This window comes from Enterobacter sp. MGH 33, from assembly GCF_000534535.1.
Classification (GTDB): Bacteria; Pseudomonadota; Gammaproteobacteria; order Enterobacterales; family Enterobacteriaceae; genus Enterobacter; species Enterobacter hormaechei_C.
In genome coordinates this window covers 1-230,686 of sequence record NZ_KI973212.1, presented here as the reverse complement: position 1 = coordinate 230,686, position 230,686 = coordinate 1, and the positions used below count along the sequence as shown (strand labels likewise).

Annotated in this window: 191 protein-coding genes, 5 tRNA genes, 6 rRNA genes, 6 pseudogenes and 1 riboswitch (1 of these 209 cut by a window edge); of the genes and pseudogenes, 101 read left to right on the top strand and 107 right to left on the bottom strand. The window is 55.6% G+C overall.

From position 1 onward, the window contains the following. The 18 genes from L379_RS22715 to asnC form a co-directional block, all read right to left on the bottom strand. On the bottom strand, positions 1–1,697 hold the 5' portion of the coding sequence (locus L379_RS22715) for a fimbria/pilus outer membrane usher protein (protein WP_032652024.1). The gene continues 781 nt to the left of window position 1, outside the view; 1,697 of the gene's 2,478 nt are visible here — the first part of the coding sequence; its start codon is at positions 1,695–1,697; the stop codon falls past the left edge of the window. A gap of 38 nt (positions 1,698–1,735) precedes the next feature. After that, a complete protein-coding gene (locus L379_RS22720; protein ID WP_032652021.1) occupies positions 1,736–2,419 on the bottom strand; it encodes a fimbrial chaperone in 684 nt (227 codons plus the stop codon). 95 nt (positions 2,420–2,514) lie between these two features. After that, positions 2,515–3,039, bottom strand: coding sequence for a fimbrial protein (locus L379_RS22725; RefSeq protein WP_015570147.1), 525 nt, complete (start codon positions 3,037–3,039; stop codon positions 2,515–2,517). 331 nt (positions 3,040–3,370) lie between these two features. Next, complete coding sequence (gene glmS / locus L379_RS22730; RefSeq protein WP_015570148.1) at positions 3,371–5,200, bottom strand: glutamine--fructose-6-phosphate transaminase (isomerizing); 1,830 nt, start codon at positions 5,198–5,200, stop codon at positions 3,371–3,373. A 225-nt stretch (positions 5,201–5,425) separates the two neighbouring features. Further along, positions 5,426–6,796 carry a bifunctional UDP-N-acetylglucosamine diphosphorylase/glucosamine-1-phosphate N-acetyltransferase GlmU gene (gene glmU / locus L379_RS22735; protein WP_032652020.1) on the bottom strand — a complete coding sequence of 457 codons (1,371 nt, stop codon included), beginning with the start codon at positions 6,794–6,796 and terminating at the stop codon, positions 5,426–5,428. Between the two features lie 138 nt (positions 6,797–6,934). After that, entirely contained in the window at positions 6,935–7,354 is a 420-nt protein-coding gene (locus L379_RS22740) for a F0F1 ATP synthase subunit epsilon (RefSeq protein ID WP_006177560.1), read from the bottom strand. A gap of 20 nt (positions 7,355–7,374) precedes the next feature. Further along, positions 7,375–8,757, bottom strand: a complete 1,383-nt coding sequence (atpD, locus tag L379_RS22745) for a F0F1 ATP synthase subunit beta (protein ID WP_015570150.1) — start codon at positions 8,755–8,757, stop codon at positions 7,375–7,377. Between the two features lie 31 nt (positions 8,758–8,788). Beyond that, positions 8,789–9,652, bottom strand: coding sequence for a F0F1 ATP synthase subunit gamma (gene atpG, locus L379_RS22750; RefSeq protein ID WP_003862364.1), 864 nt, complete (start codon positions 9,650–9,652; stop codon positions 8,789–8,791). A 51-nt stretch (positions 9,653–9,703) separates the two neighbouring features. After that, positions 9,704–11,245 (bottom strand): F0F1 ATP synthase subunit alpha, encoded by a 1,542-nt coding sequence (gene atpA, locus L379_RS22755; protein WP_003862367.1) that lies wholly within the window; start codon positions 11,243–11,245, stop codon positions 9,704–9,706. A 12-nt stretch (positions 11,246–11,257) separates the two neighbouring features. After that, a complete protein-coding gene (gene atpH, locus L379_RS22760) occupies positions 11,258–11,791 on the bottom strand; it encodes a F0F1 ATP synthase subunit delta (protein WP_015570151.1) in 534 nt (177 codons plus the stop codon). Positions 11,792–11,805: 14 nt separating this feature from the next. After that, on the bottom strand, positions 11,806–12,276 hold the full coding sequence (atpF, locus tag L379_RS22765) for a F0F1 ATP synthase subunit B (RefSeq protein ID WP_003862370.1): 471 nt from the start codon (positions 12,274–12,276) through the stop codon (positions 11,806–11,808). Positions 12,277–12,324: 48 nt separating this feature from the next. After that, a complete protein-coding gene (atpE, locus tag L379_RS22770; RefSeq protein ID WP_000429386.1) occupies positions 12,325–12,564 on the bottom strand; it encodes a F0F1 ATP synthase subunit C in 240 nt (79 codons plus the stop codon). A gap of 49 nt (positions 12,565–12,613) precedes the next feature. After that, entirely contained in the window at positions 12,614–13,429 is an 816-nt protein-coding gene (gene atpB, locus L379_RS22775) for a F0F1 ATP synthase subunit A (RefSeq protein WP_003862373.1), read from the bottom strand. Positions 13,430–13,437: 8 nt separating this feature from the next. After that, on the bottom strand, positions 13,438–13,818 hold the full coding sequence (atpI, locus tag L379_RS22780; protein WP_003862375.1) for a F0F1 ATP synthase subunit I: 381 nt from the start codon (positions 13,816–13,818) through the stop codon (positions 13,438–13,440). Positions 13,819–14,433: 615 nt separating this feature from the next. Further along, entirely contained in the window at positions 14,434–15,057 is a 624-nt protein-coding gene (gene rsmG / locus L379_RS22785; RefSeq protein ID WP_017694037.1) for a 16S rRNA (guanine(527)-N(7))-methyltransferase RsmG, read from the bottom strand. A gap of 107 nt (positions 15,058–15,164) precedes the next feature. Continuing rightward, the gene (gene mnmG, locus L379_RS22790; RefSeq protein WP_003862379.1) at positions 15,165–17,054 is read right to left on the bottom strand and encodes a tRNA uridine-5-carboxymethylaminomethyl(34) synthesis enzyme MnmG; all 1,890 of its coding nucleotides are present in this window, start codon (positions 17,052–17,054) and stop codon (positions 15,165–15,167) included. A 374-nt stretch (positions 17,055–17,428) separates the two neighbouring features. Then, complete coding sequence (mioC, locus tag L379_RS22795) at positions 17,429–17,878, bottom strand: FMN-binding protein MioC (RefSeq protein ID WP_032652017.1); 450 nt, start codon at positions 17,876–17,878, stop codon at positions 17,429–17,431. Positions 17,879–17,968: 90 nt separating this feature from the next. After that, positions 17,969–18,427, bottom strand: a complete 459-nt coding sequence (gene asnC, locus L379_RS22800) for a transcriptional regulator AsnC (protein WP_003862383.1) — start codon at positions 18,425–18,427, stop codon at positions 17,969–17,971. Between the two features lie 151 nt (positions 18,428–18,578). On the opposite strand from asnC, the gene asnA reads away from it, so the two are divergent. Next, positions 18,579–19,571, top strand: a complete 993-nt coding sequence (asnA, locus tag L379_RS22805) for an aspartate--ammonia ligase (RefSeq protein ID WP_003862385.1) — start codon at positions 18,579–18,581, stop codon at positions 19,569–19,571. Here the strand turns inward: asnA and viaA are convergent, their stop codons facing one another. Both viaA and ravA read right to left on the bottom strand, forming a co-directional pair. Then, positions 19,572–21,023 (bottom strand): ATPase RavA stimulator ViaA, encoded by a 1,452-nt coding sequence (gene viaA, locus L379_RS22810; protein WP_015570153.1) that lies wholly within the window; start codon positions 21,021–21,023, stop codon positions 19,572–19,574. Continuing rightward, on the bottom strand, positions 21,017–22,513 hold the full coding sequence (ravA, locus tag L379_RS22815; RefSeq protein ID WP_003862389.1) for an ATPase RavA: 1,497 nt from the start codon (positions 22,511–22,513) through the stop codon (positions 21,017–21,019). Before ravA ends, viaA begins: the two co-directional genes overlap by 7 nt. A 222-nt stretch (positions 22,514–22,735) precedes the next feature. On the opposite strand from ravA, the gene kup reads away from it, so the two are divergent. The 7 genes from kup to rbsR all read left to right on the top strand — a co-directional run bounded on the left by kup (position 22,736) and on the right by rbsR (position 30,673). Next, a complete protein-coding gene (kup, locus tag L379_RS22820; protein ID WP_006808744.1) occupies positions 22,736–24,604 on the top strand; it encodes a low affinity potassium transporter Kup in 1,869 nt (622 codons plus the stop codon). 214 nt (positions 24,605–24,818) lie between these two features. After that, positions 24,819–25,238, top strand: a complete 420-nt coding sequence (gene rbsD / locus L379_RS22825) for a D-ribose pyranase (protein ID WP_003862392.1) — start codon at positions 24,819–24,821, stop codon at positions 25,236–25,238. A 7-nt stretch (positions 25,239–25,245) separates the two neighbouring features. Beyond that, positions 25,246–26,751 (top strand): ribose ABC transporter ATP-binding protein RbsA, encoded by a 1,506-nt coding sequence (gene rbsA, locus L379_RS22830; RefSeq protein WP_015570154.1) that lies wholly within the window; start codon positions 25,246–25,248, stop codon positions 26,749–26,751. A 4-nt stretch (positions 26,752–26,755) separates the two neighbouring features. Next, positions 26,756–27,721: a ribose ABC transporter permease gene (rbsC, locus tag L379_RS22835; RefSeq protein ID WP_003862395.1), complete on the top strand. Its 966-nt coding sequence runs from the start codon at positions 26,756–26,758 to the stop codon at positions 27,719–27,721. A gap of 27 nt (positions 27,722–27,748) precedes the next feature. Then, positions 27,749–28,639 (top strand): ribose ABC transporter substrate-binding protein RbsB, encoded by an 891-nt coding sequence (rbsB, locus tag L379_RS22840; RefSeq protein WP_003862397.1) that lies wholly within the window; start codon positions 27,749–27,751, stop codon positions 28,637–28,639. Positions 28,640–28,747: 108 nt separating this feature from the next. Beyond that, positions 28,748–29,677, top strand: coding sequence for a ribokinase (gene rbsK, locus L379_RS22845; RefSeq protein WP_015570155.1), 930 nt, complete (start codon positions 28,748–28,750; stop codon positions 29,675–29,677). 3 nt (positions 29,678–29,680) lie between these two features. Then, complete coding sequence (gene rbsR, locus L379_RS22850; RefSeq protein WP_003862402.1) at positions 29,681–30,673, top strand: ribose operon transcriptional repressor RbsR; 993 nt, start codon at positions 29,681–29,683, stop codon at positions 30,671–30,673. On the opposite strand, the pseudogene mdtD reads toward rbsR, so the two are convergent. Together mdtD and L379_RS22855 are read right to left on the bottom strand one after the other, a co-directional pair. Next, a pseudogene (mdtD, locus tag L379_RS0123755) lies at positions 30,639–32,072 on the bottom strand (multidrug transporter subunit MdtD). The gene rbsR and the pseudogene mdtD overlap by 35 nt on opposite strands. Next, positions 32,069–32,776, bottom strand: coding sequence for a FadR/GntR family transcriptional regulator (locus L379_RS22855; protein WP_003862405.1), 708 nt, complete (start codon positions 32,774–32,776; stop codon positions 32,069–32,071). The pseudogene mdtD and the gene L379_RS22855 overlap by 4 nt, the downstream one beginning before the upstream one ends. Before the next feature lie 456 nt (positions 32,777–33,232). On the opposite strand from L379_RS22855, the gene L379_RS22860 reads away from it, so the two are divergent. From L379_RS22860 to rrf (L379_RS22875), 4 genes are all read left to right on the top strand, one after another. Continuing rightward, positions 33,233–34,774, top strand: a 16S ribosomal RNA gene (locus L379_RS22860). Between the two features lie 84 nt (positions 34,775–34,858). Beyond that, positions 34,859–34,934 (top strand) — tRNA-Glu (locus tag L379_RS22865). Between the two features lie 192 nt (positions 34,935–35,126). Then, positions 35,127–38,031: ribosomal RNA gene (locus tag L379_RS22870) — 23S ribosomal RNA — on the top strand. A 72-nt stretch (positions 38,032–38,103) separates the two neighbouring features. After that, a 5S ribosomal RNA gene (gene rrf, locus L379_RS22875) occupies positions 38,104–38,219 on the top strand. The 16S, 23S and 5S rRNA genes sit together here with 1 tRNA gene alongside, the layout of an rRNA operon. A 99-nt stretch (positions 38,220–38,318) precedes the next feature. On the opposite strand, the gene mobB is transcribed toward rrf (L379_RS22875), so the two are convergent. Next, the gene (gene mobB / locus L379_RS22880; RefSeq protein WP_017694039.1) at positions 38,319–38,822 is read right to left on the bottom strand and encodes a molybdopterin-guanine dinucleotide biosynthesis protein MobB; all 504 of its coding nucleotides are present in this window, start codon (positions 38,820–38,822) and stop codon (positions 38,319–38,321) included. Next, positions 38,819–39,403 (bottom strand): molybdenum cofactor guanylyltransferase MobA, encoded by a 585-nt coding sequence (gene mobA, locus L379_RS22885; protein WP_017694040.1) that lies wholly within the window; start codon positions 39,401–39,403, stop codon positions 38,819–38,821. The genes mobB and mobA overlap by 4 nt, the downstream gene beginning before the upstream one ends. Positions 39,404–39,471: 68 nt before the next feature. On the opposite strand from mobA, the gene L379_RS22890 reads away from it, so the two are divergent. The 3 genes from L379_RS22890 to dsbA all read left to right on the top strand — a co-directional run bounded on the left by L379_RS22890 (position 39,472) and on the right by dsbA (position 41,454). Continuing rightward, positions 39,472–39,741, top strand: coding sequence for a YihD family protein (locus L379_RS22890; RefSeq protein WP_003861904.1), 270 nt, complete (start codon positions 39,472–39,474; stop codon positions 39,739–39,741). Between the two features lie 75 nt (positions 39,742–39,816). Beyond that, positions 39,817–40,803, top strand: a complete 987-nt coding sequence (locus tag L379_RS22895; protein ID WP_023295647.1) for a serine/threonine protein kinase — start codon at positions 39,817–39,819, stop codon at positions 40,801–40,803. Positions 40,804–40,830: 27 nt separating this feature from the next. Continuing rightward, complete coding sequence (gene dsbA, locus L379_RS22900; protein ID WP_003861908.1) at positions 40,831–41,454, top strand: thiol:disulfide interchange protein DsbA; 624 nt, start codon at positions 40,831–40,833, stop codon at positions 41,452–41,454. Positions 41,455–41,476: 22 nt separating this feature from the next. Here dsbA and L379_RS22905 read toward each other — a convergent pair whose 3' ends face one another. Continuing rightward, complete coding sequence (locus tag L379_RS22905) at positions 41,477–42,385, bottom strand: acyltransferase (protein WP_032620765.1); 909 nt, start codon at positions 42,383–42,385, stop codon at positions 41,477–41,479. 439 nt (positions 42,386–42,824) lie between these two features. Between L379_RS22905 and polA the strand changes: the two genes are divergently transcribed. Next, positions 42,825–45,617 carry a DNA polymerase I gene (gene polA / locus L379_RS22910; protein ID WP_032652015.1) on the top strand — a complete coding sequence of 931 codons (2,793 nt, stop codon included), beginning with the start codon at positions 42,825–42,827 and terminating at the stop codon, positions 45,615–45,617. Positions 45,618–45,929: 312 nt separating this feature from the next. Here polA and yihA read toward each other — a convergent pair whose 3' ends face one another. Continuing rightward, on the bottom strand, positions 45,930–46,559 hold the full coding sequence (yihA, locus tag L379_RS22915) for a ribosome biogenesis GTP-binding protein YihA/YsxC (RefSeq protein WP_003861913.1): 630 nt from the start codon (positions 46,557–46,559) through the stop codon (positions 45,930–45,932). A 579-nt stretch (positions 46,560–47,138) separates the two neighbouring features. Between yihA and yihI the strand changes: the two genes are divergently transcribed. Then, positions 47,139–47,654, top strand: a complete 516-nt coding sequence (gene yihI, locus L379_RS22920) for a Der GTPase-activating protein YihI (RefSeq protein ID WP_015569898.1) — start codon at positions 47,139–47,141, stop codon at positions 47,652–47,654. 188 nt (positions 47,655–47,842) lie between these two features. Next, positions 47,843–49,216, top strand: coding sequence for an oxygen-independent coproporphyrinogen III oxidase (gene hemN, locus L379_RS22925; RefSeq protein ID WP_032652012.1), 1,374 nt, complete (start codon positions 47,843–47,845; stop codon positions 49,214–49,216). 101 nt (positions 49,217–49,317) lie between these two features. On the opposite strand, the gene L379_RS25750 is transcribed toward hemN, so the two are convergent. From L379_RS25750 to glnA, 4 genes are all read right to left on the bottom strand, one after another. Continuing rightward, entirely contained in the window at positions 49,318–49,428 is a 111-nt protein-coding gene (locus L379_RS25750) for a YshB family small membrane protein (RefSeq protein WP_017382667.1), read from the bottom strand. A 110-nt stretch (positions 49,429–49,538) separates the two neighbouring features. Next, positions 49,539–50,951, bottom strand: a complete 1,413-nt coding sequence (glnG, locus tag L379_RS22930; protein WP_003861919.1) for a nitrogen regulation protein NR(I) — start codon at positions 50,949–50,951, stop codon at positions 49,539–49,541. Between the two features lie 11 nt (positions 50,952–50,962). Next, positions 50,963–52,012 carry a nitrogen regulation protein NR(II) gene (glnL, locus tag L379_RS22935; RefSeq protein ID WP_032652009.1) on the bottom strand — a complete coding sequence of 350 codons (1,050 nt, stop codon included), beginning with the start codon at positions 52,010–52,012 and terminating at the stop codon, positions 50,963–50,965. 167 nt (positions 52,013–52,179) lie between these two features. Continuing rightward, positions 52,180–53,589: a glutamate--ammonia ligase gene (gene glnA, locus L379_RS22940; protein WP_003861925.1), complete on the bottom strand. Its 1,410-nt coding sequence runs from the start codon at positions 53,587–53,589 to the stop codon at positions 52,180–52,182. A 377-nt stretch (positions 53,590–53,966) separates the two neighbouring features. Between glnA and typA the strand changes: the two genes are divergently transcribed. After that, the gene (gene typA, locus L379_RS22945; RefSeq protein WP_032652008.1) at positions 53,967–55,790 is read left to right on the top strand and encodes a ribosome-dependent GTPase TypA; all 1,824 of its coding nucleotides are present in this window, start codon (positions 53,967–53,969) and stop codon (positions 55,788–55,790) included. Between the two features lie 80 nt (positions 55,791–55,870). On the opposite strand, the gene ompL is transcribed toward typA, so the two are convergent. The 7 genes and pseudogenes from ompL to yihU all read right to left on the bottom strand — a co-directional run bounded on the left by ompL (position 55,871) and on the right by yihU (position 63,917). Next, positions 55,871–56,557, bottom strand: coding sequence for a porin OmpL (ompL, locus tag L379_RS22950; RefSeq protein ID WP_003861929.1), 687 nt, complete (start codon positions 56,555–56,557; stop codon positions 55,871–55,873). 74 nt (positions 56,558–56,631) lie between these two features. Then, positions 56,632–58,056: an MFS transporter gene (locus L379_RS22955; RefSeq protein WP_017382668.1), complete on the bottom strand. Its 1,425-nt coding sequence runs from the start codon at positions 58,054–58,056 to the stop codon at positions 56,632–56,634. A gap of 43 nt (positions 58,057–58,099) precedes the next feature. Then, entirely contained in the window at positions 58,100–59,482 is a 1,383-nt protein-coding gene (locus L379_RS22960; protein WP_006808723.1) for an MFS transporter, read from the bottom strand. 45 nt (positions 59,483–59,527) lie between these two features. Then, a complete protein-coding gene (locus L379_RS22965; RefSeq protein WP_032652006.1) occupies positions 59,528–61,552 on the bottom strand; it encodes an alpha-glucosidase in 2,025 nt (674 codons plus the stop codon). 16 nt (positions 61,553–61,568) lie between these two features. Continuing rightward, positions 61,569–62,306: pseudogene (yihS, locus tag L379_RS22970) on the bottom strand (sulfoquinovose isomerase); the annotation flags it as partial. Then, a pseudogene (locus L379_RS22975) lies at positions 62,302–63,009 on the bottom strand (aldolase); the annotation flags it as partial. The pseudogenes yihS and L379_RS22975, both read right to left, overlap by 5 nt. Positions 63,010–63,026: 17 nt before the next feature. Continuing rightward, positions 63,027–63,917, bottom strand: coding sequence for a sulfolactaldehyde 3-reductase (gene yihU / locus L379_RS22980; RefSeq protein WP_032649900.1), 891 nt, complete (start codon positions 63,915–63,917; stop codon positions 63,027–63,029). A gap of 155 nt (positions 63,918–64,072) precedes the next feature. Here yihU and L379_RS22985 point away from each other — a divergent pair, with 155 nt between their 5' ends. From L379_RS22985 to fabY, 6 genes are all read left to right on the top strand, one after another. Continuing rightward, on the top strand, positions 64,073–64,969 hold the full coding sequence (locus tag L379_RS22985) for a sugar kinase (protein WP_023304652.1): 897 nt from the start codon (positions 64,073–64,075) through the stop codon (positions 64,967–64,969). Positions 64,970–65,003: 34 nt separating this feature from the next. Continuing rightward, complete coding sequence (locus L379_RS22990; RefSeq protein WP_003861944.1) at positions 65,004–65,804, top strand: DeoR/GlpR family DNA-binding transcription regulator; 801 nt, start codon at positions 65,004–65,006, stop codon at positions 65,802–65,804. Between the two features lie 118 nt (positions 65,805–65,922). Then, positions 65,923–66,522 (top strand): glucose-1-phosphatase, encoded by a 600-nt coding sequence (yihX, locus tag L379_RS22995; protein WP_003861947.1) that lies wholly within the window; start codon positions 65,923–65,925, stop codon positions 66,520–66,522. Further along, complete coding sequence (locus tag L379_RS23000; protein WP_003861949.1) at positions 66,516–67,397, top strand: virulence factor BrkB family protein; 882 nt, start codon at positions 66,516–66,518, stop codon at positions 67,395–67,397. Before yihX ends, L379_RS23000 begins: the two co-directional genes overlap by 7 nt. Further along, a complete protein-coding gene (dtd, locus tag L379_RS23005; protein WP_015569909.1) occupies positions 67,394–67,831 on the top strand; it encodes a D-aminoacyl-tRNA deacylase in 438 nt (145 codons plus the stop codon). Before L379_RS23000 ends, dtd begins: the two co-directional genes overlap by 4 nt. A gap of 44 nt (positions 67,832–67,875) precedes the next feature. Continuing rightward, positions 67,876–68,817 carry a fatty acid biosynthesis protein FabY gene (gene fabY, locus L379_RS23010; RefSeq protein WP_015569910.1) on the top strand — a complete coding sequence of 314 codons (942 nt, stop codon included), beginning with the start codon at positions 67,876–67,878 and terminating at the stop codon, positions 68,815–68,817. 8 nt (positions 68,818–68,825) lie between these two features. On the opposite strand, the gene L379_RS23015 is transcribed toward fabY, so the two are convergent. Then, positions 68,826–69,746, bottom strand: coding sequence for an alpha/beta hydrolase (locus L379_RS23015; RefSeq protein ID WP_032652004.1), 921 nt, complete (start codon positions 69,744–69,746; stop codon positions 68,826–68,828). A 198-nt stretch (positions 69,747–69,944) separates the two neighbouring features. Between L379_RS23015 and L379_RS23020 the strand changes: the two genes are divergently transcribed. Further along, entirely contained in the window at positions 69,945–70,187 is a 243-nt protein-coding gene (locus L379_RS23020; RefSeq protein ID WP_015569912.1) for a ribbon-helix-helix domain-containing protein, read from the top strand. Between the two features lie 2 nt (positions 70,188–70,189). Next, entirely contained in the window at positions 70,190–70,561 is a 372-nt protein-coding gene (locus tag L379_RS23025; RefSeq protein ID WP_077266491.1) for a type II toxin-antitoxin system VapC family toxin, read from the top strand. A gap of 39 nt (positions 70,562–70,600) precedes the next feature. Here the strand turns inward: L379_RS23025 and fdhE are convergent, their stop codons facing one another. The 4 genes from fdhE to fdnG are packed head-to-tail and all read right to left on the bottom strand — an operon-like array spanning position 70,601 to position 76,124. Next, positions 70,601–71,530: a formate dehydrogenase accessory protein FdhE gene (gene fdhE / locus L379_RS23030; protein ID WP_003861956.1), complete on the bottom strand. Its 930-nt coding sequence runs from the start codon at positions 71,528–71,530 to the stop codon at positions 70,601–70,603. Next, positions 71,527–72,162 carry a formate dehydrogenase cytochrome b556 subunit gene (gene fdoI, locus L379_RS23035; RefSeq protein ID WP_015569914.1) on the bottom strand — a complete coding sequence of 212 codons (636 nt, stop codon included), beginning with the start codon at positions 72,160–72,162 and terminating at the stop codon, positions 71,527–71,529. The genes fdhE and fdoI overlap by 4 nt, the downstream gene beginning before the upstream one ends. Continuing rightward, entirely contained in the window at positions 72,159–73,061 is a 903-nt protein-coding gene (gene fdxH, locus L379_RS23040) for a formate dehydrogenase subunit beta (protein ID WP_014072386.1), read from the bottom strand. Before fdxH ends, fdoI begins: the two co-directional genes overlap by 4 nt. A 12-nt stretch (positions 73,062–73,073) precedes the next feature. Then, positions 73,074–76,124 carry a formate dehydrogenase-N subunit alpha gene (gene fdnG / locus L379_RS23045; protein WP_086626598.1) on the bottom strand — a complete coding sequence of 1,017 codons (3,051 nt, stop codon included), beginning with the start codon at positions 76,122–76,124 and terminating at the stop codon, positions 73,074–73,076. A 371-nt stretch (positions 76,125–76,495) separates the two neighbouring features. Between fdnG and fdhD the strand changes: the two genes are divergently transcribed. The 6 genes from fdhD to L379_RS23080 all read left to right on the top strand — a co-directional run bounded on the left by fdhD (position 76,496) and on the right by L379_RS23080 (position 82,635). After that, entirely contained in the window at positions 76,496–77,332 is an 837-nt protein-coding gene (fdhD, locus tag L379_RS23055) for a formate dehydrogenase accessory sulfurtransferase FdhD (protein ID WP_032652000.1), read from the top strand. Between the two features lie 114 nt (positions 77,333–77,446). Further along, complete coding sequence (locus tag L379_RS23060) at positions 77,447–77,659, top strand: YdgH/BhsA/McbA family protein (protein WP_032651998.1); 213 nt, start codon at positions 77,447–77,449, stop codon at positions 77,657–77,659. 465 nt (positions 77,660–78,124) lie between these two features. Next, on the top strand, positions 78,125–78,832 hold the full coding sequence (locus tag L379_RS23065; protein WP_032651996.1) for a DUF1120 domain-containing protein: 708 nt from the start codon (positions 78,125–78,127) through the stop codon (positions 78,830–78,832). 76 nt (positions 78,833–78,908) lie between these two features. Next, positions 78,909–79,595 (top strand): fimbria/pilus chaperone family protein, encoded by a 687-nt coding sequence (locus tag L379_RS23070; protein WP_032651994.1) that lies wholly within the window; start codon positions 78,909–78,911, stop codon positions 79,593–79,595. Positions 79,596–79,621: 26 nt separating this feature from the next. After that, positions 79,622–82,045 carry a fimbrial biogenesis usher protein gene (locus tag L379_RS23075; RefSeq protein ID WP_032651991.1) on the top strand — a complete coding sequence of 808 codons (2,424 nt, stop codon included), beginning with the start codon at positions 79,622–79,624 and terminating at the stop codon, positions 82,043–82,045. Beyond that, positions 82,036–82,635 (top strand): DUF1120 domain-containing protein, encoded by a 600-nt coding sequence (locus L379_RS23080; RefSeq protein WP_032649890.1) that lies wholly within the window; start codon positions 82,036–82,038, stop codon positions 82,633–82,635. Before L379_RS23075 ends, L379_RS23080 begins: the two co-directional genes overlap by 10 nt. A 42-nt stretch (positions 82,636–82,677) precedes the next feature. Here L379_RS23080 and L379_RS23085 read toward each other — a convergent pair whose 3' ends face one another. Both L379_RS23085 and L379_RS23090 read right to left on the bottom strand, forming a co-directional pair. Then, positions 82,678–83,001: an AzlD domain-containing protein gene (locus L379_RS23085; RefSeq protein ID WP_015569921.1), complete on the bottom strand. Its 324-nt coding sequence runs from the start codon at positions 82,999–83,001 to the stop codon at positions 82,678–82,680. Further along, positions 83,001–83,660: an AzlC family ABC transporter permease gene (locus L379_RS23090; protein WP_015569922.1), complete on the bottom strand. Its 660-nt coding sequence runs from the start codon at positions 83,658–83,660 to the stop codon at positions 83,001–83,003. The genes L379_RS23085 and L379_RS23090 overlap by 1 nt, the downstream gene beginning before the upstream one ends. A 103-nt stretch (positions 83,661–83,763) precedes the next feature. Between L379_RS23090 and L379_RS23095 the strand changes: the two genes are divergently transcribed. The 4 genes from L379_RS23095 (at position 83,764) to L379_RS23110 (ending at position 88,876) form a co-directional block, all read left to right on the top strand. Then, complete coding sequence (locus L379_RS23095) at positions 83,764–84,312, top strand: helix-turn-helix domain-containing protein (RefSeq protein ID WP_003861973.1); 549 nt, start codon at positions 83,764–83,766, stop codon at positions 84,310–84,312. Positions 84,313–84,329: 17 nt separating this feature from the next. Further along, positions 84,330–85,325: a LacI family DNA-binding transcriptional regulator gene (locus L379_RS23100; protein ID WP_003861974.1), complete on the top strand. Its 996-nt coding sequence runs from the start codon at positions 84,330–84,332 to the stop codon at positions 85,323–85,325. Between the two features lie 105 nt (positions 85,326–85,430). Beyond that, positions 85,431–87,554, top strand: coding sequence for an alpha-galactosidase (locus L379_RS23105; RefSeq protein ID WP_023304647.1), 2,124 nt, complete (start codon positions 85,431–85,433; stop codon positions 87,552–87,554). 44 nt (positions 87,555–87,598) lie between these two features. Further along, positions 87,599–88,876 (top strand): MFS transporter, encoded by a 1,278-nt coding sequence (locus tag L379_RS23110; protein WP_015569924.1) that lies wholly within the window; start codon positions 87,599–87,601, stop codon positions 88,874–88,876. Here the strand turns inward: L379_RS23110 and rhaM are convergent. From rhaM to rhaB, 9 genes and pseudogenes are all read right to left on the bottom strand, one after another. Next, on the bottom strand, positions 88,864–89,178 hold the full coding sequence (rhaM, locus tag L379_RS23115; RefSeq protein WP_032651988.1) for an L-rhamnose mutarotase: 315 nt from the start codon (positions 89,176–89,178) through the stop codon (positions 88,864–88,866). The genes L379_RS23110 and rhaM overlap by 13 nt on opposite strands. Beyond that, entirely contained in the window at positions 89,175–90,323 is a 1,149-nt protein-coding gene (gene fucO / locus L379_RS23120; protein WP_032651985.1) for a lactaldehyde reductase, read from the bottom strand. The genes rhaM and fucO overlap by 4 nt, the downstream gene beginning before the upstream one ends. Before the next feature lie 97 nt (positions 90,324–90,420). After that, on the bottom strand, positions 90,421–91,425 hold the full coding sequence (locus L379_RS23125) for an ABC transporter permease (RefSeq protein WP_032651982.1): 1,005 nt from the start codon (positions 91,423–91,425) through the stop codon (positions 90,421–90,423). Then, positions 91,422–92,426, bottom strand: coding sequence for an ABC transporter permease (locus tag L379_RS23130; RefSeq protein ID WP_032651980.1), 1,005 nt, complete (start codon positions 92,424–92,426; stop codon positions 91,422–91,424). The genes L379_RS23125 and L379_RS23130 overlap by 4 nt, the downstream gene beginning before the upstream one ends. After that, a pseudogene (locus L379_RS0123745) lies at positions 92,427–93,928 on the bottom strand (sugar ABC transporter ATP-binding protein). A gap of 99 nt (positions 93,929–94,027) precedes the next feature. Then, positions 94,028–95,014: a rhamnose ABC transporter substrate-binding protein gene (rhaS, locus tag L379_RS23135; RefSeq protein ID WP_032649875.1), complete on the bottom strand. Its 987-nt coding sequence runs from the start codon at positions 95,012–95,014 to the stop codon at positions 94,028–94,030. A gap of 82 nt (positions 95,015–95,096) precedes the next feature. Continuing rightward, a complete protein-coding gene (gene rhaD / locus L379_RS23140; RefSeq protein WP_017382692.1) occupies positions 95,097–95,927 on the bottom strand; it encodes a rhamnulose-1-phosphate aldolase in 831 nt (276 codons plus the stop codon). A 96-nt stretch (positions 95,928–96,023) separates the two neighbouring features. Further along, positions 96,024–97,283 carry an L-rhamnose isomerase gene (gene rhaA, locus L379_RS23145; protein WP_017382693.1) on the bottom strand — a complete coding sequence of 420 codons (1,260 nt, stop codon included), beginning with the start codon at positions 97,281–97,283 and terminating at the stop codon, positions 96,024–96,026. After that, positions 97,280–98,749 carry a rhamnulokinase gene (gene rhaB / locus L379_RS23150; RefSeq protein WP_017382694.1) on the bottom strand — a complete coding sequence of 490 codons (1,470 nt, stop codon included), beginning with the start codon at positions 98,747–98,749 and terminating at the stop codon, positions 97,280–97,282. Before rhaB ends, rhaA begins: the two co-directional genes overlap by 4 nt. Before the next feature lie 301 nt (positions 98,750–99,050). Between rhaB and rhaS (L379_RS23155) the strand changes: the two genes are divergently transcribed. Both rhaS (L379_RS23155) and rhaR read left to right on the top strand, forming a co-directional pair. Further along, the gene (gene rhaS / locus L379_RS23155; RefSeq protein ID WP_015569934.1) at positions 99,051–99,887 is read left to right on the top strand and encodes an HTH-type transcriptional activator RhaS; all 837 of its coding nucleotides are present in this window, start codon (positions 99,051–99,053) and stop codon (positions 99,885–99,887) included. 73 nt (positions 99,888–99,960) lie between these two features. Then, positions 99,961–100,809 (top strand): HTH-type transcriptional activator RhaR, encoded by an 849-nt coding sequence (rhaR, locus tag L379_RS23160; RefSeq protein ID WP_017382695.1) that lies wholly within the window; start codon positions 99,961–99,963, stop codon positions 100,807–100,809. Here rhaR and rhaT read toward each other — a convergent pair whose 3' ends face one another. After that, positions 100,810–101,844 (bottom strand): L-rhamnose/proton symporter RhaT, encoded by a 1,035-nt coding sequence (gene rhaT, locus L379_RS23165; protein WP_017694058.1) that lies wholly within the window; start codon positions 101,842–101,844, stop codon positions 100,810–100,812. Between the two features lie 288 nt (positions 101,845–102,132). Here rhaT and sodA point away from each other — a divergent pair, with 288 nt between their 5' ends. Continuing rightward, complete coding sequence (gene sodA, locus L379_RS23170; protein ID WP_003861999.1) at positions 102,133–102,753, top strand: superoxide dismutase [Mn]; 621 nt, start codon at positions 102,133–102,135, stop codon at positions 102,751–102,753. A gap of 66 nt (positions 102,754–102,819) precedes the next feature. Next, positions 102,820–103,503 (top strand): 6-hydroxyaminopurine reductase, encoded by a 684-nt coding sequence (gene yiiM, locus L379_RS23175; RefSeq protein WP_032651978.1) that lies wholly within the window; start codon positions 102,820–102,822, stop codon positions 103,501–103,503. 43 nt (positions 103,504–103,546) lie between these two features. Here the strand turns inward: yiiM and cpxA are convergent, their stop codons facing one another. Together cpxA and cpxR are read right to left on the bottom strand one after the other, a co-directional pair. Beyond that, positions 103,547–104,920 carry an envelope stress sensor histidine kinase CpxA gene (gene cpxA / locus L379_RS23180; protein ID WP_032651976.1) on the bottom strand — a complete coding sequence of 458 codons (1,374 nt, stop codon included), beginning with the start codon at positions 104,918–104,920 and terminating at the stop codon, positions 103,547–103,549. Continuing rightward, positions 104,917–105,615 (bottom strand): envelope stress response regulator transcription factor CpxR, encoded by a 699-nt coding sequence (gene cpxR, locus L379_RS23185; RefSeq protein ID WP_003862004.1) that lies wholly within the window; start codon positions 105,613–105,615, stop codon positions 104,917–104,919. Before cpxR ends, cpxA begins: the two co-directional genes overlap by 4 nt. Before the next feature lie 150 nt (positions 105,616–105,765). Between cpxR and cpxP the strand changes: the two genes are divergently transcribed. The 6 genes from cpxP to L379_RS23215 all read left to right on the top strand — a co-directional run bounded on the left by cpxP (position 105,766) and on the right by L379_RS23215 (position 111,893). Beyond that, complete coding sequence (gene cpxP, locus L379_RS23190; RefSeq protein WP_032651975.1) at positions 105,766–106,272, top strand: cell-envelope stress modulator CpxP; 507 nt, start codon at positions 105,766–105,768, stop codon at positions 106,270–106,272. A gap of 153 nt (positions 106,273–106,425) precedes the next feature. Next, positions 106,426–107,310: a CDF family cation-efflux transporter FieF gene (gene fieF, locus L379_RS23195; RefSeq protein WP_017382698.1), complete on the top strand. Its 885-nt coding sequence runs from the start codon at positions 106,426–106,428 to the stop codon at positions 107,308–107,310. A 184-nt stretch (positions 107,311–107,494) separates the two neighbouring features. Next, positions 107,495–108,457 (top strand): 6-phosphofructokinase, encoded by a 963-nt coding sequence (gene pfkA, locus L379_RS23200; protein ID WP_003862009.1) that lies wholly within the window; start codon positions 107,495–107,497, stop codon positions 108,455–108,457. 213 nt (positions 108,458–108,670) lie between these two features. Further along, on the top strand, positions 108,671–109,660 hold the full coding sequence (locus L379_RS23205; protein ID WP_003862012.1) for a sulfate ABC transporter substrate-binding protein: 990 nt from the start codon (positions 108,671–108,673) through the stop codon (positions 109,658–109,660). Positions 109,661–109,771: 111 nt separating this feature from the next. Then, on the top strand, positions 109,772–110,515 hold the full coding sequence (locus L379_RS23210) for a CDP-diacylglycerol diphosphatase (protein ID WP_003862014.1): 744 nt from the start codon (positions 109,772–109,774) through the stop codon (positions 110,513–110,515). Positions 110,516–110,588: 73 nt separating this feature from the next. Next, the gene (locus L379_RS23215) at positions 110,589–111,893 is read left to right on the top strand and encodes an SLC13 family permease (RefSeq protein WP_032651973.1); all 1,305 of its coding nucleotides are present in this window, start codon (positions 110,589–110,591) and stop codon (positions 111,891–111,893) included. An 80-nt stretch (positions 111,894–111,973) separates the two neighbouring features. Here the strand turns inward: L379_RS23215 and tpiA are convergent, their stop codons facing one another. After that, the gene (tpiA, locus tag L379_RS23220; protein WP_003862019.1) at positions 111,974–112,741 is read right to left on the bottom strand and encodes a triose-phosphate isomerase; all 768 of its coding nucleotides are present in this window, start codon (positions 112,739–112,741) and stop codon (positions 111,974–111,976) included. A 111-nt stretch (positions 112,742–112,852) separates the two neighbouring features. Then, positions 112,853–113,449, bottom strand: coding sequence for a DUF1454 family protein (locus L379_RS23225; protein WP_017383094.1), 597 nt, complete (start codon positions 113,447–113,449; stop codon positions 112,853–112,855). A 112-nt stretch (positions 113,450–113,561) separates the two neighbouring features. On the opposite strand from L379_RS23225, the gene L379_RS23230 reads away from it, so the two are divergent. Beyond that, positions 113,562–113,981 (top strand): DUF805 domain-containing protein, encoded by a 420-nt coding sequence (locus tag L379_RS23230; protein ID WP_006808672.1) that lies wholly within the window; start codon positions 113,562–113,564, stop codon positions 113,979–113,981. Here L379_RS23230 and fpr read toward each other — a convergent pair whose 3' ends face one another. The 4 genes from fpr to L379_RS23250 all read right to left on the bottom strand — a co-directional run bounded on the left by fpr (position 113,982) and on the right by L379_RS23250 (position 118,333). Beyond that, positions 113,982–114,728 (bottom strand): ferredoxin--NADP(+) reductase, encoded by a 747-nt coding sequence (gene fpr, locus L379_RS23235; RefSeq protein WP_032651972.1) that lies wholly within the window; start codon positions 114,726–114,728, stop codon positions 113,982–113,984. It lies immediately after the preceding gene. Positions 114,729–114,824: 96 nt separating this feature from the next. Then, positions 114,825–115,835, bottom strand: coding sequence for a class II fructose-bisphosphatase (gene glpX / locus L379_RS23240; protein WP_015569942.1), 1,011 nt, complete (start codon positions 115,833–115,835; stop codon positions 114,825–114,827). A gap of 122 nt (positions 115,836–115,957) precedes the next feature. Next, the gene (gene glpK, locus L379_RS23245) at positions 115,958–117,466 is read right to left on the bottom strand and encodes a glycerol kinase GlpK (RefSeq protein WP_006808669.1); all 1,509 of its coding nucleotides are present in this window, start codon (positions 117,464–117,466) and stop codon (positions 115,958–115,960) included. A gap of 21 nt (positions 117,467–117,487) precedes the next feature. Further along, on the bottom strand, positions 117,488–118,333 hold the full coding sequence (locus tag L379_RS23250) for an MIP/aquaporin family protein (protein ID WP_015569943.1): 846 nt from the start codon (positions 118,331–118,333) through the stop codon (positions 117,488–117,490). 399 nt (positions 118,334–118,732) lie between these two features. Here L379_RS23250 and zapB point away from each other — a divergent pair, with 399 nt between their 5' ends. Then, positions 118,733–118,972 (top strand): septal ring assembly protein ZapB, encoded by a 240-nt coding sequence (zapB, locus tag L379_RS23255; RefSeq protein WP_003862031.1) that lies wholly within the window; start codon positions 118,733–118,735, stop codon positions 118,970–118,972. A gap of 587 nt (positions 118,973–119,559) precedes the next feature. On the opposite strand, the gene rraA is transcribed toward zapB, so the two are convergent. From rraA to priA, 7 genes are all read right to left on the bottom strand, one after another. Further along, positions 119,560–120,045, bottom strand: a complete 486-nt coding sequence (gene rraA / locus L379_RS23260) for a ribonuclease E activity regulator RraA (RefSeq protein WP_003862032.1) — start codon at positions 120,043–120,045, stop codon at positions 119,560–119,562. Between the two features lie 92 nt (positions 120,046–120,137). Next, positions 120,138–121,064, bottom strand: a complete 927-nt coding sequence (gene menA, locus L379_RS23265) for a 1,4-dihydroxy-2-naphthoate polyprenyltransferase (protein ID WP_087924327.1) — start codon at positions 121,062–121,064, stop codon at positions 120,138–120,140. 62 nt (positions 121,065–121,126) lie between these two features. After that, a complete protein-coding gene (gene hslU / locus L379_RS23270) occupies positions 121,127–122,458 on the bottom strand; it encodes an HslU--HslV peptidase ATPase subunit (RefSeq protein WP_015569947.1) in 1,332 nt (443 codons plus the stop codon). A gap of 9 nt (positions 122,459–122,467) precedes the next feature. Then, a complete protein-coding gene (gene hslV / locus L379_RS23275; RefSeq protein ID WP_003862036.1) occupies positions 122,468–122,998 on the bottom strand; it encodes an ATP-dependent protease subunit HslV in 531 nt (176 codons plus the stop codon). Positions 122,999–123,092: 94 nt separating this feature from the next. Further along, complete coding sequence (gene ftsN, locus L379_RS23280) at positions 123,093–124,061, bottom strand: cell division protein FtsN (protein WP_017383099.1); 969 nt, start codon at positions 124,059–124,061, stop codon at positions 123,093–123,095. A 92-nt stretch (positions 124,062–124,153) separates the two neighbouring features. After that, complete coding sequence (gene cytR / locus L379_RS23285) at positions 124,154–125,179, bottom strand: DNA-binding transcriptional regulator CytR (protein ID WP_032651968.1); 1,026 nt, start codon at positions 125,177–125,179, stop codon at positions 124,154–124,156. 119 nt (positions 125,180–125,298) lie between these two features. Continuing rightward, positions 125,299–127,494: a primosomal protein N' gene (gene priA / locus L379_RS23290; protein ID WP_032651966.1), complete on the bottom strand. Its 2,196-nt coding sequence runs from the start codon at positions 127,492–127,494 to the stop codon at positions 125,299–125,301. A 200-nt stretch (positions 127,495–127,694) separates the two neighbouring features. On the opposite strand from priA, the gene rpmE reads away from it, so the two are divergent. Further along, the gene (gene rpmE / locus L379_RS23295; protein ID WP_003862040.1) at positions 127,695–127,907 is read left to right on the top strand and encodes a 50S ribosomal protein L31; all 213 of its coding nucleotides are present in this window, start codon (positions 127,695–127,697) and stop codon (positions 127,905–127,907) included. 48 nt (positions 127,908–127,955) lie between these two features. Here the strand turns inward: rpmE and metJ are convergent, their stop codons facing one another. Then, positions 127,956–128,273, bottom strand: coding sequence for a met regulon transcriptional regulator MetJ (gene metJ, locus L379_RS23300; RefSeq protein ID WP_006179183.1), 318 nt, complete (start codon positions 128,271–128,273; stop codon positions 127,956–127,958). A gap of 275 nt (positions 128,274–128,548) precedes the next feature. On the opposite strand from metJ, the gene metB reads away from it, so the two are divergent. From metB to katG, 4 genes are all read left to right on the top strand, one after another. After that, positions 128,549–129,709 (top strand): cystathionine gamma-synthase, encoded by a 1,161-nt coding sequence (gene metB, locus L379_RS23305; protein ID WP_032104301.1) that lies wholly within the window; start codon positions 128,549–128,551, stop codon positions 129,707–129,709. A 2-nt stretch (positions 129,710–129,711) separates the two neighbouring features. Then, the gene (locus L379_RS23310) at positions 129,712–132,144 is read left to right on the top strand and encodes a bifunctional aspartate kinase/homoserine dehydrogenase II (protein ID WP_017383103.1); all 2,433 of its coding nucleotides are present in this window, start codon (positions 129,712–129,714) and stop codon (positions 132,142–132,144) included. A 213-nt stretch (positions 132,145–132,357) separates the two neighbouring features. Beyond that, positions 132,358–133,248 (top strand): methylenetetrahydrofolate reductase, encoded by an 891-nt coding sequence (gene metF / locus L379_RS23315; protein WP_003862045.1) that lies wholly within the window; start codon positions 132,358–132,360, stop codon positions 133,246–133,248. 144 nt (positions 133,249–133,392) lie between these two features. After that, on the top strand, positions 133,393–135,573 hold the full coding sequence (gene katG / locus L379_RS23320; RefSeq protein ID WP_032651964.1) for a catalase/peroxidase HPI: 2,181 nt from the start codon (positions 133,393–133,395) through the stop codon (positions 135,571–135,573). Positions 135,574–135,665: 92 nt separating this feature from the next. On the opposite strand, the gene L379_RS23325 is transcribed toward katG, so the two are convergent. The 3 genes from L379_RS23325 to argE all read right to left on the bottom strand — a co-directional run bounded on the left by L379_RS23325 (position 135,666) and on the right by argE (position 141,049). Then, positions 135,666–136,769, bottom strand: a complete 1,104-nt coding sequence (locus tag L379_RS23325) for a bifunctional L-1,2-propanediol dehydrogenase/glycerol dehydrogenase (RefSeq protein ID WP_032651961.1) — start codon at positions 136,767–136,769, stop codon at positions 135,666–135,668. Between the two features lie 206 nt (positions 136,770–136,975). Further along, on the bottom strand, positions 136,976–139,627 hold the full coding sequence (gene ppc / locus L379_RS23335) for a phosphoenolpyruvate carboxylase (protein ID WP_032651959.1): 2,652 nt from the start codon (positions 139,625–139,627) through the stop codon (positions 136,976–136,978). 270 nt (positions 139,628–139,897) lie between these two features. Continuing rightward, positions 139,898–141,049 (bottom strand): acetylornithine deacetylase, encoded by a 1,152-nt coding sequence (gene argE / locus L379_RS23340; protein WP_015569956.1) that lies wholly within the window; start codon positions 141,047–141,049, stop codon positions 139,898–139,900. 88 nt (positions 141,050–141,137) lie between these two features. Between argE and argC the strand changes: the two genes are divergently transcribed. The 4 genes from argC (at position 141,138) to oxyR (ending at position 145,627) form a co-directional block, all read left to right on the top strand. After that, positions 141,138–142,142 carry an N-acetyl-gamma-glutamyl-phosphate reductase gene (gene argC, locus L379_RS23345; protein WP_015569957.1) on the top strand — a complete coding sequence of 335 codons (1,005 nt, stop codon included), beginning with the start codon at positions 141,138–141,140 and terminating at the stop codon, positions 142,140–142,142. A gap of 6 nt (positions 142,143–142,148) precedes the next feature. Further along, positions 142,149–142,925: an acetylglutamate kinase gene (gene argB, locus L379_RS23350; protein WP_096159761.1), complete on the top strand. Its 777-nt coding sequence runs from the start codon at positions 142,149–142,151 to the stop codon at positions 142,923–142,925. Between the two features lie 105 nt (positions 142,926–143,030). Then, positions 143,031–144,404: an argininosuccinate lyase gene (gene argH, locus L379_RS23355; protein ID WP_032651957.1), complete on the top strand. Its 1,374-nt coding sequence runs from the start codon at positions 143,031–143,033 to the stop codon at positions 144,402–144,404. Between the two features lie 305 nt (positions 144,405–144,709). Continuing rightward, entirely contained in the window at positions 144,710–145,627 is a 918-nt protein-coding gene (oxyR, locus tag L379_RS23360) for a DNA-binding transcriptional regulator OxyR (RefSeq protein ID WP_003862055.1), read from the top strand. Here oxyR and sthA read toward each other — a convergent pair. Continuing rightward, positions 145,610–147,010, bottom strand: a complete 1,401-nt coding sequence (gene sthA / locus L379_RS23365; protein ID WP_003862057.1) for a Si-specific NAD(P)(+) transhydrogenase — start codon at positions 147,008–147,010, stop codon at positions 145,610–145,612. The two genes, oxyR and sthA, sit on opposite strands and share 18 nt — an antisense overlap. A 196-nt stretch (positions 147,011–147,206) precedes the next feature. Here sthA and fabR point away from each other — a divergent pair, with 196 nt between their 5' ends. Further along, the gene (gene fabR, locus L379_RS23370) at positions 147,207–147,845 is read left to right on the top strand and encodes an HTH-type transcriptional repressor FabR (protein ID WP_003862059.1); all 639 of its coding nucleotides are present in this window, start codon (positions 147,207–147,209) and stop codon (positions 147,843–147,845) included. Between the two features lie 9 nt (positions 147,846–147,854). Next, positions 147,855–148,214, top strand: coding sequence for a YijD family membrane protein (locus L379_RS23375; protein ID WP_017383113.1), 360 nt, complete (start codon positions 147,855–147,857; stop codon positions 148,212–148,214). Positions 148,215–148,294: 80 nt separating this feature from the next. On the opposite strand, the gene trmA is transcribed toward L379_RS23375, so the two are convergent. Then, on the bottom strand, positions 148,295–149,395 hold the full coding sequence (gene trmA / locus L379_RS23380; protein WP_003862063.1) for a tRNA (uridine(54)-C5)-methyltransferase TrmA: 1,101 nt from the start codon (positions 149,393–149,395) through the stop codon (positions 148,295–148,297). A 104-nt stretch (positions 149,396–149,499) separates the two neighbouring features. Further along, positions 149,500–149,676: riboswitch (cobalamin riboswitch) on the top strand. A gap of 65 nt (positions 149,677–149,741) precedes the next feature. On the opposite strand from trmA, the gene btuB reads away from it, so the two are divergent. From btuB to L379_RS23425, 9 genes are all read left to right on the top strand, one after another. Beyond that, a complete protein-coding gene (gene btuB, locus L379_RS23385) occupies positions 149,742–151,592 on the top strand; it encodes a TonB-dependent vitamin B12 receptor BtuB (RefSeq protein WP_017694253.1) in 1,851 nt (616 codons plus the stop codon). Next, positions 151,537–152,388 (top strand): glutamate racemase, encoded by an 852-nt coding sequence (gene murI / locus L379_RS23390; protein ID WP_003862067.1) that lies wholly within the window; start codon positions 151,537–151,539, stop codon positions 152,386–152,388. The genes btuB and murI overlap by 56 nt, the downstream gene beginning before the upstream one ends. A gap of 386 nt (positions 152,389–152,774) precedes the next feature. Then, positions 152,775–154,316: ribosomal RNA gene (locus L379_RS23395) — 16S ribosomal RNA — on the top strand. Positions 154,317–154,386: 70 nt separating this feature from the next. Continuing rightward, positions 154,387–154,463: transfer RNA gene (locus L379_RS23400), tRNA-Ile, on the top strand. A gap of 105 nt (positions 154,464–154,568) precedes the next feature. Then, positions 154,569–154,644: transfer RNA gene (locus L379_RS23405), tRNA-Ala, on the top strand. Positions 154,645–154,814: 170 nt separating this feature from the next. Further along, positions 154,815–157,720 (top strand): 23S ribosomal RNA (locus L379_RS23410). A gap of 72 nt (positions 157,721–157,792) precedes the next feature. Then, positions 157,793–157,908: ribosomal RNA gene (gene rrf, locus L379_RS23415) — 5S ribosomal RNA — on the top strand. A 55-nt stretch (positions 157,909–157,963) separates the two neighbouring features. After that, positions 157,964–158,040: transfer RNA gene (locus L379_RS23420), tRNA-Asp, on the top strand. A gap of 52 nt (positions 158,041–158,092) precedes the next feature. Then, positions 158,093–158,168 (top strand) — tRNA-Trp (locus tag L379_RS23425). Between the two features lie 100 nt (positions 158,169–158,268). Here the strand turns inward: L379_RS23425 and hdfR are convergent. After that, on the bottom strand, positions 158,269–159,090 hold the full coding sequence (gene hdfR / locus L379_RS23430) for an HTH-type transcriptional regulator HdfR (RefSeq protein WP_023304628.1): 822 nt from the start codon (positions 159,088–159,090) through the stop codon (positions 158,269–158,271). Positions 159,091–159,208: 118 nt separating this feature from the next. Here hdfR and L379_RS23435 point away from each other — a divergent pair, with 118 nt between their 5' ends. Further along, a complete protein-coding gene (locus L379_RS23435) occupies positions 159,209–159,547 on the top strand; it encodes a MaoP family protein (protein WP_006808641.1) in 339 nt (112 codons plus the stop codon). A gap of 27 nt (positions 159,548–159,574) precedes the next feature. Here the strand turns inward: L379_RS23435 and L379_RS23440 are convergent, their stop codons facing one another. After that, on the bottom strand, positions 159,575–161,095 hold the full coding sequence (locus L379_RS23440; protein WP_032620478.1) for a YifB family Mg chelatase-like AAA ATPase: 1,521 nt from the start codon (positions 161,093–161,095) through the stop codon (positions 159,575–159,577). A gap of 340 nt (positions 161,096–161,435) precedes the next feature. Here L379_RS23440 and ilvL point away from each other — a divergent pair, with 340 nt between their 5' ends. From ilvL to ilvA, 7 genes are all read left to right on the top strand, one after another. Further along, the gene (gene ilvL / locus L379_RS24660; protein WP_001311244.1) at positions 161,436–161,534 is read left to right on the top strand and encodes an ilv operon leader peptide; all 99 of its coding nucleotides are present in this window, start codon (positions 161,436–161,438) and stop codon (positions 161,532–161,534) included. A gap of 86 nt (positions 161,535–161,620) precedes the next feature. Next, on the top strand, positions 161,621–161,671 hold the full coding sequence (gene ilvX, locus L379_RS26175; RefSeq protein ID WP_166792073.1) for a peptide IlvX: 51 nt from the start codon (positions 161,621–161,623) through the stop codon (positions 161,669–161,671). Between the two features lie 2 nt (positions 161,672–161,673). Further along, positions 161,674–163,320 carry an acetolactate synthase 2 catalytic subunit gene (gene ilvG, locus L379_RS23445; protein WP_023304625.1) on the top strand — a complete coding sequence of 549 codons (1,647 nt, stop codon included), beginning with the start codon at positions 161,674–161,676 and terminating at the stop codon, positions 163,318–163,320. Continuing rightward, entirely contained in the window at positions 163,317–163,580 is a 264-nt protein-coding gene (gene ilvM / locus L379_RS23450) for an acetolactate synthase 2 small subunit (protein ID WP_003860184.1), read from the top strand. Before ilvG ends, ilvM begins: the two co-directional genes overlap by 4 nt. A gap of 18 nt (positions 163,581–163,598) precedes the next feature. Then, on the top strand, positions 163,599–164,528 hold the full coding sequence (gene ilvE / locus L379_RS23455; RefSeq protein WP_003860182.1) for a branched-chain-amino-acid transaminase: 930 nt from the start codon (positions 163,599–163,601) through the stop codon (positions 164,526–164,528). 60 nt (positions 164,529–164,588) lie between these two features. Next, complete coding sequence (ilvD, locus tag L379_RS23460) at positions 164,589–166,439, top strand: dihydroxy-acid dehydratase (RefSeq protein ID WP_032651955.1); 1,851 nt, start codon at positions 164,589–164,591, stop codon at positions 166,437–166,439. Positions 166,440–166,441: 2 nt separating this feature from the next. Beyond that, complete coding sequence (gene ilvA, locus L379_RS23465; RefSeq protein ID WP_086524719.1) at positions 166,442–167,986, top strand: threonine ammonia-lyase, biosynthetic; 1,545 nt, start codon at positions 166,442–166,444, stop codon at positions 167,984–167,986. Between the two features lie 97 nt (positions 167,987–168,083). Here ilvA and ilvY read toward each other — a convergent pair whose 3' ends face one another. Next, positions 168,084–168,974, bottom strand: a complete 891-nt coding sequence (gene ilvY / locus L379_RS23470; protein ID WP_017693777.1) for an HTH-type transcriptional activator IlvY — start codon at positions 168,972–168,974, stop codon at positions 168,084–168,086. Between the two features lie 152 nt (positions 168,975–169,126). Here ilvY and ilvC point away from each other — a divergent pair, with 152 nt between their 5' ends. Further along, a complete protein-coding gene (gene ilvC, locus L379_RS23475) occupies positions 169,127–170,602 on the top strand; it encodes a ketol-acid reductoisomerase (RefSeq protein WP_006808634.1) in 1,476 nt (491 codons plus the stop codon). 38 nt (positions 170,603–170,640) lie between these two features. On the opposite strand, the gene trmL is transcribed toward ilvC, so the two are convergent. The 5 genes from trmL to lldP all read right to left on the bottom strand — a co-directional run bounded on the left by trmL (position 170,641) and on the right by lldP (position 176,290). Then, positions 170,641–171,114, bottom strand: coding sequence for a tRNA (uridine(34)/cytosine(34)/5-carboxymethylaminomethyluridine(34)-2'-O)-methyltransferase TrmL (gene trmL / locus L379_RS23480; protein WP_017693778.1), 474 nt, complete (start codon positions 171,112–171,114; stop codon positions 170,641–170,643). Between the two features lie 45 nt (positions 171,115–171,159). Continuing rightward, complete coding sequence (locus tag L379_RS23485; protein ID WP_032651952.1) at positions 171,160–172,500, bottom strand: MFS transporter; 1,341 nt, start codon at positions 172,498–172,500, stop codon at positions 171,160–171,162. A gap of 180 nt (positions 172,501–172,680) precedes the next feature. Further along, a complete protein-coding gene (gene lldD / locus L379_RS23490) occupies positions 172,681–173,868 on the bottom strand; it encodes an FMN-dependent L-lactate dehydrogenase LldD (protein WP_015572772.1) in 1,188 nt (395 codons plus the stop codon). Continuing rightward, complete coding sequence (gene lldR, locus L379_RS23495) at positions 173,865–174,638, bottom strand: transcriptional regulator LldR (RefSeq protein ID WP_006808630.1); 774 nt, start codon at positions 174,636–174,638, stop codon at positions 173,865–173,867. The genes lldD and lldR overlap by 4 nt, the downstream gene beginning before the upstream one ends. Next, a complete protein-coding gene (lldP, locus tag L379_RS23500) occupies positions 174,635–176,290 on the bottom strand; it encodes an L-lactate permease (protein WP_003860175.1) in 1,656 nt (551 codons plus the stop codon). The genes lldR and lldP overlap by 4 nt, the downstream gene beginning before the upstream one ends. Positions 176,291–177,389: 1,099 nt before the next feature. Here lldP and L379_RS23505 point away from each other — a divergent pair. Genes L379_RS23505 through L379_RS23520 form a run of 4 tightly spaced genes read left to right on the top strand, consistent with a single transcriptional unit; the run spans position 177,390 to position 182,265 of the window. Next, complete coding sequence (locus L379_RS23505) at positions 177,390–177,971, top strand: fimbrial protein (RefSeq protein WP_015572771.1); 582 nt, start codon at positions 177,390–177,392, stop codon at positions 177,969–177,971. 30 nt (positions 177,972–178,001) lie between these two features. Further along, positions 178,002–178,676, top strand: a complete 675-nt coding sequence (locus L379_RS23510) for a fimbrial biogenesis chaperone (protein WP_023295610.1) — start codon at positions 178,002–178,004, stop codon at positions 178,674–178,676. Between the two features lie 4 nt (positions 178,677–178,680). Next, positions 178,681–181,161: a fimbria/pilus outer membrane usher protein gene (locus L379_RS23515; RefSeq protein ID WP_032651950.1), complete on the top strand. Its 2,481-nt coding sequence runs from the start codon at positions 178,681–178,683 to the stop codon at positions 181,159–181,161. 9 nt (positions 181,162–181,170) lie between these two features. Next, positions 181,171–182,265, top strand: a complete 1,095-nt coding sequence (locus L379_RS23520) for a fimbrial protein (protein WP_032651948.1) — start codon at positions 181,171–181,173, stop codon at positions 182,263–182,265. Positions 182,266–182,297: 32 nt separating this feature from the next. On the opposite strand, the gene L379_RS23525 is transcribed toward L379_RS23520, so the two are convergent. The 4 genes from L379_RS23525 to L379_RS23540 all read right to left on the bottom strand — a co-directional run bounded on the left by L379_RS23525 (position 182,298) and on the right by L379_RS23540 (position 186,463). Continuing rightward, the gene (locus L379_RS23525; RefSeq protein WP_015572767.1) at positions 182,298–182,660 is read right to left on the bottom strand and encodes a YibL family ribosome-associated protein; all 363 of its coding nucleotides are present in this window, start codon (positions 182,658–182,660) and stop codon (positions 182,298–182,300) included. 58 nt (positions 182,661–182,718) lie between these two features. Beyond that, the gene (gene mtlR, locus L379_RS23530; protein ID WP_032651946.1) at positions 182,719–183,309 is read right to left on the bottom strand and encodes a mannitol operon repressor MtlR; all 591 of its coding nucleotides are present in this window, start codon (positions 183,307–183,309) and stop codon (positions 182,719–182,721) included. Continuing rightward, positions 183,306–184,454 carry a mannitol-1-phosphate 5-dehydrogenase gene (gene mtlD / locus L379_RS23535; protein ID WP_017382581.1) on the bottom strand — a complete coding sequence of 383 codons (1,149 nt, stop codon included), beginning with the start codon at positions 184,452–184,454 and terminating at the stop codon, positions 183,306–183,308. Before mtlD ends, mtlR begins: the two co-directional genes overlap by 4 nt. A 101-nt stretch (positions 184,455–184,555) precedes the next feature. Further along, a complete protein-coding gene (locus L379_RS23540; RefSeq protein WP_015572764.1) occupies positions 184,556–186,463 on the bottom strand; it encodes a PTS mannitol transporter subunit IICBA in 1,908 nt (635 codons plus the stop codon). 436 nt (positions 186,464–186,899) lie between these two features. On the opposite strand from L379_RS23540, the gene L379_RS23545 reads away from it, so the two are divergent. The 3 genes from L379_RS23545 (at position 186,900) to selB (ending at position 190,832) form a co-directional block, all read left to right on the top strand. After that, a complete protein-coding gene (locus L379_RS23545; RefSeq protein WP_015572763.1) occupies positions 186,900–187,508 on the top strand; it encodes a glutathione S-transferase in 609 nt (202 codons plus the stop codon). Positions 187,509–187,611: 103 nt separating this feature from the next. Then, on the top strand, positions 187,612–188,997 hold the full coding sequence (gene selA, locus L379_RS23550; RefSeq protein ID WP_032651943.1) for an L-seryl-tRNA(Sec) selenium transferase: 1,386 nt from the start codon (positions 187,612–187,614) through the stop codon (positions 188,995–188,997). After that, positions 188,994–190,832: a selenocysteine-specific translation elongation factor gene (selB, locus tag L379_RS23555; protein WP_032651940.1), complete on the top strand. Its 1,839-nt coding sequence runs from the start codon at positions 188,994–188,996 to the stop codon at positions 190,830–190,832. Before selA ends, selB begins: the two co-directional genes overlap by 4 nt. Before the next feature lie 3 nt (positions 190,833–190,835). Here the strand turns inward: selB and L379_RS23560 are convergent, their stop codons facing one another. After that, positions 190,836–191,720, bottom strand: coding sequence for an ROK family protein (locus tag L379_RS23560; RefSeq protein WP_032651938.1), 885 nt, complete (start codon positions 191,718–191,720; stop codon positions 190,836–190,838). A gap of 166 nt (positions 191,721–191,886) precedes the next feature. On the opposite strand from L379_RS23560, the gene aldB reads away from it, so the two are divergent. From aldB to L379_RS23570, 3 genes are all read left to right on the top strand, one after another. Then, complete coding sequence (gene aldB / locus L379_RS23565; RefSeq protein WP_032651936.1) at positions 191,887–193,425, top strand: aldehyde dehydrogenase AldB; 1,539 nt, start codon at positions 191,887–191,889, stop codon at positions 193,423–193,425. 249 nt (positions 193,426–193,674) lie between these two features. Then, a complete protein-coding gene (locus L379_RS24655; protein WP_071788668.1) occupies positions 193,675–193,860 on the top strand; it encodes a type II toxin-antitoxin system HicA family toxin in 186 nt (61 codons plus the stop codon). Positions 193,861–193,874: 14 nt separating this feature from the next. After that, the gene (locus L379_RS23570) at positions 193,875–194,282 is read left to right on the top strand and encodes a type II toxin-antitoxin system HicB family antitoxin (protein ID WP_032651934.1); all 408 of its coding nucleotides are present in this window, start codon (positions 193,875–193,877) and stop codon (positions 194,280–194,282) included. A 3-nt stretch (positions 194,283–194,285) separates the two neighbouring features. Here L379_RS23570 and L379_RS23575 read toward each other — a convergent pair whose 3' ends face one another. Both L379_RS23575 and L379_RS23580 read right to left on the bottom strand, forming a co-directional pair. Then, entirely contained in the window at positions 194,286–195,362 is a 1,077-nt protein-coding gene (locus L379_RS23575; protein WP_032651932.1) for a type I restriction endonuclease, read from the bottom strand. A gap of 201 nt (positions 195,363–195,563) precedes the next feature. Further along, positions 195,564–195,941 (bottom strand): annotated as a pseudogene (locus L379_RS23580) (glycoside hydrolase family 127 protein); the annotation flags it as partial. Between the two features lie 6 nt (positions 195,942–195,947). Here L379_RS23580 and L379_RS0123730 point away from each other — a divergent pair. Further along, positions 195,948–196,235 (top strand): annotated as a pseudogene (locus tag L379_RS0123730) (helix-turn-helix transcriptional regulator); the annotation flags it as partial. On the opposite strand, the gene araD reads toward L379_RS0123730, so the two are convergent. The 8 genes from araD to yiaK form a co-directional block, all read right to left on the bottom strand. Continuing rightward, positions 196,236–196,931, bottom strand: coding sequence for an L-ribulose-5-phosphate 4-epimerase (gene araD, locus L379_RS23585; protein ID WP_017382588.1), 696 nt, complete (start codon positions 196,929–196,931; stop codon positions 196,236–196,238). Then, positions 196,925–197,785 (bottom strand): L-ribulose-5-phosphate 3-epimerase, encoded by an 861-nt coding sequence (locus tag L379_RS23590; RefSeq protein WP_017693794.1) that lies wholly within the window; start codon positions 197,783–197,785, stop codon positions 196,925–196,927. The genes araD and L379_RS23590 overlap by 7 nt, the downstream gene beginning before the upstream one ends. 2 nt (positions 197,786–197,787) lie before the next feature. Further along, positions 197,788–198,441, bottom strand: coding sequence for a 3-keto-L-gulonate-6-phosphate decarboxylase UlaD (ulaD, locus tag L379_RS23595; protein WP_023295601.1), 654 nt, complete (start codon positions 198,439–198,441; stop codon positions 197,788–197,790). Continuing rightward, positions 198,438–199,943, bottom strand: a complete 1,506-nt coding sequence (locus tag L379_RS23600) for an FGGY-family carbohydrate kinase (protein WP_015572756.1) — start codon at positions 199,941–199,943, stop codon at positions 198,438–198,440. The genes ulaD and L379_RS23600 overlap by 4 nt, the downstream gene beginning before the upstream one ends. 76 nt (positions 199,944–200,019) lie before the next feature. Beyond that, a complete protein-coding gene (locus tag L379_RS23605; RefSeq protein WP_032651927.1) occupies positions 200,020–201,339 on the bottom strand; it encodes an MFS transporter in 1,320 nt (439 codons plus the stop codon). A gap of 45 nt (positions 201,340–201,384) precedes the next feature. Next, complete coding sequence (locus tag L379_RS23610) at positions 201,385–202,311, bottom strand: DUF4862 family protein (protein ID WP_015572754.1); 927 nt, start codon at positions 202,309–202,311, stop codon at positions 201,385–201,387. A 26-nt stretch (positions 202,312–202,337) separates the two neighbouring features. After that, positions 202,338–202,805, bottom strand: coding sequence for a YhcH/YjgK/YiaL family protein (locus L379_RS23615; RefSeq protein WP_032651923.1), 468 nt, complete (start codon positions 202,803–202,805; stop codon positions 202,338–202,340). Positions 202,806–202,815: 10 nt separating this feature from the next. Beyond that, positions 202,816–203,814, bottom strand: a complete 999-nt coding sequence (yiaK, locus tag L379_RS23620; protein WP_015572752.1) for a 3-dehydro-L-gulonate 2-dehydrogenase — start codon at positions 203,812–203,814, stop codon at positions 202,816–202,818. 224 nt (positions 203,815–204,038) lie between these two features. On the opposite strand from yiaK, the gene yiaJ reads away from it, so the two are divergent. After that, positions 204,039–204,857, top strand: a complete 819-nt coding sequence (gene yiaJ / locus L379_RS23625) for an IclR family transcriptional regulator YiaJ (RefSeq protein ID WP_032651920.1) — start codon at positions 204,039–204,041, stop codon at positions 204,855–204,857. A gap of 3 nt (positions 204,858–204,860) precedes the next feature. Further along, the gene (locus tag L379_RS23630; RefSeq protein ID WP_023295598.1) at positions 204,861–205,316 is read left to right on the top strand and encodes a 4Fe-4S dicluster domain-containing protein; all 456 of its coding nucleotides are present in this window, start codon (positions 204,861–204,863) and stop codon (positions 205,314–205,316) included. A 7-nt stretch (positions 205,317–205,323) separates the two neighbouring features. Here the strand turns inward: L379_RS23630 and avtA are convergent, their stop codons facing one another. Beyond that, positions 205,324–206,577 (bottom strand): valine--pyruvate transaminase, encoded by a 1,254-nt coding sequence (avtA, locus tag L379_RS23635; protein ID WP_015572749.1) that lies wholly within the window; start codon positions 206,575–206,577, stop codon positions 205,324–205,326. Between the two features lie 178 nt (positions 206,578–206,755). Further along, entirely contained in the window at positions 206,756–208,786 is a 2,031-nt protein-coding gene (locus L379_RS23640) for an alpha-amylase (RefSeq protein WP_032651917.1), read from the bottom strand. A 314-nt stretch (positions 208,787–209,100) separates the two neighbouring features. On the opposite strand from L379_RS23640, the gene L379_RS0123725 reads away from it, so the two are divergent. Continuing rightward, on the top strand, positions 209,101–209,925 hold the full coding sequence (locus L379_RS0123725) for a protein bax (protein ID WP_023295596.1): 825 nt from the start codon (positions 209,101–209,103) through the stop codon (positions 209,923–209,925). 35 nt (positions 209,926–209,960) lie between these two features. Here the strand turns inward: L379_RS0123725 and xylR are convergent, their stop codons facing one another. The 4 genes from xylR to xylF form a co-directional block, all read right to left on the bottom strand. Beyond that, entirely contained in the window at positions 209,961–211,139 is a 1,179-nt protein-coding gene (xylR, locus tag L379_RS23645; protein WP_003860152.1) for a D-xylose utilization transcriptional activator XylR, read from the bottom strand. A 33-nt stretch (positions 211,140–211,172) separates the two neighbouring features. Next, the gene (gene xylH, locus L379_RS23650) at positions 211,173–212,354 is read right to left on the bottom strand and encodes a xylose ABC transporter permease XylH (RefSeq protein ID WP_003860151.1); all 1,182 of its coding nucleotides are present in this window, start codon (positions 212,352–212,354) and stop codon (positions 211,173–211,175) included. Further along, a complete protein-coding gene (locus L379_RS23655) occupies positions 212,332–213,873 on the bottom strand; it encodes a xylose ABC transporter ATP-binding protein (protein WP_032651914.1) in 1,542 nt (513 codons plus the stop codon). Before L379_RS23655 ends, xylH begins: the two co-directional genes overlap by 23 nt. 72 nt (positions 213,874–213,945) lie before the next feature. Next, entirely contained in the window at positions 213,946–214,938 is a 993-nt protein-coding gene (xylF, locus tag L379_RS23660) for a D-xylose ABC transporter substrate-binding protein (protein ID WP_006808602.1), read from the bottom strand. A gap of 371 nt (positions 214,939–215,309) precedes the next feature. Here xylF and xylA point away from each other — a divergent pair, with 371 nt between their 5' ends. Both xylA and xylB read left to right on the top strand, forming a co-directional pair. After that, a complete protein-coding gene (gene xylA / locus L379_RS23665; RefSeq protein WP_026080557.1) occupies positions 215,310–216,632 on the top strand; it encodes a xylose isomerase in 1,323 nt (440 codons plus the stop codon). 59 nt (positions 216,633–216,691) lie between these two features. Next, complete coding sequence (gene xylB, locus L379_RS23670) at positions 216,692–218,146, top strand: xylulokinase (RefSeq protein ID WP_015572743.1); 1,455 nt, start codon at positions 216,692–216,694, stop codon at positions 218,144–218,146. Positions 218,147–218,198: 52 nt separating this feature from the next. Here the strand turns inward: xylB and L379_RS23675 are convergent, their stop codons facing one another. Beyond that, positions 218,199–219,194, bottom strand: coding sequence for an acyltransferase (locus L379_RS23675; RefSeq protein ID WP_032651912.1), 996 nt, complete (start codon positions 219,192–219,194; stop codon positions 218,199–218,201). 184 nt (positions 219,195–219,378) lie between these two features. Between L379_RS23675 and L379_RS23680 the strand changes: the two genes are divergently transcribed. The 3 genes from L379_RS23680 to glyS all read left to right on the top strand — a co-directional run bounded on the left by L379_RS23680 (position 219,379) and on the right by glyS (position 222,835). Next, positions 219,379–219,684, top strand: a complete 306-nt coding sequence (locus L379_RS23680) for a YsaB family lipoprotein (RefSeq protein WP_017693801.1) — start codon at positions 219,379–219,381, stop codon at positions 219,682–219,684. A gap of 160 nt (positions 219,685–219,844) precedes the next feature. Continuing rightward, complete coding sequence (glyQ, locus tag L379_RS23685; protein WP_003860141.1) at positions 219,845–220,756, top strand: glycine--tRNA ligase subunit alpha; 912 nt, start codon at positions 219,845–219,847, stop codon at positions 220,754–220,756. A gap of 9 nt (positions 220,757–220,765) precedes the next feature. Further along, positions 220,766–222,835, top strand: a complete 2,070-nt coding sequence (glyS, locus tag L379_RS23690; RefSeq protein ID WP_006808596.1) for a glycine--tRNA ligase subunit beta — start codon at positions 220,766–220,768, stop codon at positions 222,833–222,835. A gap of 183 nt (positions 222,836–223,018) precedes the next feature. On the opposite strand, the gene fadA is transcribed toward glyS, so the two are convergent. Then, on the bottom strand, positions 223,019–224,182 hold the full coding sequence (gene fadA / locus L379_RS23695; protein ID WP_000416981.1) for an acetyl-CoA C-acyltransferase FadA: 1,164 nt from the start codon (positions 224,180–224,182) through the stop codon (positions 223,019–223,021). A gap of 9 nt (positions 224,183–224,191) precedes the next feature. Further along, on the bottom strand, positions 224,192–226,381 hold the full coding sequence (gene fadB / locus L379_RS23700) for a fatty acid oxidation complex subunit alpha FadB (protein ID WP_032651910.1): 2,190 nt from the start codon (positions 226,379–226,381) through the stop codon (positions 224,192–224,194). A gap of 190 nt (positions 226,382–226,571) precedes the next feature. On the opposite strand from fadB, the gene pepQ reads away from it, so the two are divergent. Genes pepQ through hemG form a run of 4 tightly spaced genes read left to right on the top strand, consistent with a single transcriptional unit; the run spans position 226,572 to position 230,566 of the window. Beyond that, positions 226,572–227,903: a Xaa-Pro dipeptidase gene (gene pepQ, locus L379_RS23705; RefSeq protein WP_017382602.1), complete on the top strand. Its 1,332-nt coding sequence runs from the start codon at positions 226,572–226,574 to the stop codon at positions 227,901–227,903. Further along, positions 227,903–228,517, top strand: a complete 615-nt coding sequence (locus L379_RS23710; RefSeq protein ID WP_015572737.1) for an IMPACT family protein — start codon at positions 227,903–227,905, stop codon at positions 228,515–228,517. The genes pepQ and L379_RS23710 overlap by 1 nt, the downstream gene beginning before the upstream one ends. A gap of 41 nt (positions 228,518–228,558) precedes the next feature. Beyond that, the gene (gene trkH / locus L379_RS23715; RefSeq protein WP_006808591.1) at positions 228,559–230,010 is read left to right on the top strand and encodes a Trk system potassium transporter TrkH; all 1,452 of its coding nucleotides are present in this window, start codon (positions 228,559–228,561) and stop codon (positions 230,008–230,010) included. A gap of 10 nt (positions 230,011–230,020) precedes the next feature. Beyond that, on the top strand, positions 230,021–230,566 hold the full coding sequence (gene hemG / locus L379_RS23720; protein WP_032651908.1) for a menaquinone-dependent protoporphyrinogen IX dehydrogenase: 546 nt from the start codon (positions 230,021–230,023) through the stop codon (positions 230,564–230,566). The last annotated feature ends 120 nt before the right edge of the window (positions 230,567–230,686 follow it).

Genomic DNA, 230,686 nt, shown 5'->3' with positions numbered 1-230,686 from the left:
GTGTTCGGTAACCACTGGGAGAGCGGAAGCGAGAGTGACAGCATGAAAACGTGTTCGTTTTCGCCATCCTTTTCCCAGTCCCCATCGTGATGATTCGCAGTATCGGTATAGTTCCATGACGCATTCCACGTCATCTGTTTCCAGCTGTTGCTGTAACCAATCTGGATCAGCCGTTCAACGTTATCCGTTCGCCAGTACTGTTCACGGCTCAGCGTCAGGTAAATATTTCCATACCCCTGCGCAAAAGGTTGTGTCCACGTTCCCTCCAGACGGCTTCTGCGGTTACCCGTTTGCCAGAACGTCTCGCTATCGCTCCTGCGGGAAGCCCACTCATCCAGGGTATAAAATCCTTCCGTTGAATAGCGATAGCCTACTATTCGCAGGCTGGTATTACTTACATCGAACGTCTTGGAATAGAGAAAACGCCAGGATTGCCCCTGCTCCGTATCATCGACAAAACGAGACGCCGCATGGGTGACATCCATCGATATCGCCCCGATCTCGCCGAGATCCTGACCAATACCAGCCGCTATGGCAGTGTAATTCTCAGCTAACTGTGTGCCGCCATACAGCGTCATTCCCCCTTGCATGCCGCGTAAAAGCTGAGCCTGCAATAAATCAGGTGAATAGCGATCGCTGTTGTTCAGTTCGCCAATGCTGATATCAAAGTCCGTCTGGCCTTCCCGTCGCAATATCGCCAGGGAAGCATAAGGCTGCGTAAAATGCTGCTCACTACCGTCTTCTTCTTTGATCGTAACGTCGAGATCGCCCCCACTGCTGGTGGTGTTGAGATCGGTCAGGGCAAACGGCCCCTGAGGAACAGCAGATTGATAGATAATGTAGCCATTCTGACGAATGGTGACGACGGCATTACTTTTAGCAATGCCCCGGACGACGGGTGCGAAGCCGTTCAGACTATCCGGCAGCATGTCATTATCGGTGTACAGGCGCACGCCGCGCACCTGGCTGCTATCGAATAGATCATTTGCCGTCCAGGTATCCCCCATCATTATCTGGCTTCGCAGGCTGGCAATATCACGTTGTAAATACGTACTCGCAGAATGATAACTGCCGTTGCTGTTTACCGCATTGAGGGTGCTGTAGTTGCGAAGTCGCCAGCTGCCAAGGTTAATACCGCTACGCATGTTCAGATAATACAGATCGTCACTGTCATAGTCTGATTTCAACGTCTGGGTGGTTGAAAAATCATAATTCACCATCAGGGCATTAATACCCTGATCCCAGCGTGAAGGCGGAATGGCGTCACGCGCTGAAGAATCCATATAAATCTGCGGGATAGAGACCCGTAACGCGAGCTTTTCGTCATCCAGAACCCATGTAGCTCCCGCCAGCGGGGGAACGGGCTCGCAGCGGCTGGTGTTAATCGTAGCCAGTGCTTTTATGGCATCCACTTTTATGCCAAACGTAGCCAGCGTATTTTTTAAGTCGCGGAAACAGGGCTGGAGTGCGCTCTCGTTGTTTGTTCGAAAAAAATGGATTTCACGGCGCTCAAAAAAGCGCTCGTTGATATAAATATCAACCTGATAATCCCCTTCAGGGAGATTATCAGGCCGGCTAAACTGACTGATATCAATGTCGACCGGATGTTCAAGTTCTAACAATCGTGAGTTAAAGGTTTCACCAGCAGCGTGCCCGGAATACGTGCCGCTGACCCACAGCGACACCAGGGATAACATAAAATAGATGCGCTTCAACGTTAACCATCTCGCCTGAGTCAAAGGGGGTATTTGATGACGTCGCTTATCGCGCCATAATCATTGATGCTATGCCAGGTGAGTGTCTTACTCGCGACGCCAGCGGGTAAGGGAATGTTGAGCGTCTCAAAGGGCTTAATCATCGCCAAATCCAGCGGTTTGCCGTCTACAGCAACATCAATAACGTTGATATGGATAGCCGTAGGATTATTAACCACCAGGGTATTGCCTTGTTTGCGCCAGAGGACTTTTAGGCTGGCGGTTTCAGGCTTTTCAGTAATGCTGGCAGGGCGCCAGAATAACTTAATGCGCGTTTTAATCGCGATTTCCAGCTTGCTGTTCTGTTTGTCCGGCGTTGGAGGGATATTCTTAACATTCAGCCAAAAGACAGATTCCCGCTCGGTGGGTAAATCGCCTTTTGTTTTAATAATGCGCAATACGCGCTCCTGTTTTGGCTCCAGCCTTGAAACAGGAGGAATAACGGTAAACGGTGGTTTCGTTTTCTCTGTGGCTAAAAAAGGATCAATCCATGCCTGAATCAGATAGGGTAAGGAAGTATCATTATTAATTACAGAAATAGTGGTATCTGTTTTATTGCTGGGGAAAATAACCCGCGTACCACCGATAATAATCCCACCCCAGGAGGGAGAGGCACACACGACTAAAAAGAGAATAATAAAAATGTCGATAAAACGCCTGCGCATATCATATCCTGTGACAGGCCTGCGAGGTTTCGCTGTCCATTAGACGTAAAGAAACCTGCCTTGCCAGGCCTGATTATATTTCGGAAAGCTAGAGGTTAATTACTGTAAGTGATAGTAAATTCAGAATCCGCATTTGCCACACCAGGCGTTACGGTTGCGGAGGTAGCAATATAGCGAGCCATGAACGGCAGTGTCGCCTTGCCATCAGCGTCGATATCTGCACTGACTGACTGGTTGTAGAGCTTCAGCAAGGTGTTGTCAGCACGGTTGTAGATGGCAACGGCAACCCCTGTAGCTCCACCAGCGTTCAGTTTAAGGTAACCGTCTCCATCTTCTGTACCATCAAAGCGAGCGGTGGCTTTTTTATATGTATCAGGGCAATTTTCAAGATCGATCTGGAAAGCCTGTACGGAAGCCGTCGAGCCTGCACCAGAAAAGGCGGATTTATTGACTTTACCAAGGTCAACGGTTTGAGTTTGTGTTGGCGCAGTAACCTCACAGGTGCTGTCAATAATTTCGCCTGTAAAGTGTACAGTACCATTGCCGTTCCCCGCGTGCGCCTGCCAACCTAAAAGCAAAGATGAGCAAACTAATGCGCTTTTAAAAAGTTTTCCATTCATTATGACATTATCCTGAAGTTATGAATAATCATGTTTCATTATTAAAACAAATATTGCCGAACCATCCCGGCCAGGAAATAGTAAACTGAAAAATGAAAATAACAAGGAGAAATAATATTGTATTAATTATTACTGATGGAATAAGAGAATAAACATAAGCGTTTTATTACTTAATATAATTTTATATCACACTGAAAAGTCGACACACTGTAATTAGTTTTTATTTAATAAGAAGTGGAAAAGTTTATTTTTCAGAAAATATTTATGTTTTGATATAAAAATAACCCCGTAATCATAAATTAACGGGGTTATTCCTAAGTGATATATAATATTATTCTACGGTAACAGACTTCGCCAGATTTCGCGGCTGGTCAACGTCGGTGCCTTTGATCAGCGCGACGTGATAAGCCAGCAGTTGCAGCGGAACGGTATAGAAGATCGGCGCAATCACCTCTTCCACATGCGGCATCTCGATGATGTGCATGTTGTCGCTGCTGGCGAAACCGGCATCTTTATCCGCAAAGACGTACAGAACACCACCACGGGCGCGCACTTCTTCGATGTTAGATTTCAGTTTTTCCAGCAGTTCGTTGTTCGGTGCCACCACGATAACCGGCATATCCGCGTCGATCAGCGCCAGCGGGCCATGTTTCAGTTCACCTGCCGCGTAAGCTTCAGCGTGAATGTAAGAGATCTCTTTCAGCTTCAGTGCGCCTTCCAGCGCAATCGGATACTGATCGCCACGCCCCAGGAACAGGGAGTGATGTTTGTCAGAGAAATCTTCCGCCAGCGCCTCAATGCGTTTGTCCTGAGACAGCATCTGCTCGATACGGCTCGGCAGCGCCTGAAGGCCATGCACAATGTCGTGTTCAACGGAGGCATCCAGACCTTTCAGACGCGCCAGTTTCGCCACCAGCATCAGCAGAACGGTTAACTGAGTGGTAAACGCCTTGGTGGAAGCCACGCCAATTTCAGTACCGGCTTTGGTCATCAGCGCCAGATCGGATTCACGTACCAGCGAAGAGCCCGGCACGTTACAGATGGCCAGCGAGCCCAGGTAACCCAACTCTTTAGACAGACGCAGCGCCGCCAGGGTATCAGCCGTTTCGCCAGACTGAGAAAGGGTGATCATCAGGCTGTTACGACGCACCGCAGATTTGCGGTAGCGGAACTCAGACGCGATTTCCACATCACACGGCACGCCCGCCAGGGATTCAAACCAGTAGCGCGAGACCATACCGGAGTTATAAGAGGTACCGCAGGCCACGATCTGAATGTGCTCGACTTTGCCCAGCAGTTCGTTGGCATTGGCGCCCAGCTCGCTCAGATCCACTTCGCCGTGGCTGATGCGCCCGGTCAGGGTGTTTTTAATGGCGTTTGGCTGTTCGTAGATCTCTTTCTGCATGTAGTGACGGTAAGCACCTTTGTCGCCCGCGTCGTATTGCAGGTTTGATTCGATCTCCTGACGCTTAACCTGCTCGCCTTTCGTGTCGAATACGGTCACGCTGCGACGTGTCACCTCGGCAATGTCTCCCTCTTCCAGGAAGATAAAGCGACGGGTAACCGGCAACAGCGCCAGCTGGTCGGAAGCGATAAAGTTTTCACCCATGCCCAGACCAATCACCATCGGACTACCGGAACGCGCGGCCAGCAGCGTGGACGGGTCGCGGGAATCCATGATCACCGTACCGTAAGCACCACGCAGCTGAGGGATAGCGCGCAGCACCGCATCACGCAGTGTACCGCCCTTTGCCAGCTCCCAGTGCACCAGGTGAGCAATCACTTCGGTGTCGGTTTCAGAGACGAAGGTATAGCCGCGCGCTTTCAGTTCTTCACGCAGCGGTTCGTGGTTTTCGATAATGCCGTTATGCACCACCACGATGTGTTCAGACACATGCGGGTGTGCGTTGCCTTCAGATGGCTCACCGTGGGTCGCCCAGCGGGTATGTGCAATACCGGTGCCACCGTGCAGCGGATGTTCTTCCGCAGCCTGGGCCAGCATCTGCACTTTACCGAGACGACGCAGACGGGTCATATGACCTTCTGCATCGACCACAGCCAGACCGGCTGAGTCGTAACCACGGTATTCCAGACGACGTAAACCTTCGAGAAGGATTTCAGCAATATCACGCTGCGCAACTGCGCCAACAATTCCACACATAGTTAGATTTCCTGATTATGGCGTTATGCCATGCGTTGTCGCTGACCTGTATTTGCCCTTTCCGGGCGCCCCGAGCCTTGTAGAGAGTGGGGTTATTTTTATGGGTACTGCTTGTGGGGGGAGATATATATTTATCTCCTCTCCCGGGTTTGCCTGATGTCGGCTACGCCTTATCAGGCCTACTCAATCGTAGGGCGGGTAAGCATAGCGCCACCCGCCTTGTTGTTACTTCTTCTTCACCGGGCGTTTCCAGCCCTGCTTGCTGACCTGCGGCACACGGCTTAACACCAGCTCGTTCTCGGCCACATCGCGCGTAACGGTTGTCCCGGCGGCAATGGTCACGCCTTTGCCCACGGTGACGGGCGCCACCAGCTGGGTATCGGAGCCTACAAACACATCATCACCGATGATGGTTTTAAACTTATTGGCACCGTCATAGTTACAGGTGATGGTTCCAGCACCGATGTTTACGTTGTCGCCAATTTCCGCATCGCCCAGATAGGTCAGATGACCGGCTTTCGAGCCCTTACCCAGACGCGCTTTTTTCATTTCCACAAAGTTACCTACGTGAGCGCCTTCCAGCAGCTCAGCGCCCGGGCGCAGACGCGCAAACGGGCCGATGGTACATGCCGCCTCAAGATGGGCATCTTCCACCACGCTGTACGGGCTGATTTCGCAGTCGTCACCGATCACGCTGTTTTTAATCACGCAGCCAGTGCCGATTTTGACGCGGTTGCCCAGCGTGACGTTACCTTCCAGGATAACGTTAGTATCTATTTCAACGTCGCGCCCGTGGGTCAGCGTGCCACGCAGATCGAAACGCGCCGGATCGCGCAGCATAACGCCCGCGAGCAACAGCTTTTCTGCCTGCTCGGACTGATAAATACGCTCCAGGCGAGAAAGCTGGAGACGGTTGTTTACCCCGTCCGTTTCGCTGATGCGAGCCGGGTGAACGGCGGCAATCTCACGCCCTTCCTGGTAAGCCATCGCAATGATGTCGGTGATGTAGTATTCACCCTGCGCGTTGTTATTGTTGAGTCTGGACAGCCAGCGCTTCATATCCGCACCGTTCGCAATCAGGATGCCGGTGTTGATCTCCTGAATCTGGCGCTGTTCGTCAGTGGCATCTTTATGCTCAACAATCCCGGTTACCTTGCCGTTTTCACGCGTAATGCGGCCATAGCCGGTTGGATCGTCCAGCACGACGGTCAACAAACCGATGCCGCCCTGCGGTTTGGCTTCACGCAGGCGAGTGAGGGTTTCAACGGAGATCAGCGGGACGTCGCCGTAGAGCATCAGGATATCTTCATCATCAGCGAAGAAGGGTGCAGCCTGCTGCATCGCATGGCCTGTACCCAACTGTTCTGCCTGTAGCACCCAGTTGAGATTGTCGTCATGCAGCGTTTTTTTCAGCAGATCGCCGCCATGTCCATAAACCAGATGCACCTGGCTGGCGCCTAATTCATTCGCTGCATCAATAACATGCTGAACCATTGGCTTTCCTGCCAGCGTGTGGAGCACCTTAGGCAGATCGGAATACATGCGGGTACCTTTGCCTGCGGCAAGGATCACCACGCTCATCGCACTGTTTAACATACGCATCCTGACGGTAGTTTGTGTGAGAAGTAAAAACGTTTGATGCTTAAAATTCTACATCTTTTTCATCATGAATTAAGGCCGAAAAAAAAAGCCAGCCTGGGATCCAGACTGGCTTTTGTGCTTTTCAAGCCGGTGTTACATCGCTTTTTTGGTCAACTCGATAACGCGCAGTTTCGCGATCGCTTTGGCCAGCTCCGCAGACGCCTGAGCGTAATCCACGTCACCATGAGAGCTGCTAATGTGCTCTTCAGCCTTACGCTTCGATTCCAGGGCTCGCGCTTCGTCGAGATCCTGGCCACGAATAGCGGTATCGGCCAGAACGGTCACACTGCCTGGCTGCACTTCAAGAATGCCGCCGGACAGATAGATAAACTCTTCATGACCGAACTGTTTAACGATGCGGATCATACCAGGCTTAATGGCGGTGAGCAGCGGTGCGTGACCCGGGAAAATACCCAGTTCACCTTCACTACCCGTTACCTGGATTTTCTCGACCAGACCAGAGAACATTTGTTGCTCTGCGCTGACGACGTCCAGGTGGTAAGTCATTGCCATATCACCCTCCGATTAAGGCGTTAAAGTTTTTTGGCTTTTTCCACGGCTTCTTCGATGGAACCAACCATGTAGAACGCCTGCTCTGGCAGGTGATCGTATTCGCCTTCCATGATGCCTTTAAAGCCACGGATGGTGTCTTTCAGGGAAACGTATTTACCCGGAGCACCGGTGAATACTTCCGCAACGAAGAACGGCTGGGACAGGAAGCGCTGGATCTTACGCGCACGTGCTACCACCAGTTTGTCTTCTTCAGACAGTTCATCCATACCCAGGATGGCGATGATGTCTTTCAGTTCCTGATAACGTTGCAGCAGGGACTGTACGCCACGCGCGGTGTCGTAGTGCTCCTGGCCAACAACCAGTGGATCCAGCTGACGGCTGGTGGAGTCCAGCGGGTCAACGGCCGGGTAGATACCCAGAGACGCGATCTGACGGCTCAGTACCACGGTTGCATCTAAGTGAGCAAAGGTGGTGGCTGGGGATGGGTCAGTCAAGTCATCCGCAGGTACGTATACCGCCTGAACGGAGGTGATAGAACCGGTTTTGGTAGAGGTGATACGTTCCTGAAGAACACCCATCTCTTCCGCAAGCGTAGGCTGATAACCTACCGCTGAAGGCATACGACCCAGCAGTGCAGATACTTCAGTACCGGCCAGGGTGTAACGGTAGATGTTATCAACGAACAGCAGAACGTCACGACCTTCGTCACGGAACTTCTCAGCCATCGTCAGGCCGGTCAGCGCAACGCGCAGACGGTTTCCTGGTGGCTCGTTCATCTGGCCGTAAACCAGGGATACTTTATCCAGAACGTTGGAGTCGGTCATTTCGTGGTAGAAGTCGTTACCCTCACGAGTACGTTCACCCACGCCCGCAAACACGGAGTAACCGGAGTGCTCGATCGCGATGTTACGGATCAGCTCCATCATGTTTACGGTTTTACCTACACCCGCACCACCGAACAGACCGACTTTACCGCCCTTCGCGAACGGACACATCAGGTCGATAACTTTGATGCCGGTTTCCAGCAGTTCCTGAGAGCTGGACAGCTCTTCGTAGGAAGGCGCCGCGCGGTGGATAGCCCAACGCTCTTCTTCACCGATGTCGCCTTTCATGTCGATTGGCTGACCCAATACGTTCATGATACGACCCAGTGTTGCTTTACCTACCGGGACTTCGATCGGGTGCTCAAGGTCTTTTACTTCCAGACCACGACGCAGACCGTCGGAAGAACCCATGGCGATGGTACGCACGATACCGCCGCCGAGCTGCTGCTGAACTTCCAGCACCAGGCTCTCGTTACCATTCTGTACCTCAAGCGCGTCGTACACGCGTGGTACGGCGTCCTGAGGGAACTCGACGTCCACCACGGCGCCGATTACCTGGACAATCTTTCCAGTAGCCATCTTGAATCCTCTACGTAATTCGTAAACCTGGTTAAACCGCGGCGGCCCCCGAGACGATCTCGGTGAGTTCCTGAGTAATGCTGGCCTGACGAGCTTTGTTGTAAACCAACTGCAGCTCTTTAATCAGGCTGCCGCCATTATCGGTCGCGGCTTTCATCGCCACCATTCGTGCGGCCTGCTCGCTGGCCAGGTTTTCTACAACGCCCTGATAAACCTGAGATTCAACGTAACGACGCAGCAGGGTATCCAGCAGCGGTTTCGGATCGGGTTCATACAGGTAATCCCAGGCTTTCTGTTTCAGCTCGTCATCTTCTGATGCCGGTAACGGCAGCATCTGAGTGAGCGTAGGCACCTGAGACATGGTGTTAATAAATTTGTTGCTGACAACGTACAGTCTGTCCAGACGGCCTTCATCGTAGGCCTGCAACATCACTTTAACCGGGCCGATCAGTTCGGACAGGGACGGGTTATCACCCATACCGGTCACCTGAGCGACAATGTTGCCGCCAACGGAGTTAAAGAAAGAGACGCCTTTAGAGCCAATCAGTGCCAGATCGCACTGAACGCCTTTATCGGACCAGCCTTTCATATCCGCCAGCAGTTTTTTGAACAGGTTAATGTTCAAGCCGCCACACAGACCACGGTCAGTCGACACCACCAGGTAGCCCACGCGCTTAACGTCGCGTTCTTCCAGGTAAGGGTGCTTATATTCCAGATTACCGTTCGCAAGGTGACCAATCACTTTGCGCATGGTCTCTGCATAAGGACGGCTGGCCGCCATGCGATCCTGCGATTTACGCATTTTGGAAGCGGCGACCATCTCCATCGCTTTAGTGATCTTTTGCGTGTTCTGGACGCTTGCGATCTTACTACGTATCTCTTTTGCGCCGGCCATGAGCTTCTCCTCAATGCCAGACGGCTTGTCCTGAGACAAGCCGCCGGACGATTACCAGGATTGGGTTGCTTTGAAGGAATCGAGGATAGCTTTCAGCTTGCCTTCGATTTCGTCGTTATAGCCACCGGTCTGGTTGATCTCTTGCATCAGCGGAGCGTGATCACGGTCGACGTAAGCCAGCAGAGCGGCTTCGAAGCTACCGATTTTCGCCAGTTCCACATCTTCGAGGTAACCGCGTTCAGCCGCGAACAGTACCAGGCCCTGCTGAGCAACAGACATTGGCGCGTACTGTTTCTGCTTCAGCAGCTCGGTCACTTTCTGACCGTGGCTCAGCTGTTTACGGGTTGCTTCGTCCAGATCGGATGCGAACTGAGAGAACGCAGCCAGTTCACGATACTGTGCCAGCGCGGTACGGATACCACCGGACAGTTTCTTGATGATCTTGGTCTGAGCAGCACCACCCACACGGGATACGGAGATACCCGGGTTAACCGCCGGACGAATACCGGAGTTAAACAGGTTGGTTTCCAGGAAGATCTGACCATCGGTAATGGAGATTACGTTGGTCGGAACGAACGCAGAAACGTCACCCGCCTGGGTTTCAATGATCGGCAGAGCGGTCAGAGAACCTGTTTTACCCTTCACTTCACCTTTGGTGAAGTTCTCGACGTATTCCGCGTTAACGCGGGAAGCACGCTCCAGCAGACGAGAGTGGAGGTAAAATACGTCGCCCGGGAATGCTTCACGTCCTGGTGGACGACGGAGCAGCAGGGAAACCTGACGATAAGCAACGGCCTGTTTAGACAGGTCATCGTATACGATCAGCGCATCTTCACCGCGGTCACGGAAGTATTCGCCCATTGCGCAACCGGCGTATGGCGCCAGGTATTGCAGTGCAGCAGATTCAGACGCGGTTGCTACCACAACGATGGTGTTAGACAGTGCGCCGTGCTCTTCCAGTTTACGAACCACGTTGGAAATGGTGGACGCTTTCTGGCCGATAGCCACGTATACACATTTGATGCCGGAATCACGCTGGTTGATGATGGCGTCGATTGCCATCGCGGTTTTACCGGTCTGACGGTCACCGATGATCAGTTCACGCTGACCACGACCGATTGGGATCATGGCGTCAACGGACTTATAACCCGTCTGCACTGGCTGATCAACGGACTGACGGTCGATAACGCCTGGTGCGATAACTTCGATTGGGGAGAAGCCATCATGCTCAACCGGACCTTTACCGTCGATTGGCGCACCCAGGGTGTTAACAACGCGACCCAGCAGGCCACGGCCAACCGGTACTTCCAGAATACGGCCAGTACACTTAACCTTCATGCCTTCGGCAAGGTCAGCGTATGGACCCATCACAACGGCACCTACGGAGTCGCGCTCCAGGTTCAGTGCGATAGCGTAACGGTTACCCGGCAGGGAAATCATCTCACCCTGCATACAATCGGCCAGGCCGTGGATGCGGATAACACCGTCACTTACAGAAACAATAGTACCTTCGTTGTGAGCTTCACTCACAACATTGAACTGAGCAATGCGCTGCTTGATCAGTTCGCTGATTTCGGTGGAATTCAGTTGCATGCTCCAGTCCCCTTAAGACTGCAAGACGTCTGCAAGGCGCTCAAGACGGCCGCGTACGCTGCCATCAATGACCATATCACCCGAGCGGATGATTACGCCTGCCATTACAGACTTATCGATTTTGCAATTCAGCTTAACTTTGCGTGACAGACGTTTTTCCATCGCGGCGGTGATTTTCGCAAGCTGTTCGTTACTCAGTTCAGTCGCAGAAGTTACTTCAACTTCAGCGGTAGCTTCACTAAGGGCACGTAAGTGCTCAAACTGCTCGAGAACATCCGGGAGCACACGGAGACGACCATTTTCCGCCATCACCTTAATCAGGTTCTGGCCGTTGGCATCCAGTTGCTCTCCGCACACGGCGATAAACGACGCGGCGAGGGTTTCAGGCGCTAACGCACCAGAAAGCAACTCGGCCATTTGTTCGTTTTTCGTCACCTCAGCGGCAAACGCCAGCATATTCTGCCAGCGATCGACATTTTGGTGTTCGACAGCAAAGTCAAAAGCTGCTTTGGCGTAGGGGCGAGCTACCGTAACAAATTCAGACATCAGCCCCTCCCTCCTTACAGTTCAGCGACAAGTTTGTCCACGATGTCGCTGTTAGCAGCTTCATCCACGGAACGTTCGATGATCTTCTCGGCGCCAGCAACAGCCAGAATCGCAACCTGCTTACGCAGTTCTTCACGAGCACGTTTACGCTCAGCTTCAATTTCAGCCTGAGCCTGTGTCACGATCTTAGTACGTTCCTGTTCTGCTTCAGCTTTGGCTTCGTCCAGGATCTGAGAACGGCGTTTGTTAGCCTGTTCAATGATTACCTGAGCTTCAGCTTTCGCTTTTTTCAGCTGGTCTGTCGCGTTGGCCTGTGCAAGGTCCAAATCTTTCTTAGCGCGTTCTGCCGAAGCCAGACCGTCAGCAATTTCTTTCTGACGTTTTTCGATGGCAGCCATTAAAGGCGGCCATACATACTTCATGCAGAACCAGACAAAGAGAATAAACGCGATGGCCTGGCCGAGGATTGTTGCGTTCATGTTCACAGCACAATACCTCTTAAATTTCTGTGGCTTGGGGTTTTAAAACAACTACTACGCGACAGCAAACATCACGTACAGACCCAGACCTACAGCGATCATTGGGATTGCATCCACCAGACCCATAACGATAAAGAACTGAGTACGCAGCAGAGGAATCAGATCAGGTTGACGCGCTGCGCCTTCCAGGAATTTGCCCCCGAGGATGCCGATACCGATCGCAGCACCGATAGCCGCCAGACCCATCATCACAGCGGCAGCCATGTACAGCAGATCCATATTCAGGTTTTCCATGACAGTCTCCAGTTTGTTTCAATTAAAACGTAGTAGTGTTGGTAAAAAATCAGTGCTCTTCAGACGCCATCGACAGATAGACGATCGTCAGAACCATGAAGATAAAGGCTTGCAGCGTAATGATCAGGATGTGGAAAATGGCCCATGGCACATTAAGAATCCACTGTGACCACCACGGCAGAAGACCCGCGATCAGAATGAAAATCAGCTCACCCGCATACATGTTGCCGAACAGTCGCAGACCCAGTGAAACAGGTTTGGACAGCAGGCTAACGCCTTCCAGGATCAGGTTGACCGGAATAAACGCCCAGTGGTTGAACGGCTGCAAGGTAAGCTCTTTCACAAAGCCGCTTACGCCTTTCATTTTGATGCTGTAGAACAGAATGAGGATAAATACGCCCAGCGCCATCGACAGGGTGATGTTCACGTCGGCAGACGGAACCACGCGCAGTGCAGGCAGGCCGAGTACGTGCTCACCGATCCAAGGTAAGAAATCGATAGGCAGGAGGTCCATCAGGTTCATCAGGAAGACCCAAACGAACACGGTCAGGGCCAGCGGAGCAATCAGCTTGCTCTTACCATGGTACATGTCTTTCACGCTGCCATGGACGAAGCCGATGATCATCTCGATGAACGTCTGGAATTTCCCTGGAACACCGCTGGTCGCCTTTTTAGCAACGCTGCGGAACATGGCCAGGAACAGAAGACCCAAAACCACCGAGAAGAACATGGAGTCGATGTTGATCGTCCAGAAGGTGGCCGGGGGGTTATGTGGATCCACCAGCGAGAATGTACGCAGGTCCAGCTGAAGGTTATTCAGATGGTGACCTATGTAATCCTGCGGCGTCATATTTTCTGAAGCCATGATGCCTTTTACCCTTTGTTATTGATTACAGCTGGAGCCAGAACTTGTACCACCAGCACCAAAACCCACGTTGCTATCAGCGGCATGAATACCACTTTCAAAACCGCCAGCGCCATCACCAGTAGAGCAAAGGTCAGCAACACCTTACACACTTCGCCGAGAGCGAAGGACCAGGCCACGCGGCCTTTGGCGGGTGTATGCGCCTGATGACGCCAGGCAAAAATCATAAACAACACGTTTGGCAGAACCACCGCCAAACCTCCGCACGCGGCGGAGATGCCCCAGAAGGGGTCTTTGAGGCTAAACAGCAGTCCACTTGCTATCACAGCCAGAAACTGAATGAACAGAAGCTTACGAGCAACGTTTCTACTCAAGAGCGACACAGACATCACGTTTTTACTCCTGCTCCCTTCGAGGTATGCCGCGTGTCGTATAAAACGTCCTTTAAGGCTCAGAGTCAAGCATCAAAAAGCGGTCAAATTATACGGTGCGTACCCGTGATTTCAAACATTAAGTAGCGAAAAGGTGAATAAATGTTTAAATATTTTTCCCCAGTCCTATTTTTCAACTTTTGACCTAAGTGCCGACCTTCAGGCAAAACTGCAAACAGCGCGGAAACGTTGGTGATAAAGCGTGCACGAGATCACAAAATACACATTTGCGATAAAGTGGTATTTATCAAAGACGTAAAACGATTTATTTCATCTGTATGAAATTAAAGCAAAAAAATCGCAACTATTTTTAAAACAGAGCCGTATACAACAAAAACCTTTTATTGACATTCTTAATAAATATTTAACATTCCATTCTTGTTGCCTTTACCCACTTTTAGCAGGCTGATATTTTCATGGTTGATTATCCTCAGAGTGAACAACTCACTTCAGGTTAACCATAAGAAAACCCATGGTAACAACAAGGTTAAATTAACAACGGCCAAAACAGACGGGATGTGCTGCTTTTTAACACGATCAGAACAGCACAAATTCCACATTTTTTATTAATTTTTAAAAAGTGTTTGGCTTAATTATCACCAGATGACGCTCACCTTCGAGCTGAGGGATCTGAAGTTTCTCAATGGATTCGACAGCAAAACCGTCCGGAAGCTGCTCGATTTCGTCCCCCGGAAGTTGCCCTTTCAGCGCATAAAAACGCCCCTTCTCCGCCGGCAGGTGTTTGCACCAGCTCACCATGTCATTGAGTGACGCAAATGCGCGGCTGATAACGCCGTCAAACGGTGGCTCAGCCGGGAACTCCTCTACCCTGCTCTGCACGGGCGTGATGTTTTCCAGCTTCAGCTCATGCTGGACCTGGCGTAAAAAGCGTACGCGCTTACCCAGGCTGTCCAGCAGCGTGAATTGACTCTCCGGTCGAACAATAGACAACGGAACGCCCGGCAAGCCCGGGCCGGTGCCCACGTCGATAAAACGTTCCCCGTTCAGATATGGCGCCACGACGATGCTATCGAGAATATGACGAATCAGCATCTCGTTGGGATCGCGTACGGAGGTGAGGTTGTACGCTTTATTCCATTTGTTCAGCATATCGACATAGGCCACCAGCTGATTTTTCTGGTGATCGGTGAGCGAAATACCTGCCTGTTCCAGCAGACGAGAGAGTTTATTGAGCACGGTGGATACCTGTTGAGAAACTTAAGTGGCGGGTGGCGCTTCGCTAACCCGCCCTACGGGTTCAGTAGGCCCGGTAAGCGCAGCGCCACCGGGCAATTTTCAGAGCATTACGCGCTGCGGCGCAGCATACCCTGCTTTTTCAGCCACACCAGCAGAATCGAAATCGCGGCAGGTGTGACGCCGGAGATACGTGAGGCCTGGCCAATCGACACAGGTTTGTGATCGTTCAGCTTAGCGATCACTTCGTTGGAAAGGCCCGTCACCTGACGATAGTCCAGCATTTCCGGCAGCAGCGTGTTTTCGTTGCGCTGCTGTTTTTCGATCTCATCCTGCTGACGCGCGATGTAGCCTTCGTATTTCACCTGGATCTCGACCTGTTCAGCCGCTTCCGCGTCTTCAAGGCCCGGCGCGAACGCGGTCAGTTTGACCAGATTCTCGTAAGTGACTTCAGGACGACGCAGCAGATCTTCCCCGCTGGCTTCGCGCGACAGCGGTGCTGTTAAGTGAGCGTTTACTTCGGCAGCGGTTTCCGCCTGCGGATTCACCCAGGTGGTTTTCAGGCGCTGACGTTCCTGTTCGATACGCTCCAGCTTCTCGTTGAAGCGCGCCCAGCGTTCGTCATCCACCAGACCCAATTCACGGCCCACCTCAGTCAGACGCAGATCGGCATTGTCTTCGCGCAGCATCAGGCGATATTCCGCACGAGAAGTAAACATGCGGTACGGTTCTTTGGTCCCCAGCGTGCAGAGATCGTCGACCAGAACGCCCAGGTAAGCCTGAGAACGCGCCGGTGCCCAGCCCTCTTTCTCGGCAGAGAAGCGAGCGGCGTTCAGACCGGCCAGCAACCCTTGTGCGGCAGCTTCTTCGTACCCGGTGGTACCGTTAATCTGGCCTGCGAAGAACAGACCCTGGATGAATTTGCTTTCCAGCGTCGGCTTCAGGTCGCGCGGATCGAAGAAATCGTACTCAATAGCGTAGCCAGGACGAACGATCTTCGCGTTTTCCATGCCCTGCATTGAACGCACAATCTGCATCTGCACGTCGAACGGCAGGCTGGTGGAGATGCCGTTTGGATAAATTTCGTTAGAGGTCAGCCCTTCAGGTTCGAGGAAGATCTGGTGCTGGTTACGATCGGCAAATCGCATCACCTTGTCTTCGATCGACGGGCAATAACGTGGGCCGATCCCTTCGATCACACCGGCGTACATTGGGCTGCGATCGAGGTTATTGCGGATCACGTCATGGGTTTTTTCATTGGTGTGCGTGATGTAGCACGGCACCTGCTGCGGATGCTGAGCCGCATTGCCCATGAACGAGAACACCGGCATCGGGTTATCGCCGTGCTGCTGTGCGAGCACGCTGAAATCAATGGTGCGCGCATCAATACGCGGCGGCGTACCGGTTTTCAGGCGGCTTACGCGCAGCGGCAGTTCACGCAGACGACGAGATAACGGAATCGACGGCGGATCGCCAGCACGGCCACCGCTGTAGTTGTCCAGACCAATATGGATTTTACCGTCCAGGAATGTCCCGACCGTCAGCACAACCGCTTTTGCGCGGAACTTAAGACCCATCTGGGTCACGGCGCCAACAACACGATCGTTCTCCACGATAAGATCTTCTACCGCCTGCTGGAAGATCATCAGGTTCGGTTGGTTTTCCAGCGCGGTGCGCACAGCCTGACGGTAAAGCACGCGGTCTGCCTGTGCACGGGTGGCGCGAACAGCCGGACCTTTACTCGCGTTTAGTATCCTAAACTGAATGCCCGCATGATCGATCGCTTTCGCCATCAGGCCGCCAAGTGCATCCACTTCTTTTACCAGGTGTCCTTTCCCAATGCCGCCAATCGCCGGATTACAGGACATTTGTCCCAGCGTGTCGATATTGTGTGTCAAAAGCAGGGTCTGCTGACCCATTCGCGCTGCGGCCATTGCGGCCTCAGTGCCTGCGTGACCCCCGCCAATGATGATGACGTCAAAAGGATCCTGATAAAACATGGTGGTCTGCCTCGCGTAAAGCGGTATGAAAATGGATTGAAGCCCGGGCCGTGGATTCTACTCAACTTTAGTCTTTCGAGAAAGCATTGGGATCCTGGGCTATTAAAAAGAAGATCTTTTTATTTAGAGATCTGTTCTATTGTGATCTCTTATTAGGATCGCAGACCTCTGTGGATAAGTCCGATCCCATAAATAAGATCATGCAGTTAGGAAGGATCGTTTGCTGTGAATGATCGGTGATCCTGGACCGTATAAGCTGGGATCAGATCGCCACTTTATACACAGGTCAAAAACTAAACCAACGTTGTTCTTTGGATAACTACGGCTTAATACGAGCTTTTAACCAGAGTTATCCACATCTGATCGCACGATCTTTAATCGTTTTTGAGTAAATTTTTCCATTCCGCGAGCCAGATCTCGGCTGGATCTTCGGGAATGTCATGATCGAGGATGTTGATCTTCAGCGTTTCACCCAGCTGTTTTGCTCCGCAGACGGTCACCGCAGCTTCTACTTTCTCTATGGCGCCACAGAAAGTGTCATATTCACGGCTGCCGATCCCCACAGCGCCAAACCGGACGTTTGACAGATCGGGCTGTTGTTCCAGCAGTTCGTCATATAAAGGTTGCAGGTTATCCGGCAGATCGCCCGCGCCGTGCGTAGAGGTGATCAGCAGCCAGACCCCGTCAGTCGGGAGATCTTCCAGCAGCGGTCCGTGCAGCGTTTGTGTAGAAAAGCCCGCATCTTCCAGCTTCTCAGCCAGATGTTCCGCTACATATTCCGCACCGCCCAGGGTGCTGCCGCTGATAAGAGTAATGTCCGCCATTGATCGCTCGCTCAGATAAAGAGGCGGCCATTGTACGCTGTGAACGAGCTGGGATCTACCTGTGGAAAATGTGGGAATGAAATTGCCCGATCACGGGCGGATAGTACGCATGATCGGGTTTTGCAGGGAGATCAGGGTTTCAGTGGACTGAATTTCATCGATTGTTTGGATCTTGTTGATAAGTACCTGCTGGAGGGCGTCAATGGATCGGCACATCACCTTTATAAAGATGCTGTAGTGCCCGGTGGTGTAGTACGCCTCGGTGACTTCATCCAGCGCGTTCAGTTTCTCCAGCGCGGAGGGGTAATCTTTGGCGCTTTTCAGAATAATGCCAATGAAGCAGCAGACGTCATAGCCGAGCTGCTTCGGGCTGACATCAATGCGTGCGCCGGTGATGATCCCGGCCTGCTTCATTTTCTCTACGCGAACGTGAATGGTCCCCGGGCTGACGCCAAATTGTTTCGCCAGTTCGGCATACGCGGTGCGTGCGTTGGCCATTAGCGCTTCCAGAATGCCGCGGTCCAGATTGTCGATCTGATAATTTTCCATAGGTTTTTCTTATGAAGATTAATGATTCCCTCTATTCTAGCGTCTTATTTTAACGAATAAAAAGTGAAGGCGGCTTTTTGTTGATGGGTTATTGAATTAAGCGCCTGTTCTGTTGCTTAATCAGTATCAACAGGACGCAGGAGTATAAATAATGAAAACCGCTTACATCGCAAAACAACGCCAGATCAGTTTCGTAAAATCCCATTTTTCCCGCCAGCTGGAAGAGAAGCTTGGCCTTATTGAAGTTCAGGCGCCGATTCTGAGCCGCGTGGGTGACGGGACGCAGGATAACTTGTCTGGTTGCGAAAAAGCGGTACAGGTAAAAGTGAAAACACTGCCAGACGCCCAGTTCGAAGTGGTTCATTCCCTGGCGAAGTGGAAGCGTCAAACCCTGGGACAACACGACTTCAGCGCGGGCGAAGGGCTTTACACGCACATGAAAGCCCTTCGCCCCGATGAAGACCGCCTTTCCCCGATTCACTCTGTCTACGTTGACCAGTGGGACTGGGAGCGCGTAATGGGAGATGGCGAGCGTCACGTCGGTACGCTGAAATCCACCGTTGAGGCGATCTACGCCGGGATCAAAGCAACCGAAGCGGCCGTGAGCAAAGAGTTTGGTCTGGCACCGTTCCTGCCGGAAACGATCCACTTTGTTCACAGTCAGGAATTGCTGAGCCGTTTCCCGGATCTGGATGCCAAAGGCCGTGAACGCGCGATCGCCAAAGAGCTGGGCGCGGTATTCCTTATCGGCATTGGCGGGAAATTGTCTGATGGTAAACGTCACGACGTCCGTGCGCCGGATTACGATGACTGGAGCACCGTGGGCGAAAGCGAATATGCCGGTCTGAACGGCGATATTCTGGTCTGGAACCCGGTTCTGGAAGATGCGTTTGAACTCTCTTCGATGGGGATCCGCGTGGATGCTGAAGCACTGAAGCGTCAGCTGGCCGTGACCGGTGATGAAGATCGTCTGCAACTGGAGTGGCACCAGGCACTGCTGCGCGGTGAAATGCCGCAGACCATCGGCGGTGGTATTGGCCAGTCTCGTCTGACCATGCTGCTGCTGCAACTCTCTCACATTGGTCAGGTACAGTGTGGGGTCTGGCCGCAGCAGGTACGTGAGAGCGTCGGTTCTCTTCTTTAATTAACGTCGCCAGCGTCTGAGCAGGCGGCTACGCAACCCGGTATCAAAGCGCCAGATATGATCGAAGATGCGCATGATGCCGGGTTTTCCATGTGCAGACATCGCCACGGCATGGAAACGGTGCTGGTGCACGCGCTGCATCTCCTTCACTTTATTCACGACGTCGTCCGGCAGCCGCTGGGCAATAAAATCGGAAATCACCACCGCATCCGCGTCGTACCAGTCTCCGCCCTGCATGCGCTCAATGATGCTGCGAAAACAGCTGGCCAGATCGGTGCCGCCGCGAAAGCGCTGGCTTAAAAAGCGGATCGCCTGCTCCAGCCCCTGTGGGCTGGTCAGTTCATACCCCACCACTTCGCTGGAAAATAACATGATGTAGCAGCGACGACGATCGGCGAGCGCCACGCGCATCAGGGCCAGGCAGAACGCTTTTGCGCACTGTTCATTAAAGCCCCCCATCGATCCGGACGTATCGACGCAAACAATAAATGGGCCGCGCGGTTGCTCATCAAAATCCTGGTGCACTACCGGACGCTGGCTGATCTTCTCGCGCCAGGCTTCGCCATGCAGTCGATAGGTAATGAGCTGTTTTTCCACCAGCCGACGATAAAACTCATACTCCAGTTCGGTCATTCCCAGCGTGCTGAGTTCCGTGGGCAGCAGGCGCAGGATGTCATCGCTTTGCTGTAGCCCGTCCACCTGCTCCGGTACGGTGGAGGGTTCGCGTACCAGCGTACGGAAGGTCTCCATCGGCGCATCTTTCTTTGGGACCGACCGGGCCTCCCGGGAGCGGCCGAGCTGTTCTGCAAGCTTCATCAGCTCCGGCTGTTGCGCCAGAAAGTCGCCGTACTTCACGATCAGCTGATAATCGCCCCGCTTTAACTGGCCGGCACTCATATCCCAGAGTCGACCGGCGGCGTTTTCATTCTCCACCAGCACCTGTTCTAACTGGCCGCTCAGGGTCATTCGCTCCTGGACTTCACTGAGCAACTGTTCGCGCTCTTCGTCCAGCAACTGCTGATTAAGGGCCGTGGCCTGGACCACAAGGCTCAGACGCCAGCGCTGTAAAAACAGCGTATGCAGGGCGGGAGTAAAGCTGGGGTTGTCAGTGACCAGCGCTCTGGCCTGGCTGGCAAACGGGGAGTGAACGTTATCAAGCAGCGTCAGGGTTTGCTGTAGCTGGGCAATAAACTGCGGTGTTGAAAGCCGCTGGCACTGCTGGTAACCAGCCACTTCCTCTGTCAGTTCCGGCGGGACTTCCGTCTCCTTAAACCGCTGTCGCAGGTTATCGCGCCAGCGGGGCAGATCGTCCGTCATTGCTTTTCGGAGCTTCGGGAATTTTTCAAAGAAGGCCGCCAGCTGCGGTGAAGCGAGCAGGGTAATGACGACCTCTTCGATCAACCCTTCCTCGCTAACCGCCAGCATGACGTTAAGCGTGTCCAGCGTTAGCATTGACGCGCCTGTTTGATCTGCGCGCTGACATCCTGCAAGCTGGCTTCAATGCGACCTAACCAGTCGCTATGGATAAAGAGGCATTTCTGCTGCTCGCTGAAGCGCGTGTGCTGCTGATGCCATTCGTTATCCAGCGCGTCGAGCTGCTGTTTGATCTCCTCCGGAACAGTATCGGAGGCCGTGCCCGGCAGCGCCAGGCGCGATCCCTGAAGGCTGACGTCGCGGATCACAAGGTGCTGGCTGCTGTCGACTTCCATCGACAGCGGCTGTGCAAAGCCGATACCGTTGAGTTTACCGCGGATCTCACCGCCTTTATCCAGCCACTGAACCAGCGCAACGCGTTCGATCGTCACGTGCACAACCTGCATATCATGAAGCTTCAGCGGTTGCTGAAGAAGAAGCGTGAGCGAGGCGTCAGTCAGCCCGGCGGGCAGTTCATAGTGCGGTTTACGGGCAAACATCCCGCCAAGACGGTTCACCTTCAGCGCGGTTTTGTCACTTTGCTGCTGCTGGAGCTGAAGGCGACGTTGGGCAATCGCGCCCAGTTGATTAAGCATGGATTGTTGACCCCACGCGTGTCCGGTCATCAAAACGTCCAGCTGCTGTTGCATCAGATTCATCCCTTCTGCGTCGTGCCACAGGCAGTCTTTCAGCAGGATCAGATCGATTGGGGCGACAGCATCGCGGCCGCTAAACAGCGCGCTTGCCTGGAGCAGGCGAATGGCTTTTTTCCAGCGACGATCGGAGACGTACGGCGCGGAGGGCAGCAAATCAAGCTGCTGGCGCAGCATGAAGATCAGCTCAAAAACGGGATCGGGCAGTTTTATCTTGCCGATCTCCTCCTGCCACTGGTGGTATTCCTCGTCCGTGACCTGCAATGACGCTGCCACCGGGTTTTCGTTTTCATCCTGCTGGCTTACCAGCATAGAACGGAAGTTTGATTTATCCTGGACTTTATCCAGCCACAGGCGGATCAGCATACGGTCATACAGCGCTTCCAGGCTGCTGTCGGCTTCGGGCAATTCGTTAGACGCGGCCACCAGCAGGCGCATGGGGATCTTCTCTTCGCTGGCGCCGTTGCGGAAGCGGCGTTCGTTAATTGCCGTCAACAGGGTATTCAGTATGGCCGGGCCGGCTTTCCAGATCTCATCAAGAAAGACGATTTCCGCTTCCGGAAGATAGCCCGCCGTCAGACGTTCATAGCGTCCCTCATCTTTTAACGCCTGAATGGAGAGTGGGCCGAAAACTTCTTCCGGCGTGGAGAAGCGCGTCATCAAATACTCGAATGCGCGCGCGTTCTGGAAAGCGAATTTGAGGCGGCGTGCGATCAGACTTTTGGCAATGCCCGGCGGGCCCAGCAGAAATACGCTTTCCCCACTCAGCGCCGCCAGTAAACAGAGGCGAATGGCGTGGCTACGCTCGTAAAGGCCTTTCTCCAGCGCACTGCTGAGGCGGGAAATTCTTTCTGCTAATAAATGTGAGTGAGCCATAATAGTTTTGCATCCTTTCGCCGTCGTGGCGGCTAATTGAAGCGAGTATAGACGTTTCGGTCTGGCCTGGTAATAGGCTGAAGTGCGGCGCTATTTTCTTTGCGCTACATTAATGCGGCTGCATTTAGGGGTACGATTTTGCATTGAATCGTGCATACTGTGCGCTTTTTGTGGGCCAAGGGACTAAGCACACATTTGTTATTCAAACGAAAAGACTAGTCTATGAGCACTGATAATAAGCAATCATTACCCGCTGTAACGCTTGCGGCGATCGGGGTTGTCTACGGTGATATCGGCACCAGCCCGCTTTATACGCTTCGTGAATGTCTGTCCGGTCAGTTTGGTTTTGGTGTAGAGCGTGACGCCGTATTTGGTTTCCTCTCGCTCATCTTCTGGCTGCTGATCCTGGTGGTCTCCCTTAAGTATCTCTCTTTCGTAATGCGGGCTGATAACGCGGGCGAGGGCGGTATTCTGACCCTGATGTCCCTTGCCGGGCGCAATACGTCCGCAAGAATGACCTCCGTGCTGGTCATCATCGGCCTGATTGGCGGCAGCTTCTTCTATGGAGAAGTCGTGATTACGCCGGCGATTTCTGTAATGTCGGCCATAGAGGGGCTGGAGATTGTCGCGCCACAGCTTGATACGTGGGTGGTGCCACTCGCTATTATCGTGCTGACGTTGCTGTTTGCCATACAAAAACACGGTACCGGGCTGGTGGGTAAGCTGTTCGCGCCTATTATGCTGGCCTGGTTCCTGATCCTGGCGGCGCTGGGCTTACGCAGTATTATCGCCAACCCGGATGTCCTGCACGCGCTGAACCCAATGTGGGCGGTGCATTTCTTCCTTGAATATAAAGTGGTGTCGTTTGTGGCGCTGGGCGCGGTGGTGCTGTCCATTACCGGTGTTGAAGCGCTGTATGCGGATATGGGCCACTTCGGGAAACTCCCTATTCGCGTCGCCTGGTTTAGCGTGGTCTTGCCTTCACTGGTGCTGAATTACTTCGGTCAGGGCGCTCTGCTGCTTGCACACCCTGAAGCGATTAAAAACCCGTTCTTCCTGCTGGCGCCGGACTGGGCGCTGGTTCCGATGCTGATCCTGGCGACGCTGGCGACGGTCATTGCCTCTCAGGCTGTCATTTCCGGCGTATTCTCCCTGACGCGTCAGGCCGTGCGTTTGGGTTATCTCTCCCCAATGCGCATTATCCATACCTCGGAGATGGAGTCTGGCCAGATCTACATTCCGTTCGTCAACTGGCTGCTCTATTTCGCGGTGGTGATTGTTATCGTCAGCTTTGAGCACTCCAGTAATCTGGCGGCGGCGTACGGTATCGCGGTAACCGGAACGATGGTGTTGACCTCTATTCTCTCCACCACCGTGGCGTACCGTAACTGGCACTGGAATAAGTTCCTCGTGGGGCTGATCCTGGTTGGCTTCCTCTGCATCGACGTGCCGCTGTTCTCTGCGAACCTCGACAAGATTGTCTCCGGCGGCTGGCTGCCGCTGACGCTGGGTCTGGTGATGTTTATTGTGATGACGACGTGGAAGAGCGAACGTTTCCGCCTGCTGCGTCGTATGCACGAGCACGGTAACTCTCTTGAGGCGATGATCGCCTCGCTGGAGAAGTCCCCACCGGTGCGCGTGCCGGGCACGGCGGTGTATATGTCTCGCGCGCTGAACGTGATCCCGTTTGCGCTGATGCATAACCTCAAGCACAACAAAGTGCTGCACGAGCGCGTGATCCTGCTGACGCTGCGTACCGAAGATGCGCCGTACGTTCACAACGTGCGTCGCGTACAGATTGAACAGCTGTCGCCAACCTTCTGGCGCGTGGTGGCAAGCTACGGCTGGCGCGAAACGCCGAACGTGGAAGAGGTGTTCCACCGCTGCGGTCTGGAAGGCCTGAGTTGCCGCATGATGGAGACGTCGTTCTTTATGTCCCACGAGTCGCTGATCATCGGCAAGCGCCCATGGTATCTGCGCCTGCGCGGCAAGCTGTATCTCATTCTGCAACGTAACGCCCTGCGTGCGCCTGACCAGTTTGAGATCCCGCCTAACCGCGTGATTGAGCTGGGGACGCAGGTCGAGATTTAACCCTTCTGAATATGCCGGGTGGCGCTGCGCTTACCCGGCCTACCAGACCCGTAGGCCCGTGCAAGCGTAGCGCCGCCGGGCAATTTTCCTCTATTGCATTTCACTTAGCGAAACGTTTCGACGTTGATCACAAATCCGTTACGTCATGATGGTTTTCTGAACACTTCTGCGGCTACACTGTTTTTAGCGAAACGTTTCGCTAGTGGAGCAAAAAATGAAGAAAGGCACAGTACTCAACTCAGAAATCTCATCGGTGATTTCCCGTCTTGGGCATACCGATACGCTGGTGGTTTGCGATGCAGGCTTACCGGTTCCGCGCAGCACAACCCGTATCGATATGGCGTTAACGCAGGGCGTACCCTCGTTCATGCAGGTACTGGAAGTGGTCACCGCGGAGATGCAGGTTGAGGCGGCCATTCTCGCGGCGGAAATCAAACAACATAATCCGCAACTCCACGAAACGTTGCTCAGCCACATTGAGCAACTGCAACAGCACCAGGGAAACACCATAGAAATTCGTTACACAACGCACGAGCAGTTCAAACAACAAACCGCAGACAGTCAGGCGGTGATTCGCAGCGGGGAGTGCTCCCCGTATGCGAATATCATTCTCTGTGCTGGCGTCACCTTCTGAGGCCATCATGGACGCATTACTGCAACTCAAAGGGATCGATAAGTCGTTCCCGGGCGTAAAAGCCCTCTCCGGTGCGGCGCTGAACGTCTATTCCGGGCGCGTCATGGCGCTGGTGGGCGAAAACGGCGCCGGCAAATCCACCATGATGAAAGTGCTGACCGGTATCTACCAACGCGATGCCGGTTCGCTGCTGTGGCTGGGTAAAGAGACCACCTTTAACGGCCCGAAATCCTCTCAGGAAGCGGGTATCGGCATCATCCACCAGGAGTTGAACCTGATCCCGCAGCTCACCATTGCGGAGAACATCTTCCTCGGCCGTGAGTTCGTGAACCGGTTTGGCAAAATCGACTGGAAAACCATGTATGCCGAAGCGGACAAACTGCTGGCGAAGCTGAATCTGCGCTTTAAGAGCGACCGACTGGTGGGCGACCTTTCCATCGGCGATCAGCAGATGGTGGAAATCGCGAAGGTGCTGAGCTTCGAGTCGAAGGTCATCATTATGGATGAACCGACCGACGCCCTGACCGATACCGAAACCGAATCCCTGTTCCGCGTGATCCGTGAGCTGAAATCCCAGGGCCGCGGCATTGTCTATATCTCACACCGCATGAAAGAGATCTTCGAGATCTGCGACGACGTCACCGTCTTTCGCGACGGGCAGTTTATTGCCGAGCGCGAAGTGGCAACCCTGACCGAAGATACGCTGATTGAAATGATGGTGGGACGTAAGCTCGAAGATCAGTATCCGCATCTGGAGAAAGCGCCGGGAGAGATCCGCCTGAAGGTGGATAATCTCTGCGGGCCGGGCGTGAATGACGTCTCCTTTACTCTGCGCAAGGGCGAGATCCTTGGCGTCGCGGGCCTGATGGGCGCGGGGCGCACCGAACTGATGAAAGTGCTCTATGGCGCACTGCCGCGCACCAGCGGCTACGTTACCCTCGACGGCCATGAGGTGGTCACCCGCTCGCCTCAGGATGGCCTGGCGAACGGCATTGTCTATATTTCTGAAGACCGTAAGCGCGACGGCTTAGTGCTGGGCATGTCGGTGAAAGAGAACATGTCCCTGACTGCGCTAGGCTATTTCAGCCGCAGCGGCGGCAGCCTGAAACACAAAGATGAGCAGCAGGCGGTCAGCGATTTTATCCGTCTCTTTAACGTTAAAACCCCGTCTATGGAGCAGGCGATTGGCCTGTTGTCCGGCGGGAATCAGCAGAAAGTGGCGATTGCCCGCGGGCTGATGACGCGCCCGAAAGTGCTGATCCTGGATGAGCCCACCCGCGGCGTGGACGTGGGCGCGAAGAAAGAGATCTATCAGCTGATTAACCAGTTCAAGGCCGACGGTCTGAGCATCATTCTGGTCTCTTCCGAGATGCCAGAGGTATTAGGCATGAGCGATCGCATTATCGTCATGCATGAAGGGCATCTCGGCGGTGAATTCACTCGCGAGCAGGCCACCCAGGAAGTTCTGATGGCTGCCGCTGTGGGCAAGCTTAATCGCGTGAATCAGGAGTAAGAAGATGACTACCCAGGCTGTTTCTGGTCGCCGCTATTTCACAAAGGCATGGCTGATGGAACAAAAATCGCTGATTGCCCTGCTGGTGCTGATCGCGATTGTCTCGACCATGAGCCCGAACTTTTTTACCGTCAATAACCTGTTCAACATTCTTCAGCAGACCTCCGTCAACGCCATTATGGCGGTGGGGATGACGCTGGTGATTTTGACCTCGGGTATCGATCTGTCCGTCGGTTCCCTGCTGGCCCTCACCGGCGCGATCGCCGCGTCGATTGTTGGTATTGAGGTCAACGCGCTGGTGGCCGTTGCCGCTGCGCTGGCGGCAGGTGCGGCAATTGGCGCCGTAACCGGCGTGATTGTGGCGAAAGGTCGCGTTCAGGCGTTCATCGCCACGCTGGTGATGATGCTGCTGCTGCGCGGTGTGACCATGGTGTACACCAACGGCAGCCCGATTAATACCGGTTTTACCGATAACGCCGATCTGTTTGGCTGGTTCGGTATTGGTCGCCCGCTGGGTGTCCCGACCCCGGTCTGGATCATGGCTATCGTCTTCCTGGCGGCATGGTACATGCTGCACCATACCCGTCTGGGTCGTTATATCTATGCGCTGGGCGGTAACGAAGCGGCAACGCGCCTGTCCGGTATCAGCGTTAATAAAGTCAAAATTATCGTTTACTCCCTGTGCGGCCTGCTGGCGTCTCTGGCGGGCATCATCGAAGTGGCGCGCCTCTCTTCCGCGCAGCCAACGGCGGGTACGGGCTATGAGCTGGATGCCATCGCGGCAGTGGTTCTGGGCGGTACGAGCCTTGCGGGTGGTAAAGGTCGCATTGTTGGGACATTGATCGGCGCACTGATCCTCGGTTTCCTGAATAATGGTTTGAATTTGTTAGGTGTTTCCTCCTATTACCAGATGATCGTTAAGGCAGTGGTGATTTTGCTGGCGGTACTGGTAGACAACAAAAAACAGTAACTGACGACACTACAGGACATCTTAGATATGAACATGAAAAAACTGGCTACCCTGGTTTCTGCTGTCGCGCTGAGCGCAACCGTAAGTGCTAACGCCATGGCGAAGGACACCATCGCGCTGGTTGTCTCTACCCTGAACAACCCGTTCTTCGTCTCCCTGAAGGATGGCGCGCAGAAAGAAGCAGATAAACTGGGCTACAACCTGGTGGTGCTGGATTCTCAGAACAACCCGGCGAAAGAGCTGGCTAACGTTCAGGACTTAACCGTTCGTGGTACCAAAATCCTGCTGATCAACCCAACCGATTCCGACGCGGTCGGTAACGCCGTGAAGATGGCAAACCAGGCGAAGATCCCGGTCATCACCCTTGACCGTCAGGCAACGAAAGGGGATGTGGTCAGCCACATTGCGTCTGATAACGTACTGGGCGGTAAAATCGCCGGTGACTACATCGCGAAGAAAGCAGGTGAAGGCGCGAAAGTGATCGAGTTGCAGGGTATCGCCGGGACTTCCGCAGCCCGTGAACGTGGTGAAGGCTTCCAGCAGGCTGTTGCGGCGCACAAATTCAACGTGCTGGCGAGCCAGCCGGCAGACTTCGACCGTACAAAGGGCCTGAACGTCATGCAGAACCTGCTGACCGCGCATCCTGATGTGCAGGCGGTATTCGCACAGAACGACGAAATGGCGCTCGGTGCGCTGCGTGCGCTCCAGACTGCGGGTAAATCAGATGTGATGGTTGTCGGATTTGATGGCACGCCGGATGGTGAAAAAGCAGTAAATGATGGCAAACTGGCTGCGACCATCGCTCAGCTGCCTGAGCAGATTGGCGCGACTGGCGTGCAAACTGCCGATAAAGTGCTGAAGGGCGAAAAAGTTCAGGCCAAATATCCTGTTGACCTGAAACTGGTCATTAAGCAGTAAAGGCGATTCAGGCAGTCGCTGGCTGCCTGAGGGACACCAAATAAAAGAAAAGTGTGGCATACGCCACCGGGTAAGACCGGTGGCGCTCTCAGATGGACACCTCAATACATGAAAACCGCAGGCAACCTCGTCGTCCTTGGCAGTATCAATGCCGATCACATTCTTAACCTTGAAACGTTCCCCACTCCGGGCGAAACCGTCACTGGCAATCAGTATCAGGTGGCGTTCGGCGGTAAGGGCGCAAACCAGGCGGTTGCCGCCGGACGCAGCGGGGCGAATATCGCGTTTATCGCCTGTACGGGTGATGACGATACCGGCGAGCGCGTACGCAAACAGCTGGCAAGCGACAACATCGACATTGCACCCGTCAGCGTGGTTGCAGGGGAATCTACCGGCGTGGCGCTGATTTTCGTCAATGCGGAAGGTGAGAATGTCATCGGTATTCATGCAGGGGCTAATGCCGCGTTAACGACTGAACGCGTCGAAGCGCAGCGTGGAATCATCGCCGGAGCGGAAGCCCTGCTGATGCAGCTGGAGTCACCGGTTGAAAGCGTGCTGGCCGCCGCGAAAATTGCGCATGAAAATCATACGTCTGTCGTACTTAACCCTGCGCCTGCCCGTGTATTATCAGATGAGCTGCTGGCGCTGGTGGATATCATCACCCCGAACGAAACCGAAGCGGAAAAGCTGACGGGTATCCGTGTCGAAAATGATGACGATGCCGCGCGTGCCGCGCTTGCACTGCATGAAAAAGGCATCGGCACCGTAATAATCACCCTCGGCAGCCGTGGGGTGTGGGCTAGCGTCAATGGCGAAGGCCGTCGCGTACCGGGCTTTAAGGTCAAAGCCATTGATACCATCGCCGCAGGAGACACCTTCAACGGTGCACTGGTAACGGCGCTGCTGGAAGGAAAAGCAATGGATGACGCGATTCGCTTCGCGCATGCCGCCGCTGCGATTGCGGTGACGCGTAAAGGCGCTCAGCCTTCTGTTCCATGGCGTAAAGAGATTGATGAATTCTTAAGTCAGCAGGGGTAACGCTTGGCCACAATGAAAGATGTCGCCCGTATGGCGGGCGTTTCTACCTCGACTGTCTCCCACGTAATCAATAACGATCGCTTCGTCAGCGAGGCGATTCGGGAGAAAGTTGACGCTGCAATTAAAGAACTCAACTATGCGCCGTCTGCGCTGGCCCGCAGCCTGAAGCTCAACCAGACGCGCACCATCGGCATGCTGATCACGGCCAGTACCAACCCTTTTTATTCTGAACTGGTGCGCGGCGTGGAGCGCAGCTGCTTCGAGCGCGGCTACAGCCTGGTGCTGTGCAATACCGAAGGCGATGAGCAGCGCATGAACCGTAACCTGGAAACGCTGATGCAAAAACGCGTCGACGGGCTGCTGCTGCTCTGTACCGAAACGCATCAACCTTCGAAAGAGATCATCCAGCGTTACCCTTCTATTCCCACGGTGATGATGGACTGGGCGCCGTTCGACGGCACCAGCGATCTGATCCAGGATAACTCGCTGCTGGGCGGCGATATGGCGACTCAGCATCTGATCGATAAAGGTCATACCCGCATTGCCTGTATTACCGGCCCGCTGGATAAAACCCCGGCGCGCCTGCGTCTGGAAGGCTATCTTTCGGCCATGGAACGGGCGGGGCTTGCCATTCCTGATGGCTATCGCATCACCGGCGATTTCGAATTTAACGGTGGATTTGAAGCAATGCAGAAACTGCTGGCGCAAGAGCCGCGTCCGCAGGCGGTGTTTATCGGTAACGATGCGATGGCATTCGGAGCATATCAGGCGCTGTATCAGGCGGGATTACGTGTTCCGGACGACATGGCGATCGTCGGTTACGATGATATCGAACTGGCGCGCTACATGACGCCCCCACTGACCACCATCCATCAGCCGAAAGATGAACTGGGCGAGCTGGCCATCGATGTGTTGATCCACCGCATGGCCCAGCCCACGCTGCAACAGCAACGTTTGCAGCTTACTCCTGTTCTGATGGAACGCGGTTCGGTTTAGCCTTCTCTTTGTGACGCTCTTTAATCAGGTTCCGGCCGTCTTTTGGTTTTAACAACATAAAGACCACCGCCGATACCACGGTAAGCGCGCCCATAGTGATAAAGGTATAGTGGAACTGCTCAACGGTATTAGTTCCCTCGAACCCTTCATAAAACCGCAGTACCGCCGCGCTCACGGCAACCCCGAGGCTGATCGACAGCTGTTGAGTGACCGCCAGTACGCTGTTGCCGCTGCTGGCATTCTCGTCGGTGAGGTCCGCAAGGGTGATGGTGTTCATCGACGTAAACTGCGTCGACATGGCCATACCCAGCACAAACAGCGGCAGGATCAGCATCCAGATTGGTAACGCCGCAGATTGCAGGGAGAACTGCGCAATCATCAATCCGATAAAGATCGTCACGCCAACCAGCGTCTTACGATAGCCAAACCAGCGCAGCACCTGCGTGACCGTCGATTTTGCCAGAATCGAGCCCATCGCCGTGGGCGCCATCATGCAGCCAGCAATCAGGGCCGGATAGCCGAAACCGACCTGGAGCATCAGCGGCATCAGGAACGGTACGCAGCCCGTGCCCAGACGCGAGGCAATATTGCCCGCGATCCCGACGGAGAACGTTCGGGTGTTAAACAGAGATAAAGAGATAAGCGGTGTCGGATGGCGACGCGCATGACGTATATATAGAAGGAACAGCAGAATACCGCTGAGGATGACGGCCAGCGCCAGCCACGTCGCTACGATTTTCTCGCCAAACAGCTCCATCCCGCTGGAGAACAGGACCAGGCTCAGGCCAAACAGGAAGAAACCACCCATATCGAAGCTGCGTCTTGGCGTGGTGAAGTTCGGCATATATTTGCGGGCATAAATCAGCCCTGCCACACCAATCGGAATATTAATCAGGAAGATCCAGTGCCAGCTAGCCTAGGTCACCAGTACGCCGCCGAGAACCGGGCCAAGTATCGGGCCGACCAGCCCCGGCATAGTCACAAAGTTGAGCACCGGGAGCAGTTCGCTGCGCGGATAGGCGCGTAATAACGCCAGACGCGCGACGGGCATCATCATCGCGCCGCCTATCCCCTGTAGAACGCGGAAGATAACCAGTTCCGTCAGAGAGGTGGAGAGGGCGCAAGCCAGAGAACCGAGCGTGAACAGCGTCACCGCCAGCATGAACACTTTGCGTGTGCCGAAACGATCGGCCAGCCAGCCGCTGACCGGAATAAGCATCGCCACCGTCAGGGTGTAGCTGATGATGGCGGATTGCATCGCCAGCGGGGAGCGGTTAAGGCTTTGGGCTATGGCGGGAAGGGCGGTATTGAGGATAGTGGCATCCAGTGCCTGCATAAAGAACGCCATGGCTGCAATCCACGGCAGTCCGGCCATACTGCGTGCTTTTTTCTCTGTCATTTATTTACCTGCTGGTGGGTTGGCGCGGCCAGCAACGCCTGGCACGCACTCAGGGCTCGCTGCCCGTCGCTCTCCTGAATGGCATCGACTATCGCCTGATGCAGATCCAGCTTCACCACCTCATCCTGCGTGATAGAGGTAAAGTAAGTGTGGTACACAGAATGGAATAAAGAAGCAAAGGAGGTCAGGAAAGGATTTCCGCTCATATTATAGATATGTTCATGCCAGGCCATATCGACCGCTATCCAGCGCTCGCGGTTAAAGTGCTTTTTCAGATCCACCATCTCTTCCATCAAAGTATTGAGCTGCGCTTTTTGCTCGGCTGTGCCGAGCGTGGCGGCAAGCAGGCAGGCCTGAGGCTCAAGACTGCTGCGCATGACCAGAAAGTGATCGACGACCTGATTAAAGTTATCTTCGGTCATCCACCAGGTGAGTAACTCCTGATCGAGAAAGTTCCAGTTTCCCTGAGGCATAACGCGGGTGCCAATGCGCGGGCGTGGAAGCACCATCCCTTTCGCCGTTAATGTTTTTACCGCTTCGCGAACGGCGGTACGGCTAACGCCAAACTGATCTCCCAGCTCCATCTCGCTTGGCAGGATGCTACCTGGAGCATATTTACCCGCTAAGATCAGCTGCGCCAGTTTCTCTGCCAGCACATAGGACAGGTTTTTTTGAGCTGCCAGCTGTTGTGCGCTTAATGGCATCGCTTTTATTCCTTAAATATTGATGCGGTTAATTATGCCATCTCAGGTGTGATTGTGGTTGCAGATACATCAAATAGAACAATTTGTAGCTTGAACTCATCGCTTTTGGTGAAAAAAAACACGGTCAGAAACTTTTTTTAAATTTCCTCTTGTCACTTCAGAAGAACTCCCTATAATGCGCCTCCACTGACACGGAACAACGGCACGCAAGCCGCCGGGTCAGCAGAGAAAAAGCAAAACAAACGCTTGACTCTGAAGCGGGAAAGCGTAATATGCACACCCCGCGCCGCAGCGAAAACGAAGCGGCACTGCTCTTTAACAATTTATCAGACAATCTGTGTGGGCACTCAAAGTGACATGGATTCTTAATGTCCTCGGACACTAAATGAATACCAAGTCTCAACGAGTGAACACGTAATTCATTACGAAGTTTAATTCATTGAGCATCAAACTTTTAAATTGAAGAGTTTGATCATGGCTCAGATTGAACGCTGGCGGCAGGCCTAACACATGCAAGTCGAACGGTAACAGGAAGCAGCTTGCTGCTTCGCTGACGAGTGGCGGACGGGTGAGTAATGTCTGGGAAACTGCCTGATGGAGGGGGATAACTACTGGAAACGGTAGCTAATACCGCATAACGTCGCAAGACCAAAGAGGGGGACCTTCGGGCCTCTTGCCATCGGATGTGCCCAGATGGGATTAGCTAGTAGGTGGGGTAACGGCTCACCTAGGCGACGATCCCTAGCTGGTCTGAGAGGATGACCAGCCACACTGGAACTGAGACACGGTCCAGACTCCTACGGGAGGCAGCAGTGGGGAATATTGCACAATGGGCGCAAGCCTGATGCAGCCATGCCGCGTGTATGAAGAAGGCCTTCGGGTTGTAAAGTACTTTCAGCGGGGAGGAAGGCGATAAGGTTAATAACCTTGTCGATTGACGTTACCCGCAGAAGAAGCACCGGCTAACTCCGTGCCAGCAGCCGCGGTAATACGGAGGGTGCAAGCGTTAATCGGAATTACTGGGCGTAAAGCGCACGCAGGCGGTCTGTCAAGTCGGATGTGAAATCCCCGGGCTCAACCTGGGAACTGCATTCGAAACTGGCAGGCTAGAGTCTTGTAGAGGGGGGTAGAATTCCAGGTGTAGCGGTGAAATGCGTAGAGATCTGGAGGAATACCGGTGGCGAAGGCGGCCCCCTGGACAAAGACTGACGCTCAGGTGCGAAAGCGTGGGGAGCAAACAGGATTAGATACCCTGGTAGTCCACGCCGTAAACGATGTCGACTTGGAGGTTGTGCCCTTGAGGCGTGGCTTCCGGAGCTAACGCGTTAAGTCGACCGCCTGGGGAGTACGGCCGCAAGGTTAAAACTCAAATGAATTGACGGGGGCCCGCACAAGCGGTGGAGCATGTGGTTTAATTCGATGCAACGCGAAGAACCTTACCTACTCTTGACATCCAGAGAACTTTCCAGAGATGGATTGGTGCCTTCGGGAACTCTGAGACAGGTGCTGCATGGCTGTCGTCAGCTCGTGTTGTGAAATGTTGGGTTAAGTCCCGCAACGAGCGCAACCCTTATCCTTTGTTGCCAGCGGTTAGGCCGGGAACTCAAAGGAGACTGCCAGTGATAAACTGGAGGAAGGTGGGGATGACGTCAAGTCATCATGGCCCTTACGAGTAGGGCTACACACGTGCTACAATGGCGCATACAAAGAGAAGCGACCTCGCGAGAGCAAGCGGACCTCATAAAGTGCGTCGTAGTCCGGATTGGAGTCTGCAACTCGACTCCATGAAGTCGGAATCGCTAGTAATCGTGGATCAGAATGCCACGGTGAATACGTTCCCGGGCCTTGTACACACCGCCCGTCACACCATGGGAGTGGGTTGCAAAAGAAGTAGGTAGCTTAACCTTCGGGAGGGCGCTTACCACTTTGTGATTCATGACTGGGGTGAAGTCGTAACAAGGTAACCGTAGGGGAACCTGCGGTTGGATCACCTCCTTACCTTAAAGAACCTGCCTTTGCAGTGCTCACACAGATTGTCTGATGAAAAGTAAATAGCAAGGCGTCTTGCGATTGAGACTGTACGTCCCCTTCGTCTAGAGGCCCAGGACACCGCCCTTTCACGGCGGTAACAGGGGTTCGAATCCCCTAGGGGACGCCACTTGCTGGTTCGTGAGTGAAAGTCACCTGCCGTCATATCTCAAAACTGACTTGCGAGTCATGTTTGAGATATTTGCTCTTTAAAAATCTGGATCAAGCTGAAAATTGAAACGACACACAGCTCATGTGTGTTCGAGTCTCTCAAATTTTCGCAAGTCGATGGTGAATCGAAAGAAACATCTTCGGGTTGTGAGGTTAAGCGACTAAGCGTACACGGTGGATGCCCTGGCAGTCAGAGGCGATGAAGGACGTGCTAATCTGCGAAAAGCGCCGGCGAGGTGATATGAACCCTTGACCCGGCGATGTCCGAATGGGGAAACCCAGTGCAATCCGTTGCACTATCGTTAACTGAATACATAGGTTAACGAGGCGAACCGGGGGAACTGAAACATCTAAGTACCCCGAGGAAAAGAAATCAACCGAGATTCCCCCAGTAGCGGCGAGCGAACGGGGAGCAGCCCGGAGTCTGAATCAGCTTGTGTGTTAGTGGAACGGTCTGGAAAGTCCGACGGTACAGGGTGATAGTCCCGTACACGAAAATGCACATGCTGTGAACTCGAAGAGTAGGGCGGGACACGTGGTATCCTGTCTGAATATGGGGGGACCATCCTCCAAGGCTAAATACTCCTGACTGACCGATAGTGAACCAGTACCGTGAGGGAAAGGCGAAAAGAACCCCGGCGAGGGGAGTGAAAAAGAACCTGAAACCGTGTACGTACAAGCAGTGGGAGCCTCTTTATGGGGTGACTGCGTACCTTTTGTATAATGGGTCAGCGACTTATATTCTGTAGCAAGGTTAACCGTATAGGGGAGCCGAAGGGAAACCGAGTCTTAACTGGGCGTTAAGTTGCAGGGTATAGACCCGAAACCCGGTGATCTAGCCATGGGCAGGTTGAAGGTTGGGTAACACTAACTGGAGGACCGAACCGACTAATGTTGAAAAATTAGCGGATGACCTGTGGCTGGGGGTGAAAGGCCAATCAAACCGGGAGATAGCTGGTTCTCCCCGAAAGCTATTTAGGTAGCGCCTCGTGAACTCATCTTCGGGGGTAGAGCACTGTTTCGGCTAGGGGGCCATCCCGGCTTACCAACCCGATGCAAACTACGAATACCGAAGAATGTTATCACGGGAGACACACGGCGGGTGCTAACGTCCGTCGTGAAGAGGGAAACAACCCAGACCGCCAGCTAAGGTCCCAAAGTCATGGTTAAGTGGGAAACGATGTGGGAAGGCACAGACAGCCAGGATGTTGGCTTAGAAGCAGCCATCATTTAAAGAAAGCGTAATAGCTCACTGGTCGAGTCGGCCTGCGCGGAAGATGTAACGGGGCTAAACCATGCACCGAAGCTGCGGCAGCGACACTATGTGTTGTTGGGTAGGGGAGCGTTCTGTAAGCCGTTGAAGGTGTGCTGTGAGGCATGCTGGAGGTATCAGAAGTGCGAATGCTGACATAAGTAACGATAAAGCGGGTGAAAAGCCCGCTCGCCGGAAGACCAAGGGTTCCTGTCCAACGTTAATCGGGGCAGGGTGAGTCGACCCCTAAGGCGAGGCCGAAAGGCGTAGTCGATGGGAAACAGGTTAATATTCCTGTACTTGGTGTTACTGCGAAGGGGGGACGGAGAAGGCTATGTCAGCCGGGCGACGGTTGTCCCGGTTTAAGCATGTAGGCGGAGGTTCCAGGTAAATCCGGTACCTTGTTAACGCTGAGGTGTGATGACGAGGCACTACGGTGCTGAAGTGATAAATGCCCTGCTTCCAGGAAAAGCCTCTAAGCATCAGGTAACACGAAATCGTACCCCAAACCGACACAGGTGGTCAGGTAGAGAATACCAAGGCGCTTGAGAGAACTCGGGTGAAGGAACTAGGCAAAATGGTGCCGTAACTTCGGGAGAAGGCACGCTGATGTGTAGGTGAAGCCCCTGCGGGCGGAGCTGAAATCAGTCGAAGATACCAGCTGGCTGCAACTGTTTATTAAAAACACAGCACTGTGCAAACACGAAAGTGGACGTATACGGTGTGACGCCTGCCCGGTGCCGGAAGGTTAATTGATGGGGTTAGCGGCAACGCGAAGCTCTTGATCGAAGCCCCGGTAAACGGCGGCCGTAACTATAACGGTCCTAAGGTAGCGAAATTCCTTGTCGGGTAAGTTCCGACCTGCACGAATGGCGTAATGATGGCCAGGCTGTCTCCACCCGAGACTCAGTGAAATTGAACTCGCTGTGAAGATGCAGTGTACCCGCGGCAAGACGGAAAGACCCCGTGAACCTTTACTATAGCTTGACACTGAACACTGGTCCTTGATGTGTAGGATAGGTGGGAGGCTTTGAAGCGTGGACGCCAGTCTGCGTGGAGCCAACCTTGAAATACCACCCTTTAATGGCTGGTGTTCTAACGTAGACCCGTAATCCGGGTTGCGGACAGTGTCTGGTGGGTAGTTTGACTGGGGCGGTCTCCTCCCAAAGAGTAACGGAGGAGCACGAAGGTTGGCTAATCCTGGTCGGACATCAGGAGGTTAGTGCAATGGCATAAGCCAGCTTGACTGCGAGCGTGACGGCGCGAGCAGGTGCGAAAGCAGGTCATAGTGATCCGGTGGTTCTGAATGGAAGGGCCATCGCTCAACGGATAAAAGGTACTCCGGGGATAACAGGCTGATACCGCCCAAGAGTTCATATCGACGGCGGTGTTTGGCACCTCGATGTCGGCTCATCACATCCTGGGGCTGAAGTAGGTCCCAAGGGTATGGCTGTTCGCCATTTAAAGTGGTACGCGAGCTGGGTTTAGAACGTCGTGAGACAGTTCGGTCCCTATCTGCCGTGGGCGCTGGAGAATTGAGGGGGGCTGCTCCTAGTACGAGAGGACCGGAGTGGACGCATCACTGGTGTTCGGGTTGTCATGCCAATGGCACTGCCCGGTAGCTAAATGCGGAAGAGATAAGTGCTGAAAGCATCTAAGCACGAAACTTGCCCCGAGATGAGTTCTCCCTGAGACTTTAAGTCTCCTGAAGGAACGTTGAAGACGACGACGTTGATAGGTCGGGTGTGTAAGCGCAGCGATGCGTTGAGCTAACCGATACTAATGAACCGTGAGGCTTAACCTTACAACGCCGAAGGTGTTTTGGCGAAGAGACAGACAATCAAATTTCAGCTTTGATACAGATTAACAGAATTTGCCTGGCGGCTTTAGCGCGGTGGTCCCACCTGACCCCATGCCGAACTCAGAAGTGAAACGCCGTAGCGCCGATGGTAGTGTGGGGTCTCCCCATGTGAGAGTAGGGAACTGCCAGGCATCAAACAAGTGAAGAGGCCATCCGGAAGGATGGCCTTTTTGCGTTTGTTTGTTGAAAAACGGCAGGCCGGGCAAGGCGAAGCCGCCACCCGGCAGATCTCAGACTGCACACCACGCCAAAATAAACGCTGCAATCCCCTCCACATTATTCAAATCCAGAACCGGTACTTCCAGCGACAACGCAACGTCACTGGCCACGGCAATCACATGCTCATCCAGCATTAGTTCGCTAACATCATGCCCGGCGCCGTTTCTGAACAGCAAGATCTTAGGCACGGCCTCATGCTTAAACCCCTCAACCAGCACCAGATCCAGCGTGGAGTGATCCATCCGGCTGACAAGATAAGCGAGATCCAGCGGTGCTTCATCCGGTGTTTCTGTCATTAACGCCCAGCGCTGGTTACTCGCCACCATCGTTTGTGCAGCGCCAGCCTTACGCAGCTCGTAGCTATCTTTCCCCGGCTTATCGACATCCATGTTATGGTGCGTATGCTTAATCAATCCGGGACGAATGCCTTTGGCGCAAAGTGCAGGTATTAGTTTTTTTAGCAGCGTAGTCTTCCCGGTGCCACTCCAGGCAGAGATCGCTAATACGGGTATCATTTCTTCTCCTGCATTATCTGCAAATCTTCCGTCGTGTTTACATTCACAAACGCCGATTTCATGTCGCTGAAATCAACGGAATGCCCTCCGGACTGACGCATAAATACCATAACGCGTCGCTCTCCTGCGGCCAGGTAATCTTCCAGCGCGGATATTAACGAGCGATTAATCAATGCGATCGTTGGATGGTCGCGTTCACCGTCGTGTACCCAGACGACGGGAGCACCACCGCGCCGCTGCACCAGACGTTCAACCAGGCAGGACGGGATGAAGGGCGTATCACATGAACAAAAGAGAAACCACTCTCCATGCGACTGCTGCATAACGGAAAGCATTCCCGCCAGCGGACCGGGGTAGTCCACCAGGTTATCCTGATAAACCGGATACCCGCTGCGCTGATAAATATCAACATGTCGGTTAGCGCTGATCGCCATCGAGGACACCTGATCTGCAAGCGTATCAGCAACATGCTGCCATAATGGTGTGTTGTTCAGGAGCTGAAGCCCCTTATCCTTTCCGCCCATTCGCGTTGCCCTGCCCCCGGCCAGAACAACTCCGATGATTTCCTGGCATTGATTCACGAATATCGCCTCTTTTATTGTGGGATTGACCCTGCTAACGTGTCTCTCTAAATGAAAGGAGCACTACCATGAAATGTAAACGTCTTAATGAAGTCATTGAGCTTCTCCAGCCGGCCTGGCAAAAAGAGCCAGAGCTGAATCTGATGCAATTTTTACAGAAACTGGCGAAAGAGTCAGGTTTTGATGGTGAACTGGCAGACCTTTCTGACGACATCCTGATCTATCACCTGAAAATGCGTGACTCGGCTAAAGATGCTGTTATTCCTGGCATTCAGAAAGATTATGAAGAGGATTTTAAAACCGCATTACTGCGTGCCCGAGGCGTAATTAAAGAGTAAAAGCTTGTAAGCGGAGCCACCGAAATCGCCACAAGATGATATCCTGAATCATTCGTATAATTTCCGGATGATCGGATGAACGACCAGGCTTTTACTTTCCAGACATTACACCCGGATACCATTATGGATGCGCTGTTCGAACAGGGTATTCGGGTGGATTCCGGGTTAACCCCTTTAAACAGCTACGAAAACCGTGTCTACCAATTTCAGGACGAAGAGCGCCAGCGCTTTGTCGTAAAGTTTTACCGTCCACAGCGCTGGTCCGCAGAACAAATTCAGGAAGAGCATCAGTTTGCCCACGATCTGCTGGATGACGATGTTCCCGTTGCGGCACCCATTAAATTCAATAACCAAACGCTGCTGACCCATCAGGGCTTTTACTACGCGGTATTTCCGAGCCTGGGCGGAAGACAGTTTGAGGCAGATAATATAGATCAGATGGAATGGGTTGCCCGCTATCTGGGGCGCATTCATCAGACGGGACGTAAAAAACCGTTTGTTGCCCGTCCGACGATTGGTGTTCAGGAATATCTTATTGAGCCGCGACAGGTATTCGAAACATCGGCGCTGATCCCGAATGCGCTAAAGGATAATTTCCTCACGGCGACCGATAAGCTTATTGATGCTGTAAAAGCCTGCTGGCGGGATGATATTACTACTCTGCGCCTGCACGGTGACTGCCACGCCGGGAATATTCTCTGGCGCGATGGCCCACTATTTGTCGATCTTGATGACGCACGTATGGGACCCGCGGTGCAGGATCTGTGGATGCTGCTCAACGGTGATAAAGCCGAGCAGCGCATGCAGCTTGAGACCATAATTGAAGCTTATGAAGAATTTAGCCCCTTTAATTCAGACGAAATTGCCTTGATAGAACCTTTACGTGCGATGCGATTTGTTTATTATCTCGCGTGGTTAATCAGGCGTTGGGAAGACCCGGCTTTTCCCCGAAATTTCCCCTGGCTTACCGGGGAGGATTACTGGCGCAACCAGATATCCACATTTACCGCGCAGGTTAAGGTTCTACAGGAACCCCCTTTGCAATTAACGCCGATGTATTAATTGGACACACCCAGGAGAGAGTTAATCATGAAAAAAATTTGGCTGGCGCTGGCTGGTATGATTCTGGCATTTAGCGCAACTGCTGCGCAGTTTACCGACGGCAAGCAGTACATTACGCTGGACAAGCCTGTTGCTGGCGAGCCTCAGGTGTTGGAGTTCTTCTCCTTCTACTGCCCGCACTGCTACGAGTTTGAGCAGGTACTTCATGTTTCTGACAACGTGAAGAAAAAGCTGCCGGAAGGCACCAAAATGACGAAATACCACGTTGAGTTCCTTGGCCCACTGGGTAAAGATCTGACTCAGGCATGGGCGGTCGCGATTGCGCTGGGTGTGGAAGATAAGATCACCGCGCCTATGTTTGAAGCCGTACAGAAAACCCAGACCGTACAAACTACGGCAGATATCCGTAAAGTGTTCGTGGATGCCGGTGTTAAAGGTGAAGACTACGACGCTGCCTGGAACAGTTTCGTGGTGAAATCTCTCGTGGCACAGCAGGAAAAAGCTGCCGCTGACTTCCAGTTGCAGGGCGTGCCGGCGATGTATGTTAACGGCAAATACCAGGTGAATATGCGTGGTATGGACACGACCAGCATGGATATCTTCGTACAACAGTACGCTGATACCGTGAAATACCTGGTTGAGAAAAAGTAACAAACATAAAGAAAAACGCCGGTCACTGACCGGCGTTTTTGTATGAAGATTTAATCTTAGCTATCTGCTCGTCTTTCTCTTTCCAGAGTGTATTAAGCCAAAGCTGGAAACGACGTTTGAAGTTTTTATCGTTGACATAATCCCCGTGCAGTTCAGTGTTGACGGGCATCAGATCAACGCGGACAACGATACGCGTCAGCCTGCCGCTGAGCATATCGTAGAATGGCGTCCTGTCGTTTTCCGGATAGCAGAGCGTTACGTTCAACAATTTATCGAACTGCTCACCCAGCACGTTGAGCGCCATTGCGATGCCCGCAGCCTTTGGCGGCAACAGGTTCTGATAAGGAGAGCGAGTTTGCTGGCGCTTCTCTTCGGTAAAGCGCGATCCTTCGACGAAGTTAACAATGGTGGTGGGATGCGCGCGAAACTTCTCGCAAGAACGGCGCGTGGTTTCCACGTCCTTACCGCGGCGTTCCGGATGACGAATTAAATAGCTGCGTGAATAGCGTTTCATAAACGGCATATCCAGCGCCCAGCAGGCCAGTCCAATGAAAGGCACCCAGGCCAGCTGCTGTTTCAGAAAGTATTTGTTCATCGGAATGTGTTTGCGAAACAGTACGCACAATACAACGATGTCGGCCCAGCTGTGGTGATTGCAGATCAGCAGATACCAGTTCTTTTTGTTCAGCTTCTCCAGCCCCTGAACATCCCACTTCAGCCAGGGGTTCAGATGCAGCAGGATCGCCAGCCCTTCACACCAGCAGTACATCATAAAATTACAAAAAGCAGACACCGCGCGCCATACCGGAGGGACAGGCAGCAGAAGTTTAATTATTCCGGCAACGATGATTGGCACAGAACAGGCGATGGTAACCAGAATAGTTAAAATGACGCTTAACCATAATGTTATCGCTGCGAGTATTCTCGACATAATGAATTTATTCAGATAGTTAGCTGTAATTGAGCAGCCGGCTATCCGGTGCTGGGCGCCGATCTTATCAGAAATTCGCTCAGACCAGGGCGGTTTCACACCAGGAGGCTGCGGCTTTTCCTGCCAGGCAGCGAATTTTTGCATATAGACAGAGTGCTTAAGTCTTATATCCACATAGACTAAATAAACATCAGTGAAGCGCGATCTTAAGTGATCTTATAGCAATGCTTTGATTTTATTATATAAATAAGTTTTCAGTATCACTTTTATAAAGCTGTTATTCACCTGTATTAAAAATATGCACAAACTTATCCACAGTTTTGTTTTGCGAGCGATCTTCCCGATCGCAAAATCTTTTTCTGTATAAAGCGCTAAAACCTGATGTTTTCATCCTTCTGTGGCATCCTTTACCCATAAATTCATAAAAGGCACGGACATTATGGTTCAGATCCCAGAAAACCCACTTATACTCGTCGATGGCTCTTCTTACCTGTATCGGGCGTATCATGCGTTTCCTCCTCTGACCAACAGCGCAGGGGAACCTACCGGCGCAATGTACGGCGTGCTGAATATGCTTCGCAGCCTGATTCTGCAATACCACCCAACCCATGCGGCCGTGGTGTTTGATGCGAAGGGTAAAACCTTCCGCGATGAATTATTTGAGCATTACAAATCTCACCGTCCCCCTATGCCTGACGATCTGCGTGCGCAAATTGAACCGTTGCACGCTATGGTGAAAGCGATGGGGCTGCCACTGCTGGCGGTCTCAGGCGTTGAAGCTGATGACGTAATTGGTACCCTGGCGCGCGAAGCGGAAAAAGCAGGCCGCCCGGTTCTGATCAGTACCGGTGATAAAGACATGGCGCAGCTGGTAACGCCCGGGATCACGCTGATCAACACCATGACAAACACCATTCTTGGCCCGGAAGAAGTGGTCGCCAAATATGGCGTGCCGCCAGAGCTCATTATTGATTTCCTCGCCCTGATGGGCGATTCCTCGGATAACATTCCTGGCGTACCGGGCGTAGGCGAAAAAACAGCTCAGGCGCTGCTGCAAGGGCTGGGCGGGCTGGATACGCTGTATGCAGAACCCGACAAAATTGCCGGTCTTACCTTCCGTGGCGCAAAAACCATGGCCGGAAAGCTCGCCGATAACAAAGAGGTGGCTTATCTCTCCTATCAGTTGGCCACCATCAAAACTGACGTAGAGCTGGAGCTTACCTGCGAGCAGCTGGAAGTGCAGGAACCCGCCGCCGACGAACTGCTTGGCCTGTTCAGAAAATACGAATTTAAACGCTGGACCGCGGATGTTGAAGCCGGGAAATGGCTTCAGGCGAAAGGGGCTAAACCTGCGGCGAAGCCGAAAGAGACCATCGTTGTCGATGCCGAAGAGCAGGCAGAAGAAGAGGCGGCAGCGCTCTCCTTCGACAACTATGAAACCATCCTTGAAGAGTCACGGCTCATCGCCTGGATTGAAAAGCTGAAAAAAGCGCCAGTATTTGCTTTCGATACCGAAACAGACAGCCTTGATAACATTACGGCTAATATGGTGGGCCTGTCATTCGCAACGGAGCCGGGTATTGCAGCCTATGTTCCGGTGGCTCACGACTATCTGGATGCGCCGGAGCAAATCTCCCGCGAGCGCGCCTTTGAACTGCTGAAGCCGATTCTGGAAGACGAGAAAGCGCTGAAGGTCGGGCAAAACCTGAAGTACGACCGCGGTATTCTGCAAAACTACGGCATTGAGCTGCGTGGTATCGCTTTTGACACCATGCTGGAATCTTACATTCTGGACAGCGTGGCGGGCCGCCATGATATGGATTCCTTATCCGATCGTTGGCTGAAACACAAAACCATCACCTTTGAAGAAATTGCCGGTAAGGGCAAAAATCAGCTGACCTTTAACCAGATCGCGCTGGAAGAAGCAGGCCGCTACGCCGCGGAAGACGCTGACGTCACGCTACAGCTGCATCTCAAAATGTGGCCGAAATTGCAGAAGCACGAAGGGCCGCTGAATGTGTTCCAGAACATTGAGATGCCGCTGGTGCCTGTGCTGTCCCGCATTGAGCGCAATGGCGTTAAAATCGACCCAACGGTGCTGCATAACCACTCTGGTGAGCTGGCGCAGCGCCTGACCGAGCTTGAACAGAAGGCTCATGAGCTTGCTGGCGAGGCATTTAACCTGTCTTCACCGAAACAGCTGCAAACCATCCTGTTTGAAAAACAGGGTATCAAGCCGCTGAAGAAAACCCCGGGTGGCGCCCCTTCAACGTCTGAAGAGGTGCTGGAAGAGCTGGCGCTGGACTATCCGCTGCCAAAAGTTATTCTGCAATACCGTGGTCTGGCTAAGCTGAAATCGACCTATACCGACAAACTGCCGTTGATGATCAACCCGAAAACGGGCCGCGTGCACACCTCCTATCACCAGGCTGTGGCGGCGACCGGGCGACTTTCGTCAACCGATCCTAACCTTCAGAACATTCCGGTGCGTAATGAAGAGGGCCGCCGTATTCGCCAGGCTTTCATTGCGCCAGAGGATTATCTGATTGTCTCCGCGGACTACTCGCAAATCGAACTGCGTATTATGGCGCACCTGTCACGCGACAAAGGCCTGCTGACGGCCTTTGCCGAAGGGAAGGACATCCACCGGGCAACCGCTGCCGAAGTGTTTGGGCTGCCGCTGGAGAGCGTGACAAACGAGCAGCGTCGTAGTGCAAAAGCGATCAACTTCGGTCTGATTTACGGCATGAGTGCCTTTGGTCTTTCACGCCAGCTCAATATCCCGCGTAAAGAGTCGCAGAAGTATATGGATCTCTACTTCGAGCGGTATCCGGGCGTGCTGGAATATATGGAACGTACCCGCGCACAGGCGAAAGAGAAAGGCTACGTTGAAACGCTGGATGGCCGTCGTCTCTACCTTCCGGACATCAAATCCAGCAACGCCGCGCGCCGGGCTGGTGCTGAACGTGCTGCGATCAACGCCCCTATGCAGGGCACTGCGGCGGACATCATTAAACGCGCAATGATTGCCGTCGATGCCTGGCTCGAAAAAGAGAAACCGCGCGTGAAAATGATCATGCAGGTACACGATGAACTGGTCTTTGAAGTTCATAAAGACGATCTGGAGACGGTCTCTCAGAAGATCCATGAACTGATGGAAAACAGCATGAAGCTGGACGTACCATTGCTGGTGGAAGTGGGTAGCGGCGAAAACTGGGATCAGGCTCACTAAGGGTTATCGGAATAACGCGCGTTTTATGTAAGTAAGCAACATAAGTACGCGCGTTTTGTGACGATCATTAGAATTCCCTATGTAAAGAATGAAAAAAAACTACAAAAAGTGCTTTGTCCAGCGATAAAAAAAGAGTAGAGTTAACGACGTAGGGTACAGAGGTAAGATGTTCTATCTTTCAGACCTTTTACTTCACGTAATCGGATTTGGCTGAATATTTTAGCCGCCCCAGTCAGTAATGACTGGGGCGTTTTTTATTGCGGCAAAGAAAGTTTCAGGCGAAAAAAAGCGCGGTCATCGCCGCGCCTGTTGTTACTCTGCTTCCGCTTCAGTCGCCGGTTCCAGATCGTTAAACCAGCTGTCGAGCTTCTGTCGCAGTTTATCCACGCCCTGCTTTTTCAGCGAGGAGAACGGTTCAACCTGTACATCACCGTTGAATGCCAGCACCGCTTCACGAACCTTGTTCACCTGCGCCTTGCGCGCGCCGCTTGCCAGCTTATCCGCTTTTGTCAGCAGCACCAGCACCGCAATATCGCTTGCCACCGCCCAGTCAATCATCTGCTGGTCGAGATCTTTTAGCGGATGACGAATATCCATCAGCACCACCAGACCTTTCAGACACATGCGTTTTTCCAGGTATTCGCCCAGCGCACGCTGCCATTTGATCTTCATCTCTTCCGGTACCTGCGCGTAACCGTAGCCCGGTAAATCGACCAGGCGTTTGCCTTCAGCCACTTCAAACAGGTTAATCAGCTGAGTACGGCCAGGTGTTTTCGAGGTACGCGCCAGGTTTTTCTGATTGGTGAGCGTATTCAGGGCACTGGATTTTCCCGCATTGGAGCGGCCAGCAAATGCCACTTCAATCCCTGTGTCTGAGGGCAGGTGGCGAATATCGGGCGCACTGGTGACAAAATGCGTCTGTTGGTAGTTCCAGGTAGTCACGTGGTCGTCTCCAAAAATCGTAATCTGCGGGGATTATACCTGAATGCGGGCAAAAGGCTTTTCCCTTCGTCATTGACATGTAAGTGAAAGCCCTACGGAATGTAAGAGATCTGCCCTAAAGCGTATGAGAAATTTAAGAGAAATCGCAGGCGCTAAAAAACTCAAAATATTAAAATTCAAAGAGTTATTAATGAGTAATTATCTGAAAATCCGGTTTTGTACCTTTTCATAGCTTGTTAGTTTAAGGGAACAAGGTAAAGTGTGTGCCAGGGCGAGGATGCCAACAGGATAACGACTTAAGGATAAGGGTCAGGAGCGCCAGGAGGCGAAGACTCAGGATTGTCAGGACGACCGGCGCCTGGAGGCGTTTTTAACAGGAAACGGAACCGTATCACGGACGGTAGTAGCCAAGGGATAAACAGGGTTTGTTGCAGGCAAACAGGGAATGTCTGACCCGTTAAGGGTTGTGAGTCAGGAAAAAAGGCGACAGATTGCTCTGTCGCCTTTTTTCTTTGCTTGCTTTCTGCTAGATTTCGCCGCAATTCTATACTGAAGAAAACGACTTAAAGATAAAACATCATGAAAAAACCGACCTCCGCTGCGGGCGTGAAACGCCCTGCAAAAGCACGCCGCAAAACGCGCGAAGAACTGAATCAGGAAGCGCGCGATCGCAAACGCGATAAAAAACATCGTGGCCATGCTGCGGGTAGCCGTGCTAACGGTGGCGGTGCCGCAGGCGCTTCTGCAAAAGGCAAACAGCAGAAAGATCCTCGTATCGGCAGTAAAACTCCCATTCCACTGGGCGTGACAGACACGCCGGTCACTAAGCAGCACAAACCAAAGAGCGAGAAACCTATGCTTTCACCGCAGGCTGAGCTGGATATGCTGGAGAACGATGAGCGCCTGGATGCGCTGCTGGAACGTCTTGAAGAGGGTGAAACCCTGACCGCTGAAGAGCAGTCCTGGGTGGACGCCAAACTGGACCGCATTGATGAACTGATGCAGAAGCTGGGTCTGTCCTACGATGATGAAGAAGACGAAGAGGAAGACGAAAAGCAGGAAGATATGATGCGTCTGCTGAAAGGTGGAAACTAACATTTGCACCCGGCAGGTACACTCGTCCTGCTTATAACCCTTCCGGTTATATGTTATCTGGTGTGGTTATTCGTTAAACTACGGCGGTTGTCGCGGCGACAGAAGTGGCTGCGCACCCGAATGATGGCCCGCAACGGGACCAGAACGGGCCGCCGTATACGAACGCGACACCAACGGAAGGAGTGAGCATGTCTGTACCATCTATCGACTGGGATTTGGCCCTGATCCAGAAATATAACTATTCCGGGCCGCGTTATACCTCATACCCCACCGCGCTGGAGTTTTCTGACGCTTTCGGCGAGGCGCATTTTCAGCAAGCTGTGGCGCGCTATCCCGAGCGCCCGCTGTCGCTCTACGTCCATATTCCGTTCTGCCATAAGCTCTGCTACTTCTGCGGCTGCAATAAAATCGTTACCCGCCAGCAGCACAAAGCCGATCAATACCTCGATGCGCTCGAACAGGAAATTCTGCACCGCGCACCGCTGTTTAAAGGGCGTCACGTCAGCCAGCTTCACTGGGGCGGTGGTACGCCAACTTATCTGAATAAAGCGCAGATCAGCCGCCTGATGGCGCTGCTGCGCGGCAATTTTAGTTTTAACGACGACGCCGAAATTTCGATCGAGGTCGATCCGCGTGAAATCGAGCTGGATGTGCTGGATCATTTACGCGCCGAAGGTTTCAACCGCCTGAGTATGGGCGTACAGGACTTCAACAAAGAAGTACAGCGCCTGGTAAACCGCGAGCAGGACGAAGCGTTTATCTTTGCCTTACTCAACCATGCGCGTGAAATCGGCTTTACCTCAACGAATATAGACCTGATTTACGGCCTGCCGAAGCAGACGCCGGAGAGCTTCGCCTACACGCTTAAACGCGTGGCTGAGCTTAACCCGGACCGTCTGAGCGTCTTTAACTATGCGCACCTGCCGACGCTGTTCGCCGCTCAGCGCAAAATCAAAGATGCGGATCTGCCTTCCGCCCAGCAGAAGCTGGACATTTTGCAGGAGACCATAGCCTCGCTGACCGAAACCGGCTATCAGTTTATCGGCATGGATCACTTTGCCCGCCCTGACGATGAACTGGCGATTGCCCAGCGCGAAGGTGTTCTCCACCGTAACTTCCAGGGCTACACTACCCAGGGCGATACCGATCTGCTCGGAATGGGCGTCTCCGCCATCAGCATGATTGGCGACTGCTACGCCCAGAATCAGAAAGAGCTGAAGCTGTACTATCAGCAGATAGACGAAACCGGCAACGCGCTGTGGCGCGGCATTGCGCTAACGCGCGACGACTGCATCCGTCGTGATGTGATTAAGGCGCTTATCTGCAACTTCCGTCTCGAATTTCGCGAGGTGGAGTCGCAATGGGATCTGCAATTCAGCGATTACTTTGCCGAAGACCTGAAGCTTCTGGCGCCGCTGGCGAAAGACGGGCTGGTGGATGTGTCGGAGAGTGCGGTTGTCGTCACGCCGAAAGGACGTCTGTTGATTCGTAATATCTGCATGTGCTTCGATGCCTATCTGCGTCAGAAGGCGCGTTTACAGCAGTTCTCGCGGGTGATTTGAGCTGTAATGCCGGGTGGCGGCTTTGCCTTACCCGGCCTACTTAAGTGCGAGATGTAGGCCGGGTAAGGCAAAGCGCCACCCGGCTTTTCATCGACAGCTCGTTAGCTAAACAGCCCAACCAGTGCCGCACACAATACCGCCGCAACGGCAGTTTGTGGCGTGTGGCTTTCTGCTGCTCCGCTCGAAAGCAAAGTCACTAATGATTCCAGCATGATGCTCCCCCCTGTTTCCGGGCACGATCATACAAAACTCATCGGAACAGTAAAGCGCAAAATAACGGCACTTTGCGCTCAATTAGTAACCTTTACACAGCGGAGTAAGATCACTCCATTCCCAGCTCTTTCAGCTTGCGCGTCAGGGTGTTTCGACCCCATCCCAACAGGCGAGCCGCTTCCTGTTTGTGGCCCTGGGTATGACGAAGCGCGGTAGTCAACAGCGTGCGCTCCATCTCAGGCTGCGCTTCGGAGAGCAGATTTTGATGACCGGAACGCAGCGCGCGATCTGCCCACTGCGCCAGCAGCGTCGCCCAGCTGTCCGGCAGCGCATGTCCGGCGGTGCTTTCGGGCACGGTGGCTTCAAACAGCTCGGCGGGGAGATCCTGAATCAACACTTCCTGTCCGGCGGCCATCACGGTCAGCCAGCGACAGGTGTTTTCCAGCTGACGCACGTTGCCCGGCCACGCCAGACGGGTGAGGGCGGCATCCGTTTCCGGATGAAGCTGCTTGGCTTCCACGCCCAGCTCGCGGGCCGCCACTTGCAGGAAATGGCGCGCCAGACGCGGGATATCTTCCCGACGCTCGCGCAGCGGCGGGAGGTGGACGCGGATCACGTTCAGACGATGGAATAAATCCTCACGGAATTTCCCCTCCTGCACGCGCAGCTCCAGGTTCTGGTGCGTCGCGGCAATAATACGCACGTCCACCTTCACCGGCGCATAGCCGCCCACGCGGTAAAACTGGCCATCTGCCAGCACGCGCAGCAGTCGGGTCTGAACATCCAGCGGCATATCGCCGATTTCATCCAGGAATAGCGTTCCGCCGTCAGCCTGTTCAAAGCGTCCCTGACGAATGGTATTTGCCCCGGTAAACGCCCCTTTTTCGTGGCCGAACAGCTCAGATTCAATCAAATCTTTGGGGATCGCCGCCATGTTCAGGGCGATGAAAGGCGCTTTCGCCCGCGGGCTGTGGCGATGCAGGGCGTGCGCAACCAGCTCTTTACCGGTCCCTGATTCACCGTTAATCAAGACGCTGATAGACGAGCGCGACAGACGCCCGATGATGCGAAACACGTCCTGCATGGCCGGCGCTTCACCGATGATGTCCGTCGTAGGCCCGAAATCCGGCGCGTGGCGGGGCTGCTGTTGCTCCTGATAGTGGCTGATGGCGCGTTCGACCAGGGCAACGGCTTCGTCGATATCAAACGGTTTTGGCAGGTAATCAAACGCCCCCTGCTGGTAGGCGCTAACGGCGGCATCCAGGTCGGAGTGGGCGGTCATTATGATGACCGGAAGCATGGGGTGGCGCTGTTTGATCTGCTTTAAGAGCGCCAGTCCGTCCATGCCCGGCATGCGAATATCCGAGAGCAGAACGTCCGGCGTTTTGGTGGTGAGTGCGTCGAGCACTTCGCTGCCGCTCTCAAACGTCGTGCAGCTTAATCCCGCTCCTGTGAGCGCGCGTTCAAGCACCCAACGGATGGAGCTATCGTCATCGACTACCCAGACTATCCCTCGTTGCATAAACGTCACCTTTATTTTTTAATCGGCAGGAAAACCGAAAACTCGGTATGTCCCGGCCAACTGGTAAATTCAATTTTGCCGGAGTGTTGGTCAATCAAATTACGGGCTATGGATAACCCCAGCCCGGTGCCGCCTTCGCGACCGCTGACCATCGGGTAGAACAGGGTGTCCTGAAGATGCGGCGGGATCCCCGGCCCGTTATCTTCCACATCAATACGTGCCGCCAGACGATAACGCACGCCGTGCAGCGTCAGCTGGAACGCGGTGCGGGTACGCAGAATAATTTCGCCCCCCTCCGGGCCCAGCGCCTGCAACGCGTTACGCACAATGTTCAACAGCACCTGTTCAATCTGGTCCGGATCGTGCGCCAGCTCCGGCAGGCTTGGGTCGTAATCACGCACCAGCGCGACGTTATCCGGCAGCTCCATAGAGACGAGTTTCACCACCCGCTCCGCGACCTTGTGAATGCTTTCTGAAATATGCATCCCCGGCTGCTGCGGCCCGAGCAGGCGATCGACCAGATTACGCAGACGGTCCGCCTGCTCGATAATGACGTTGGTATACTCCGCCAGGGCAGGGTCAGGCAGCGCTTTGGTCAAAAGCTGTGCCGCACCACGTAAGCCGCCCAGCGGGTTTTTGATCTCATGAGCCAGCCCGCGCACCAGGTCGCGCGCCGCAATCTGCTGCGCATGCTGAAGCTGCTCCTGGCTGAGACGACGCTGGTTATCCATCGGCGCCATTTCCAGCAGAATCATGCCATCTGGCAGGCGTTGTGCGGTGAGGGACAAAATATGCGAGCGTCCGTCAATCACCAGCGTCACTTCGTTATCGGTGAAGCCCTGACCCGCCTGCAAACTCTCCTGCATCAGGCCAATATTCAGCGAGAAATAGCTCAGCAGTTCAGGCAGCGGCGTGCCAAACAGTTTACGGGCGCTTTGAGCGAGCAGCTGCTGCGCCGCCGGGTTGGCGTAATGCACCGCCAGCTCGTCGTCGACCAGCAAGATACTGTTAATCAAAGAATTGAGGATCTGCCCAGCATCGGGCAGCGTGCCAGTTGCCATTCAGCAGTCTCCTGGAGTCGTTGCACTATTTTAGTGCAGTATAGCGTTTTAGAGGTAAAAAGCGCGTGAGATCAGGTTGTTGGTGGAGAAAAAAGCCCATCCGAAGATGGGCTAAAGTTTCCACGGCAACTACTCCCGACGCGTATGCGCCGGGTAAAACAAATCAATTAAACGCTGTAGTACAGTTCGAACTCAACCGGGTGCGGCGTCATGCGAACGCGGTCGTTTTCTTCGGTACGCAGCGCGATGTAAGCGTCGATTGCTTCATCGGTGAACACGCCGCCAGCGGTCAGGAACTCGCGGTCTGCATCCAGCGCTTGCAGGGCTTCTTCCAGCGAGCCGGCGACCTGTGGGATCTCTTTCGCTTCTTCTGGCGGCAGGTCGTACAGGTTTTTGTCCATGGCTTCGCCCGGGTGGATCTTGTTCTTGATACCGTCCAGACCGGCCATCAGCAGTGCTGCGAAGCACAGGTATGGGTTAGCCGCCGGGTCCGGGAAGCGCACTTCGATACGACGCGCTTTCGGAGACGCCACCACCGGGATACGGATAGAAGCAGAACGGTTACGGGCAGAGTAAGCCAGCATCACCGGTGCTTCGTAGCCTGGGACCAGACGCTTGTAGGAGTTGGTGGTCGGGTTCGCCAGGGCGTTGATCGCTTTAGCGTGCTTGATAACACCGCCGATGTAGTGCAGCGCCTGCTCAGACAGACCCGCATATTTGTCGCCAGAGAACAGGTTGGTGCCGTTCTTGGACAGGGACATGTGGCAGTGCATACCGGAACCGTTGTCGCCGAACATGGGTTTTGGCATGAAGGTCGCGGTTTTACCGAAACGGTGCGCAACGTTGTGCACAACGTATTTGTAGATCTGAATCTCATCCGCTTTCTTGGTCATGGTGTTGAAGCGGGTTGCGATTTCGTTCTGGCCAGCCGTTGCCACTTCGTGGTGGTGCGCTTCAACAACCAGGCCCATCTCTTCCATGATCAGACACATGGTAGAACGGATGTCCTGTGAAGAATCGACCGGAGGAACCGGGAAGTAACCGCCTTTCACGCCCGGACGGTGACCTTTGTTACCACCTTCGTATTTGGTGGAAGAGTTCCATGCGCCTTCGATGTCATCGATAGCGACGTGGGAACCAGAAATGGAAGCACCAAAACGGATGTCATCGAACAGGAAGAACTCTGGCTCTGGCCCGAACAGAACGGTGTCTGCGATACCGGTAGAACGCAGGTACTCTTCAGCGCGTTTTGCGATAGAGCGTGGGTCACGGTCATAGCCTTGCAGCGTGCCAGGTTCCAGGATATCGCAGCGGATGATCAGCGTAGGTTCTTCGTAGAACGGGTCAATGAGCGCAGTGGTTGCATCTGGCATCAGAACCATGTCGGATTCGTTAATGCCTTTCCAGCCGCCAATGGAGGAGCCGTCAAACATTTTGCCTTCTTCAAAGAATTCGGCGTTCACCTGATGAGCAGGGATCGTGACGTGCTGTTCTTTACCTTTGGTATCGGTGAAGCGCAGATCAACAAACTTCACTTCATGTTCGTTCAGCATCGTCAAAACGTGTTCAGCGGACATACTTAACTCTCCAGATTGGTCATTGTCGTCGTGGTAACGAGGTCTTCAAATCGGCTGGGCTGCCATATTTTTACTGTATTTCTGTAAAGCGAAATCTGTGCCAACTTTTAAAACACCCCAAAAAGGCGTTATCATGCGCACCATAGTGCAGAAGGGCTGCACCACATTGGATTTGTTGCACCATTATAGTGCTTCTGTGTGAACATCGAGCACCATATTGGTGCAATTTACGTTAAAGTGCCCTTTTACCGCTCCGTGAAAGCGATCACAAAGCATCTCTGCAATACTTGTTTGCGGGGGATGTTTGTGATCCTGTTTTGTAGTGCGATTAATCCGTGTACAATAACGCGCTATTTCTAAATGCCTGAGGCAAAGTTGTGATCGAAAAATTGCGTAATATCGCCATCATCGCGCACGTCGACCATGGTAAAACTACCCTGGTTGATAAGCTGCTACAGCAGTCCGGTACGTTTGATGCTCGTGCCGAAACTCAAGAGCGTGTGATGGACTCCAACGATTTGGAGAAAGAGCGTGGGATTACCATCCTCGCCAAAAACACCGCTATCAAATGGAATGACTACCGTATCAACATCGTTGATACCCCAGGGCACGCCGACTTCGGTGGTGAAGTTGAGCGCGTGATGGCCATGGTGGATTCCGTGCTGCTGGTGGTTGACGCATTTGATGGCCCTATGCCGCAAACGCGCTTCGTGACCAAAAAAGCATTTGCCCACGGCCTGAAACCTATCGTTGTGATCAACAAGGTTGACCGTCCTGGCGCGCGTCCTGACTGGGTTGTTGACCAGGTCTTCGACCTGTTCGTTAACCTCGACGCGACCGACGAACAGCTGGACTTCCCTATCGTTTATGCGTCTGCGCTGAACGGTATCGCCGGTCTGGATCACGAAGACATGGCGGAAGACATGACTCCGCTGTACCAGACGATTGTTGACCGCGTTCCTGCGCCAAACGTTGACCTGGAAGGCACCCTGCAAATGCAGATCTCTCAGCTCGACTACAACAACTATGTTGGCGTAATCGGCATTGGTCGTATCAAGCGCGGTAAAGTGAAGCCTAACCAGCAGGTCACTATCATCGATAGCGAAGGCAAAACCCGTAACGGTAAAGTCGGTAAAGTTCTGACTCACCTGGGTCTTGAGCGTATCGAGAGCGACATCGCTGAAGCGGGCGACATCATCGCCATCACCGGTCTGGGTGAACTGAACATCTCCGACACCATCTGCGATCCGCAGAACGTCGAAGCGCTGCCAGCCCTGTCCGTTGATGAACCAACCGTATCCATGTTCTTCAACGTCAACACCTCTCCGTTCTGTGGTAAAGAAGGTAAGTTTGTTACCTCTCGTCAGATCCTTGACCGCCTGAACAAAGAGCTGGTGCACAACGTTGCGCTGCGCGTTGAAGAAACCGAAGACGCTGATGCATTCCGCGTTTCGGGTCGTGGTGAGCTGCACCTGTCTGTTCTGATTGAGAACATGCGTCGTGAAGGTTTCGAGATGGCGGTTTCCCGTCCGAAAGTTATCTTCCGCGAAATCGATGGCCGTAAACAAGAGCCATTCGAAAACGTAACGCTGGACGTTGAAGAACAGCACCAGGGTTCTGTGATGCAGGCACTGGGTGAGCGTAAAGGCGACCTGAAAAACATGAATCCAGATGGCAAAGGCCGCGTACGTCTCGACTACGTGATCCCAAGCCGTGGCCTGATCGGCTTCCGTTCTGAGTTCATGACCATGACTTCCGGTACTGGTCTGCTGTACTCCACCTTCAGCCACTACGACGACGTTCGTCCGGGCGAAGTGGGCCAGCGTAACAACGGCGTGCTGATCTCCAACGGTCAGGGTAAAGCGGTTGCGTTTGCGCTGTTCGGTTTGCAGGATCGCGGTAAGCTGTTCCTTGGCCACGGTGCTGAAGTTTACGAAGGCCAGATCATCGGTATTCACAGCCGTTCTAACGACCTGACGGTAAACTGCCTGACCGGTAAGAAACTGACCAACATGCGTGCGTCCGGTACTGACGAAGCAACGGTTCTGGTTCCACCGATCAAGATGACGCTGGAGCAGGCTCTGGAATTCATCGATGATGACGAACTGGTCGAAGTGACGCCTCAGTCAATTCGTATCCGTAAACGTCACCTGACCGAGAACGATCGTAAACGTGCTATGCGCGGTGCGAAAGAAGACTAATTCGGTTATGCCGTAGTCCGGGTAAGCGCAAGCGCCACCCGGCAACGAAAAAGCCGCTGAGCGATCAGCGGCTTTTTTTATTAGAACGAATACCGCAACCCTAAACGGATCCGGTACTGCTCGCGGTTGTAATCATTCCATCGGTCCAGCCACTGTAGCTCAAGATACGGCAGCCAGTTTCTGTCGATCTTATAGCTGAATTTATTGGTAATTTCCCAGTGATGATCTTTGCCATTTTTGCTGTGGTAATCATTCACCCGCTGGAAAAAGTGCGGCTCAAAGGTGTAGAAAAACGCATCCGTCACTTTGAAATTCCAGTAGTTGGCGAATTCATGCGTGTCGTTCTTATCCATCTGCCCGTTATAGTCCGGCGTATCATAATTGTTATGGTTATAGCGATAGCGGAACGTCAGATTAAACCAGTCCGTAAATTTATAGTTAGTATCTAAATAAACCGCGCCACCTGATCCTGCGCTGCTGTCATTAATCAAGCCGCCGGGCTGGAAGGTCAGTTTGTCGGTCGGTTTGAAGAGTGGATACCACCCCTCGATTTCGTTATAGCTGTGTTTCAGTTCGTCCCATTTCCCCACGTTATAAGCGTTGGTGAACATCAGTCCCGCGCCCATATCGAAGTTATAGCCTGCACGCAGGATCACTTCGTGCAGCTCAGAGGCGGTGTTGTAGGCTTCGCGCGTTTCGACATAGGCCCCGGCAAAAACCGGGCAGGACACAGACGACACGATCAGTACAGTAATGATTCTTTTCATAATTTGTCCATGTATCAGGTACAGAAAGGCCTCCCTCCTGATAAACAGGAAGGACATAGTGGCCGGATTTATTGTTATAAAGTGACTGCTGACGCTTTATTGTTGGTGGTTATCTCAGGGGTATTTGCTGTCTGTTTTTTCCGTTTTCCAATCTCCTCGATAATAAAGGCGAAGCGCGCTTCGTTGAGTTTATAAAACAGCCCCATGGTCACGGCGGCAACGATCGCCAGGCCGCACGGCCAGAGGAAAATAAGCTGGCGCAACCCAAGCAGCGTGCCTGCGCTCTGTACGGCATGGGGAACATAGCCAATCTGGGTCAGCATGATACCGGGCAGAAAACCGGCCAGCGCCGCGGAGATTTTGCGCGAGAAGGTATAGCCGGTATACACCGACCCTTCGGCGCGGATCCCGGTTTTCCACTCGCCGTAATCAACCGTATCCGGCACCAGCGCCCAGTTCAGGCTGTTCACAAACGCGGTGCCGAAAAAGGCCATGCAGGAAAAGAGCACGAACAGCAGGGAACTGGTTCCCCAGACGAAGTTCAGCACGTCGCCCACCGCCCACAGCGTCAGCCCGCCCAGATAGACCGGCTTCTTGCCAAAGCGCTTCACCGCGCCAGGCACCAGAAACACGCCAATCAGAATGCAACCCATGCTGAAAAAGCCCATCCACGACAGGAGATGCAGATCGTTCAGCACGTACTGGGTGTAATAGACCTGAATCGCCAGCTTGATGTTAAACGCGGCGAGGGTACACAGGTTGGCGATGCACAGCACCAGCAGCGGCGGATTGCGGAAAATCGCGCAGAACGATTTCAGAATGCCGGGCTTATGGTGATCGGGCGTAAGCTCGACGTAGCGCTCTTTCACCCCGCTGTAGCACCACCACATGCAGAACAGTCCCCCGGTGACGAACACCAGCGCGGCCACCAGATAGCCGAGTGAGGGCTGGCTGACGAACAGCGCCTGAATCGGCATAAAGCCGACAGTACAGAGCAACAGTCCTACCGTTGCGCCGCCCTGACGCCACGCCGCAAGCTGCGCGCGCTCGTTCGGGTTTTTGGTGATGGCCGGAACCATTGCACCGTAGGCGCAGTTCATCAGGCTGTAGCAGAGGCCAAACATCATGAAGAGCACGGTGGCGAGGGCCGTTTTCACCGTCAGGCTAAAGTCGTTGGCCATAAACTGCGCCGTGGCCACCAGCGCCACCGGAACGGAGGCGTAGAGAATGAATGGCCGGAATTTGCCCCGCGCGCCGATATTACGCCGGGAGTCCAGCAGCACCCCGGTCAGCATGTCGGTAAACGCGGTAAAGAACTTGGCGACCAGAAAAATGATGCCGCCGTAGAACGCGGGCATGCCCAGCTCGTCCGTGTAAAACTTCAGCAGATACAGCGTGCCAATACACAGCATCAGGTTCGAGCCAAAATCACCCATCCCGTAGGCGCACTTCTCTCGCAGGCTCAATTTCAGGGTTAACGGATCAGTATTATGTGTCATGGTCGATCCTCAAAGCGCCCCGCAGGGCGCTCAATCACGTCATTTATGCCGTACGTTTGCGCAGCTCAATTTCTTCCACGATGCGCACATACATCTTCTCGTTAAGGTTGTAGAAGCAGCCCATCGCCACGATGGTGATGACCGCCAGCAGGCTCGGATAGATAAATATCAGCTGCCGCAGCCCTTCAACCGTGCCGGCGGATTGCACCACGTTGGGCACATAGCCGATCTGCGTGAGCATGATCCCCGGGAAGAAGCCCGCCAGCGCCTGGGATACCTTACGGAAGAAGGTAAAGCCGGTGTAGACCGTCCCCTCGGAGCGCACGCCGGTGCGCCACTCGCCGTACTCCACGGTATCGGAGACCAGCGCCCAGTTCAGGCTGTTCACGAACGCGGAGCCGAAGAACGCCAGGCAGGAGAACGCCACAAAGCTCACCGAGCCGCCGCCGAAGAAGTAGTTAAGCAGATCGCCTGCCACCCAAATCGTCAGCCCGCTGATGTAGACCTTTTTCTTACCGAAGCGCCGCACCGCGCCGGGCATCATAAAGACGCCGATAAAAATACAGCCCATGCTGAAGAAGCCCATGTACGACAGCAGGATCGGGTCGTTCAGTACGTACTGCGTGTAGTAGACCTGAATGGCGAGCTTAACGTTAAAGGCGCCCAGCGTGCACAGGTTAGCGATGCACAGGATAAACAGCGGACGGTTCCCGGCGATGGCGCGAAACGACTGCAACAGCCCCGGTTTCTGCGCCGGGTTAGCAGGCTGCGTCTCGACGTAACGCTCGGTTACGCCTTTATAGCACCACCACATAAAGAACAACCCGAACAGCGAGAAGAGGGTGGCGGCAAAGATGTAGCCAAGCTGGTCGTTGCCCTCAATCAGGTTCATCACCGGGACAAAGCCCACCGTACAGAGCAGCAGACCCAGCGTGGCGCCGCCCTGGCGCCAGGCGGCCAGCGAAGCACGCTCGTCCGGGTTTTTGGTAATGGCGGGCACCATCGCGCCGTAGGAGCAGTTCATCATGCTGAAGAACAGGCCGTACAGCATGAACAGCACCGTCGCCATCACCGTTTTACCGGTAATTTCAAACGGTGTGCCGACGAAGTTAGCTATCGCCAGCAACGTTACCGGGAAGGCTGCATACAGCACGAACGGGCGGAATTTCCCTTTCGGGCCGATCTTGCGCCGGGAATCGAGCATGATCCCGGTGCCCATGTCGGTGAAGGCGGTAAAAAACTTCGCAATCAGGAAGATAATCCCGCCGTAGGTGCCAGGCAGCCCCAGGACGTCGGTGTAGAACTTCAGCAGATACAGCGTGCCGATATCAAGCAGGATGTTAGAGCCGAGATCGCCCATCCCGTAGGCGAGTTTTTCTTTAAACGGCAGGCGCAGGGTTGCCGGATCAGAAGTATGTTGACTCATTATTGTTCTCCGTCTGCCCGCAGGTTTCCCCGCGGGCGAGCCTTATCATATATGACGTAAGGTGCTAAACAGATCTGCCCATTCGCTGTGCTGGCGATAGAAGACCGGCGGTTTGCCGAGCGGGGCATCAACGGTGATGTCACCGCCCTGGCAGGTTTCCCCGGTCCACGCATTGACCCAGGTGTCCTGCGGCAGATAGAGCGACCAGTCGCGGCGTCCCTCTTCATGAACCGGCGCCACCAGCAGATCGCGGCCAAACAGGTACTGGTATTTCAGCGTGTAGGCGCGCGCGTCGTCCTCGTAGTGCAGGAACAGCGGGCGCATCACCGGTAGGCCGCTCTTCGCGTTCTGCGCTACCGCAGCTTTGATGTACGGCTTCAGAGTGGTGAAGACGGTGGTCATGCGCGCGAAGTGGGCGATGGTGTCCGCGTCGCCGTCGAACTGCCAGTTGTCGCCAGGGCGGTTGCCCTCGTGGGTACGCATCATCGGCGTAAAGGCGCTGAAGTCGCACCAGCGCAGCAGCAGCTCTTTGCTGCGCTTCATCTCGAAGAGGGTCGTATAGCCGCCAATGTCGCTGTGGTGCAGCCCGTGCCCGGTCATCGCCAGCGACAGCGCCGCCGGTACGACGGACGCCAGACCATCGTCCAGGCTCCAGTCGACGTTCTGATCCCCCGCCCACATCATCACAGAGTGCTTCTGGCTGCCGGTGTAGCCCGCGCGCATGAAGAACAGGATCTCCCCGAGCTTGCCGGTCTCCTCCAGCGCTTCGTAGTTACATTTCGCCCACAGGGCAGGCCAGGCGTTATGCATGATCTCCGCGCTCACGCCGTTGTGCAGGAAGGTATCGGTCGGCAGATATTCCCCGAAATCGGCCATCCAGCCGCCGCAGCCCAGTTCGATCAGGTTCTTTTTGATCACCTCTTTGTACCAGCTGTAGGCTTCCGGGTTAGTCAGGTCGATAACGCCCGCGTAGAACTCGCCGAACTCAACGTGGTAATCCTTGCCGTCGGCATCTTTGGTCAGATAGCCGCGCTTCGACGCCTCTTCGCAGAGATCTTTATCGCTGGCGACGTAAGGGTTGATATAGGAGAGGAACTGCACGCCTTCCTCTTTCCACTGCGCAATCCGCTCATCAAGCTGCGGATAGAGCGCGCTGTTCCACTTCCAGTTCCACATTACGCGTTTGCCAAAGGAGGTCATCCGGATGCCGGACCAGTCCTGCGCCCAGATGCCGTTTACCTTCACGCCGCCCTCGCGCATGGCGTCGAGCTTCTGCTGACACACCTCGGTGCCGCCCTGAATACCCAGCGTCACGCCGTCGTAAACCCAGTCCGGCAGTTCAGGCTGACGCCCCAGCAGGCCGGTCAGTTTTTCCAGCAGATCGACGTAGGTTTCTGCGCATTCGAAGCGCAGCGTGGCGTTATCTTCCCAGAATGCCAGCTCGTGGAAGTCCGGCGCGCTGAAGTCGAAGTTCATATAACAGCTGTTATCCACGTGGCAGTAGTACTTCTGGGTGCTCACGAAGGTAGGCTGTGGGAAGAAGGTCCAGTAGTAGTCGCCGCCCGCGTTCTCTTTGCAGTCGGCCTGCCAGGTGACGTAGGTCTGCTTATTGCGGCCCACGCCCTGCTCGCTGGTCCACAGCGGGAACGGCTTGCCGCGCAGATCGAAATACGAGAACTGCTCGCCGCAGCCGTAGATATGATCGTCAGGCTGAGCCGCCAGCCGCAGCCAGATGCGGTTATGGCTGGCGGCGTCATTTTTCAGCTTCAGCTCCAGACGGCCCTCACCATCCACGCCCACCAGCAGCGTCGCGCTCACCGCGTCGCCGCGGGTAAAGCGGATTGCCCAGCCCGCGCTTTGCTGCGTGACGGTCGCGTTCGTCAGGGCAATCTTTTCGTTAAGCTTGTCTTTGATGCTGAAATTGCCGCGAAACATCTCGATATCCGCTTCGCCTGCACCGATCCACAGGCAGGGGGCATCCGCAGAGTGGGATAAAATCAGACGGTCCTGCCAGCGCAGGGTGAAACCACTTTCGTTATTTTTCAGGTCAATATTGTGTAGGGTACGCATAAAAACTCCGTCTTTATTATTTGGCCAGGCTATCCAGTAATCCGGCGGCTACGGCAGGGGCTAAGCCCGGCGCCAGCGGCAGGCGGGGGATCACCAGGCAGTGCAGCAGGTGGTAAATATCCTGCTTGCCGTCCCAGACTTTGGTGGTCACTTCGTTATTGGTGTCCAGCTCCTGCCACCATGAACCGTTTTCGTAATCCATCAGGTACTTGATGCAGTAATCCCACCATTTCTGATACCAGGCTTCGTACTGCGCCTCGCCGGTGACGGTGTAGAGCGCGTAAGCCGTGCCCATCGCCTCGACGATTGGCCAGCGCACGCGTTCGCGCACGATAGGCTTGCCGTCCCAGCCCACGGAGTAGACAAAGCCGTCCGCCCCGTCGGGTGCCCAGGCGTCGCGAATAGTGGCGTGAAACAGGCCTTTCGCATCTTCCAGCAGCCACTCCGGCGGGGTTTCAAAGCGGGCTTCCAGCGCGGCACGCAGGTGCAGCATCAGGCGGCCCCACTCGATCCAGTGCCCCGGCGTGCCGCCGTAGGCGCGGAAGCGGTGGGCAGGGTTATCGATGTTGTAATCGCGGATCGGGTTCCAGCTGGTGTCGAAATGCTCGTTAACGCGGTACTCCCCTTTGCGCGCCACGTCGTGAATAATCACCGAGGCGATGCGCAGGGCGCGGTCGAGCCATTTCCGGTCGTGGGTCACGTCATAGACGATGAGGAAGGCTTCCACGGCGTGCATATTGGCGTTACCGCCGCGGGAATAACTTATCGTCCACGCCGGAGGAGAGGATCACCCACGGCATGGCGATGTTCTCGTTCAGCTTCTGCGAGGCCGTCAGTAGCTCGTGCTGTGTGCCCTTACCAAACAGCGGCATTTCCACTTTGTAGAGGTCGGCGCCGCTGTCGCCCAGCTCTTTGGCCGCATCGATAATCGCCTGCTCGCGGTCAAACGCGGCGCCGAGGCGCGGGGGACGCACCACCGGCTCGATAATGCTCAACAGTCCGTTGTCGTGGCACAGCGTATTGAACGCTTTCACCATTTCCAGGCGCTGCTGCGGATCTTCATCGCTGCGCCACAGCACCAGCAGCTTCAGCGCCTTACCGCCATCGCGTTTGACCGCCTGCGCGTCAACGTTCTTGTCGATCACCACGCTGTCGACCGGAATGCCGTTCCCCGGGATAAACTCGTCGGCGGCGACAATCATTGCGCAGCTTTTGGCCACGGCCTGCTGCTCGACAATCTGGCTGTAGCAGAACTGCTGGTCGACGAGGATCGCAGAGGCGTACGGCGACAGAATTTTCGCCGCATTGACTTTAAAATCCGTCAGGTGCTGGTCGGTTACCGGCACCGGCGCGCCTGCGGCAGCAAACATCAGGCGCATCGCTTCGCGCTGATCCACGGCCAGCATCGCAAAACCGCCGGAAGGTCGGGTGATATCTTTCAGGGTGTACATCGTCATTCCTCAGTCCTTTCGTATCAGTGTGTTTTTTTCAGCCCGGCAGATGCGCGAACCTGTTCAAGAATGGCCGTCCAGTCTTCGCGCCCGCGCCCGGCGGCGCGTGCCTGGTTGTATACTTCGCGGGACGCCGCGCCCAGCGGCATCGGAACGTGGAGCTGGTTGGCCACGTCGAGGGCGATCCCCAGATCCTTATGCGCAAGGTCGATCATGAAGGCGGGTGAAAGATCCCCTTTCAGCACCTTGTTCGGCCAGGATGTCGTGAAGTGGCCTTTGCCCGCCGGCGTGCCGCTCATCACCTTGAGCGCCACGTCAAAGGAGAGGCCAAGCGCTTCGCACAGTACGGCGGCCTCGGCGGAAAGGGCGTTCAGGGCGATGCTCATGTAGTTATTGATGAGCTTCACGCGGATGCCCATGCCCGGCCCGCCAGCGTTAATCAGTTCATTGCCCATCGCCATTAAAACGGGGGTGGCGCGCTCAACCTGCTGCGCCGTACCGCCCGCCAGCAGGAGCAGCGTACCGGCGATGGCATGATCAGAGGTGCGTCCGACGGGCACGTCCATCAGGCTGAAGCCTTGCTCAGCCATGTCGCGGATCAGTGCGTCGGTTTGCAGCGGGTGAATGGTGGACATATCAATGACCAGCGCGTCGCGGGATAACCCTTCGCATACGCCGTGCTCGCCGAACAGCACGCTGCGCACCAGGTCGCCGTTTGGCAGCATGGTAATGACGAATTCGGCCTCCGTTACGGCCTGCGCTGGCGTCCCCGCCGCCCGGGCGCCGCTCTCTACCAGCGCCTGAACCGCCTGCGGGTTCACGTCAAAGACGTTAAGCTGATGACCTTGCTTCAACAGATTCTTCGCCATTGGCGCGCCCATCTGCCCTAAACCGATAAATGCGATTGCTGACATGCCTCTCTCCTGTCACATCGTGTCAATTTTTGCGCGTTTGTGGTGTCTGTTTTTGATCGTATTTGTAATTTATAGTCAAAAAATTGACACGGGTCACTTTTTAAACATTTGGTGAAATTAAAATGAAGGCATCAGAAATCGCAGAAGGAATCACCATGACTCGCATCGTTTGTGTCGGCATTACCGTGCTGGATCGCATCTGGTATCTCGATGATTTACCGAAAGAAGGTGGGAAATATGTCGCAAAAGACTATACGGAAGTGGGCGGCGGCCCGGCGGCAACGGCGGCAGTGGCAGCCGCAAAACTGGGCGCGGAAGTGGATTTTATTGGTCGGGTGGGGGACGACGATACCGGCAGACGACTGCTTGCGGAGCTGGAATCCCTGGGGGTGAACACCCGCTATACGCGCATAGTTAAGGGAGCCCGATCGTCGCAATCGGCGGTGCTGGTGGACGCAGGTGGGGAAAGAGTGATTGCCAACTACCCCAGCCCCGATCTCCCTGCGGCGGCAGACTGGCTGCATGAAATCGACTTCTCTCAGTGGGACATTGTCTTAGCCGACGTGCGCTGGCATGACGGGGCAAAACAGGCATTTACCCTGGCCCGCCAGCAGGGCGTACCGACGCTGCTGGATGCGGATGTCACCCCGCAGGACATCGCGGATCTGATTGCCTTAAGCGACCACGCGGCCTTCTCCGCGCCAGGACTGCGGCGGTTAACGCAGCTGGATGAAACCGAAAACGCATTGAAAAAAGCACAAACGCTCACAAATGGACATGTGTATGTCACACAGGGGCGAGACGGCTGTTTCTGGCTGGAAAACGACACGCTATGTCATCAGCCTGGTTTTGAAGTGAACGTCATTGATACCACCGGGGCGGGCGACGTGTTCCACGGTGCGCTGGCGGTCAGCCTGGGGCAGAAATTACCCGCCGCAGACGCCGTGCGTTTTGCCAGCGCCGTCGCAGCACTGAAATGTACAAAGCCCGGCGGGCGCGCGGGTATACCCGACTGTGATCAAACCCGCTCTTTTTTGTCACTTTTTGTATAAAATGCGGGGCGTGATGGTTTTCAGAGGACAGCCCATGAGCCTTACCGAACTGACCGGCAACCCGCGTCACGATCAGCTGCTGACGCTGATTGCCGATCGCGGCTATATGAACATTGATGAACTGGCGCAGCTGCTGGATGTCTCCACGCAAACCGTGCGCCGGGATATCCGTAAGCTCAGCGAGCAGGGGCTGATCACCCGTCATCACGGCGGCGCGGGCAGGGCATCCAGCGTGGTCAACACGGCGTTCGAACAGCGTGAAGTCTCGCTTACCGAAGAGAAACGGGCGATTGCCGAAGCGATTGCGGACTATATTCCCGACGGTTCGACCATTTTTATCACCATCGGGACGACCGTGGAGCACGTTGCCCGGGCACTGCTTAACCATAATCATCTGCGCATCATCACTAACAGCCTGCGGGTGGCGCACATTCTTTATAAGAATCCGCGCTTTGAGGTGATGGTGCCCGGCGGTACGCTGCGCCCGCATAACGGCGGCATTATCGGTCCTGCGGCAACGGCGTTCGTGTCAGGATTTCGCGCAGATTACCTGGTCACCAGCGTCGGGGCGATAGAGCACGACGGCGCGATGATGGAATTTGACGTTAACGAAGCCAGCGTGGTGAAAACCATGATCGCTCACTCCCGTCACATTTTACTGGCGGCCGATCATACGAAATACCACGCCTCCGCGGCGGTTGAAATCGGCAACGTGGCGCAGGCGACGGCGCTGTTCACCGATGAGCTGCCCGGCCCGGCGCTGCAAAATCACCTCAAATCCAGCAAGGTTGAGGTTGTCGAAGTCAATTCCGGAGAAGAGCAGCAGGCTGGCTGAAAATCCTATGGCCCGATATTGCGATTCGGGCCTTTCCTTTCTCTAAGCTGAATCTGGCGCATAGCTAAAGTTTCTCTTTCCCGCTACAGTTACTTTTCCACGGCGAAAGGAGATAAACATGCTTTATATCTTTGACTTAGGAAATGTAATCGTCGATATCGATTTTAACCGGGTGCTGGGCGCATGGAGCGATTTTAGCCGTGTTCCGCTGGCGACGTTAAAGCAGAATTTCGCGATGGGTGAGACTTTCCATCTGCACGAGCGCGGTGAGATCAGCGATGAAGCGTTCGCAGAGCGTTTCTGTCAGGAAATGGGTCTCTCGTTAAGCTACGAGCAGTTTTCCCACGGTTGGCAGGCCATATTTGTCGCGATCCGCCCCGAAGTGATCGACATCATGCACAAGCTGCGCGAGCAGGGGCATCGTGTCGTCGTCCTGTCGAATACCAACCGCCTGCATACCACCTTCTGGCCGGATGAATACCCGGAAATCCACGCGGCGGCAGATAAGGTGTATCTCTCCCAGGAGATGGGGATGCGTAAACCTGAGGCGCGCATCTATCAGGCGGTATTGCAGGAAGAAGGATTCACGGCGGCGGATGCGGTCTTTTTTGACGACAACGCCGATAATATAGAAGGGGCTAATCAGTTAGGTATCACCTCCATTCTGGTGACCGGAAAAGAGACGATACCGAACTACTTTGCGAAGCAGTTATGCTAAAAACCGTTCATCAAAAAGCCAATCACCACACGCGCCCGCTGAGGGCGTGGCTGAAACTCCTCTGGCATCGCATTGACGAGGACAACATGACCACGCTGGCGGGCAATCTCGCTTACGTGTCCTTGCTCTCGCTGGTGCCGCTGGTGGCGGTGATTTTTGCGCTTTTTTCGGCGTTTCCGATGTTTGCCGATGTGAGCATGCAGCTTCGCCATTTTGTTTTCGCGAACTTTATTCCTGCCACCGGCGATGTGATCCAGAACTACATTGAACAGTTTGTCGCTAACTCCAGCAAGATGACGGCGGTGGGGGCATGTGGGCTTATTGTTACCGCGCTGCTGCTGATGTACTCCATCGACAGTGCGCTCAACACCATCTGGCGGAGCAAAAAAGTCCGCCCGAAGGTTTACTCCTTTGCCGTCTACTGGATGATTTTAACCCTTGGCCCATTGCTGGCGGGGGCAAGCCTGGCGATCAGTTCCTACCTTCTTTCGCTGCGCTGGGCGACCGACTTAAACAGCGTGATCGATAACGTGCTGCGTATCTTCCCGCTGATTTTATCGTGGCTTTCGTTCTGGCTGCTCTACAGCGTGGTACCAACCACGCGCGTACCCAACCGGGATGCCGTGGTGGGTGCGCTGGTCGCGGCGTTGCTCTTTGAGCTGGGCAAGAAAGGATTCGCGCTTTATATCACCATGTTCCCCTCTTATCAGCTGATTTACGGCGTGCTGGCGGTGATCCCCATTTTGTTTGTCTGGGTCTACTGGACGTGGTGTATCGTCTTGCTTGGCGCCGAAATAACTGTCACTCTCGGGGTCTACCGCGAACTCAAAAAAGCAGCAGAAGCTGAAAAACAACAAGAAGCAGACCAACCATGATTGCATTGATTCAGCGTGTAACCCGTGCCAGCGTCACCGTGGCGGATGAGGTGACGGGTGAAATTGGCCCAGGACTTTTGGTGCTTCTGGGTGTCGAAAAGGATGACGACGAACAAAAAGCCAACCGCTTGTGTGAGCGCGTACTGGGCTACCGCATTTTCAGCGATGCGGAAGGCAAGATGAACCTGAACGTTCAGCAGGCGGGCGGCAGCGTGCTGGTGGTCTCCCAGTTTACGCTGGCCGCGGATACCGAACGCGGCATGCGCCCGAGTTTTTCGAAGGGCGCGGCACCGGATCGCGCAGAAGCCCTTTACGAGTACTTTGTTGAGCGCTGTCGCCAACAGGACATGAATACACAAACCGGACGATTCGCTGCGGATATGCAGGTTTCGCTGGTGAACGATGGCCCCGTCACATTCTGGCTCCAGGTATGAGCCAACTGGCGGCATGGCCGCGGGTAACAAGAGAGAGTACAGCTATGTATCACCTTCGAGTACCGCAAACGGAAGAAGAATTAGACGCTTATTACCATTTCCGCTGGGAAATGCTGCGCAAGCCCCTGCATCAACCTAAAGGCTCTGAACGCGACGCCTGGGACGCGATGGCGCACCACCAGATGGTGGTTGATGAAGAGGGCAACCTCGTTGCCGTGGGACGTCTGTATATCAATGCCGACAACGAAGCTTCAATCCGCTTTATGGCCGTTCATCCCTCCGTGCAGGACAAAGGCCTTGGAACGCTGATGGCTATGACGCTGGAATCCGTTGCCCGTCAGGAAGGGGTCAAGCGTGTCACCTGTAGCGCCCGCGAAGATGCCGTTGAGTTCTTTGCCAAGCTTGGTTTCGTGAATCAGGGGGAAATCACCGCCCCGCAAACTACGCCGATTCGTCACTTTTTGATGATCAAACCCATCGCCACGCTGGACGATATTCTCCATCGCGCCGACTGGTGCGGGCAGCTCCAGCAGGCGTGGTATCAGCACATTCCGCTCAGTGAAAAAATGGGTGTGCGTATTCAGCAATATACCGGGCAAAAATTTATTACCACCATGCCGGAAACCGGCAACCAGAACCCGCACCATACCCTGTTTGCCGGCAGCCTGTTTTCACTCGCCACGCTCACCGGCTGGGGACTGATCTGGCTGATGCTGCGCGAACGTCATCTCGGCGGCACCATTATTCTGGCCGATGCCCATATCCGCTACAGCGCCCCGATCAGCGGCAAGCCGAGCGCGGTTGCTGACTTGGGCGCACTGGGCGGCGATCTCGACCGTCTGGCGCGTGGACGTAAAGCACGCGTACAGATGCAGGTGGAGCTGTTCGGCGATGAAACGCCAGGCGCGGTGTTTGAAGGCACCTATATCGTTCTGCCAGCGAAGCCGTATGGCGCGTATGAAGAGGGCGGGAACGAGGAGGAGTAGTCTCCTTTTCACTCTCGCCCGGCATGGTTAATGCGCCAGGCAATATCTCGCATAACGTCTCGCGCTGACTGGCTAATTCCACCCAACTGGAAGAAGCCGTGTATTACACCCCGCCATCGTTGAGCGGTACACTTCACGCCTTGCTCCGTGAGGCGCTGATAAAGCGCCTCGCCTTCGTCGCGTAACGGATCATACTCCGCGGTAACAATATGGACCTTCGGCAGACCGCTAAAGTCGTTGCGCCACAGTGGGCTGACTTCAGGATGTTGACGGTCGGCTCCAGCCAGATACATTTCATAGCCGCTCAAAAGGGTATCGCGAGTAATCACGTAATCCATGCCATTGAGGGCATAGCTTTCAAAACTGGCCGTAGCGTCGAGCATGGGGTAGATAAGAATGAGCTGCGCGGGATCCCAGAGACCTTTGGCCTTAAGCCGCAATGACGTTACCAGCGCAAGATGACCTCCCGCACTGTCTCCACAAAGTGTAATCCGGTTTTTATCCACACCTAATTGTTCTGCATTTTGCCAGACAAGATCTGCCGCTCTCTCTGCATCGTCATGCGCAGCGGGGAAAGTATGCTCGGGTGCGAGTCTGTACTGAACCGCAATGACCCGGCAGTTACCGTAAAACGCCAGTTGGCGAAGCTGATTATCATGGGTTTCAAACCCACCGCTGACAAAACAACCGCCATGATAGTAGAGGGCACAAGATAACGTTTCAGGGGCATTGAAAGGCGAAAATACCCGAAAGGTCATATCCTCAAGAACAAGCGTTTCAACCTGGACACGCGTTTCTGTTTCCCCGGCTAGCGCTGTGCTGGCGACATATCCGCTTCTCCGGTCATCAATACTCTGCTTTCGCGAGGAAGGTCGTCCTGCGGCAATAAACTCCTGTACCAGCTTATCAATACCCTTTTCCAGTGCCATGATTACGTCCTTTTACTGTGTTTTTATACAGTTTATAGCCTGGTTTACAGCAGATGAAAACAGAGAAATGTTGAGAGGTGCATATTGTGGAAAGCGGCTCGCAAAATCGATCATTCCCTAAAAAACGTCCTTTAACCCTAAATTGATAAAGAGTATTTTGCCTGAAAATTAACCAAAGATGATATACTAAGGTGATATATGAGCGTTTTGGCGGAACTTGATATGGGCAGAATACTTATCGATTTGTCTGATGACGTGATTCAACGTTTGGATAATCTCAAGCAATTGCGAAATCAGCCACGTGCTGAACTGCTTCGGGAAGCGATAGAGCTGTATCTCGACCAGCAGAGTTCTTCTGTTATCCGAAATGCGCTTGGTCTGTGGGGAGACAGAAAAGAGGACGGGCTTGAGTATGAACGCAAGCTGCGTGAGGAGTGGTAATCATGGAGCACATGGCAGTGTTTGATACCAATATTCTCATTGATCTCTTCAACAACCGTGTTGAAGCTGCGGATGCGATTGAGCATACCGCGTCGCATCGTGCCATCAGCTTAATTACCTGGATGGAAGTAATGGTGGGCGCTCGCAGGCATGGTCATGAAGCGAAAACGGCAGCCGTTATGGGCGCTTTTGAAATTATTGATGTGTCTCGGGATATTGCGGAAAGAAGCGTTTTACTACGTGAGAAGCATGGAATGAAACTGCCTGATGCTATCATTCTGGCCACAGCGCAGAGCAGAAAATGTCCGTTGATTTCTCGCAACACGAAAGATTTTGCGGGTATTGACGAGGTCCTTACGCCTTACCAGGTGTAGGCCGGGCAAGCTCGCGCCGCCCGGCACTCTCACAGGAGATTACTCCCCTTCACCCGGGAACAGGAACGGGTTGATCGAGCTGCGGGCAAAGCCCTCCTGCTCCATCTTCGCGTCCAGAATCAGCGAGGCGAGATCGTCGGCCACGGCTTCGACTTTCGGGTCTTTTTCCTGATACAGAATCTTCAGGTAGGTCCCGCAGTCGCCGCAGCTCTCCGCTTTCACCGCCGCGTCTTCATTTTCCAGCGACCAGTAGTTCAGATCGCGGGTCTGTTCGCAGTTGCTGCACTTGATGCGCACCACGTGCCACTCGGTTTCACACAGGTTGCAGTGCAGGTAGCGCAGCCCCTGAGTGGTGCCGATTTGCACCATGCTGGAGACCGGCATTGAACCACACACCGGGCAGAACTGGCGCGCTTCGCCGTATTCGGCGCGGGCTTTACCTGGAATCAGGCTCGCCATTTGCGCCCAGTAGAGCGACAGCGCAGCCCAGATGAACGGCGCTTTATCGCTGCTCACCAGTGAGAAGTCGGAAGCAAACAGCGCGCTCGCCATCTCTTCCAGCTCCTGATCGGAGGCTTTTTCCAGGTTCTCAATGACTGCCAGCGCCGTGCCGCTCATCTCGGGCTTCAGCTCGGCGATCAGGGAATGCAGCAGCTTATGCCAGTGCTTGTCGCGCGGCAGGACGTGAATATCCAGCGGCGGTTTGCCCTGCTCGTTGGCTTCTTTGATGCGTGCGGTCAGGTCCATTTGCAGCGGATGGTCGTACAGCACCACTTCCTGCGCATGGGCGACCAGCGCGGCAAAACGCAGAAAATCGCCCAGCGGGTTGTTCTCTGCTAGCTCGCGCAGACGCTCTGCGCGGCGGTTGTAGAGGTTCTTGAGTCTGGGGAATAACAACGGCGGAATATACTCCGCCGTACGTTTCTCGCTCGACCCCAGCTCATCTTGCGGGATTATGCGAATACTCATTCAGATGACTTTTCCTGTTTCTGGCGGACTTCTCGGTACCAGCGCGGGTGATGTTTCTTCGCCCACGTTTTGGTGACCCAGCCTTCCACCATCGCGGTAATGGTGCCTTTCACCCAGAGGGCGGCGTAAATATGCACCATGATAACCACAATTAACGCCACTGCGGCAAATGAATGCAGCATCAGCGCGAATCGGATCACCGGGATTGAGAAAGCAGGCGCAAAGTACGGACGCCAGATGATCACGCCGCTCACCAGCAACAGGACCAGGAAGATAATCGCCGCCCAGAATACGCATTTCTGGCCGAAGTTATAACGCCCGGTATCACCCACTTCCTCGTTGACGACGATCTTACGAATATTCTTCGCCCAAAAGATATCATCCCGATTGATTAGGTTATGGTGCCAGTAGCGGAAAAACATGATGATGAACGAGGCAAACATCACCACACCCACGAACGGGTGAAGGATGCGCGCCAGCTGCGGCGTGCCCAGTATCTGCATCAGCCAGTTGAAGGACGGGAAGAAGAACCCCAGCCCGCTTATCGCCGCCAGCATGAAGCAGAAGGCGGTGACCCAGTGGTTGATGCGTTCCGGCGCGGTGTAGCGCACGATGGTGTCACGTTTTCTCATTTGCGCACCTCGTCTTTCTCTTCATGCAGGTTGTCGTCTTCCTCTTCCGCACGGTTCGGACCAACGCCGACGTAGTGGAAGATGCTCGCTGCGAAGGTGGCCGCAAAACCGACCGCGGCCAGCGGTTTCCAGATACCTTTCCAGAACTTCACGGTCGCGCTGATTTCCGGGTTCTCCGGCAGGCCGTGATACAGGTTCGGCTTGTCGGCGTGGTGCAGCACGTACATCACGTGCGTACCGCCAACCCCGGCCGGATCGTACAGGCCCGCGTTATCGTAACCACGAGTTTTCAGCTCGCCCACGCGCTCTGCCGCCAGCGTTTTCATATCCTCTTTGGAGCCAAAGTGGATAGCGCCAGTTGGACAGGTCTTCACGCACGCTGGCTCCTGGCCGACATTTACGCGGTCAACGCACAGCGTACATTTGTAGACGCGGTTGTCTTCCGGGTTCAGGCGCGGCACGTCAAACGGACAACCCGCGATGCAATAGCCGCAGCCAATACACTGCTCGGACTGGAAGTCGACGATGCCGTTGGCATACTGAATGATAGCCCCTTCTGACGGACACGCCTTCAGGCAGCCCGGATCCGCACAGTGCATACAGCCATCTTTGCGGATAAGCCATTCCAGTTTGTCGTTCTGCTCCACTTCCGAGAAACGCATTACCGTCCAGGACTTGGCGGTCAGGTCCGCCGGGTTGTCGTACACCCCGACGTTGTGACCCACTTCGTCACGGATGTCGTTCCACTCTGAACAGGCCACCTGACAGGCTTTACAGCCGATACAGGTGGTCACGTCGATAAGCTTCGCCACTTCCTGCTGGTGGTCCCGCGCCTGAGGCGCGGGCGTGAAACCGTTAGTCGCGGAACGACGGATAATGTCTTGAGATTGATAAGCCATAAGTCGTCTCCGTTACACCTTTTCCACGTTCACGAGGAAGGCCTTAAACTCCGGCGTCTGCGTGTTCGCATCACCGACGAACGGCGTCAGGGTGTTCGCAATGAACCCTTTCTTCGCCACGCCCTCATAACCCCAGTGAATTGGGATGCCGATGGTATCCACCTGCTGACCGTGAACGTTCAGCGTGCGAATACGCTTGGTCACCACCGCCTTGGCTTTGATGTAGCCGCGGTTAGAGGAGACCTTCACGGTATCGCCATGGGCAATGCCGAGTTTGTTCGCCAGCTTCTCGCCGATCTCCACAAACTGCTCCGGCTGCGCGATGGCATTCAGCAGCGCGTGCTTGGTCCAGTAGTGGAAGTGCTCGGTCAGACGGTAAGTGGTGCCGACATAAGGGAACTTGTCCTTTTTACCCAGCGCTTCAAAATCGCCTTTGAAGATGCGGGCTGCCGGGTTAGAGACCACGTTCGGGTGCAGCGGGTTAGTACCCAGCGGCGTCTCAAACGGCTCGTAGTGTTCCGGGAACGGACCTTCCGCCATCTTATCGATAGCAAACAGGCGCCCCATCCCTTCAGGCTGCATGATAAACGGCCCGACATCGCTGCCCGGTGCGGCAGTGCTGTAGTCCGGAATATCCACGCCGCCCCATTTCGCGCCGTCCCACTTCAGTAGCTGACGCTTCGGATCCCACGGGTTGCCTTGCGGGTCAGCTGAGGCGCGGTTATAGAGGATGCGGCGGTTAAGCGGCCATGCCCATGCCCAGCCCAGCGTATTGCCGAGGCCCGACGGGTCGGCGTTATCGCGGTTGGCCATCTGGTTGCCTTTTGGCGTCCAGCTACCGGCAAAGATCCAGCAGCCGCTGGAGGTCGTACCGTCATCGCGCAGGTGCGCAAAGGTGCTGAGCTGATCGCCTTTCTTCGCCAGCACCGCACCGGTCGCCGGGTCGATAACGTCCGCCAGCGCCTTACCGTTGCTCTCCATCGCCACTTCTTCCGGAGACGGATTCTCTGGCGTCGAGTAGTTCCAGGTCATGTTCAGCACCGGCTCAGGCGTTGCGCCGCCTTCAGCCGCGTACATTTTACGCAGACGTAAGAAGATACCGGCCAGGATCTCGCCGTCGTTCAAGGCGATGCCCGGGGCATCCGCGCCTTTCCAGTGCCACTGCAACCAGCGGCCGGAGTTGACGATAGACCCGTTCTCTTCCGCGAAGCAGGTAGACGGCAGACGGAACACTTCGGTCTGAATCTTCGACGGATCGACATCGTTCGACTCACCGTGGTTCTGCCAGAACGTCGACGTTTCGGTATTGAGCGGGTCAATCGTCACCAGGAACTTCAGCTTCGACAGAGACTCGACAACCTTGTTCTTGTTCGGGAACGACGCCACCGGGTTAAAGCCCTGGCAGATATAGCCGTTGACCTGGCCCTGGTGCATCATTTCGAAGTACTGAAGTACGTCGTAACCTTTGTCCCACTTCGGCAGCCAGTCAAAGCCCCAGCTGTTTTCCGCCGTCGCCTTGTCGCCGTAGAAGGCTTTCATCAGCGAGACGAAGAACTTCGGATAGTTGCCCCAGTAGTTCACCTGGCCTTCGAGCAGCGGTTTTGGCGTGCTGGCCGTCAGGTAGGTTTGCAGATCGGTCTGTTTCTCGCTCGGCAGGTTCATGTAACCCGTCAGGCTCTGAGACAGCAGGCCGAGGTCGGTCAGACCCTGAATGTTAGAGTGACCGCGCAGGGCGTTCACGCCGCCGCCTGCCATCCCCATGTTGCCGAGGAGCAGCTGAACCATCGCCATGGTGCGGATGTTCTGCGCGCCGATGGAGTGCTGCGTCCAGCCGAGCGCATACAGGAACGACGCGGTTTTATCTTTCGCGCTGGTTTCCGCTATCAGCTCGCACACCTTCAGGAAGTCCGCCTTCGGCGTCCCACAGATGTTTTCGACAACCTCCGGCGTATAGCGGGACACGTGCTCTTTCAGCAGGTTCCACACGCAGCGCGGGTGTTGCAGGGTGGTGTCGCGCTTCGCAAAGCCGTTTTCGTCCAGCTCGTAGTTCCAGCTGGTTTTGTCGTATTTGCGTTTTTCGGCGTCATAACCGCTGAACAGGCCATCTTCGAAGTGGTAATCCTCACGCACGATCAGGCTGGCGTTGGTATAGGCTTCGGTGTACTCGCGGTTATATTTTTCGTTGGTCATCAGGTACAGCAATACGCCTGACAGGAAAGTGATGTCAGTACCTGAACGAATAGGGGTGTAGAAATCCGCCACTGACGCTGTACGCGTAAAGCGGGGATCGATCACAATCAGCTTCGCGCCGTTGTGGATTTTGGCTTCCATCGCCCAGCGGAACCCGACAGGGTGCGCTTCAGCGGCGTTACCGCCCATCACCACAATGAGGTTGGCGTTTTTGATGTCGACCCAGTGGTTGGTCATCGCACCGCGACCAAATGTTGGAGCAAGACTTGCTACCGTTGGTCCGTGTCAGACACGCGCCTGGTTGTCGACCGCGAGCATACCGAGTGCGCGCGTAAATTTCTGGGTTAAATAGCCGGTTTCGTTACTGGACGCAGAAGCACACAGCATGCCGGTGGAGAGCCAGCGGTTAACGGTGGTGCCTTCGGTATTCTTCGCGATAAAGTTGGCATCGCGGTCTTCTTTCATCAACTTAGCGATGCGATCGAACGCTTCCTCCCAGCTGATTTGCTGCCATTTGTCAGAGCCGGGAGCGCGATACTCAGGAAACTTCAGGCGGCTTTCGGAGTGGATAAAATCTACCAGACCGGCCCCTTTCGGACACAGCGCACCACGGTTGACCGGGTGATCCGGATCGCCTTCGATGTGGAAAATGGATGCTTTGGCGTTTTTCGCACCGTCGCCGAGGCTATACATTAACAGCCCACAGCCGACGGAGCAGTACGTACAGGTGTTACGGGTTTCGCGGGTGCGCAGCAGTTTATACTGCCGTGTTTCCGCCAGCGCTACACCGGGCGCAAAGCCCAGTGCCGCCGCCGTGGTGCCTGCCATACCGCCAGCGCAGATCTTAAAGAACTGCCTTCTGCTGACCTGCATGGGTCACTCCTTGGTTCATTACGACATTGCTATGTAGTTTTACTTTGCGGTTGAGAATTAACCGCAAAGGAGAAAAATTTGCATTAATCCCTCATTTCTCCGAGGGATAAGCCCAGAATACCACAATGTCGGTACGCCTGTTCTAACGGGGTTAAAACAAAGTGAACGTATTATCACGGCATTGATTATAAAATGTGATATCAATCACATTTTATCCTGTGCATGTTAAAGAGGTGTAGCAGCTGATCGGTTGCACCCCTCCGTATTGAGTAGGAGAATGGTTGCTGAAAAGTTGATCCATACTATGCGTAAGGCCTGCCGTTTGTGTTGCAATAGCAGGCTCACTTCCGTGGTTGTTCAGGAATACCGTTGTGTCTAAACAAAACCGTGCTGCCCACGTGTCGCCACTGCCTGCGGGCATTGTGGAACTGTCGGTACACAGACCGCCTCACATTTCACATGCCACGCCGGATTTTCTGGCGGAAGAGGTCCCCGTTGCCCTGGTTTACAACGGGATTTCGCATGTGGTGATGATGGCTTCGCCGAAAGATCTGGAACTGTTCGCCATAGGTTTTTCCCTCTCGGAAGGCATCATTGCGCATCCGCAGGAGATCTACGGTATGGATGTGGTTCAGGCCTGTAATGGCCTTGAAGTACAAATCGAACTCTCCAGTCGTCGCTTTATGGGGCTGAAAGAGCGCCGCCGGGCGCTGGCCGGACGCACCGGCTGCGGCGTGTGTGGCGTTGAACAGCTTAACGATATCGGTAAGCCCGTCGCGCCGCTGCCGTTTACCCAGACCTTCAACCTCGGTAACCTCGACAAAGCCCTGGAGCACCTCAATGATGTCCAGCCCATAGGTCAGCTGAGCGGCTGTACACATGCTGCGGCGTGGTTGCTCCCGTCGGGCGAGATCGTCGGAGGTCATGAAGATGTGGGCCGCCATGTGGCGCTGGATAAGCTGCTGGGCCGTCGCGCGCGTGAAGATGCCGTCTGGCAGCAAGGGGCCGCGCTCGTTTCCAGCCGCGCCAGCTATGAAATGGTGCAGAAAGCGGCCATGTGCGGCGTGGAGATCCTGTTTGCGGTGTCGGCTGCGACAACGCTGGCGGTCGAAGTGGCAGAGCGCTGCAACCTGACGCTGGTGGGGTTCTGCAAGCCGGGCAGGGCGACAATTTACACCCATCCGCAGCGATTGATTATTAATCAGTAATTTTGAATGAGTATAGCAAAACCTTCCGCTTTTAGTTGTTCATGATGAGGGCTAGTATTTGTCTCATCAAGGCACGGTGCCTTATCTAAACAACTTAACGAAAAGGTTTATCTCATGAAAAGCATCAAAACTTTTGTCGCTTTAATCGCTCTGGCTACTTCTTTCGGTTCTTTCGCTGCGCAGACTGTGACTGCATCCGCCTCTACGCTGGATGGTGCAGAAGCTAAAATCGCCGCACAGGCTCAGGAAGCGGGCGCGTCATCCTACAAAATTACCCAGGCATTCACCGGTAACCGCGTACACATGACCGCTGAACTGAACAAATAAGTCATATAGCCGCTGTCCCTTGCTTTTCGGAGCAGGGACAGGTTTCATTCTTCTTCCTTCTGCTTAATTTTCTTTTGACTCCTCCCAAAACAGTCATATCCTCCTGGATAAACCTTATTAACTAAATAAAATAAGTAATAATCCGCTTTTTAATGTGACTTTTGTTTAAAAAACAACAATCCCATAAGTATATTAAATAAATGGTCTGGCCAGTTGATTCCTTGTATTTATTCAATGAATGTTTTTGGCGGTTGCATTCGGTTATTTTAAGTTTCATATATAAAATATTTATTATTGATCTTGAGATTTAAGGAATTCCTCAGGCTCTAATCCTAAAACGTTTTGGGGTTATTGATCTGAGCTATCTGTAATGCTACTTTCTAAAACAATGTTTAGTAGTACCCCCCTTAGGCCAAATATTAATTATTTGGCATATTTTGTATTTCACTTTTATAAGGAAATTAAATGAACGCGATGTTTAAAAAAGGAATGCTGGCGTCCGCGCTGGCTGTCGTGGCGTCCTCTGCTCTGGCAGCTTCCAGTGTTGATATTCAGGTGACGGGTAAAATCGTCCCCTCTTCCTGTACGCCTACATTTATTAGCGGTGGTGGTATTGCCGATTATGGCACGATAAGTGCGTCTTCACTGAATTCCACTTCGGCTACACCATTGGCGGATGTTAAAATTATTCCTGTTTCCATTACCTGTGAAGAGGCCACCCGCATTGCAGTAACGTTTAATGATGCCCATGCAGACTCAGGACCAACTCAAGTTTTGCCGACCAGTTTTATTGATACGGAATTTGGGAGAGAGGCGTACCAAACCGCCGGGCTGGGTATGTACAATGGTAAGAAAATTGGTGCCTACTCATTAGGGATTCAGCTTACGAAAGGCGCTGTCACGAACGACGCAGGCGATGAACTGTATCCTACTGCATCGCGCGATAACGGAACAACGTGGGCAACAACAGGCGGACAGCGCTATTTAAAAGTAAACACAGACAAAAGCGAATTATATTCCTTCAGTGACACATTGGGCGGCACGCCTGTCGCACAAACCAAGGTTAACTTTAATGTGGGTGTCGCCGCGATGATTAACCCAACCGATGATTTAAATATCACGGATGAAGCCACCCTGGACGGCTTAACCAACGTTGAGCTGGTTTATCTGTAATCGCACCCGCGCATCATGAAATATCTGACACCCCACTCCGGCGGGGTGTCATTACCAATATTAATGGACTAATATTATGCTGCTTTTAAAGAGAACGCTGATCTGTGCCTGCCTGCTGGCCTCATTCAACGGTATGGCTGCCGGGATGGTGCCGGATACCTCGCTGCTTATTGTCAATGAAGACAAGCAGGGGGCCAGCATGGATGTTAAAAACACGGATGCTGAAGCACAGCTGCTGTACACCAAAATTATTGATCTCCCGGACGACCCCAAGCCGGGCCTGTTTGCCACGCAGCCGGTTGTGCGCGTAGATGCGGGTAAAACCCAGCGCGTGCGTTTTGTGCTGAAAAACAATAATGAGCCGCTGAAGGTGGAACATTTTAAGCGTGTCATTTTTACCGCTATCCCACAGCGTGAAAAAAATAAAGTTAAAGTGGTGTTTAGCCAGAACCTTCCCGTCATTATTCACCCGGCTGGCCTGGCGGTAAATATTGAACCCTGGAAGGCACTCACCTGGCAGATAAAAAATGGCAATGTCACGGTTGAGAATAATACGCCTTATGTCGTCCGACTGGAGCAAAAGGTGAAATTAATGGCCTCGGGTACGATCGCGACATTAGCTAAGACTTACATTCTTCCTGGCGAAAAAATGATGGCCAGCGCCCCAGCCAAAATATCAGTATCCGAAAAACAAATCGAAATCTATCCGGCAACGCGTTATGGCTATAAGGCAGGGAATTATATCGCCGACCTTCAGCAATAAAATCACTTAACAAACATGGAGTAGTTATGTTAAACGGTTCCTGTAAAAAGGGAATGCTCGTGTTTTGCCTTAGCGTGCTGGCATTTAATATTCGGGCTGAGATTTCCTCTAATGCGAATGAATCTCTGGAACTGGCGCGAGCCATATTTGACAGCGATGCTTTAAAAAATAACGGGCTTGATCCGGCCATTGCGGATTACTATTCCCTCACTCCCCGTTTTACCCCTGGCTACCATAATGTGACGGTTAATATTAACGGTAAGCCGCGCAATATTATGCCGGTGAAATTTGATGAGGAAGGAACGCCCTGTATTGATAAAGCGTTTCTGGAAAACGCGGGCCTGATTAAACAGACGAAAAGAGGCACCTGCCCGAAGATTTATCACTACTGGTCCGGATCAACGATTCAGACTTCGCCGGATATTGATGAAATATCGGTTGTTGTACCGCCTGAAGCGATCGACCCTGATTATGGCCGACAGTTCGCCGAGGTGCGTGGCGGACGTGCAGCCATGCTGAATTACTCCATGTTTGGCACCCATAATCACTATGATGATGAGAACGCTGACCGTTTCCAGTCGACCTTTGAAATGGGCTTTAATGCCGGAGACTGGATTGTGCGCAGCACGCAGTTCATTAGCGACGGCAGCGATCAGGATTTTGAGGTTGACTCCCTCTACACCTATGCCCAGCGTACCTTTACCGATTATGGCGTGATGGTGCAGGGTGGCCAGATTAATATCGCCAACAGCCGCTTCAGTATTCCGGGAATTTACGGGGTCCAGATGATGCCGGATACCGCACTCACTCCTCAGGTGGGGACGGGCGTCGAAGTCAGCGGTATTGCCCGTAATCCGCAGGCGCGCGTCGATATCCGCCAGGGCGGACAGCTTATTTACTCAACGCTGGTTCCTGCCGGTCCGTTCAACCTGGATGACGTGCCGCTGGCGAACCTCAACACCGACCTGAACGTAACGGTCACCGAGACTGACGGCAGCGAAAACCGATTCACTGTCTCGGCAAGTACGTTCCGCAGCAATCATATAGGCCGTGCCCCGGGCTTTACGCTGGCTATGGGCCGCGTTGAAGACATGGACTCACGCTTTGAAAATCCGTGGGTGGTGTCCGCCAACAACGGCTGGTCTGTCAATAAGCGTGTCAATTTCCTGGCCGGTATGGTGATGGCGGATAACCACTATTATGGCTTCTCCGGCAACCTCGATACCATACCGATGCAGAACCTGTATGCCTCGTTGGGTTTTCTGGCGTCAATAGACAACCAGACGCAAACTGACGGCAACAAAACGACGCTGGATCTGGGTTACTCCCTGCCGTGGGGCATTGGGCTTTCGCTGGGCGGTAGCTATGGCACACCGGACTATCGCGAGATGGCGGAACTTTACGGCGACGATGACGATATGTCGCAAACCAAATACGACACCAGCGTCGGTATCAACTGGTCGAGTACCACGCTGGGCCGCTTTTCCCTCAGCTATTATCGCAACGAGAGCTGGAACAGCGACTATGACAGTCGCCGGTTTATATCGTCGTGGTCACAGACTTTTAAATACTTCAACGTGAGCGTGAACTGGGAGTCGGATGTCAGCCGGCACGACAGCAGCGACAACGATCAGTTTTACGTAAACGTGTCGATCCCGCTGGGACGCTCAGGCGTGACAACCAGCTCCTGGTATCGCGAGAGCGAAGGTAAGCGTTCTTACGGCACGCGGGCGATGGGCTCGCTCAACGCTGAGAACCAGTACACGGTGGGGGTCACTCAGGACCAGGAAGAGAACACCACCAGCTGGGACAGCTCGCTGAACAGTAATCTGCATTACACCAACCTGGCGCTGGCGGCAGGAGGAGATAACGACAGCAATACCAACTACTCAGCAGCATTAAGCGGCGGGATTGTCGCCCACAGCGACGGGGTGACCTTCTCGCCTTACCGCGTGACCGATACGTACGCCATTGCCAGACTGGATAAACCGGTGGCTGGCATCGAGATAGGTACCCCGCGCGGCGCGGTATGGACCGATAAATGGGGCCAGGCGATTATTCCTGCGCTGTCGCCGTTCCGTGAAAGCACGATTGAGATCAACACGGAAAGCCTGCCAGGCAATCTGGACGTAAGAAATGGCAGAACAGCGATCAAAGCGTCTCACGGCGCTGTGGCGAAGTGGGAGTTTGCGACGTTAAGCCAGCGCCGCGTGCTGCTCAGTATACGCCGTGCGGACGGTACGCCGCTGCCGGAAGGTGTCTCGATTGTGGACGCGGCAGGGGAGTATGTGACGAGTGCGCCAGAAGACGGCGTGATCTTCCTGAACGATATCTCTGCCAGCCAGCAGCTGTATGCGAAGCTGGATGAAGGGCGTTGCAGGCTGACGTACACCCTGCCGGAGGCAGAACCGAATAAATTCTATGAAGAGGTGACAGGGAAATGTCTCTGAATAACGTTCGTCAATACGCGCTGATGCTTATGCTGCTCTGCGGCGCAGCGGGACTTTCGGGAATGGCGCAGGCCGATGACGGCGCCTGTGAAATGATGTCGGCGGTGAAGAAAGTCGATTACGGGCGCTACCGTAAAGAGGATATGCGGCAAACGTCCGCTGAACATATTGGCAAAGTGTACAACGGTTATGCTTCTGTGATGCGTGAAGTTCAGGTTTCGGTGCTGTGTCCGGATGTGCGCAAAATGCGCATCTCCGTAGACGGGATTGCCCGACAGAACCTGGCGTATCGTTTTACGGACAGCGGCGCGATGAAAATCGAATTCAAAGATGGGCGGGTGGACGGGAACCCCGTGCAGCTGGCCGCGGTCGATATTGGCGCGGTAGCCGTTCAGGGAGGCGCTTCTCAGGTGACGCTGAAGCCGGAAAAAGCGCTGGCGGCGGTAAACGGTACAGAAGTGGCGGGCGAGCAGTTTGTCGCCACCATGATGATCACGACCTATCTCTCTGACAAGGCGTTTAGCGTTACTAACACCACGGATTTTGAAGAAACGCTGACGCTTAACGTCGATACGCTTCCTGCGCATTAACCCCTCAGATGCCCGGCAGCGCTGTTCTGTCGGGCATTTTTCTTAGTGGATCCCCGCCAGACGCAGCAGCGCCGTCACCACCGCCGCCGCGACGATCACCACAATTAACGGCATTTTGCGCCAGGCCAGAAACACCGCGAACCCCACCCCCAGTACGCGCGCCATCCCGGCAAAATGGTCCCCTTCATAAAACGTTGTTGCCAGCGCGACGGAGAACAACAAAACGGTTGCCGCGTCTGAAAGCAGCGCCTGCGACCGTTCAGAAAGCGCCAGCCGGCTACCGAGTTTCGCCCCGCCGAGACGCATCAGATAGGTTCCGGCAGAAAGAATGGCGATGCCGAGAATAAAAACCGTCATGTTTTCCATTATTTTTTCCTCGCGGCAAGGCCGAGCAAAGAGAGCAGCACCGGCAGGCCAACCGGCGCAAACGGTACGGCGGCCAGCGACAACACTGCGCCGCTACAGGCGCGGATCAGCGTGGTACGGTTTTTAAATGCCGGCACCACTAACGCCAGCAGGATCGCCGGGAACACCGCGTCCAGCCCGATGGTTTCCGGATCTGGCAGCAGCTTGCCGACCATCGCGCCCAGCACCGCCCCCAGCGGCCAGATGATTGCCACGCCCAGGCCGCACAGCCAGTAGGCCGCTTTACGCTGCTCGGCGGTTTTTTGCGACAGGCCGAACACCACACTTTCATCATTCATGATATGACAGCCCAGAAAGCTCAGGCCGCGCTTGCCCACCAGTTCACGCACTGTAACGCCGAACGGCACATGGCGCGCGTTAACCAGTAAACCGGCCGCTGCCGCTGCCAGCGGATTGCCGCCGCTCGCCACGATACCGATAAACATAAACTCGGATGCGCCTGCCAGCACCGTGAGGGAGAGGACAAACGGCACCCACAGCGGGAAACCGTAGGCCATCGCCAGTGAGCCATAAGACATGCCGACCACGCCCACCGCGAGGCAGACCAGGACGATCGCTTTTATCGTGTCGCCTTTCAGGCAAGAGAGGTGATTCTTCATACCATTTTAGCCATATCGAACGTATTTCCATTATAATGAACGCATCAGAAACGTTTTACAAGACGAACGATTCGTTCGTTATAGAGAGAAAGAGGCCGTTATTATGACGCAGCCAATCAGCGTGATCGCCAAAAGCCTGGTGCGAGAACGCTTGCGAACCGGGCTCTCACTGGCGGAAATTGCCCGCCGTGCCGGGATCGCCAAATCCACGCTTTCTCAACTGGAGTCTGGCAACGGCAATCCTAGCCTGGAAACGCTGTGGTCGCTTTGCGTGGCGCTGGATATTCCGTTTGCCCGGTTACTGGAGCCGCAGCAACCCGTCACGCAGGTGATCCGCCGCGGCGAGGGCACAAAAGTCGTCGCCGGGCAGGCGAACTACGAGGCGATTTTGCTCGCGGCGTGTCCGCCTGGCGCGCGTCGTGATATCTATCTGCTGCTGACTCAGCCGGGGGCAGACCGTATTTCCCAGCCCCATCCGCCTGGTTCGGTTGAGCATATTATCGTGACCCAGGGGCGGGCGATGGTCGGTCTGATCGACGCGGCGGAAGAGCTCGGCCCGGGAGATTACATTTGCTACCCCGCTGACCAGCCGCATATCTTTAAGGCGCTGGAGCCAGATACGCACGCGCTGCTGGTGGCGGAACAAAACTAACAAAGATACGGAAAATCATGTCGCTTAAAGCCATTGCCAAAGAACTGGGGCTGTCTGTTACCACCGTCAGCCGCGCCCTCAACGGGTATGACGACGTTTCTGCTGAGACGCGCGCCCGCGTGGAAGCGGAGGCCCAGCGCCGTGGCTATCGACCAAATACCTTTGCCCGTCGCCTGAAGATGGGCAAAATCGACGCCGTAGGGCTGGTGTTTCCGGTGCATCCTGTTCCGCTCAATAACAGCGTTTTTATGGACATGGTCGGCGAAATTAGCCACGAACTGGCGCGACATGAGATTGACCTGCTGCTCATCGCTGACGACGATCTGGCGGACAAACACAGCTATATGCGCATGGTGCAGAGCCGACGCGTGGATGCGCTGATTGTGGCGCATACGCTGGATCACGATCCGCGTCTTGAGCAGCTACAGGCCGCCGGGTTCCCGTTCCTGGCGCTCGGCCGCAGCCAGCTCCCGCAGCCGTACGCGTGGTTCGATTTCGACAACTATGCCGGCACATATCAGGCCACCCGCTGGCTGATCGAGAAAGGCCATCAGCGCATTGCGCTGCTGGGCGAAAGCAACAACCAGGCATTCATCACCCAGCGCCGCCAGGGCTACCTGGACGCGCTGCGGGAAGCCGGACTTTCCAGCGAATGGCTGCGCGCCATGCCCCCTTCGCGTCGCGTGGGGTATGCCACCACGCAAGAACTTCTCTCCCTGCCGCAGCCGCCCACGGCCATCATTACTGACTGCAACACCCACGGCGACGGCGCAGCGATGGCCCTGGCGCAGATGGGGCGCTTAACCGGTGAAAATGCCGTTTCGCTGGTGGTCTATGACGGCTTACCGCAGGACAGCATTGTCGATATCGACGTCGCGGCGGTGATCCAGTCTACCCGTCAGGGTGTCGGGAAACAGATTGCCGATATGGTGCGCCAGCTGATTAATGGCGACGACATTGACACCCTTCAGGTGCTCTGGCAGCCAGAATTCTCCCCAGGCCAGACGGCCTGATTACACCAAAAATTCCAAACCCGATCACAGATCCGAAACGTTTTGGTTTGTATCCGAAACGTTTCGGGTCAACACTCAGGACATCCCGATGACAGGAGATGTCTGATGCAAGATTCCATTTTTCGACTTGAAAGCAATACGGTTGACTTGGTGGTAAAAACCCACCCGTTCGCCGAAATTCTCTACTGGGGGGCACACCTTCAGCACTTTTCGCCGCAGGATGTGCTGAGTATTGCGCGCCCGGTTGCTAATGGCAGGCTGGACGTCGACTCCCCCGTCACGCTGATGGCAGAGCTGGGGCATGGGCTGTTTGGCTCGCCGGGCATCGAGGGGCACCGCCAGGGGCTGGACGGATCGCCGGTATTTAAAACCACGCAGGTGCAGCAGGCGTTAAACGCCCTGACAATCACTGCTGAAGACGAGCATGCAGGCCTGCGTCTGACCAGTGAAATAACGCTGGATGCCAGCGGCGTACTGGTGGTGCGTCATGGGTTAACCAACCTGAAAACGCAGGCGTGGCAGGTGGATCGCTTTGCCGTGACGCTGCCGGTGGCCGAACGCGCGCAGGAGGTGATGGCCTTCCACGGACGCTGGATCAGGGAGTTTCAGCCGCACCGCGTGATGCTTGAACATGACAGCTTTGTGATTGAAAACCGTCGGGGTAAAACCTCCCATGAACATTTCCCGGCGCTGATTTCAGGTACGCCGTCATTCAGTGAAATGCACGGCAACGTCTGGGGTATACATCTGGGCTGGAGTGGTAACCACCGCCTGCGCGCAGAGGCGAAAACCGATGGCCGCCGCTATATGCAGGCCGAAGCGCTCTACCTGCCGGGTGAAATGGCGATTGAAGAGGGGGAAACGCTCTGGACGCCGCGCCTGTATGCCAGCCACTCCCCGCACGGGCTGAATGGCATGAGCCAGCAGTTCCACCGCTACCTGCGCGATAACATTATCCGCTTCCCGGAAGATAAACCGCGCCCGGTGCACCTCAACACCTGGGAGGGGATCTACTTCAACCACGATCCGGACTACATCATGCGCATGGCCGACGAGGCCGCAGCGCTGGGCGTGGAGCGCTTTATCATTGACGACGGCTGGTTCAAAGGCCGCAACGACGACCACGCCGCGCTGGGCGACTGGTATCTGGACGAGAAAAAATACCCGAACGGCCTAAAGCCGGTAATCGATCACGTTAAACAGCTCAGCATGGAGTTTGGTATCTGGGTTGAGCCGGAGATGATTAACCCCGATTCCGATCTGTATCGCGCGCACCCTGACTGGGTGCTGGCGCTGCCGGGCTACGCCCAGGCGACCGGGCGACATCAGCTGGTGCTCAATCTCAATATTCCGCAGGCCTTTGAATATCTGGTCGAACGCATGAGCTGGCTGCTGGGCGAACACGCGGTCGACTACGTGAAATGGGATATGAACCGCGAGCTGGTGCAGCCGGGACACAAGGGTAAAGCCGCCGCCGACGCGCAGACCCGCCAGTTTTATCGCCTGCTGGACGTGCTGGGCGAGCGCTTCCCGCACATTGAGTTTGAATCCTGCTCCTCCGGCGGCGGGCGAATCGATTACGAAGTGCTGACCCGCTGCCACCGCTTCTGGGCGTCCGACAACAACGACGCGCTGGAGCGCAACACTATCCAGCGCGGCATGAGCTACTTCTTCCCGCCGGAGGTGATGGGCGCGCATATCGGTCACCATAAATGTCACGCCACCTTCCGCCAGCACAGCATTCAGTTCCGCGGGCTAACGGCGCTGTTTGGTCACATGGGGCTGGAGCTGGATCCGCTCACCGTCGATGCGCAGGAGCGTGAAGGCTATCGCCATTACGCCGCGCTGCACAAGCGGTGGCGAGAGGTCATTCATCACGGCACCCAGTGGCGCGTGGATATGCCGGACGCCACCACCCTGGCGCAGGGTATAGTGAGCGAAGATAAGACGCAGGGGCTGTTTTTGGTCAGCCAGCTCGCGATGCCGGATTACACCCTGATGATGCCGCTGCGCATGCCGGGGTTAGACGCCAGCGCGCTGTACCGCATCACGCTGCTCGATCACCCGAACATCCAGATTACGGGCGAGGGCGGGCACACCATGCGTAAGCTGCCGGCGTGGATGAACGCGCCGCAAACGGTAAGCGGTGAGTGGCTGATGCAGGCGGGTATTGCGCTGCCGATTCTGGATCCGGAAACCGCCATTCTGATTGGTGTGGAACGCGTGTAAGGGTGACGGGCCGGGCAACCGGCCCTCCGTTGAGGATAAAAATAATGAACACAACAACCTGTACCCACAAAGACAACCCTAATTTCTGGATCTTCGGGCTGTTCTTCTTTCTCTACTTCTTCATCATGGCCACCTGCTTTCCGTTCCTGCCGATCTGGCTGTCGGACATCATCGGCCTGAACAAAACCCATACCGGGATTGTTTTCTCCTGCATCTCGCTGTCGGCCATTGCCTTCCAGCCGGTGCTGGGGGTCATTTCGGACAAGCTGGGGCTGAAAAAACACCTGCTTTGGATCATCTCGGTGCTGCTGTTCCTGTTCGCGCCGTTCTTCCTGTACGTCTTCGCCCCGCTGCTGAAAACCAATATCTGGCTGGGGGCGCTGAGCGGTGGGTTGTATATCGGCTTTGTCTTCTCAGCGGGGTCGGGGGCGATTGAGGCCTATATTGAGCGCGTAAGCCGCAACAGCTTTTTTGAGTACGGCAAGGCGCGTATGTTCGGCTGTCTCGGCTGGGGGCTGTGCGCCTCAACGGGCGGCATCCTGTTCGGCATCGATCCGTCGTACGTCTTCTGGATGGGGTCGGCCGCGGCGCTGTTGCTGATGCTGCTGCTGGTGGTCGCGAAACCGAAGCCTAACCAGACGGCGCAGGTGATGAACGCCCTGGGCGCGAATCAGCCGCAGATCACCGCTAAAACCGTTTTTACCCTGTTCCGCCAGCGCAGAATGTGGATGTTCATCCTGTACGTGATTGGCGTGGCCTGCGTGTATGACGTCTTCGACCAGCAGTTTGCCACCTTCTTCAAAACCTTCTTCGCCACGCCGCAGGAGGGGACCCGTGCCTTTGGTTTCGCCACCACGGCGGGGGAAATCTGTAACGCGATCATTATGTTCTGCTCGCCGTGGATCATTAACCGCATCGGCGCGAAAAACACGCTGCTGATTGCCGGGGTGATCATGGCGACGCGCATTATCGGCTCGTCGTTTGCCACCACTGCCGTGGAGGTGATTGCCCTGAAGATGCTGCACGCGCTGGAAGTCCCGTTCCTGCTGGTGGGGGCATTCAAGTACATCACCGGGGTGTTTGATACGCGCCTGTCGGCCACCATCTACCTGATTGGCTTCCAGTTTGCCAAACAGTCGGCGGCGATCTTCCTCTCCGCCTTTGCCGGAAATATGTATGACCGGGTCGGCTTCCAGGAGACGTATCTGATACTGGGCTGCTTCGTGCTGGCGATCACGGTGGTGTCGGCGTTTACGCTGAGTGGCAGGCGGGAGATTGCTGCCGCCTCGGGGGCAGCAGCGTTAACACATCAGTCCAGGTAAAACACCTCTTTCAGCGCCGAACTCACCGGGCTGTTATCCGGGTTCGACGGCATAACGTCACCCATATATTTCCACCAGCGCCGGCAGACATCGGTGTTTGCCACCGCGTTCCAGCGCTCTTCCGATTCAATCTCCACCGTCGCAAACAGTAGGTTGCGAGCTTTGTCGAGATAGATGGCGTAGTGGTGCGCGCCGTGGGCTTTCAGTACCGCCTCCAGCTCAGGCCAGATCGGGTTGTGGCGACGTGCGTACTCCTCGTGCGCGTCCGGGGTTACCTGCATCACAAACGCTTTGCGGATCATAAAGCCTCCAGGTACAGCTCGCGGACCTCTTCGCGGCTGGCGGTGCGCGGGTTGCACGGCGCGCACGGGTCGGCGAGGGCTTTATCCAGCCAGCCTTCAATATCGGCTTTGGTGACGCCGAGCTGGCTAAATCCGGACGGAATGCCGACCCGGGCGCTCAGGTCACGAATCGCCTGAATGGCTGACATGCTGGCCGCTTCATCGCTCATGCCGCGCGTGTCAACGCCCATCGCCTGCGCCACGCGGGCGAAACGTGCGACCGCGTTCGGGCGGTTAAAGTTTTCGATGATCGGCAGCAGAATGGCGTTGCACACGCCGTGTGGCAGGTTGTGCGTCGCGCCCGGCTGGTGCGCCAGGGCGTGCACCAGCCCCAGACCGGCGCTGTTAAACGCCATGCCCGCCAGATACTGACCAAAGGCCATCTGCTCGCGCGCTTCCAGGTTATGACCATCGTCAACCGCTTTCGGCAGCCAGAGGTTGATCAGGCGAATCGCCTCCAGCGCGTTAGCATCGGTCAGCGGGTGCGCGCCGACGGACACGTAGGCTTCAATCGCATGGGTCAAGGCATCCATGCCGGTTGCGGCGGTCACGGAGGCCGGAATATCAAGCATCACGCTGGCATCGTCCACGGCGATATCCGGGATGATGTTCGGGTCGATAATCACCTCTTTCACCTGCCGCGCGGAGTCAATGATCACCGCGTTGCTGGTCATCTCTGCTGCCGTGCCTGCGGTGGTGTTGATCGCCACCAGCGGCACGCCCGCGTTTTTCACCTTGCCGACGCCGGAGTAATCGGTTGACGGACCTGGGTTGGCGGTGAGGATTTTGATTGCCTTGGCGGTATCAATCGGGCTGCCGCCGCCAAAGGCAATCAGGTAATCACACTCCGCATCCTGATATGCCGCATAGCCTTTTTGCACCAGCGCTTCCGTCGGATTCGGGAATACCTCATCGAACAGGTGATACGACATCTGATGGGCGTCGAGCGCGGAAAACAAACTGTCGAGCAGGCCAAGTTTCACCAGCTGGCCGTCGGTGACAATCAGCGCTTTTCCCCACTGTTTGTTTGCCACCAGATTGACCATATCGCCGATCGCGCCCGCGCCGTGCAGGCTGATTTTGGGGAGTGCCAACATAAAGCTCATGATAATTCTCCTTAATTACTGTGATTTTTATGCCCGGCGGCGCTGCGCTTGCGCGGGCCTACGGTTAAGTAGGCCGGGTAAACGCAGTGCCACCCGGCTATGAGATCCGTCTTCGCTGCATCACCCGGCGGGTAATAATCGGCAGCGAAATCACCACGATCAGCATCGCGCCGATAATCACCGACATCACGATGCCGGGCACGTTGAGCAGGCTCAGGCCGAAGGTCACCAGCCCCATCAGGAAGGCGGCGATAATCACGCCCACCATGCTGCCGGACCCACCGAGAATATTGACGCCGCCGAGCACCGCCATCGTCACCACCGCCAGCTCCCAGCCCATCGCGATGGTCGGGCGGGTACTGCCCAGACGCGAGGTGAGTAGCACCGACGCCAGGCCGGACATCAGTCCTACCAGCGCAAACAGGATCAGGTTGTGGCGCTTCACGTTGATGCCGGAGTACCACGCGCCGGTCGGGTTGTTGCCGATGGCGTAGGTGCGGCGGCCAAAATTGGTGCGGTGCAGCACAAAGGCAAACAGAGCGGCCAGCACGATAAACAGCGCGAACTCAAACGACAGCGCACCCCAGACGTAGCCCTGGCCGAACCAGGCGAAGCTCTCCGGGTAGCTGTTCAGCGCCTGGTCCCCGAGCAGGATGTAGGTGATCCCGCGGTACAGGCTCATGGTGCCGATGGTGATGACGATGGACGACAGGTTAAAGCGCGTCACCAGAATACCGTTGAACAGCCCGCACAGTAGCCCGACGCCTAATCCCACGCACACCAGCAGCGGCGTATCGACGCCCGCTGCCGCGCAAAAGCCCATCACCGTGGAGCTGAGCGCGATGGTGGAGGCCACAGACAGGTCAATTTCCCGGGCGATAATCAGCATCGCCATCGGCAACACAATGATCGCTTTTTCCGTGAAGTTGAACGTCGCGTCGGAGAGGTTCCAGATATTGAGGAAGTAGGGCGAGGCGAGCGCGTTCACCACAAACACCGCCAGCGTCACTGCCAGCAGGAAGCCCTCCCAGCACAGCAGGCGCTGGAAGATGCCCGGCGCAGAAGTGGGTTTGAACTGTTCAGATGTCATCATTTTGCTCATGGTTTCACCGCCAGTTTCTGACGTGCCAGCGCCGCGTCGCGCAGGATCAGCCTGCCTTTGCGCTTGTTGCCGCGCTCGTTTAGCAGCACAGCGATGACAATGACCGAGCCGGAAATCGCCATCTGCCAGAACGGGGAGACGCCGATCACCGGCAGGGCGTTGTTGATGACGCCAAGGAACAGCGCCCCGAACAGACAGCCGAGCACGCGGCCGGTGCCGCCCATGGTGCTGATCCCGCCAATCACACAGGCTGCCACCACCTGCAATTCAAAACCGTTAGCGACGTCAACATACGCAACGGCAAAGCGTGATATCCACAGGTAGCCGCAGAACCCGGCCAGCAGACCGGAAAGGCAGAAGCTGATGAACTGCATTTTCCCGGCGTTGATCCCGGTGTAGTACGCTGCCGTGGCGTTCCCGCCGGCGGTGTAGAGCGCCCGTCCGGTGCGACTGTAGCGCAGGAAGTAGCCCACCAGCAGCAGTACGGCGATGGCGCACCAGCTCAGCACCGGCAGGCCCAGCACTGACGCACGCGGCAGGCCGAGGAAGTTTGCACCCATCTGGTTGGAGTTCACCCAGCCGCCGCCGGAGAGCAAAAAGATCATTCCGCGGTAGATGCTCATGGTACCGAGCGTGACCACAATCGCCGGAATGCCCAGTTTCCACACCAGCAGGCCGTTTATTGCGCCCATCAGCAGCCCAAGCGCGCTGGCGAGGATCAGCAGCGCCCAGACGGGCACGTCCGGGTAATGGAAATTAATCAGGGCGACAATCATCCCGGTCAGGGCCAGATTAGCCGCCATCGACAGGTCGATGCCTTTAGTGAGCAGCACCATCATCTGCCCGAGCGCGAGGACGATCAGAATGGCGGTGTCGTTAAACATCTCCACCAGGTTGCCCGGTGCGATAAACGATGGCACGCGGCTGCCAATGGCGACGACCATCAGGACAATCACCGCGCCAAGCAGCGCCTCGCGGTGTTTTAAGAGTGAGCTAAGCATTTATGCCGCCTCCTGTTTTGCACCGCTGGCGGCGCTGACGATGGTTTCCGCCGTCGCGTCTCCCGCCTGGTATTCGGCCACCATCAGCCCCTCGTGCATGACGATAATGCGATCCGCCATGCCCATCACTTCCGGCAGTTCGGACGAGACCATAATCACCGCCAGCCCCTGACTGACCAGCTCGGACATAAACTGATGCACGGCTGCCTTTGAGCCGATATCGATGCCTTTTGTTGGCTCATCGAGGATGATCACGTCAGGGTGCGTCGCCAGCCATTTGCCGATCACCACCTTTTGCTGGTTGCCGCCAGAGAGGGTCTCCACCGCCTGCTTCCAGCTGAAGGCTTTCACTTGCAGGCGTCTGGCGTATTCGTCTGCCAGCTTCCATTCGCGGTCGTCGTGCAGTACGCCGTTCGGATTGAGCCTGCTGAGCTGAGGCAGGCTGATGTTCTGGGCAATCGGCAGGGCGATAATCGCCCCCTGTTTCTGCCTTTCTTCCGGCACGCAGACGATACCGGCTTTGATCGCATCCGCAGGCTGGCGGAAGCGCCGGGGCTGTCCGTTGAGGATAATTTCCCCGGACGATGGCCGCGTGACGCCGGAAAGCGCCTGCATCAGCTCGGTACGCCCGGCACCCACCAGCCCGTAAAGCCGAGGATCTCCCCTTTACGCAGGGAGAACGAGATATGCGCAAACTCGGTCGGATGGCAGAGGTTTTTCACCTCCAGCACCGTCTCGCCTTTTTCGCAGTCGATTTTCGGGAAGGTTTGGGTAATGGCGCGCCCGACCATCATCGACACCATCCGCTCCTCGGTGATCTCATTTATTGCCCCTGCACCGACGAACACGCCGTCGCGCAAAATGGTGTAGTGATCGGCCAGCTCAAAAATCTCGTCGAACTTGTGGGAGATAAACAGGATGGCTTTTCCCTCCTGCTTTAAGCGCTCCACAATCTGGTAAAACTCGAGGATTTCATGCTGTGACAGCGCCGCCGTGGGTTCATCGAGGATCACCACCTGCGCCTCAAACGACAGCGCGCGGGCAATCGCCACCATGTGACGCTGGGCGATGCTCAGGGTTTTCAGCGTTGCGCGCGGGTCGATTTGCACCTCAAGGCGGGCGAGAATAGCCTGCGCCCGGCGGTGCATTTCCGGCCAGTCGAGCTTTTTCAGGAAGCCTTTGTGAAGGTACTGACCGACAAAGATATTTTCGGTGACCGAGAGTTCATCAAACAGCACGGTTTCCTGGTGAATGGCGGTGATGCCCATTTTATGCGCCGACTCCGGCGTCGGAAGGTGAACGGGGATCGCCTTGTAGAGAATTTCGCCCTCGTCGGGCTGGTATATGCCGGTCATCACTTTGACCAGCGTCGACTTGCCCGCGCCGTTTTCGCCGATAAGCGCCGTCACTTTGCCGGGCCACAGCGCAAGCTGCACGTTCTCAAGAGCACGCACGCCGGGGAACACCTTGGTGATGCCAGAAAGCTGTAGCAATGGGGTCATGATAGTTCTCCTGGACAGGGGAATTTGTAGGGCGGGTAAGCGGCAGCGCCACCCGCCTTTTGCCGGATGGCGCTACGCTTATCCGCCCTACAAATCGCATCAAAAGATTTTTGAGAACTTATCAATATTGCTGGCATCGTAAACGAACGGCTCGGCCATCGCGCCGTTGCCGTCGGCATCCAGCTTCACTTTGCCCAGCTTGCCCATGCTGGCCTCGCCTTTCGTGGCGGTGCCTTTCACCAGGTCATCCGCCAGGTAGGTTGCGGCATAGCCCAGGTCAATCGGGTTCCAGATGGCAAAGCTCTTGCTTGCGCCGGACTTCACCGCGCCCGCCATCTCAGACGGCAGGCCTAAACCGGTGACGTACACTTTGCCAATCTTGCCCTGGTCCTTCACCGCCTGCGCGGCAGCCACAATGCCCACGGAAGAAGGCGAAACAATCACTTTCAGCTCCGGGTAGGTTTTCAGCAGGCCGACCGCTTCGCGGTAGCTCTTGTCAGAGAGATCGTCCCCGTAGGCCACGGTCACCAGATTGACGGACGGGTACTTCGGCAGCACCTTTTTCATCTCCGCAATCCAGGTATTCTGGTTGGTGGAGGTTGGCGTGGCGCTCAGCACCGCCACATCGCCTTTCTCCACGTTCAGCGCTTTCAGGGCATCGGCGGCGAGCTTGACGTTGGTTTCGCCAATCAGGGCGTTATTGGACGGGTTGAGGTGGATCTGACGCCCGGCTTTCGCCACGCCGGAATCCCACGACACAACCTTGATGCCGCGCTGCATCGCTTTTTTCAGCACCGGCACGACGGCGTCCGGATCGTTCGCGGAAATCGCGATCGCATCCACGCCCTGGGCGATCAGCCCGTTCAGCACCTCGATCTGCGCTTCCGCCGTGGTGGTGGTCGGGCCGGTATAAATCACTTTTACATCGCCTAACTCTTTGGCCGCCTCCTGCGCGCCGACGTTCGCTGCCTCGAAGAATCCATTCCCTAAGGACTTCGCCACCAGGGCGATTTTCACTTCTGCTAAAGCGGAACCGGACAACGCCAGAGCGGCAACGGTGAGGATCAAGCTTGCTTTTATTTTCATTGCTTTTACTCCACTGACTTGAGTTAGTTGTAGGGATTGCAGGTGGTTTTCGCCCCGTCTCGGTGAGCGGGGCGCGATGTTGTTATTGGTACAAATCTAACGCCGACTGCATGGGGGTGACGCCAAAGCGTTTACCCAGGGCGATCAGTTCTTCCCGGGTGATGGTCTGCTTCATGCCGCCCATGGAATAGACCTTTACCAGCACTTCCGCGGATTTCTCGGCGGTGTCGATCAGGCCGAAGGTTTCATCCAGCGTCGGGCCGCTGCCGAAGACGCCGTGGAACGGCCACAGCACCAGTGAATGTTTCTGCATGTCCGTCGCGGTTGCCTGGCCGATTTCGTCGGTGCCCGGCACCATCCACGGCAGAATGCCGACGCCGTCCGGGAACACCACCAGACACTCGGTGCTGCCTTCCCACAATTTGCGGGTGAAGAAATCAGAATTGTTTTCCAGCACGTAGGTCAGGGCGATCAGGTTGGTGGCGTGGCAGTGCATGATCACGCGGTCCTTGCCATTGGTCGCCTTGATGCGCTCGCAGTGGGAGAGGAAGTGCGCCGGCAGTTCTGAGGTGGGCACCGCCTCATCCGTCAGCCCCCACAGAATGTGGTAGCCCGCGCCGTCGCTATCCACTTTCACTACGCCGAGGTTGGCCTGCGGGTCGAGCTGAACGTTGCGGAAGAACTTCCCGGAACCGGTGACGATAAACGGCGCGTTGGCGAGCAGCGGCATCGGCTGGCTCAGGGCGATATAGCGCGGCTTCTGGTGGAAATCGGCGGCAAATGGCTCGATATCCGCGTCGTCCAGGCGTAGCGTCAGGTTGCCGCCGTTGCGCTCGTCCCAGCCCTTCAGCCAGGCGTCGGAGGTGGCTTTGATCATGCCCTGGACGAACCAGGAGGTGGTGATGGTCTGCATACTGTGTTTCCTTTGAAAATGCCGGGTGGCGCTGCGCTTACCCGGCCTACTTTTACCTGTAGGCCCGGCAAGCAACGCGCCGCCGGGCAATGTTTTTTACTGACGAGCGGCAAGAACGTCTTTCTCATATGCCCGCACGTTGTCCAGCCACTGGCTGCCCGCAGGCGCATCGTGACGCTGGCAGTACATCTCCCACACCGCCTGCCACGGCAGGGATTTCTGCTCTTCCAGCAGCGCCAGGCGCGCGGTGTAGTCGCCGTTTTCTTCCAGCTGTTTCAGGGCGGCGACAGGCTCCAGCAGCGCGCGCAGCAGGGCTTTCTTCATGTTGCGGGTGCCGATAACCCACGCCGCGATGCGGTTGATGGAGGCGTCGAAGAAGTCGAGGCCAATGTGTACGCGGTCAAAGAGGTCGTGGCGGATGATTTCGCTGGCAATCGCCTGGGTTTCGTCATCCAGCAGCACCACGTGGTCGCTGTCCCAGCGCACCGGACGGCTGACGTGCAGCAGCAGGCGCGGCACGAAGAGCATGGCGGCGGAGATCTTGTCGGAGATCACCTCGGTTGGGTGGAAGTGGCCGGCATCCAGGCACAGCGCGGTCTGGCGGCTGGTGGCATAACCCATGTAGAACTCGTTTGAGCCCACGGTGTAGCTCTCTGCGCCAATGCCGAACAGCTTGCTCTCGACGGCGTCGATGTGGTGCGCCGGGTCCAGCTTCTCGCTGATGGCTTCATCCAGCGCGGCCAGCAGGCGCTGGCGCGGGGCCAGTCGGTCTACGGTGATATCCTTCATGCCGTCCGGGATCCAGATGTTCATCACCGACGGTGTGCCAAGCTGCTCGCCGAAATACGCAGAAACGCGGCGGCTGGCTTTGACATGGTCGATCCAGAACTGGCGGATTTCGTCGTTGGCGTGCGCAAGGGTAAAGCCGTCCGCGCTCAGCGGGTGCGAGAAGCAGGAGGGGTTAAAGTCCAGGCCCAGCTTGTTGGCTTTCGCCCACGCCACCCAGTTCGTAAAGTGCTCCGGTTTGATTTCATTACGCGCCACCGGCTCGTCGGATTCGAGATAAATGGCGTGCAGATTCAGGCGCTTTGGCCCGGGGATCAGGCTCAGCGCCAGCTCCAGATCCGCACGCAGTTCGGTGGCGTTGCGCGCTTTGCCCGGATAGTTACCCGTGGCCTGAATACCCCCCGTCAGGGAACCGCCCGGGTTCTCGAAGCCAGCAACGTCATCACCCTGCCAGCAGTGCATGGAGACGGGCAGACGGTCGAGCTGGCGCAGCGCCTCTTCGACATCCACGCCGACGGCGGCGAAACGCTGTTTAGCCAGGTCCCAGGCTTGTTCAAGTTGAGTGGTCATGCGCAAAGCTCCTTAGTCAGTCGTTTTTGCTGAAACTGCGCCCGGTAGCGGGCAATTTCATGGCAGGGATGGGGGGTGAAGGTGGTCAGGCTGTTATTCGCCGTCACCACCGAACGGAAATCGTCGACGTTTGAAAGTTCGTCCAGGGTCATCAGCTGAATGCCGATATTGCCGAGCGTGGAGGCTTCAATCGGACCTGCCACCACGGTAATGCCGCAGGCATCCGCGCAGAGCTGGTTCAGCAGCTGGTTCTGGCAGCCGCCGCCCACGATATGCAGCTGCGTGAACGGTTTGCCGCGAAGGTCAGCCAGCTCGCTCAGGATGTCGGCATAGAGCAGGGCGAGACTGTCAAAAATGCAGCGCGCCAGCTCGGCGGGGCGGGAAGGTACCGGCTGCCCCGCTTCAAAACAGGCGGCCTGGATTTCAGCGCTCATGTGCGCCGGATTGATAAAGCGGTCGTCGTTCGGGTTAATCAGGAAGGTGCAGGCCTTCAGCGTTTCGGTTTCCGCGATAAGCGCGGGCAGGTCGGTGATGTTCTGCTCTTTCAGCACCCGCTGGAGAAGCCACAGGCCCATGATGTTCTTCAGCACCCGGTAGCGCCCTTCGGCGCCACCTTCGTTAGTGATGTTCGCCGCCAGTGCGGCATCGCTGGTGTAGGGTGTTTTGCTCTCGAAGCCCATCAACGACCAGGTGCCGGAAGAGAGGTACGCCGCATCTTTGCCGGCGAGCGGCGAGGCAATGACCGCGCTCGCGGTGTCGTGACTGGCGACGGCGACAACGGGGATCTCATTCCCCTGCGGGCAAAGCCAGTGGCCGATCACATTGCCCGGATGGGTTGGCGCGCCGAACCAGGACGGCGAGGCGCCCGTCCAGGCCAGCAGATGTTCATCCCAGTTATCGGTGTTGATGTTAACCAGCTGCGTGGTGGTGGCGTTGGTATATTCCCAGTTCATGTTGCCGGTCAGACGGTAGCTTAAGTAGTCCGGGATCAGCAGCGCATGCGCCACCTTTTCGACCAGCTCTGGCTGTTGCTCAACCAGCGCGCGCAGCTGATACAGCGTGTTAAACGGCAGAAACTGAATGCCGCTGCGACCATAGATGTTCTCCTTGCCAAGCTGGGCGATGGCGTGCGCCATTAGCCCATCGGTGCGGCTGTCGCGGTAGGAGACGGGCAGGCCGACGCGTTCGCCGTGACTGTCCAGCAGTACGTAATCCACACCCCAGGTATCAATGCCGATACTGTCGATGCGAATACCGTCTTCGCAGACGTTGTGAAGTCCGGTGCGGATCTCTGCTTCCAGGGCGTCGATATCCCAGGTAACAAAACCGTCCTGTTGTTGCAGACAATTGGCGAAACGGTGCATTTCGCGAAGCGTAAGGGTGTGCAGGTCGCAGTCCCAGGTGGCGAGCATTACACGGCCGCTGGATGCGCCTAAATCGACAGCCACACAATGGCGAAAAGTCATGGTCGGGTCCTTTCTTAAGTCATTAGCGAGGAGTGTAAGAAAGGGAAGAAATAGCCACCTTCTCGCCACTGACAGCCCAAATCTCGCGCTGGCAAGAAAGCAAAGATGAACGTGAGGGAGTTCACAGTTTCCAGTAATGGCGGGGTTTGCAGGCAGTGTGACGCTGACCGCATTTCCTGATCTTTCCGCCTGTTTCTTGAAAAACCGACAGCTTTTGCGCGGTTTGCTGTCAAAAATTTAAGGTGAGCGTGGAAGGCCTTAATTACTATTTTGAGAACTTTTCTCATTGGTGGGGGCCGTTATGACCGTACTGCACAGCGTCGATTTTTTTCCTTCGGGGGCTTCGCCGGTCGCGATTGAGCCACGGCTGCCTCAGGCTGCGTTCCCGGAGCATCATCATGATTTTCATGAAATTGTGATTGTTGAGCACGGAACGGGCATCCACGTGTTTAACGGTCAGCCGTATACCATCAGCGGCGGTACGGTGTGCTTCGTGCGCGATCACGACAGGCACCTGTATGAACATACCGACAACCTTTGCCTGACCAATGTGCTCTATCGTTCTCCGGATGCGTTCCAGTTTCTCTCCGGGCTGAATCAGCTGTTGCCGCAGGAGAAGGACGGTCACTACCCCTCGCACTGGCGGGTGAATCAGTCCACGTTGCAGCAGGTGCGTCAGCTGGTGAGCCAGATGGAGCAGAGCGAGGATGGACAGGAGACGCACGCCATTGCTACCCGCGAGCTGCTGTTTATGCAGCTGCTGGTGTTGCTGCGGCGCAGCAGCCTGGTGGAAGGGCTGGAAAATAACGACGCGCGCCTGAACCAGCTGATGGCCTGGCTGGAAGATCATTTTGCCGAAGATGTCTGCTGGGAAACGCTGGCGGATGACTTTTCGCTCTCGCTGCGCACGCTGCATCGTCAGCTCAAGCAGCATACCGGGCTGACGCCGCAGCGCTACCTCAACCGTCTGCGCCTGATCAAAGCGCGGCACCTTTTACGTCATACCGACGAAAGCGTCACCGATATCGCCTATCGCTGCGGATTCGGCGACAGTAACCACTTTTCGACGCTTTTTCGCCGGGAGTTTAACTGGTCGCCGCGCGATATTCGTCAGGGGAAAGACGCGTTGCTTCAGTAACGCGAGGGCAGTCACCGTTTTTTTGCTGCAAAAAGGCTAATAATGTCCGGTTATTCGCCGTAGAGGTTGTGGTGTGGCTGCTCAGCTCATTCTTCGCAAAGATGATTTTTTTGCCTCCGCGAGTCAGGCCGTCGCGGTGGCCGACCGCTACCCGCAAAACGTCTTTGCCGAGCACACCCACGAGTTTTGCGAGCTGGTGCTGGTATGGCGAGGCAACGGCCTGCACGTCCTCAACGACCGCCCCTACCGCATCACGCGCGGAGACCTGTTCTACATCCGCGCTGAAGACAAACACTCCTACGCCTCGGTTAACGATCTGGTGTTGCAGAACGTCATCTACTGCCCCGACAGACTTAAACTGAATGTCGACTGGGCGGGCAATATCCCCGGTTTTCATGATGCCAGAGGCGAACCGCACTGGCGCTTAAGCAGCAACGGCATGGCTCAGGTGCGCCAGACGATTTCCCAGCTGGAGCAGGAGAGCCAGAAGAGCGATCCGGTGGCAAACCAGATGTCGGAGCTGCTTTTTGCCCAGCTGGTGATGACCCTGAAGCGGCATCGTTACGCTACGGATAATCCCTCTGCTACCACGCAGGAAGCGCTGCTGGATAAGCTCATCACCCGGCTTGCGGGCAGTCTGAACAAGAGTTTCGTGCTGGAAAAATTCTGCGAGCAGGAGCAGTGCAGCGAGCGCGCGCTGCGCCAGCAGTTCCGCACCCAGACGGGGATGACGGTCAACCACTATCTGCGCCAGCTGCGCATCTGCCACGCCCAGTACCTGTTACAGCATACGGAGCTGATGGTGAGTGAAGTGGCGATGCGCTGCGGCTTTGAGGACAGTAACTACTTTTCGGTGGTGTTTAACCGTGAGGTGGGGATGACGCCGGTTCAGTGGCGTCATCGCAGTCGAAAGGCAGCGTAATCAGTTCGCCATGCCGAGGCCGACGATATTGGCCGCAATGATAATCACCACACAGCCCAGGCTCAGCACGCCAACCGGACGACGCCCGGCATTGTTCCACTCTTTCAGCACCAGCCCAACCAGCCCGCCGCACAGCACGTAGAAGCTCATGTGCAGCATCCAGCTCATGTAGTCATACTGCGCCGGAATACTGGCGTGACCCCAGGCGTAGAAGAAGAATTGCAGATACCACATCAGACCGCCGAGGGCGGAGAGCAGGACGTTGGTGACGATCAGCGGTTTTGCCAGCGAGAAGTCGGCTTTTACCGACAGGTTCTTCACTTTTGCCAGACGAATGAAGCAGAAGCCGAGGTTTACCAGCGCGCCGCCGCCCATGATCACCACGTAGCTTGGCAGGGCAGCGTACAGCGGATCGACGCCCAGCGCCGCAGCGGCGTCGTGCATCGGTTTGGCGGCGTTCATGGCGAACGACATGCCCGCCGAGAATACGCCGCACATCACCGCCAGCAGCAGCCCTTTCTTCAGGTTGAACTCTTCGGCTTTGATGCCCATCTTGCGTTCTTTCAGCTGGCCTGCGCGGGTGACGATGCCCACGCCGATCACCGCCACCAGCACGCCCAGCAGCGTCATTCGCCCGCCCTGAGTGTTGATCAGCACGTCGAAGTGGCCGTTGAGGATTGGCGTCATCAGGGTGCCAACAATCAGCGTAATGCCAATCGCGATGCCAATCCCCATCGACATGCCTAGGTAGCGCATGGTGAGGCCGTAGTTGATATTACCGATGCCCCACATCGCGCCAAACAGGAATACCGGCAGCAGGGTGGAGGCGTTGAAGGAGGAGAAGTAGCCCCAGAAATCGGGCAGCAGCATGGCGCTGATTGTCCATGGCAAAATCAGCCAGGACACGGTGCCGCCAACGGACCACATGGTTTCCCATGACCAGCCTTTCACCTTTTTAAACGGGGCATAGAAACAGGCTGCACTGGCCGCGCCTATCAAATGCCAGAAAATACCCATCGTAATCGCATGATTCATTTTTACATCCTCATCGTTTTTATAGCCGGAGGCTTCCCGCCGACTTGATGAGTGTAAAAATGAGGCGGTTTGGGAACCTTCAGAAGGTTGCCGCACTTTTGTTCAGGATGGCAATCAGCACGTTAAGCACGTGAGCAGACTCACAATTTTGTCATTTATCAAAAACCTAATAACCTTATAAAAACTACGGCATTGATAATCATTTTCAATATCATTTAATTAACTATAATGAACCAACTGCTTACGCGGCATTAACAGCTGTGCCGCCCGACAATAATGGAGAGGATTATGAGTTATACACTGCCATCCCTGCCGTATGCCTACGACGCACTGGAACCGCATTTCGACAAGCAGACGATGGAAATCCATCACACTAAACACCACCAGACCTATGTGAACAACGCGAATGCTGCGCTGGAAAGCCTGCCAGAGTTCGCTAATCTGCCTGTTGAAGAGCTGATCACCAAACTGGACCAGCTGCCGGCAGACAAGAAAACCGTGCTGCGCAACAACGCGGGCGGTCACGCTAACCACAGCCTGTTCTGGAAAGGCCTGAAAACCGGCACCACCCTTCAGGGCGACCTGAAAGCGGCTATCGAGCGTGACTTCGGTTCCGTTGACAACTTCAAAGCGGAATTCGAAAAAGCCGCTGCAACCCGTTTCGGCTCTGGCTGGGCGTGGCTGGTCCTGAAAGGTGACAAACTGGCGGTCGTTTCTACCGCTAACCAGGACTCCCCGCTGATGGGTGAAGCTATCTCTGGCGCATCCGGCTTCCCAATTCTGGGTCTGGACGTGTGGGAACACGCTTACTACCTGAAGTTCCAGAACCGTCGCCCTGACTACATCAAAGCCTTCTGGGATGTAGTGAACTGGGACGAAGCAGCAGCGCGTTTCGCCGCTAAAAAATAAGGTTGCATTGACGCATGTGAGAAGCGAGTCTGATGACTCGCTTTTTTTGTATCTGAAGGAGTGGAGATGCATTACCCGGTGAATGTGTTTACAGGCAAGGTAAGGGAGTACGAAGGCAGCCGCCTGAGCGCCATCGCCAAAGTGCAGGTCGACGGTGAGCTGACGTTGACCGATCTCGGGCTTGCGGGTGACCAGCAGGCTGAAAAGAAAATCCACGGCGGGCCCGATCGCGCGCTGTGCCACTATCCGCGCGAGCACTATCAGCACTGGAAAGCCGAATTTCCTGAACAGGCGGACCTCTTCGTCGCCCCCGCGTTTGGCGAAAATCTCTCAACGGAGGGGCTGACGGAGAAGAACGTCTTTATCGGCGATATTTACCGCTGGGGCGATGCTTTGATTCAGGTCACCCAGCCGCGCTCACCGTGCTTTAAGCTTAATTACCATTTCGGCATTCAGGATATGTCGGCCCAGCTGCAAAACGCGGGTAAAACTGGCTGGCTGTATCGCGTTGTGCAGGCGGGACAGGTTTCGGCGGATGCGCCGCTTGAGCTGGCTTCGCGCTTGAGTGAGGTGTCGGTATACGAGGCCTGCGCAATTGCCTGGCATATGCCGTTTGATGACGAGCAGTATCACCGCCTGCTGTCAGCGGCGGGATTATCCACCAGCTGGACCAGAACGATGCAGAAGCGGCGGTTAAGCGGCAAGATCGAGAGCAGTTCGCGGAGATTGTGGGGGAAAGAGGTTCCGTAGAAAGTAGGCCGGGTAAGGCGAAGCCGCCACCCGGCACATACGGTTACGAACGCTTATACAGCGGCAGCCACAGCGTTAACCTCAGCCCGCCCAGCGGGCTGTCATCGGCTTTCACCCAGCCACGGTGCTGTTGCATGGCGGTTTCAACAATCGCCAGACCTAGCCCCGTACCACCAGATTCACGGTCGCGCGCCTCGTCGGTGCGGTAGAACGGACGGAAAATCTGCTCGCGATCTTCCGGGCTGACGCCAGGACCATCGTCATCGACAATGACGGTAATCCCGTCTTTATCCACCGAAAACGCCACTTCAATCTTCGTGTGCGAATAGCGCAGGGCGTTACGCACGATATTCTCCAGCGCGCTTTCCAGCGTGTTGGGGTTACCGTAGAGCGGCCACGGGCCCGGCGGGAAGTTGACGGTGAACGATTTGCCCATCTGCTCCGCTTCGAACGCCGCGTTGTCCAGCACCTCATGCCAGAGGTGATTGGCTTTCACCGTTTCGCTCACCAGCGCGTTTTTCTGCTGATTGCGAGACATCACCAGCAGATCGTTGATCATGCTGTCCAGGCGATGCGCTTCCGTCTCAATACGCTCCAGCTCTTTACTCTCACCGCTGCGGCGGCGCAGCAGGGCGGTACCCAGCTGTAAGCGCGTGAGCGGCGTCCGCAGCTCGTGGAAGATATCCGACAGCAGGCGTTGCTGCGCGGTCATCATGCGGTCAAGAGCAGAGACCATCTGGTTAAAACTGGTTCCGGCGGCCAGGAACTCCTGCGGCCCGGATTCCAGCTCCGGATGCTGCCTCAGGTTGCCCTGCGCCACTTCGTCCGCCGCATTTTTCAGCTTACGCGCCGGTTTCGCCAGGCTCCACGCCAGCCATAACAGCAGCGGGGAACTGACCAGCATCGTGACAATCAACAGCAAAAGCGGACGGTCAAACAGCAGGTTGATAAAGTCGGACTGGGAACTGCTCGCAGGGCGAATCAGATAGAGCTGGTAATTGTCTTCCCCATCCCGCACCGAGAAAGGACCGACCATCTCTACCCGACCATATTTCTTTTTCTGTGGGTGATCGGCATTATCCGCCTGGCCAATAAAGTTGCGGATAATCTGCATTTCATTGCGATCGGCCCCAATCACGCGGCCTTCACTGGTGACCAGTAAAAGACGTTGTCCGGGGGGCGCCCACTTGTCGATAGCGCGAAACAACCTGCGCCACCACATTAAATCGTTCGGCGGATCGTTTGCCAGCTCCGCTTCCACGTGCTGCTCGATCATCACGCCCTGACGTTGCTCGCTGTCGAGTAGCTCCGTCATCTGGCGTGAGTCGAGTTTTGGCAACATCAAAACGAGCATTAAAACCAGTGCCAGCGTCAGCCAGAAGATGGCGAAGATGCGGGCGGTTAAGCTGCCTATCATGAAGCGGAAACCATCAGATAACCGCGACCACGCAGGGTTTTAAACCAGGGATGACCGTCTTTACGCTCCGGCAGCTTACGGCGCAGGTTCGAGATATGCATATCGATGGCGCGGTCAAACGGGGTGAGGCGTTTGCCGAGCACTTCCTGGCTTAAGTGTTCACGCGACACCACCTGGCCGAGATGCTGCGCCAGCAGATACAGCAGGGTGAACTCGGTGCCGGTTAGCTCCAGCGTTTCACCGTCGAAGCTCGCTTCCTGGCGGCCCGGGTTCAGGCTCAGGGAGTCCACTTCCAGCGTAGGTGAGCTGTTGTCGGTATTCTGCTGCTGCTCGCTCCAGTGAGAGCGGCGCAGGATCGCGCGAATACGGGCCACCAGTTCACGGTCGTTGAACGGCTTAGGTAAATAGTCATCCGCACCCAGCTCAAGGCCGAGTACGCGGTCAAGCTCGCTGCCGCGTGCGGTCAGCATAATGACGGGGGTCTGGTGTGTCTGGCGAAGCTCTTTCAACGTATCAATACCGTTTTTCTTCGGCATCATGACGTCGAGCAAAAGTAAATCGATGCTGTCGTCAAGGAGACTCAGCGCCTGTTCCCCATCATGGGCAACCAGGACGTTGAAACCTTCCATGTCGAGCAACTCCTTTAAAAGAGATGTGAGCTCTCGGTCATCATCAACTAACAGGATTTTATTCATTGTTTAAATACCTCCGAGGCAGAAATTACGACATCAAGGCTATCTAATTCATGACTTTACGTTGTTTTACACCCCCTGACGCATGTTTGCAGCCTGAATCGTAGACTGTCTCTCGTTGAATCGCGACACGAAAGATTTTGGGAGCAAGTGATGCGCAAAGTTACCGCTGCCGTCATGGCCTCAACGCTGGCCTTCAGTGCGTTTAGCCAGGCTGCTGTAGCTATCAACAGCGATAACGGTTCCTCAGCAGAGGGCGCAACGCAGCACAGCAGCCAAAGCCATATGTTTGACGGCATAAGTTTAACCGAACATCAGCGTCAACAGATGCGAGATCTGATGCAGAGGGCAAGACACGACCAGCCCCCTGTTAATGTTAGCGAAATGGAGACAATGCATCGCCTTGTCACCGCAGAAAATTTTGACGAAAGCGCTGTACGCGCTCAGGCCGAAAAAATGGCGCAGGAACAGGTTGCCCGCCAGGTAGAGATGGCGAAGGTTCGCAACCAGATGTTCCACCTGCTAACGCCCGAGCAGCAAGCGGTTTTGAATACCAAACATCAGCAACGTATGAACCAGTTGCGTGAGGTTGCACGGATGCAGCGAAGCTCAGATATGACGCTTTTCAGTAGCAATAGCAGTACCCGTAGTAACCAGTAAACCCTGTTTTCCTTGCCATAGACACCATCCCTGTCTTCCCCCACATGATGTGGGGGTTTTTTTTGCCCATCGTTCAGGTTTGTTAACGCTTTATTCATCCTTTCACTCCACCACCATCCGTTATACTAGCGCCATGGCATGACAGGAGTGTTTATGAATCAATCCTATGGACGGCTGGTAAGCCGGGCCGCAATAGCCGCGACGGTGATGGCGTCGTGTTTGCTGATCATTAAAATTTTCGCGTGGTGGTACACCGGGTCGGTCAGTATTCTGGCGGCACTGGTGGATTCACTGGTGGATATTGCCGCCTCGCTGACCAACCTGCTGGTGGTGCGCTACTCGCTGCAACCGGCGGATGAAGAGCATACGTTTGGCCACGGCAAAGCGGAATCGCTGGCCGCGCTGGCACAAAGCATGTTTATTTCGGGCTCTGCGCTTTTCCTGTTTTTGACCGGTATTCAGCATCTTATTTCGCCTTCTCCGATGAACGATCCGGGCGTTGGCGTGGTCGTAACGGTAGTTGCACTTATAAGCACACTTGTTCTTGTAACGTTCCAGCGCTGGGTTGTACGCAAAACACAAAGCCAGGCTGTACGGGCCGATATGCTTCATTATCAGTCTGATGTTATGATGAATGGGGCTATTCTTATTGCGCTTGGTCTGGCCTGGTATGGCTGGCATCGGGCCGATGCGTTGTTTGCGTTAGGGATAGGGATCTATATTTTATACAGCGCCTTGCGGATGGGGTATGAAGCGGTACAGTCGCTTCTTGACCGTGCGCTTCCGGATGCAGAACGTGATGAAATTTATGCCATCGTGACCAACTGGCCTGGCGTCAGTGGTGCTCACGATCTTCGTACGCGGCAGTCAGGGCCGACCCGCTTTATTCAGATTCATTTGGAAATGGAAGACAACCTGCCACTGGTTCAGGCGCATATGGTCGCTGAACAGGTGGAGCAGGCGATTTTGCAGCGTTTCCCTGGGTCAGACGTCATTATTCATCAGGATCCGTGCTCTGTCGTACCCAGGGCGTTTTGAGCTTTCGTAATTCGTTGTAAAAAAGTGAGCCAGAGCAGCATTTTGTGGATAAATTACCACCATATGGCCTGACCTGAATCAATTCAGCTGGAAGGGATTGATATACTATTTGCAGTATTCGACGGTTGAACAGTTTCTTCCGGCAGCAGATTTCAATTTTGCATTCCTAAGTTCAGAGGTAGTCATGATTAAGAAAATCGGTGTGTTGACAAGCGGCGGTGATGCGCCGGGCATGAACGCGGCAATCCGTGGGGTTGTCCGTGCAGCGCTGACGGAAGGTCTGGAAGTTTTTGGTATCTATGACGGTTACCTGGGTCTGTATGAAGACCGCATGGTTCAGCTCGACCGCTACAGCGTGTCTGACATGATCAACCGTGGCGGTACTTTCCTCGGTTCTGCACGCTTCCCGGAATTCCGTGACGAACACATCCGTGAAGTGGCTATCGAAAACATGAAAAAACGGGGTCTGGATGCGCTGGTGGTTATCGGCGGCGACGGCTCCTACATGGGTGCAAAACGTCTGACTGAAATGGGCTTCCCGTGCATCGGTCTGCCTGGCACCATCGACAATGACATCAAAGGCACCGACTACACCATCGGTTACTTCACCGCGCTGGGTACCGTTGTGGAAGCGATTGACCGCCTGCGTGACACCTCTTCCTCTCACCAGCGTATTTCTATTGTTGAAGTGATGGGCCGTTACTGCGGTGACCTGACTCTGGCGGCGGCAATTGCCGGTGGCTGTGAGTTCGTGGTGGTGCCGGAAGTGGAATTTAGCCGTGAAGATCTGGTCGCTGAAATCAAAGCCGGTATCGCGAAAGGTAAGAAACACGCCATCGTTGCTATCACCGAGCACATCTGTGACGTTGACGAGCTGGCGAAGTACATCGAAACCGAAACCAAACGCGAAACCCGCGCGACCGTTCTGGGTCACATTCAGCGTGGTGGTTCCCCAGGCCCGTACGACCGTATCCTGGCGTCCCGCATGGGCGCGTACGCGATCGAGCTACTGCTTCAGGGACACGGCGGCCGCTGCGTCGGTATCCAGAACGAGAAACTGGTTCACCATGACATCATCGATGCCATTGAAAACATGAAGCGTCCGTTCAAAGGTGACTGGCTGGACTGCGCGAAAAAACTGTACTGATTGATTGACTCTGTTGCCCGGTGGCGCTGCGCTTACCGGGCCTACAAAAGCACGATTCGTAGGCCGGGTAAGGCGTAGCCGCCACCCGGCTTTTTTATGCGTGCACGCTTTTTTATTCCACTACGTTATAGCCAATCTTTTTTTATTCTTTAATCATCGGTTAGCTTTCTGGCACGCTGCATTCATCAAAACACTACACAAGAGAGCTGGGCGATGAATAAATGGGGCGTGGGGTTAACATTATTGCTGGCATCGACCAGCGTTCTGGCAAAGGACATTCAGTTACTGAACGTGTCGTACGATCCGACGCGTGAACTGTACGACCAGTACAACAAAGCTTTCGCGGCGCACTGGAAACAGGAAACCGGCGATAACGTGGTGGTTCGCCAGTCTCACGGTGGTTCTGGCAAGCAGGCGACCTCCGTCATCAACGGTATTGAAGCCGACGTGGTGACCCTGGCGCTGGCCTACGATGTTGACGCTATCGCCGAGCGTGGCCGTATCGACAAAAACTGGATCAAGCGTCTGCCGGACAACTCTGCGCCATACACCTCGACCATTGTCTTCCTGGTGCGTAAAGGCAACCCGAAACAGATTAAGGACTGGAACGACCTGATTAAGCCAGGCGTGTCTGTCATTACCCCGAACCCAAAAAGCTCCGGCGGCGCACGCTGGAACTATCTGGCAGCCTGGGGCTACGCGCTGCACCACAACAACGGCGATCAGGCCAAAGCACAGGACTTCGTCAAAGCACTGTTTAAAAACGTCGAGGTGCTGGACTCCGGCGCGCGCGGCGCAACCAACACCTTCGTCGAACGCGGCATTGGCGACGTGCTGATCGCCTGGGAAAACGAAGCCCTGCTGGCGACCAACGAGCTGGGTAAAGACAAGTTCGAGATCGTCACCCCGAGCGAATCCATCCTCGCTGAGCCGACCGTCTCCGTCGTCGATAAGGTTGTTGATAAGAAGGGCACCAAAGCGGTGGCGGAAGCCTACCTGAAGTACCTCTACTCACCGGAAGGGCAGGAAATTGCGGCGAAAAACTTCTACCGCCCACGCGATGAGGCCGTCGCGAAGAAATACGAAAACGCCTTCCCGAAACTGAAGCTGTTCACTATTGATGATGTGTTTGGCGGCTGGACCAAAGCGCAGAAAGAGCACTTCTCTAACGGCGGCACCTTCGACCAGATCAGCAAGCGCTAAGCGTTTTACAAAGAACGACACGGTAACCCGGTGTGAGAAATCCGCCGGGTTTTTTATTTGGTCATCATTTTGCGTTACTCTTTTGCCTCTATTGAAAACAGGGAACGCGTTGTGAAAAAAATTATCTTACTGATTCTGATCGTTATCGCCCTTGCCGCAGGCGGCGTGTACTGGATGAAAGCGGGTAATCCGAATGCGTTGCGTCATATCGTTCTCGACCAGTGTGTGCCCAACCAGCTGCATAACCGTAACCCGGCACCGTGTGCGCAGGTGAAGCCAGATGCGGGCTACGTGGTGTTCAAGGACCGCAACGGGCCGCTGCAATACCTGCTGATGCCCACGTACCGTATCAACGGCACCGAAAGCCCGCTGCTGACTGAGCCGCAGACACCGAATTTCTTCTGGCTGGCATGGCAGTCTCGCCATTTTATGAGTATGAAACGGGGGGCCGACGTGCCTGACAGCGCCGTTTCGCTGACCATCAACTCCCCGACCGGGCGCACGCAAAACCATTTTCATATCCACATCTCCTGTCTGCGCCCGGACGTGCGCGAGAAGCTGAACGCGTCGCAGGGGCAAATCAGCACCCAGTGGTTACCGCTTCCGGGCGGGCTGGAAGGGCATGAATACCTTGCCCGTCGGGTGACGGAGAACGAACTGGTGCAGCGCAGCCCGTTTATGATGCTGGCGGAAGAGCTGCCGGAAGCCCGCGATCATATGGGACGCTTCGCGCTGGCGATGGCACAGCAGTCGGACGGCTCGTTTGTATTGCTGGCGACAGAGCGTAACCTGCTTACCTTTAACCGCGCGTCGGCTGAGGAATTGCAGGATCATCAATGCGATATCCTGAAGTGACCCCACCATAAATAGCGTTTACTCGCCCTGCCTGTCGCCGTAGACTTGCTGAAAAATTCTACAGGAGACAGGTATGTCGCTCTGGTTAACGCATCCTCTGCTGCTTCCCTCGCTGATCGTCGGCGTCACCATCGTGCTGTGGGCGACGTCGCTGTTGCCGGAATTTATCACCGCGCTGCTGTTTTTCACGGCGGCGATGACCGCCAGAATCGCCCCGCCGGAAGTGATCTTCGGCGGCTTCGCCTCGTCTGCCTTCTGGCTGGTGTTCAGCGGCTTTGTGCTGGGCGTGGCGATTCGGAAAACCGGCCTGGCGGACAGGGCTGCCCGGGCGCTGTCGGCAAAGCTTACCGACTCCTGGGCGCTGATGGTGGCGAGCGTTGTGCTGCTGAGCTATGCCCTGGCATTCGTGATGCCGTCGAACATGGGACGTATTGCGCTGCTGATGCCGATTGTCGCCGCGATGGCGAAGCGGGCCGGCATTCCTGATGGCTCGCGGGCCTGGTTTGGCCTGGCGCTGGCGGTCGGGTTTGGCACCTTCCAGCTCTCGGCCACTATTTTGCCCGCCAACGTGCCCAACCTGGTGATGAGCGGCGCGGCGGAAGGCTCATACGGTATCCACCTCAACTATGTCCCGTATCTGCTGCTGCACACCCCGGTGCTGGGTATTCTCAAAGGCCTGATTCTGATTGGCCTGATCTGCTGGCTGTTCCCCGGCAACCCGAAACCGGCGAAGGATCTCACGCCATCGGAACCGATGGGGCGTGACGAAAAACGACTCGCCTGGCTGCTGGCGGTGGTGTTGACGATGTGGGTGACGGAGAGCTGGCACGGCGTTGGGCCAGCGTGGACGGGGCTGGCGGCCTCGGTCATCGTTATGCTGCCGCGCATCGGTTTTATCACCGGGGAGGAGTTCTCGGCGGGGGTGAATATGCGCACCTGTATTTACGTCGCGGGTATACTCGGGCTGGCCATTACGGTGACGCAGACCGGTATCGGTGCGGCCGTAGGCGAGGCGTTGCTCCATATCATGCCGCTGGATGCAGACCGCCCGTTTACCAGCTTCCTGGCGCTGACGGGGATCACCACGGCGCTCAACTTCATTATGACCGCCAACGGCGTTCCTGCGCTGTACACCACGCTGGCGCAGAGCTTCTCGGACGCGACCGGCTTCCCGCTGCTGTCGGTGATCATGATTCAGGTGCTGGGGTATTCCACGCCGCTGTTGCCGTATCAGGCGTCGCCGATTGTAGTGGCGATGGGCTTAGGGAAAGTGCCTGCGAAGGCGGGGATGCTGCTTTGTCTGGCGCTGGCGATTGCGACGTATCTGGTGCTGCTGCCGCTGGATTATCTGTGGTTTAGCCTACTGGGACGGCTTTAAAAAAGCCCGGTGGCGCTGACGCTTACCGGGCCTACAGAACCGTAGGGCGGGTTAGCGAAGCGCCACCCGCCGCAACAGCATTACGCCTGTTTAGCCGCTTCTGCCGCTTTAACGATCACCGCGAAAGCGTCTGCTTTCAGGGATGCGCCGCCAACCAGTGCGCCATCGATGTCTGGCTGGGTGAACAGCTCAGCTGCGTTTGATGCGTTAACGGAACCGCCGTACTGGATGATGACCTGCTCAGCCACTTTCGCGTCTGCTTTTGCAATGTGGTCACGGATGAACTTGTGCACCGCCTGTGCCTGCGCTGGAGTTGCAGATTTGCCGGTACCGATCGCCCAGACTGGCTCGTAAGCGATAACCGCGCCTTCGAACGCTGCCGCGCCCTGGGTTTTCAGCACAGCGTCGATCTGACGTGCGCACACTTCTTCGGTTTTGCCTGCTTCGTTTTCTGCTTCGGTTTCACCGATGCACAGAACCGGGATCAGACCCTGCTCTTTCAGCACAGCGAATTTCTTCGCGATGAACTCATCGGATTCTTTGTGATAGGTGCGACGCTCGGAGTGGCCGATGATGATGTATTTCGCGCCGATATCTTTCAGCATTTCAGCGGAGGTTTCACCGGTGAACGCGCCAGACAGGTTAACGTCAACGTTCTGCGCGCCCAGAATGATGTGGCTGCCGTCAGCGGCACGTTTAGCCAGATCCAGGTACATATCCGGCGGAGCGATAGCAACCGCGCAGCCGGTCACGCCAGCCAGCTCTTTACGCAGGTTAGCAACCAGTTCGTTTACCATGTGGCGGCTGCCGTTCAGTTTCCAGTTACCCATCACTAAAGGATGTCGCATTTCAATTCTCCACGCTCAATAAGCGAATTAAGGAATATGGCCGCCCTGTCGGGCAGCATGGTCTGTGAATCAGTATAGAGATTTTCCCTCGAAAGGCTTTGCTTTTTGTCATTAATTCGCCCCCTCGAGTGCGTCTGATAGGGCCAGCTTAATCGGTTCAACCGCGAAGGTCAGCCCCTTTTCGCCGTTATCTGCGACGACATAGCGAACGGCACCTTCCGTATCGGCGTAATAGCGTTTGTTTTTCCCGGCGGTAAGCAGTTTTTGCAGCTTTTGCTGGCTTTGCGCTTTCGTGAAGGTGGGGGTAAAGGCGCGCAGAATAGCGCTCATGTACTCCAGCGCTTTCGCTTTCGCCGCTTTCTGCTCTGGCCCCTGAATCGGCAGCCAGGTGATCTGCATACTTTTGATTTTTAACGTTCCGCGCTCAAGGGCGGTAGAGGCATACAGATTCTCGTTAATTTTGCTGGCCGCGCGGGTCAGGGTCGGCGTATCGCGGGCGCTGTCAATCGCACGGAACTCTCCCAGCGGAAGTGAGGGGTTTTCTTTGTTGAAGGCTTCGCGGAACTGGCTGATAGATTGATCGAAAGAGGGGGCGCCCGCCAGAAGATAGGGGGCGGTGACCGGGGAAGCCGTTTCCGCGGCATACAGGGAAAAACTGGCGCTCAGCATCGCTAAACACAAATAAAGAGAGTGTGCCGAACTTTTCATCAACATTGCCCCTGGCCGTCATTGCCCATGATTAAAACGATATCTGGTCGGCTTGTCAAAAGGTCACAACTCCAGGGTAAAATGCGGGCTAAACAATAATAAGGAACCTTACATGACCATACAGCAGTGGCTGTTTTCATTCAAAGGGCGTATTGGACGCCGTGACTTCTGGATCTGGATTGCAACGTGGGTTGTCGCCATGCTGCTTCTGTTTTTTGTTGCCTACAACGCATGGCTGAGCACGCAAACGGCGGCATTTGCGCTGGTCTGTTTACTGTGGCCAACCGCCGCCGTAGTGGTGAAACGTCTGCACGATCGTGGCCGCTCCGGCGCATGGGCTTTCCTGATTATTCTGGCGTGGATGCTGGTGGCGGGGAACTGGTCAATGCTGCCCTCAATCCTCCCATGGGTGGTGGGCAGACTGCTGCCGACGGTTATCTTTGTAATGATGGTTGTCGAACTGGGCGCGTTTATCGGCACCCAGAGCGAGAACAAATATGGAAAAGATACCCTTGAGGTGAAGTACCGCTGATCACCAGTAGTGTTCGGCGGTCATGTGGCCCGGCCGGCGGCGAAGGTGCTTCGTCATCTGCCGGGTATCCTTCAGCAACTGCTGCGTATCGCGTACCATCTGCGGGTTACCGCACAGCATCACATGGCTGGTTTCGGTATTCATCGGTAAACCCACCGCATCTTCCAGCGCGCCGCTTTCAATCAACGCCGGAACGCGACCGGTTAACGAGCCGGCTGCGGTTTCGCGGCTGACCACCGTCTGAATTTTTAACTTCCCGCCATATCGCTGTTCCAGCGCCTGCATCTGCGGCAAATAGCTCAGGTCTGCGGCGTAGCGCGCGGCGTGAACCAGCACGATATTTTTAAAGCGATCCAGATCTTTGCCGTATTGCAGAATGGAAAGATACGGGCCGATGGCCGTGCCGGTCGCCAGCATCCAGAGCGTGTCACAGTCGGGGATTTCATCCAGCACGAAGAACCCCGCCGCGTCGGAGACAATCTGCACTTCATCGCCCGGCTTCAGCGCGGCGAGGCGTGGGCTGAGCTTACCGTCCGGGACGGTGACCAGATAGAACTCAAGGTCCGGGTTATCAGGCGCATTAACGTAAGAGTAGGCGCGCTGTACGCGTTCACCGTCGATATCCAACCCGAGCTTGGCAAACTGCCCGGCAGTAAACGGATGAACGGGAGCGTGCAGCGTGAGGCTAAATAGCGCATCGGTCCAGAACTGTACCTTTGTGACTTTACCTGTTACCCAGTCCGCCATGATCTTCTCCTGTGCTGTTTCTCTCTTCTATCTTCCGTACTTGCGGGAAACATTTCCAGCCCATTCGGGCCGGAAAGCTCTATCGATCAAACGGTTTTACAGAATGTGCGTCTGTACGTCCGGATCTTTACGATCGAGATAATGAATGGACTTAATGCGACGAATGGTGCGGGATTTACCACGGATCAGCAGGGTTTCAGTGGTGGCCATGTTGCCCTTGCGGGTGATGCCGTCCAGCAGATCGCCTTTGGTGATGCCGGTTGCGGAGAAGACCACGTTATCGCTGCGGGCCATCTCGTTCAGCGCGAGCACTTTATTGGCCTCGATGCCCATCGCCGCGCAGCGCGCCAGTTCGTCTGCACCAATGCGAAGGTTCTCGTCGCTGTCGCCTTTGACCTCATGGCGTGGCAGCAAACGCGCCTGCATATCGCCGTCCAGCGCGCGGATCACTGCCGCAGAGACCACACCCTCCGGCGCGCCGCCGATGCCGTAAAGCACGTCGACTTCGCTGTCAGGCATGCAGGTCAGAATAGAGGCGGCAACGTCGCCATCCGGAATAGCAAACACGCGTACGCCGAGCGCTTGCAGGTACGCGATGGTGGCGTCGTGGCGCGGTTTCGCCAGAATGGTCACGGTGAGTTCGCTGAGCGCTTTACCCAGCGCCGCAGCGATATTGCGCAGGTTGGCGTCCAGCGGCAGGCTAAGGTCGATAGCGCCTTTAGCGCCAGGACCGACGATCAGTTTTTCCATGTACATATCGGGGGCGTTGAGGAAGCAGCCCTTATCGCCCACCGCCAGTACCGCCAGCGCGTTGGCCTGGCCCATCGCCGTCATACGGGTGCCTTCGATTGGGTCGACCGCGATATCCACGGCATCGCCTTTGCCCGTCCCGACTTTTTCACCGATGTAGAGCATCGGCGCTTCGTCGATTTCGCCTTCGCCAATGACGATAGTGCCATCGATATTGACCTGATTAAGCACAATGCGCATGGCGTGGACGGCTGCACCGTCTGCGGTATTTTTGTCGCCACGGCCCAGCCACTTGTAGCCTGCGAGGGCGGCAGCTTCGGTGACGCGGGAAAACTCGATAGCAAGTTCACGTTTCATGAGGTACTCGTACAATCAAAAGGAATTGCACGAAGTTTATCACAGAGTGGGGAGGGGCGAAGGGACCGGTGCGGTCGGAGCCCCTCACCCTAACCCTCTCCCAGGGGAGAGGGAATATAGGTTTACTCGTCGTGCTCTTCCCACGCCAGGGCACGTTTCACCGCTTTCTTCCAGCCGCTGTAGCGGTAGTTGCGCTCGGTGGTTTCGATGCCAGGACGGAATTCGCGTTCGATAACCGCTTTTTCCTGAAGCTCGTCGAGGTTTTGCCAGAAGCCAACCGCCAGACCTGCCAGATACGCCGCGCCCAGCGCCGTCACTTCTCGCACCTCAGGACGTTCAACGCGGGTGCCCAGAATGTCGGACTGGAACTGCATCAGGAAGTTGTTGGCTACCGCACCGCCGTCCACGCGCAGGGCGTGCAGACGAATGCCGGAGTCAGCCTGCATCGCTTCCAGCACGTCGCGCGTCTGGTAGGCGATGGATTCCAGCGTCGCGCGAATGATGTGGTTTGAGTTCACGCCGCGCGTCAGGCCGAAAATCGCGCCGCGGGCATACGGATCCCAGTACGGTGCGCCCAGACCGGTGAACGCTGGCACCACGTACACGCCGTTGGTGTCTTTCACTTTGGTCGCGAAGTATTCGGAGTCAAACGCGTCGCTGATCAGCTTCATCTCGTCGCGCAGCCACTGAATGGAGGCACCCGCCATGAATACTGCGCCTTCCAGGGCATAGTTCACTTCGCCGCGCGGGCCGCAGGCGATGGTGGTCAGCAGACCGTTTTCTGATTTCACCGCTTTCTCGCCGGTGTTCATCAGCATAAAACAACCGGTGCCGTAGGTGTTCTTCGCCATCCCTTCCTTGACGCACAGCTGGCCGAACAGGGCCGCCTGCTGGTCACCGGCGATACCGGCGATAGGAATACGGGTGCCACCTTTACCGCCAATGTTGGTCTGGCCGTATACTTCAGAAGACTTACGGACTTCAGGCAGCATCGCGCGCGGAATGTCCAGCGCGTCCAGCATCTTGTCATCCCACTCAAGGGTGTTGATGTTGAACAGCATGGTGCGCGAGGCGTTGGTGTAGTCGGTAACGTGAACGCGTCCCTGAGTCATCTTCCAGATAAGCCAGGTATCGACGGTGCCGAACAGTAGCTCGCCACGTCGTGCGCGCTCGCGTGAACCTTCCACGTGGTCGAGGATCCACTTCACTTTGGTGCCGGAGAAATAGGGGTCAACCACCAGGCCGGTGGCGCTGCGCACGTACTCTTCCATTCCTTCGCGCTTCAGCTGTTCGCAGATCTCTGACGTACGACGGCACTGCCAGACAATGGCGTTGTAGATGGGCTTACCGGTTTCGCGCTCCCAGACCACAGTCGTTTCACGCTGGTTGGTGATACCGATAGCGGCAATCTGGTCAGAACTGATGTCGGCTTTCGCCAGCACTTCCACCAGCGTGGAGCTTTGCGACGCCCAGATCTCCATCGGGTCGTGTTCTACCCAGCCTGGACGCGGGTAAATTTGCTCAAATTCGCGTTGAGACACGCTGACAATGTTCGCGTCATGATCCATTACGACAGCGCGGGAGCTGGTGGTGCCCTGGTCGAGCGCAACGATATATTTTTTTTCGGTCATGGTATGTGTCCCGTAGTCAGATTACAGCGAAGCTTTTTGTTGTGTGGTGGAAGCCGTCTCTTTCTCCTCTTCCACACAGGTGTCGCACGGTAAGTGGCGACCAATTAATTTGCGATAGCCGAATGCGCCCAGCGCCGCCCCTACGATTGGCCCGAACAGCGGAACCAGGAAGTAAGGAATGTCTTTGCCGCCCGTGAAGGCGACATCGCCCCATCCCGCAAAGAAGGCGAAGGTTTTTGGACCCAGGTCACGCGCCGGATTCATCGCAAAGCCGGTCAGCGGACCCATGGATGCGCCAATTACCGCAATCAGAAGGCCAATCAAAAGTGGCGCCAGCGGGCCGCGCGGAATGCCGTTTCCGTCGTCGCCCAGCGCCATGATGACGCCCATCAGAATAGCGGTAATCACCATCTCAACCGCGAACGCCTGCACAAAATTGATATGCGGATTCGGATACGTTGAGAAAATGCCTGCCAGATCCAGACTTTCGACACTGCCACGCACCATATGATGCGTCTGTTCGAAGTCGATGAAAAGATTGTAATAAAGCCCGTAAACTAACGCCGCTGCGCAAAAGGCGCCGGCAAATTGCGAAATGATGAAAGGAACAACTTTGCGTCCGTCAAAACACGCGAATAGCCACAACGCGATGGTCACCGCCGGGTTAAGATGTGCACCGGAAACCCCTGCGGTCAGGTAGATGGCCATCGCCACGCCCAGACCCCAGATAATACTGATTTCCCACTGACCAAAACTGGCACCCGCCACTTTCAGTGCTGCGACACAGCCTACTCCGAAGAATATCAACAACCCGGTACCCAGGAACTCGGCAATACACTGGCCTTTTAAGGTTGATGTCTGACTCATAATCGGAATCCTGCAAAAGAGTAATGTTTATTGTTTGCGTGACCGCCCGTGACAGTCACGATGCCCTGTAGACATAGTGTTAATTTATCGTTAACGAGCACAAACGAGAAATATCGAAATCTAAATGTGTGGTCTGCGTCAATAAAATGAGCGTTTTCGCGCCATAAAGCGCGTTTTTGCATCAGATAATGATTATGGGCTGAATCATTTCTTTAACTTATGGGTTAACAACTTAGGGGTATATGCGGCGAACGCACCAGGACGAGGCCGAAAAGTGTTGCAAACCGCGATCTGCGTGGCATGCCGCTGGACAGGGGCGACGGCGCTCCATACAATCGGAACATATGTTGTGCGCGTTTACGTTAAAGCGTCGCCTTGCAATTCAGGAGAGGTAGGATCATGTCTTTAGAAGTGTTTGAGAAACTGGAATCGAAAGTACAGCAGGCGATTGACACCATCACGCTGCTGCAAATGGAAATTGAAGAGCTGAAAGAAAAGAACAACTCCCTGTCACAGGAAGTTCAGAATGCTCAGCACAGCCGTGAAGAACTGGAGCGCGAAAACAACCAGCTGCGCGAACAGCAGAACGGCTGGCAGGAACGCTTGCAGGCGCTGCTGGGACGTATGGAAGAAGTTTGATTTCCTTAGGGAATGCATTGAACAGGCCGGGTAAGGCGAAGCCGCCACCCGGCTTTTTTATGGTTTTCGCTAACCGATATCAAACCATAAAAAAGGCCGCCCTGGGCGGCCTTAACGCTACTTGTCCTGCGCTGTCGTAGCAAAAGCAACAAACCCAACAGGTTCATCGCTCTTTACCACGAGTACGCTGGCGACAATGAACGCGATACATAAATAGCGTTTCATTATGCGGTCCCTGCTGCTTACCGCTCCACCGTTCACCACCGGTGATAAGTCGGTGGACACAAGCCCGGTTAAAGGTTGCTTTACGGTTATGAATACACCTTTCCCTGGACCGATGCCCATTTGCGAGATGGCGGAAAGGGACACAGCATCATAATGAGCAACAGCTGCGGAGTTAAGGTTTCCACACATAATTAGGAATTTATAAAGGGTCGACAGGGGTTACCTGAGGAATGAACCAGGGTAAGATAAAAATCCTGGTTAAAGGTTGCAATATCACCCAACGGACCGCGAATCCCGAGGGACAAAAAAAAACCGCCACATTGCTGTTGGCGGTTTTTTTATGCATCTCGCTTACCGATTAACTACTCAATATCCAGCGCATCCTCAGAAAGGATAATGCCGGTATTGTCAGCATAAAGGTGGTCACCCGAGAAGAAGGTCACGCCGCCGAAGTTAACGCGCACGTCGCTTTCGCCGATGCCTTCACCCGCTGCGCCAACCGGAATGGCGGCAATGGCCTGAATCCCGATATCCAGGTCTTCGAGATCGTCCACCTGGCGCACGGAGCCGTAGACCACAATCCCTTCCCACTCGTTTTGCACCGCAAGGCGGGCGAGGTCCGCATCGATCAGTGCACGGCGCACTGAACCGCCACCATCCACCAGCAGGACGCGACCACGACCGTTCTCTTCGAGCAGATCGTACAGCAACCCGTTGTCCTCGAAACATTTCACCGTGATGATTTGTCCGCCAAACGACGACCGTCCACCAAAGTTGGAGAACAGGGGTTCAACGACGTTGACATCTTCCTGGTAGATGTCACAAAGCTCGGAGGTATCGTATTTCATAGGTTTAACGCTCTGTTGCTGCGAATGTGTTCAGTATATCGTGCGAAATGCGTTGTTGGCAAAATCATCAATTGTTAATTGATATTTGTCAGCTAACTCAGCGTCTGGCTTAAGACAATCCCGATGACGAACAGCAGGTTAGTCAACAGCGCGCCTTTTACCGTACGTTCCAGCATCGGTGGCATGGCGGCCGGGCTGAGTTCACGCATAACGTAGCGGGCCTGCTTAATCAGCAGCGGTGCGGCGAGCACAAACAGCCAGCCCCAGAGGCTGTGCAGCGAAATCAGATTGAACAGCGCCAGGCAGACCAGCGCGCCGATGAGCAGGCAGGCGTGATAGCGGCGTGCATTCACCGGACCCAGACGCACGGCCAGCGTGTTTTTACCGTTCTCGCGGTCGCTATCGATGTCGCGCAGATTATTGATATTCAGCACCGCCGTCGCCAGCAGACCACAGGCGGTCGCCGGCAGGAACAGGGCAGGGATCACCGTGTGCGCCTGTAAGTACCAGCTTCCCATCACGCTCAGCCAGCCGAAGAACACCAGCACGGAGATGTCGCCCAGACCAATATACCCGTAAGGACGCGTCCCGACGGTATAGGTAATGGCTGCAATAATGGCGAGCAAGCCCAGCACCAGGAAGCCAATGAAATCACTGGTGGTTTTCGAGGCGACCGTCACCAGCGCCAGCCCGGACAGGCAAATCAACACCACGGTGATAATCAGCGCCCGCTTCATCTGTGCCTGGGTAATCACCCCTTTTTGCATCCCGCGCAGCGGCCCGATGCGGTCAGGCTTGTCGCTGCCTTTTACCGCATCGCCGTAATCATTGGCGAGATTAGAGAGGATTTGCAGCAGCCCGGCGGTGACAAGCGCCAGACCTGCTACCAGCGGATCGAAATGACCCTGCCACCAGGCAAGCGTGGTACCGACGATAATGGCGGCAAAAGCCAGAGGAAGCGTTTTAGGGCGCAGACTTTCGAGCCACGCCTGTGTACGGCTGATATCAGTCATAGTTATTTAGCCAATAAAAATGGGGGCCATAGCCCCCATCAACAGTGATGAAAATGCATTGAACGCGATTATAGAATAAAACGGCTCAGATCTTCATCTGCCACTAACGCATCCAGGTGTTTGCCCACATAGTCTGCGTCAATGGTAATGCTTTGACCGTTAAGGTCGCTCGCATCATAAGAGATGTCTTCCATCAGGCGTTCCAGCACGGTGTGCAGACGACGCGCACCGATGTTTTCGGTGGTTTCGTTGACCTGCCACGCGGCCTGGGCGATGCGCTTGATACCGTCATCGGTAAATTCAATGTTCACGCCTTCGGTCGCCATCAGCGCTTTATACTGTACGGTCACAGAAGCGTTTGGCTCAGTCAGGATACGTTCGAAATCTTCGGTGGTCAGCGCCTGCAACTCGACGCGGATTGGCAGACGTCCCTGAAGTTCCGGGATCAGGTCAGACGGGCTGGCAATCTGGAACGCACCGGAGGCGATAAACAGAATGTGGTCAGTTTTAACCATGCCGTGCTTGGTGGAGACGGTGCAACCTTCCACCAGCGGCAGCAGGTCGCGCTGAACGCCTTCGCGGGAGACATCCGGGCCGGACGCGTTGCCGCGCTTACAGATCTTGTCGATTTCGTCGATAAACACGATACCGTGCTGCTCAACCGCGTCGATAGCATCCTGTTTCAGCTCTTCCGGGTTAACCAGCTTCGCGGCTTCTTCTTCAATCAGCAGCTTCATCGCGTCTTTGATTTTCAGCTTACGCGCTTTCTGCTTCTGTCCGCCCAGGTTCTGGAACATGGACTGCAACTGGCTGGTCATCTCTTCCATGCCCGGAGGCGCCATAATTTCCACGCCCATTGGCGCGGCAGCGAGATCGATCTCAATCTCTTTGTCGTCCAGCTCGCCTTCGCGCAGTTTTTTGCGGAATGCCTGACGCGCAGCAGAAGGTTCAGGCTGCTGTTCAGCCTGTCCCCAGTTGTTTTTTGCCGGTGGGATCAGCACGTCGAGAATACGCTCTTCGGCCATCTCTTCGGCGCGATAGCGGTTTTTCTCAATTGCCTGGACACGCACCATCTTAATCGCCGAGTCGGTCAGGTCGCGGATGATGGAGTCCACTTCTTTACCCACATAGCCCACTTCGGTGAACTTGGTGGCTTCAACTTTGATGAACGGCGCGTTAGCCAGTTTGGCCAGACGACGGGCGATTTCGGTTTTACCCACACCGGTCGGGCCGATCATCAGAATATTTTTTGGCGTCACTTCATGGCGAAGCTCTTCGTCGAGCTGCATGCGACGCCAGCGGTTACGCAGTGCGATAGCCACGGAGCGCTTGGCGTCGTCCTGGCCGATAATGTGTTTGTTCAGTTCGCTGACAATTTCGCGTGGGGTCATTTCAGACATGGGCGATCCTTACGCTTTAGACGGTAATTCTTCGATGGTGTGATTGTGGTTGGTATAGATGCAGATATCACCTGCAATATCCAACGCTTTCACCGCGATATCGCGCGCGTTCATGTCGGTATTTTCCAACAGCGCACGGGCTGCGGCCTGGGCGTACGGGCCGCCAGAGCCGATGGCAATCAGGTCGTTTTCAGGCTGAACCACGTCGCCGTTACCGGTGATGATCAGCGAGGCGTTTTCGTCAGCCACGGCCAGCAGCGCTTCGAGCTTGCGCAGCATGCGGTCGGTACGCCAGTCTTTTGCCAGCTCAACGGCGGCTTTCACCAGATGACCCTGATGCATTTCCAGTTTGCGTTCAAACAGTTCAAACAGCGTGAAGGCATCAGCCGTGCCGCCTGCGAAACCGGCGATCACTTTGTCGTTATAAAGACGACGTACTTTCTTCACGTTGCCTTTCATGACGGTATTACCCAGCGTGGCCTGGCCATCACCGGCAATTACCACCTGGCCGTTACGGCGTACACTTACTATTGTTGTCACGAGCAGACCCCCTGGTTACAGATTCGGGAAACAGAAGCCCTGAGCCTGTGCTCAGGGCTGAATTAAATGATAGATGGGGGGGATTTTGGGGGTTTCAACCCCCGGAGGCGAGTCGAATGCAGTTTGTGTGGCCAGCCACTTTCAAACGGGAAATGGTGCCGTCTGCGTTTTCTTTGCCTTTGACCGGTCCAATCACTACGCGATTCCAGCCGTTATTGGTGGTAATGCGTGAGTCAAATCCTTCAAATGCCAGCTGAGCACGCACCGTTTCTGCCTGTTCGGCGCCTTTAAACGAACCGCACTGAACCATCCAGCGGCGTTCATCTTTTTTCTCAGCCGTCTGCTTCGGTGCCTCGGTCTCTTTGGTGACCGGCGCAGCCTGCTGCGTTTTTGGCTGTTGCGCAGTGGTATGCGCAGGCGTCTGCAACAGATCCTGATACGGCTGTGCCGTTTGCTTCTGCGGCTGCGCCTTCGGTTGCTGCTGGACAGGCTGAGTTTGTACGGTACGCGTCTGCTGCTGCGGTTGTGTACGCGGCTGCTGTACCGGCTGCGTCTGCGTCCACTGCTGCTGTTGCGTTTGCTGCTGAGCCTGACGCTGGCGCTGCAACGTTTGCTGACGCTGCGCCGGGGTTTGTTCGTTCCACGGTACTTCGTTCAGCTGCGTAGGCTGCTGGCGCATGTCCGCCTGCATCTGAGCGAGCAATTGACGCTGTTCGTCCGTCAGCTGATCGGCATTCTTTACTTCACCCCCGGCAGAAGGCTCGGTAGGCGCACGTACGCCAGGCTGGCGGCTTTCCAGCTCTTTAATGTAGCGCCAGCGCTCTTCAGGCTTCGGCGGCAGGCCGTTGCCGACGACCTTGTTACCCTGAAGGGCTTCAGACTCTTCTTTTTTATGATGCGTAATGAAGTAGAGGCCGCCAATAAAGGCCACCAGCACAGCCGCAGCAATGGCGACCATAGCTGGGGAGACAGCAGACAGGCTGCGTTGCTTGCTTTTTGAACTACTCTTTTTGCGTCGCGAAGGTGCCGGCTGGCCGCGACGTACATAATCTCGTTGTGCCACTATCGTTTCGCTGTATTTATTCGTTCGTCAGCCCGCCATGTTACTTAAGCGACGGGGCTTTGACCAGATAAGGGTGTCGAAAGGTATTTACTTTAAGTTAATGCCTGGGTAGAGCCGCGCACAATCAGCTCACAATCCAGTAGTCGTGACCCACTGCTAACTGATTGACCGTGCAGCTGATCCAGCAAAAGCAGCATCGCTTCACGGCCGATGTCATACCGCGGCTGTGCAACGGTCGAAAGCGGCGGATCGCAAAACTCCGAAAGTGAAATATTATCAAAACCGATTATCGACAGGTCCTGCGGCACGCGCAGGCCGTGACGTTTGGCGTAGGATAACGCCCCCAGCGCCATCACGTCGCTGTGGCAGAAGACCGCGGTGGGCGGTTCTGGCAAGGACAGCAATTTTTCCAGCGCCTGCCCGCCCGCTTCAAAGGTGAAATCACCGCGCGCAATGTAGTGCGGATCGACGATAGCCCCGGTACGGCGCAGCGCCTGAACGTAGCCCTGCAAGCGGTAATGACACAGCGGCATCTCTTCTGGTCCGGCGATACAGCCGATACGCTTATGCCCCAGTTCCTGAAGATAGTTCACGGCGTTGAATGCGGCGGTGAGGTTATCGATATGAACGGTTGGCAGCTCCAGCTCCGGCGCGAATTCGTTCGCCATGACCATCGGCGGTAAATTGCGCTGTTCTTCAATGCTGGCATCAAACGGCAGGCGTGAGCCAAGCAGCAGCATGCCATCAATCTGCTTGGTGATGATCAGGTCGATGAACGTTTTTTCCTGCTGGTTCTGGTGAGCACAATCGCCAATCAGCACCAGATAGCCCTGGGCGGCGGCCGTGACCTCAATGCCGCGGATGATTTCGCTGAAGAAGGGATCGCAGATATCCGGCACGATCACCAGGATGGTGCGGGATTCGTTGCGTTTAACGTTGCGCCCCATGGCTTGCGGGAAATAACCGACCTCAAGCGCCGCCTTTTCAACCCGGTTTCGGGTCGCCTGGGAGACTTTGTCAGGGTTCATCAATGCGCGGGACACGGTTGCTGTTGAGACTTGTGCTTTCTCGGCAACGTCTTTCATGGTCGCCGAGGCAACCTCTTTCCTGGACTTCAACGTCTTCTCCTCGCCTGAACACCGAACTGCGGACAGCACCATTTTTACAGATAGTTAATGGAATCGGTTACAGAATTTTCATAAAAAGTGTGAGGCGCATTAAATTTTTCGATCCGTCTTCAGCCTTCAATCGGATCGACGTCAAGAACCCACTTCACTTTTCGCGCTTCCGGTAGGGTATTGATCAGCGCCAGCGTGCCGCTGACGATCTGCTGTAAACGGATACGCGAGGGGTGCTGAAGTAAGAGTTGCCAGCGGAAACGGCCCCCGCGTTTCGGGGCGAGCGCGGGTACCGGGCCTAAAATCCACAGCTGATTATCCACCAGCGGGCTGGCTTGCAGGAGGTTTCTCAGCTGTTGCAGGAACAGCGGCGCCTGCTGGTTATTATGATCTTCCGCACGGATGATAACGTGGCTGGTCCATGGGGGAAGCTGCATCGTCTGACGTTCGGCCAGCGCCTGGTCCGCGAAGGCGTCATAGCCTTTGTGCAGCAGAGTTTGCAGCAGCGGATGTTCAGGGTGGTGCGTTTGCAGCACCACCTCGCCCTGCTTACCCGCTCGACCAGCGCGACCGGCAACCTGGGTATAAAGCTGGGCGAAACGCTCGGCGGAGCGAAAATCCGCGGAGAACAGCGCGCCGTCGACGTCCAGCAGGGCGACCAGCGTCACGTCCGGGAAGTGGTGCCCTTTCGCCAGCATCTGAGTACCAATCAGGATGCGCGCGCCGCCGCGATGCACTTCCGCCAGTTGCTGCTCCAGCGCCCCTTTACGGCTGGTGGTATCCCTGTCGATACGGGAGATGGGTACGTCCGGGAAGAAGGGCGCGAGCGCCTGTTCAAGCTGTTCCGTTCCCAGACCGACCGGCACGATGTGCGTTGAGCCGCAGGACGGGCATTGACGGGGGACCGGACGCTGGCTGTCGCAGTGGTGGCAGCGTAAATGGCGCTGAGCCTGGTGGAAGGTGTAGTAGTGATCGCAGCGCGGGCACTCTGCGATCCAGCCGCAATCGTGGCACAGCAACGCAGGCGCGAAGCCGCGGCGGTTCAGGAACAGGATCACCTGGTTGCCCGCCTGCAAATGCTGGCGCATGCGGCTAATCAGCGCAGGCGCTAACCCGGCCTGCACCTGCTGGCCTTTCAGATCCAGCACATGTTGAATGGCCGGGCGGGCATTCCCCGCACGGCGTGTCAGGCGCAGCATGTGGTATTTACGCTGGCGAACGTTGTGCAGCGTTTCAAGCGCGGGGGTAGCGGACCCGAGAATAATGGGGATTTGCTCGCTGTGGGCGCGATACACGGCTAAGTCGCGGGCGTGATAGCGCCAGCCTTCCTGCTGTTTATAGGAGCTGTCATGTTCTTCATCGATCACGATAACGCCGAGATTTTTAAACGGCGTAAACAGCGATGAACGGGTGCCGATCACAATCGCCGCTTCGCCGTTTTTCGCTTTCAGCCAGGCGCTGAGGCGCTCGCTGTCGTTCAGACCGGAGTGCAGAACCTCAACGGGCGCATTAAAGCGTTCACGGAAACGCGCGATGGTTTGCGGCGTCAGGCCGATTTCCGGCACCATCACCAGCGCCTGTTTGCCCTGCGCGAGCACGTTTTCCAGCACGCTCAGATACACTTCGGTTTTACCGGAGCCGGTGACGCCCGCCAGCAGCCAGGCGGAAAAACGATCGGCGGCGCTGTGAATCGCGCCCACGGCGGTGGCCTGCTCGGTATTCAGACGCAGGCGATCGCCCGAGACGGAAAAGCCGTCGCGCCAGTCGTGAAGGGCAGGTGCTTCACTGGCCAGCTCGCTCAACCCTTTCTTCCTTAATGCCTGCAACGCGGTTTCGCTTACCTCAAGCTCGTCGACCTGATGGCGCCAGATTTTTCCCTGGCGCAGCGAGGCCAGCGCCTGCTGCTGTTTCTGCGAGCGCTTCAGGCTGTTAATGTCCACAGCCTGGCCCTGCTCGGTGGCAAACCAGTACCACATTGGCGCGTGGCTGGCGCTCTTGCCCTGGCGCAGCATAATGGGCAGGGCATGGAACAGCACGTCGCCAATCGGATGATGATAATAATCTGCCGCCCACAGCAGCAGTCGCCAGGTGCTGGTGGAGTAAACCGGCTCGCTGTCCAGCACCTCAACAACCGATTTCAGCTCGTTAAGCGGCAGTTCGCTGTGTTCGCTGACGGACACCACGATCCCCACGCGCTGCTGTTTGCCAAACGGCACGGTCACGCGACAGCCCGCTTTGGCGCTCATGCTGTCGGGCAGCAGGTAGTCAAAGGTGCGGGGAAGCGGAACGGGCAGGGCAACGTGAGCGACGGGCATCGAATCTTCCTGACTTGAAAAGTGGCGCGTTAGTATACACATTAGTGAAAGCGGCGTGCGGATCAGTTTGCATACGTTGGTCAAATTCTGTATGATTCGCCGCCTTTGGTGTATTTTACGCCAAAGAACTTACATTCAACATCGCGTGGTGTCTGGCGTTAGGGCTGGAAGAGCGACGCGGCCTTAACTGAGGTTCTCCCATGAAAAAAGATATTCACCCGAAATACGAAATGATTACTGCAAACTGCTCTTGCGGTAACTCTATCCAGATCCGCTCTACCGTGGGGCACGATCTGAACCTGGACGTGTGCGGCAAATGCCACCCGTTCTACACTGGTAAGCAGCGTGATGTTGCAACCGGTGGCCGTGTTGACCGCTTCAACAAGCGTTTCAGCATCCCGGGCGCTAAATAAGTTTCCCGAAAAAAAGGCACCGCAAGGTGCCTTTTTTGTATCCGCTTATCAGTATTCCCACGTATCCGGGTCGATACCCAGTTCACGCATGATCACCTTCGCCTCTTCTGGAATTTCGTCACTGCGCTCTTTGCGCAGATCGTCATCGTTCGGCAACGGTTGGCCGGTAAACGCATGCAGGAACGCTTCGCACAGCAGTTCGCTGTTGGTGGCGTGACGCAGGTTGTTCACCTGACGACGCGTACGTTCATCGGTGAGGATCTTCAACACCTTCAGAGGAATGGACACCGTGATTTTCTTGACTTGCTCACTCTTCTTACCGTGCTCAGCGTATGGGCTGATATATTCGCCGCTCCATTCAGCCATGAGATACCTTTAATCCTCTCAGTCATTAATCTAAAGGTGCAAAACCGGTAACCATCAGTTTTGAACCGTAATCTTGCGTAGTTTACCGTAGAGACGATACCGAGGCACGGATATTGCCGCTGTAGCGTGTCCTAAAGCATATAATTTTAACGGCTATTTGCACATTGCTCAATCTATACGCAAAGAAGTTTAGATGTCCAGATGTATTGACGTCCATACTTTCAATGTTTACTCTGGTGCCTGACTTTTCACCTCATTCGCCAGGAAGCCTCACCATGACGCGTAAACAGGCCACCATCGCAGTGCGTAGCGGATTGAATGATGACGAGCAGTACGGCTGCGTTGTCCCGCCAATTCATCTCTCCAGCACCTATAATTTCACCGGATTTAATGAACCCCGCGCGCATGACTACTCGCGTCGCGGCAATCCTACGCGTGACGTCACCCAGCGCGCGCTGGCGGAACTGGAAGGCGGCGCGGGTGCGGTATTAACCAATACCGGCATGTCTGCCATTCACCTGGTGACTACGGTGTTCCTGAAATCTGGCGATCTGCTGGTGGCGCCGCACGACTGTTATGGCGGCAGCTATCGTCTGTTTGATAGCCTGGCGAAACGTGGCTGCTACCGTGTGCTGTTTGTCGATCAAAACGACGAACAGGCGCTGAAACAGGCGCTTGCCGAGCAGCCGAAGCTGGTGCTGGTGGAAAGTCCAAGCAATCCATTGTTGCGCGTAGTCGATATTGCGAAAATTTGTCAGCTCGCAAGGGATGCGGGAGCGATAAGTGTAGTGGATAATACGTTCCTCAGTCCGGCCCTTCAGAACCCACTGGCACTGGGTGCCGATCTGGTGTTGCATTCATGCACTAAATATCTGAACGGCCATTCTGACGTAGTAGCAGGTGTGGTGATTGCCAAAGATCCTGAGGTAGTCACCGAACTGGCATGGTGGGCCAATAACATTGGCGTCACCGCGGGCGCGTTCGACAGCTATTTGCTGTTGCGCGGCATCCGTACGCTGTCGCCGCGTATGGACGTGGCGCAGCGTAATGCCCAGGCGATCGTGGATTTCCTGAAAACCCAGCCGCTGGTGAAGAAGCTTTATCACCCGTCGCTGCCGGAAAATCAGGGGCACGAGATTGCCGCGCGCCAACAGAAAGGATTTGGCGCGATGTTAAGTTTTGAACTGGACGGTGACGAGCAAACGCTGCGTCGCTTCCTGAGCGGGTTGTCATTGTTTACGCTGGCGGAATCCTTAGGGGGAGTAGAAAGCTTGATCTCCCACGCCGCAACCATGACGCACGCAGGTATGGCACCCGAAGCACGTGCCGCCGCCGGGATTTCCGAGACGCTGCTGCGTATCTCGACCGGTATTGAAGATTCTGAAGATTTAATTGCCGATCTGGAAAATGGCTTCCGGGTCGCAGCCAAGGGGTAATCATGAGTGTGATAGCGCAGGCAGGGACGAAGGGTCGTCAGCTGCACAAGTTTGGTGGTAGTAGTCTTGCTGATGTGAAATGTTACCTGCGTGTCGCAGGGATCATGACCGAGTATTCACAGCCGGGGGACATGATGGTTGTCTCTGCGGCGGGCAGCACCACCAACCAGTTGATTAGCTGGCTGAAACTGAGCCAGACCGATCGCCTCTCTGCGCATCAGGTGCAACAGTCCTTACGTCGTTACCAGAGTGAACTGATTGCCGGTTTGCTGCCTGCGGACGTGGCGGACGGGCTGATTAGCGCTTTTACGCACGACCTTGAGCGTCTGGCCGCTCTGCTGGACAGCGGCATTACCGATGCAGTGTATGCGGAAGTGGTTGGCCACGGTGAAGTGTGGTCTGCGCGCCTGATGGCCGCCGTGCTGCAACATCTTGGTGTGGAAGCCGCCTGGCTCGACGCGCGTGATTTCCTGCGTGCAGAACGTGCCGCACAGCCGCAGGTGGACGAAGGGTTGTCTTACCCGCTGCTGCAACAGCTGCTGGTGCAACATCCTGGTAAACGTATTGTCGTCACCGGTTTTATCAGCCGCAGCAATGCTGGCGAAACCGTTCTGCTGGGCCGTAACGGCTCTGACTACTCGGCAACGCAGATTGGCGCCCTGGCGGGCGTGTCCCGCGTCACCATCTGGAGCGACGTGGCCGGTGTCTACAGCGCGGACCCGCGCAAAGTAAAAGATGCCTGCCTGCTGCCGCTGCTGCGTCTCGACGAAGCGAGCGAACTGGCGCGTCTGGCGGCCCCGGTGCTGCACGCGCGCACGCTACAGCCGGTTTCCGGCAGCGACATCGACCTGCAACTACGCTGTAGCTACACGCCGGATCAGGGTTCCACCCGCATTGAACGCGTGCTGGCATCCGGTACGGGCGCGCGCATTGTCACCAGCCATGATGACATCTGCCTGATTGAGTTCCAGGTGCCTGCGGGCCAGGATTTCAAACTGGCACACAAAGATATCGACACCATCCTGAAACGTGCCCAGGTGCGTCCGCTGGCCGTTGGCGTACATAACGATCGTCAGCTGTTGCAGTTCTGCTATACCGCTGAAGTGGTGGACAGCGCCCTGAAAATTCTGGATGAAGCGGGCCTGCCGGGCGAGCTTCGCCTGCGTCAGGGGCTGGCGCTGGTGGCGATGGTGGGCGCGGGCGTCACCCGTAACCCGCTCCACTGCCACCGCTTCTGGCAGCAACTGAAAGGTCAGCCGGTGGAGTTCACCTGGCAGTCGGAAGAGGGCATCAGTCTGGTTGCCGTGCTGCGTAAAGGGCCAACCGAAAGCCTGATTCAGGGTCTGCACACCTCCCTGTTCCGCGCGGAAAAACGCATCGGCCTGGTACTGTTCGGGAAAGGGAACATCGGTTCCCGCTGGCTGGAGCTGTTCGCCCGCGAGCAGGTGACGCTTTCGGCGCGTACCGGGTTTGAATTTATTCTGGCAGGGGTGGTGGACAGCCGCCGCAGCCTGCTGAACTACGAAGGGCTGGACGCCAGCCGGGCGCTGGCCTTCTTTAACGATGAAGCGGTTGAGCAGGATGAAGAGTCGCTGTTCCTGTGGATGCGCGCGCACCCGTACGACGATCTGGTGGTGCTGGACGTGACTGCCAGCGAACAGCTGGCCGATCAGTATCTGGATTTCGCCAGCCACGGTTTCCACGTCATCAGCGCCAACAAACTGGCGGGCGCGAGCAGCACTGATAAATACCGTCAGATCCATGACGCATTCGAAAAAACGGGCCGTCACTGGCTGTATAACGCCACCGTTGGCGCGGGCCTGCCGGTGAACCATACCGTGCGCGACCTGATTGAAAGCGGCGACAGTATTCTGGCGCTGAGCGGGATCTTCTCCGGCACGCTCTCCTGGCTGTTTTTGCAGTTTGACGGCACCGTTCCGTTCACCGACCTGGTGGATCAGGCGTGGCAGCAGGGCTTAACCGAGCCGGATCCGCGCGTTGACCTTGCCGGTAAAGATGTGATGCGTAAGCTGGTGATCCTGGCGCGTGAAGCCGGCTACGACATTGAGCCGGGTCAGGTACGCGTCGAGTCTCTGGTGCCTGCGGGCTGCGAGGAAGGGTCCGTCGATCACTTCTTCGAGAACGGTGACGAGCTGAACGAGCAGATGGTGCAACGTCTGGAAGCGGCTAACGAGATGGGCCTGGTGCTGCGTTACGTGGCGCGTTTCGAGGCGAACGGTAAAGCGCGCGTGGGCGTGGAGGCGGTGCGTCCTGAACATCCGCTGGCGGCGCTCCTGCCGTGCGACAACGTCTTCGCCATCGAAAGCCGCTGGTATCGCGATAACCCGCTGGTGATCCGTGGCCCGGGCGCGGGACGTGATGTCACCGCCGGAGCCATTCAGTCTGATATTAATCGTCTGGCTAAGCTGCTGTAACCCCTCACCCTAACCCTCTCCCCAATGGGGAGAGGGCGTGCTTCTCACCCCCATCATGAGCGCCCTTCATCTTCCCTGAACAAACCTCACCGTTAATGTTGATTATTTCTGTTGACGTCATCCCGCTTTTCCGTCATTTTTACATCTGGACGTCTAAACGTATAGAAGTTCACAACACAACAAACAACGACACGCGAAAGATAGAGGTAAGGTATGAGCTTTTTTCACGCCAACCAGCGGGAAGCCCTGAATCAGAGCCTGGCCGAAGTAAACGGCCAGATTAACGTCTCTTTTGAATTTTTCCCGCCGCGCACCAGTGAAATGGAGCAAACCCTGTGGAGCTCTATCGATCGCCTGAGCAGCCTGAAGCCGAAGTTCGTCTCCGTAACCTACGGCGCCAACTCCGGTGAGCGTGACCGCACGCACAGCATCATTAAGGGCATTAAAGATCGAACCGGTCTGGAAGCGGCACCGCACCTGACCTGTATCGACGCCACCCGTGATGAACTACGCGCCATTGCCCAGGACTACTGGAATAACGGCATTCGCCACATTGTGGCCCTGCGCGGCGACCTCCCGCCAGGCAGCGGCAAGCCAGAGATGTTTGCCGCCGATCTGGTCGGGCTGCTGAAAGACGTTGCCGACTTTGATATCTCCGTGGCCGCCTACCCTGAAGTTCACCCGGAAGCCAAAAGCGCCCAGGCGGATCTGCTCAACCTGAAGCGTAAAGTGGAGGCCGGTGCTAACCGCGCGATTACTCAGTTCTTCTTTGACGTGGAAAGCTACCTGCGCTTTCGCGACCGCTGCGTCTCGGCGGGTATTGATGTCGAAATCATTCCTGGCATTCTGCCGGTCTCGAACTTCAAACAGGCGAAGAAATTCGCAGATATGACCAACGTGCGCATTCCGCTGTGGATGTCCAAAATGTACGAAGGGCTGGACGACGATCCGGAAACCCGTAAGCTGGTGGGGGCCAATATCGCGATGGACATGGTGAAGATTTTAAGTCGCGAAGGGGTGAAAGATTTCCATTTCTATACCCTGAACCGCGCGGAAATGAGCTACGCCATTTGCCATACGCTCGGTGTTCGCCCGGCGCTGTAAAGTAAAAAACCCTCATAAAATGAGGGTTTTTTAATCGAACGGAGAGTTAAAAGGTATTAGCTATCGAATCTGTGGATTAATTCAACTATCTCTTATCGCTAGTGGTGTATATCGTAACGGTAACACTGTAAAGGGAGCATAGCGATGAGCATGTCAGACGAGACCAATAACGCGGCATCCGCCGGCAAATGTCCGTTCCACCAGGGCGGCGTCGATCATAGCGCGGGTGCAGGTACCGGCAGCAAAGAATGGTGGCCTAAACAACTTCGCATCGATCTACTTAATCAACACTCCAGCCGTTCTAACCCTCTGGGTGAAGACTTCGACTACCGCAAAGAATTCAGCAAGCTCGACTATTCCGCCCTTAAGGGCGATCTCAAAGCACTGTTAACCGACTCACAACCGTGGTGGCCTGCCGACTGGGGCAGCTATGCGGGCCTGTTTATCCGTATGGCCTGGCACGGTGCGGGTACCTATCGCTCCGTTGACGGTCGCGGCGGCGCCGGACGCGGTCAGCAACGCTTTGCACCGCTGAACTCCTGGCCGGATAACGTCAGCCTGGATAAGGCTCGCCGCCTGCTGTGGCCAATTAAGCAAAAATACGGACAAAAAATCTCCTGGGCTGACCTCTTTATCCTCGCGGGTAACGTGGCGCTGGAGAACTCCGGCTTCCGCACCTTTGGTTTCGGTGCCGGGCGTGAAGACGTCTGGGAACCGGATCTGGACGTGAACTGGGGCGATGAAAAAGCCTGGCTGACCCACCGTGACCCGGAAGCGCTGGCGAAGCGCCCGCTTGCGGCCACCGAAATGGGCCTGATTTACGTTAACCCGGAAGGGCCGAACGCCAGCGGTGAACCGCTGTCTGCGGCGGCGGCGATCCGCGCCACCTTTGGCAACATGGGCATGAATGACGAAGAGACCGTCGCGCTGATTGCGGGCGGACATACGCTCGGTAAAACGCACGGCGCAGGTGAAGCCACGCACGTGGGCACTGACCCGGAAGCGTCGCCGATTGAAGCGCAGGGCCTGGGCTGGGCCAGCACGCACGGCACCGGTATTGGCGCTGACGCCATCACCTCCGGGCTGGAAGTTATCTGGTCTCAAACCCCGACCCAGTGGAGCAATTACTTCTTCGAGAACCTGTTCAAATACGAATGGGTGCAGACGCGTAGCCCGGCGGGCGCCATTCAGTTTGAAGCCGTGGATGCGCCTGAAATTATGCCTGACCCGTTCGACCCGTCGAAAAAACGCAAGCCAACCATGCTGGTCACCGACCTGACGCTGCGTTTTGATCCGGAATTCGAGAAAATTTCCCGTCGCTTCCTGAACGATCCGCAGGCCTTCAACGAAGCCTTTGCGCGCGCGTGGTTCAAGCTGACCCACCGCGATATGGGGCCAAAAGCGCGGTACATCGGCCCGGAAGTACCGAAAGAAGATCTGATTTGGCAGGATCCGCTGCCTCAGCCGGTGTTCCATCCGACGCAGGAAGATATTGAAAGCCTGAAAGCGGAAATCGCGGCCTCTGGTCTCTCCGTGAGCGAGCTGGTTTCCGTGGCCTGGGCGTCGGCATCGACCTTCCGCGGCGGCGACAAGCGTGGCGGCGCTAACGGCGCGCGTCTGGCGCTGGCGCCTCAGCGCGACTGGGATGTGAACGCCGCGGCGGTGCGGGCGTTACCGGCTCTGGAAGCAATCCAGCGCACCACTAATAAAGCCTCACTGGCCGATATCATCGTGCTGGCGGGTGTTGTGGGCGTTGAGCAGGCGGCGAAAGCGGCTGGCGTTTACGTTAACGTACCGTTTACCCTAGGCCGCGTGGATGCGCGTCAGGACCAGACGGATATCGAGATGTTCAACCTGCTCGAACCGGTTGCCGACGGTTTCCGTAACTATCGCGCACAGGTGGATGTGTCCACCACGGAGTCGCTGCTGATCGACAAAGCCCAGCAGCTGACCCTGACCGCGCCGGAACTGACGGTGCTGATCGGCGGTTTGCGCGTACTGGGTGCAAACTTCGATGGCAGCAAGAATGGCGTGTTTACCAACCGCGAGGGCGTGCTGAGCAACGACTTCTTCGTTAATCTGCTGGATATGAACACCCAGTGGAAAGCGACCGACGACTCAAACGAGCTGTTTGCCGGTAGCGATCGTGCAAGCGGGGAAGTGAAATACACCGCGACCCGCGCCGATCTGGTCTTCGGTTCAAACGCCGTCCTGCGTGCGCTGGCCGAAGTTTACGCCAGCAGTGATGCACACGAGAAGTTCGTCCGTGATTTTGTTGCCGCGTGGGCGCGAGTGATGGATTTGGACCGGTTTGATGTGAAGTAACCCATGTGCCGGGTGGCGGCTACGCCTTACCCGGCCTACAAATTAAAGTGCCATGTAGGCCGGGTAAGCGCAGCGCCACCCGGCTTTTTTCGTTACTCCCACTCCTGCAAGAATCGCTGTCCATACTGGTCCGCCACCAGCAGCGCCGCATAGACCTGATCCGGCGTTACGCCGCCAGGCATGTTGTGAATGGTTTCCCCTTCGGCACAGGACGCCTCCGCGATCAGCCGCATTTTGGCCGGAATATCCTCTTTGATATTCAGCTGCGCCAGCGTGATCGGCAGCCCAACGCTGTGGCAAAGCGCGGCGACGGTCTCAATTTCTTCAACCGGCGCGTTCTCCAGTACCAGTTGCGTCAGCGTGCCGAATGCGACCTTTTCACCATGGTAGAAATGATGCGCATCCGGCACCGCCGTCATGCCGTTGTGAATGGCATGCGCCGCCGCCAGCCCGCCGCTTTCAAAGCCCACGCCGCTGAGATAGGTGTTGGCTTCGATAATGCGTTCCAGCGCCGGTGTGACCACGTGCTGTTCCGCCGCCAGCATCGCTTTCTCGCCCTCTTCAACCAGCGTGTTGTAGCACAGCTCTGCCAGCGCTAACGCTGCCTGCGTGCACTTGCCGCCCGCCATGGTCGTCGCGCCGCTACGTGAGCAGGCACGCGCTTCAAACCAGGTTGCCAGGGCATCGCCAATCCCGGCGGCCAGCAGGCGTGCAGGTGCGCCCGCCACCACTTTGGTATCGACAATCACCATGTTCGGGTTGTGCGGTAGCATCAGGTAGCGATCGAACTCGCCGCTGTCGGTATAAATCACGGAAAGGGCGCTGCACGGCGCATCGGTGGAGGCAATGGTCGGGGCAATGGCCACCGGCACGTCCATAAAGTGGGCCAGCGCTTTGGCAGTATCCAGCGTTTTTCCGCCGCCGATACCCAGCACCGCCAGACAGTCAGCGCTGTCGGCCAGCTTTTTCAGGCGATCGATTTCATTTTGCGAACATTCGCCACCAAATGCTGCAATTTCGGCATGGAGTCCGGCTTTTTTAAAACTCTGGCGCAGGGTTTCTTCAGCAAAACCCAGCACAAATTTATCGCCCACCACCAGCCAGCGATTTGCCAGCGGCTTCAGGTAGTCGCCGAGGCGAGTGAGAACATCTGCGCCCTGGATGTATTTTCCCGGGGATTGAATGACACGGTCCATAACATTACTCCCTTAGTGTTTGAGGTAAATTCTGTCCTGTTCGAACTGCACTAAGAGCGACTCTACTCCCGGCGTGCCGGTCATTTGTTGCGCTACGTCTAAGGGAAACGTGATTGCCTTACCGGTGGCAAAGATTGAGGGGGAGATCAGGGAAGGGGGAAGATCGAGAAGTGCCCGGCAAGCGTAGCGCTGCCGGGCACTGAGCATTAACCGGTGTTGCGCATACCTGCCGCAACGCCTGCTATCGTTACCATCAGCGCCTGTTCAACGCGCGGATCCGGCTCTTTACCTTCCTCCTCCGCCAGACGCGAACGGTGCAGCAGTTCAGCCTGTAAAACGTTCAGCGGGTCGGTGTAGATGTTACGCAGCTGGATAGACTCGGCGATCCACGGCAGGTCTTCCATCAGGTGGGAGTCATTAGCGATATCCAGCACCACTTTAATATCGCCTTCAAGCAGCTCGCGCAGCTCTTTACCCAGCGCCCACAGCTCTGGTTTCACCAGACGCTGATCGTAGTATTCCGCCAGCCACAGGTCGGCTTTCGAGAAGACCATCTCCAGCATGCCCAGACGGGTAGAGAAGAATGGCCAGTCGCGGCACATGGTTTCCAGTTCGCTCTGCTTTCCGTCTTCCACCACTTTTTGCAGCGCCGCACCGGCACCCAGCCAGGCCGGCAGCATCAGACGGTTTTGCGTCCAGGCGAAGATCCACGGAATGGCGCGCAGCGATTCAACGCCGCCGGTCGGGCGACGCTTGGCCGGGCGCGAACCCAGAGGCAGTTTACCCAGCTCCTGCTCAGGCGTGGCTGAGCGGAAGTAAGGCACAAAGTCTTTGTTTTCACGCACGTAGCCGCGATAGAGGTCGCAGGAGATGTCAGACAGCTCGTCCATAATCCGGCACCAGGACTCTTTTGGCTCCGGCGGCGGCAGCAGGTTGGCTTCCAGGATCGCACTGGTATAGAGCGACAGGCTGCTGATGGTCACTTCCGGCAGGCCGTACTTGAAGCGGATCATCTCGCCCTGCTCGGTCACGCGCAGGCCGCCTTTCAGGCTTCCTGGTGGTTGAGAGAGCAGCGCTGCGTGTGCAGGCGCACCGCCACGACCAATGGAGCCGCCGCGTCCGTGGAACAGGGTCAGTTCAATACCGGCTTTTTCGCAGGTTTTGATTAGCGCATCCTGCGCCTGATACTGCGCCCAGGAGGCTGCCATCACGCCCGCATCTTTCGCGGAGTCGGAATAGCCAATCATCACCATCTGTTTGCCCTGAATAAAGCCGCGATACCAGTCGATGTTCAGCAACTGGGTCATCACGTCGTTAGCGTTGTTCAGGTCGTCGAGGGTCTCAAACAGCGGGGCCACTGGCAGAGCATAGTCAATGCCCGCTTCTTTCAGCAGAAGGTGAACGCCCAGCACGTCGGACGGGGTCTTCGCCATGGAGATCACATAGGCGGCCACCGATCCTTTCGGCGCATCCACGATCGCTTTACAGGTGTTGAGCACTTCGCGGGTGTCGTTGCTTGGCTCCCAGTTGCGCGGCAGCAGCGGGCGCTTGGAGTTCAGCTCGCGGATCAGGAACGCCTGTTTGTCGGCTTCTGACCAGCTTTCATAGTCGCCGATGCCGAGGTAGCGGGTCAGCTCGCCCAGTGCTTCGGTATGACGGGTACTTTCCTGACGAACGTCGATACGCACCAGCGGCACGCCGAAACACTTCACGCGGCGCAGGGTGTCGAGCAGTTCGCCGTTGGCAATGATGCCCATCCCACAGGCCTGGAGAGATTTATAGCAGGCGTACAGCGGCTCCCAGAGCTGTTCGTTCTGGCTCAGCAGACCTTCCGGCTTCGGCAGGCGCTGGCCTTTCAGGCGCGCTTCCAACCAGGCCTGAGTGGCCATCAGCTGACCGCGCAGTTTTTTCATCAGGAAACGGTACGGTTCGCTGGCGCCTTCTTCACCGGCCAGCGCGCGCAGTTCCGGCGTCGCTTCCACCATCGACAACTCGGAGATCAGCACCTGAATATCTTTCAGGAACAGGTCGGTCGCTTTCCAGCGGCTCAGCAGCAGGACGTGACGGGTGATTTCCGCCGTCACGTTCGGGTTGCCGTCGCGGTCGCCGCCCATCCAGGAGGTGAAGCGTACCGGAACAAAATCAACCGGCAGGCGGTAGCCCAGGTTCTCTTCCAGCTGTTCGTTCAGCTCGCGCAGGTAGTTGGGGACCCCTTCCCACAGGCTGTTTTCCACCACCGCAAAGCCCCATTTGGCTTCGTCTACCGGGCTTGGGCGATGCTTACGAATTTCATCGGTGTGCCAGGACTGGGCAATCAGCTGGCGCAGACGGCGCATAAGCTGGTTACGTTCGTAGTCGGCAATGTCTTTGTTATCCAGTTGCTTCAGACAGTTGTTCACTTCCACCATTTTGTGGATCAGCGTACGACGGGTGATTTCAGTTGGGTGTGCGGTCAGCACCAGCTCCAGCGAAAGGGATTCTACCGCTTTTTTGATGGTCGCTTCGTTGAGGTCGGGCTGGTCTTTGAGTTTACGAAGGGTGCGGGCAATGACTTCCGGGTTGCTGGACGCTTCGCCTTTTGGCGAAATGCTGTGGTATTGCTCAGCGGTGTTTGCCAGGTTCAGGAACTGGCTGAAGGCGCGGGCAACGGGCAGCAGCTCATCGTTAGAGAGGTTCTGCAAGGTGGTGAGCAGCTCCTGACGATTGGCCTCGTTACCGGCGCGGGAAGATTTGGACAGCTTGCGGATGGTTTCAACGCGGTCGAGGATGTTCTCCCCCAGTGCGTCTTTGATGGTATCTCCAAGCACTTTGCCGAGCATACTGACATTACTACGCAACGCGGAATATTGTTCGTTCATAAAAACCCAGTCACCCCATCATTTTTGTTTATGCCCATGCGAAAATCTTCTGGACATTATTTTGTCATCTCCCTTTATAAAGCCACGTAAAACCCCTGTCGTCAATTGCTGCGAAAACGGTTCAGCAAACGAATAAATGTGGGCAATTTACGAAATTTAATTCGTATTGCGTCAGATAAGAGATGCTTATGGGAATGTGACGAAGATCATGCGATTTGTTGCCCTCACCCTAACCCTCTCCCACAGGGAGAGGGGACTGTTCGGTGCGTTTTAATGCCAGCAGAAGTGATGCACAACCTGGGTAATGAGTTCGCGAGTGGGCTTGATGAAGCGGGTTTCGAGATATTCGTCCGGCTGGTGGGCCTGGTTGATGGAGCCAGGGCCCAGAACCAGCGTCGGGCACAGCGTCTGAATAAACGGCGCTTCGGTGCAGTAGTTCACCACGTCGGTTTTCTCGCCGAGCAGTTTTTCCACCACCTGAACCAGCTGATGGTCAGGCGGACATTCGTAGCCTGGAATCGGCGGATGCAGTTCGGAGACCGTCAGACGGCCCGGCCAGCGCTCGCTGACCGGTGCCAGCGCTTCGTTCAGTAAGCCATCCAGATCGCTCAGCGTCATGCCCGGCAGAGGACGGATATCCATATGCAGTTCGCAGCAGGCGCAGATACGGTTGGACGCATCACCGCCGTGCAGGCTGCCGAGGTTTAGCGTCGGATACGGCACGGTGAACGCCTCGTAGTGATAGCGCTCTTTCAGATCGTCGCGCAGGGTCATGATGCGGCCAATCGCGTCATGCATCAGCTCGATGGCGTTCACGCCGCGCGCCGGATCGCTGGAGTGGCCGGACTGTCCGAGCACGCGCACCGCGGTAGAAATATGGCCTTTGTGCGCCCGAATCGGTTGCAGAGAGGTCGGTTCGCCGATGATCGCGCAGTCAGGACGAATCGATGTGTTTTCAGAGAAATAACGTGCGCCCGCCATGCTGGTCTCTTCATCGGCGGTCGCCAGAATGTAGAGCGGCTTTTTCAGGGTTGTCACGTCCACGTCACGCAGCGCGTCGAGGATAAAGGCGAAAAAGCCTTTCATGTCGGCGGTGCCCAAACCGTAGAGTTTGTTGTCATGTTCGGTCAGCGTGAACGGATCGCGTGTCCAGCGGCCATCATCAAACGGCACGGTGTCAGTGTGGCCAGCCAGCAGCAGGCCGCCCGCGCCATGTCCGGTACTGGCGAGCAGGTTAAATTTGTGGCGTGTTCCGGGGACGGGCTGAACCTCAACGTTAAACCCAAGATCGCTAAACCAACCCGCCAGCAGATTGATTAAAGACTCATTGCTCTGATCCAGGGCTTCTTCCGTCGCGCTGATGGAGGGTGTGGCAATCAGGGCGCGGTAAATCTCGATAAATGGCGGTAAGTTCATTTTCATTGTTGACACACCTTAGGTCGTGATAGTATCAATATTCATGCAATAAATGTGAATAAAAATACATTATCGTTGAGCATAAAGGAACCCGATGTTGAATACGCTGATTGTAGGCGCTAGCGGTTATGCGGGCGCAGAGCTTGTAAGCTACGTAAATCGCCACCCTCATATGACCATAACCGCTTTGACCGTGTCAGCGCAAAGCAATGATGCCGGAAAGTTAATTTCCGATTTGCATCCACAGCTTAAGGGCGTGGTTGATTTGCCTTTGCAGCCCATGTCTGACATCAGCGAGTTCACCGACGGCGTTGACGTTGTGTTTTTAGCCACGGCGCATGAAGTTAGCCACGACCTGGCACCGCAATTTTTAGCGGCCGGCTGCGTGGTCTTTGATCTCTCCGGCGCGTTTCGCGTTAACGACAGCGCGTTCTACGAAAAATATTACGGTTTCACCCATCAGCACCCGGATCTGCTCGAAAAAGCGGTGTACGGCCTGGCGGAGTGGAGCGCTGACAAACTGAAAGAAGCGGATCTGATTGCCGTGCCGGGCTGCTACCCGACGGCGGCGCAGCTTTCCCTGAAGCCGCTGATCGACGCCGGTCTGCTGGATCTGCATCAGTGGCCGGTGATCAACGCCACCAGTGGCGTGAGCGGCGCCGGGCGCAAAGCGGCGATCTCCAACAGCTTCTGCGAAGTGAGCCTTCAGCCGTATGGCGTGTTTAATCACCGTCATCACCCTGAAATCACCACCCATCTGGGCGCGGACGTGATTTTCACCCCGCACCTCGGCAGCTTCCCGCGTGGGATCCTCGAAACCATTACCTGCCGCCTGAAGCCGGGTGTGACCAAAGAACAGGTGAGCGAGGTCTTCACGCAGGCGTATGCGGATAAACCGCTGGTGCGCCTGTACGACAAAGGCGTGCCGGCGCTGAAAAACGTGGTCGGTCTGCCGTTCTGCGATATCGGTTTTGCCGTACAGGGTGAGCATCTCATCGTAGTGGCCGCAGAAGATAACTTACTCAAAGGCGCTGCCGCACAGGCAATGCAGTGTGCAAATATTCGTTTCGGCTTCCCTGAAACGCAGGCTCTTATTTAAGGTGTGATGATGAATCCATTAATTATCAAACTCGGTGGTGTACTGCTGGACAGCGAAGAAGCGCTGGAGCGCCTGTTTACCGCACTGGTGAACTATCGCGAATCACACCAACGTCCGCTGGTGATTGTGCACGGCGGCGGCTGCGTGGTGGATGAGCTGATGAAAGGGCTCAACCTGCCGGTGAAAAAGAAAAATGGCCTGCGCGTGACGCCTGCGGACCAGATTGACATCATTACCGGCGCGCTGGCGGGAACGGCGAACAAAACGCTGCTGGCGTGGGCGAAGAAACACCATATCGCCTCCGTTGGCCTCTTTCTGGGCGATGGCGATAGCGTAAAAGTGACCCAGCTCGACGAAGAGCTTGGCCATGTTGGACTGGCGCAGCCAGGTTCGCCTGAGCTGATTAACACCCTGCTGGAAGGCGGTTTCCTGCCGGTGGTGAGCTCAATCGGCGTGACCGAAGAGGGCGAACTGATGAACGTCAATGCGGACCAGGCGGCGACGGCGCTGGCGGCCACGCTGGGCGCAGACCTGATCCTGCTCTCCGACGTGAGCGGCATTCTGGACGGCAAAGGCCAGCGCATTGCGGAAATGACCGCCGCAAAAGCCGAGCAGCTGATCGATCAGGGCATTATCACCGACGGCATGATCGTTAAAGTTAACGCCGCGCTGGATGCGGCCCGCACGCTGGGCCGCCCGGTGGATATCGCCTCCTGGCGTCACGCAGAGCAGCTTCCGGCGCTGTTTAACGGCACGCCGATTGGCACGCGTATTCTGGCTTAAGATTCTGTGCCGGATGGCGCTTCGCTTATCCGGCCTACGTGAATTTTGTAGGCCCGGTAAGCGCAGCGCCACCGGGCAAAAATATCATCATTAAGGAAATTCGTTATGGCACTTTGGGGTGGGCGTTTTACACAGGCAGCGGATCAGCGGTTCAAACAGTTCAACGACTCTTTGCGCTTCGACTACCGCCTGGCCGAACAGGATATTGTCGGCTCTGTGGCCTGGTCCAAAGCGCTGGTGACCGTTGGCGTGCTGACCGCAGACGAACAGCAGCAGCTGGAAGAGGCGCTGAACAACCTGCTGGAAGAGGTGCGTCTGGATCCGGAGCAAATCCTCCAGAGCGATGCCGAAGATATTCACAGCTGGGTGGAAGGCAAACTGATCGACAAAGTCGGCCAGTTGGGTAAAAAGCTCCATACCGGGCGTAGCCGTAATGACCAGGTGGCGACCGACCTGAAGCTGTGGTGCAAAGAGACCGTCGGCGAACTGCTGGCGGCGAATCGTCAGTTGCAGAGCGCGCTGGTGGACACTGCGCAGAACAATCAGGATGCGGTGATGCCGGGTTATACCCACCTGCAACGCGCGCAGCCGGTGACTTTCGCGCACTGGTGTCTGGCCTACGTTGAGATGCTGGCGCGTGATGAGAGCCGTTTACAGGATACCTTAAAGCGTCTGGACGTCAGCCCGCTGGGCAGCGGCGCGCTGGCCGGTACGGCGTATGAAATCGACCGTGAGCAGCTGGCAGGCTGGCTGGGCTTTGCCTCCGCCACCCGCAACAGCCTGGACAGCGTCTCTGACCGTGACCACGTGCTGGAGCTGCTCTCAAATGCCTCTATCGGGATGGTGCACCTGTCGCGCTTTGCCGAAGACCTGATCTTCTTTAACTCTGGCGAAGCCGGGTTTGTGGAGCTGTCCGACCGCGTGACGTCCGGCTCCTCCCTGATGCCGCAGAAGAAAAACCCGGATGCGCTGGAGCTGATCCGCGGTAAGTGTGGCCGTGTGCAGGGCGCGCTAACCGGTATGATGATGACCCTGAAAGGGCTGCCGCTGGCGTACAACAAAGACATGCAGGAAGACAAAGAGGGGCTGTTCGACGCGCTCGATACCTGGCTGGGCTGTCTGCATATGGGCGCGCTGGTGCTGGACGGCATTCAGGTGAAACGTCCGCGCTGCCAGGAAGCGGCGCAGCAGGGGTATGCTAACTCTACCGAGCTGGCGGACTACCTGGTGGCGAAAGGTGTACCGTTCCGCGAGGCGCACCATATTGTGGGTGAAGCGGTGGTGGAAGCGATTCGTCAGGGTAAAGCCCTTGAAGAGCTGGCGCTTGCCGACCTGCAAAAATTCAGCGCGGTTATCGGGGATGATGTCTACCCGATTCTGGCCCTGCAATCCTGCCTGGATAAGCGTGCAGCGAAAGGCGGCGTGTCGCCGAAGCAGGTAGCGCAGGCGATTGCGGATGCGAAAAACCGGTTGGTTTGAATAGTGCGGGCTGGTGCCCTCACCCCGGCCCTCTCCCACAGGGAGAGGGAGAAAAACGGAGCCTGGCTTAGTGCTGGGCTTTTTTTTACGCAAAAAAAAGCGGACCACGGGGTCCGCAAAAGTTCACGTTGGCTTTAGTTGTTCGAGTTTTGAGAGAAACTCGCTGACGGTGCGGGGACGTCAAGGGTCAAACACGTGCCGCCTCGTCTATGTGATGTATTATTCAACAGAATGCTTGATAGGGATAATCGTTCGTTGCTATGCTATCTATCGCCATGAACTATCGTGGCGACGGAGGATGAATAATGAATATTCGTGATCTTGAATACCTGGTAGCGTTAGCTGAGCATCGCCATTTTCGTCGCGCGGCAGATTCCTGCCACGTCAGCCAGCCGACGCTGAGCGGCCAGATCCGCAAGCTGGAAGATGAGTTGGGCGTGATGCTGCTGGAGCGCACCAGTCGTAAAGTACTGTTCACGCAGGCAGGTCTGCTGCTGGTGGATCAGGCGCGCACCGTACTGCGCGAGGTCAAAGTGCTCAAGGAAATGGCAAGCCAGCAGGGGGAAGCGATGTCCGGCCCGCTGCATATTGGCCTGATCCCAACCGTTGGCCCGTACCTGTTGCCGCAAATCATTCCGATGCTGCACCAGACGTTCCCGAAACTCGAAATGTACCTGCATGAAGCGCAAACCCATCAGCTGCTGGCGCAGTTAGACAGCGGCAAGCTCGACTGCGCGATCCTGGCGCTGGTCAAAGAGAGTGAAGCGTTTATTGAAGTACCGCTGTTCGATGAGCCGATGATGCTGGCGATCTATGAAGATCACCCGTGGGCGAACCGCGATCGCGTGCCGATGGCCGATCTGGCCGGTGAAAAACTGCTGATGCTGGAAGATGGCCACTGTCTGCGCGATCAGGCGATGGGCTTCTGCTTCGAAGCGGGTGCCGATGAAGATACCCATTTCCGCGCAACCAGCCTGGAAACGCTGCGTAATATGGTGGCGGCAGGAAGCGGTATTACGCTGCTGCCGGCGCTGGCGGTGCCGCACGAGCGTAAACGTGATGGCGTGGTCTATCTGCCCTGTATTAAGCCGGAGCCGCGTCGCACCATTGGTCTGGTTTATCGTCCGGGGTCACCGCTGCGCAGCCGCTATGAGCAGCTGGCAGAGGCCATCCGGGGTGCGATGGATGGCCATTTCGACAGCGCGTTAAAACAGGCGGTTTAAGCCGTTCAGCGCAGCTACCCGATAAGCTTCCGCCATGGTCGGGTAGTTAAAGGTGGTGTTAACGAAGTACTCAATGGTGTTGCCACCACCTTTTTGCTCCATGATCGCCTGGCCGATATGAATGATTTCCGCCGCGCGTTCACCGAAGCAGTGAATACCGAGGATCTCTTTCGTCTCGCGATGGAACAGGATCTTAAGCGTACCTACGCTCATCCCCACGATTTGCGCCCGCGCCAGATGTTTAAACTGGGCACGACCCACCTCGTAAGGCACCTTCATGGCCGTCAGCTGCTGCTCGGTTTTGCCGACAGAACTGATTTCCGGAATGGTGTAGATGCCCGTCGGGATATCTTCAATCAGATGCGCCGTCGCTTCACCTTTCACCAGCGCCTGTGCGGCGATGCGGCCCTGATCGTAAGCGGCGGAGGCCAGGCTTGGGTAACCAATCACGTCGCCCACCGCGTAAACGTGCGGCAGCGCAGTCTGGTACATGCTGTTGACCTTGAGCTGACCGCGGCTGTCGGTTTCAAGCCCGATATTCTCCAGCTGCAATGAATCCGTGTTGCCGGTACGGCCGTTGGCGTACAGCAGGCAGTCCGCCTTCAGCTTCTTACCAGATTTCAGGTGCATGATCACACCGTCGTCGCAGCCTTCGATTTTCTCGTACTCTTCGTTGTGGCGAATCACCACGCCGCTGTTCCAGAAGTGGTAGGAGAGGGAATCTGACATCTCCTGATCGAGGAACGCCAGCAGCCGGTCGCGGGTGTTGATCAGATCAACTTTGACCTCCATTCCCCGGAAAATCGACGCATATTCGCAGCCAATCACGCCCGCGCCGTAGATGATCACATGGCGTGGCTCGTGGTGCAGGCTGAGGATGGAGTCGCTGTCGTAAATGCGCGGGTGCGAGAAATCCACGTCTGCCGGATGGTAAGGACGGGAGCCGCAGGCGATCACAAATTTTTCAGCGGTGAGCGTCTCAACCGAACCGTCGTGGCACTCCAGCGCCAGGGTGTGTTCATCCACAAAATGCGCGTTCCCTTGCAGAATTTCACAGTGGTTGCGCTCATAGAAACCCTGACGCATGCGCGTCTGCTGGTTAATGACCGTGTCTGCGTGATTCAGGATATCGGCAAAGGAGGAGCGAAGAAGTCGGGAGTGGTCGCTGTAAAGAGGGTTCTGGTTAAATTCGATAATGCGGCTAACGGCGTGGCGGAGGGCTTTCGAAGGGATGGTGCCCCAGTGGGTGCAACCGCCGCCGACGTTATGGTAGCGCTCAATAACCGCTACTCTGGCTCCCTGTTTTACCAGACCCATAGCAGCACCTTCGCCGCCGGGGCCGGAACCAATAACTATTGCGTCGTAATCGTAGGAATGTGGCATGGCAAGGCTTACCTGTTCTTATACATAAAAGCAACAGAATCATAACATCATTGCCAGGGTAACCCAATTATCGTTGTGCTTTTTTCGGGCAGTGGAGCACAAACCGCCCGTAAACAATCATTCACAAAGCCAGGTAAACAGATTAATTTTATTCTCTGGTATAGTGCCAACGGGCCTTTGGAAGGATTCAACTATCGTGATGGGCGTAAGAGCACAACAAAAAGAGAAAACCCGGCGTTCGCTGGTGGAAGCCGCATTCAGTCAACTGAGTGCTGAGCGGAGTTTTGCCAGTTTGAGCCTGCGTGAAGTGGCGCGCGAGGCCGGGATTGCGCCAACGTCCTTCTATCGTCATTTCCGTGATGTGGATGAACTGGGCTTGACCATGGTCGACGAGAGCGGTTTGATGCTGCGCCAGCTTATGCGTCAGGCGCGTCAGCGTATCGCCAAAGGCGGCAGCGTGATCCGCACCTCCGTGTCGACATTTATGGAATTTATCGGCAATAACCCTAACGCGTTTCGCCTGCTGTTGCGTGAGCGTTCCGGAACTTCAGCCGCGTTTCGTGCCGCCGTCGCGCGTGAAATTCAGCATTTCATCGCGGAACTTGCCGACTATCTTGAACTCGAAAACCATATGCCGCGTGCGTTTACTGAAGCACAGGCCGAGGCGATGGTGACGATTGTTTTCAGCGCGGGTGCCGAAGCGCTGGATGTCAGCATTGAACAACGTAAGCAACTCGAAGAGCGACTGGTATTGCAGCTGCGGATGATTTCTAAAGGTGCGTACTACTGGTATCGCCGTGAACAAGAGAAGTTGGCACATCAAAACGATGAGTGAAGGTGAGTAATGAAACAGTCAGGTCAGGATAAAGGAACGCTGTTGCTGGCATTGATCGCTGGCTTATCCATCAATGGTACGTTTGCGGCGGTTTTTAGCTCAATTGTACCGTTCTCGATTTTCCCGATTATCGCGCTGGTGCTGACGGTGTACTGCCTGCATCAACGTTATCTGAACCGCACCATGCCGGTTGGGTTACCGGGACTGGCCGCAGCCTGTTTTATTCTGGGTGTACTGTTGTACAGCACCGTGGTGCGCGCAGAGTATCCGGATATTGGCTCTAACTTCCTGCCTGCGGTACTGTCTGTGGCGCTGGTGTTCTGGATTGGCTCGCGCATGCGTAGCCGCAAGAGCCAGTTACCGGAGTAATGAATTATTTGTAGGGCAGGTAAGCGAAGCGCCATCTGCCAAAAAATGCCGGATGGCGCTACGCTTATCCGGCCTACAGATCACCGTGCGGTAAGTAAAACGCCGCACTCCATATGGTGCGTATACGGGAACTGATCGAACAGCGCCAGACGTTCAACCTTGTGCGTCTGGCTTAATGTTTCCAGATTCTTGCACAGCGTCTCCGGGTTACAGGAGATGTACAAAATACGCGGGTACGCCTGCACCATCTTCTCGGTTTCGCTGTCCAGGCCACTGCGCGGCGGATCGACAAAAATTGTCTCACACTGGTAGCTCTTCAAATCAATCCCTTGCAGGCGGTTAAACTCGCGTACGCCGTTCATCGCCTGGGTAAATTCTTCTGCCGCCATACGAATAATTTGTACGTTATCAATATGGTTAGCGGCGATGTTGTACTGCGCGGCGGCCACCGACGGTTTGGCGATTTCCGTCGCCAGCACGCGCTCGAAATTACGCGCCAGCGCCAGCGAGAAGTTGCCGTTACCGCAGTAGAGCTCCAGCAGATCGCCCTTAGACCCTTCTGTCGCCTTCAGCGCCCACTCAAGCATCTGCACGTTCATGGCGGCGTTCGGCTGGGTGAAGCTGTTCTCTACCTGACGGTAAACCATCTCTTTACCTGCTACCGGCAGACGCTCGTCGATGTAATCCTGGTCCAGCATGATTTTGGTTTTGGTCGCGCGGCCAATCAGGTGCACGTTGATGTTCTGCGCGCGCAGCGCATCGCGCAGGGCTTCTGCCTGCTCGCGCCACTCGTCGGTCAGCGCTTTGTGATAGAGCAGAGAAACAATGGCCTGATTGCTTTGGGTGGTCAGGTAGTCAATCTGGAACAGCTTGTTGCGCAGCACCGGATTATTGCGTACACCGTCGATCATTAGCGTCATCAGCTGGTTGATGAGCTCACTCGCCGCCGGAAAACTGTCTACGCGAATGCGGGATTTCGTCTGCTGATCGAAAATGATGTGGTACAGGTCATCGCCATCGTGCCAGATGCGGAACTCAGCGCGCATACGGTAGTGGCTGACCGGAGAACGAAACACCTCGGGAACCGGCGCGTTGAAAGGCGTCATCATACTTTGCAGGCGGACAACTTTTTCTGCCAGCTGTGCGTCGTACTGTTCTGTCGGGAGGTGTTCGGGGGTCATGATGCGTCCTGAGTGATAAAGAATTACGCGGGGATTGTAGGGATTGTGCAGTGGATGTCCAGATTTAATGGCTAATAGCTATCTGGACATCTATACGTGTCTAATTGTAGCATTCTGTTTCCGGTCTCCTGAGAGTGAAAAGGGAATCCAGTGCAAATCTGGAGCTGACGCGCAGCGGTAAAGACTGGCGGGATGAGAGTTGTAGACACTGTGAAAATGGGAAGTCTTCATCCGTATAACGCCACCCAGCCCGAAGACCTGCCGGGATCACGTCGCATTTGGTTTCATCATCGCGTGCTATCGATGAGGCCTGCGGCATCCTTCTTATATTGTGGATGCTTTAACAATGATTAAAAAAGTATCGCTGTTGACGGCGTTTTCCGTCACGGCATTTTCGGGCTGGGCGCAGGAAAGCGCCGACTCGTTGGTGGTGACAGCAAACCGTTTCGAACAACCAGCAAAAACCGTTCTGGCTCCGACCTCCGTCGTGACCCGTGAGGATATTGAACGCTGGCAGGCAACGAGTGTTGTGGAAATCATGTCACGCCTGCCGGGTGTGGACATCGCACAAAGCGGCGGGATGGGGTCAACCTCTTCAACGTTTATTCGCGGTACGGAATCCCGCCATGTTCTGGTACTGATTGATGGTATCCCCCTGAATAATGCCGGGATCAGCAATGTTCCCGATTTAAGCCAAATTCCGACGTCGCTGATTCAGCGTATTGAGTACATTCGCGGCCCACGTTCGGCGCTGTATGGCTCCGACGCGATTGGCGGTGTGATTAACATCATTACCGGGCGCGACAAGCCGGGTGCAGAAATTTCTGCGGGTGTCGGTTCAAAGGGGTATCAAAACTATAACGGTGCCTTCCAGCAGGTGTTCGATAAAACCAAAATCACCATGGCCGGTGATTATACCTATACCCGTGGTTTTGATATTGCCGCAAAAGATGCCCCGCGCCAGCCAGACCGCGATGGTTTTATGAGTAAATCGCTGTTTGGCTCGGTGGAGCAGCAGTTTACCGACAGCGTCAGCGGATTCGTCCGTGGCTTTGGCTACGATAACCGCTCCGCGTATGACGGTTACGATCACTATGGCGCGACCGGCATTGATGGGCGGCCGGACACGCGTCAGGTTTACAGCCAGAACTGGGACACCGGGTTGCGCTATAACCAGGGTATTTTCCAGTCACAGCTGGTGGCAGGGTATGGCCGTAGCAAAGATCAGAACTATGATCCGAAAAAAGGCCGCTACGCTGACTCCGCAACCATGGATGACGTGAAGCAGTACACCACCCAGTGGCTGAATACGGTTGAAGTGGGTCACGGCAATATCGGCGCGGGTCTGGACTGGCAGAAGCAGAAAACCCAGGCGGGTACGGGCTACCTGGAAAAAGGTTACGAACAACGTAATACCGGCGTGTTCCTTTCGGCGATGCAGCAGTTCAACAGCGTGACGCTGGAAGCGGCGGCGCGTAATGACGATAACTCTAATTTTGGCAATCACGCCACCTGGCAGACCAGCGCCGCATGGGAGTTCATCGAGGGGTATCGCATCATCGGTTCTTACGGTACAGCGTATAAAGCACCGACCATGAGCCAGATCCACAGTAAAGATTACGGTAATCCGGATCTGAAGCCAGAAGAGAGTAAGCAGTGGGAAGGTGGCTTTGAAGGTCTGACGGGGCCGGTAAACTGGCGTGTGACGGGCTATCGTAATGATATCGATAACCTCATTAATAGCGACCCGCGGACTTACCGTTATTACAACGTCGATGAAGCCCGTATTAAAGGAATCGAGGCGACGGCCCAGTTCGACACTGGCCCGGTAGGGCATCAGATTTCTTACGACTACGTCGACCCGCGTAATGCGAAAACTAACGAAGTCCTGGCTCGTCGCTCAAAGCAACAGGTTAAGTATCAGCTTGACTGGCAGGTGTGGGATCTCGACTGGAATCTGGCGTACCGTTATCTGGGCACTCGCTATGATGTTGCCGTTGATCCGAATACCTACGCCACAGAACGCGTGAAAATGGGCGGCGTCAGCCTGTGGGACGTCGCGGTTTCATATCCTGTCACCTCTCATCTCACAGTTCGTGGTAAAATAGCCAACCTGTTCGATAAAGATTACGAGACAGTTTATGGCTACCAAACTGCAGGACGGGAATACACCTTGTCTGGCAGCTACACCTTCTGATCCGCGTCCCACCGTGCTGGTGTTTGATTCCGGCGTCGGTGGGCTGTCGGTCTATGATGAGATTCGGCAGCTCCTGCCGGATCTCCATTACATCTACGCCTTCGATAACGTCGCGTTCCCGTATGGGGAAAAGAGTGAAGACTTTATTGTTGAACGTGTGGTTGAAATCGTCACCGCGGTACAAAAGCGTTATCCCCTGGCGCTGGCGGTCATTGCCTGTAATACGGCAAGCACGGTCTCTCTTCCTGCCCTGCGCGAAAAATTCCCGTTCCCGGTTGTGGGCGTTGTTCCGGCAATCAAACCTGCGGCGCGTCTGACGGCGAACGGCATTGTGGGGTTGCTGGCTACGCGCGGTACGGTAAAACGTCCTTATACGCGTGAGCTTATAGAGCGCTTTGCCAATGAATGCCAGATCGCCATGCTCGGCTCCGCGGAGCTGGTGGAAATGGCGGAAGCGAAACTGCACGGCGAGACGGTATCGCTTGAAGAGCTGCGTCGTATTTTGCGTCCATGGCTGCGGATGCAGGAACCACCGGATACGGTTGTTCTTGGCTGCACCCATTTCCCGCTATTACAGGAAGAGCTGTTAAAGGTTCTGCCTGAAGGGACCCGGCTGGTGGATTCCGGTGCTGCAATTGCGCGTCGGACGGCCTGGCTGCTGGAACACGAGGCGCCGGATGCGAAATCAGCGGATGCGAACATCGCTTTCTGTATGGCGATAACAAAAGAAACCGAACAACTTTTGCCCGTTTTACGTCGTTATGGCTTCGAAACGCTCGAAAAACTGGCGCTGTAGCACGGTTTTGAGCAAAAAAGAGACGGTTGAACGTTTTTTTTCAAAGAGGGGTTGTCAACGTCGGAGAACTCCCTATAATGCGCCTCCACTGACACGGAACAACGGCTTACAAGCCGCCGGGACAGCGGGGTTCAGAGATGAACGCCAACAGAGAAAAGTGAAAATAATTGCTTGACTCTGAATGAGGAAAACGTAATATACGGGACTTCGCAACGATGAGCTGAAAGCCGCGTTGCAACTGCTCTTTAACAATTTATCAGACAATCTGTGTGGGCACTCAAAGTGACATGGATTCTTAATGTCCTCGGACACTAAATGAATACCAAGTCTCAACGAGTGAACACGTAATTCATTACGAAGTTTAATTCATTGAGCATCAAACTTTTAAATTGAAGAGTTTGATCATGGCTCAGATTGAACGCTGGCGGCAGGCCTAACACATGCAAGTCGAACGGTAACAGGAAGCAGCTTGCTGCTTCGCTGACGAGTGGCGGACGGGTGAGTAATGTCTGGGAAACTGCCTGATGGAGGGGGATAACTACTGGAAACGGTAGCTAATACCGCATAACGTCGCAAGACCAAAGAGGGGGACCTTCGGGCCTCTTGCCATCGGATGTGCCCAGATGGGATTAGCTAGTAGGTGGGGTAACGGCTCACCTAGGCGACGATCCCTAGCTGGTCTGAGAGGATGACCAGCCACACTGGAACTGAGACACGGTCCAGACTCCTACGGGAGGCAGCAGTGGGGAATATTGCACAATGGGCGCAAGCCTGATGCAGCCATGCCGCGTGTATGAAGAAGGCCTTCGGGTTGTAAAGTACTTTCAGCGGGGAGGAAGGCGACAAGGTTAATAACCTTGTCGATTGACGTTACCCGCAGAAGAAGCACCGGCTAACTCCGTGCCAGCAGCCGCGGTAATACGGAGGGTGCAAGCGTTAATCGGAATTACTGGGCGTAAAGCGCACGCAGGCGGTCTGTCAAGTCGGATGTGAAATCCCCGGGCTCAACCTGGGAACTGCATTCGAAACTGGCAGGCTAGAGTCTTGTAGAGGGGGGTAGAATTCCAGGTGTAGCGGTGAAATGCGTAGAGATCTGGAGGAATACCGGTGGCGAAGGCGGCCCCCTGGACAAAGACTGACGCTCAGGTGCGAAAGCGTGGGGAGCAAACAGGATTAGATACCCTGGTAGTCCACGCCGTAAACGATGTCGACTTGGAGGTTGTGCCCTTGAGGCGTGGCTTCCGGAGCTAACGCGTTAAGTCGACCGCCTGGGGAGTACGGCCGCAAGGTTAAAACTCAAATGAATTGACGGGGGCCCGCACAAGCGGTGGAGCATGTGGTTTAATTCGATGCAACGCGAAGAACCTTACCTACTCTTGACATCCAGAGAACTTTCCAGAGATGGATTGGTGCCTTCGGGAACTCTGAGACAGGTGCTGCATGGCTGTCGTCAGCTCGTGTTGTGAAATGTTGGGTTAAGTCCCGCAACGAGCGCAACCCTTATCCTTTGTTGCCAGCGGTTAGGCCGGGAACTCAAAGGAGACTGCCAGTGATAAACTGGAGGAAGGTGGGGATGACGTCAAGTCATCATGGCCCTTACGAGTAGGGCTACACACGTGCTACAATGGCGCATACAAAGAGAAGCGACCTCGCGAGAGCAAGCGGACCTCATAAAGTGCGTCGTAGTCCGGATTGGAGTCTGCAACTCGACTCCATGAAGTCGGAATCGCTAGTAATCGTGGATCAGAATGCCACGGTGAATACGTTCCCGGGCCTTGTACACACCGCCCGTCACACCATGGGAGTGGGTTGCAAAAGAAGTAGGTAGCTTAACCTTCGGGAGGGCGCTTACCACTTTGTGATTCATGACTGGGGTGAAGTCGTAACAAGGTAACCGTAGGGGAACCTGCGGTTGGATCACCTCCTTACCTTAAAGAACCTGCCTTTGCAGTGCTCACACAGATTGTCTGATGAAAAACAGCAGTAAAAAACCTCTACAGGCTTGTAGCTCAGGTGGTTAGAGCGCACCCCTGATAAGGGTGAGGTCGGTGGTTCAAGTCCACTCAGGCCTACCAAATTTTTGCTGATGCTGCGTTGCGGCGACATTCACATACATAAGTATGCTTCGTGTCACCACGACTTGCCTCAACAAAAATTACCGGTACAGAGGTGACTACGATGGGGCTATAGCTCAGCTGGGAGAGCGCCTGCCTTGCACGCAGGAGGTCTGCGGTTCGATCCCGCATAGCTCCACCATCTTTTACTGCGAACACAAGAAAACTTCAGAGTGAACCTGAAAAGGTGCACTGCGAAGTTTTGCTCTTTAAAAATCTGGATCAAGCTGAAAATTGAAACGACACACAGCTCATGTGTGTTCGAGTCTCTCAAATTTTCGCAATCAGAAGTGAAACATCTTCGGGTTGTGAGGTTAAGCGACTAAGCGTACACGGTGGATGCCCTGGCAGTCAGAGGCGATGAAGGACGTGCTAATCTGCGAAAAGCGCCGGCGAGGTGATATGAACCTTTGACCCGGCGATGTCCGAATGGGGAAACCCAGTGCAATCCGTTGCACTATCGTTAACTGAATACATAGGTTAACGAGGCGAACCGGGGGAACTGAAACATCTAAGTACCCCGAGGAAAAGAAATCAACCGAGATTCCCCCAGTAGCGGCGAGCGAACGGGGAGCAGCCCGGAGTCTGAATCAGCTTGTGTGTTAGTGGAACGGTCTGGAAAGTCCGACGGTACAGGGTGATAGTCCCGTACACGAAAATGCACATGCTGTGAACTCGAAGAGTAGGGCGGGACACGTGGTATCCTGTCTGAATATGGGGGGACCATCCTCCAAGGCTAAATACTCCTGACTGACCGATAGTGAACCAGTACCGTGAGGGAAAGGCGAAAAGAACCCCGGCGAGGGGAGTGAAAAAGAACCTGAAACCGTGTACGTACAAGCAGTGGGAGCCTCTTTTATGGGGTGACTGCGTACCTTTTGTATAATGGGTCAGCGACTTATATTCTGTAGCAAGGTTAACCGTATAGGGGAGCCGAAGGGAAACCGAGTCTTAACTGGGCGTTAAGTTGCAGGGTATAGACCCGAAACCCGGTGATCTAGCCATGGGCAGGTTGAAGGTTGGGTAACACTAACTGGAGGACCGAACCGACTAATGTTGAAAAATTAGCGGATGACCTGTGGCTGGGGGTGAAAGGCCAATCAAACCGGGAGATAGCTGGTTCTCCCCGAAAGCTATTTAGGTAGCGCCTCGTGAACTCATCTTCGGGGGTAGAGCACTGTTTCGGCTAGGGGGCCATCCCGGCTTACCAACCCGATGCAAACTACGAATACCGAAGAATGTTATCACGGGAGACACACGGCGGGTGCTAACGTCCGTCGTGAAGAGGGAAACAACCCAGACCGCCAGCTAAGGTCCCAAAGTCATGGTTAAGTGGGAAACGATGTGGGAAGGCACAGACAGCCAGGATGTTGGCTTAGAAGCAGCCATCATTTAAAGAAAGCGTAATAGCTCACTGGTCGAGTCGGCCTGCGCGGAAGATGTAACGGGGCTAAACCATGCACCGAAGCTGCGGCAGCGACACTATGTGTTGTTGGGTAGGGGAGCGTTCTGTAAGCCGTTGAAGGTGTGCTGTGAGGCATGCTGGAGGTATCAGAAGTGCGAATGCTGACATAAGTAACGATAAAGCGGGTGAAAAGCCCGCTCGCCGGAAGACCAAGGGTTCCTGTCCAACGTTAATCGGGGCAGGGTGAGTCGACCCCTAAGGCGAGGCCGAAAGGCGTAGTCGATGGGAAACAGGTTAATATTCCTGTACTTGGTGTTACTGCGAAGGGGGGACGGAGAAGGCTATGTCAGCCGGGCGACGGTTGTCCCGGTTTAAGCATGTAGGCGGAGGTTCCAGGTAAATCCGGTACCTTATTAACGCTGAGGTGTGATGACGAGGCACTACGGTGCTGAAGTGATAAATGCCCTGCTTCCAGGAAAAGCCTCTAAGCATCAGGTAACACGAAATCGTACCCCAAACCGACACAGGTGGTCAGGTAGAGAATACCAAGGCGCTTGAGAGAACTCGGGTGAAGGAACTAGGCAAAATGGTGCCGTAACTTCGGGAGAAGGCACGCTGATGTGTAGGTGAAGCCCCTGCGGGCGGAGCTGAAATCAGTCGAAGATACCAGCTGGCTGCAACTGTTTATTAAAAACACAGCACTGTGCAAACACGAAAGTGGACGTATACGGTGTGACGCCTGCCCGGTGCCGGAAGGTTAATTGATGGGGTTAGCGGCAACGCGAAGCTCTTGATCGAAGCCCCGGTAAACGGCGGCCGTAACTATAACGGTCCTAAGGTAGCGAAATTCCTTGTCGGGTAAGTTCCGACCTGCACGAATGGCGTAATGATGGCCAGGCTGTCTCCACCCGAGACTCAGTGAAATTGAACTCGCTGTGAAGATGCAGTGTACCCGCGGCAAGACGGAAAGACCCCGTGAACCTTTACTATAGCTTGACACTGAACACTGGTCCTTGATGTGTAGGATAGGTGGGAGGCTTTGAAGCGTGGACGCCAGTCTGCGTGGAGCCAACCTTGAAATACCACCCTTTAATGGCTGGTGTTCTAACGTGGACCCGTAATCCGGGTTGCGGACAGTGTCTGGTGGGTAGTTTGACTGGGGCGGTCTCCTCCCAAAGAGTAACGGAGGAGCACGAAGGTTGGCTAATCCTGGTCGGACATCAGGAGGTTAGTGCAATGGCATAAGCCAGCTTGACTGCGAGCGTGACGGCGCGAGCAGGTGCGAAAGCAGGTCATAGTGATCCGGTGGTTCTGAATGGAAGGGCCATCGCTCAACGGATAAAAGGTACTCCGGGGATAACAGGCTGATACCGCCCAAGAGTTCATATCGACGGCGGTGTTTGGCACCTCGATGTCGGCTCATCACATCCTGGGGCTGAAGTAGGTCCCAAGGGTATGGCTGTTCGCCATTTAAAGTGGTACGCGAGCTGGGTTTAGAACGTCGTGAGACAGTTCGGTCCCTATCTGCCGTGGGCGCTGGAGAATTGAGGGGGGCTGCTCCTAGTACGAGAGGACCGGAGTGGACGCATCACTGGTGTTCGGGTTGTCATGCCAATGGCACTGCCCGGTAGCTAAATGCGGAAGAGATAAGTGCTGAAAGCATCTAAGCACGAAACTTGCCCCGAGATGAGTTCTCCCTGAGACTTTAAGTCTCCTGAAGGAACGTTAAAGACGATGACGTTGATAGGTCGGGTGTGTAAGCGCAGCGATGCGTTGAGCTAACCGATACTAATGAACCGTGAGGCTTAACCTTACAACGCCGAAGGTGTTTTGGCGAAGAGACAGACAATCAAATTTCAGCTTTGATACAGATTAACAGAATTTGCCTGGCGGCTTTAGCGCGGTGGTCCCACCTGACCCCATGCCGAACTCAGAAGTGAAACGCCGTAGCGCCGATGGTAGTGTGGGGTCTCCCCATGTGAGAGTAGGGAACTGCCAGGCATCAAATTAAGTAGTAAGCCGGTGCATTAATCCGGTGGTTACAGAAGTATTCGGTGGAGCGGTAGTTCAGTCGGTTAGAATACCTGCCTGTCACGCAGGGGGTCGCGGGTTCGAGTCCCGTCCGTTCCGCCACTTATTAAGACATTAAGCCTGCCCTTCCGGCAGGCTTAATGGCAAAAACTTTAGGGGCGTAGCTCAGTTGGTAGAGCACCGGTCTCCAAAACCGGGTGTCGCGAGTTCGAGTCTCTCCGCCCCTGCCATATAGAATCCTTTGCTTCGGCAAAGGATTTTTTTTTGCCTGCAAAACAGCTCAACACCTTCCTGAAGAATAAGCAGCCTGCGTTTCCGCAGGCTTTTGCGTTAATCCAGTATGCTGGTTTTTAACAGATCTTTTATCTGCGACTGCTTATCGCTGTTTTGCAGCCAAATGGCATACAGCGGTCTGGAGAGCGTTGTCGAATCGGTGACAACATGGAGTGTAGGATTATTATCCGCCCAGCGAACAGGTAACCAGGTACAGCCTTTCAATGCGGGAAGATGCTGGCATGCGATCTCCGCTGAGCTTGTCGTGAGCTGCGGGATATCATCGCTGGCAATTAACCCCGTCTCGTGTTGCTGAAAATCAGGCCCCCATTCCAGGCGTAAATAATTCAGGTCGGCCTTCATCATTGCAGGCTCCGATGCATAGAGCGCCAAGCTAAATTGTCCAACAATCTGGCTGCTAAATTCGTCCATCTTGGGGGCTTCTGTGGTGATCAGCAGATCAAGCTGCCGCTCGTGGAGTTGCTTAACCAGCGACTGACGTTGCGCAATCCTCGCCTCAAATTGCAGATGGTTGTGTGTGCGATATAGCCGCATAAGCCATTGGCTGAGCATGCATTCCCATAGCGATGCGCTGGCACCGATCGAGAATTCATTATGCCGGGAGGTGTGCGCAACCTCCTTTCGCGCTGCCTGCCAGGTATTCATCAGGGTTTCTGCATAAGGCAACAACTTTTCACCAGCCGGAGTTAAACGAATATTGTTGCGATGGCGGGTAAAAAGGTTCACACCCAGTTGATTTTCCAGCTGTCGAATACGAAAACTGACTGCTGACTGCGTCAGGTAGAGGGCTTCAGCTGCTCGCCCAAAGTGTCGCGTTCTGCTCACTTCGAGGAAAGTTTTTAGCAATTCCGTATCCACATCTTTCTCCACAAAATTATTTGTCGTTATGATTTAAATGTTTTGTTTTACACTCTGTCAAGCGTAACTAATACTCCGCGCCATAAATAGCTCGGCCAAAGAATTAGGAGCGTGTAGGATGGCGGAAAGCTTTACGACGACTAATCGTTTTTTCGACAATAAACATTACCCGCGCGGGTTCTCTCGTCACGGCGATTTCACTATCAAAGAAGCTCAACTTCTTGAGCGCCATGGTTATGCCTTTAACGAGCTGGATCTGGGTAAACGTGAACCGGCAACCGAAGATGAAAAACAGTTTGTCTCTGTTTGCCGTGGTGAGCGTGAGCCGCAGTCTGATGCAGAACGTGTATGGATCAAGTATATGGCTCGCATTAAGCGTCCTAAGCGTTTCCATACGCTGTCTGGTGGTAAGCCGCAGATGGAAGGTGCAGAAGACTACACCGAGTCTGACGATTAAGAAGAGAAGGGGCTACGGCCCCTTTTTTTACGCCAGCATTTTTTGCAGATGCAACAGCAGCCGATCGATCGCACGGTAACTTAATGCCTCCTGCAAATGCCGCCTCTCTATTCCGGGGCAGCCCTCCACGTCGGCGACCGTGCGCGCTACTTTCAACAAACGCTGCCACGCGCGAATGGATAGCCCAAACCGCGTCAGTGTCTCTTCCAGCCAGCCTGCATCTTCAGCGTTGAGAGAACAAAACTGTCGGATCCCGCTGTTATCCAGCCGGGCATTCAGCCTGTTCTGACGAGCATACTGCCGCGCCTGCGCCGCAATAACCCGTTCACGCACAGTTGCTGAGCTTTCGCCCCTAATACCGGTTTGCCTCAGCAGACCGGGCGGGGGCAGGGGGATCTCGAGAGATAAATCAAAACGGTCGAGAAAGGGGCCAGACAGCTTACTCAGATAGCGCAGCGTCTGCTCCGGCGTACAGCGGTTATGATTGCCCTGATAATGACCCGTAGGGCTAGGGTTCATCGCCGCGACTAGCTGAAACTGCGCAGGGTAGCTTATTTTGGCCCGTGTACGAGACAAATGGATTTCGCCGGATTCAATCGGCTCCCGCAATGCATCCAGCACGCGGCGTTCAAACTCTGGCAATTCATCCAGAAACAAAATGCCGTTGTGCGCCAGTGAGATTTCACCCGGTCCGGGGATCGAACCCCCGCCCACCATCGCGGTAAGAGACGCACTGTGGTGTGGAGAGCGGAAAGGACGGCGGCGCCACTGTTTATGCAGCGACGTAGAACTGACCAGGCTAAATATCGCGGCGCTTTCCAGCGCTTCATGATTATTGAGGGGTGGCAACAGGCCGCTCAATCTGCTCGCCAGCATCGTTTTCCCCGTGCCTGGCGGACCTATCAGTAACAGGTTATGCCCACCCGCGGCCGTTATCTCTAACGCCCGCTTACCCTGTTCCTGACCCATAATATCGCTGAGATCTTCGGGCGAAGCTGGCGCCACCTCGTCATTCTCCTGCGGCTCGGCAAGCTCGTGTCGGCCTTCCAGCCAGGCGCAAACCTCTTGCAAATGTCCTGCGACAAGACACCCCTTTTCGGCGATAAGGCTTACTTCAGAGGCATTTTCATTGGCCACAATGATTTGTCTTCCCGCGCGTATGGCTTCAAGCGCACCCGAGATTGCTCCGGGAACGCCTCTTAACGCGCCTGTAAGCGCTAATTCACCCACGAACTCACACGAGCTTAGCCCTGGCGTATTGAGCTGTTCAGAAGCCGCGAGAAGCGCTATAGCAATAGGTAAATCATATCGCCCTCCCTCCTTTGGCAAATCGGCAGGCGCAAGGTTAATGGTGATCTTCTTCGCCGGAAAAGCATAACCGCTATTAATAATTGCGCTGCGCACGCGATCCCTCGCCTCTTTAACGGTCGTTTCTGGTAAGCCGACCAGCGTCAGTCCGGGCAGTCCATTACTTAAATGAACCTCTACAGAAATAAGCGGTGCCTTCACGCCGATGGCCGCGCGTGTATAAACAACTGACAGTGACATAAGCCCTCCTTGGCGGTGACTATGCCAGCATCATTTTTTCCTGTTTAGCACTAATTCACTGAATTACGGCGCTCGTTCCAGCCTTTTAGCGGCAAAATGTAATCCTTACATGTCGGTGGAATCGGCCTCGCAGAAAAGAAATCATGCGCGCCTTGCCGGATGAAGCAGGACAAAAAAATGAAAAATCTTCATTTCTATTTTTTCCCTATATAAAACAACGATTTTGAAAGAAATAGTTCGCATGCTACAGATATAGGTCATAAAAAAATCTTGTGTCAGATGAAATATCTGTGGTAACTCTTTAGGTATTCCTTCGAACAAGATGCAAAAAGAACTGAAAATGACAGCCCTTCTACGAGTGATTAGCCTGGTCGTGATTAGCGTGGTGGTGATTATTATCCCACCGTGCGGGGCTGCACTTGGACGAGGAAAGGCTTAGAAATCAAGCCTTAACGAACTAAGACCCCCGCACCGAAAGGTCCGGGGGTTTTTTTATGACTAAAAAACTTAAATGAGGAGCAGAGAATGACGACTAGCACAAAATTCTGTTTCTCCAGATTTATGACGGGGAACTAACTATGAATGGGGCACAATGGGTAGTACATGCGTTGCGCGCGCAGGGAGTCGAAACCGTATTCGGTTATCCGGGTGGCGCAATTATGCCGATTTACGATGCACTGTATGACGGCGGCGTGGAACACCTGTTGTGCCGACACGAGCAGGGCGCAGCGATGGCCGCCATCGGTTATGCCCGTGCGACCGGTAAAACCGGCGTCTGTATGGCCACCTCCGGTCCGGGCGCAACGAACCTGATCACCGGCCTGGCTGACGCGCTGCTCGATTCCGTACCCGTGGTGGCGATCACCGGCCAGGTGGCCTCTCCGTTCATCGGCACCGATGCCTTCCAGGAAGTGGATGTGCTCGGTTTATCGCTGGCCTGCACCAAACACAGCTTCCTCGTTCAGTCTCTCGAAGAGCTGCCGCGGGTGATGGCCGAAGCGTTCGAGGTTGCCAGCTCTGGCCGTCCTGGCCCGGTTCTGGTTGATATCCCGAAAGATATCCAGGTTGCACTCGGCGATCTGGAGCCGCATTTCTCTACCGTGGAAAGCGATAATGCGTTCCCGCATGCAGAGGTGGAAGAGGCGCGTCAGATGATGGCGCAGGCCAAACAACCGATGCTGTACGTAGGCGGCGGCGTGGGCATGGCGCAGGCTGTTCCGGCGCTTCGCGCGTTCATTGCGACCACGCAAATGCCCGCCACCTGCACGCTGAAAGGTCTCGGTGCGGTAGAGGCGGATTACCCGTACTACCTCGGCATGCTGGGGATGCATGGTACCAAAGCGGCAAACCTGGCGGTGCAGGAATGCGACTTGCTTATCGCCGTCGGCGCCCGTTTTGACGACCGCGTTACCGGCAAGCTGAATACCTTCGCGCCGAACGCCAAAGTGATCCATATGGACATCGACCCGGCGGAGATGAACAAACTGCGTCAGGCGCATGTCGCGTTGCAGGGCGATCTTAACGCGCTGTTACCGGCGCTGGAGCAGCCGCTGGATATCAACCCATGGCGTCAGCACACCGCTGATATGCGTACTGAACACGCGTGGCGTTACGATCACCCAGGCGACGCCATCTATGCGCCGCTGCTGTTGAAACAGCTGTCAGACCGTAAACCCGCAGACAGCGTGGTAACGACGGATGTCGGCCAGCATCAGATGTGGTCAGCCCAGCACATGACCTACACCCGCCCGGAGAACTTTATCACCTCGAGCGGCTTAGGCACGATGGGCTTCGGTCTGCCAGCAGCCGTTGGCGCGCAGGTTGCCCGCCCGAACGATACCGTTATCTGTATCTCCGGTGACGGCTCCTTCATGATGAACGTCCAGGAGCTCGGCACCGTGAAGCGTAAGCAGTTACCGCTGAAGATCGTCTTGCTCGATAACCAGCGTTTAGGCATGGTTCGCCAGTGGCAGCAGCTGTTCTTCCAGGAGCGTTACAGCGAAACGACCCTGACCGATAACCCCGATTTCCTCACCCTGGCCAGCGCCTTCGGCATTCCTGGCCAGCACATCACCCGTAAAGACCAGGTTGAAGCGGCACTCGACACCATGCTGTCAAGCGAAGGGCCATACCTGCTTCATGTCTCAATCGACGAGCTTGAGAACGTCTGGCCGTTGGTACCGCCCGGTGCCAGTAACTCACAAATGCTGGAGAAATTATCATGATGCAACATCAGGTCGCCGTGCAGGCTCGCTTCAACCCGGAAACGTTAGAACGCGTATTGCGCGTGGTTCGCCACCGTGGCTTTCAGATTTGCTCTATGAATATGGAAACGGCCACCGACGCGCAGAACATCAGTATCGAATTAACCGTTGCCAGCCCGCGGCCGGTCGACTTACTGTTTAGTCAGTTATCAAAACTGGTAGACGTTGCCCATGTTGCCATCTGCCAGAGCACAACCACATCACAACAAATCCGCGCTTAAGCGTGACAGGACGAAAAAATGACGACAAAAAAAGCTGATTACATTTGGTTCAATGGTGAGATGGTTCGCTGGGAAGACGCGAAAGTTCACGTGATGTCCCACGCGCTGCACTACGGCACCTCCGTGTTTGAAGGGATCCGTTGCTACGACTCTCACAAAGGGCCAGTGGTGTTCCGCCATCGCGAACACATGCAGCGTCTGCATGACTCAGCCAAAATTTATCGTTTCCCGGTCTCCCAAAGCGTTGATGAGCTGATGGAAGCCTGCCGCGAGGTGATTCGCCAGAACAAACTGACCAGCGCCTATATTCGTCCGCTGGTCTTCGTGGGTGATGTCGGCATGGGCGTCAACCCGCCCGCTGGCTATAACACCGATGTGATCATTGCCGCGTTCCCGTGGGGCGCCTACCTGGGCGCGGAAGCGCTGGATCAGGGGATCGACGCAATGGTTTCTTCCTGGAACCGCGTGGCGCCAAACACTATCCCGACTGCGGCTAAAGCGGGCGGTAACTACCTTTCCTCACTGCTGGTCGGCAGCGAAGCGCGCCGTCACGGCTATCAGGAAGGTATCGCGCTGGATGTGAATGGCTACATCTCCGAAGGCGCGGGTGAAAACCTGTTTGAAGTGAAAGACGGCATTCTGTTCACCCCGCCATTCACTTCGTCCGCGCTGCCGGGCATCACCCGCGACGCCATCATCAAGCTGGCAAAAGATCTGGGTATCGAAGTGCGCGAGCAGGTACTGTCCCGCGAATCACTGTACCTGGCTGACGAAGTGTTCATGTCCGGTACCGCGGCTGAAATTACGCCGGTGCGTAGCGTAGACGGCATTCAGGTGGGCGAAGGCCGCTGTGGCCCGGTCACCAAACGCATTCAGCAAGCCTTCTTCGGCCTGTTCACCGGCGAAACAGAAGACAAATACGGCTGGTTGGATCAGGTTAATCACTAAATATAAATTTGGGACGGCACGCACCGTCCCATTAAATAGTCAGACGGGAGTAAATAAAGCATGCCTAAGTATCGTTCAGCCACCACCACCCACGGCCGTAATATGGCGGGTGCCCGCGCACTGTGGCGCGCCACCGGAATGACCGACGCCGATTTCGGCAAGCCAATTATCGCCGTGGTGAACTCCTTCACCCAGTTTGTACCGGGCCACGTGCACCTGCGCGATCTCGGCAAGCTGGTTGCCGAGCAAATCGAAGCCTCCGGCGGCGTGGCGAAAGAGTTCAACACCATTGCGGTGGATGACGGTATCGCAATGGGCCACGGGGGAATGCTCTATTCACTGCCGTCGCGCGAGCTGATCGCCGACTCGGTGGAGTACATGGTTAATGCCCACTGCGCCGATGCGATGGTCTGTATCTCCAACTGCGACAAAATCACCCCGGGGATGCTGATGGCTTCCCTGCGCCTGAACATCCCGGTGATCTTCGTCTCCGGTGGCCCAATGGAAGCGGGGAAAACCAAGCTCTCCGACAAAATCATCAAGCTCGACCTGGTCGATGCGATGATCCAGGGCGCGGACCCGAAAGTCTCTGACGAGCAGAGCGACCAGGTGGAACGTTCCGCGTGCCCGACCTGCGGCTCCTGTTCCGGGATGTTCACCGCCAACTCCATGAACTGCCTGACCGAAGCGCTGGGCCTGTCTCAGCCGGGCAACGGCTCGCTGCTGGCGACCCACGCCGACCGTAAGCAGCTGTTCCTTAACGCGGGCAAGCGCATCGTTGAGCTGACCAAACGCTACTACGAGCAGGACGACGCCAGCGCGCTGCCGCGTAACATCGCCAGCAAAGGGGCGTTCGAAAACGCCATGACGCTGGATATCGCCATGGGCGGTTCCACCAACACCGTTCTGCACCTGCTGGCCGCCGCGCAGGAAGCTGAAATCGACTTCACCATGAGCGACATCGACAAGCTCTCCCGCAAAGTGCCGCAGCTGTGTAAAGTCGCGCCGAGTACCCAGAAGTACCACATGGAAGATGTCCACCGTGCGGGTGGCGTGATTGGTATTCTCGGCGAGCTGGATCGTGCCGGGCTGCTGAACCGCGACGTGAAAAACGTGCTCGGCCTGACGCTGCCGGAGTCGCTGGAGCAGTACGACGTGATGCTGACCAAAGACGACGCGGTGAAAAACATGTATCGCGCCGGTCCGGCGGGCATCCGTACCACCCAGGCGTTCTCGCAGGATTGCCGCTGGGACACGCTGGATGACGATCGCGCCGAAGGCTGCATTCGCTCGCTGGAACATGCCTACAGCAAAGACGGCGGTTTGGCCGTGCTGTACGGTAACTTCGCGGAAAATGGCTGCATTGTGAAAACCGCAGGCGTGGACGACAGCATCCTGAAATTTACCGGCCCGGCAAAAGTGTATGAAAGCCAGGACGAAGCGGTAGACGCTATCCTCGGCGGCAAAGTGGTGGAAGGCGACGTGGTGGTCATTCGCTACGAAGGGCCGAAAGGCGGTCCGGGCATGCAGGAGATGCTCTACCCGACCACCTTCCTGAAATCGATGGGCCTCGGCAAAGCCTGCGCGCTGATCACCGATGGTCGATTCTCTGGCGGCACGTCAGGCCTCTCCATTGGTCACGTCTCGCCAGAAGCGGCAAGCGGCGGCAATATCGCGATCATCGAAGATGGCGACCTGATCGAAATCGACATTCCGAACCGCGGCATTCAGTTGAAGCTGAGTGACCAGGAGATTGCGGCCCGTCGTGAGGCGCAGGAAGCCCGCGGCGACAAAGCCTGGACGCCGAAAGATCGTCAGCGTGAAGTCTCCTTCGCCCTGCGCGCTTACGCGAGTCTTGCCACCAGTGCAGATAAAGGCGCGGTGCGCGATAAATCTAAACTGGGGGGCTAATGATGGCCGAGTCACAACCCTTATCCGCCGCCCCGGAGGGGGCGGAATACCTGAGAGCGGTACTACGCGCGCCGGTCTATGAAGCGGTGCAGGTCACGCCCCTGCAAAAAATGGACAAAATCTCTTCGCGTCTCGACAACGTCATTCTGGTGAAGCGTGAAGACAGGCAGCCGGTGCACAGCTTCAAGCTGCGCGGCGCCTACGCGATGATGGCCGGGCTGACGGACGAGCAGAAAGCGCGCGGGGTGATTACCGCCTCGGCGGGCAATCACGCGCAGGGCGTGGCGTTCTCCTCGGCGCGTCTGGGGCTGAAGGCGCTGATCGTGATGCCGGTCGCCACCGCAGATATCAAGGTCGACGCGGTGCGCGGGTTCGGCGGAGAAGTGCTGCTTCACGGCGCTAACTTTGACGAAGCCAAAGCCAAAGCGATTGAGCTGGCGCAGCAGCAGGGCTTCACCTGGGTGCCGCCGTTCGATCACCCGATGGTGATTGCCGGGCAGGGTACGCTGGCGCTGGAACTGTTGCAGCAGGACGCCCATCTCGACCGCGTTTTCGTCCCGGTGGGCGGCGGTGGCTTAGCCGCAGGTGTGGCGGTGCTGATCAAACAGCTGATGCCGCAGATCAAAGTGATTGCGGTTGAAGCGGAAGACTCTGCCTGCCTGAAGGCGGCGCTGGACGCCGGACATCCGGTAGATCTGCCGCGCGTCGGGCTGTTCGCCGAGGGCGTGGCGGTGAAGCGCATTGGCGACGAAACGTTCCGCCTGTGCCAGGAGTATCTCGACGATATCGTCACCGTCGACAGCGACGCTATCTGCGCGGCGATGAAAGATCTCTTCGAGGATGTGCGTGCGGTGGCGGAACCATCCGGCGCGCTGGCGCTGGCGGGAATGAAAAAATACATCGCCCAGCACAATATTCGCGGCGAGCGTCTGGCGCACGTGCTTTCCGGTGCCAACGTGAACTTCCACGGTCTGCGCTACGTTTCCGAGCGCTGTGAGCTGGGTGAGCAGCGTGAAGCGCTGCTGGCGGTGACCATTCCGGAAGAGAAGGGCAGCTTCCTGAAGTTCTGTCAGCTGCTGGGCGGTCGTTCGGTAACGGAGTTCAACTACCGCTTTGCCGATGCCAAAGATGCGTGCATTTTTGTCGGCGTGCGTCTGAGCCGTGGCGTGGAGGAGCGCAAAGAGATCCTCAGCCTGCTGCATGACGGCGGTTACAGCGTGGTCGATCTCTCCGACGACGAGATGGCGAAGCTGCACGTGCGTTACATGGTCGGCGGCCGTCCATCCAAGCCGCTGAAGGAACGCCTGTTCAGCTTCGAGTTCCCGGAATCGCCGGGCGCGCTGCTCAAGTTCCTGCACACGTTGGGCACGCACTGGAACATCTCTCTGTTCCACTACCGCAGCCACGGCACCGACTATGGCCGCGTACTGGCGGCGTTCGAGCTGGGCGAGCACGAGCCGGATTTCGAAACGCGCCTGAACGAGCTGGGCTATGAGTGCCATGACGAAACCCACAACCCGGCGTTCCGTTTCTTCCTGGCGGGTTAGGTTGTTCGGGAAAATGCCTGATGGCGCTGCGCTTATCAGGCCTACGTTCTAAGGGTTGAACTGCGTGTAGGCCGGGTAAGCGCAGCGCCACCCGGCTTTAGTGGTTCGGCAATATCGTCCAGAACGCATCAATAAGCGGCTCATGCAGCCGCTTTTTTTGTGCGCACACGCCGAGCTCGAACGGCGTTTTCTCGTCGCTGCGTTCTAAAATCATCACGCGATTGCGCACCGGCTCCGGGCTGTTTTCCAGCACCACTTCCGGTAGCAGCGCTACGCCGCAGCCGAGCGCCACCATCGATACCATCGCCTCATGGCCGCCGACCGTGGCGTAAATCGACGGGTTACTGATCTTCTGGCGGCGGAACCACAGCTCAATGCGGCGGCGCACCGGCCCCTGATCGGCCATGATAAACGGCACCGTGGACCAGTCCGGTTTCTCCACCGAAACCTGGTTGCGCACCGGGCAGGGCAGCGCCGGGGCAATCAGCACTACCGCCAGATTCTCCAGCATCGAGAACGCCACCGCCCCCGGCAGCGTTTCAGGTTTTCCGGCAATCGCCAGATCCGCTTCGCCCGTAACCACTTTTTCCATCGCGTCGGCGGCATCGCCGGTGGTGAGCTTAATTTCAACCGACGGATGTTCCGCGCGGAAGCGGTCAAGAATGGGGGGAAGATGGCTGTAGGCAGCGGTCACGGAGCAGAAAATATGCAGCTCGCCGGAAAGCGACGGCCCCTGCTGGTCGATGGTGTGCCGCAGCTGCTGATACTGTAATAACGTCTGCTGAGCAAAGATGCGCAGCTCTTCACCTGCTTCCGTGAGGGTGACGGTGCGGTTATCGCGCACGAACAGCGGCTGGCCGAGGTCTTCCTCAAGGCGCTGGATCTGGCGCGACAGCGTGGAGGGGCTGACGTGCATCGCCCGGGCGCTACGGCCAAAGTGACGGCTTTCCGCCAGGTGCAGGAACATTTTCAGATCGCGTAAATCCACCGATTCCACTCCCTCTTTTTACATTGCATAAATTGCAATGTGACGTTGTGAATATATCAATTTCCGCAATAAATTTCCTGTTGTAATGTGGGTACATTCTCGCTGAAACGCGAACCGAACAATAAGACACACAACATCACGAGGTATCACCCATGGCTAACTACTTTAATACACTGAACTTGCGCCAGCAGCTGGCGCAGCTGGGCAAATGCCGCTTCATGGCGCGCGATGAATTTGCTGATGGCGCGAGCTACCTTCAGGGTAAAAAAGTGGTCATTGTCGGCTGTGGCGCACAGGGTCTGAACCAGGGCCTGAACATGCGTGACTCCGGGCTGGATATCTCCTACGCCCTGCGCAAAGAAGCGATTGCTGAGAAGCGTGCTTCCTGGCGTAAAGCGACCGAAAACGGCTTCAAAGTGGGCACCTACGAAGAGCTGATCCCGCAGGCGGATCTGGTGGTTAACCTGACGCCGGACAAGCAGCACTCTGACGTTGTGCGTTCCGTACAGCCGCTGATGAAAGACGGCGCCGCGCTGGGTTACTCCCACGGCTTCAACATCGTTGAAGTGGGCGAGCAGATCCGTAAAGACATCACCGTGGTGATGGTGGCACCGAAGTGCCCGGGCACCGAAGTGCGCGAAGAGTACAAACGTGGCTTCGGCGTACCGACGCTGATCGCCGTTCACCCGGAAAACGATCCGAAAGGCGAAGGCATGGCGATTGCCAAAGCCTGGGCTGCGGCCACTGGCGGCCATCGTGCGGGCGTGCTGGAATCTTCCTTCGTTGCGGAAGTGAAATCTGACCTGATGGGCGAGCAGACCATCCTGTGTGGCATGCTCCAGGCCGGCTCTCTGCTGTGCTTCGACAAGCTGGTGGAAGAAGGCACCGATCCGGCATACGCGGAAAAACTGATTCAGTTCGGCTGGGAAACCATCACCGAAGCGCTGAAGCAGGGCGGCATTACGCTGATGATGGACCGTCTGTCCAACCCGGCAAAACTGCGCGCGTTCGCACTCTCTGAACAGCTGAAAACCATCATGGCGCCGCTGTTCCAGAAACATATGGACGACATCATCTCCGGCGAGTTCTCTTCCGGCATGATGGCGGACTGGGCGAATGACGATAAGAAACTGCTGACCTGGCGCGAAGAGACCGGTAAAACCGCGTTCGAAACCGCACCACAGTATGACGGCAAGATCACCGAGCAGGAGTACTTCGATAAAGGCGTCCTGATGATCGCGATGGTGAAAGCGGGCGTTGAGCTGGCGTTCGAAACCATGGTGGATTCGGGCATCATTGAAGAATCTGCGTACTATGAATCGCTGCACGAGCTGCCGCTGATCGCGAACACCATCGCCCGTAAGCGTCTGTATGAGATGAACGTGGTGATCTCCGATACCGCCGAGTACGGTAACTACCTGTTCTCTTACGCCTGCGTACCGCTGCTGAAAGAGTTCATGACCACCCTGCAAGCGGGCGATCTGGGCCAGGCGATTGCGGAAGGAGCGGTTGATAACGCGCAGCTGCGTGACGTCAACGAAGCGATTCGCAGCCACGAAATCGAGAAAGTGGGCCAGAAACTGCGTGGCTACATGACCGATATGAAACGTATCGCGGTAGCAGGCTAAACACGACGAATCGGGTGGCGTAAGCCACCCGAACTGTTTTAGCTACGCAATATCGCGCCGGGATAACCCAGCTGGCGCCACGCCTCATACACCACCACCGACACCGCATTCGACAGGTTCATGCTGCGGCTGTCCGGCATCATCGGAATACGAATTTTCTGCTCAGCGGGCAGGGCATCCAGAATGGTGGCCGGCAGGCCGCGGGTTTCCGGACCAAACATCAGATAATCCCCGTCCTGATAGCGTACGGCGCTGTGCGCTGGCGTACCTTTGGTGGTCAGGGCGAACATGCGCTGTGGTTTTTCGGATCCCAGAAACGCGGCGTAATCGTGATGACGAACGACGGCGGTAAACTCATGGTAGTCCAGCCCCGCGCGGCGCAGACGTTTGTCGTCCCACGTAAAGCCCATCGGCTCAATGATGTGCAGACGAAAACCGGTGTTGGCGCACAGGCGGATAATATTGCCGGTGTTCGGCGGAATTTCTGGTTCGAATAAGACGATGTTAAGCATGCTGTCCCCTTAATTGCGGGGGCAGAATAGCAGAAAAGAGAGGGACTAGGCGACGCCCGGCTCCTGCGCGCGGCTATACAGCATTTTGTAGACGGTTGCCGCCGCAGCCACGAGAGCAGGTACGCTGAGGATCATTAAAATACTGTCCGCCTGCCACTGCATGGAAAGAAGCTGGGCGCTGGTCATGGTGCCCGCCACGCCGCCGAAGCGGCCGATCCCCTGCATCCAGGCGATACCCGTCGCTCGGCACTCGGTAGGGTAAAAGGTGGCGGCCAGGGTCTGCATGCCCGACTGCGCGCCGTTCATCGCGATCCCCATCAGGAAAATTAACCCGCCAAACAGGGCGATATGGTTATGCTCAATGCCGAGTAAAAGAATCAGGCCCATCGTCAGCACGAAACCACACGCGACCACCTTGTGCGCTTCCCAGCGATCCATCATCCAGCCCGCGAGCAAAATGCCAGCGGTGCCGCCGAAGGTGAACAGCGAGGTAAGCCAGGCGGATTCCGCCAGCGCATATCCCATCCCCTGCATCAGTGTTGGCATCCAGCTCAGCAGGACGTAATAAATCACCAGCCCCATAAAATAGGTGACCCACAGCATCAGGGTGCCGGGCAGCCAGGGCATGGAAAACAGCTGCGACACGCTGCCTTTTTTCGACGCGACTTTCTCCTCCGCGAGGAAAAAGCCCGTGACGCTATCCAGCGTGCTGCGGGCGAACCGGCTGGCGATGCGGCGAACCTGGGCGACGTCTTTCCCGCGCTGCACCAGAAACTTCACCGACTCCGGCAACAGCAGCGCCAGCAGCACCGTTAAAATCAGCGGCGCAATCGCGCCGGTCAGCAGCACGCTTCGCCAGCCATGGTGAGGGATAAGCCAGGACGAGATTGCTCCGCCGCCCGCCGCACCCAGAGGGAAGCCGCAGTACATGGTGTTAATTGCCATGGCGCGGCAGCGCTGGGGGGCAAACTCGGAGATCAGCGTGATGGCGTTAGGCATGGCAGCGCCGAGGCCGAGGCCTGTCAGAAATCGCCATAGCGTCAGGGTATTCAGACTTTGCGCCCAGGCCGTGCCCAGGCTCGCCAGGCCGAAGAACAGACACGAAAAGACCAGTACGCGCTTGCGTCCCATCCGGTCCGATACCGGACCTGCAATCAGGGCACCCAGCGACAGCCCCAGCAGCGCCGCACTCAGCACCGGCCCCAGATCCTGTTTATGTATTCCCCACTCCGTCGACAGCGTAGGCGCAATGTAACCCATCGCTGCGGTATCAAACCCATCAATCGCCAGCACCAGAAAGCCCAGCACAATTAGAAGCCAGTGAAACCCTGAAAAAGGACTTTCATCGATCACCTGCTGAATATCCACCTTACCTGAATACGCCATACGCTCCACTCCGATCTGATGTTGTTTTTGTGTTCTTGTATTTGCTTGTCTATACAATTGCGGACGGCAGGTGGATGTCAAATTTTCTTATCCAGAATGTTACGCAGGTGTTATTTTCGACAAAAAAAGCGCCCGAGGGGGAAGTCGGGCGCGGAAGAAGGGGAGGCTAACCGGGGGAGATCAGGCCGCGTTTCCCTGAGAAAGAGGGGCCAGCGCCGCAGGCAGCTTACTGAGCTCCTGCACCAGAGAGTCTTTGCTGATTTCACCGATTGTTTTCGCACCGGTCAGCGTCATCGCCACCTTCATCTCTTTCTCGATCAGGTTCAGCAGATTCGCCACGCCCGCCTGGCCGCTGGTGGCCAGCGCGTACAGGTAAGCACGGCCCAGCAGCACGCTGTCCGCGCCCAGGGCGATCATGCGCACCACGTCCAGCCCGTTACGGATGCCGCTGTCGGCCAGGATCGCAATATCGCCTTTCACCGCATCGGCAATGGCCGGCAGGGCGCGGGCGGAGGAGAGCACCCCGTCAAGCTGGCGGCCACCATGGTTAGAGACCACGATCCCATCGGCGCCAAAACGTACCGCGTCGCGGGCATCTTCCGGGTCGAGGATCCCTTTGATCACCATCGGGCCGTCCCAGAATTCGCGGATCCACTCCAGGTCTTTCCATGAGATAGATGGATCGAAATTGTTCGCCAGCCAGCCGATGTAATCTTCCAGCCCGGTCGGTTTACCCAGGTAGGCCGAAATATTGCCCAGATCGTGCGGACGGCCGTTCACGCCCACATCCCACGCCCACTGCGGGTGCGTCACCGCCTGCCAGTAACGGCGCAGGGCCGCGTTAGGGCCGCTCATGCCGGAGTGGGCGTCGCGGTAGCGCGCGCCGGGGGTCGGCATGTCGACGGTAAAGACCAGCGTTGAGCAGCCCGCCGCTTTGGCGCGCTCCAGTGCGTTGCGCATAAAACCGCGATCGCGCAGGACGTACAGCTGGAACCACATCGGGCGCTTGATGGTCGGGGCGACTTCTTCAATCGGGCAGACGGACACGGTGGAAAGGGTAAACGGAATGCCTTTGGCATCTGCGGCGGCGGCGGCCTGCACTTCACCGCGACGGGCATACATGCCGCATAAACCGACAGGTGCGAGCGCTACCGGCATGGAGAGCGTTTCGTTAAACAGCTTCGTCTCAAGGCTCAGGTCAGACATATTCTTCAGCACGCGCTGGCGCAGGGCCACCTCCGACAGGTCTTCCACGTTGCGGCGCAGGGTGTATTCGGCATACGCCCCGCCGTCAATGTAGTGGAACAGGAACGGGGGCAAAATGCGCTGCGCCGCGGCGCGATAATCACTGGCTGCTGAAATAATCATGCTTTGTTCTCCCTGGAAATATCACTCTCGCCAGGCAGACGGGTAATACGCGCCTGTCGGGCCTGATCTTCATCGAATCGTTTAATGGTGGTATGCACGAAGCCGAGATGCGCCATCATCGCCTTGCGCGCGGCCTCGGCATCACCGGCCAGAATGGCGTTGAGCACCGCCTCGTGCTGTTCGGTCAGCTGAGCAAACACCGGCGGGACCAGATACATGCGCTGGCGGCTCTGCTTCACGGAGGATTGCAGCAGGTCGAAGAACCCGCGCATGGTTTGCAGCAGCACCACGTTGTGCGAGGCCTCGGCAATCGCCAGATGGAACCGCACATCCGCCTGGGAGGCGATGTCCGGGTCGCTGCTTTGCGTGGCTTCAAAACAGGCTTTGAGCTTCTCTTTGTCGGCGTCGGTTGCCCGCATCGCCGCGTGCCACGCTGTACTGGTTTCGATGGCGTGACGCGCTTCGAGGATGTCGAAGCTGTAGTCCGGGTCGTTTTCCATCAGCGTCTTCAGCGGCTGCACGATGTTTTGTTCGGACCAGTCGTCATGCTGCCAGCGCACGAAGGTGCCGCCGCCGCGACGGCTCAGCAGCACCCCTTCACTAACCAGCGTCGCCAGCGCCTCGCGCAGTGAGTTGCGCGACACGCCAAGCTGAGCGGCAAGCTGACGCTCGGCGGGCAATCTCATGCCCGCTTCCAGCTGTTGTTCTTCTATCAGCGCCCGTACGCGAGTGGCAATCTCGTCGGACAGGCGTCTGGGCATCACTATCATGGAATCATCCAGGTTAAGACATAGGCCTGCAATGTGGTGATCACGCCCACCATGCAGGTAAATATCAGGCTGTGTTTCACGGTAAAGCGGAACAGATCCGACTCTTTGCCTACCAGCCCCACCGCGGCACAGGCAATGGCGATGGACTGCGGCGAGATCATCTTCCCGGTCACGCCGCCGGTGGTGTTCGCGGCGACCAGCAGCACGTCCGAGACGCCAATCTGCTGCGCAGCCGTGGCCTGTAGGGCGGCAAACAGGGCGTTAGATGACGTATCTGAACCGGTCAGGAACACCCCCAGCCAGCCGAGGAACGGCGAGAAGAAGGTAAACGCGTGGCCGGTATGCGCCAGCGCTAACGCCAGCGTCGACGACAGGCCGGAGTAGTTCGAAATAAACGCGAACGCCAGCACCATGCCGATGGAGTAAATCGGCAGCATCAGCTCTTTTATCGTCGCCGCAAAGGTCTGCACCGCGGCGGCAGGCTTCATGCGCAGCCACACTACGGAAAGGATAGCGGCAAACAGGATGGCCGTGCCGGTGGCTGAGAACCAGTCGAACTTAAACACTGCCGCATACGGCGTGGCGTCGTGCACCACCGGCGGCATACGGGCGACCATTTTGTCGAGGAACGGCACGGAGATATTAATCACCATGTCGTACAGCGCGCCGCCCGGGGCGAACAGTGCTTTAAACGGCGGAATGCTCCACAGCGTCACGGTGGCGGTCAGGAACAGGAACGGTGACCATGCGCGCACAATCTGTCCGGCGGTATAGCCGGTGCGCGCCAGCGTCTGATCCACGTGCGATGCGCCCATGTCAGCAAAGCGGAAGATACGTACCGGCTGCCAGCGTTTCAGGAACAGCGTCAGGCAGACCAGCGACACCAGGGAAGAGATGATGTCCGGCAGTTCCGGGCCGAGGAAGTTGGAGCTGAGATACTGGGCAATGGCGAACGAACCGCCCGCTACCATCACCGCAGGCCAGGTCTCCTTCACGCCGCGCCAGCCGTCCATAATCGCCATGATCCAGAACAGCACGATAATGGTCAGGAACGGCAGCTGGCGACCCACCATCTGGCCGATCTCGAAGCTGTCCAGCCCGGTCACCTGGCCTGCCACCAGAATCGGAATGCCCATCGCGCCAAACGCCACCGGGGCGGTGTTCACAATCAGGCACAGGCCAGCGGCATACAGCGGGTTAAAGCCCAGCCCGACCAGCAGAGCGGCGGTGATCGCCACCGGCGCGCCAAATCCTGCCGCCCCTTCAAGGAACGCCCCGAAGGAGAAACCGACAATCAGCATCTGTAAACGCTGGTCCGGTGTAATAGAGAGAATCGACGAGCGAATAATATCGAACTGCCCGGTTTTGACCGAGATTTTGTAGACAAAGACGGCGGCGATGATGATCCACGCAATCGGCCACAGGCCGTAGAAGAAACCATACACCACGGAGGCCAGCGCGCGATCGACCGGCATTTTATAGAAGAACAGCGCCACCAGCAGGGCGATGGCAACGGTGTACGTTGCGGCAAGGTAGCCCTTCAGCTTGAGCTTAATTAGCGCAAAGAAGAAGAACAGGATCGGTAGCGATGCGATCAGGCTCGACAGCCAGATATTCCCGGCCGGATCGTAGTTTTGTTGCCAGAGGCTCATGCAGGTCTCCTGAGGACCACACAGGTGTTCGTCGGGTGAGTCTCTGCTCATCTCAGCGTCACACTTAGTGTAAAAGTGGTCCATCCAATATTGTGATGTAGGGTTAATGGCAATAAATGGTTAACCAAGTGTTGCTATTCGGCAATGGTTTTGTGAAGTGGAGCATCAAAACTGTGAACGATGGATAGCTTTGCGCATGATTGGTAGGACCAAAATCGCAAAATCAACTCACCGTGTGCGTTGGGAGCGGTAGTCAGGTGGAGGGCATTACTTTCGCCTTTTGAGCAGATACGGCGCGTAAAAGATGTTGAATAAAATGGGGAGGTGATAATATTACGTGAATTGAATGAGGTTTGTTTGCTTTATTTGTGTTTTTGAAAAGCTGTATATATGTGAGCAGAGTGATTTATTTCCTATAAATAAAATTTTTTTTGGTTAAAAATGCGAAATCTAAGCTGTAGCAAAAAATTTTAATTAAGGTAAATTTCACATATAGATTTTAACAGTGTATTACAAACGATCAATTGCTGATCGATAAAGAAATATCCTGTTTAACCGTGATTTTTCAGGATAAAGGGCAAGAATTTTTTGCTGAAGTGACATTTTTTGGCTAATAATATTCTGAAATAAATTGATCAAACAATGATCAGTTGGCTCTCTTGTAATTTAGTTACGGTATTAAAAGCAAATTAATAATTATCAGGGCAATCGAAAGGGGTTAAATTTGTTAGCTGAGTGTTAATTCCAGAGTGTTTACAGACGCGGCGTACTGCTTTTCAATACGTAGACGTTAAAAGGCATATGATTTACTATTTATTCAGAAGCAACGTTACAGAAGACATTAAATTTATTACTAACCACAACGTATTCAGTGTTATTTTCGGCCAGAAGTCATTTCCTCAGTTGCAGGATATCTGTGTATGGCCTTCTGAAAATATACGGATTATCACCATGGGATGGACCCTGCTTTATTCTATAAGGTCGCGTCACCCATTCTGCTAAAACCCTTTTGGTGGCGTTTTAAAATCCTTATAGCGGTTATTGTACCTGGTACAACAAGTCTATATCTGTTTAATTTACAGAGGGGAAAGTGTTCCAAATGAAAATCAAAAATGTGGCGCTGGCGATTGCCGCGGCGGGGCTGCTGTTATCTTCTCAATCAGTACTGGCAAGCAGTGATTCTGGCGTTAATGCTTCCCTGGATACAGGCGCTGGCTCGCAGAGTACAGGCGGCGTGATCAACTTTACCGGGAAAATCACTCTTATTTCCTGTGATATTACCCCTGCGTCAAAAAGCAAAACGGTAGACCTCGGCGCGTGGGCGAAAAGCTACTTCGACGATCACAGCGAAACGACGCCGCGTGAGTTCAAAATCAACGTAGAGAACTGCCCGGAGACGGTTGAATCGGTTGCGGTACTGTTTGACGGAACCAAAGATACGGTGAATGACACACTTCTACAGGTTACCCCAGGCGAAGGTATGGCGACGGGCGTCGGCGTGAAGCTTTATAACAGCGATCGCAGCACCGCGATTAAACCGGGTACGGTATCTGAAACAACCGCACCGGATGCTGAAGGCAATGCTGAATTAACGTTTTATGCCTCTCTCGACAAAGACGGGTCGGAAATTAACGCGGGCGACGTCAATGCCGTTTCCAACTTCCTGATGGTTTATAACTGATTTCACTCTCAGCCACCTCCAGAGATAATAATGATGAAACGTTTATCGTATATTATGCTCACTGCATTAATGGTTAGTTCTGCGTCAGTTTCCGCTGGCGTTGTAATGGGGGGAACACGGATCGTATACCCACAACACAGCAAGGAGGTGGCATTTTCTGTTTCTAATATGGAAAGTGCGGTTCCCTATCTTATTCAGTCGTGGGTTGAAGGTGATGGGCAGGATAAAAATAACGCTGCGCCATTTATTGTTACACCACCTCTGTTCAGACTTGATCCGGAGCAGACCAACACGCTGCGTATTCAATATACCGGCGCTCCGCTGCCCACAGATCGTGAATCTGTATTCTGGCTCGATATTAAAGCGATTGCGCCAAAGCCAAAAGAGAGCAGCAACGAATTACAAGTTAACGTTAAATCGAAATTTAAAATTTTCTACCGCCCGGACAACCTTAAAGGGGACGCTGCCACTGCCTGGCAGAAAATAACGTTTTCGCGGACGGGAAAAGGGCTTAAGGCCGCCAACCCGACGCCATACTACGTCTCTTTTTATCGACTGTCCGTTGGCGGGCATAAAATTGAGCAGCCGGGCATGATCGGTCCAGGGGAAATCCGCGAATGGCCTGTGTCCGCCTCCGGGGGCGTAAGCTGGTCGGCTATTAATGATTTTGGTGCCATCACCGCCACCCACACCCAGCCTCTTTAAGACCATGTCTTTTCGCCTGTTTCGTTACGCGCCGCTTTCGGTGTTGCTGCTTAGCTTCAGCCGCGCGGGGATGGCCGAGGATTACTTTGATCCCGCCGCGCTGGAGCTTTCCTCTACCGAACAGAAAACGGCGGATCTGCACTATTTCTCTGAAAAGGGCGGGCAGATGCCAGGCACCTGGCTCGTGACGCTGGAGATTAACGGACGCGAGGAGCGGCATCAGGAGATCACCTTCGTCAATGAGAAAGGCAGCCTGCAACCCGTTTTTAGCGTATCGCTGCTGGAAGCGCTTGGGGTGAATGTCAGGGCCATTCCTGCATTCTCACGGTTGCGGGAGGGAGAAACGTTCACGCACCTCGCGGATTTCATTCCGGCAGCGCGAACCTCCTATGATTTCAACCAGCAGCGTCTCTTTCTCAGCCTGCCGCAGGCGGCGATGAAACACCGCAGCCGTGGCTACGTGCCGCAGTCGCAGTGGGACGATGGTATCCCGGCGGCATTTACTGATTACAGTCTGTCGGGCGGCCAGGCACATCATCAGCGTGGCGTCACGACATCCAGCTATCTGAGCCTGCGTAACGGTATCAATCTGGGGGCGTGGCGGTTGCGCAACACCTCCGCCTGGAGCCACAGCGACGCGGGCGGCGACCATTTTCAGTCGCAAAGTAGCTGGCTGACCCGGGATATTCGCCGTCTTAACAGCCAGCTACGGATCGGCGATGCCTGGACCGCAGGCGACGTCTTCGATAGCGTGGCGTTTCGCGGGGTACAGCTCACATCAAGCGAAAGCATGTTGCCCGACAGCCAGCGCGGCTTCGCACCAACCATCCGCGGCGTCGCACACAGCTTCGCTAAAGTCTCCGTTTCGCAAAATGGCTATGTGATCTATGAAACCTGGGTGGCCGCCGGGCCATTTATCATTAACGATCTGTTCCCCGGCGCACAAAGTGGCGATCTACAGGTGACGGTCACGGAAAGTGACGGCTCAACGCGCGTCTTTACCCAACCCTATTCTGCGGTGCCGTTTATGCGACGCCTGGGCAGCCTGAAATACAGCCTCAACGCCGGACGATTTCACTCCGGCTCCGGCGATGCGCGTTCACCTGAGTTTGTTGAAGGCGCTTTCTTCTACGGCCTGCTCTCGAGGATGACGGTGTATGGCGGCTTTCGTACGGCGAGCAACTATCAGGCCGGTGCAATTGGCGTAGGCAGAGGGTTTGGCGCATTTGGCTCGCTGGGCATTGACGATACGCTGGCAAAAAGCCGTTTACCCAATGGCAAAAGCGCGATGGGGCAGGCGTGGCGCATTCAGTATCAGAAAGATTTCAGCGCTACCGGCACCGCCTTCAACCTGGCGAGTTATCGCTATGCCTCGCGCAATTACTATGAATTCAGTGAACTGAATCAGTCTGACAGCCAACAGCTGCAACTCAATAATCGCCGTAGCCGCTCGCAGGTCACCTTCTCACAGACGCTGGGTCAGTTCGGCAGCCTCAGCGTCTCGGCATGGATGCAGGATTACTGGCATACGTCCGGGCAGGATAAAACCATCCACATTGGCTGGTACACCAGCTGGCGAGGCATTACCTGGGGCGCGGGGTATGACTACACCGACTCAGCGCTTGAGCAGCATCCCGATCGTACCGTGTCGTTTAACGTCAATGTTCCGCTTGGTCACTGGTTACCGGACAGCTCGGTCAGTTACTTCATCAACCACAACAATCGTGGGATGACCACGCAGCAGGTGTCACTCAACGGCAGTGCGCTGGCGAATCGCAACCTTAATTACAGCGTTCAGCAGAGTAAGGCCAGCGAGGGACAAGCCGACAGTACCAGCCTGGCGCTGCAATACAACGGTGGCTACGGCAACGTCAGCCTCGGTTATGACCACAGCCGAAGCGGTAGCAACGCGAGCCTCGGACTCGCCGGAGGCGTTATCGCCACGCAGTATGGCGTCACGCTTAGCCAGCCGCTGGGCGATACCGTCGCCCTGCTACGCGTGCCCGGCGCGGCGAACGTTGAGCCGGAGGGCTACAACGGGATCCATACCGACAGCCGCGGCTATGCGGTCATGCCAACGCTCTCGGCGTATCGCAAAAATACCGTCAGCCTTGATACGGCGACGCTGGGTGAGAACGTCGACGTTGAGCAGAGCGGTCTGACGCTCATTCCCACCAGCGGCGCGGTGGTGCTGGCCAATTACAAAACCCACATTGGTTATCGCGTTCTGTTTTCCCTGCGCTACCACGGCGAACCGTTGCCGTTTGGCGCGCAGGCTGAAGTGGTGGAGCAGAACCGCCATTCTGCAAACCGAAGCATGGTCGCTGACGGCGGTCAGGCCTACCTGAGCGGGGTACCAGAGCGCGGCACCCTGCGCGTCAGCTGGTATCAGGACGGGGAGCAGCAGCAATGCCAGACACCTTTCAGACTGGGGAAAGCTCATATGGCCCCCGGTATCGCTACGCTATCCGTTGAGTGCCATTAGAGGAATATCATGCGTCGTTTTATTCACTGGTTTTTCTACCTGAGCCTTCTTTCGCTTTTTGGCATGCTGAGTTTTCATGCCCATGCTCAGACCTCATCTTGCCGCACCACGCGCGATCAGTGGGTCGTTCAGGTGCCCTACGCCATAGGGTATGCGCCCGGCACGGCGGACTGGACGCCGATATCTGCGCCGATACAGTCTACCGGGGCGGATTTCTACAGCTGTGATGGCGGGAATGATGCCTGGCGTAGTATCGGCTTTGTCGACGTGGATAACCCCGTCGGCACCGTGGTTGGTGAAGACGGGGCGTCACGTCACGTCTATAAAACTCAGATCGACGGCATCGGCTATGCGCTGGGGTTCCGGGAACAGCAGTACTGCGGCGCCGATGCGGTACGCTATATTGACGGCACAAGTCAGGTGAATGGCAATGAGTCCCGGCGCATTTGCGACGCATCGCAAAACCCCGCCTTTGCCAGCGCCTCAATGTATAAAATGCAGTTCTGGGTGGTGTTTTACAAAATTCCAACGACCAGCGCCATGCCTGACGATAACGCCAATTCCCAGGAGCAAAATGTCGGATCGCTGATATTGCAGGCGGGAGAAAATCAAGCCAGCGCCACCAACGTGGCGACACCGGTACAGATCCATCTCGCCAGCTTCACCGTCAGGCGTACCAGCTGTTCAGTGGGTTCTCGCAGCATTCTTGTTCCCATGGGGAGCGTGAGCCAGCGTGATTTTCACGGTATCGGCTCCCGCGCCGGAGGCGGACGCTTCAGCATTCCGGTGACCTGCGAAAATAACACGGCGGTGAAGATGGGTTTCTTTGGCGATACCACGCCGGGCAACGATCGGGCGCTGGCATTGACGAAACAGGAGGATAGCGCCAGCGGTGTCGGGATCGAACTGCTTTACGGTGACAATACCGGTTCGGTTCAGGGGCAGGTGGTACCGTGGAACACCCCACAGGTGTCAGCATTTGGGCAAGTGGGGGATAACCAGACGCAAACCTTCTGGTTTGATGCGCATTACCTTCAGACGGAAGAGAACGTGACGGCGGGAAAAGCGGATGCGATGGCGACGTTTAACCTGATTTACAACTGAGTTTCCCCTGCCGCAGCGGCAGGGGAGGGCGATCAGAACGCGGTCTTACAAAAACCCGTCATCTCTTTCAGGCCCATTTCGCGACCAAGCTCAGTCATCGGGTGCACCACCACCAGGCCACGGACGCTTTTCTTAAGCTTGCCCATGTCGGCCTGCTCTTTTTTGGTGATCGCGCGGCGATGCGGCATGTTCATCAGCTTCTGCGCTTCTTTACTCAGCTTCTGGCCTTTCACTTCGCGCAGGCGTTCAATTTCCGCCTCCAGCTTCACGGACTCTTTTTCCAGCTCGGCATATTTCTCGGCGGAATCGACCAGGGAGAGGCCAGCCATCTGATGGCGGATCAGATCCAGACGGTCGCTCAGGCGTTTAATTTCGTTCTTTTCGACTTCTTTCATGACAAATAACTCTGAAAACGGGGAATTTACAGGGAAGGATACACCAATGTGTGCGGGCTTACTTCTGAAACGCTTTTTTTAAGCTGATTTTAGAAATCAGCTCAGTCAAGGAAAGCACCATGGTGGAGCGCACAACCTGTTGATAACGCAGCTTTTGCATCGCGTACAGATCAGGGTCGCTGTTATCAAACTGAGGTGCGGGAGGGAGCGCGGATACGCAGTGCAGTTCGCCGAAGGGCCCCAGTATCTCATCATCGGTAAAGGTGTACTCATTACCGTCATGATTGAGCTCTTCGCGCAGCGCCATTAACAGCTCGGCGTCTTCATACTCCTGGCGGTTCAGCACGCCAAGACCGTAAATCAGCTTCAGCCGTACCGATAAATCGCCCAGCGGTCCGTCTCCGTCCAGTAACGGTTCTACAGCATACTTTACCGCGTAGTCGTCTTTGCGAAACACCTGAAGCACCAGAATGTTCACCGCCTCGGTTAACAGCTCGACGGCGGCAATCAGGAAACTTCGTACGGTTTTGCCAGCATTCAGACGCTCAAGCACACGATTTTCAAAGGCCTGGGTTTGTTCCATTATTGCCTGCATATCTGACAATCTGTTATTCGGGCGCAGGCTAACCTGCGCCGGACTCTGCATCATTTGGTTGCGTTGTATGCGCTGACCGCCTCCGCAACTACGTCACTGTTGGCATCCAGACCGGAGATCTGCGCCAGCGCAGCCTGCGCGCCTTTGTCATCAATCAGCTGAGCCAGCTCAATCGCCTGCGGGTCCTGCTCGCTGCGGTAGTGCATGGCGGCAGCGATGCCCTTCACCAGGTTAGCGTGCGGCAGGCCGTATTCCAGCGTGCCCAGCAGCGGTTTAATCAGGCGGTCGCCCGCGCTTAGTTTACGCAGCGGCTGACGACCCACGCGCTCAACGTCATCTTTCAGATACGGGTTTTCAAAACGACCGAGGATTTTCTGGATGTATGCCGCGTGTTTATCAGCATCAAAACCGTAGCGTTTGATCAGCACCGCGCCGCTCTCTTCCATTGCCCCTTTGACCACCGCACGGATGTTCTCATCGAGGATCGCGTCACGAATCGTCTGATGACCGGCCAATTTTCCGAGGTACGCGGTTATAGCATGCCCGGTGTTCAGCGTGAAGAGTTTACGTTCGACAAATGCCATCAGGTTATCGGTTAATTCCATTCCCGGAATGGTCGGCAGCGCGCCCTTAAACTGGGTTTTATCAACGATCCACTCGCTGAAGGTTTCCACGGTCACTTCCAGCGGGTCGTTGGTGGCGGATGCTGACGGCGGAACGATGCGATCCACGGCGGAATCCACAAAACCCACGTGCGCTTCAACCCAGGCTTTATCTTCGTCGGCGACGGCCGCAAGAACGTGGCCTTTCAGCTGCGTGGTGCCGCGCACCATGTTTTCACAGGCGATGATGTTCAGCGGTGTTTCAACGCCCTGTGCTTTACGCTTCGCCAGGCCTTTCGCAACCGCCGGGGCGATACGCTCAAGCACCACCGGACCCACGGCGGTGGTGACCAGATCAACGCTCGCGATGAGGTCAATCACGTCGTCGCCAATGCTACTTACCGCGTTGACGCCAGAGACCGTTTCAACCTGTTCGTTTTCACCCACCACGTGAACCTGATAGCTATGACGGGCATTCAGGGCATCCAGAACCACCTGATTCACATCGGCGAATGTCAGGGTAATGCCCGCGTCTGCCAGCAGTTTACCGATAAAGCCACGACCGATATTACCTGCGCCAAAATGTAATGCTTTCATAGTGTTAACCTTCATCAATGTTTTTACCCGAGAGGGCTGGGGTGAGGAACGTTTTCCCCTCACCCTAGCCCTCTCCCCGGGGGGAGAGGGAAGAGGCGCTGTTACTTGTTCAGCAGGGCCAGAACTTCTTCAACGCTGGTGGTGTTGGCCAGACGCTCAATAACCGTTTCGTCATCCAGCGCGTTGGTCAGGCTGGTAATCACCTGGATATGCTCGTTGTTGCGAGCGGCGATACCAATCACCAGACGGGCGATGTCGTCCTCTTCTTCACCGAAGCGCACACCATCAGGATACTGACAGAACACCACGCCGGTTTTCAGCACGCGGTCTTTGGCTTCTACCGTACCGTGTGGAACCGCGATGGATTCACCCAGGTAGGTTGGGGTCAGCTTTTCGCGTTCCAGCATCGCCTCAACGTACTCAGGCTGAACGTAGCCGCCTTTCACCAGCTGCTCACCGGCGAAGCGAATGGCCTCTTCTTTATTGGTCGCCGTGCGGCCAAGGAAGATGTTTTCAGCGCCCAGTTTGAACAGATGCGCGTTGCTCTCGTCGAAGCTGTCTTGCAGGCTGGTACGCACTTTCACTTCGTTATCTTCATGGCGCTGCGCCGCCACCAGGCGTTCGGTCAGGCTGGCGTACAGGCCGCTGTCGAGGAAGTTGGTCAGGGAAATGTGCTGTGCCTGCGGTACCTGACGCATAGCGCGTTCGGTCAGATCGCGGTGCGTGATCACCAGGTCAACGTCCGGCGGCAGGCTGTTAATCGCGCTGTTGGTGACGGAGATGTTGGTCAGACCCGCATCCTGCACTTTCTTCCGCAGTACGCCCGCACCCATTGCGCTGGAGCCCATACCGGCATCACAGGCCACGATGATTTTACGCACGTGGCTCAGGTCGTTAGAGACATCTCCCGCCGCCAGCGGCGTTGCGCCTTTGGATTCGGCTTTCATGTCATGCATACGACGGGTTGCCGCTTCGATATCGTCGTCTTCTTTCACCTTGCTGGTTTTCAGCAGGATAGCGGAGGCCACGAAGGAGACCGCCATGGCCGCACAGATCGCCGCGATGTTCGCGAAGTAGGCGCCTTTCGGGGTCATCGCCAGCACCGCCAGGATAGAGCCTGGAGAAGCAGGAGACACCAGACCACCGCCCAGTACGCTCAGGGTGAACACACCGGTCATACCGCCAAGGATAACGGCCAGGATCAGACGTGGGTTCATCAGCACATATGGGAAGTAAATTTCGTGAATACCGCCCAGGAAGTGAATGATCGCCGCGCCGCCAGCAGACTGTTTCGCGCTGCCGCGACCAAAGAACATGTATGCCAGCAGAACGCCCATACCCGGACCCGGGTTCGCTTCAATCAGGAAGAAGATGGACTTGCCGAGATCGTGTGACTGCTGAATACCCAGCGGTGAGAAGATACCGTGGTTGATGGCGTTGTTCAGGAACAGGATTTTCGCTGGTTCAACAAAGATAGACGCCAGCGGCAGCATGTCGTGCGCCACCATGAAGTTAACGCCCGCGGCCAGCAGCTTGGACAGCACTTCAACCGCCGGGCCAATGCCGAGGAACGCCAGAATCGCGAGGATCATCCCGATGATGCCCGCAGAGAAGTTGTTCACCAGCATTTCGAAGCCGGATTTGATCTTGCCATCAACCCAGACGTCAAATTTCTTGATCGCCCAGCCGCCCAGAGGACCGGCAATCATCGCACCGAGGAACATCGGCATATCCGCACCGACGATCACCCCCATGGTTGTGATGGCACCCACGACGCCACCGCGGTCACCGCCCACCAGACGACCACCGGTATAACCGATGAGCAGTGGCAGGAGATAGGTAATCATTGGGCCAACAAGTTTTGCCAGCGTTTCGTTAGGCAACCACCCTGTCGGAATAAATAATGCGGTGATAATACCCCACGCGATAAACGCGCCGATATTTGGCATCACCATGTTGCTGAGGAAACGACCAAAGCTTTGCACTTTGATCTTGAAATCGGATGACATAAAACACCCCTTCTTATGTTTACGCTTAGGCTTGTGGCCCGAGGTTTATCGTTAATGTGCGGCGGCAGAGGTAGCCGGGCCCTGTTCTGATGCTGTGAAATCTGGCACTGAATCGTTCAACTGTCCAGACAGTGAAATTTTGTGTGATCTGAATCACATGAATGTAGGGGGTGAGGACATTAGTGAAGTGATCGCGATCACAAAATGAGTGTGTAAAAAAAATACATCGCTCAGAAATACGCCATAATGGGCGGCGTTTTGTGATTTGCATCACAATGTTAAGTTGGTTGTTTGTTTCCAGATTGTGATTTGATTCACAAAATATTTTTATGCAGATTTCTCCCGTATCCCCTCATGGCAGGAATGCGATACGCACACCTGCCTTTTTCCACGGCTTGATCCATACTGACCTCTTTGTGGGCATTAAGGATAAGCAATGAAACTCATCGGCAGTTATACCAGTCCTTTCGTGCGTAAGATTTCGATTCTCCTGCTGGAGAAAGGGATTGAATTTGAATTCGTAAATGAACAGCCCTACAACGCAGAGAACGGCGTTGCGCAGTACAACCCGCTGGGGAAAGTCCCGGCGCTGGTAACGGACGAGGGCGATTACTGGTTTGATTCCCCGATCATTGCGGAGTACATCGAACTGCTTGGCGTTGCGCCAGCCATGCTGCCGGCGGATCCAAAAGCAGCGCTGGCGATGAAGCAAATTGAAGCCCTGGCGGATGGCATTATGGATGCGGCATTGACGTCCGTACGCGAGCAGGCAAGGCCCGCCGCCCAGCAGTCAGAAAATGAGCTGCTGCGCCAGCGCGAAAAAATCAGCCGCAGCCTGGATATGTGCGAACAGCTGATCCGCGACGGGAAAATTCAGAGCGATAGCCTGAATCTGGCGACGATCGCCATCGCCTGCGCCATTGGCTACCTCAATTTCCGCCGCGTCTCGCCGGGCTGGTGCGTGGATCGTCCGCTGCTGGTCAAACTGGCGGAGACGCTCTTCCAGCGCGAAAGTTTTGCCCGGACTGAACCGCCAAAGGCTTGATGCGGGTTATAACACTTCCTGGCGGGAGGCGGTACAATCCCCCCACATGTTAACTCCCTCTCCCGTCGGGAGGGGGGAAGATATTTACTCGCCAGGCGCATTCATGACTACTCATCATTCCCTCTACAGCCAGATCCCCGCTACCGATCGACTGCTTCGTGACCCGCGCATCACTGCAGTGCTGGAGCAGTTTGGCCATACTGCAACGGTCGACATGCTACGCCAGCTTCAGGACGATGCGCGTCGCCATATTCAGGCTGAGAACGCGCTACCCGGCTGGTGCGTGGCGTGGGCGCAGGAAGTTGAACGCAGGCTGAGCAAGCACGGGCAAAGCGCGTTGCGCCCGGTTATTAACCTGACAGGCACGGTTCTGCACACCAATCTGGGCCGGGCACAGCAGGCCGAAGAGGCAACAGAGGCCGTCACCCGTGCCATGCGCTCGCCGGTGACGCTGGAGTACGATCTGGACGGCGCCGGGCGTGGGCATCGCGATCGCGCACTGGCGGATCTTCTCTGCCAGATCACCGGCGCGGAAGATGCCTGCATTGTGAATAACAACGCGGCGGCGGTGCTGTTAATGCTGGCGGCCACCGCGAGCGGAAAAGAGGTTGTCGTCTCTCGCGGCGAGCTGGTGGAGATCGGCGGGGCGTTTCGTATTCCGGACGTCATGCGCCAGGCGGGCTGCACGCTGCATGAAGTGGGCACAACCAACCGTACCCATGCAAAAGATTATCGCGCGGCGATGAATGAAAACACCGCCCTGCTGATGAAAGTGCATACCAGCAATTACCACATTGAGGGTTTCACCAAAACGGTGGAAGAGGCCGAACTGGCCGCCATTGGGCGCGAGCTAAACGTGCCGGTGATTGCCGATCTCGGCAGCGGTTCGCTGGTGGATATGCGCCAGTACGGTCTGCCGAAAGAGCCCATGGTGCAGGAAATGGTTGCCGCGGGCGTAAGCCTGGTCAGTTTCTCCGGTGATAAATTGCTGGGCGGGCCGCAGGCGGGGATTATCGTCGGCAGGCGCGAGCTGATTGCGCAGCTACAGCAGCACCCGCTTAAGCGCGCCCTGCGTGCCGATAAAATGACGCTGGCCGCGCTGGAAGCCACGCTGCGGCTCTATCTCCACCCGGAGAAACTGGCTGACCGCCTGCCCACGTTGCGTTTGCTGAGCCGTGATGCGGCCTCCATTCGCGCGCAGGCGGAAGCGCTACTGCCGCAGGTTGCTCCTCATTACCCTGAGTTTGACGTTCGTATCGAGCCTTGCCTGTCGCAAATTGGCAGCGGCTCGCTGCCGGTGGACAGGTTACCGAGCGAAGCGCTGACGTTCACCCCGCGCGACGGACGCGGAAGCCAGCTTGAGGCGCTGTCGGCGCGCTGGCGCGCATTACCGACGCCGGTGATTGGCCGGATCGGTGACAGTCGCATGTGGCTGGATTTACGCTGTCTGGAAGATGAAGTGCGGTTTCTGGAGATGATGTTGAAATGATTATTGCCACCGCCGGTCACGTTGACCACGGCAAAACCACGTTATTGCAGGCCATTACGGGCGTGAATGCCGATCGCCTGCCGGAAGAGAAAAAGCGCGGCATGACCATTGACCTGGGTTACGCCTACTGGCCGCAGCCCGACGGTCGCGTGCTGGGCTTTATCGACGTGCCCGGCCACGAGAAGTTTCTTTCCAATATGCTCGCGGGCGTGGGCGGGATCGATCACGCTCTGCTGGTGGTCGCGTGCGATGACGGGGTGATGGCGCAAACGCGCGAGCATCTGGCGATCCTCCAGCTGACGGGAAACCCGCAGTTGACCGTCGCCCTCACCAAAGCGGACCGTGTGGATAAGGCGCGAATCGACGAGGTGCGTGAAGAGGTGCTGACGGCGCTGAGTGAATACGGTTTTAAGGATGCGTCACTGTTTGTCACCGTGGCGACAGAAGGCCGCGGTATCGACGCTCTTCGCGACCATTTGCAGCAGATCCCGTCTCGTGAACATGCCAGCCATCACCGCTTCCGTCTGGCGATCGACAGGGCATTTACCGTGAAAGGGGCTGGGCTGGTGGTGACCGGCACCGCGCTGAGCGGCGAAGTGAACGTGGGCGATACCCTGTGGCTGACGGGCGTGAACAAACCGATGCGCGTGCGCGGGCTTCACGCGCAAAACCAGCCGGTGGAACAGGCCCACGCCGGGCAGCGTATCGCGCTGAATATTGCCGGTGATGCCGAAAAAGACCAGCTTAACCGCGGCGACTGGCTGCTGGCCGACGCGCCGCCGGAGCCTTCTGAACGGATCATCGTTTCTCTCCAGACCCATAATCCGCTGACCCAGTGGCAGCCGCTGCATATCCACCACGCGGCCAGCCATATCACCGGACGCGTGTCGCTGCTGGAAAACGATCTCGCCGAACTGGTGTTCGACTCCCCGCTCTGGCTGGCGGATAACGACCGCCTGGTTCTGCGCGATATTTCGGCGCGGGAAACGCTGGCGGGCGCGCGCGTGGTCATGCTGGATCCGCCCCGTCGCGGCAAGCGTAAGCCCGAGTATTTACAGTGGCTGGCCGCACTGGCCCAGGCCCGCGATGATAAGTCTGCGTTAGATATCCACCTTGAGCGTGGTGCGGTGAATCTGGCGGCGTTCGCCTGGGCGCGCCAGCTCAGCGGCGAAGGATTGCGTCTTCTGACGCAGGAGCCAGGTTTTATTCAGGCCGGGAACAGCCTGCTGAACGCGCCGGTGGCGGCATGCTGGCAGCGCAAAGTGCTGAGCACGCTGGCGACCTACCATGAACAGCATCAGGATGAGCCCGGTCCGGGTCGTGAACGTCTGCGGCGCATGGCGTTGCCCATGGAAGACGACGCGCTGGTGCTGTTGCTGATTGAAAACATGCGTGAAAGCGGCGTGATTGCAAGTCATCACGGCTGGCTGCACCTGCCGGAACACAAGGCCGGTTTTACCGCTGAGCAGGACGCGGTCTGGCAAAAAGTGGCGGCGCTGTTTGGCGATGAACCGTGGTGGGTGCGCGATCTGGCGCGTGAAACCAATACCGATGAGCAGCTGATGCGTCAGGTACTGCGCCATGCGGCGCAGCAGGGGATGATTGTGGCGATCGTGAAAGATCGTTATTACCGCAACGATCGGATCGTGGCGTTTGCGAACCTGATCCGGGAGCTGGATCAGGCGCGCGGATCAACCTGCGCCGCAGACTTCCGCGATCGGCTGAACGTGGGACGCAAACTGGCGATTCAGATCCTGGAGTATTTCAACCGCATCGGGTTTACGCGTCGTCGTGGCAATGACCATGTGCTACGCGACGCGCAGTTATTTCCCTAAGCGTTAAGCGCTACGCGCCTGCTTCTGCTTAGCCAGCCAGACCGCGCCCAGCCTTCCCGCCTGGTTACCCAGCTCGCAGGGAAGGATGGGCACCCGGAGCGCTTCCCACTCCTCGAATCGCTGTAGGTATTTATCCAGCAGGAGATAGATTTTCTCCTGCTCGCTAATGCCGCCGCCAATCAGCACCGCCTGCGGATCAAACATGGAGATCACGCTGTAGATGCCCCGCGAGAGGAAATGCGCCCACTCTTCTATGGCCTCACGCAGATGCACGTCGCTGTCCATGCGTCTAAACAGCTCCTCACCATCAGGCATCTCATCTTCCGACACGGCCAGCGCGCGGCGGCAGGCTTTCATCAGGCCGCTGGCGGACGCCACTTCGTGCATCGGCTCGCCGTTGTTGCCAACGGGCAGCACGCCAAACTCACCCGCCCGGTAGTGCGACCCACGGTAGAGATCGCCCTCCATGACGATACCGCCGCCGACGCCGGTGCCGATGGTGATGCAGACAAAATGCTCATAATCCTTACCGGCGCCCTGCCAGCGTTCGCCCAGCGCCGCGCAGTTGGCGTCATTTTCGGTTGTTACGGGGAGATCGGTCAGCTGTGCGAAAAGCTCGCACAGGTTTTCACCGTCAAGGTAATCCAGCGCCCCGGCCTTGGCCGCTTCGCCGGTATGGTGATTGATGTGGCCCGGAAAACTCACGCCGATGCCGACGATCTCATGCTCCTGGCGGTACTTATCCACCACCGCTTTCCACTTCTGTTTGAAGGTGCTTTCATCGTCAGGCGTATCATATTCATCGGATGTCAGTTCTTCGCCGTTTTCGTTGATCACGCCGTGTTTGATGTGGGTTCCGCCCACGTCAAAGCCGATAAATAGCTGCATTGCATTGTTCCTCATGAGCCCCTGAGCTATTAAGTATGGCTCCGGCGGCAGAAACGAAACGTAAAGTACGGTAATCCGTGATACGGCTCGTAAACCCGTTACCGACTGGCGAGAAAATCACCAGCCGGAACTACCCTTGTTGTACACCTACTGCAAGGAGACGGTCATGACAAACAATCCTCCCTCATCGCGTATCCAGCCAGGCGAGTTTGGTTTTCCTCTTAAGCTGAAGCCCCGCTATGACAACTTTATCGGCGGCGACTGGGTGGCGCCCGTCGACGGTGAGTACTATTCCAACCTGACGCCCGTTACCGGCCAGCCGCTGTGTGAAATTGCCAGTTCGGGCAAGCGGGATATCGATTTAGCGCTGGATGCGGCGCATAAGGCGAAAGATAAGTGGGGACAAACGTCCGTTCAGGACAGAGCGGCCATTTTGTTCAAAATCGCCGATCGGATGGAGCAGAATCTGGAGCTGCTGGCGACCGCGGAAACGTGGGACAACGGCAAGCCGATCCGGGAAACCATGGCGGCGGACGTGCCGCTGGCGATTGACCATTTCCGCTATTTTGCGTCCTGCATTCGTGCCCAGGAGGGGGGAATAAGTGAAGTTGACAAAGATACCGTGGCGTATCACTTCCACGAGCCGCTCGGCGTGGTGGGGCAAATTATTCCGTGGAACTTCCCGCTGCTGATGGCGAGCTGGAAAATGGCGCCCGCGCTGGCGGCGGGTAACTGCGTGGTGCTGAAACCTGCACGCTTAACGCCGCTTTCGGTACTGCTGCTGATGGAGGTGATTGGCGACCTGTTGCCGCCGGGGGTCATTAACGTGGTCAACGGGGCCGGGGGAGAGATCGGCGAATATCTGGCTACTTCAAAGCGTATTGCTAAAGTGGCGTTTACCGGCTCAACGGAAGTGGGTCAGCAGATCATGCAGTACGCGACCCAGAACATCATTCCGGTCACCCTGGAGCTGGGCGGGAAATCGCCGAACATCTTCTTTGCCGACGTGATGGATGAAGAGGACGCCTTCTTCGACAAAGCGCTGGAAGGGTTTGCGCTGTTCGCGTTCAACCAGGGTGAAGTCTGCACCTGTCCGAGCCGCGCGCTGGTGCAGGAATCCATTTATGAGCGCTTTATGGAGCGGGCGATCCGGCGCGTGGAGTCGATTCGCAGCGGTAATCCGCTGGATAACGTCACCCAGATGGGAGCGCAGGTATCGCATGGCCAGCTGGAAACCATCCTCAACTATATTGATATCGGTAAAAAAGAGGGGGCCGATGTGTTGACCGGCGGTCGTCGTAAGGTGCTGGGCGGCGATTTGCAGGAGGGTTACTACCTTGAGCCGACCATCCTGTTCGGTAAGAACAACATGCGCGTTTTCCAGGAGGAAATTTTTGGACCGGTGCTGGCCGTCACCACGTTTAAAACCATGGACGAGGCGCTGGAGCTCGCCAACGACACGCAGTATGGCCTGGGGGCGGGCGTCTGGAGTCGTAACGGTAATCTGGCCTATAAAATGGGCCGCGGCATTCAGGCCGGACGCGTATGGACAAACTGCTATCACGCCTATCCGGCTCATGCGGCGTTTGGCGGCTACAAGCAGTCGGGCATCGGGCGTGAAACCCATAAGATGATGCTGGAGCACTACCAGCAAACGAAATGTCTGTTAGTCAGCTACTCCGATAAACCGCTGGGGCTGTTTTAATCTCCGGGCTCAGGTCGTTCCGGGTAGGGTGACCTGAGCCGGGTTAAAGCCGGGTGGCGGCTTCGCCTTACCCGGCCTACGAGAGTGTCCGCATTTTTATCTGCAACATGACATGCCTCCTTCTTCTTTTCTCGACGCCTCTTCCTGTTTCGACAAAGCCTGGCTGCACTGCCTTTTTTAATGCGCTAATGTCATTCAATCCAGTAGTGGTGGTATGTATCATGTGTATAATCAGGGAAGGGTTGGGATGTGAAAAGTGCGGATATCATTGCTGTTCTGGTTAGCCATGGCTGGAAATGTGTAAGAACGAAGGGAAGCCATCATCAGTTTCGCCATCCAGTGCAAAAAGGGTTGGTAACCGTTCCGCATCCTAAAAAGGACATTAAACCGGGCACTCTCGCACAGATCTGGCGACAGGCGGGCATTAAACACTGATATCAGGAGTAGTTATGTTTTATCCGGCTTACATTCATTCTGATTCCGACGGTAGCGCCAGCGGTTTCTTCCCCGACGTTCCGGGATGTTTTTTTGCGGGGGATTCACTTGATGACGCTTTTCAGGATGCACGTGATGCGCTCACGGCGCACTTCGAAGCGCTGTTTGAAATGGATGAAGCATTGCCTCTCCCGGGTAGTGTCGAAGTGCACCTTGAAAATCAACCTGACGACTTCACAGGCGGGCAATGGTTGCTGGTGGATATTAATATGAAGCAATTCGACGGCAGAGCCGAACGCATCAACATCACGATGCCTCGACGTTTGCTGGTGAAGATTGATTCCTTTGTCAGCGAGCATCCTCAATTCGGCAATCGAAGCGCATTTCTGGCCGAGGCAGCACGTCGCGTGCTGCCGCGGTGAAGATTAGATGTAAAGAGCAGCAGTTGCTTTCAGGATATCTGCAAAGGAAAAAATATCATCAACTGTAGAAATTGGGTGCCGTGTTTCATTTTTTTCGAGATCAAAGAGCCCGATGTATTTTTGAGTTCGATTAAAATGCAACCGGCAAAGAGGCTTGCGGTTATTGTCGTCTACAAGAATGCCGCAATAGCTCTTTGTATCTCTATGGGTAATGCGAGGTGCCTCCAACACTGCTCGCGTGATTGCTTTAACAATATGAAAACCTTCCAACTCTTCTAAAGTGGTGATGATTTCACTCTCATCTTTTTGTTCATCATCTTCACTTTGCTGTGTTTCTGTTGGCGCTTCGACGACAGCCGGAGTAATACCTGTAATGGCAGACTTAAGCCTCTCATTAACTTGATCGTTTATGTACTGACTTGCTGCCTTTTTCGTAAGATTTTGAAAAGACTCTCTGACTTTTTGGGTTAGCATTCCGTCATATACTCGCGAAGCAAAAAACTTAACGAAATCGTCTTCTGGATTGTTAAGTTGTGTATGCAATATTCTCTTGATTTGACTAACGTATTTTAATTCTCCAGCCGCGTTTATAATGGATTCAAGATCAAAAGAAGATTTGGTGAGTTTTTTTAATTCAGGTATAACATTTTCATCAATATCAAGCAGGTCTACTTCTAAAAAAGGTTTCTCATCCATTTTATTAGGAGCGTCGAGGTCGGTATAAAACCTGTATATTTGCCCGTTCGTTAAGATGGATATCCTTGCATTTGTAACGTGGAAGTATCTGAAAAGTTGTGAAGCATGATTTATATGCAAAGACTCACCAATTTTTTTACATTCGATGAGTATTTGCACATCGTTATTTTTCATTATCGCATAGTCAATTTTTTCACCTTTTTTTGTGCCGATATCACAAACAAATTCAGGCGTAACCTCTGACGGATCAAATACGTCATAACCTAAAACATTATGAATAAAAGGCATTACAAATGCCGTTTTGGTTGCTTCTTCTGTATTAATTACTTCAATTTGCTGCCTAATTTTAGTAGATAACGCATTTAGTCTTTCTGTAAATTCCATGGGATATCCTTATTTCTTTGCTGTGTGCCTTGATGAAATATCATTAAAATGCATGCCATTCAATAAGCGCCTGTGGGTGGCACCAGTAAAAAAACGTTTCCGGGGTTTGGATCACAGAGTGATTAAAATCATTCAAAGAAAATAAGCCCGACAACGCCGAGCTTATTAAGTATATTATATATATAACGATGTGTTATTTTTTTAAATTATGCCCTCATCCACCCATATCCGCATTTCCCCTTCTCCCCGGTTTGCCCAGCTAAACCACGGAATAAAGGTCAGCGTCCGGGGCTGACGTTCTACCGGCGAGTGGTCGTACTGCCACAGAGCATCAGTGTCCTTCGCCTGACACCCGATCCCTTCCGCCTGTATCAGCATCTTGTGCGCGAAAATGCCTTTGCCTTCGAAGACCCGAAACGCGCTGTCCTGGGGCAAAGAAAGGTTATGCAGATTTGCGCCGTTATCGGCTTCTTCCAGGCAGTAAATCAGCGGTCCACGCTGCAATGCGACTTTCCTCGCCTGCTGGCTCACCTGCGGGTTGCCGTACACACGGCGGACCGGCATCGGTAACGTCAGCGTGGACTGCCCCTGTCCACTTCGCAGCTGGCAAAAGAGCTGCACTGCAACGCGGATTACCTGGGGCGAGTATTTCGCCGGACGTTTCATTTAACCCTGACGGAGGCAATTCACCGCCAGCGCGTCAGGGCCGCTGAAAAACTGCTGCTGAACGATGCGGCCTCATTAACTGAAGTGGCCGCCCGGTGCGGTTTTAATGACGTGGGTTATTTCCGGCAAATATTCTCCAAACATACCGGGTTAACGCCCGCCGTCTGGAAACGGCGGTACTGTAAAGAGCATATTAATTCCGGCTGATCACTGGCCGTAATAGGCATTTGCGCCATGCTTGCGCAGGTAATGCTTATCCAGCAATTCCTGCTGCATAACCGGAAGCTGAGGTGCAAGCTGGCGCGAGAAAAGCCCCATATAGGCGCACTCTTCCAGCACCACGGCATTGTGTACCGCATCGGCAGCGTCTTTGCCCCAGGCAAACGGGCCGTGAGAATGAACCAGCACCGCCGGGACCTGCATCGGGCTTATGTCGCGCTCCTCGAAGGTTTTGATAATGACTTCCCCCGTCTGGTATTCATATTCACCCGCGATTTCAGCCGGGGTCATCAGCCGCGTGCAGGGGATCGCACCGTAGAAATAGTCCGCGTGCGTCGTGCCCCACGCGGGTAAATCCTGCCCCGCCTGCGACCAGATGGTGGCGTGGCGGGAATGGGTATGCACAATGCCGCCAATTTCCGGGTAACGACGATACAGCGCGAGATGGGTCGGGGTGTCGGAGGAGGGTTTTTTACTCCCCTCGACCACTTTACCCGTGGCGATATTTACCACCACCATATCTTCTGCGGTCATCACGTCGTACTCCACGCCGGATGGTTTGATCACCATCATGCCGCTGTCACGGTCAACCGCGCTGACGTTGCCCCAGGTGAACGTCACCAGCTGGTGGGCGGGCAGGGCGAGATTTGCCGCCAGCACCTCGGCTTTAAGTTGTTCTAACATGTCATGCCTCCTTCCTGCATTCGGGCTTCAATCCAGCGGCGCGCCTGGATGATCTCCAGTACCGGCTCTTTGGCTTTCTCGGTCCACATTTCAATCAGAAATGCGCCGCGATAGTTAAGTTGATTCAGCGTGTTAAACACGCCAACGAAATCGACGCAGCCCTCGCCAAAGGGCACATCGCGGAACTGTCCGGGGCTTTGCTCGGTCACGGGCCGGGTGTCTTTCAGGTGGATAGCGGCGATGCGGTCAATGCCCAGCGTCAGCTCGGCGGTGACGTCGTTGCCCCACGCGCTCAGGTTGCCGACGTCCGGGTAAACGCTGAACCACGGCGAGGCGAGCATGTCGTCCCACTTTTTCCACTTGCTGATGGAGTTCATAAACGCAGTGTCCATGATCTCTACCGCCAGCATTACCTGCGCGGCGGCAGCCTGCTCTACGGCCCACGCCAGCCCTTCGGCAAAGCGCTGTTGCGTGCCCTCGTCGTGCTCCTCGTAGTACACGTCATAACCCGCAAGCTGGATGGTGCGAATACCCAAATCACGGGCCAGCCGGATGGCTTTGGTCATGATCTCGCGGGCGCGTTCGCGCACGATTTCATCGCGGCTGCCAAACGGGAAGCGACGATGGGCAGACAAGCACATCGACGGGATGGCCACGCCGGTCTCCAGCATCGCTTCCACAAGAGAGGCGCGCTGCGTGGTACTCCATTCAAGGCGCGATAAACGCTCGTCGGTCTCATCCACCGACATCTCCACAAAATCGAAGCCGCAGCTTTTTGCCAGAACCAGGCGCTCCGGCCAGGAGAGATCTTTTGGCAGCGCTTTTTCGTAAATGCCTAACGGATGCTGACGCATGGTTACTCTCCCCAGATGTCGCGGATTTGCGAATGGAATGCCTGTGCCACCTGCGGCGGATTATCGGCGCCTGCCAGCGCGCGCCCGGCAATGAAGGCTTTGACGTTGATCTGCTTAAACAGCGACAGGTCAGCGGGGGTGATACCGCCAGTTATAGAAAGCTGCAAACCGATATCGGACAGCGCCTTCATTTTGCTGAGATCCGCCTCACCCCACTGCTGGCCGCTGGCCTGTGCGTCGCGCCCGCGGTGGTAAATCGCCTGCTTCACCCCGATGCGATGCCACGCGCGTGCGTCGTCCAGCGTCCAGTTGCCAAACAGCTCCATCTGGATCTCGCCGCCGCAGCGCAGTGCGACCTCGTGGCCACGTTCAACGGTGGCCAGCGGGGCGGCACAGATGATGGTCATCCAGTTTGCGCCTGCGCCAAACGCCTGCTCAGCCAGCGTTTCTCCGGCATCGGCGACTTTCCAGTCCGCCACGATAATTTTATCCGGACACTGCGCACGCAGGGCGCGAACGGCGTTTAGCCCTTCGGTCAGGCATAGAATGGTGCCGGCTTCGACGATGTCGACGTGATCGGAAAGCGTCGCGACATCGCGCTGCGCGGCCTGAAGCGAGGTGTGGTCGAGCGCCAGCTGCAATAATGGTCGGCTCATAGGTCGTACTCCTTAACACGGGCGTGATAGCCCTGTAATGCTGAAATCAGTAGCTGGTAACGGTGATATTTGCGCTGGTAGGCGGCATGGGCACGCATGTCAGGTTCAATCATCCGGATGTCATGCCTGAGGGCGCGCTGAGCGGCGTAAAAATCGGGATAGAGGCCTGTACCGACGAGCGCGGCCAGCGCCGCACCGGAACAGCCGGTCTCTTCCACCTGCGGGAGTTCAATCGCCAGGCCGCTGACGTCCGCGAGCATCTGCATCCACACGTCCGAATGGGTTGGGCCGCCCGTCACACGCAAGGCCTGCACGTGGGGAAAGCGTTCGAGCATACGGTTGAGGTGGGTCATGTGGCTGAATACCACCCCTTCATAAACCGCCTGGAGGAGGTGCGCGCGGGTATGCAGCGCCTGCAAGCCATAGAAGCCGCTGGTCATCTCCAGCCCGGCGTTGCTGCCGTAGAGGAAAGGCAGGAAGAACACATCGCTTTCAGCTTTTGGCAGGCTGGCCACGGCGTGGTTAATCTCATCGAATGACATATCGCCCCATTGGGCCGTCAGCCATTCCAGGTTGCCGGACGACGTGGGGCTGGCTTCATGAACGATGAACTGCTGCGGATGGACGTAGCGGCCATAGACGTAGGGGAAAGGCTCGTTGTCGCGGATGCCGTGGGCAATCCCACTGGTTACGGCCCAGGTCCCCATTACGGCATTCAGCGTATGTTCGTCATGCAGCCCGGCGCAGATCGCGGTGGAAACCACATCAAACAGTCCACCAACGACGGGAGTACCCGCCGTGAGACCGGTCAGTGCGGCTGCCTGAGCGGTGATTTCCCCGCAAATTTCTGCTGAACCGATAATAGGCGGCAGGGCACCGTCAATGTCGCTGATGCCGAGCCAGCGCGTGAGCTGCGGATCGTACTGCCCGGTATTCATGTTGTAGAGATTGGATTCCGAGATGTTGCTCTCTTCGCAGCCTTTGACCCCGGTCAGACACCAGCGCAGGTAATCGTGCGCCATCATCACGCTGCCAATTTGCTGATACCGCTGCGGCTCGTTCTCTTTAACCCAGCGCAGGAGTGAGGCCGGATGCCCCGTCCACAGCGTCTGGCGAGTATGCGGATAGAGCTTTTCGGGTATACCGTCCTGCTGCCAGCGTTGTACGATCTCCAGCGCACGGCGATCGGAGGAGAGTATGGCGTTACCCAGGGGGCGATCCTGTTTATCGAGCAGAAACAGCCCCTTGCCCTGGGCTGAAATGCCAACGCCTTTGATCTGACCGCCGTCAGCGCCTGAATTTTTGAGCAGCAGGGCGACGGTTTTGTGGCAGTGCTGCCAGAGCTGGTGCATATCCCGCTCGGCGTAGCCGGCGCGTGGGCTGAGCGTGGCCACTGAGCGGCGTTCAATACAGACTTCTTTGCCCTGGCTGTTGTATAAACCGGCTTTCAGATAAGTACCGCCACAATCGATACCCAGCCAGAAAGGCTCTTTTTCACTCATCTTCTTCTCGCTTAATTGCCGGGTGGCGCTTCGCTTACCCGGCCTACGGTTTGGTTTAGTGGGTCAGGTGAGGGCCTCAGGCCGCACGCTTATGCGAGTTCACCGTGGGGTTGGGCTCTGCTCCGGCATCGCATTTCGCCGGTAACAGCAGGGCCAGCAGCGATGCCAGCGCCAGCGAAACTGCCAGGCAGTAAACACCTGCGTCTTTGCTGTACAGGGTGATCAGTACGCCTACCGCATAAGGACCGCAGAACCCGCCGAGGTTGCCCAGGGCATTAATCACGCCGCGAGCGCCGCCCGCCATCTCAGCGCTGAACAGACGCGCCGGGATGGTCCAGAACACCCCCGCTGCGGATTGCAGGAAGAAGCCACAGCCCACCAGCGCGGCATAGGCCAGCCAGGTGTGCTCTTTCAGCGCCACGGAGAGGAACATGCAGAGCGCAAAGCCAATCAATGGCAGGGAGACAAACAGCTTGCGCTTGCCGGTGCGGTCAGAGAGCGTAGAGAACAGGAACATGCCGGCAATGGCGCCGATGTAAGGCAGAATGGCGAGCATTCCCACCTGGCCGATGCTGGTGTGTGTCAGCTCCTTCAGAATGGTGGGCAGCCAGAGGGTGTAACCGTAAATGCCAGTCTGGTAGAAGAAGTTGAGGGCGATCAGCTGCCACATGGTTTTGTCAGACAGCACCGCGCTGAGCGAGGCGTTTTTCACCTCTTTACCCGCAATGGCCTGCTGCTCTGCCGCTAGCGTTTGTACCAGGTAGTTTTTCTCGGCCTCAGAGATCCAGCGTGCTTCCTGCGGTCGGTCGTAGACGGTGAACGCCCACAGCACCAGCACAACAACGGACATCAGACCTTCAATAATGAACAGCCAGCGCCAGTCGAGAGCGGTAATAATCCAGCCCGACAGCGGGGCGGTGATGATCCCGGCGATGGGCACGAACATGATCACAATCGCGTTGGCGCGGCCGCGCTCGGCATCCGGGAACCAGTTACTGATCATCGTGAGCACAACGGGCAGCATCCCACCTTCCGCCACGCCGAGTAAGAAGCGCAGTACCAGCAGCTGATACTGGTTGGTCACAAGCCCAGTCAGAACCGAGATCACCGCCCAGGCAACCAGCGACCAGCCGATAAACTTCTTACCGCTGCCGTGCACGGCAATTTTGCCGCCGGGAACTTGCAGGAACAAATAGCCGATAAAAAAGATCCCCCCCGCCAGGCCCGCCATCGTGGCGGAAATGCCCAGCTCTTCATCCATACCGCCGGGCATCGCAAAAGCTATATTTACGCGGTCCATATAGGAAATAATGCAGGCGATAAGAATAGGGGGAATGATCCTTAGCCAGCGCTGGCGCGGAATGTCCGCGTGTAGAGCATTAGAAGAAATATTCATAGTTAATATCTCATTGAAGGTAACCGGAAAATGTATTCTTTATTTTTATTGTGACGCTTTATTCATAGCGCTAATGCCGTCGCGCAAAATAGCGATGCGATGGCTGACGTCAGCATTAGCATTTATTTCCAGTAATTTAATACCGGAGAATTTCAATGTTGCGGCGCTCGCCGCAGTAAACAGCGTTTTTACATGTTCAGTGGACATGAGACTGTCGGCGCAGAACGAAGAAAACGGCGCGTGCAGATCCTGCCATTCTCCATACTCACCGTGAGGGGTCGTGCCCGAAAACATCAGCGCCCCCAGCTTCCCGGCAGCGAGTGCCGCCTGAACATGTTCCAGCGGAAGGGCGGTGTTGCGACCTTCGATGGCCGAACGTGCCCAGTTGATACAGACGCTGATATCGGTCTCTTTCACTACCTCCAGCACCTGCTCTAAGGGCAAGAACCCTTTACGCGGCGCCGGGCCATTCATCGCATCACAGTGTTCCAGCACCAGATCGCAGCCCCAGTCCCAGCTCGCGATTTCCCTTACCGAGCGGGAGAATGCTTCTGTCGCTTGCTCGACAGAATCATTACCCGCCTGCGGTGCGGCCTGCATTTCCAGAGCGATCACTTTCCCGGGAAAGCGGGTGTTAACGGCATCAATCTTTTGATGCAGATGGCGGTAATATTCAATGCACGCTTTACGCTGTTCTTCGTCCGCGGACGCCAGGCCAAACGCGCCGTTGCTGCCGCGGCGGCGCATGGTTTCCATAACGGCTGTGACAACGATCTGCCAGTCGCCCGGCGTATGACGAAACAGCCATTCATCACCAAACGGATGGAGATTTTCAAGGCAAGGTTGTTCCAGCCCGCGAATATTTGGCGTGTCGGAAAGTTCCCGCCAGAAGGCGTATTCTTCCTGCTCCCCTTTCTGGTGAAATGAGGGTGCACAGGGGTACGCACCAATAATAAAACCGGTGTTGGTCATTTCGCATTCCTGTATTTATCAGAAAATTAATCTAATTCGCTGATGGCCACTTTCACCACAATTTTACGAATTGCGGATCCCTTGTTTTTAATACAGGCAGGACGGTGAACATCCTGCGGGAAAAATATGGCGTAACTGCCAGGTATCATTTCGATAAATGACTCATGTTCGCTGTCGTGATAAAAAATAATATCCCGTTGCTCCAGCAATGATTCGCTGATTTTGTTATTCCCGGTATCAATAGCAATACCGATTTTTTCTTCGCCACAGGCCAGAAACTGGATATCCAGATAGCGGCGATGGACTTCAGGGCGGTTCTCGTGTTGTTCCTTTGTGGTGAGGTCGAGAACCTGGGCAAAAATGTTGCGGCCTTCAATTTCGATCACGCCCGGCGCCAGGGTGGTGAAATCCGTGGTACGCAGAAAATTAAGCGCCTTTTCTATCGCCAGCGGCAGGCGACATGGATTTGGCTGTGCAATATGTCCGAATATCATGACCCACTCCTTACAGAGACTGGATTTTCGCCCACACGCTGTCGTCAACCGTGATGCCGTTGCGGCGATTCTCCTCCAGCAGGCGTGTGAACTCATGACCTGGCAGACGGACGGCGACATTTTCATCAGCGCGTTCTGCGGTGGTGATGAAGTCCATGATGCGCTGTAGTTTGGCATCGCGGGTTGGACCGTCGATCAGGCGATCCACTTCGATGGCGATAAAGATCTGCGATACGCCGTATTCGTCGCTGTTGTCCTGGGTCACTTCCGCGACGGACGCGCCGTCAGAGAGCAGGGTGGCGATCATGTCGAGCACAATCGACAAGCCGGAACCTTTCCAGTAGCCCATGGGCAGAATGCGACGGTTTTTCTCAATCACGCCCGGCTCTCTGGTCAGATTGCCTTCATCGTCAAAGCCGCCGTCGACCGGTAATTCGCGTCCGGCCAGGCGATTCACCTCCAGCATGCCGTAGGAGAACATCGACATCGACATATCGACCATGGTGATTGGATTCGACGGGATAGCGACGATCAGCGGGTTTGTGCCGATGCAGCATTCTTTTGATCCCCACGCGGGCATCACGGCAATAGAGTTGGTCCAGCAGATGCCGATATAGCCTTTCTCCGCCGCCTGCCAGCCGTAGCTGCCGCCGCGCATCCAGTGGTTAGCGTTACGCAGCGCCACCAGGCCGATCCCGTGATCGGACGCCAGCTCGGTAGCACGGTCCATCATCTTCTTCGCCGTCAGGTTGCCGATGGAACGCTGGGCATCCCACTGTTCGATGGCGCCTAATGTCGTTACGCGTTTCGGCTGGGCGTCAGGGATGATGTCGCCTGCGTCAAGCTGCTGAATAAATCGCGGGAAGCGGTTGACGCCGTGTGAATAAACGCCGGACTCCGTGGTGCGGGCGAACATCTCGGCGCAGGCGTCTGCGGTATCCGCTTTTACACCGCGATCGAGCAGAACCCGATTGAACGCCGCTTTCAACTCTTCGAAGGTCACTTTCATCCCTGTTCTCCTGTTTTTTTAGGGGCAAGTGCGAGTGCTTTTTTATCGCTAAATTTCACTATACGAAATCTGATTTCAAATATAACGATCAAATTTTGTCAGATCAACGACATTCACGTTTTTCAAAATCGATTAAAATCAAATGGTTGTGTTTTTTCTGTTGAGATCGTGAACTAAACCACACTTTGCGCTACCATCAGGGCGCGATAAACAGGAGCCATTTGATGAGCATAAAAGAGAGCGAAATGACGCAAGAAAAAGAGAGGCCAGCAGGTAGCCAGAGCTTGTTTCGCGGCCTGATGCTGATTGAAATCCTCAGTAACTATCCGAACGGGTGTCCGCTTGCGCATTTATCAGAACTGGCGGGGCTGAATAAAAGCACCGTGCACCGGTTATTGCAGGGGTTGCAGTCGTGCGGGTACGTGACGCCGGCGCCGGCGGCAGGGAGCTATCGTCTGACCACCAAATTTATCGCCGTCGGGCAAAAGGCGCTTTCATCGCTCAATATTATTCACGTGGCGGCGCCGCACCTCGAGGCGCTGAACATTGCCACCGGCGAAACGGTCAACTTCTCCAGCCGTGAAGATGACCACGCGATCCTGATTTATAAGCTTGAGCCGACAACCGGTATGCTGCGCACGCGCGCATATATCGGCCAGCATATGCCGCTCTATTGTTCTGCGATGGGCAAAATCTATATGGCGTTTGGCCATCAGGATTACGTGGCGAGCTACTGGGAAAGCCACCAGGAACAGATCCAACCTTTGACCCGCAACACCATCACCGAACTGAGCGCGATGTATGATGAGCTGGCGGAAATTCGCGATCACAGTATGGCGATGGATAAAGAAGAGAACGAGCTGGGTGTGTCATGTATCGCCGTGCCGGTCTTTGATATTCACGGGCGCGTGCCCTATGCCATCTCCATTTCGCTGTCGACGTCGCGCATGAAGCAGGTGGGTGAGAAAAACTTGCTAAAACCGCTGCGTGGCACGGCGGAAGCTATCTCGAAAGAACTGGGGTTTAACGTGCGCGAGGCGTAACTGATGAACCGATTTATTCTGACGGATCCAGAAAAATGTATCGGGTGCCGCACCTGTGAGGTGGCGTGCATGATGTCGCATCAAAGCAGCGCCACGCCAGAAGCGCTTACGTCACGGATCCGCGTGGTTAAGGGGGGTACCTTCACCACGGCCGTGGGCTGCCACCAGTGTGAAGATGCGCCCTGCGCGAATGTCTGCCCGACGGGGGCCATTCACCGTGCTGCGGGAGCCTGGCTCGTTGAGCAGGCTCGCTGTATCGGCTGCAAAAGCTGTATGGTGGCGTGCCCGTTCGGGGCAATGCAGGTTCGGGTCGTGGAAGATCGCGTTCAGGCGCTGAAATGTGATTTGTGCGCGCATCGCGAGGGCGGTCCCGCCTGCGTCGAAGCCTGTCCCACCCACGCGCTGCGCTGCATAGACCCCGCCAGATTACGCGCGGAACGGCTGCGTAATCTGGCCTGAGGTTTTATTAACCGGCCTCGCGCCAGGCGTTCTCAATCTCTTCGGCGAGAATTTTCACACCCGCTTCGATTTTTTCCGGGTCCGGGACGTAGTTCATGCGCATGCACTGGTGCGTGTGCGGCCACGGCTTATCCAGCCCCGGGAAGAAGTAATCCCCTGGCACCATCAGTACGCCACGTTTTTTCAGACGCTGATAAAGCAGCTCTGTCGTAATGGGCAGATCCTTAAACCACAGCCACAGGAAAATTGCCCCTTCCGGTTTATGGATCAGGCAGCGTTCTTCCGGTAAGTAGCGGCGAAGGATGGCAATAGTTTCCTGAACGCGCTGAGAGTAAAACGGCTTAATCACCTCATTCGACAGGCGCAGCAGGTCGTTACGCCTGATCATCTCGCACATCATCGCCGGGCCGATGCCGCCAGGAGAAAGGCTAATAATGCCGTTCATGTTGGTAATGGCGGTGATGATTTTCTCGTTAGCAATGATAATGCCGCAGCGGCTGCCCGGCAGGCCCAGCTTGGAGAGGCTCATGCAGAGGATGATATTCGGGTTCCATAGCGGACGCGCTTCGCTGAAGATGATCCCCGGGAACGGTACGCCATAGGCGTTATCGATCACCAGCGGGATGCCGTGCTGATTCGCCAGCGCATCCAGCTTCATCAGCTCGTCGTCGGTGATCACGTTGCCCGTCGGGTTGGTGGGACGTGATACGCAGATCATGCCCGTCTCTTCACCGATATGCAGATGTTCAAAATCGACGTGATATTTGAACTGGCCCTCTGGCAGCAACTCGATATTCGGACGTGCGGAAACAAACAGGTCTTCTTCGAGGCCGGCATCGGCATAGCCGATATACTCCGGTGCCAGCGGGAACAGCACTTTTTTCGTGGTGCCGTCGGCGCGGCGTCCGGCGAACAGATTGAATAAGTAGAAAAACGCGCTCTGACTGCCGTTTGTCAGTGCAATATTCTGTGGTTCGATATCCCAACCCAGCGCTTCCCGCAGCATTGCCGCCAGAAGCGTCAGTAGTTCTGTTTTACCCTGAGGGCCGTCGTAATTACATAGCGCATCGGTTGCTTTACCGTTTTCCAGCATCTCTGCCAGCAGCGTCTGGAAGTAGGTGTTCATCTCCGGAATTTGAGCCGGGTTTCCGCCGCCAAGCATGATAGCGCCTGGGGTGCGCAGCCCGTCGTTGAGATCCTCCATCAGGCGGGTAATGCCTGAATGGCGGGTAAATTTGTCGCCGAATAGTGAAAACGTCATAGCAGGTGATCTGTCGGGCTTAATATGAAAGGCAGTAACCATAACGCCAGCACCGTGTTGGTGCAAATCGGCGAATGTGGTCGGATTTGTTGTTTTATGTGGTAGGTTTGTATTTGTGTGGTGAATTGTTCTGGTGAATGCCCCTCTCCCCTTGAGGAGAGGGGTAGGGTGAGGGGGTCTATTGATTACCCGCCCACACCACCATCACCTTATCGCCCTTGTGCTCGCGCACAAAGCCGTAGCCCTCTTTCATTGACAGCGTTGTTTGCTTGCCTTCACCCACCGCCGGATGACGGGCGCGGAACTGCCCCAGAAGCTGCCAGTGGGCGACAGTTAACGCCTGTTTACCCGTGACGTCCTGCCAGTTCATATCCGAACGGGTTCCCTGTAGCGGATCGGAGCCCGTCGGGCCGAATGGACGCTCTGATTCATCGCCGTAATAGATCTGGACGCTTCCCGGTGCCAGCAGCAGTAACTCAGCGGCGCGCTGGCCCCCTTCACGGAACAGACGCGTATCATGGGAGGAGAGATAGCTCAGCACATTAAAACTTTGCAGCTTTTCTGCCATTTGCTGCCAGGTCAAATCCATATCGGCCAGACAGTCCACCGCTTTCGCCGCCTGCTCCTGATAGTCAAAGTTGATCATCGCATCGAAGCCGTGGCGGTAATAATCGCTCTGCATCACGCCGTGGCCCCAGGATTCACCGGTCATCCAGAATGGCGCATTGTCGAGTTTTTTGTCCGGGTTGGCGGCTTTCCACGCGGCCAGCGCCTGGCTGGCCTGGTTTTTCAGTTGCTGCCAGGCTTCAGGCTCAACGTGCTTAGCGGTATCGACCCGGAAGCCGTCGATGCCGTAGTCACGTACCCACTGGCTGAGCCAGTGGGTCAGGTAATCTCGCGGCGTGAAATTCGTCATCACTTTCGCGTTGGTGTCGGGCTTGTGTTGATAAAAGTTCGGCAAACCTGACGGGATCTTAGATTCCGTTTTCAGATCCGGCAGGAAGGCCAGCGACATGGTCAGATCGTCAAAGCCCGGGTTGTCATAATCACCGATATCGGTACGGATCCATTTTTTACCCCACCATTTTTCCCATGCGGCTTTGTCACTGAAGTTGATGTAATCGTTGAAGCTGTGCCAGCTTTGACCGGCGCCTGGCTTCCAGTCAGTCCAGCGCTCGCCGAGGGTTTTTTTCAGCTCATCGCCCTGCAAATAGAGCGCGCCAAACTGATACTCCTGCATATCTGCAAGCGTCGCATAACCCGCGTGGTTCATGACAATGTCAAACAGGACGCGGATACCGCGCCTGTGCGCGTCGTCGACAAGCTGGTGTAAATCATCTTCGCTGCCCATGTTGGCGTCGAGTTTCGTCCAGTCCTGAGTGTAATAGCCGTGATAGGCGTAGTGGGGGAAATCCCCTTTGGTGCCGCCGCCAACCCAGCCGTGGATTTGCTCCAGCGGTGAGCTTATCCAGAGCGCATTCACGCCCAGTTGCTGAAGGTAATCCAGTTTGCTGGTAAGCCCTTTCAGATCGCCGCCGTGGAAAGTACCAATCTCCTGCATACCGTCTTTATGGCGGCCATAGCTGTTGTCGTTGGTGGGGTCGCCATTTACGAAGCGATCGGTCAGCACGAAATAGACGGTGGCGTTTTGCCAGCTGAATGGCGCGGGTTTGTCCGTCTCGGCGCGCTCAAGCAGCAGCAGGCCATTGCTGTTGGCGGCTGGCTGAAGAATTACTTTGCCGTTTTGAACGGTCGCGGTCTGTTTGCTGTAAAAATCACGCACCACCGTGCCTTCCGGAAAGGTGTTAACGACATCGATCGTGAGCGGTTTGCCGTCCCACTTCGGGCACTGGCGGGTAACGTTTGCGACAGGCTGTGGCGCCGCACTTTGTACCGTCAACATCAGCGTCGGCGTTCCCGAGCGCGTATCAATACGCATCTGATAAACGCCGTCACGGAATAACCGCCACTGCGGTGGGGTCCCTTCGCAGGGTTTGAGCGACAGCATCTCGTTGAGCTTAATGGCACCTGTCGGCTGCCAGCACGCGTTATCAAGACTCAACGTCAGCGGGCGGGTACCCTTCGCAAGCGTTGCCTGGCTGGTAAAGACGCCGGTACCTTCAGCGCTAAACGCGTTAAATCCCGGCGATGACCAGTCGGCATGCGCGAATGCGGGTAACATCAGAATAGCTAATGCAGTGCGTTTCATTCCATTTTCCTGTCGCGGCATTTTTGACCAGTGTGCCACTCGGCTCAGGGGAAAAACTCCTCCTCTGAGGCTTTCTGCCAGGAGGACGCGAAGGGATGAGTGATCCCGCGCAAAATTAGGCAGTTATCTGCGATATCGCGCACATTTTTCCAGTGCTGGTGATTTAATGAGCATGTTCCGGATGACATAGTTTCGGAATTGGACTATTTGTATACGTGCTCTTGAGGACTATTTTTGGTATGATTTGAGATTCCGCTCTCAAATTTTTGAAGAAAATAAGGTGTTGGAATGTTTATATCCGACCAGGAGACCTAATGATATCGACTCCCATTCGACGATATGGGGCCGCGATACTCATGTTACTCACCATGGCATTTTCAGGTGAGGTGCTTGCAAAGACGCACGCGGATACAACGAGTAAGAAAGCCCACGTAATAAAGACGACAAGCAGTAAGGTTAGCAGTAAACAAGAGTATTCTCGCAATAGTGCAAAGAGTAGTTCACTTCCTGATTTGCGAAAATACCCTTCCGGGACACCAAGGAAAAAAGCGTTTCTCCGGACGGTAATGCCTTACATTAAAAGTCAAAATGCCGCGATTACTGCGGATCGTAACTGGCTGATCTCCAAACAGTACGATAGCCGCTGGTCGCCGTCTGAGCGCACTCGCCTGAAAGACATCGCCAAACGCTATAAAGTGAAGTGGAGCGGGAACACGCGTCGTGTGCCGTGGAACACTCTGTTAGAGCGTGTGGACATTATTCCAGGCAGTATGGTCGCGACAATGGCCGCCGCCGAAAGCGGTTGGGGCACCTCGAAGCTGGCGCGCAACAACAACAATCTGTTTGGCATGAAATGCGCAAAAGGTCGTTGTACTAATGCACCCGGCAAGGTGAAGGGCTATTCACAGTTTGAATCGGTGAAAGATTCCGTGAATGCCTATGTGGTGAACCTGAACACCCATCCGGCCTACTCCTCGTTCCGTAAGTCACGCGCTCAGCTGCGTAAGGCGGATCAGGAAGTAACGGCTACGGCGATGATCCACAAGCTGAAAGGTTATTCCACTCAGGGACAGCGTTATAACAATTACCTGTTCTCCATGTACCAGGATAACCAGCGTCTGATTGCCGCACATATGTAATGAAAAACGCCTTCCACTGGAAGGCGTTCTTTTTTCTAGAGCAGGACTTCACTGTACCGTTCCCGGTACTCCTTCGGCGTGGTGTCATACTCTTTTCTGAACACCGAATAGAAATACTGAAGCGACGGATAGCCGCACATCTGTGAAATCTCGTTGATCGACAGCGAGGTGGAGATCAGCAGACTGCGCGCTTTCTCCAGCTTTTCCGCATGGATCACGGCGTGAATCGTCTCACCGACTTCCTCTTTGAACCGCTTCTCCAGATTCGAACGTGAAATGCCGACCGAATCGAGCACCTGATCGACCTTAATCCCTTTGCAGGCATGATTGCGAATGTAGTGCATCGCCTGAATCACGGCCGGATCGTTTAAGGAGCGGTAGTCAGTTGAGCGACGCTCGACCACGCGAACGGGCGGAACCAGCAGACGCTGGAGCGGCAGGGATTCGTTGTCTAACAGTCTGTGCAGCAGCTTTGCGGCCTGATAGCCCATCTGACGGGTACCCTGAGCCACGGATGAGAGCGCCACGCGCGACAGATAGCGCGTAAGCTCTTCGTTATCAATACCAATCACGCACAGCTTTTCAGGCACCGGAATATGCAAATGTTCGCACACCTGTAATACGTGGCGGGCACGGGCGTCCGTCACGGCGATAATCCCTGTCTGGGGCGGCAGAGTTTGCAGCCAGTCAGCCAGGCGATTTTGTGCGTGCTGCCAGTTTTCTGGCGCGGTTTCCAGCCCCTGATAAACGACGCCGCGATACTTCTCCTGGGCAACCAGCTGGCAGAAGGCATATTCACGCTCCATCGCCCAGCGCTTTCCGCTGGTGGCGGGCAATCCGTAAAACGCAAAACGATGTACGCCTTTCTCCTTTAAATGGAGGAAGGCGGTCTCGACCAGAGCATGGTTATCCGTGGCGATGTAGTGAACGGGGGGGTAATGTTCCGGTGTATGGTAAGAGCCGCCAACGCCCACGATAGGCACGTCGACGCCACTCAGCAACTGTTCAATCACGGGGTCGTCAAAGTCAGCGATGACCCCGTCTCCCAGCCAGTCTTTGATGTTCTCCAGACGGGTACGAAAATCTTCTTCGATGAAAATATCCCATTCGGATTGCGACGCCTGCAAATATTCGCCAACCCCTTCAACCACCTGCCGGTCATAGGCTTTGTTGGCATTGAATAACAACGTAATGCGGTGACGCTTTTCAAACATGGCTCATTTCCCAAATTAGTCACGATAGTGTTATCAGGCGCGCCGCTTGGTGGCAGAGTCCATCCAGACTGCCAGCAAAAGAATGGCACCCTTGACGATATACTGCCAAAACGTCGGCACGTCCATCATACTCATCCCGTTATCCAGCGAAGCCATAATAAATGCGCCCATCACCGCCCCCGCCACGCTGCCAATGCCCCCGGCGAGGCTGGTCCCGCCAATCACGCAGGCGGCGATGGCGTCCAGCTCGGCAATGTTACCCGCAGACGGGGAGCCCGCCCCCAGTCGCGAACTGAGGATCAGCCCCGCGATGGCCACCATCAGGCCGTTGATGGCAAAGACGGCGAGTTTGGTGCGCTCTACGTTAATGCCGGATAAACGCGCGGCTTCCAGGTTGCCGCCGATGGCATAAATACGGCGACCGAATGCGGTACGTGTGGCCATAAACATTCCCCCTAACAGCAACAGCGCCAGCAGCAGAACGGGCGTTGGGACGCCGCGATAATCGTTTAACAGCCAGATGGCCCCCAGCACAATCACCGCAGTAAGCGCCTGACGGCCGACAACCGAGGTTGAGGCAGGCGAGGCCAGCCCCAGCGCCTGGCGACGCATGCGTCCTCGCCATTGCCACGCGACAAACGCCATCAGCCCAACCACGCCGATCGTAAAACCGACGCCATCAGAGAGGTAGCTTTGGCCAATCTGGGACATCGAGGCGCTGGTCGGGGAGACGGTGGTGCCGTTGGTGATCCCAATCAGAATGCCGCGGAAGGCCAGCATCCCCGCTAAGGTGACGATAAACGACGGGACTTTACGGTAGGCCACCCACCAGCCATTCCACGCCCCCAGCAGCAGACCTAGCACCAGCGTGACCGCAATCGTCAGCGGCAGCGGCCAGCCGAGCCAGACGTCAAAAATTGCCGCCACGCCGCCGAGCAGACCCATCATCGACCCTACCGACAGGTCAATTTCCGCTGAGATAATCACAAAGACCATCCCCACCGCCAGGATCCCGGTGATGGCGGTCTGACGCAGCAGGTTAGAGACGTTACGTGCGCTTAAATAGGAGCCATCGGTCATCCAGGTAAAGAACAACATGATCACGATAATGGCGGCAATCATTACAAAAACTTGCAGATTCAGCGATTTAAGTCCTGCGAACGCACCGGGCGTCGGAACAGCGACTTTGATATCAGACGGGTTGCTTTTCGACATGGCGTTCGCTCCTTAAGGCAGCTTCCATCACCTGCTCTTGCGTCAGGTTCTGGTTGTTCAGGTTGGCTTTGAGTTTCCCTTCATGCATGACCAGCACGCGGTCGCTCAGCCCCAGCACTTCAGGCAATTCGGACGAGATAACAATGACGGCAATCCCTTGCTGCACAAGCTGGTTGATCAGCTTGTAGATTTCATACTTCGCGCCGATATCGATCCCGCGGGTGGGTTCGTCCAGAATTAAAATGCGCGGATTAAGCAGCAGGCAGCGCGCCAGAATCGCTTTCTGCTGGTTGCCGCCGCTCAGGCGTCCTATCGCCAGCTCCGGCGAGGAGGTTTTCACCTTAAGCCGGGCAAGCGACTGGAGAATACACTGCTGTTCTGCGGCATCATCCAGGCTGCCCAGCGCGCCGGAAAACTGGCTGAGCGCCGCCAGCGTGATATTTTTTCCCACCGCCATTACCGGCACGATGCCGTCTTTTTTGCGGTCTTCTGGCACCATGGCAATGCCCTTAGCAATAGCCTGCTGGCAGTTGTCGATTTTTACCGGCTGACCGTCGATATAAATTTTGCCTTCCCAGCGCCCCGGCCAGACGCCAAAGAGACACTGCACGGCCTCGGTTCTTCCCGCACCCACTAAACCCGCAATGCCGAGAATTTCGCCGCGGTGCAGCGAGAAGGAGAGGTTATCCACGCGCTTGATATGGCGGTTAACGGGATGCCACGCCGTCAGGTTTTCCACGCGCAGGAGCTCTTCGCCGATGGTGTGCGGTTCGTTGGGATACAGCGCGGTGAGTTCGCGACCCACCATCATGGTGATGATGTCATCCTCGCTCATGCCTTCTGCTTCACGCGTGCCGATGTGCTGCCCGTCGCGGATGACGCAGATGGTGTCGGAAATGGCTTTCACCTCATTGAGCTTGTGCGAAATATAGATGCAGGCGATACCGTGGTTTTGCAGATCGCGGATGATATTGAGCAGTACGGCGGTTTCCTGTTCGGTGAGTGAGGCGGTTGGTTCGTCGAGGATCAGCAGGCGCACCTGTTTGTTCAGCGCCTTGGCGATCTCGACCAGCTGCTGCTGGCCTAAACCTAAGTCGCCCACGCGCGTATCCGGTGAGATAGCCAGGCTCACCTGAGCCAGCAGTTTTTCGCAGCGCAGCGTCATGGTGTCGTAATCCAGTACGCCGTGGCGTGAGAGTTCGGCACCGAGAAAGATATTTTCCAGCACGGTAAGGTGCTTCACCAGCGCCAGCTCCTGGTGAATGATAGCGATGCCTTTACGTTCGGTATCGCGAATGTGCGTGGCCTGGAGCACCTCACCGGCAAAAACAATTTCGCCCTCGTAGCTGCCGTGCGGGTAGATCCCGCACAACACTTTCATCAGCGTGGATTTTCCCGAGCCATTTTCGCCGCACAGCGACATCACTTCGCCGGGATTCAGCCGCAGGCTTACGTTATCGACTGCTTTCACCGCTCCGAAGGCTTTGGTGATGCTTTTCATTTCAAGTAAATAAGACATAACTGCTCCGCATAGCCCAACAGATGAACAGGGCAGGTCAATGCGCCCCTGCCGGGCAGGGGCTGCGCTGGATTACAGTTCACTCTTCTTATGGAAACCGTCTTTCACCACGGTGGCGTCAATATTCTCTTTGTTGACTTCGATAGGGGTAAGCAGGCGAGCAGGTACGTCTTTCAGGCCGTTATTTAACGTCGCGTCTGCTTTAGGTTGCTGGCCATTGCCCAGCTCAACGGCAATTTCGGCGGCCGTATTGGCAAGCTCGGTAATGGGCTTATACACCGTCATGGTCTGGGTACCCGCGATGATGCGTTTTACACCCGCAAGGTCGGCGTCCTGGCCGGAAATAGCGACTTTCCCGGCCAGACCCTGCGCGCTCAGCGCCTGAATGGCGCCACCCGCAGTGGCATCGTTAGAGGCCACCACCGCATCGATTTTGTTGTTATTTGCGGTCAACGCGTTTTCCATAATTTTCAGCGCGTTTTCCGGTAACCAACCGTCAGCCCACTGGTCGCCGACGACTTTAATTTTGCCCTCGTCGATATACGGCTTCAGCACTTTCATTTGTCCCTGGCGGAACAGTTTGGCGTTGTTATCCACAGGCGAGCCGCCCATCAGGAAATAATTCCCCTGAGGCACTTTTGCGACCAGGCTTTTAGCCTGTAATTCACCCACCTTTTCATTGTCGAACGAAATATAATAATCAATATCGGCATTATTAATCATGCGGTCATAAGCCAGGACTTTTATCCCTTCCTGTTTCGCTTCTTTCACCACGTTGCTTAATACCTGGCCGTTATACGGGATAATGACCAGCACATCGACGCCACGGTTGATCATATTCTCGATTTGCGACATTTGCGTCTCTTCGTTGCCGTTAGCGGACTGAACGAACACCTCCGCGCCGAGAGATTCCGCTTTTTTAACAAAGATATCGCGATCTTTTTGCCAGCGCTCCAGGCGTAAGTCATCAATCGCCATGCCGATTTTGACCTCTTTGGCGTGTCCGGCAAAGCTTGCAAGCAGGAGAGTAGTGCAGAGCGTTAGGGTCAGGTTCTTTATCTTCATAATTATTAGGCCTTTTTGTAGGGGTATGTGTAGCTGAGATAAAAGAAACGTTCACTGCTGAGACGCAGCAAATTTTTAACGTGGAAAGGCCTGCTGGCAATTACAGATTTTTATCTTCTCATTACGATATTTGGTTTATTTCTGAATTTATGACCGCGATCGGATTTTAAAAAGCGTAACCTATTAATTACATTTGATTCTGGAATGCGCGCCGAAAAATAGTTTGTCTGCGCATTATTTTGCGAGCCAGCGCACAATTGCGCATTATCTCAATAGCAGTGTGAAATAACGTAATTGAGCAACCTCCAATGTCTATTCACTATTACTCCAGAAGCAAGACCACGCCGCATACCCTGATTATGGAGCTCAATATGCAAGCTTATTTCGACCAACTCGATCGCGTTCGTTTCGAAGGCACGAAAACGACCAATCCTTTAGCATTTCGTCACTACAACCCGGATGAGCTGGTGCTGGGTAAGCGCATGGAAGATCACTTGCGCTTTGCCGCCTGCTACTGGCACACCTTCTGCTGGAACGGTGCCGATATGTTCGGCGTGGGCTCTTTTGACCGTCCATGGCAACAGCCGGGCGAGGCCATTGAGCTGGCGAAGCGTAAAGCCGACGTCGCGTTCGAGTTCTTCCATAAGCTGAACGTGCCGTACTACTGTTTCCACGATGTGGACGTGTCGCCGGAAGGGGCATCGCTGAAAGAGTATCTGAACAATTTCGCGCAGATGGTCGACGTACTGGCTGAAAAACAGCAGCAAAGCGGCGTCAAGCTGCTCTGGGGTACGGCTAACTGCTTTACCAATCCTCGCTATGGCGCGGGTGCGGCAACCAACCCGGACCCGGAAGTCTTCAGCTGGGCGGCAACCCAGGTCGTGACCGCGATGAACGCCACGCATCAGCTGGGCGGTGAGAACTATGTACTCTGGGGCGGTCGTGAAGGCTATGAAACGCTGCTGAATACCGACCTGCGTCAGGAGCGTGAGCAGATTGGTCGCTTTATGCAGATGGTTGTGGACCACAAACACAAAATCGGTTTCCGCGGCACGCTGCTGATTGAGCCAAAACCACAGGAGCCAACCAAGCATCAGTATGATTATGATGTCGCCACCGTGTATGGCTTCCTGAAGCAGTTTGGTCTGGAAAAAGAGATCAAAGTGAATATTGAGGCTAACCACGCTACCCTGGCGGGCCACTCGTTCCATCACGAAATTGCCTCTGCGATTGCGCTGGGCATCTTCGGCTCTGTCGATGCTAACCGTGGTGATCCACAGCTGGGCTGGGATACCGACCAGTTCCCGAACAGCGTAGAAGAGAATGCGCTGGTGATGTACGAGATCATCAAAGCGGGCGGTTTCACCACCGGCGGCCTGAACTTCGACGCCAAAGTGCGTCGCCAGAGCACCGACAAATACGATCTGTTCTACGGGCATATTGGCGCGATGGACACCATGGCGCTGGCGCTGAAAGTGGCGGCCCGTATGATTGAAGACGGTGAGCTGGATAAGCGCGTGGCGAAGCGCTACAGCGGCTGGAACAGTGAGCTGGGCCAGCAAATTTTGAAAGGTCAGTTATCGCTTGCGGAGATCGCGAAGTACGCTGAACAGCATCAGCTTGCGCCGCAGCATCAGAGTGGCCATCAGGAGCTGCTGGAAAACCTGGTCAATCACTACCTGTTCGATAAATAACAGCATCCAGGCCCGGTAAGCGCAGCGCCACCGGGCATTTTCGTCAAAGGAGCCACCACATGTATATCGGGATCGATCTTGGCACGTCGGGGGTGAAAGCCATCCTGTTAAGCGAGCAGGGCGATGTATTAGCCACGCACACTGAAAAGTTGCAGGTTTCACGTCCGTATCCGCTTTGGTCGGAACAAGATCCGGAGCAGTGGTGGCAGGCGACGGACCGTGCGATGAAAGCCTTAGGCGAGCAGCACAGCCTGCGCGACGTGAAGGCACTGGGCATTGCCGGGCAAATGCATGGCGCAACGTTGCTGGATAGTCAGCATCGCGTTCTGCGCCCGGCTATTCTCTGGAACGATGGCCGCTGTGCGGAAGAGTGCGCGATCCTTGAGGAGCGTGTGCCTGCGTCCCGCGAAATTACGGGCAACCTGATGATGCCCGGTTTTACCGCGCCAAAACTCCTGTGGGTGCAGCGCCATGAGCCTGAGATTTTTCGTCAGGTGGCGAAGGTTCTGTTGCCGAAAGACTACCTGCGTTTTCGCATGACGGGGGATTTTGCCAGCGACATGTCTGACGCCGCGGGCACGATGTGGCTCGACGTGGCGAAACGGGACTGGAGCGAGGCGATGCTGGATGCCTGCCAGCTGACGCGCGACCATATGCCTGCGCTGTTTGAAGGCAGTGAAATCACGGGGGCTTTACAGCCTTCTGTTGCTGAACGCTGGAACATGCCAGCCGTACCTGTCGTCGCCGGCGGCGGCGATAATGCGGCGGGTGCGGTCGGCGTGGGGATGGTCGAGGCAGGGCAGGCCATGCTCTCACTCGGTACCTCCGGCGTCTATTTTGCCGTCAGTGACGGGTATCGTAGCAACCCTGGAAGCGCCGTACACAGCTTCTGCCACGCGTTGCCGGGTAAATGGCATTTGATGTCGGTGATGCTGAGCGCGGCTTCCTGCCTCGACTGGGCGGCAAAGCTAACCGGAATGGCGGACGTCCCGGCGCTTATCACAGCGGCACAGCAGGCAGATGATAATGCCGGTGCGGTTTGGTTTTTACCGTACCTTTCCGGCGAGCGGACGCCGCATAACAACCCGGAAGCGAAAGGGGTGTTCTTCGGTCTTACCCATCAGCACGGCCCGGCAGAGCTTGCGCGCGCGGTGCTTGAAGGCGTTGGCTATGCTCTGGCGGACGGAATGGATGTCGTGCATGACTGTGGACTGACGCCATCCAGCATTACGTTAATTGGCGGCGGTGCACGAAGCAGCTACTGGCGGCAAATGCTTTCCGATATCAGCGGGTTGCAGCTGGACTATCGTACGGGAGGCGATGTCGGCCCGGCGCTCGGTGCGGCACGGCTGGCGCAAATTGCGCTGAACCCGGATAAACCACTGCACCAGCTTTTGCCCCAGCTGCCGCTTGAACGGCAGCATCGTCCTGATGCGAAAAATCATGCTCGCTATGCTGAAAGACGAGACGTGTTCCGCAAAATCTATCAGCAGCTTTTGCCGCTAATGTCATAAACAGGAGCCGGGTGGCGCTAACGCTTACCCGGCCTACCAGCCTTCAACCGGGTTAGCTTACAAACCTGCGCGCATCGATTCTTTGCAGCAACATTGACAGCAGCAGGCTGACAACCAGCGTAACGGTAAATATCCAGACAATATCCAGCACCGGCCAGCTTTTAAGCTCAACACCGCGGGTGCGCAGGGCGTGGATCACCAGCGCGTGAAAACCGTAAATGCCCAGCGAGTGGCGAGAGATAAACCCCAGCACCGGAAGCGGGCGGGCATTCAGGGTGTTTTTAACCAGCGTCAGCAGAGAGATCGCGCAGATAAAGACCATCGGCCCGCAGTAGAGATACCAGGTATCGGCAAAGTTGCCGCGCCATTGCAGCTCATGCAGCGTCCCGCGAGAGATAATAAACACACCGACGAGAAACGCGGCCGCGCATAGCCAGTTTATTCCTCGCTTTTGCGTCTCCATCATGCCAATGGCGCGCCCCAGCATGCCGTACAGCACGTAATAAAACGTATCCCCGGTGATATAAAGGTTAACGGGCAGCCATTCAAAGCCATCAATTTTCTGTGAAACGGTATTCGGGTTGGCCACGATCCCGATTATTACCATCAAGGCCAGCAGCATTTTACCGCTGACGTTTTTTACCTGAATTAACGGTGACACCAGATAGATAACGATTATCGCGAAGAAAAACCACAGATGATAGAACACCGGTTTTTGCAACAAATTGAGCAGGGAACGTTCAGCGTTAATTGAAGTGAACAGGATGATATAGAGCAGCGAAATGGCGCTGTAAAACAGCAGACAGGAGACAATACGGATGAAATGTCTTGGCTGCGTGCTACGCTCGCCAAAAAAGAGAAAACCGGAAATCATAAAGAACAGCGGGACGCTCACGCGGGAGGCCGAGTTCAGAATATTGGCGACATCCCAGTTAACAGGGCTGATACTGTGCGCGTTCGTGACATACCAGGTCGTTGTGTGGATCATCACCACCATCAGACAGGCTATTCCCCGCAGGTTATCAATCCAGTTAATTTTTGACTGCATCAGTTCCTCTGTATTCCTGATAAAAAAAGTGTGACTGCGATTGTGTAAAACTTTTCCCTTGGAAAATTCTGAGTTTAGCCAGGCTAACTTGTAGGGAGCTGGCGAGATTCGCAGAATGACGGACTTTAATCTATAAACGTGTTGCTACTAAAAATAACAGCCACTGACCAGGGCGGTAATAAAAATGATGATGAAGCGTGGGGTGTCACTCTTTCTGCTGCTCTTATTAACAGGATGCAGTGCTTCTGAGGAGATACCTGTCCAAAAAGCGCAGCAGGGGAAAATGAGCCCGGAGCGTTCCCTGAATATGGAACAGCTGTGCAGGGATCAGGCGGCTCACCGCTATAATTCCGAAGCACAGAAAATTCATATAAACGGCTTCGAGCGCTTTCAGGGCAGCTATGAACTGAAAGGCTATACGGCGCGTAAAGAGGGCTTTGTCTGCTCTTTTGATGCAGACGGCCAGTTTTTACATCTCTCAATGCGTTAAATTGCTCGTATAAGCAGCAACCAGAGCCTTCGCAGGTTCTGGCTGTAGGGCTTATTCCCCAATTTTCCCTAAACAACCCCGTTTCGTACTGTATATCTTGCAGCCAGCGGGTATACTGATCCCTTCCATTTAAAACCACACGTATCCAGCACGAAATACTATGCAAAAGTTTGATACCAAGACCTTCCAGGGCCTGATCCTGACCTTACAGGATTACTGGGCTCGTCAGGGCTGCACCATTGTTCAACCTTTGGACATGGAAGTTGGCGCAGGCACCTCGCACCCGATGACCAGCCTGCGCGCGTTAGGGCCAGAGCCAATGGCGACCGCCTATGTGCAGCCATCCCGTCGTCCGACCGATGGCCGTTACGGCGAAAACCCGAACCGTTTGCAGCACTACTATCAGTTCCAGGTGGTGATTAAGCCATCACCCGACAACATTCAGGAACTGTACCTCGGGTCACTGAAAGAGCTGGGTATGGATCCAACCATTCACGACATTCGTTTCGTGGAAGATAACTGGGAAAACCCAACGCTGGGTGCCTGGGGTCTGGGTTGGGAAGTGTGGCTGAACGGCATGGAAGTGACCCAGTTCACTTACTTCCAGCAGGTTGGCGGTCTGGAATGTAAACCGATTACCGGCGAAATCACCTATGGTCTGGAACGTCTGGCCATGTACATTCAGGGCGTAGACAGCGTTTACGACCTGGTCTGGAGCGACGGCCCGCTGGGTAAAACCACCTACGGCGACGTGTTCCATCAGAACGAAGTGGAGCAATCCACCTATAACTTCGAATACGCGGACGTGGACTTCCTGTTCACCTGCTTCGAGCAGTACGAGAAAGAAGCCCAGCAGCTGCTGGCGCTGGAGACTCCGCTGCCGCTGCCTGCCTACGAGCGTATTCTGAAGGCTGCCCACAGCTTCAACCTGCTGGATGCCCGCAAAGCGATCTCCGTGACTGAACGTCAGCGCTACATTCTGCGTATTCGTACCCTGACCAAAGCCGTTGCAGAAGCTTACTACGCGTCCCGTGAAGCCCTTGGCTTCCCGATGTGCAACCGAAACAAATAAGAGGCGGCCATGTCTGAGAAAACTTTCCTGGTGGAAATCGGCACTGAAGAGCTGCCACCAAAAGCCCTGCGCAGCTTGGCTGAATCTTTCGCTGCGAACGTCACTGCTGAGCTGGATAACGCTGGCCTAGCGCACGGTAAAATTGAGTGGTTTGCCGCGCCGCGTCGTCTGGCGCTGAAAGTGGCAAACCTGGCGGCGTCCCAGCCGGATCGCGAAGTTGAAAAACGTGGCCCGGCCATTGCTCAGGCGTTCGACGCGGAAGGCAAGCCGAGCAAAGCGGCAGAAGGCTGGGCGCGCGGCTGCGGCATCACCGTTGATCAGGCCGAGCGTCTGACCACCGACAAAGGTGAATGGCTGCTGTACCGTGCCCATGTGAAAGGCGAAAGCGCCGAAGCGCTGCTGCCTGACATGATCGCGACCTCGCTGGCAAAATTGCCGATTCCTAAGCTGATGCGCTGGGGCGCGTCCGACGTACACTTTGTGCGTCCGGTTCACACCGTGACCCTGCTGCTGGGCGATACCGTTATCCCGGCGACCATTCTGGGCGTGGCGTCCGATCGCGTGATCCGCGGCCATCGCTTTATGGGCGAGCCGGAGTTCACCATCGACAATGCTGACCAGTACCCGCAGATCCTGCTGGAGCGCGGCAAGGTCATTGCTGACTACGAACAGCGTAAAGCCAAAATCAAAGCGGACGCAGAAGACGCGGCGCGCAAAATTGGCGGAAACGCTGACCTGAGCGACAGCCTGCTCGAAGAGGTGACCTCGCTGGTCGAATGGCCAGTTGTACTGACCGCGAAATTCGAAGAGAAATTCCTGGCCGTTCCGGCAGAAGCGCTGGTGTACACCATGAAGGGTGATCAGAAGTACTTCCCGGTTTACGCCAACGACGGCAAGCTGCTGCCAAACTTCATCTTCGTGGCGAACATCGAATCGAAAGATCCGAGCCAGATTATCTCCGGTAACGAGAAAGTGGTGCGTCCGCGTCTGGCGGATGCCGAGTTCTTCTTCAACACCGACCGTAAAAAACGTCTGGAAGATAACCTGCCGCGTCTGCAAACCGTACTGTTCCAGCAGCAGCTGGGTACGCTGCGCGACAAAACCGACCGTATCGCGGAGCTGTCCGGCTGGATTGCCCGTGAAATTGGCGCCGACGTAAACCACGCTACCCGCGCGGGCCTGCTCTCCAAGTGCGACCTGATGACCAACATGGTGTTCGAATTTACCGACACCCAGGGCGTGATGGGTATGCACTATGCGCGTCACGATGGCGAAGCGGAAGACGTGGCGGTAGCCCTGAACGAGCAGTATCAGCCGCGCTTTGCCGGTGACGATCTGCCGTCTAACCCGGTTGCCTGCGCCGTGGCGATTGCCGATAAGATGGACACCCTGGCGGGTATCTTCGGTATCGGTCAGCATCCGAAAGGCGATAAAGACCCGTTTGCGCTGCGTCGTGCTGCGCTGGGCGTGCTGCGAATCATCGTAGAGAAGAACCTCAACCTCGATCTGCAAACGCTGACCGAAGAAGCGGTACGTCTGTACGGCGATAAGCTGACCAACGCGAAGGTTGTGGATGATGTTATCGACTTTATGCTCGGTCGTTTCCGCGCGTGGTATCAGGACGAAGGTTACTCCGTTGATACCATTCAGGCGGTGCTGGCGCGTCGTCCGACCCGTCCGGCAGATTTCGATGCGCGTATGAAAGCGGTATCCCACTTCCGTACGCTGGAAGCGGCGTCTGCGCTGGCCGCGGCCAACAAGCGTGTATCCAACATCCTCGCAAAATCCGACGAAACGCTGAACGAGCGCGTCAACGCTGCAACCCTGAAAGAGCCGGAAGAGATTTCTCTGGCGATGCAGGTTGTGGTGCTGCGCGACAAGCTGGAGCCGTATTTCGCGGAAGGTCGCTACCAGGAAGCGCTGGTGGAGCTGGCGGAGCTGCGTGACGTCATCGACGCCTTCTTCGAGAAGGTGATGGTGAACGTGGAAGATAAAGAGCTGCGGATTAACCGTCTCTCGATGCTTGAGAAACTGCGTGAGCTGTTCCTGCGCGTGGCGGATATTTCGCTGCTGCAATAACGTAAAAAACCCGCCCCTGACAGGCGGGAAGAACGGCAACTAAACTGTCTCTCTTCGCCAATGGCGCCATAACTGCGTTGGCTGCGCTCGTTCACCCGAATCACTTACTAATGTAAGCTCATCGGGATTCGCTCGCTTGCCGCCTTGTTCTGACGTCATTGGCTTTGAGATACTTTTCCTTATTTACACCCTCTCAAACACCGTCGCGATCCCCTGACCCAACCCGATACACATCGTTGCCAGTCCGAACTGGGCATCTTTGCGTTCCATCAGGTTAATCAGCGTGGTACTGATACGCGCCCCGGAGCAGCCCAGCGGGTGACCGAGGGCGATCGCGCCGCCGTTGAGGTTAATCTTCTCGTCGATCTGATCCATCAGCCCCAGATCTTTAATGCACGGCAGGATCTGCGCGGCGAACGCTTCGTTCATCTCGAACAGGTCGATATCACTTGCGCTCAGCCCCGCTTTTTTCAGCGCCAGTTTTGACGCCGGAACCGGGCCGTAGCCCATGATGGAAGGATCGCAGCCCACGACCGCCATCGAACGCACGCGGGCGCGTGGCGTCAGGCCTAATTCGCGGGCGCGGCTTTCGCTCATTACCAGCATCGCGGCGGCACCGTCGGACAGGGCAGACGAGGTGCCCGCCGTTACCGTACCGGTGACCGGATCAAACGCCGGACGCAGGGTAGAAAGCGCTTCGACCGTGGTTTCCGGGCGGATAACTTCGTCGTAGCTGAACTGCTTCAGTACGCCGTCTGCGTCGTGACCGCCGGTTGGGATGATCTCATTCTTAAAGGCACCAGACTGCGTGGCGGCCCAGGCGCGGGCATGCGAGCGTGCGGCAAACGCATCCTGCATCTCACGGCTGATGCCGTGCAGACGGGAGAGCATCTCGGCGGTCAGGCCCATCATACCGGCGGCTTTCGCCACGTTGCGGCTCATGCCAGGATGGAAATCGACCCCGTGGCTCATCGGCACGTGGCCCATGTGCTCCACGCCGCCCACCAGACAGGCCTGCGCATCGCCGGTCATGATCATCCGCGCCGCGTCGTGCAGCGCCTGCATCGACGAACCGCAAAGACGGTTGACGGTGACGGCCGGAACCGAATGCGGGATCTCCGCCAGCAGGGACGCGTTACGGGCAATGTTGAAGCCCTGCTCCAGCGTCTGCTGCACGCAGCCCCAGTAGATATCGTCCAGCGCTGCTGGGTCCAGCGCCGGGTTACGCGCCAGCAGGCTACGCATCAGATGCGCGGAGAGATCTTCCGCGCGCACGTTACGGAATGCACCGCCTTTTGAACGGCCCATCGGGGTGCGAATCGCATCAACAATGACAACCTTTTCCATTGTGACTCCTTAAGCCGTTTTCAGTTCGCCAACCGGACGGGCTGGCTCAACTGCTGGGTAGTAGGGTTCGTTATGGCGCGCTTTGTTACGCAGCCCTTCCGGCACCTCATAAAGCGGGCCGAGGTGCTGGTACTGCTGAGCCATATCGAGATAGCGGGCGCTGCCGAGCGTATCCAGCCAGCGGAACGCGCCTCCGTGGAACGGAGGGAAGCCGAGGCCGTACACCAGCGCCATATCCGCTTCTGCCGGGCTGGCGATAATGCCTTCTTCGAGGCAGCGCACCACTTCGTTGACCATCGGGATCATCATCCGTGCGATGATCTCATCGTCGGTGAAGTCGCGTTTTGGCTGACTGACGTCGGCCAGCAGGCCATCCACCGCCGGATCTTCTTCTTTCTTCGGTTTGCCTTTGCTGTCTTCTTTATAGCGCCAGAAGCCCAGACCGTTTTTCTGACCAAAGCGGTTGGCGTCGAACAGGGCGTCAATGGCGTCGCGATAATCTTTCTGCATGCGCTGCGGGAAGCCCGTCGCCATCACCGCCTGCGCGTGATGGGCAGTGTCGATGCCGACAACGTCCAGCAGATACGCCGGGCCCATCGGCCAGCCGAACTGTTTTTCCATCACCTTGTCGATTTTGCGGAAGTCTGCGCCGTCGCGCAGCAGCTGGCTGAAGCCGGCGAAGTAAGGGAACAGCACGCGGTTAACGAAGAAGCCCGGGCAGTCGTTAACCACGATCGGCGTTTTGCCCATCTTGCTCGCCCACGCCACCACTTTGGCGATGGTTTCGTCGGAGGTTTTTTCCCCTCGGATTACTTCAACCAGCGGCATGCGGTGCACCGGGTTAAAGAAGTGCATCCCGCAGAAGTTTTCCGGACGCTTCAGCACGCTCGCCAGTTCGCTGATAGGAATAGTGGAGGTGTTAGAGGCCAGCACGGTTTCCGGACGCACCTTGTCTTCGGTTTCGGCCAGTACCGCTTTTTTCACTTTCGGGTTCTCGACGACCGCTTCAACCACCACGTCCACACGGTCGAAACCGCTGTATTCCAGCACTGGCTGGATGGTGGAGATCACGCCTGCCAGCTTCAGACCGTCAATTTTGCCGCGCTCAAGCTGTTTATTCAGCAGCTTGGCCGCTTCGGTCATGCCCAGCGTCAGGGATTTCTCGTTGATGTCCTTCATCACCACCGGCACGCCTTTCCAGGCAGACTGGTAGGCGATGCCGCCCCCCATAATGCCCGCGCCGAGTACCGCCGCGTGTTTTGGCGTTTCAACGTTTTTGGTGAGTTGTTTGGCTTTGCCCTTCACGAACTGATCGTTAAGGAAGATACCAACCAGCGCGCGGGCTTCGTTGGTGTGCGCCAGCGGGACAAAGCTCTGGTTTTCCAGCTTCAGGGCGTCATCACGGCCCAGACGGGCTGCCGCTTCAACGGTTTTCACCGCCGTGATCGGTGCCGGGTAGTGTTTACCCGCCGTCTGCATCACCATGCCTTTGGCGATGGTGAAGCTCATGGTGGCTTCAATTTTGCTGAGCTTCAACGGCTCTAGTTTCGGCTGGCGTTTGGCTTTCCAGTCGAGATCGCCATTAATCGCCTGACGCAGAATGGCGACAGCGCCTTCAATCAGTTTGTCAGGCTTAACCACGCCGTCCACAAGACCGATTTTCTGCGCCTGTTCCGCGCCCACATCTTTCCCGGCGGCAATGATTTCCAGCGCGCTATCGGCACCCAACATGCGCGGCATACGCACCGAGCCGCCAAAGCCCGGCATGATGCCCAGTTTGGTTTCCGGCAGGCCGATGCGCAGGTCCGGGGTCGCCAGACGGTAATCAGTGGCTAACACGCATTCGCAGCCGCCGCCCAGCGCGTAACCGTTAACGGCAGAAAGGGTCGGGACAGGCAGATCTTCCAGACGATTAAAGACGCTGTTCGCGAAATACAGCCACTGGCTCAGCTGTTCTTCGGGCACCAGGAACAGCGACAGGAATTCGGTGATATCCGCGCCAACGATAAAGGCCGCTTTGTTGGAGCGCAGCAGCAGCCCTTTTAAATCTGATTGCTTTTCAAGTACATCCAGCGCCTGGCCAAGACTGGCCACCGTCGCGGTATCAAGCTTGTTCACTGAGCCGGGGGCATCGAACACCAGTTCGGCAATGCCATCTTCCAGCCAGTCTACGTACAGGGTGTCACCTTTGTAGAGCATGTCGGTCTCCTGAATCCAGCAATTGGATCTGGTCATACCAGATGAAACGGAGTGTGGAATTTATGTTAATAAAATGCAAATTAGTCATTAAGAAATTGCTGCGCTGATCACGGTCGGTGGAAATCACGCAGCCGGAGTGAGGTGTGCTAAGATGCGATGACTTGAGGTCAAAAAAACGAAAGGAAGAATGATGGACTCACTGGCTTCGCTTTATAAAAATCATATCGTTACCCTACAGGAACGTACCCGCGATGTACTGGCCCGCTTCAAGCTGGATGCCCTGCTGATCCACTCCGGCGAGCTGATGAATACTTTTCTTGATGACCATGCTTATCCCTTCAAGGTTAACCCGCAGTTTAAAGCCTGGGTGCCTGTCACGCAGGTTCCAAATTGCTGGCTGCTGGTGGATGGCGTGAACAAGCCGAAACTGTGGTTCTACCTGCCGGTCGATTACTGGCACAACGTGGAGCCGCTGCCGACCTCATTCTGGACCGAAGAAATTGACGTGATTGCGCTGCCAAAAGCAGACGGCATTGGCAGCCAGCTGCCAGCGGCGCGCGGCAACATCGGCTACATTGGTCCGGTTCCTGAGCGTGCGCTGGGTCTGGATATTCCGGCAGATAAACTCAACCCGAAAGGCGTGCTGGATTATCTGCACTACTATCGCGCCTACAAGACCGACTACGAACTTTACTGCATGCGTGAAGCGCAAAAAACGGCGGTGAATGGCCACCGTGCGGCGCACGAAGCGTTCCAGTCCGGTATGAGCGAGTTCGATATTAATCAGGCCTACCTGACGGCGACCGGCCACCGCGATACCGACGTGCCGTACAGCAACATCGTGGCGCTGAATGAACATGCCTCGGTTCTGCACTACACCAAACTGGATCATCAGGTTCCGGCTGAGATGCGCAGCTTCCTGCTGGACGCGGGGGCTGAGTACAATGGTTATGCGGCAGACCTGACCCGTACCTGGGCGGCGAATGCGGACACCGATTTTGCGCAATTGATCAAAGACGTGAACGACGAACAGCTGGCGCTGATTGGCACCATGAAAGCCGGAACCAGCTACGTGGATTATCACATCCAGTTCCATCAGCGCATCGCTAAACTGCTGCGTAAGCATCAGATTGTCAAAGACATGAGCGAAGAGGCGATGGTTGAGAACGATCTGACCGGGCCATTTATGCCGCATGGTATCGGTCACCCGCTGGGTTTGCAGGTTCATGACGTCGCGGGCTTTATGCAGGATGATACCGGTACGCACCTGGCGGCACCGTCTAAATATCCTTATTTGCGCTGCACCCGCGTTCTGGCGCCGCGTATGGTATTGACCATCGAGCCGGGCATCTACTTTATTGAATCCCTGCTGGCGCCGTGGCGCGAAGGGCAATTCAGCAAGCACTTCAACTGGGAGAAAATTGAAGCGCTGAAGCCGTATGGCGGCATTCGTATCGAGGATAACGTGGTTATTCACGAGAACAGCATTGAGAACATGACGCGAGATCTGAAGCTGGCCTGATGGAAAGCTGGCTGATACCGGCCGAGCCGGTCACCTTTGTTGAGGAAATCAAGAAAAGCCGCTTTATCACGCTGCTGGCGCATACCGACGGCGTGGAGGCGGCGAAGGCGTTCGTCGAGTCCGTCCGCGCGCAGCACCCCGATGCCCGCCATCACTGTGTGGCGTGGGTCGCAGGGCCGCCAGACGACTCACAGCAGCTCGGGTTTTCTGACGACGGTGAACCGGCGGGTACGGCCGGAAAACCGATGCTATCCCAGTTGATGGGCAGCGGCGTGGGTGAAATCACCGCCGTTGTTGTCCGCTACTACGGGGGCATTTTGTTAGGCACCGGAGGGCTGGTTAAAGCCTACGGAGGTGGTGTCCAGCAAGCGCTTAATCTGCTGATAACAACCCGCAAAACGCCACTTACGGAATATACTTTGTTATGCGATTACGCCCAGCTATCGGGTATCGAAGCACTGCTTAAACAGTTTAACGGTGTCATCGCACACAGTGATTATCAGGCAATGGTGCAATTACGCGTGGCGCTTCCTCAGGCGGAACTGGCTGCTTTTTCAGCAAAACTCGCTGATTTTAGTCGCGGTTCATTGCAATTACTGCCGATTGAAGAATAATCCCCACCTCACAATTTTGAATACCTAAGGAAGCGGCAGAGATGCATTTTCGTGCCATTACCCGAATCGTTGGATTGCTGGTCATACTTTTCTCCGGGACAATGATCATTCCCGGACTGGTGGCGCTCATCTACCGGGACGGCGCGGGGCGTGCATTTACGCAAACCTTTTTTGTCGCGCTGACGATTGGCTCCCTGCTGTGGTGGCCAAACCGCCGTGAGAAAGGTGAACTGAAATCCCGGGAGGGGTTTCTGATTGTGGTCCTGTTCTGGACGGTACTGGGAAGCGTGGGTGCGCTGCCGTTTATCTTCTCCGAACAACCGAATCTCACCGTCACGGATGCGTTTTTTGAATCGTTCTCCGGATTAACGACCACCGGCGCCACCACGCTTGTGGGGCTGGATTCGCTCCCGCATGCGATTCTCTTTTACCGGCAGATGCTCCAGTGGTTCGGCGGTATGGGGATCATCGTCCTGGCGGTAGCTATCCTGCCCATTCTGGGCGTCGGGGGGATGCAGCTTTACCGGGCGGAGATGCCCGGCCCGCTGAAAGATAACAAGATGCGCCCGCGTATTGCGGAGACGGCGAAAACCCTGTGGCTTATCTATGTCCTGCTGACGGTGGCCTGCGCGCTGGCGCTGTGGTTTGCCGGGATGCCTGCGTTTGATGCCATTGGGCATAGCTTTGCGACTATTGCTATCGGCGGGTTCTCCACCCACGATGCCAGCGTCGGCTACTTCGACAGCCCGACAATCAATACCATCATTGCCATCTTTTTGCTGATCTCAGGCTGTAACTACGGTCTACACTTCTCGTTGCTTAGCGGACGGAGCCTGAAGGTGTACTGGCGCGACCCGGAATTCCGGATGTTTATTGGCGTCCAGCTGACCCTGGTGGTTATCTGTACCCTGGTACTGTGGTTCCACGATGTTTATAACTCGGCGGTCACGACCCTGAACCAGGCCTTCTTCCAGGTGGTATCGATGGCGACAACCGCTGGTTTCACCACGGACAGTATTGCGCGTTGGCCACTGTTCCTGCCGGTGCTGCTGTTGTGCTCTGCGTTTATCGGCGGTTGCGCCGGGTCAACGGGCGGCGGTCTGAAGGTGATCCGCATTCTGCTGCTGTTCAAGCAGGGGAACCGTGAGTTGAAACGTCTGGTCCACCCGAATGCGGTTTACAGTATTAAGCTGGGGAACCGCGCGTTGCCGGAGCGCATCCTCGAAGCGGTGTGGGGATTCTTCTCCGCTTATGCGCTGGTCTTTATTGTCAGTATGCTGGCGATTATCGCCACGGGCGTGGATGATTTCTCTGCCTTCGCCTCTGTGGTGGCAACGTTAAACAACCTGGGGCCGGGGCTGGGCGTCGTGGCGGATAACTTCGCCAGTATGAACCCGGTGGCGAAGTGGATCTTAATCGCCAATATGCTGTTTGGGCGTCTTGAGGTCTTTACGCTGCTGGTGCTGTTTACCCCAACATTCTGGCGTGAGTAAGGAGACATTGGTGAAAACGTTAATTCTTTTCTCAACGCGTGACGGGCAAACGCGTGAGATTGCTTCATATCTGGCTTCCGAACTCAAAGAGCTGGGCATTTATTCTGATGTGGTGAACCTGAATCGCACAGAGCAGATTGCCTGGCAGGATTACGACCGCGTGGTCATTGGCGCTTCAATTCGTTACGGCCATTTCCATTCGGCGCTGGATCGCTTTGTGAAAAAGCATACGGCGGAGCTCGCTCAACTGCCTGGCGCGTTTTACTCGGTCAACCTGGTTGCCCGTAAAGCGGAGAAGCGTACGCCGCAGACCAACAGCTATACGCGCAAGTTTTTGCTAAGTTCGCCATGGCAGCCCGATATCTGTTCTGTCTTTGCTGGCGCGCTGCGTTACCCGCGTTACCGCTGGTATGACCGCTTTATGATCCGCCTGATCATGAAAATGACGGGCGGGGAAACGGATACGCGTAAAGAAGTGGTTTATACCGACTGGGCCCAGGTCGCCAGTTTTGCCCGTGAAATTGCGCGTTTAACGGACGATGCGCGGGATAAATAAGCGTTGAGTTTGAAAAGTGAGCGAACGAAATTTTTTTTGTATTTAGTGCTTGTCACTTCAGAAGAACTCCCTATAATGCGCCTCCACTGACACGGAACAACGGCACGCAAGCCGCCGGGT

What these genes read in the sequence shown, in the direction of transcription:
- kup (WP_006808744.1), top strand. Translation starts at nt 22,736, where the DNA reads ATGAGCACTGATAATAAGCAATCATTACCCGCTGTAACGCTTGCGGCG.
- ravA (WP_003862389.1), bottom strand. Translation starts at nt 22,513, where the DNA reads ATGGCTCACTCACATTTATTAGCAGAAAGAATTTCCCGCCTCAGCAGT.
- selB (WP_032651940.1), top strand. Translation starts at nt 188,994, where the DNA reads ATGATTATTGCCACCGCCGGTCACGTTGACCACGGCAAAACCACGTTA.
- rhaS (WP_015569934.1), top strand. Translation starts at nt 99,051, where the DNA reads ATGACCGTACTGCACAGCGTCGATTTTTTTCCTTCGGGGGCTTCGCCG.
- glnA (WP_003861925.1), bottom strand. Translation starts at nt 53,589, where the DNA reads ATGTCCGCTGAACACGTTTTGACGATGCTGAACGAACATGAAGTGAAG.
- L379_RS22890 (WP_003861904.1), top strand. Translation starts at nt 39,472, where the DNA reads ATGAAATGTAAACGTCTTAATGAAGTCATTGAGCTTCTCCAGCCGGCC.
- xylH (WP_003860151.1), bottom strand. Translation starts at nt 212,354, where the DNA reads ATGTCGAAAAGCAACCCGTCTGATATCAAAGTCGCTGTTCCGACGCCC.
- atpI (WP_003862375.1), bottom strand. Translation starts at nt 13,818, where the DNA reads ATGTCTGTGTCGCTCTTGAGTAGAAACGTTGCTCGTAAGCTTCTGTTC.
- L379_RS23560 (WP_032651938.1), bottom strand. Translation starts at nt 191,720, where the DNA reads ATGCAGCTATTTATCGGCTTTGACGTGGGCGGAACCCACATCAAACAC.
- L379_RS23060 (WP_032651998.1), top strand. Translation starts at nt 77,447, where the DNA reads ATGAAAAGCATCAAAACTTTTGTCGCTTTAATCGCTCTGGCTACTTCT.
- metJ (WP_006179183.1), bottom strand. Translation starts at nt 128,273, where the DNA reads ATGGCTGAATGGAGCGGCGAATATATCAGCCCATACGCTGAGCACGGT.
- ulaD (WP_023295601.1), bottom strand. Translation starts at nt 198,441, where the DNA reads ATGAGCCGACCATTATTGCAGCTGGCGCTCGACCACACCTCGCTTCAG.
- L379_RS23600 (WP_015572756.1), bottom strand. Translation starts at nt 199,943, where the DNA reads ATGAGTGAAAAAGAGCCTTTCTGGCTGGGTATCGATTGTGGCGGTACT.
- L379_RS23485 (WP_032651952.1), bottom strand. Translation starts at nt 172,500, where the DNA reads ATGGCGTATTCAGGTAAGGTGGATATTCAGCAGGTGATCGATGAAAGT.
- L379_RS22990 (WP_003861944.1), top strand. Translation starts at nt 65,004, where the DNA reads ATGAGCCTTACCGAACTGACCGGCAACCCGCGTCACGATCAGCTGCTG.
- argC (WP_015569957.1), top strand. Translation starts at nt 141,138, where the DNA reads ATGTTGAATACGCTGATTGTAGGCGCTAGCGGTTATGCGGGCGCAGAG.
- L379_RS22720 (WP_032652021.1), bottom strand. Translation starts at nt 2,419, where the DNA reads ATGCGCAGGCGTTTTATCGACATTTTTATTATTCTCTTTTTAGTCGTG.
- argB (WP_096159761.1), top strand. Translation starts at nt 142,149, where the DNA reads ATGATGAATCCATTAATTATCAAACTCGGTGGTGTACTGCTGGACAGC.
- asnA (WP_003862385.1), top strand. Translation starts at nt 18,579, where the DNA reads ATGAAAACCGCTTACATCGCAAAACAACGCCAGATCAGTTTCGTAAAA.
- rhaB (WP_017382694.1), bottom strand. Translation starts at nt 98,749, where the DNA reads ATGACTTTTCGCCATTGTGTGGCTGTCGATTTAGGCGCATCCAGCGGC.
- argE (WP_015569956.1), bottom strand. Translation starts at nt 141,049, where the DNA reads ATGAAAATGAACTTACCGCCATTTATCGAGATTTACCGCGCCCTGATT.
- ilvE (WP_003860182.1), top strand. Translation starts at nt 163,599, where the DNA reads ATGACGACAAAAAAAGCTGATTACATTTGGTTCAATGGTGAGATGGTT.
- L379_RS23615 (WP_032651923.1), bottom strand. Translation starts at nt 202,805, where the DNA reads ATGATATTCGGACATATTGCACAGCCAAATCCATGTCGCCTGCCGCTG.
- L379_RS23025 (WP_077266491.1), top strand. Translation starts at nt 70,190, where the DNA reads ATGGAGCACATGGCAGTGTTTGATACCAATATTCTCATTGATCTCTTC.
- L379_RS22985 (WP_023304652.1), top strand. Translation starts at nt 64,073, where the DNA reads ATGACTCGCATCGTTTGTGTCGGCATTACCGTGCTGGATCGCATCTGG.
- ilvA (WP_086524719.1), top strand. Translation starts at nt 166,442, where the DNA reads ATGGCCGAGTCACAACCCTTATCCGCCGCCCCGGAGGGGGCGGAATAC.
- sthA (WP_003862057.1), bottom strand. Translation starts at nt 147,010, where the DNA reads ATGCCACATTCCTACGATTACGACGCAATAGTTATTGGTTCCGGCCCC.
- L379_RS23325 (WP_032651961.1), bottom strand. Translation starts at nt 136,769, where the DNA reads ATGGACCGTGTCATTCAATCCCCGGGAAAATACATCCAGGGCGCAGAT.
- cpxR (WP_003862004.1), bottom strand. Translation starts at nt 105,615, where the DNA reads ATGAATAAAATCCTGTTAGTTGATGATGACCGAGAGCTCACATCTCTT.
- yihI (WP_015569898.1), top strand. Translation starts at nt 47,139, where the DNA reads ATGAAAAAACCGACCTCCGCTGCGGGCGTGAAACGCCCTGCAAAAGCA.
- sodA (WP_003861999.1), top strand. Translation starts at nt 102,133, where the DNA reads ATGAGTTATACACTGCCATCCCTGCCGTATGCCTACGACGCACTGGAA.
- katG (WP_032651964.1), top strand. Translation starts at nt 133,393, where the DNA reads ATGAGCATGTCAGACGAGACCAATAACGCGGCATCCGCCGGCAAATGT.
- fpr (WP_032651972.1), bottom strand. Translation starts at nt 114,728, where the DNA reads ATGGCGGACTGGGTAACAGGTAAAGTCACAAAGGTACAGTTCTGGACC.
- L379_RS23375 (WP_017383113.1), top strand. Translation starts at nt 147,855, where the DNA reads ATGAAACAGTCAGGTCAGGATAAAGGAACGCTGTTGCTGGCATTGATC.
- L379_RS23000 (WP_003861949.1), top strand. Translation starts at nt 66,516, where the DNA reads ATGCTAAAAACCGTTCATCAAAAAGCCAATCACCACACGCGCCCGCTG.
- L379_RS23680 (WP_017693801.1), top strand. Translation starts at nt 219,379, where the DNA reads ATGATGATGAAGCGTGGGGTGTCACTCTTTCTGCTGCTCTTATTAACA.
- L379_RS23225 (WP_017383094.1), bottom strand. Translation starts at nt 113,449, where the DNA reads ATGAAAAGTTCGGCACACTCTCTTTATTTGTGTTTAGCGATGCTGAGC.
- glnL (WP_032652009.1), bottom strand. Translation starts at nt 52,012, where the DNA reads ATGGCAACTGGCACGCTGCCCGATGCTGGGCAGATCCTCAATTCTTTG.
- lldR (WP_006808630.1), bottom strand. Translation starts at nt 174,638, where the DNA reads ATGATAGTGATGCCCAGACGCCTGTCCGACGAGATTGCCACTCGCGTA.
- metF (WP_003862045.1), top strand. Translation starts at nt 132,358, where the DNA reads ATGAGCTTTTTTCACGCCAACCAGCGGGAAGCCCTGAATCAGAGCCTG.
- L379_RS22855 (WP_003862405.1), bottom strand. Translation starts at nt 32,776, where the DNA reads ATGCCATTAAGCGCACAACAGCTGGCAGCTCAAAAAAACCTGTCCTAT.
- ilvD (WP_032651955.1), top strand. Translation starts at nt 164,589, where the DNA reads ATGCCTAAGTATCGTTCAGCCACCACCACCCACGGCCGTAATATGGCG.
- cpxA (WP_032651976.1), bottom strand. Translation starts at nt 104,920, where the DNA reads ATGATAGGCAGCTTAACCGCCCGCATCTTCGCCATCTTCTGGCTGACG.
- selA (WP_032651943.1), top strand. Translation starts at nt 187,612, where the DNA reads ATGACTACTCATCATTCCCTCTACAGCCAGATCCCCGCTACCGATCGA.
- L379_RS23520 (WP_032651948.1), top strand. Translation starts at nt 181,171, where the DNA reads ATGCGTCGTTTTATTCACTGGTTTTTCTACCTGAGCCTTCTTTCGCTT.
- ilvG (WP_023304625.1), top strand. Translation starts at nt 161,674, where the DNA reads ATGAATGGGGCACAATGGGTAGTACATGCGTTGCGCGCGCAGGGAGTC.
- xylA (WP_026080557.1), top strand. Translation starts at nt 215,310, where the DNA reads ATGCAAGCTTATTTCGACCAACTCGATCGCGTTCGTTTCGAAGGCACG.
- dsbA (WP_003861908.1), top strand. Translation starts at nt 40,831, where the DNA reads ATGAAAAAAATTTGGCTGGCGCTGGCTGGTATGATTCTGGCATTTAGC.
- lldD (WP_015572772.1), bottom strand. Translation starts at nt 173,868, where the DNA reads ATGATTATTTCAGCAGCCAGTGATTATCGCGCCGCGGCGCAGCGCATT.
- L379_RS23085 (WP_015569921.1), bottom strand. Translation starts at nt 83,001, where the DNA reads ATGGAAAACATGACGGTTTTTATTCTCGGCATCGCCATTCTTTCTGCC.
- L379_RS23610 (WP_015572754.1), bottom strand. Translation starts at nt 202,311, where the DNA reads ATGACCAACACCGGTTTTATTATTGGTGCGTACCCCTGTGCACCCTCA.
- fadB (WP_032651910.1), bottom strand. Translation starts at nt 226,381, where the DNA reads ATGCTCTACAAAGGTGACACCCTGTACGTAGACTGGCTGGAAGATGGC.
- atpE (WP_000429386.1), bottom strand. Translation starts at nt 12,564, where the DNA reads ATGGAAAACCTGAATATGGATCTGCTGTACATGGCTGCCGCTGTGATG.
- glmU (WP_032652020.1), bottom strand. Translation starts at nt 6,796, where the DNA reads ATGTTAAACAGTGCGATGAGCGTGGTGATCCTTGCCGCAGGCAAAGGT.
- L379_RS22740 (WP_006177560.1), bottom strand. Translation starts at nt 7,354, where the DNA reads ATGGCAATGACTTACCACCTGGACGTCGTCAGCGCAGAGCAACAAATG.
- priA (WP_032651966.1), bottom strand. Translation starts at nt 127,494, where the DNA reads ATGCCCGTCGCTCACGTTGCCCTGCCCGTTCCGCTTCCCCGCACCTTT.
- araD (WP_017382588.1), bottom strand. Translation starts at nt 196,931, where the DNA reads ATGTTAGAACAACTTAAAGCCGAGGTGCTGGCGGCAAATCTCGCCCTG.
- rhaA (WP_017382693.1), bottom strand. Translation starts at nt 97,283, where the DNA reads ATGACCACTCAACTTGAACAAGCCTGGGACCTGGCTAAACAGCGTTTC.
- rhaD (WP_017382692.1), bottom strand. Translation starts at nt 95,927, where the DNA reads ATGCAGACCATCACCACCTCCTGGTTCGTCCAGGGCATGATCAAAGCC.
- xylB (WP_015572743.1), top strand. Translation starts at nt 216,692, where the DNA reads ATGTATATCGGGATCGATCTTGGCACGTCGGGGGTGAAAGCCATCCTG.
- L379_RS23095 (WP_003861973.1), top strand. Translation starts at nt 83,764, where the DNA reads ATGACGCAGCCAATCAGCGTGATCGCCAAAAGCCTGGTGCGAGAACGC.
- trkH (WP_006808591.1), top strand. Translation starts at nt 228,559, where the DNA reads ATGCATTTTCGTGCCATTACCCGAATCGTTGGATTGCTGGTCATACTT.
- mioC (WP_032652017.1), bottom strand. Translation starts at nt 17,878, where the DNA reads ATGGCGGACATTACTCTTATCAGCGGCAGCACCCTGGGCGGTGCGGAA.
- avtA (WP_015572749.1), bottom strand. Translation starts at nt 206,577, where the DNA reads ATGACGTTTTCACTATTCGGCGACAAATTTACCCGCCATTCAGGCATT.
- hslU (WP_015569947.1), bottom strand. Translation starts at nt 122,458, where the DNA reads ATGTCTGAAATGACCCCACGCGAAATTGTCAGCGAACTGAACAAACAC.
- L379_RS23015 (WP_032652004.1), bottom strand. Translation starts at nt 69,746, where the DNA reads ATGGCACTGGAAAAGGGTATTGATAAGCTGGTACAGGAGTTTATTGCC.
- L379_RS23090 (WP_015569922.1), bottom strand. Translation starts at nt 83,660, where the DNA reads ATGAAGAATCACCTCTCTTGCCTGAAAGGCGACACGATAAAAGCGATC.
- mtlD (WP_017382581.1), bottom strand. Translation starts at nt 184,454, where the DNA reads ATGAAAGCATTACATTTTGGCGCAGGTAATATCGGTCGTGGCTTTATC.
- L379_RS22725 (WP_015570147.1), bottom strand. Translation starts at nt 3,039, where the DNA reads ATGAATGGAAAACTTTTTAAAAGCGCATTAGTTTGCTCATCTTTGCTT.
- btuB (WP_017694253.1), top strand. Translation starts at nt 149,742, where the DNA reads ATGATTAAAAAAGTATCGCTGTTGACGGCGTTTTCCGTCACGGCATTT.
- L379_RS23100 (WP_003861974.1), top strand. Translation starts at nt 84,330, where the DNA reads ATGTCGCTTAAAGCCATTGCCAAAGAACTGGGGCTGTCTGTTACCACC.
- mtlR (WP_032651946.1), bottom strand. Translation starts at nt 183,309, where the DNA reads ATGATGCAGAGTCCGGCGCAGGTTAGCCTGCGCCCGAATAACAGATTG.
- zapB (WP_003862031.1), top strand. Translation starts at nt 118,733, where the DNA reads ATGTCTTTAGAAGTGTTTGAGAAACTGGAATCGAAAGTACAGCAGGCG.
- fieF (WP_017382698.1), top strand. Translation starts at nt 106,426, where the DNA reads ATGAATCAATCCTATGGACGGCTGGTAAGCCGGGCCGCAATAGCCGCG.
- L379_RS22955 (WP_017382668.1), bottom strand. Translation starts at nt 58,056, where the DNA reads ATGACACATAATACTGATCCGTTAACCCTGAAATTGAGCCTGCGAGAG.
- rbsA (WP_015570154.1), top strand. Translation starts at nt 25,246, where the DNA reads ATGGACGCATTACTGCAACTCAAAGGGATCGATAAGTCGTTCCCGGGC.
- atpH (WP_015570151.1), bottom strand. Translation starts at nt 11,791, where the DNA reads ATGTCTGAATTTGTTACGGTAGCTCGCCCCTACGCCAAAGCAGCTTTT.
- dtd (WP_015569909.1), top strand. Translation starts at nt 67,394, where the DNA reads ATGATTGCATTGATTCAGCGTGTAACCCGTGCCAGCGTCACCGTGGCG.
- trmA (WP_003862063.1), bottom strand. Translation starts at nt 149,395, where the DNA reads ATGACCCCCGAACACCTCCCGACAGAACAGTACGACGCACAGCTGGCA.
- aldB (WP_032651936.1), top strand. Translation starts at nt 191,887, where the DNA reads ATGACAAACAATCCTCCCTCATCGCGTATCCAGCCAGGCGAGTTTGGT.
- argH (WP_032651957.1), top strand. Translation starts at nt 143,031, where the DNA reads ATGGCACTTTGGGGTGGGCGTTTTACACAGGCAGCGGATCAGCGGTTC.
- L379_RS23070 (WP_032651994.1), top strand. Translation starts at nt 78,909, where the DNA reads ATGCTGCTTTTAAAGAGAACGCTGATCTGTGCCTGCCTGCTGGCCTCA.
- L379_RS25750 (WP_017382667.1), bottom strand. Translation starts at nt 49,428, where the DNA reads ATGCTGGAATCATTAGTGACTTTGCTTTCGAGCGGAGCAGCAGAAAGC.
- glpK (WP_006808669.1), bottom strand. Translation starts at nt 117,466, where the DNA reads ATGACCGAAAAAAAATATATCGTTGCGCTCGACCAGGGCACCACCAGC.
- glyS (WP_006808596.1), top strand. Translation starts at nt 220,766, where the DNA reads ATGTCTGAGAAAACTTTCCTGGTGGAAATCGGCACTGAAGAGCTGCCA.
- L379_RS23065 (WP_032651996.1), top strand. Translation starts at nt 78,125, where the DNA reads ATGAACGCGATGTTTAAAAAAGGAATGCTGGCGTCCGCGCTGGCTGTC.
- yihX (WP_003861947.1), top strand. Translation starts at nt 65,923, where the DNA reads ATGCTTTATATCTTTGACTTAGGAAATGTAATCGTCGATATCGATTTT.
- glnG (WP_003861919.1), bottom strand. Translation starts at nt 50,951, where the DNA reads ATGCAACGAGGGATAGTCTGGGTAGTCGATGACGATAGCTCCATCCGT.
- atpD (WP_015570150.1), bottom strand. Translation starts at nt 8,757, where the DNA reads ATGGCTACTGGAAAGATTGTCCAGGTAATCGGCGCCGTGGTGGACGTC.
- L379_RS23540 (WP_015572764.1), bottom strand. Translation starts at nt 186,463, where the DNA reads ATGTCATCCGATTTCAAGATCAAAGTGCAAAGCTTTGGTCGTTTCCTC.
- cpxP (WP_032651975.1), top strand. Translation starts at nt 105,766, where the DNA reads ATGCGCAAAGTTACCGCTGCCGTCATGGCCTCAACGCTGGCCTTCAGT.
- L379_RS23075 (WP_032651991.1), top strand. Translation starts at nt 79,622, where the DNA reads ATGTTAAACGGTTCCTGTAAAAAGGGAATGCTCGTGTTTTGCCTTAGC.
- L379_RS23575 (WP_032651932.1), bottom strand. Translation starts at nt 195,362, where the DNA reads ATGGAATTTACAGAAAGACTAAATGCGTTATCTACTAAAATTAGGCAG.
- L379_RS23125 (WP_032651982.1), bottom strand. Translation starts at nt 91,425, where the DNA reads ATGAGCAAAATGATGACATCTGAACAGTTCAAACCCACTTCTGCGCCG.
- yiaJ (WP_032651920.1), top strand. Translation starts at nt 204,039, where the DNA reads ATGAGCATAAAAGAGAGCGAAATGACGCAAGAAAAAGAGAGGCCAGCA.
- rbsK (WP_015570155.1), top strand. Translation starts at nt 28,748, where the DNA reads ATGAAAACCGCAGGCAACCTCGTCGTCCTTGGCAGTATCAATGCCGAT.
- L379_RS23710 (WP_015572737.1), top strand. Translation starts at nt 227,903, where the DNA reads ATGGAAAGCTGGCTGATACCGGCCGAGCCGGTCACCTTTGTTGAGGAA.
- rhaS (WP_032649875.1), bottom strand. Translation starts at nt 95,014, where the DNA reads ATGAAAATAAAAGCAAGCTTGATCCTCACCGTTGCCGCTCTGGCGTTG.
- L379_RS23215 (WP_032651973.1), top strand. Translation starts at nt 110,589, where the DNA reads ATGTCGCTCTGGTTAACGCATCCTCTGCTGCTTCCCTCGCTGATCGTC.
- L379_RS23205 (WP_003862012.1), top strand. Translation starts at nt 108,671, where the DNA reads ATGAATAAATGGGGCGTGGGGTTAACATTATTGCTGGCATCGACCAGC.
- L379_RS23590 (WP_017693794.1), bottom strand. Translation starts at nt 197,785, where the DNA reads ATGCGTCAGCATCCGTTAGGCATTTACGAAAAAGCGCTGCCAAAAGAT.
- rraA (WP_003862032.1), bottom strand. Translation starts at nt 120,045, where the DNA reads ATGAAATACGATACCTCCGAGCTTTGTGACATCTACCAGGAAGATGTC.
- xylR (WP_003860152.1), bottom strand. Translation starts at nt 211,139, where the DNA reads ATGTTTGAAAAGCGTCACCGCATTACGTTGTTATTCAATGCCAACAAA.
- ilvM (WP_003860184.1), top strand. Translation starts at nt 163,317, where the DNA reads ATGATGCAACATCAGGTCGCCGTGCAGGCTCGCTTCAACCCGGAAACG.
- rbsD (WP_003862392.1), top strand. Translation starts at nt 24,819, where the DNA reads ATGAAGAAAGGCACAGTACTCAACTCAGAAATCTCATCGGTGATTTCC.
- L379_RS23110 (WP_015569924.1), top strand. Translation starts at nt 87,599, where the DNA reads ATGAACACAACAACCTGTACCCACAAAGACAACCCTAATTTCTGGATC.
- ilvL (WP_001311244.1), top strand. Translation starts at nt 161,436, where the DNA reads ATGACAGCCCTTCTACGAGTGATTAGCCTGGTCGTGATTAGCGTGGTG.
- hemN (WP_032652012.1), top strand. Translation starts at nt 47,843, where the DNA reads ATGTCTGTACCATCTATCGACTGGGATTTGGCCCTGATCCAGAAATAT.
- L379_RS23310 (WP_017383103.1), top strand. Translation starts at nt 129,712, where the DNA reads ATGAGTGTGATAGCGCAGGCAGGGACGAAGGGTCGTCAGCTGCACAAG.
- L379_RS23510 (WP_023295610.1), top strand. Translation starts at nt 178,002, where the DNA reads ATGATGAAACGTTTATCGTATATTATGCTCACTGCATTAATGGTTAGT.
- pepQ (WP_017382602.1), top strand. Translation starts at nt 226,572, where the DNA reads ATGGACTCACTGGCTTCGCTTTATAAAAATCATATCGTTACCCTACAG.
- L379_RS22960 (WP_006808723.1), bottom strand. Translation starts at nt 59,482, where the DNA reads ATGAGTCAACATACTTCTGATCCGGCAACCCTGCGCCTGCCGTTTAAA.
- mobB (WP_017694039.1), bottom strand. Translation starts at nt 38,822, where the DNA reads ATGATACCCGTATTAGCGATCTCTGCCTGGAGTGGCACCGGGAAGACT.
- L379_RS22965 (WP_032652006.1), bottom strand. Translation starts at nt 61,552, where the DNA reads ATGCGTACCCTACACAATATTGACCTGAAAAATAACGAAAGTGGTTTC.
- atpG (WP_003862364.1), bottom strand. Translation starts at nt 9,652, where the DNA reads ATGGCCGGCGCAAAAGAGATACGTAGTAAGATCGCAAGCGTCCAGAAC.
- L379_RS23630 (WP_023295598.1), top strand. Translation starts at nt 204,861, where the DNA reads ATGAACCGATTTATTCTGACGGATCCAGAAAAATGTATCGGGTGCCGC.
- L379_RS23080 (WP_032649890.1), top strand. Translation starts at nt 82,036, where the DNA reads ATGTCTCTGAATAACGTTCGTCAATACGCGCTGATGCTTATGCTGCTC.
- L379_RS23545 (WP_015572763.1), top strand. Translation starts at nt 186,900, where the DNA reads ATGAAACTCATCGGCAGTTATACCAGTCCTTTCGTGCGTAAGATTTCG.
- atpA (WP_003862367.1), bottom strand. Translation starts at nt 11,245, where the DNA reads ATGCAACTGAATTCCACCGAAATCAGCGAACTGATCAAGCAGCGCATT.
- trmL (WP_017693778.1), bottom strand. Translation starts at nt 171,114, where the DNA reads ATGCTTAACATCGTCTTATTCGAACCAGAAATTCCGCCGAACACCGGC.
- fucO (WP_032651985.1), bottom strand. Translation starts at nt 90,323, where the DNA reads ATGAGCTTTATGTTGGCACTCCCCAAAATCAGCCTGCACGGCGCGGGC.
- L379_RS23440 (WP_032620478.1), bottom strand. Translation starts at nt 161,095, where the DNA reads ATGTCACTGTCAGTTGTTTATACACGCGCGGCCATCGGCGTGAAGGCA.
- mnmG (WP_003862379.1), bottom strand. Translation starts at nt 17,054, where the DNA reads ATGTTTTATCAGGATCCTTTTGACGTCATCATCATTGGCGGGGGTCAC.
- fdoI (WP_015569914.1), bottom strand. Translation starts at nt 72,162, where the DNA reads ATGAGAAAACGTGACACCATCGTGCGCTACACCGCGCCGGAACGCATC.
- L379_RS22905 (WP_032620765.1), bottom strand. Translation starts at nt 42,385, where the DNA reads ATGTCGAGAATACTCGCAGCGATAACATTATGGTTAAGCGTCATTTTA.
- L379_RS23130 (WP_032651980.1), bottom strand. Translation starts at nt 92,426, where the DNA reads ATGCTTAGCTCACTCTTAAAACACCGCGAGGCGCTGCTTGGCGCGGTG.
- fdhE (WP_003861956.1), bottom strand. Translation starts at nt 71,530, where the DNA reads ATGAGTATTCGCATAATCCCGCAAGATGAGCTGGGGTCGAGCGAGAAA.
- L379_RS23640 (WP_032651917.1), bottom strand. Translation starts at nt 208,786, where the DNA reads ATGAAACGCACTGCATTAGCTATTCTGATGTTACCCGCATTCGCGCAT.
- atpB (WP_003862373.1), bottom strand. Translation starts at nt 13,429, where the DNA reads ATGGCTTCAGAAAATATGACGCCGCAGGATTACATAGGTCACCATCTG.
- L379_RS23020 (WP_015569912.1), top strand. Translation starts at nt 69,945, where the DNA reads ATGAGCGTTTTGGCGGAACTTGATATGGGCAGAATACTTATCGATTTG.
- L379_RS23515 (WP_032651950.1), top strand. Translation starts at nt 178,681, where the DNA reads ATGTCTTTTCGCCTGTTTCGTTACGCGCCGCTTTCGGTGTTGCTGCTT.
- L379_RS23435 (WP_006808641.1), top strand. Translation starts at nt 159,209, where the DNA reads ATGGCGGAAAGCTTTACGACGACTAATCGTTTTTTCGACAATAAACAT.
- tpiA (WP_003862019.1), bottom strand. Translation starts at nt 112,741, where the DNA reads ATGCGACATCCTTTAGTGATGGGTAACTGGAAACTGAACGGCAGCCGC.
- ompL (WP_003861929.1), bottom strand. Translation starts at nt 56,557, where the DNA reads ATGAAAAGAATCATTACTGTACTGATCGTGTCGTCTGTGTCCTGCCCG.
- fadA (WP_000416981.1), bottom strand. Translation starts at nt 224,182, where the DNA reads ATGGAAAAGGTTGTCATTGTTGATGCGATTCGCACCCCGATGGGCCGT.
- asnC (WP_003862383.1), bottom strand. Translation starts at nt 18,427, where the DNA reads ATGGAAAATTATCAGATCGACAATCTGGACCGCGGCATTCTGGAAGCG.
- viaA (WP_015570153.1), bottom strand. Translation starts at nt 21,023, where the DNA reads ATGCTAACGCTGGACACGCTTAACGTCATGCTGGCGGTTAGCGAGGAA.
- L379_RS23250 (WP_015569943.1), bottom strand. Translation starts at nt 118,333, where the DNA reads ATGAGTCAGACATCAACCTTAAAAGGCCAGTGTATTGCCGAGTTCCTG.
- metB (WP_032104301.1), top strand. Translation starts at nt 128,549, where the DNA reads ATGACGCGTAAACAGGCCACCATCGCAGTGCGTAGCGGATTGAATGAT.
- ilvC (WP_006808634.1), top strand. Translation starts at nt 169,127, where the DNA reads ATGGCTAACTACTTTAATACACTGAACTTGCGCCAGCAGCTGGCGCAG.
- polA (WP_032652015.1), top strand. Translation starts at nt 42,825, where the DNA reads ATGGTTCAGATCCCAGAAAACCCACTTATACTCGTCGATGGCTCTTCT.
- L379_RS22895 (WP_023295647.1), top strand. Translation starts at nt 39,817, where the DNA reads ATGAACGACCAGGCTTTTACTTTCCAGACATTACACCCGGATACCATT.
- fdxH (WP_014072386.1), bottom strand. Translation starts at nt 73,061, where the DNA reads ATGGCTTATCAATCTCAAGACATTATCCGTCGTTCCGCGACTAACGGT.
- L379_RS23675 (WP_032651912.1), bottom strand. Translation starts at nt 219,194, where the DNA reads ATGCAGTCAAAAATTAACTGGATTGATAACCTGCGGGGAATAGCCTGT.
- L379_RS23605 (WP_032651927.1), bottom strand. Translation starts at nt 201,339, where the DNA reads ATGAATATTTCTTCTAATGCTCTACACGCGGACATTCCGCGCCAGCGC.
- L379_RS23505 (WP_015572771.1), top strand. Translation starts at nt 177,390, where the DNA reads ATGAAAATCAAAAATGTGGCGCTGGCGATTGCCGCGGCGGGGCTGCTG.
- rbsC (WP_003862395.1), top strand. Translation starts at nt 26,756, where the DNA reads ATGACTACCCAGGCTGTTTCTGGTCGCCGCTATTTCACAAAGGCATGG.
- rbsB (WP_003862397.1), top strand. Translation starts at nt 27,749, where the DNA reads ATGAACATGAAAAAACTGGCTACCCTGGTTTCTGCTGTCGCGCTGAGC.
- L379_RS23655 (WP_032651914.1), bottom strand. Translation starts at nt 213,873, where the DNA reads ATGTCTTATTTACTTGAAATGAAAAGCATCACCAAAGCCTTCGGAGCG.
- lldP (WP_003860175.1), bottom strand. Translation starts at nt 176,290, where the DNA reads ATGAGCCTCTGGCAACAAAACTACGATCCGGCCGGGAATATCTGGCTG.
- oxyR (WP_003862055.1), top strand. Translation starts at nt 144,710, where the DNA reads ATGAATATTCGTGATCTTGAATACCTGGTAGCGTTAGCTGAGCATCGC.
- xylF (WP_006808602.1), bottom strand. Translation starts at nt 214,938, where the DNA reads ATGAAGATAAAGAACCTGACCCTAACGCTCTGCACTACTCTCCTGCTT.
- L379_RS23570 (WP_032651934.1), top strand. Translation starts at nt 193,875, where the DNA reads ATGTTTTATCCGGCTTACATTCATTCTGATTCCGACGGTAGCGCCAGC.
- yiiM (WP_032651978.1), top strand. Translation starts at nt 102,820, where the DNA reads ATGCATTACCCGGTGAATGTGTTTACAGGCAAGGTAAGGGAGTACGAA.
- rhaT (WP_017694058.1), bottom strand. Translation starts at nt 101,844, where the DNA reads ATGAATCATGCGATTACGATGGGTATTTTCTGGCATTTGATAGGCGCG.
- glmS (WP_015570148.1), bottom strand. Translation starts at nt 5,200, where the DNA reads ATGTGTGGAATTGTTGGCGCAGTTGCGCAGCGTGATATTGCTGAAATC.
- rhaM (WP_032651988.1), bottom strand. Translation starts at nt 89,178, where the DNA reads ATGATCCGCAAAGCGTTTGTGATGCAGGTAACCCCGGACGCGCACGAG.
- glyQ (WP_003860141.1), top strand. Translation starts at nt 219,845, where the DNA reads ATGCAAAAGTTTGATACCAAGACCTTCCAGGGCCTGATCCTGACCTTA.
- ppc (WP_032651959.1), bottom strand. Translation starts at nt 139,627, where the DNA reads ATGAACGAACAATATTCCGCGTTGCGTAGTAATGTCAGTATGCTCGGC.
- murI (WP_003862067.1), top strand. Translation starts at nt 151,537, where the DNA reads ATGGCTACCAAACTGCAGGACGGGAATACACCTTGTCTGGCAGCTACA.
- rpmE (WP_003862040.1), top strand. Translation starts at nt 127,695, where the DNA reads ATGAAAAAAGATATTCACCCGAAATACGAAATGATTACTGCAAACTGC.
- L379_RS23525 (WP_015572767.1), bottom strand. Translation starts at nt 182,660, where the DNA reads ATGAAAGAAGTCGAAAAGAACGAAATTAAACGCCTGAGCGACCGTCTG.
- yiaK (WP_015572752.1), bottom strand. Translation starts at nt 203,814, where the DNA reads ATGAAAGTGACCTTCGAAGAGTTGAAAGCGGCGTTCAATCGGGTTCTG.
- glpX (WP_015569942.1), bottom strand. Translation starts at nt 115,835, where the DNA reads ATGAAACGTGAACTTGCTATCGAGTTTTCCCGCGTCACCGAAGCTGCC.
- pfkA (WP_003862009.1), top strand. Translation starts at nt 107,495, where the DNA reads ATGATTAAGAAAATCGGTGTGTTGACAAGCGGCGGTGATGCGCCGGGC.
- fabY (WP_015569910.1), top strand. Translation starts at nt 67,876, where the DNA reads ATGTATCACCTTCGAGTACCGCAAACGGAAGAAGAATTAGACGCTTAT.
- L379_RS0123725 (WP_023295596.1), top strand. Translation starts at nt 209,101, where the DNA reads ATGATATCGACTCCCATTCGACGATATGGGGCCGCGATACTCATGTTA.
- L379_RS23230 (WP_006808672.1), top strand. Translation starts at nt 113,562, where the DNA reads ATGACCATACAGCAGTGGCTGTTTTCATTCAAAGGGCGTATTGGACGC.
- L379_RS23105 (WP_023304647.1), top strand. Translation starts at nt 85,431, where the DNA reads ATGCAAGATTCCATTTTTCGACTTGAAAGCAATACGGTTGACTTGGTG.
- yihU (WP_032649900.1), bottom strand. Translation starts at nt 63,917, where the DNA reads ATGTCAGCAATCGCATTTATCGGTTTAGGGCAGATGGGCGCGCCAATG.